Genomic DNA, 230686 nt, shown 5'->3' on the forward strand with positions numbered 1-230686 from the left:
TTCAGTTCAACTGCGTGTCCGATGAGACCCTGAGGAGCGCCCAGAGAGAACCTGAAAAGTATCAGGAAGTTATTGTCCGGGTAGCGGGATACAGTGCTCACTTTGTGGACATCAGCCGCAAAACACAGGACAACATTATTCAGCGTACGGTTCAGGGATTGGTAGCTTAAAACTAACTAATGGAGGGGGGAATGCCGCTGGGTTAATTCCCTCCTCCTAACTGAAATGACCTTATTCTCCAGATAATGATTCGAAATTGACGAAAAATATCGATGGCATAGAGATTTATACCAGACCACACAAAGGATATGGCATTGATGAATATAAAGGAGTTACCACTATTTCTGCTACTTCCTTTGATGTTCTTTACGCAATGATATCATATACACCTACACACAACAAATTAATGCATACCTGATATGAGGCTTCTATTATAAAACCGTGGGAGAAAGGACGTCAAATTCATTATTTTAAATTTAAATCACCCTGGCCTTTATGGGACAGAGATCTCATATATGAAATACGAGGATGTATTGATCCAAAATCAGGAAATATGGTTGTCATTTGCAAAGTAATCAAAGAACCGTTAGTTCCCCTCCGGCATAAGTTTATTCGAATTATAGATTCAGAACATATGTGGATTTTCGAAAAACTTAGTTCGGATAAGACACGGGTAAACTATTATAATTATACTGATCCTCATTGCGGATCCATTCCCAACATGATCGTAAATAGCAATATTAAAGATGTTCCTTATTATTCTCTGCTTAATTTGAGGAATTTGGCAAAAGACCAACGATACAAGGAACTCGCTCCCAAATATCACATTGATGAAGACATGAGCATACCCGATCCGTTCTTTCTCAATTCATTATTTCCTTAATTTATCATTTTGTAAATGAGTGCTTATGGAGTTACTTTCTGTCGAATATTAATCCTCAACTTAAAAAGCTGTCCATTATTGAAACTTATCCGGTGTAAGGCACGGAAAGGTGTTTCATATATTTGTTAATACAGATATTTCAGAATCGAGGCAAGTTTGATATCTGTTCTTACGAAAGGCCATAAACAGAGTAGTTATGAAGTTCCTATAGCTGTACGTCCTAGCGATCCAGAAAACAAAAAGGTCCAACTTTTAAAGTTGGGCCTTTTTGTGATTCATCATACAATGATACATAAACATTCTTTCATTAAGTCATAAAATCAATCCGGCAAAAAAGTTTTTATACCTTTATAATCGTAGCAACAGAAATCAAATAAATTTTATTGTTTGACATATTTTTTGTAATTGTTTAACAATTCACACCGCCGTTCGCCGCGACGGATAAAAAAATTTAAAGCCTGATAAAAGAAATTACTTCTGCAAAGTCTGTCTGAACAATCCAGCTTTAAAAGAAGAAAATAATTATACGTATAAGGAGTTTACAAAATGAAGGATGTAGTTATTGTTTCAGCGTGTAGGACGGCTATAGGAACATTCGGGGGCACATTAAAGGACATGATTGGAGCGCGCATTGCGGCTGTAGCCATGAAGGAGGCTGTTAAGCGTGCCGGAATAGATCCGGTCATCATTGATGATGTCAGATTTGGCTGTTGTCTTGAATCCTGCAATACACTTAATACCACTCGCGTAGCGGCTCTTTTGGCCGGTATTCCGGAAAGCGTGACAGCTGTTACGCTGAATCGTGTATGTATTTCCGGCATGGAAGCCGTGCTCAGTGGCGCCGCCATGATCAAAGCCGGTATGGCCGATGTTATTCTGGCGGGAGGCGTTGAGCATATGTCCGGTACACCCTATGTCAGTTTCGATGCTCGTTGGGGTTGCCGCCTTCAGGACACTGTTTTTGTCGATTCCATGATTCGCGCGCTGCACTGCGGCTCATATGTCATGCCGCTGGGTGATGACGGTCCCGTCAAATCAGGCCAGCCTTTCGAGAGTTTAAAGGGAAAACCATATATCATGGGCCATACCACGGAACTTATCGCCCAGCTTTTGAACATCAGCCGCGAGGAAATGGATGAGGTCGCCCTGCGCAGCCATAACAACGTCGAGCGCGCCACCAAAAACGGCGATTTTAAAGACGAGATCGTGCCGATTGAAATTCCCCAGAAAAAAGGCAAACCGCCTATAGTCTTCGATAAGGATGAGCATTTCCGTCCCGGATTGACGATGGAACAATTAAAGGCGTTACCATCGGCATTTATCCCTAAGGTCGGCAAAGTTACGGCCGGCAACTCCTCGGGTCTCAACGACGGCGCTTCAGCCATGATCATTATGTCTGCTGAAAAAGCGAAGGAATTGGGATTGAAACCAATCGCCAGAATACGATCCTCCGGACGCGGCGGCTGCCATCCTTCCGTGATGGGCTTAAGCCCGGTTCCAGCCGTAAAAAATCTGCTCAAAAGCGACCCGCAGCTTAGTCTGGATGCCTTTGAGCTGTTGGAAGTCAACGAAGCATTTGCCGGTCAGTATCTCGGTTGTGAAAAAGAGCTTGGTTTAAAACGTGAGATTACCAATATTAACGGATCGGGCATCGGACTGGGACATCCGGTGGGTTCTACTGGCTGCCGAATCATGGTTACACTCATTCATGCCATGCAAAAACACGGCAAAACGCTGGGAATGGCGACCCTCTGCGGCGGCGGCGGCGTTTCCATGGCCACGGCTATAGAAATGTTATAATAACAAGTTGCTTTCAAAAATTCATATTTTAATTTTTGAAAGCTTACTTGGTATTATGCCCGGTTGGTATAAATTACCCGTTCAAGGGTTTGATTTGTTTTCCGTATCAGGAAGAGCAGGACTTAAGTTCTGTTCTTCCTGAACGGTTTCTTTTTCCTGTTGTGGTTGTTCCTGTCCGTTGACGTTCTGATTATCTTCATCCTTTTCAGAAATTACGTCATCATATTCAGGTATAACAATGCCCCTGCGTACCATTATTTGATAAATTCTTTCCGACTGGTTCCCCACGTATCTTGACGTACCGTCAGTTCGATATCTGCGGGGATTGGGTATAACAGCAGCCAGCACCGCCGCTTCACGGGCGGTTAAGCCGGCAGCGCTTTTTCCATAATGTTTCCGAGCCGCCGCTTCAATGCCGTAAATCCCATCACCCCATTCGGCAACGTTCAAGTAAAGTTCCATAATTCTTCTTTTGCTTAAATTCCTTTCCAATCGCCAGGTTAGTATTGCCTCTTTGAGTTTTCTAATCGGGTTCTTCGATGGTGAAAGATACAAATTTTTTGCCAGTTGCTGAGAAATCGTACTGCCGCCGGCCTTGAATTTCTTCTTTTTAATATCTTTTTCCAGAGCTTTTTGCATGGCCTCGAAATCAAATCCTTCATGAGACCAGAACTTATCATCTTCGGCAATAATTACGGCCTTCATAACATAAGGCGACACTCGGGATAGAGGCACCCAAATATTGGTAATTTTTCTTTTTACTCCCTTTTCCTGCCAGACTTTCTCCCTGTATTTCATAAAAGCAGTTTTTTGAGGGCAACTTTTTTTTAATGAAGTCACATTAGGATAGACAAAATAGCGCCCGACATCAAAAACAAAATAAGTTAAGATCAAGACTAAGATTATTGAAATAATTCTCCAATTAAATCGCATAACAGTCCTTTTAAAATATTTTATTGCCTTAAGCCGCCTTCAGGCAAACGACTAACCAAGCCCGAAGATCATTTAAGGCAGGCATTGCAATAGCTTAAAATCCATATAAAATCCAATAATAATTTTCATATCCGAAGCAGACCATTTTCTATAAAAAATCAATCAAAATATATATTTAAAACATAATATAAGCCATAAATTGCAAAATAAGTTTGACAGGCAGGTATTTTTTTAGTAGGTTAACCGCAAATTGTGTAGTTGGTTGTACATTGCTGTAATAAATGTACAGTTGGTGTATAAGTTAAAAAAGATTATTTTTCGGTTACAAATATGAATTTAAATCGAAATATATACACCGTTAATAGGATAATACCCCCCATAACAAAGGAGGCATTTCATTATGAAACGGAAAATTCTCGCGTTTTCAGGACTATTTGTCCTAATTTTGTTCCTTAGTTTCAGTTCAAACGTTTTTGCAACACAGTATAAGGTAAAAAATGGAGACACCCTTTACAGTATTTCCAAAAAATTTGGCGTCAGCGTCAACCAGATAAAAGAAACGAACAATCTTCGAAAATCTGGAATCAAAAAAAATCAAGTTTTAAGTATTTCTACAAAAAAATCTTCAAAACGAATTGTAAAATCAAAGTCCAAGTCGGTTTATTATACTGTCCGGAAAGGCGACACTTTATTCCGAATCGCCCAAAAAACGCACCAGCCCATGAAAAAAATAATGGCCCTCAATCATGTCAACAGCAAGAGTCTGCGTGTCGGGCAGAAACTTGCTCTTGCAAAACCGTCCTACGAACCGGAAGAATCAATTGTCACCCAGGAAAATGAAGATATAGAAGAAAGTGAAGATTCGCCGGATATTGAAAGCGAAGACGCCGATCAAGATGTCATTAACATTGGTCAGCAAAATGAACAAACAAGGAAAGAAGAACTTCTGGGAAAATGGAATAGTCCCGATGAAGTGCAATTGTTTGTTAAAGTGGCAACCGGTTTCATAGGAGCGCCTTACAGATTTGGCGGCTCTTCCCTGAAAGGAATTGACTGCTCTTCTTTTGTCCAAAAGATTTACCGCATTTTCGATGTAACATTGCCCCGTAATGCGGCTCAGCAATCCAAAGTCGGCATCAATATAACCCGCGAAAATCTTACAGAAGGAGATCTTGTTTTTTTCCATACAAATAGATCGCTGGGACATGTGGGAATTTATATCGGCAACAATGAATTTGTCCACGCGTCCTCTAAAAGCAAAGTTGTCCGGATTGACAGCCTGGACGCTCCTTATTATCAAAAAAGATTTCAGCGCGCAGTGCGGGTAAAAGGACTGGACGGCAATGGCGCTTAAAAGCAATCCGCCATTACATTAAAGCATAAGTATGAACCAATAACGGGCTTTAGGAAATAATTCCTTCAGCCCGTTATTTTTATTATTTTTTCTTTTTGCCAGTTGATTATCTGTCGCGTTTATTATATAAGTTCGCGACTGTAAATGCTTTATCACCTAAATTCTTCTTTTTAAGGAATAGAAAATGGGAAAAAATTTAGTTGAAAAAATTATTTCGCAGCATCTAATCTCCGGCGTTATGACGCCCGGTGAAGAAATCGGCATTCGCATTGACCAGACCCTTACTCAGGACGCTACAGGTACTATGGCCTATCTGCAATTTGAAGCAATGAATGTGCCCAAAGTCAAAACCGAGCTGTCCGTAAGTTACATTGATCACAATACGATACAGATAGGTTTTGAAAACGCCGATGATCATCTCTATCTGCAAAGCGTAGCTCAAAAATACGGCATTGTTTTCTCCCGTGCGGGAAACGGCATTTGCCATCAGGTTCATTTGGAAAGATTCGGCAAGCCTGGAAAAACATTAATCGGTTCGGACAGTCATACACCGACCTGCGGAGCACTGTCTATGCTATCCATAGGCGCAGGAGGACTTGATGTCGCGATGGCTATGGCCGGCAGTCCGTTTTACTTTATTTGCCCTAAAGTTATTAAAATTAATCTTAACGGTAAACTTAAGCCATGGGTTTCCACCAAAGATGTTATTCTCAAAGTACTGGAAATATTTACAACAAAGGGAAATGTTAACACGGTATTTGAATACGGCGGAAGGGGGGTCGCATCTCTGACGGTTCCCGAACGAGCTACAATCACCAATATGGGGGCGGAATGCGGAGTAACAACTTCCATCTTCCCCAGTGATAAGATGACCCGCCTTTTTTTGCGCTCGCAGCAAAGAGAACGTGATTTTACACAACTAGAGGCCGACAAAAACGCAAAATATGAAAAAGTTATTAATATTGACTTGTCTAAAATCGAACCATTAACGGCCAAACCTCACAGCCCGGACAATATCAGTACAGTAAGGAAAATGAAAAAGATTGCCGTAAATCAGGTTTGTATGGGCAGCTGCACCAATTCTTCATACAAAGACTTGGTTACCGTAGCGAAAATTTTAAAGGGCAAAACTGCGCATCCTGATGTAAGTTTTATTTTAGCGCCGGGTTCCAGACAGGTGCTGGAAGAGCTCGCTAATAAAGGATATCTTTCCGAATTGATTGCCTCAGGAGCACGCATTATGGAGAACGCCTGTGGCTTCTGTATCGGAAACAGCCAGAGCCCTCCGTCAGCCTCCGTATCTCTGCGTACATCCAACCGTAATTTTCTGGGACGCTCCGGAACCATGGACGCCGATGTTTATCTGGTGAGTCCGGAAACAGCTGCCGCCGCGGTAATTACAGGATGTTTCACTGATCCACGTGACTTGAAAATACGCTATCCAAAAGTCGTCATGCCGAAAAAATTCTCCATCGATGATTCGATGATAATATGGCCGGACAAAAAAAAATCTGCCGATGTCTACCGCGGTCCCAATATAGGTGTTTTACCCCGCTGTCCGGAGCTTTCCGATACTATTCACGGCCAGGTAACAATAAAGGTTGGCGATAAAATTACGACAGACCATATTATACCTGCCGGCGCACGCATGAAATACCGTTCGAACATTCCCAAATATTCTGAGTTCGTTTTTGAAAACGTTGACACAACTTTCGCCAAACGCGCCATGTCATTAAGGCAAGACGGGAAACAAAGCATAATAGTGGCTGGTTTTTCCTATGGACAGGGTTCTTCGCGAGAACATGCTGCTTTGTGCCCCATGTATCTGGGTGTACGCGCGGTTATCGCCAAATCATTTGAAAGAATTCATGCCGCGAACCTGATTAACTTTGGCATATTGCCTCTGACTTTTTGCTCTGAAAACGACTATGATAAAATAGATAAGGAAGACGAGCTGGAAATTTCCGAGACAAAAAGAACCATTGCGGGAGACGGTAAGTTTCTGATGCGCAACAAAACAAAAGGCATTGCATTTTATGTAACTTGCGAACTGTCCGCACGTCAGAAGCAAGTAATTCTTGCAGGCGGAGCACTAAATATAAGTAATAAATAAGGGTATAATCCCTTCAGGCAACCAAAGGGTAATCCCCATAGCCTTTGATGCGGAATATTTTCCAATTCAGATATATCGGGATTGGAAAATTAGACCATCAAACTTCAGGGCATTTTGTTTCTGAAGCATTGAACTTAATATGGAGCAGTAATTTTTTATGGCAAAAAAAATAAAAGTTAAGACTACCATCGTCGAAATGGACGGTGATGAAATGACACGAGTAATGTGGCAAATGGTTAAGGACAAACTTCTTTTTCCATATCTCGATATGAATATTGATTATTATGATTTGCACGTAAAACATCGTGATGACACTGACGATCAGGTTACTGTAGACGCGGCGCGTGCGATTATGAAATACGGTGTCGGCATCAAATGCGCCACTATCACACCCAATGAAGACCGCGTCAAAGAATACAAATTAAAAAAAGCATGGAAAAGCCCCAACGGCACCATCCGCGCCATGCTCGACGGTACCGTTTTCAGAAAACCGATTTTGGTCAACAATATTAAGCCGAATGTTTCCTCGTGGAAAAAGCCGATAATCATCGGCCGTCACGCCTACGGTGATGTTTATAACAATTTTGAGATGCCGATTCCGGGTGCGGGAAAACTGGAAATTGTCTTTACTCCCAAAGACGGCGGCAAGGCACAAAAATTTTTAGTTAACGATTTCCCCGCGGCAGGAATAATCCAGATTAATCACAATCTTGATAAATCAATACTGAATTTTGCCAAGGCGTGTTTTACTTACGCCCTGAGTGAAAAAATAGATCTGTGGTTTTCAACCAAAGACACTATTTCCAAAGTATATGATGCCGGATTCCGTGAAATATTCAACCGCGAATTTGAAACTAACTGGAAGGGAAAGTTCGATGAAGCGGGCATCGAATATTTCTTCACCCTGATTGACGATGCCGTGGCACGTGTTATGAAAGGCGAAGGCGGCATCCTCTGGGCATTGAAAAACTACGACGGAGATGTCCTGTCGGATATGGTTGCTTCCGCCTGCGGCTCACTGGCCATGATGACATCGGTTCTTGTCTCTCCCAATGGCTGGTTCGAATACGAGGCCGCGCACGGCACTGTGCAAAAGCATTATTACAAGCACTTAAAGGGTGAGGAAACTTCGAGTAATTCCATGGCACTTATTTTCGCCTGGTCCGGCGGCCTGCGTAAAAGGGGAGAAATAGATGGCACGCCGGAAGTAATAAAATTTGCCGACAAACTCGAAGAAGCAGCCCTTGCCACAGTGGAAGGCGGCATAATGACCGGTGATCTGCTCGCGCTCGCCGAAAATAAACCTTCTAACAAAAAAGTTAACACAGAAGATTTTATTAACGCTATCGCCGCAACGCTGCAAAAAAAGCTTAAATGATTAGCCGCTCTGAAAATCTGCTTCCTAATTTGCTGGATTTCACTCTGGAGGAGATGGAGGAATTTATTTCCTCTTTAGGTAAGGAAAAATTCCGAGCCCGGCAGATAAGGAAATGTCTTTACCAATCCGGCAATGTTTCTTTTGAGGATATGACCACCCTCTCCCGCGATTTTCGCACCAGACTCTCCGGCATCGCGCGCGTCAGCCGCCCGCAAATCGTCAAGGTTCAGGAATCTAAAGACTCAACAAAAAAAGCTCTTTTACGTTTAGAAGACGGACTTTTTATCGAAAGCGTTTTAATTCCCGGGAAAAATAACTGGACTCTTTGCGTATCCACTCAGGCCGGCTGTGCCATGGATTGCAAATTTTGCCTGACAGCGCGTCAGGGTCTTAAAAGAAATTTAAACCCTTCGGAAATTGTAGGCCAACTTCTGACATTGAGACACGAACTGCCCCAATGCCCTGACATAAAAAATATTGTGATGATGGGCATGGGCGAACCGCTGGCTAATTATGAAAATGTTGTCAAAGCGATAAAAAATATCACCTGTGATTTCGGCATGGGATTTTCCAACCGTAAAGTAACCATATCTACCTGCGGGCTTGCCCCGCAAATTATCAGGCTGGGAAAGGATATTTGCATCAATCTCGCCGTTTCGCTCAACGCTCATGATAACGAAACCAGAAGCAAGCTAATGCCTGTTAATAAAAAGTACCCTTTGGAAGTACTGCTGGATGCCTGTAAAAAATACCCCATGCCCGGCCGGAGACTTCTGACCTTTGAATATATTTTAATTGACGGTATTAATTCCTCTGTGCGAGATGCAAAAAAACTGGCGGCCTTGTTGAAAGGCCAACGCTGCAAGTTGAATCTGATTGTTTTTAATGAATATCCCGGAACTCCATTCAAGTCACCTTCACAAAAAACTGTAGAAGTGTTTCAGCAAACATTGATTGATAATCACTATACAACCATGCTCCGCGCAAGCAAAGGGAGTGATATTCTGGCCGCCTGCGGACAATTGAGCGGATCAGTAGCATCTAAACAGTAAATTATATTATCAATGAAAGCTAAACAATGGACGTTGTGATAATATTGTATTAAATTTTTCCTTATTAGAAGGAGGTCAGTGATGAAGAATTACATTAAAATACCTGTAACTATATTTAGCGCACTTATTCTTGTCGGTTGCAGCATGTCATACAAAATCATTAAGGAAGAATCCGTAAAAAACATACCTGATAAGAGCTATGAGACAATCATAAGATTGAATACTCCGGACAGTGAACCGCTGGAACCGCAAGCAGGATACGTCTACATTGAACCGGGAGGGAAGATAAAAACCGACTTCCCACGTGAGGAAGTTATAAAAAATATCGACATGTTGAATAAATATGAGCGATATAATAAAAACTACATGGGCAAATTTGTCATAAAAGACAGTAAGGGTAAAGTGCGCGGCTACTATGAAATGCTTCATGAATATGGAACAATCATCTGGGAAAGCGGTGATGATATCTTATTGCAAATTATAATTCCCTATAACATGACGAACAGCATCGGCAACGGACGTGACAATGGTGGGAAATCTGGTGGACACCACGGTGGCCGATGAATTTATTGTGAGACTCAAATTTCAAAAACGAAGTGTATTGAAATTTGTTAGTCGAACAATCCCGCCTATAGGCGGAGGGTATAATACCCCGCCCCTTGGGTCGGAATTAGGGTCCAGGGCTTGCACTGGGGTTTATACCCGTGATTCATTCAAAACTGATATTAATTATTCTCAATTCTTTGACTACACTTTTAAAATTACGATAGAGGAGGATTTTGTCATGAAGAAAATAGCCGGTTCAAGAAAAATCCTTGTTCTGACGGTAATAATACTTTTATGGGGAGTGACATTGTTCTTTATGGAAGGCTGCGCAAGAATACCGTTGAGTTATTTGCCAGGCTCTGTCAGCAAATTTTCAGGAAGCGTATCAATATCTAACTTCAAATATGTCCCCGCAGAAGCAGGTAAAGTAAAACCATATCAGATACGCAATACATCATTAGGCAGTCTCAAGTTCGACAAGAATATCGATACATTTTTCAGGGATGCGGTTTTTGCGGAGTTACACTCTACCGGTATCAAACTCGATAATAATAATCTAATGCTTGGTGGTGAAATTGAAGATTTTCTAATTGACGAGCTGAGTGCCAGTGTGGATTGGACATTGATAGTTAATTACTCGGTAAAAAATCTGCAAACCGGTGATACTTTATATAAATTAACAAAAATCACAAAACGCAATGCATCCAAACTTGTAAATATCTCCAGCGCAGTAAATGAAATGATCAAATTGAATATAGAAGAACTTCTTCAAGATGAGGAATTCATCAGAATAATTTACTAAGATTATCCCGTAAACAGAAAAACAGCCGTAGCCGCGACATTCTCATCCTCCAGCGGACAATTGAGCGGCGCCTGCGACAGAAAATAATCAACGATCATGAATTTCTCTTTTTTATCCGCTGTGCTTTTTTGATGGGAACGGGTTATCTTTCTTTGACTTTCTAGGCGGATTATATTTTTTCTCGCGCAGAAGTCGCGAGATATCTTTTTGTCGTCGGGTTGTTCTTTGTCCAGCCATGAATACCATTTTCTTTCTTCGGCTAACTTTGTTGGCTTCGTCGTCGGTTTCCTCAACGTATGTATAAATACGTCTCGTCACCTCCTCCTTGCCGCCGCGTTATCCTTTGAAAGAAGAACGGTATGCGCTCTTTTTTACTCTACACACATTCCTCTTCCAGTGGAAAAGTAAACGCCCTCAAGCCGGCGCGTGGATTCTCAACTTTCAATTTTCTTACCAGTTCACAAAGCGGCTTAATCTTTTCATCGCTCACAGCTAACAATAAGGCGTTATTATTACCAGGCCAATAATGAGTACCCAGTTTCGGTTCAGTTTCTTCACCTTCGCCCATTAATCCGCACATTTTAGTGTAGGCCTTGAATCCTGATTCTTTGAAAGCATTAATGATAGCATCATCGGCGGCTTCGGCGTAAATAACATAAAACATTTTCATAATCATGACCTCTCTCTATTAGAAAATATTTTTTAACATTTCCTGCAAGATAAAATCAGCCAACTTTTTTCTCTTTTTTCGAACGTCTTCTCTTAAAATATTCCTGCCAGTCATCAAATACATCATAAGCAGCCGGCACCACAACCAATGTAAGAATCAGAGAAGTCAACAAACCACCGATAACCGCTATGCCCATCGGAGCACGAGTTTCCGCGCCTTCACCTACGGCGAAAGCTATCGGGAGCATTCCGAAAATCATGGCAAAAGTTGTCATAAGAATAGGACGCATTCTCACCGGCCCCGCCTGCAAAATTGCCTCGCGGCGTGACATGCCCCGCGCCCGCAAAACATTTGTATAATCAACGAGCAGTATGGCGTTTTTCTTAACCAGACCCATCAGAAGGATCAAGCCGATAATACTGAATATATTCAGTGTCTTACCGGTAATGAAAAGCGCGCCGAAAGCGCCGATAAAAGAAAGGGGCATGGATAATAAAATTGTTACGGGATGAATAAAGCTTTCAAACTGCGCGGCCAGAATCATATAGGCCATGACAATACCAAGCAGCAAAGCAAAAAGCAGATAGACAAAAGATTCCTGCATGACCTGGCCCATACCCTGATATCTGGGCAGATAATCCGAGGGCAGAATGCGTCCGGCAATTTCATCAAGTTCATTCCTAGCCTCTCCTAAAGGTTTGCCTTCCAGGCTGGCAAAAATAGTAATGGCCCTCTGACGGTCAACACGGTTGATGACACTGGGGGCTGTTCCTTCCTTGACCTGGACGACACTGGCCATTTCGACAAGTTTACCGTCGCGGGCACGTACAAAAATTCTCTGCATGGCATCACTGCTTTCCCTGTCCTCGGGATTGAGTCTGACCCTGATGTCATAACGTTTGCCTTTCTTTTCATCTTTATAACGGGCGATATCCACTTCACCGCCGATCAACAAGTTGATTGCCTCGGCAACGGTTGCCACATCCACACCCAGATTCGCTGCCTTTTCACGATCAATATAAACCTTGAATTCCGGTTTGCCCACTTCCAGAGATGTGTCTACATCAACTATTCCCGGTAGTTTGGAAAATTCTGAAATGATTTGTTTGGCATAAGTCTGCAAGGCGAAGAGATCATTCCCGCGAATACTATACTGAATCGGCACCTGCCTGATTCCACCTCCAATCAGCGAGATGTCTTCCGCAGTTCCTTTCAATCCCGGAATCTGCTTCAATTTTAATCGTACAATTTTCTTGATATCTTCCTGACTTTTTTCGCGCTCAGCTTTCGGTTTTAAACCGACAATCATAATTCCTTTGTTGGAGTAACCCTGATATCCCTGAACAAAAAAGACGGATTTGACCTCCGGAATCTCCCGAATCATTTTTTCCGGACTGACGAAATATTTTTCCACCTGCTCAACGGAATAATCAATTGGCGCTTCCAGGCGCACGATAAAATTGCCCTGATCTTCAGGAGGGAGAAATTCTTTGCCTAAACCAAACCGTGCTATTAAAATACTTAAGGCAAAGATTGCCATTGCTCCCACCAGCATTGACTTTCTATATTTGAGCGAAAATTCCAGCACACGGCGATAAAATATTTCCAGTCTTTTATAGTTCTTTTCCAGATAATCTCCCGATTTTTTCCAGAAAGACCATCTGATAATAAAATTACCGCGTTTTCCTGAGTTGGCAGCAGGAGCATTATGCGGTTTGAGAAAAATTGAAGCCATCATCGGCGTCAGAGTAAACGAAACCAGCAACGATACCAAAACGGCAAAGACAATGGTTAACGCAAACTGGAGAAAGAATCTGCCGATTAGTCCTTTCATGAAAGCAACAGGTAAAAATATGGCCACAATAGCTAACGTAGTGGCCATGACAGCCAGGCCGATTTCCGATGTGGCGAATTTGGCCGCCTCTATGGGCGCCATCCCTTCTTCCACGTGCCGGTAAATATTTTCAATGACAATAATCGCATCGTCAATCAGCAAGCCTACCGATAGCGACAAAGCCAGCATCGTCATGTTGTTGAAAGAAAATCCGAAAGCGTTAATCAGCGCGAAGGTGGAAATTATTGAGACGGGTAGAGCCACGGCGCTGATTAAAGTCGTGCGCATGTTTTTCAAAAAAAGAAAAACGGCAAAAACGGCAAAGAGACTGCCCAGAATTAAATGCCCCTGTACCTCGTCGATGGATCGAACGATAAAAGTTGATTGATCCATCGCGATATTGAGTTTCATGCCGGGGGGGAGTGTTTTGTTGATTCTCTCCACTTCTTTTCTAACCCTGGCGGCAACGGCAACTGTATTTGTTCCCGATTGTTTTTGAATTTGGATTCCGATGGCCGGTACGCCGTTGAAACGAGCCAGCGATCTTTTTTCTTCCGTACCGTCTTCCGCCTTGCCGATATCCTTTATCTTTACCGGAGCGCCTTTATAATAACTGATAATCAAATCGTTAAAGTCCGGTATCTGAGCAAACTCACCCTTAATCCGGACGGTATATTCCTTGGTTTGAGTTTCAATACGGCCGCCGGGCAACTCGACATTTTCACGCTTTAGGGCAATGACAACATCGGCGGGAGAAGCTTCATACGCACGCATTTTGGCGGCATCCAGCCAGATGCGCACCTGCCTGAGCCGTAAACCGTTTAAAGTAACGTCACCGACTTCATTGATCCGCTGCAATTGTTCTTTCAGTACTTCATCGGCATAAGTGGAAAGATCGCGCACTGATTTGTCGCCCGAAAGGTTCATAAATAAAATCGGAGTCGAATCGGGATCAACCTTGGCAATTCTGGGTTCCTCGATATCATCGGGCAATTTATTGCGAATCGCGGAAACTTTTTCACGCACATCCTGAACAGCCTGATCTATATTTCGTTCCAGCACAAATTCCACAACCGTGCGGGAAACGCTTTCCGTGCTGGTGGAGGTAATGCTCTTCACACCGTTTATTGTATTGACGGCACCTTCAATCCTGTCGGCTACATCAACATCCATAACATCGGGACTGGCACCCTTGAGCGTGGTGGTAACGGTAACAATGGGAAATTCAACCTTAGGGAAGAGATCGACGCCAATGCTGGGGTAACTGACGATACCCAACACCACCAGGGCCATAATGACCATAGTGGCAAATACCGGTCTTTTTACCGATGTATCAGCGAGCCACATTAACCTTTACTCCTTCCGACAAATTGTTCTGACCGACTACGACAACCTGTTCTTTTTCCTTCAAGCCCTCAGTTATTTCCACATCCTCTCCGTACTTGCCACCTGTTTTGACGGTTCGGGCATGTGCTAAATTTCCTTCAACGACAAAAATGGTGATGTTTGAATTATCGTACATTAACGCCGTCAGAGGAGCGACAACGGCATCGTTCAATGCGCCCGTATAAATTGTAACCCTGGCGAATAATCCTGGTTTCAGCAGATGATTGGCGTTGGAAACAACGGCTTCAACCTGCAGTGTTCTCGTTCTTTCTTCCACATTGGGATAAAGCAACTTAACTTTGCCCTTGAATTTTTTGTCGGGAAACGAATCGACAGTAAAGACAACGTCCTGACCTGTTTTCAAGCTGCCAATATCTTTTTCGCTTATTGTAAAATTCAGCTTCAATAAATCAACTTTAATTAATTGAAATAATGGCGAACCGGTTCGTACAAAATCACCGACAGACACTCTCTTCTCTTTCACCATACCATTCAGAGGCGAGTATATTTTTGTCCGGGAAAGCCTTTCTCTGGACGTATCCAAAAACGCCTTTGCTCTTGATAAATCGGCTTCCGCCAGAGTAACCCTTGTCGATATATCATCAAACTGCTGCTTCGTAAGCAGCTCTTCCTTGAACAAAGCTTCCTTTCTCTGATATTCAGCTTTTACATTAGCCAGATTGGCCTGTGCCTGTTTTAAGGCTGCATCCGCTCTTTTTTCATCCAGCACGTAATCAACTTGATTAATTTCCGCTAAAAGCGTCCCACGGCCAACCGCAGATCCTTCATCCACTTTTATACTTTTGACAATCCCATCGACTTCAGAACTGACTATCACTTCTTCATCAGCTTTCAGTGTGCCGGTCGTTTCGATATAAGGGCGGATTTGTTTCTTTGCCGCGGCTTGAACACGCACATTGATCAAGGTTTCCTTTTCCACCTTTTTTGCTTTTTTACAGGAAACCAAAGGTATAAAGATGAGCATCATTATCAAAAACAACAGCAATAATTTCCCCATTTGATGATCCGCCGTTTTTTTAATAACGAAGCAAGGCAGCTTCTCTGAATTCATTGTATTTATCCTCCTGAAAAATAAGCCTGTGAGTCCTGAGTGTTATTTGCCAACATTAACAAACTGCAGCAGCGTGCCACTTGATTTTTTAACGATCAGATAGGCGAGCTGATAGTTATATAACGCTTCCGCCACATTTTTTTCCGAAGTCAGCAACAGTGTATTGGCATCCATAACGTCAAGGCTGGTTGCCAAACCGTTTTCGAATTGTTTCAAAACGGCATTGTAATTGTCTTTAGCGAAAGCTCTCTGATCTTCCAAAAATTTCAGAGAACCTTTCAAAGTGTCCAGTTGCAGGCATGCCGCACGTAATTCAATATCGACATTTTTCTTTAAATCATCATAAGCCAGACGTGCCTGACGCTCTTTGGCTTTGGCCTCCTTGTATTCAGCCATTCTCAAACCACCTTCAAAGAAAGGAAAGGTAAGCGACGCACCGGCAAGAACACTTTCTCTGTTGAGGGTTGAGCCGACAGGATACTGATCAGTGCCGTTATAGACGGCAAATAATCCCATACTGGGCCAGAACGCACCGGTGGCATATTTTACCTGCTGCTCAGCCATTTTTGTCTGCATGTCGTAACTTTTCAAATCGGTCCTGAAATCCTGAGCCGTCTGTTTCAAACGATTAATTTCACAGGCTTCCGATGAAGATATTTTTTCATCTTTCAGAGAGAAATCCTGTTCCACTCCCGCCACACGGATCAATGCAGCTCGGGTAAGTTGCACAGCATTGGCTGCCCGTAGATAATCCGCACGCGCTCCTGATAATTCTCCCTCCGCGCGCAAAAGAGCGGTTTTGGTCAATTCACCGACCTTTACTCTCTTATCTACAAACTGATGGTATTTTGTCAGCCTCTCCAGATTGGCTTTAGCTATTTCCAGAGCTTTTTGTGCCTTGAGCACATCATAAAAAGAAGCCGCGACCGCCAGTACGAAATCGGATTTCGCGGTGTCCAGATCATATTCACTTTTCGTGATGGTCTGACCGGCAATTTTTAAAACATCAAGTTCGCGCGCGCTCAGCGAAAAAGACTGATCAGCGCGAACGCCCCATGTTCCCGATTGCTCCGGCTGAATCAAAATGCCCGAAGCAGAGTATTTGTCTTCGGTAAAGCGGTTGTAAGTGCCGTAAGCGGTCATTCGGGGAATTAAAAGAGACCAGGCTTTATTTTTTCCCATTTGAGCGATATAGACATTTTCCCGGGCCATTTCAATTTTTTCAGAACTTTTTAATGCCTTTTGATAAATTTCCTTGATTGTGTATTCCCGCGCTAAGATTTCCGGAACAAAAATCACCGCCGACATCAGCGCAAGAATTCCGTATAATAATATCTTTCTCATTTTAGAATCCTTTTGATAAACAAACTACTTTTAAAAAGTACTATGGCCAGATATTTCCCATTGCTCGCTGCAGTCTGGCATAATTTATATTATAATCGCCCAAAGCGTTAGCATACTCCGACTTTGCTTTTGTCAATAAAGTCTGGGCTTCAAGAACCTCCGTTGAAGTAGCGACTCTTTCTTTATATCTCTCTTCGGAAATGCGGAAATTTTCTTCGGCTTGTTCAATCACTTTCAGCCAGACAACAATTTGACTTTCCGTCTCCTGCAATATCAGGTAAGCATTTTTTATTTCCAAAGTAATCCGATCATTTAATTCTTTCGACGCTTCCGTGGCCTGATTTTCTCTGGCTTTGCTGGCATCTACCCTGAATTTCGTTTTGCCCCATTCCCAGAAATTCCAACTGGCCACCGCCATCAAATACCAGCTTTCCATGTCTTTATAATCACTCCCGTTAACAGAAGGGTTATCGCCAAATCTCGTATAATTACCCACAACACTTAAAGTCGGGAAATAATCGCTTTGTGCCACACGCACTAATTTCCCCGCCTGTGCTGATTTCAGGAATGATATTTTCAGTTCCGGCCTTGTTTGCCTTGCGATATTCAAACATTCTTCAAAAGATTGTTTTGAAGGGTGGTATGTCAAGATATCTTCTATTTCTACCGGTGTGAAAATTTCGCGTTTTAATACCATGTTAAAATTAGATTTGGCCAGTTCCACAGCGTTTTTCGCCCTGATCAGCGCCTGCTTGCCGTTGGCCAGCTCAACTTCGGCATGCAGTAAGTCATTTTTGGGAATCATGCCTACCTTGAAATAATTCTCGGCAACATCACGATGCGCAGAGAGCATCCCGACAGACTGTTGCGCGGCATCCTGAATCCTCTTTGCGCGCAAAACATTAAAGTAGGCAATTTTTACATCCTGCACAACATCCTGATATTTAGCTGTCTCTTCCAGCCGGGCAATATCCTCTCCAATACTGTTGACCTGATAATTAGCCAGAATACCACCGCCCGCAAAAAGAGGCTGGCGGGCTTCAACGGCCCAGTTGTAATTGTTTTTTGTTCCTACAGGAACTTCCATTCCATTCATGCTATAGAGAGGTCCCGGAGGAAGACCTTGAAACCTGGAGAATGGATCCTCGCTCAGACGTTGATAGCTGTAAGATGTATTGAACTTGGGCAGGAATCCGGTAATCGCTTCCCTTTTCTGGGCAGTGGCGCCTTTGATTCCTTCTTTGGCAATATTTATGACCGTACTGTTTTTCAGGGCAATGTCAATACTCGCATCCAATGTCAACGGCCCTTCGGCAAAAACCAAAAGTGGAAATAAAACAACAGTGAAAAGCATTAAAACAATCATGCGCCAGTTTTTGCTAATCATATTTTTTCACTCCATTTAAAAAGATGTCCAGAATAAACCCCTTTTTAGAACGGGGGGATTCTGTTGTCGGCATCAACATCCATCTAACTGATGATGCTCTTATCAGATAAAATAAAGCTTCAGCCATCTCACGGGAAGGCAGGTGGCGTAACATACCGGTGTGTATTCCTCTTTTTAGTAGATCTTCAATGAAGGTTATATGATTATAATAAATATCCGTAAGCTTTTCATGTAAAGATGTCATGGCTTCCGATAAAGCTATTTTCTCTCCTTTTATAAACAGCAGAAGAAAATCGGCATTTTGTTCTACAAATTGAAGATGCGCATCAATCAGCGTTTCAATCTTCCCCAGCAAATCTTCAGCCGGCTCTGTTGATTTTTTGATTTCAGTGAACATAAAATCAAGTTTTTCACTGATCATTGTTGTGTAAAGATTTTCTTTGCCTTCAAAGAATTGATAGAGAGAACCGGTGGAGAAACCTGAAGCATTGGCGATTTCGGCCATTGTGACATCGTGAAAACTTTTAGCGGCGAATATTTTCTCTGCCGTTCTCAGAATCTCCGCCCGTCGCATATTGAACTCGCGTTCTTTTCTTTCTGATCTCACCATGAAATAACCTTTTTGAACAGTTATTCATTTTTTGAACGAAGGTTCATAAGTATAGAATTTTTGCCATTTGTCAAGGCAAAATGCGCCGGAAAACGATTTTTTTTACAAGGAATAAACCGTTAAATGTTTTTTTCCATTTTTGTCAGAAATTTAACGTTTCTTTCAATACTAAACAAATTGATCAAGATGTTTACACACGAAAATTAAATATTTATAATATTATATCAATTACTTACAAATTTATTGTTTTCTTAATGTAATATGGCACACTTATTTCATATAAATAAACCGATAATAAAAATAGAAATTTTTTAAAGATTTTATACAAGGAGAGAGGTAAGTTATGAAAAAGACCATACAAATAACACTTTTAACTATTTTTGTAACTTTGGTGACAGCGTCTTTCAGCTATGCCCAATACAGCGTTACCGGAAGTAATAGTTTTCCCTTCTTTCATCTGGGCTGCTTAATAATAGGCGGACTGATAATTGTTTCTTTAAAGAAGAAATACACCAAATTATACCTGAGCGAAGCCATTGGATCATTTGCATTATATGCTGTTTTAGTTGCTCTCTTTACCGCACCGGTAGTTGACGCTCTTAAAACTTTAATTAATTAGACCCATTCCCCTTCTCAGAAGCTACAACCTTAAAAGCCCCGCGCACTCACTGGCGGGGTTTTTATTATTTCACTAAAAGGCTAATTTATCATTATTTATTGCCATAACAAGCTCAGTCAGGCGCACCGATACTGATTGGGCCAATTTTTGTAAAAGATCGGTTCCCATTTCCGGCGTGTAACGATTACGGTAGGCATCTCCATTATTCCAACTTCCAACAATATCTTCTTTAATTTTAAAAGGAACCAAAGCCAGTGATTTAACAAAATACTTCCTGGTGGAAGGTAATAATTTGTAATACGGCTGGAGATCTTTATTCACCAAAACCGGTTTTAATCCGGTAGGAAGAATTTCGCAAAACAACTCCGGCTTTATTATCTTAAGCCGGTCTATTAAAATATCGGACGATTTTATTGCCTCAATTACGGGAGCGGTCATTGTAGTATCTATTAAGGTAAGCCAAACATAAGGAACTTCAAATTCTTTTTCTATTCCTGTAATAAGAATTTCAAAAAGACCGGCAATATCCATGGCCTCTGACAAACTTGCTTCAATCCTCTCGAAACTATCGGCAATTTTCGTATTGATACGTTCAATGTTTTCCGTTTTATTCATAATTGTCATTTTTCCCACTGAGCGTAAAGAATAAGATGATCCGAAGGCTTTTCCGCAAGCCTTGATTCCAAATCAATAGAGCAACTTTTTGATTTTTCGGCAAGTGTTTTTGTTGCCAAAATATGGTCAACCCGCCAGCCCAGCTTTCGCTTCACGGAATCCTTGATACGGTAATCAAAAAAAGTGTACTGACCGGCGACACCCGGATGATGTTGACGAAATATATCCGTGAATCCCCATGATTTAACATCTTCGTACGCTTTCCAGACTTCAGGATTAAAACAGACATGCCCGAGGATTCTTTTCGGATCGTGTACATCTATATTTTCCGGGGCAACGTTAAGATCGCCGCACCAGATTATTTTATCCTGCGGCTGAAAATGCTTCTGCAGATATTTTTTCAGACGTCCGAACCATTCCAGTTTATAAGCATATTGAGGGCTTTCCGTTTCCTGACCCTGTGGGACATAGGTATTAATTATCGTCAGATCATCATATGTCGCGATTATTAAACGATCAGGATCGGCGGGTTCATTATCGAAACCGAATACTACTTTTTGCGGTTTGAGTTTCGAGGCAATGGCCACACCTTTATATTGTTTATCCCCTTTGAAAACTACATGGTAACCCAAGGCTTCCAATTCGGCCACAGGGAAGCTGGCATCGGCAACTTTTGTTTCCTGCATACAAAAATAATCAGGATTGTTTTTTTGCAGCCAGGGCGCAATAATATGCAGGCGGGAGCGTATGGAATTTACATTATAAGATGCAATTTTCAAAGTAAGCGCTACCTTTCTTAATTACATGTGTTTAATATCACGACCGAAGATTACACTCAAGTTTTTTTGCGGTAAAGAATAAAATCTTGTATATTCTGAAAACCCATTACGGCAGAAGCATATCGCTGTTATTAATTTCCCCCCTTTTGTAAAGGGGGATGGAGGGGGATTTGATAAATAAAAATCCACCCCAACCCTCCTTTAAAAAAGGAGGGTGTCAATAATTTGGATTTGGACATGGAAAAAGTGGATATAACAATCATCGGAGCCGGCGTAATCGGTCTGGCCATTGCTGCCGAAATCGCCCGGCCTGATTTAAGCGTTTTTATCCTGGAAAAAAATAACGCGCACGGCGGTGGAATCAGTTCGCGCAATAGCGAAGTAATTCATGGCGGGATGTATTATCCGGAAGGATCGCTCAAAGCCTCTCTTTGCATTGACGGAAACAGGATGCTCTATGAAATTGCTTCTAAACATAACATTCCTCGCAAAAGGACAGGAAAACTAATCGTGGCGGTAAAAAAAGAGGAAGACGAAGATCTCGAACGCTTATACGACAACGGCAGAAAAAACGGTGTCACTTCGCTGGAACTAATCGGTAAAAAAAATGCTTCTACCATGGAGCCAAATGTTCAGGTCGAAGCGGCTCTTTACTCGCCGGATACCGGGATCATCAGCGTTCATGATTTAATGAACTACTATTTAGCCAAGGCTCAGAGCAAGAAAGCGCAAATTGTTTATCAAACAAAAGTCATGCGGATAGAAAAAGAATCCAGCCACTATCGGATTTTCACGCATAACGCAAAAGGTGAAACCTTTGAATTTTCTTCCGCCGTCGTCATCAACGCCGCCGGCCTGGAATCCGACACCATTGCCAACATGATGGGTGGCAGCTATCATCTGCATTATTGCAAAGGCGATTATTGCAGTGTTTCAGGAGTAAAAAAGGCGGTAGTGCAAAGACTGATTTATCCTGTTCCGGCAAAGAAACGTATCGGATTAGGCGTTCATTTGACAATGGATTTAAATGGACGATTTAAACTAGGCCCGGATACAACTTACATCGACCGTAAAGAAGACTACAATGTAGCACCCGAAAAAGCAGAAATTTTTTATCAGAGCGCCGGTAAATTCTTGCCTTTTTTGAAAAAAGAAAATATTCATCCCGATATGGCCGGCATCCGCCCCAAACTTCAGGGACCTGATGACGATTTTCACGATTTTGTTATCAAGGAGGACTCCCCGGGTTTCATCAATCTGGTCGGCATCGAATCACCGGGAATGACCTCCTCTCCTGCTATCGCCCGGTATGTTCGTGAAATGCTTTGACCAATATCTTGCACCATTCACCATTCACCTTTCACCCTTCACTTTTCACGCCTTTTCTTAACTACTTAATTACTTAAAACTATTCTTTAATTTTGAACCTTAAACTCTACAGTCCCTCTTTTTTCATTGACACGTTAGAGCCCTTCCCTTATAAACTGTGGACAAAATATCAAGTGACCAGGAGACATTCCATGAAAAAATCGTCATTACTTATCATTCTTTTAGTAATCTTCTCGCTGGGCATTTTCGGCTGCGGAGATGATTCATCTAAAATCAAAATAGGTGTTATTGCCGAACTCACCGGTGATATTCCGGCCGTAGGCACATCCTGTAAAAACGCAGCGGAAATGGCCGTACAGGAAATTAACGATGCCGGCGGCATTCAGTTGGGTGAAAATAAATATCAGGTAAAATTGATCATTGAAGACAACGCCGGGAAAGCTGAACAGTCGGCCTCTTCCGCGCAGAAACTGATTACACAGCAAAAAGTAATAGCTATCGTCGGACCCAACGCCAGCCGCTACGCTCTGCCCGCCGCGGAAATCGCCGAAACAAGCAAAACCGTGTTAATAACCCCGTGGTCTACCGCACCGAAAGCCACGCTGGATTCCAAAACCAATGTCTCCAAAAAATATGTTTTCCGCGCCTGCTTTATTGATCCGTTCCAGGGAGGGGTACTGGCAAAATTCACACTGGACAATCTTAAGTTGAAGAAAGCTGCGGTTCTTTATGATGTCGCTTCCGAATACAACAAGGGCATCGCCGAAATTTTCAAAGATGTCTATGAGAAAAACGGCGGCAAGGTAGTCGCGTTTGAAACGTATACGACCAATGATAAGGATTTTTCATCGCAGCTCACCAAAATCAAACAGGCAAATCCGGATATAATCTTCCTGCCCAATTATTACAGCGAAGTTCCTTTGCAGATCCAGCAGGCCAAGCGATTAGGCATAAAAACTCCGTTTATCGGTTCCGATTCCTGGGGATCAGAAGAGCTTGTGAAACTCTGCGGCGCGGACTGCAACGATTACTATTTCAGTACGCATTACGCGGCGGACTCGGCAAGCGACACGACCAAGAAATTCATTGCGAACTATAAAGCAAAATACGGCACAACGCCGGATGACGTGGCTGCGTTAACTTATGATTCATTCGGATTGCTGTGGCAGGCAATCAAGACCGCCGGCAAGAACGAACGCCAGGCTGTGCGTGACGCGCTGGCGAAAATTCCGCAATATGAAGGCGTGACCGGAAATATGCAGTTCAAAGAAGGCTCCGGCGATCCGGTCAAGAGCGCCGTAATTTTAAAAATAAAGGACGGGAAGTTTACATGGTTTGCCAATGCCAAACCATAGCGACAAAATTGTCATTCCCGCGCAGGCGGGAATCCATTATGAAGGATAATTCCTGGATGCCGGATTAAGTCCGGCATGACAAAATAAAAAAAGGATTTTTTTATACCATTTAAACCAAAGATGATATCGCGGCCGCGAGGAGGAGGCGCCGGAGGCGTATATGAAAATACGTTGAGGACGCCGACGATCCCGATGAATCGGGACAAACAAAGATAGCGCTTTGATTTAAATGAGTATGCATTTATGGCCTATATTTTCCAACAATCTCTCAATGCCTTACAACTGGGCAGTATCTACGCGCTGATCGCTTTGGGCTACACGATGGTCTATGGCATCCTGACGATGATCAATTTCGCTCACGGCGATCTGTTCATGGTCGGCGCTTTCTTCTGCTTTCTAATTGCCGTCTATCTTCACTTATCCTTCGTCCCGACTTTGCTTTTATCCATGCTGGGCGTGGCATTTTTGGGCGTGGTTATTGAAAGGTTTGCTTATAAACCTCTGCGCAACGCTCCGCGTGTTTCCGCCATTATCACCGCGCTGGGCGTCGGCCTCTTTCTGGAAAATTTCACACTGGCACTGAGCCCCTACCCCAAACACATTCCTCAGCTTCTGGGAAATACCACCTGGACGTTCGGTTCACTCTCCATTTCCTCGCTGCAGATTATGATCATTGCCCTATCGCTGGTTCTCATGCTGATTCTGGATTTTATTGTGCAAAGAACTAAAGCGGGCATGGCCATGCGTGCCATTTCCTGGGACAAGACAATTGTCCCGTTGATGGGCGTATCGGTAAATAAAATTATCTCGTTTACTTTTGCCATTGGCACAGGTCTGGGCGGCGCAGCCGGCGTGATGTATGGCCTGGCTTATCCGGTAATTGATCCCTACATGGGCATAATGGTGGGCTGGAAAGCATTTATCTGTGCCGTGGTTGGCGGTATCGGTAATATCCGAGGCGCTATGATCGGCGGCTTTATTCTGGGCGGAGTGGAAATTCTGGTGGCTGCGTTCTTGCCTTCCACCTATCGTGATGTTGTGGCTTTTACTCTGCTTCTTATCCTGTTAATTGTCAGACCCTACGGCATTCTGGGCAAGCCCCAGCCGCAAAAGGTATAGCCATGTCCAATTCCTCAGACAAATCATATTCCGCGCTGATTGAAAGATGGCATATGCTTACGGGCACTCGTTTATTCTGGGCAGTCGTTATGATCGCCGGAATCGCATTTTGTATTGCCGTCGACACCTTCGACTTTGTGGATTTATATTTACAACTGATTTTAATTTACGTGGGCATCAACATCATCCTTACCGTCAGCCTGAATCTGATCAACGGCTACATGGGCGAATCATTGCCTCGATCTTAACGGTTCATGTTTTCCCGCCGAACGCTCAAAACCTGCTTTTCCCTCTGGCGATCCTGGCCGGCGGCATGGCTGCGGCACTGGTCGGTTTCCTGGTGGCAATACCTTCTTTTAAAACACGTGGCGATTATCTGGCCATTGTCACACTGGCCTTTGGCATGATTGTAAAATCCATTTTGGAAAACATCGACGCCGTCGGCGGACCGCGTGGACTTCTGGGCATGGAAAAACTCACCACTCTTCCGTGGGTCTTTTTCTGGACGGCTTTATCCGTCTGGGTAATTCGCAACCTGGTTTATTCCAATTTCGGGCGCGGTGTTTTGTCCATCCGTGAAGATGAAATCGCCAGTGATCTGATGAGTGTCAACACGCGCCAGGTAAAAATCATCGCCTTTGTTGTTTCGTCTTTTTTCGCGGGCATTGCCGGAGGATTATTCGCCCATGCGTTACAGTTTATTAATCCACGCATGTTCGACATCCTCAAATCCACCGACATTCTGATCATGGTTTATCTGGGCGGTATTGCTTCCATTGGCGGTTCAATCATCGGCGCGGTTATTTACACCATTTTGCTGGAAGTCCTGCGTCCGCTGGGCATCTGGCGCATGGTGCTCATGCCGCTGATGCTGGTGCTTTTAATGATCTACCGTCCGCGCGGTATCATGGGCATGAAGGAAATCCGTATGTTTGTACCGCTGCGCGATTTTGTGACAGAGAAACTCTGGCGCCAAAAGAAAAAGGAGGCCGGCGATGCCACTGATTGAAACACAAAAACTCACGCACCGTTTCGCCGGACTTTGCGCCGTATCTGATTTCAATTTCGCCATTGAACCACATGAACTTGTCGGTATAATCGGCCCGAACGGCGCGGGCAAAACCACCGTTTTTAATTTGATCACCGGTGTCTATCGCGCCTCTGAAGGCAGCATCAAATTCGAAGATCAAGAACTTGTAGGCCTTACTCCGCATAAGATCACAAGATTAGGCATTGCCCGCACCTTTCAGAACATTCGTTTGTTTAAGGAATTGAGCGTTCTGGATAATGTCCGCATCGCACATTACGGACAGATTGCCTACACACCCGCGGAGGCTCTTTTACACATCGGCCGTTTTCGCGCCGAAGAAAAACGCATTACCAGTCAGGCACTGGATTTACTGTCGATCTTCAAGCTCGACGAAATGGCCGGTGAAAAAGCCAAAAACCTGCCTTACGGTTTACAGCGCCGGCTCGAAATTGCCCGCGCGCTGGCCACCGAGCCCAAGCTCCTGCTTCTGGATGAACCGGCTGCCGGAATGAATCCCAATGAGATCATTCAGCTCATGGAATTCATCGGGTGGATTCGCAAAACTTTTTCGGTAACGATAATTTTGATTGAACATCAGATGCGGCTGGTCATGGGCATTTGTGAAAGAATCGTCGTGCTGGATTTCGGCGCGACCATCGCGGCGGGATTGCCTGCCGAAATTCAAAATCACCCCAAGGTGCTGGAAGCTTATCTGGGCGTGGAGGTGACTCCATGACATCTTCTGAAAAAATTCTTGCCGTCTCTCATTTGAAAGTTTCCTACGACAGCATTCAGGCCGTTGACGATATTTCTTTTGACGTAGGCAAGGGAGAAATTGTCACCCTGATCGGCGCCAACGGCGCGGGGAAATCCTCCATCCTGCGAGCAATCTCCGGCCTTATTCCATACACCGGTAGAATTACCTATTCGGGAAAAGACTTAAATAATATTGCCGCCGATCAGATTGTTGCCGCAGGCATCGCCCACGTACCGGAAGGGCGCGGCATCTTCGGCAATCTGACAGTGATGGAAAATTTAAAGCTCGCCACCTGGCAACGCAAAGATAAAGACCAGATTAAAAAAGATTTCGAAAATATCTTTTCGTTATTTCCGCGCCTGAAAGAACGAAGAAAACAGCAGGGCGGAATGCTCTCCGGTGGCGAACAGCAGATGCTGGCTTTCGGTCGCGCGCTCATGACCGACGCCCCAATGCTGCTGCTGGACGAACCTTCGATGGGACTCTCACCGGTTCTGGTACGGGATATTTTCAAAATCATTCAAGACATAAACCAGGCGGGGAAAACAATCCTGCTTGTCGAACAAAACGCTAACATGTCTTTGCACATCTCCTCGCGCGGCTACGTTCTGGAAACCGGCCGCATCGTCCTTTCCGGCACAGGCAAAGAGCTGACGGGAAATCCAAGAGTGAAGGAAGCCTACCTCGGTGGCTAAAGAGGAATATGTTATTTCGACCGCATGTGAAAACGATTTATGAGTTTTAGTTCCTGTAATTTTTTAAGTTAATAAAATCTTTCAATTGATAATACTTACTTGAAAATAACTAACATACAAGATGCATTTTTCCCCATTGTGGGGTAATCAGTCCTCACTTATTGAATAAAATAATGGAACACGTCTTTCGTAAAAAAGAATAATGTATTATTTTTAAATACATAAACGCTATTAATTGGTGTTTATATATTGGCATATAAGTTGCTGTAACGTAATGCAGGAATAATGTGGAGGTGTTTATTATGAAAAAAACCTTGTTGTATGTGGTTGGCATATTTTTTCTTTTGTCAACTTTAGCGTTTACCGCTGATGCGGCTTCCTATAATAACGTTGGTCCCTGGATCGAAACTGATAAAGATATCTATAATTATGGCGAAGAGATCAGGGTACATTTTTACGATGCGCCAGGTTACGCCAGTGATTGGATATGTATTGTACCGTCAGGCTCAGGAGATACGGAAGCCGGTGACTATAAATATATACCTGAGGGGCTGCGGGAAGGTATAATGATTTTTAAAACTCAGATACCCGGAGAATACGAGGTACGGGCTTATTATAACTACAGCCCTTTCCGATATACCGTATCTGCCCGTTATCATTTTACGATAGCAGGAGACGAATATGGATATGGTTATGAAAATGAGTATGTCGATGTTCCGATAATTTATGGAGAACCCATGTACTACACACCCCCGGTTGCGGTAACATTTGCCTTCGATTATTTTACGTATGAAAATATTGGCGGATTTGTGGAAATCGTTTTCTGGAGAGGCGGACATCGTTACCACCATAGGCCATGGTATCATAATGGAAGGAGAATCTCTCCCGACTACATACGTTCAATAAACATGCATAACAGGGTTCGCAACGATGAATTCTTCAGACATCGTGAAAGGCTGCAAAGAAATCATAATATAAATCATTCTGATTCATATTACGGTTTGAAAGCACGTCCCCAAAGACCAACTCAAAAGTGGCAGGAACAAAAAGATCAGCAGCCACAATGGGGACAGCAGCCGTCTCAACAGACTCAGCAACGTCCACAGTGGGGACAAAATCAACCTTCACAGGTTAGAAAACAACCTCAACAATTGGAGCAAAGACCTCAGTGGGAGCAGAAAAAGACTCCACTGGTGAGACAACGACCTCGACAATCAGAGCAAAAACCACAGTGGGGTCAGAAACAGCTTCCGCCGGTCAGACAACAACCACAACAATCAGAACAACGTCCGCAGTGGGGACATAGACAGCCTCGAGAGGTTAGACAACGGCCACAACAATTGGAGCAAAGACCGCAACTAGAGAAAAAGTCATCGCGGCAGATAGAAAAACATGAGCCCATGCAAGAGAAACATAAAGAAATGAAGGAACGTTAAAAAAACCGGGATTCATTTATGGTAAAATTAATTGATGGTGTAATTCCTCCAGCCCTGAAATAAAAAGTAACAAAACAGATAAGTGCTTTAATCATTAAAAGGCAGGGTCAGTATAGATCCTGCCTTTTTTATGCATAACTCCACCGGTAATTTTCAATTTTACTATTCTATGAGATTGAGTTTTACAAACAAAAGATATAGTCAAATCAACTTGCGCTAAGTGAGAATTCTATAAATTTTAATACTATGTTATAGGTCAAATCGTAATCCTTAATGTGAATGAAATGGTCTGTATTAAGCAAGATTCTTAAATAATTTATTTAATCCTCCATCCGCGATTATCTTCATGTGATGCTCGAACATGAAATCATCCCACATTATATAGAAGCTTTTGAAGTGTTCAGGGGCTCTCGATTTGTTAAAATAATAAATTCCTTCAGATACAATTTCGCTCTTCGAGCGGCCTTCATCTAATCTTTTTATAATTGATTCTTCTCTATTGAAAATGATTTTCACACAGTTTAAGAATGCGTCGCTTTCATTTTTTAAGACTCCACCGTGACTGGTAGCAATGACATCGGCCTCATATGAGTTTATTTTTAATAGCGACTCGATGTACAGTTTTAAATCACAATTCGCCCATCCGTACCAAGGACCGAATTTATCGATGCCTAAATCTCCGGTAAAAATTATTTTTTCGTCAGGGAAATAAAACGATTTGTGCGATGGAGAATGGCCGGGCGTGTCGATGCATTTTATTTTTACGGATGAACAATCGAGTTCCAGCGATTCATCGTAACTGGAATAGGCTTGTATTTCTTTGTAGTTGAAATAATGTATCGTTAAATCTTTCCATGAAAAGCCCAGCGGATATTCTCCAACGGTTTTATTCACTAAATGATCAACGTTATAGAAATATTCTTCCTCCCCTCTAGGGATGTAGATTTCTGCCTTCCCGTATTCCAATACGTGGTATACCCACGATGTATGATCGCCATGATGATGCGTGATTATATAAATATCAGGTTTCTCACTCTGTAAAAGTTCTAATGTGTCCGATTTGCCGATGTTTGTATCTATTAAAACTTTAGGTTTAGAGTTTACAATAATTCCTGCGCATGACAGAAAATTTTGATTGCTATCCGGTTCGATGTATTCAATCTCATTAGTTATTTTTGTGCGTTTCGTATGATGCAACCTCCTTTTAATTCCCCTGTCTACAATCCGGGCAAAACGGATTCCTCTTTACCTGGAGAAAATTCATCTTTCCCGACAGGCCGTCCCAGAGCAACAATCTGTTTGTCAGCAGTTCTCCTTTACCCGTGAGGTACTTAATAACTTCTGTTGCCTGGATGGAACCGATCACACCAGGGGTCACTCCGATAACGGGGGAGATCTCCGCCGGAGGAGTTTGGGGGAAAACACATCTGAGGCAGGCCGTCTGATGAGGAATGACCGTCATGACCTGGCCGTGGAATCCCCGGACCGCACCGTGAAAAAATGGAATATGACGTTTAACGGCAACACTGTTCAGAAAATACCGGGCGGGAAAATTATCCAGTGCGTCAACGATTAAATCGGCATCCCCCACAATTCCGGTTACATTGTCTTCTTCAATCTTGCAGGAAATCGTCTCGACCTCAACATAAGGATTCATTGACCGTATCTTTTCTTCGGCTGATGTTGTTTTTTTTCTACCCACGTCGGAGGATAGGTGCAGGGTTTGTCTGTTGAGATTGCTCACGGAGACGATATCATCGTCAACTATCACGATACGGCCGATGCCGGCCAAGGCAAGGTATGTGGCTATCGGTGAGCCTAACCCTCCCGCCCCGGCGATCAGAATTTTAGCCCTTTTGAGTTTATCCTGGCCCTCCCTCCCGATGAGGGAAAATTGCCGAATGTATCGATTTAGTTCTTCTTCATTTATAATTACATTTTCTTCAGGCATGATTTAAGTCTCAAGTTTGTCATTCCCGCGTCTCCAGCAACCCGGGTCAGCGGCCATAATATCGCCCGTATAGGTATAGGCTCTTCTCCTGCATCCCCCGCAGATATATCTGTACTGACATTTTCCACATTTGCCCTTTAGATTTTCTCTGTTTCTTATAACTTTAAACAACTCCGCATTTTTCCATACATCTTTTAATCTTTCCTTCCTCAGATCACCTACTTCCAGGGCCATTATATCCCCTGCCGCCACTTTTCCGGAAGCCGTTATACAGTAACTATAGATGCTGCTTATACATCCCACGCAGAAATCATAGAAGCCACATGGTTCATTTGGATTACTGCATATCTTCTTACAGTATTCATCTTCGGCAACGATATAACGGTTTTCAAATGCCACTCTCTGCCATCCGTACCGCTGTTGCGCTTCCGCTAAATACCGCTGCGCTCTTTCCAACTGCTCCTTTGATAAAATCCATTCTTTTCCCTCGGAGGCTCTCCCCAACGGCAGAAACTCTACCATGGTAAAATCCACTCCTATACTCATGGATAGTTCCACCATTTTCTCCAGTTCATCATAGTTCAAGCTCGTAAGTGTCATGATCAACATAACCTTGGGAATATCAGCTTCCACCATATTCCTAAGGGCGGCCATCGTCCTGCGGAAAGAATCTTCTCCTCTATTCCAGTCATGATTCTTCTCCAGGCCATCGACACTAATCTTTACCTGAGAAAGACCAGCCAGTGCCAACTTCCGGCAGAGACGCTCATCCAAAAGATAACCGTTACTGTTCATCGCCACACTCATCCGGCCGGATGCATATCTCACTATATCAACCAGATCTTCCCTCAAGGTTGGTTCCCCGCCGGCAAACATTACTATCTCAGTACCCGCTTCGGCAATGTTATCAATGATACTGAATACATCTTCTGTGCTTAGTTCATAATGAGGGCGATTGGGGCAATCCGGAGGGAAGTAGTTGGCGTCGTTAAAACAATATTTGCAGTTCAGGTTACAGGCATCGGTAAGACTAAACCAGGCGAAGAGTGGTTTGCACCCCGCCACTGCCCGGTTATACTTCTCCCGCGTGATCTCTACAAAACTATCTTTTTCATTTCCCATCCGGTTTGCTCAATCATCAAGGAGCTTTCTTTAAAAGCTTATCCCTAAATAGATTTTCCAGACCTTTCGATAAATTTCTAATGTCATCCATCAGGTAAACCGTTCCATGGGGATACCTTTCCAGCAGAAACTGTTTTGTCTGGAGATTACATCCACACCCGATAGTTATAAGTTCGATCTTGTTTTTCTGGCAGTACTCAATAGCGTCCAATACGTTGATTCCGCAATTTGCAGCCCCATCGGTAATATGAATGATCATTTTTCTGCGGTCATCTTTTTTCATGAGCATTGCAGCAGCCATAATTGCCTGACCAGTCGGGGTTCGGCCTGAAGGCTCTATGGTATATAATTCACCTTCCTGGTAAAGCCGTAAGAGATTGCACTGTCGAGTCTGTTCCTGATAACCGAAAACTTCCAAATGATTGGAAAAACCTTTCGCCGCTTCCGTAAGGGAGACAAAAGTCCTTTCCGCCGCTTTCCATGGTCTATCGTTTGATTTCTTTCCTGCCATAGAAGCAGAAGCGTCGGCTACAATATTGATGTTCCATGAGTAGTCAGTACCTGAAATATCTCTCCTTTTAAATATCTTACCATCAGCCAGAGGTACACGATAGAGTCTCCGGGCATCTATTTTTCCCATATCCACGTTCCTGATGATACCTCTTTTTTTCGATCTTCTGATAAAGGCCTGCTGTTTCTGGAAAATTCTTTTTAAACGTCTCACTTGTGATTGATCCGCACTTACATTGCACCTGGCAACCGCCCGGCTGAAAATCGTATTCATTTGTTGTGTCTGGGGATCATTAAGAATCACCGATAGATGTTCTGTCAGGTCAGACGTTCCCTCATCCAGTTTGGAACTGATCTGAGCGGCAAGTTCTTCTTCGAGGCCATGTGATTCCTCCTCTTTTTCTTTAGCATCATCGCTATCACCATCGCTATTATCTTCCTTTTTTTCTTTTAACTCAGGAATATCGGCCTTGTTGGGATTGCCCTCATCATAGATATTCACCCCCTCGGGATAGAAGGGAGGCGTTTCCCACTCCATAATAATAGAAGAAATGCGACCCCAGATCTCAAGGTATATCTCGACTCTCCTGTTTCTCCTCTCCGTCAGCGTGGAAAGATTCTTGACCTGTCTAATAGCATCAGAGTATTGCGTTAAGATATTCACCAGATCATCATAGTAATGATGAAGATGGGGAGGTAATGTTTGCAGGAATAGTCTTTTCCGCCAAACACATGCCAAACTTGATGCTGATGGTGGGAGAGAAGGATCTCTTTCCATTTTACCGGCGATGGATTTCCAATACTTGGAGAGATAAAGGCGCCAGACAGTCGGGCCAACGCGTTCGTCTATATACAGGTCTTCTGCGACAGAAATAAAACTACTGAGATAATCTTTCATCCATTCCACGGGGAAGGAAGTTTTTCGCACGACCTGATCTGTGACCCAATCACTCCATTCAATACACGAGAAGCCCTCACGGACAATCTCTCCGACCAGAACGTCAATTTTTTGGAAAGGAACAGGATAAGTTCCCCGGACTGCGTCCGGATTCAGGACAATAGAGTCAGTGGGAGAAGCAGACATGCCCTGCCAGTAAACAGGCTTGACATTACGTCCGATGTGCGCGGCCACCTTACGCATGGCAGCCAGAACTGTAGTCAGTTCAGTCGCCTCAAGATGGGAATAGTTCTTCCGCCAGTATCTGGAGTATGCCTTTTCGGAGTTCACTGGCGTATCTTTATTACTATCGGCCATTTGGGCACTCACCGGTTTTATTGTTGAAACTCCAATTCCGAAAGCGAAGCGGAGGGTTTAATACCCCGCAGCTTGCTGCGGAATCTGTTTCTAAAGCTTGCTTTGGGATTCATACCCGTGATTCAGCCTCACTACGATGGAATATAACCTGGTGGAACATATCGTTCGTAACGATGAGGTTCCACCTCTGTGTCACCCGTTTCTACATGAATGGAGAGGAGCAACGACTCGAGAATATCCATCGAAATCTGAAGACTATAGATAACGGCATCCCGTAGCGGCGCCCCCATGGCTACAAGTTCCGCAATCATCAGAGAGTGCCGTATAGAGATATCAATAGGCGTCTGTTTATTACCCCTCAGTTTGCTTACAATATTGAGAATATCAGTTGCCAGAGACGGCGTAATACCGGTTTTAGAAACGAGGATCTCTTTTTCTACATTCACAGGAGGGTATTGCAGATGAATGCGATAAAACCGGTCTTTCAGCGCGGCATCCATCTCATCGGTACCCGAAAATTCTACACCTTCATTCATCGTAGCAAAAAAAATCACCCGGGGAGCTACACCAACCATTCCAAGCTCATCAATCCAGATACTTCGCTCCTCTGATAGTACTGAAAACAGCTCATTCAGGGCATGGGGATTTTCCGACCTGTTGATTTCTTCCAGATGTATGACACACCCGGGAACACGAATCGCCTTGGGAAACAGGAAACTCTGATAAAAGGTCTCGCCATCTTTCAACCTCTGCTGCCCGAAAAGTTGCCCGGCCTCTGAGAGAAGCCCTACCTGAAAGGTAACCATAGGCCTCTGATAATAACTGGCAAACTGTCTCACCAGCGAAGATTTGCCGCATCCCTGATGACCGGTGATCAGGATGTTGATCGGATGCTTGTCTGAGAGTTTCGCCATCCTGTCTATATTAATTCTGTCCTCATCGAGAATAAAATAATTTGGATCTAAGGGTGGAACCTTCAACTGTTTTGCAAATTCATCCATGTTCAAATCCTCCGACCGTTCCTTAGCAATTCATTCTCACTGTGCCCATGGAGTAAATATCTCATCGGGGTGATCGAAAATATAGCCCATGGTTCTCCCCGCATGCTCCCGAGTAGCCTGTGCCTGCTCTTCATTGAAATTCATTGATTTAATCCACTGTTCCAAAAGCACCCCGCCGGGTTTCCACATCTCCATCGTCTCCCATTCCGAAACCCAGGCTTTGATCTTTACTCCATGCTGCTGGAGTATCTGCCAGATCTCTTCACTTTTACGCTTATCGCAGTATACCATCATGACAAGCTCCGTCAGACCTAGGTTTGCAGGAGGTATACGATCATATTTGATGCAGGGTATCGTTTCGTTTTCTACGTACGGATCAAGTTTTCGGGCCCATTCATCAAGCTGTGATTTATCTCCAAAGAAAATCCACTTCCCCCAGTATTTAAGAACCTCACCGTTGGTAAGTTCTCGTCCCTCATACACCGTATACTTCTTGCCTTCGAATATTTTTGGATGGAATACAAAGATAAAATGGGAATCCGGTTCATCTAAAATCATTTTTTATCACCCGCCCGCCGCAAAAGGAATAATACTGACCTCATCGCCATCCTTCACAGGAGTGGCCAGGCCGTTAAGTGATCGGAGATTTTGTCCGTCAATAAAAATCATAACGGAACTATTAATTTCTCCCTTCTCATCAAATACCCTATGTCTAAAACCGGGGAATTTAGATTCAAGATCATCAATGCACTCCCCTATGGTTTTACCCTCACAGAGGACCTGTTCTGAGCCTCCGATCCAACCTTTTAATGAACCCGGAACTATCAATGAAATGCTCATTTTATTTCACTATAATCTAAAATGTTTTTTTGATAAGAATTGTTTTTTCGCTAAAGAGTATATGAAGAAGGATTTTACTTGTCAAGATGATTTAGGACTTTTCGTCATTTGGTTCCAGTAACTGATTCTATCCCCTGATGGAAACAGTATTTGCGCTACAAGATTTAATTGACATACAAGATCATGCTTCCTATACTTCCGTTCACAAAGATGACGTTCTTATCAAAATAATAATTCAATCTGACTGACTTCTATAAACCACAGGAGAAAAAAGACATCCCTCATGCCCGCATGATCGTTTACAATGGAGTGGGCCATGTGCCCATGAAAGAGCTCCCGAAAATTACGGCAAAGGACGCGGGAGCGTTTTTAAGTGGCCGATAACTTTTCCCCGCCGTATCTCTTAACTTTCACGTTACTCTTTTTCAATTGTTAATCTTCAGTTTTCCCAGATTAATTAATATATTTGTTTGCAGTAAAGGTGCCTCTATAGTGCCATAAGATGACCTTCAGGTTATTCAGGGTATTTAGGTATAAATCCTGTAAGATTCTTATACAATTCGACAAGTCGAGATTATCCTGACGGCATGTAAAAATATGGTCCGTTATTATAACTGCCCGTAATGTTTCAATTATTTTCTAAATTCCCACAATATTTCAATCCCAGGCAGGCACTTTTTACTCCCCCAATCTTGCGGCCATAATATACTCAAATATTAACTTGACAAATAATTACATGTATGAATTTTTATATAATGAACATTCATTATAAAATGAAGTTCAATAAAATTTTTTTAAAGTGCTTTAATCGTATTTCGGGAAGGAGTGTTTTATGAAACAAAGGGTTGTAGGGCTTCTATGCATGGGGCTCATCGTGTTTTTTATCGGAGCCTTGTCTCAAGTAGCATGGGGAGCTGATAACGTTAAACAAATTAGAAACGGTAAAACAGTATATGTTCTTAAGATGGGTACGCTGGCTCCGGATGGAGTGGGCTGGGCTGCCTTAATCAAAGACATGGTTACTCCCGGAATGTACAAGGCGACAAACGGACAGGTAGTTTTGGATTGGTATTGGGGCGGTTCAATGGGCGATGACCAGGATATATTAGCCAAGTTGCGCAATATGCAGTTGCATGGAGGCGCATTTTCCGGACAGGGACTGGTAATGGCTTGCCCGGAATTATCATTGATGGAACTCCCGTTCCTGTTTGATAATTATGACGAGGTGGAATATGTTTACTCCAAGCTAAGACCCCGCATTAGTAAGTGGTTTGAAAAGAGGGGGTATCACCTTATTTTGATGGGAGAACAGGATTTTGACCAAATCTATTCCACGAAACGTGAAATCAAAACTCCTGAGGATTTTAAGAACAGCCGTGTCATAACATGGTACGGACCGTTGGAAGAGAGAACTTTGAAAGCCATGGGCGCAAGTCCATTGCCGATTCGCGTGCCTGAGATAGCTGCTTCCATCCGTACAGGCGTTTGCGATGCCTTCATCACCCCGGCTCTCTGGGCGGTTGGTACTCAGATGTATACAGTCATGAAATACATTAATCCTATTCACATACGATATTCGCCGGCAGGCGGCATGCTCACGATACCGACATGGAACCTGTTGCCTAAGGATGTTCAAGTTGCTATGGATAATTATGCAATGGCAATAGAAAAAGAATTCAGGCAGAAAGTCCGCGCAAGCAATGAAAAATCCCTGAAAGCCATGTATAAATACGGCATGAAAGAAGTTAAGATGACGCCGGCTGAGATTGATGTTTGGAAAAAGAGACTCATTCCTATTTGGGATGAATTTGCCGCAAAGGGATACTATTCCAAAGCCGAACTGGAAGAGGTTAAGGGCTATTTAGCGGAATTTAGAAGCAAGCGTAAAAAATAATATAGTTATCTTAGTTTTCCCCTGCGGCAAACACCGCAGGGGAAAACAGCATAGTGACACTCGCTGAGAGCAAGCGAGTTGGGACGCTGCTAACTCTTCACTCTTCATAGTTTTTTCTTAATTACTTAAATCTATCTTTTTAACATAGACCATAGCTGATCCGTTGCCGTTAAATCTTTTTTGACAGACTGATTATTCTTGTGTTACAAGTTAAGCGTGAAAGATAAAACCCTTTCACTAACCGCAATAAATCCGCTGAAAGATTTACGAATACGACACAATAACTCACTTACTGAAGCACGGGGAATGCAAGAATTGGTTAAAGTATGGTGGATTGCCTTTCGTTATCATTTTGTCCCTGCCAGTTTTCTGCCGGCCATTTTGGGCACAGTTGTGGCCTGGGCGCTAACCGGTTTCATGAATCAATGGTTTTTCTTGCTGACAGTGCTGGGAGTGACGCTCAACCATATAGCGTTGAATATGACTGACGACTATTTCGATTATCACGCCGCCGTCGATTGCCCCGATAAAAGAAATCCCTATGCCGGCGGCAGCGGCACATTAACCAGAGGCATGATTCAGCACAAACATATGCGCATGGTTTTTACATCTTTCTATCTGTTAACCATCATCATCGGACTGTATCTTTGCACGGTTCAGACTTGGTGGATACTTGCCTTCGGTTGCCTCGGTATGGGAAGTTCCTACTTCTACACAGCGCCGCCGATCCGATACGGCTACCGCGGTCTTGGAGAAATTTCTCAATTAATCAATTTCAGTTTCACCATCGGCATGGGAGCCTTTGTCGTGCAGACGATTTCTTTTTCCCGGGAGGCCTTTCTGGTTTTGTTACCTATGGGCTTCATGATGTTTGCCATGATAATAATCAACGAAATACCGGACAGAAACGACGACGCAGCGGCAGGTAAAAACAATCTGGTTGTCAGGTTCGGCGCAGAAAAAGCTTTCTGGCTTTACGGTATCGCCATGACTTTGGCATATTCAACAATTTTATTCGCACCGCTATTGAATATGGCAAGTTTTTGGATTTATCTTGCTTTTGTAACTCTGCCCTGGACAGTGCAGGCATTCAGCATCCTGAGCAAGTACTTCAACGAACCATCTCTGCTGATACCGGCAAATTTGCTGACCATCCGTGCTCATCATCTGACAGGAATATTGTTAATCATTGCCTATCTCATTCAGGGAATGCAAAATCAGCGCGAATTCCAGCCGGCCTTTTTTGCTTTGCTGCTTCTGGCAGTTTTTTATCTGCCGGCTGCCGTGCCCGTGCTTTTCAAAGGAAATAAAAATAGCCAGCCCGCAAGTTGATAAACTTTGGAGGCATTTGGCTTGAAATTCGTTCAGAAAAACAATAAACTCAACCCAGAGAGGTGCATAACATGGAGATCGACCGGGAAACTTTATTAAAGCACGATGGCAAGGAAGGCCGCCCTGCTTATGTCGCTGTGGAAGGCAAGATCTATGAAGTTACGGGCAACCGACTCTGGAAAAACGGTATGCATATGAACCGGCATCAGGCAGGTACCGATCTGACAGAGGCCATTGCCGCCTCACCACACGGCAAGGACATCCTGATAAAGATTCAGGAAAAAGGCACACTGGCTAAAGAAAAAGCGGACAGACCACCGTTTCTTCCGGAATGGCTGATGCAGTTTATGGAAGCCTATCCATTTTTTAAGAGGCATCCGCATCCCATGGTCGTTCATTTTCCCATGGCCGTCTTTATCATCGCGCCTCTTTTTCTCGCCTGGTATTACCTGATCAGTCCGTTACAGGGACTTCTTGATGCCATTTTCTACCTCTACATTCTGGGAACACTTTCTTTGCCGGTAGCCATCGGTACTGGACTCCTCGCCTGGCTTGTTAATTATTCGGGCAAAGCTAACCCGCTAATTATAAGGAAAACTATTTTTTCCTTTTTGCTGTTGATTGCCGATCTGATCATCATGGCGGCTCTCATATTCAAGCCCGCAATCCTGCAAAACCCTGCAGGAACGGATTTGATTGTGCCGGTCTTGATTTTCTTTTGCCTGCCGGTGGTCTCACTTATCGGCGAGCATGGCGGCAAGTTGGTTTTTCCCGTGTTGAAAAACAAATAACCCGATCAGTCTCCTTGCCCAAAGGGAACTCAAGAATAAAAATTCTTTCCAACCCTCCCCCTTACCCCCCTCGAAAGAGGGATTTTGTCATTGATTTCCTGTTTTTTCTTGCAATGTTGTTTCAATGGAGTTATTTAAAACGCGATTCGATAATATCCTGCATTATGCGGAGGACGTCGATGATGCCTGTGGTTCCGCATGTTTCACTAAAATAAATTAGCAATTTTAACGGAGATCTGAAATTTTATATTTCGAGGCCTGACTCCGTGAACGATATATTACAATTTTTCAAATTAACTAAAAGGAGTAATTTCGTTATGAAAAAGATAAAAATTGGTCGACTTGCTCTGATGTCTTTATTCTGCGTCATAGTTCTTTCGGCCTGCGCAAGTGCACCGGTTGGCAAATATAAGGTGCTGAAGGATTCAAGCCAGTCTCTTTTAACGAATACAACGGACACGTACACGCGAATTGAAAAACTTCAGGCACGTTTTGTCGTAACCGCAGCTGAAGACAAGCCGATAGATTTAAACACCTTCAAGCCGTTGATAGGTGGGCAGAGTTTTGATATTACTCCTGCTCTAAGATACAGAGAGCAAGCTTTCGAGGTTCTTGTAAAATACCTCAATGTATTGAGTGTACTGGCTTCAAAAGATTATTTGTCAGATATCGACAAGGCTTCCATAGAACTTTCAAGTAGCCTGCAAACATTGATAGAAAAAACAAATGCTGTTGATGCTGCTAACGCCGCAAAAGTTGCAGGAATTTTTGGAACACTGGTTGATACATTAAGCCGGCCCATCGTTGAAGCAAAGCGAATTGATGCATTAAAAACCATCATGGATTCGTCACAGGAGGATCTGCAAACACTTACGAAGCTCCTAACGGGAAGCAATACAAAAATTAAAGGATTTATTGAAGAGGCTCGCAAATCAATCATTAACCATGCAAATGCAGCCAGACCCCAGTATAACTCGCCCCTTCGTTATGACTATGACAAAAATATTGCCGATCAATTACAGGAAATCGAGGAGATATCGGCATCACTGGATGCAATCAACAAAGGAATAGAAAAAATACCTGCCGCACATAAAGAAATAAGAGTTTCATTAGATCAAAAACAAAATAGCATTGAAGCACTGAAAGGCTTGGTCCAGGAAGTCCAGAGGGCGAATAAATTCTATAGAAGCCTGTCTCAGACAAAATCATAAATGGAGGTAGATACATGAGCCATGAATTAGTGGAAAAAACTGCCGGCCTGGCATCACGCGTCAACAACCTTGCTGTTAAACAGTCGGGTATTTCCAGCAGGCAGCTGTTGATTCAACAGGATAAGCTGATCAAGCTTGCGATGGTTGCTATTGTACAAGATCTCGAATGCGAAAAGCCAGCGTACAAAAAAGCCATAGATGGTCTAAATAAAGCAATAAAGGCAGTTGATGACGCGGATAAGGATATTTCTAAAGTTGGTGACGCGATCAAACGGGTAAAGCAGGCTATCGATCTGATAACTAAAGTAGTAGAGGTAGCGGCCGCATCAGCATGTATTTAAAATAAAGCATTAGAAAAGTTTCATCTCTGCGATATTCGAATGGACATCGGTAATGTCCATTAACCGCCATCATAACCGATAGACTTAATAAAATATCAATTGCCGTATAATTGCAGGAGGAAAGTTATGGGAAAAGGCGCTGGCAAAAAACATGATAAGAAAAGTTTTTATGTTATCGGCGACAGTGAAGACTTGGAATATTTTGGAGCAAAGAATATTATCGATGCCGAATTACAGTTAATTAACAAAAAATATGAAAAAGAACCAAAACAAACTAAAGATCTCGCAGGCCTTTCTCTTTCCGGCGGAGGGATTCGTTCCGCCAGCTTTTCTCTGGGCATCATGCAGGCGCTGGCTTATAAAAACTGGTTGAGTAAAATAGACTATCTTTCAACCGTATCCGGCGGCGGATATATCGGGACCAGTCTGACCTGGCTTTTAAGTAAGAAATGGCAATTGTTAGATAAAGACTTTGATACCAGCCCTGACAATTTTCCTTACGTTACTTATCCGATGTGCGGTAAAGTGAATAACAAACCGGATGAAGACTGTACAAAAGACTCGATGAGCGTGAAGGTCCGCGGTAAGCTGCTGCATTATTTGCGGCAAAATGCCAAATACCTTACTCCCGGCAGCGGCATCAACATCTTTTCGCTTATAGCTGTTTTGCTGCGTGGAATTGCCCTCGGACTGTTTACGTATTTTGCACTGCTCGTCCTTCTTTTCTTACTGCTTAATATGTCGAGTTTATATTGTCCGATAATGCTTCCGGGTTTAAACTGTTTCCTGTTAACAGCATCTTTGATATTGGTATCGTATCTTGTAACGCTGCCGTTTTATTCCCTTGGAACATATATTTTCAAACGTACAAAGAACAAGGCTTATTTTCTGCGCCGCGGCTATGAAAAGTTAGCGGGAATTCTTTTGCCTTTGGCTCTCGCATTGGCGGTTTTGGGCAGCATACCTTTTGTAAGTGAATGGTTAGACAAAAGTCTGAATTCAGATGCTTTAAAACGCATATATTCCTCAATTACAGGAACGGACATACAGGCAACCGGTGTTTCTGTTATTTCCATTATTGTCGGTGTCATATCCAGCATTGCGGCCTTTTTCAAAACAAATAAGGTCAAGTCTAGTAAAATTACCGTTGGCTTTTTCGTGGCTATCGGTACTGCTGCGCTTTTATTCGGGATACTGATTCTTGCTTATCAGACGTCACTGCAAATACCTGTATGGTTTCCAGTTAATGTGACTGTAATCTTAGCCGCTGCTGTTGTGATCTTCGCGATTTTAGTTAATTTAAATCACGTCTCTGTCCACCGTTACTACCGTGACCGCCTGATGGAAACATTCATGCCCGATTTAGCAAGTATAATGACGAATGATTATAAAAGATCGCACAAGGCCGAAGAAGCGAATGAAAAAAGGCTCCATGAAGTTTTCGACAAAAAGGGAAATCCGGAGTATTTCGGTCCGTACCACATCATCAATACAAACGTGGTTCTTCCATCTTCCAAAAGAGCGATATTTCGTGGGCGCGGTGGTGACAATTTCATTATGAGTCCCCTTTATTGCGGCGGCAACGCTACGGGATGGCTCAAAACCGAGAAATACATGGGAGGAGAATTGACCCTTGCTTCCGCTATGGCAATTTCGGGAGCTGCCGTAAATCCGGATGCGGGCTGTGGTGGGGATGGAATTACGCGTCAGCCTTTATTATCAATACTCATGGGGATATTGAATCTACGTCTTGGTTACTGGGTACCCAATCCTAATCCTCACGAATCGGAAGGCGCGATCAGACCTTCCGCACCGAATTATTTTTGGCCCGGCCTGTGGGAAATTATCTTTCGTTACAGATTAAATGAGAAGGCATATTTTCTCCAGCTTACGGATGGAGGTCATTTTGAAAATCTTGCCCTGTATGAGATGATTCGCCGCAGATTAAAACTAATCATTGTTTGCGACGGCGCGGCTGACCCCCAATGCACTTTTTCCGAATTAGCCAATGCCATGCAAAAAGTGCGCACGGATTTTGGAGCTCTAATTATAATTGAAGATGAAATGCTGAAAGATCTTATGCCATCAAAGAAAATGGATCAGGTCAAAGTGGCAAAGAGGGGCTTTCTGAAGGCTAAAATAATATATGCCGACAACAGCAAGGGAAGACTGATTTATATTAATACAACGTTCTGCGAAGGACTGAGCGCCGACATCTACGGTTATAAGAGAGAACATCCTTCTTTCCCCGAAGAACCGACAAGCGATCAATTCTTCAATGAAAAACAATTCGAGGCATATCGCGAATTAGGCTATCATATTGCCTGGAGTATGATGAAGGATGATGAAGTCATAAGTGATCCAATCGTGAAAGAAGTCATGGAAATATAAATCTTCTTTTCTTGCTTGAGGGAAGGGATTGAGTAATGGTGAAATATTTCTTCTTTGTCATTCCAGTCCCGCATACGCGGGATGTTACTCCGACGGGAATCCAGTCTCTTTTAAGTCACGCTTCACCATTCACTCTTAACCCTTAAATCTTAATACTTTTTTCTTGCATTCTTTATTGAATGAAGTTATTTAAAACCTGCTTCAACAAAAGTCCCACACTATGCGGAGGGCGTCGATGATGCCTTTGGTTCCGCATGTTTCATTAAAATAAATCTGCAACTTAAGCTGGACACTGAAAGCTTATCTTTCAAGTCCTGACCCCTAAACATACAGGGATCAACAAACAAGTAACGCAGAATAAAACACCTGAAAGGAGAACAAATTATGACAGGTCAATGGATCGATGCAAGCCTCAACGGCGGCGGCCCATACGCCGCGAAATCCTACTTTTTCAAAGGCGACCAATATTTCCGATACGACTGGGCATCCGATAAGACCGAGTTTGGAACCGAACCTGTTCTGAGGGCATGGAAATTGTCCCTGGCTTTTGCGGGCGACTTTGATGCCGCGCTTGACGGCAGAGGCAAATATGCCGGTAAAGCCTATTTCTTCAAGGCCGGTGAATATGCCCGTTATGACTGGAAATCGGACAGCGGTGACGCTGGATTTCCGCAACCACTGAGTGCCTGGGGCCTCCCCGGTGATTTTGGCACTGGCATAACGTCCTGCCTCAATGGCGAAGGACCGTTTGAGGGTAAAGCCTTTTTCTTTAAAAATGATTCCTACGTCCGCTACGACTGGGCTACTGAACGTATCGATGCGGGGTATCCACAGCCTCTCAGCGCCTGGAATCTGCCGGGCGTCTTCGCTACCGGGTTTGACGCCTGTCTTAACGGACGCGGTTCTTACAAAGGAAAAGCCTATTTCTTTAAAGGCGATTCCTACTGCCGCTATGATTGGGCAACGGACAAACCGGATCAAGAGCCACGCGTCCTGCTCCGGAACTGGCCGGGCCTGCTGGAATTGTTGGCTGCCGGGCTGGCGAAGAGCGAAGCGCTCAAATGGATCTGGGCGGCACAGCCGCAAGTGACCGCCTACATGTCCTGGCTGCAAACAGGTGCGACATTTACCTTCCCGTTGCCACTGTTCGAACAGGCATTGCGGACACATTTCCATATTGATCCAGCCTGGCCGGCCAACAAGAAGCTTGGATATTTGAACACAATTGCCGCCAATTTTGCCGGCCTCACACAGGCTCTCGACAAAAGCTCGACTATCTTCAGGGCCCACTCGGACAAGGAGGCGGCTGCAAACGGATACGCGGGACCCGACGGAACAGCCAATGTCCGGGCCTACACCACCTTCAACGACAAGGTGAGCTTTACAACACTGTTTCCACAAGGATGCGGCCCTAACTGTCGTGCGGCTATTGTAGCACATGAAGTTATCCATTATGTGGATAATAATAGTGGCGCCGCTAACAATCACATTCCTGAATGGTACGAACCACCGCAAGCCGATCCGAAAATACCCAAACACTACTCGGCACAAACCGCCGATGAAGCCATTCACAACTCTTGCAGTTACGCCTCTTTCTCAGCCCATCTGTATTACGGTGATGACCGGCGGTATGGCTATGGTCGTATCATGGACTGATCGCACTGATATGAGGAGAGGTTGATAATTCACTATATAAAAAAGGAGGACCAATCAATGAATCATAATGAACAAATCGCAATGGCGGTGTGTGTCAAGATGCTTCAAATAATCAACGGGTTTGACCCGTAACGCAGGCAGCGTTGCTGTACGGGGTAAACGGTTATTCACTGACCCGGGTGTTGCTGGTTAAACAAATTTTTATAAGGACATAAAGTTGCCGCACTTCTGGTCTTATAGCCGCTACATTTTTCGCTAATCAAAAAACAAACTTAAAGGAGGTACTGTCATGGCTCTTGTTGCTCCAGATGTTATGTTGAATTCAATCATGGGTAAGGTATATAACATTTTAACGAATGGTGACGATACTGTACCCAAATCCGAAGATAACTTTTTCAGTTGGGCAACCCCTGGTATTCCGATATCCCCTGAAGATTTCAGATTCCTCAAGCAGGGGCTTACCGGAGTAGTTCGCAAAGCCGCCTTGGATGAAATGCGCACGACCAATACGGACGGTTCGAAAGAGGAAACAAAACAACCTGAACTGACCCCTGCCCTGCTGGAACAATTACGCGCAACCGATGCCGCGCAGCTTATCCGCCAGGCTGAGGATTTTGCCCGCCTGGTCGATTTCGTCCCCGACGTAGCGGCAAACACCAATAATCAATTTGCCAGCCTGAGTGTCATGAATAACGAAGGAACGTTGTCTGAACGATACGAGTATATTCTGCGCATGAGTCAGGTGATGAAATCAGAACTCCCTGATGCTACAAAACAAAAAATTGAGAAATTCAGAAACCTGCTTCAGGTCACCAAAACTAAAAAGAATCTTATCGATGACAGCGAAACACAAGTCACGGAACCCAGTCCTTTGGTTCAGGTCTACAACGAAAAGATGAAGAATTACATCGATGCCGCACTGGAATATAACATGCATCGCATTGATGCATTGTCGGCCGATAACCAGAAAGCCGTGCAATATTGGGCCATCAACGCCAACATTCTGCGAAATAAAGTCAAAGCAGCCATGGCTGACTGGGTTTCCAGCGGCTATAAAGACGATTACGAACAGATCGCCGCGTTTATTGATCAAGTCATGCAACGCGACATGTCCCTTCTGAAAGCCCAGTATCGGGATGATCTTGAAAAAGCACGACTCACCGGCCTGGCTTCCGGCAGTGATTTTTTCTACAGTGCGGCAGTCCCGGGAGATTTTATTGATGCTTCCGGTTGGACCGAATTTTCTTTCACCTCAACTGATTACAATAACAGTTCAAACTCAAGTTATAGCATGAAAAGCTCCAAAACCAGAGCCGGAGGGAGTTATTTTGGTATTTTTGGCGGCGGCGGTTCCGCAAGCAGTGCCAGCGGGTCGTCGCAGTCTCATGTTCAGTTCGATTCCGATTACTTCACTTTACGTTTCAAGATTGCTCAGGTGCCGATTGTGCGCCCATGGTTCAAGACAGCCTATCTTTCCAGTAAAACCTGGCGCATGGATCAAAATAATCCGCAGGCCAAAGGCGAAATGGTTTCAGACGGCGGCACTCCCCCCAAAGGCCTCATTCCGGCTTATCCGACAACCATGATACTTATCAAAGACCTGTGGATGTGTTCCGCCAAGTCGAGCGGTTTTTCCGACGCGTTTTCCAGTTGGGAGAGATCTTCTGCCGGTGGCGGCGGCATGTTATCGTTGGGGCCATTCACATTCGGCGCGTCACACTCGCGAAGCTCTGCCAGCGGACAAAGCTCTGCTGATTATCACTACGACAGCGATACACAGACAATGAGAGTGCCCGGAACTCAAATCATCGGCTTTAAATGCCATGTGTTTCCGAAATCGCCTGATCCCCTGCCTAATATTACTGAATGGATTTGAGAAAACCAGGCACTTCATCAGCTCAGGGATACTGAAAAGCACTGAAAAAGAACGTATAGTCTGGAGGTGAAGACCTCCAGACTATACAATTAAAAAAGAAAGGAAAATTTGATTTATGGATGCAGCGGCACAATTAGCTCTCATGGCCAAGGCAGCAAACGTATTCAGTAGTGACGATACGTTTTTAAGTTTCCCGGTAACGCCATTGTCTTATAAAAAAGCAAAGCTGAATTTATTGGATGACGCCACCTATGCCAACATCATTGAATTTTCGATGATTACCAATATGATTCCAACGGGCATTGCCTGGGAACCCAATGCAGAAGATTTTTTATGGAATGTGTATAAAAGCATCCTTCAGGAAGCAACATTTGCTTCATCAACAAGAACAGATGTTGAAGAAGCCAAGTATAGACAAGCACGTGACGTGTTATCAACAAAAAGTTCAGACGGGACAATAAACGATAGCATGCAACTGATGCTTTATCACAATTATCAGTCTCTGTATGAAAATGCGTTGCAAGCCTATGCTTCACAATCAGGCACCGCTAAATCGCTCTCTGATCCCAACGAAATAAAGACATGGAATGAAGTCACGGAACCTGAACTTCGCAACAATCTTGCCAAGGCGCAAGCTCAATGGGAAACACAAGGTTATCGTAATCAGGTGGAAACGGCACAAGCTGTTGTAGAAGCTCTCGGTTCCAAATCCCCGCACCTCACATGGGCAGAGTGGTCTAAAAGCTTTAACCCGGATATCGACACTCTAACCCGTGATAAAGACCTGGTCACCGTATTTCCGACCAGTTACACTCCGGCAAGCGCCCTGGATGAAAGTTCGTGGCAGCCATTCGAGATTACATCCGCCGAGCTTGCAAAATTACTATCAGATGCTCCCCAGGAAATCCGGGATAGATTTAATGTGGGCAACGCAGGCAGTTCCATAGAATCCTTACGGTTTGAATTCAGCTCGGCAAAACTGCTGCGCCCCTGGTTTAGACCGGAGGTTTTCAAAGCGCAATTCTGGAAATTTGATGACGGAAGATTATTGTCTGATGGAGGTGATCCGCCACAAGGACTGTGTTCATCATATCCTGTCGCTGTTGTATTCGCCCGTAAAATTGTGATTAAAACCAAGCAGGTTCCAATTAAACCAAACGGCAAGTTTGGTGGTTTTCGCTTCATTCCGAGCATATTTCTGAAAAACATGAATGTACAAACGCTTCGACTCGATACCCAAACGCGGCTCAATGTCACATCAAAAATTAAAACGATAAACAATATAAGTCTGCCAGGCAAACAAACCGGTCCTGCATTTACGGCCGTTACACCGGTAAAATTATCACAAGTCGGTGTGATGCATAATATGCGTCCTGTCGCATCGGTCGCAACCATAAAACCTCTAATTCTAAATCCTGCCAAAAATGTATTTCAGGAATCGAAAATGGTAAAAACGAATGTGGGCATGAACATGCAACGGCAGGCAAATGTAGTGTTGCTGAATCAGGCCTTGACTTCTGCGGCTATACTAAAGAAGCTCCCGGACATTCAACTGAAACAACCACAAAATCCACCACCGACACCAATCGAGGATGACAATATCTTTATCCTGGCTTTTGTGTGCAAGCCAGTTCCTCTTTGTCCAAATCCTGATGAAAGTCTTCAATGGTAATTCGGGTGCAGTCACATTTAACAGGGAGCACGTTATGATAGACGTAAAAACAAAACAACTGATCGAGTGCGTTGTTAACGTATTTGAAACCGGAACCCCGGAGGGAAAATATGACGCTCTGGTAGTATATCCGGATGGGAAAAACGGCAGTCGGCAGATCACTTATGGCCGCAGTCAGACGACCGAACAGGGAAATTTGAAAAAGTTATTATCACTCTATGTACAGAATGGAGGAATATTCAGACAAAACTTATCACCCTATATAGAAAAAACCGGAAACAAACCGCTGGCCAATGACTCTGCCTTTAAAAGTCTTCTCATTCAGGCAGCGCGCGAAGATGCCATCATGCGGGAGACCCAGGATCAGTTTTTTGATGCCGCATACTATAATCCCGCAAGTCTTTTTTTTGACCAAAATCAGTTTACGTTACCTCTCAGTATGCTGGTAATTTATGACAGTTACATTCATTCAGGACGTATTCCCCGGTTATTACGGAAACGTTTTGGAGAATATCCCCCGGCCTCTGGCGGTGATGAAAAAAAATGGGTGACTTCATATGTGGACATTCGTCATCAGTGGCTCAAATACCATACCAATCTGTTATTGAGGACAACTATCTACCGGACACAATGCTTCAAAGAGCAAATTGCCGCAGACAACTGGTTGTTGGATAAATTACCGATAATGGCCCACGGGATTGAAGTTTTCTGGTAAATCCAGGGTGATTAACTATTTTTAACTTTTAAATCTATTTTTTACCTTAAACGTTGAACTTTTTTTCTCTTCACCCTTCACTTTCTTTTTAGACTGTCCTCTGACTTTGTTTTTACACTCCTCTAATCTTCCAAACCTCCAATCTTCTAATCCTCTTCTTTCCTCTCTTCCCTATTCACTATCCACCCTTTACTTCCTTAATACAGCCTATTGCATTGTCGATATAAAAAGCAAAGGTTAATGCTATAAAGTATGCTTTTTTTATTGATAAACACAACAGACGCTGTTATATTAGATTCAAATAAAGGATTTGGAGGTGGAATATGGCCGTTTTTAAGAAAGAACAAAAGCAAGAATTCAGAAACGTATTGTTAAGGGTAAGCATACCCGCTCCTCTGATGTCCGAGATGAAAAAGATCAAGAAGATCTGCAATGATAACGGCTTCTTTTTCGACATCAAACCCGATGTCATCAGTGCCGTTGAAAAAGCGGTTGAAGAAGCAAAAGAGCTTCTAAATAGCGAAAATAAGTACAAGTTTTACAAATGAGCTGAATCGGATTAATCAAAATCTAATTTATTCGTCTCGTTAAGGACTGCGGCGACATCCGCCTAATGTCCTCCGCTGGCGGAGGTGTCACGATCAATCATCGGGACGGAGGTGGATAAAATTCACGTAAATCGTATATAACTAATAATATCAAGTATATATTAAATACTTCCACCCCCTGCCCCCGCCAGCGGGGGACATTATTCATTTCGTACACTCAATACATACAATTACGACACTCTCTCTCCAGTGCTTGATCTAATAGGTAGAACATTCTCATTAACAGTATCGGAATAATAACGACATTTAACACGTTCCCATCAGATTCGTCACCCCGGCGGAAGAGAGTCTGTCGTAATAGCAAAGCATGTCATTCCGAATCCCGATTCATCGGGATGAGGAATCTTAAAATGATTATGAATTAAGACTTCTCCCTTCGGTCGAAGTGACATAGATTTCCTCGCGGATAACATCCCGCAGGGAACCCCGGCGAATGCCCGGGTATGCGGGAACGGAATGACAAAATTTCTTAACAACAGCTAATAACATTATAAAAACAATATGTTATCTATGTGCACACAGCGACAGCATTCGTCGTGTCTCTTCATTTGCTATTTTTATTGCTTTTTATTTTGCTTTTTCTATTGACAAACAGAAAAGCAATGTATATGCTATAGGCGGATCATCAAGGGAGATCATACAGGATAATGATTCCCACTACAGGATAGGTCCACAGAAGGAGGAAATCATGAAAAAAATAAATGCACTGATGATTCAGCCGAAGACTCCGCAAACGTTCTGGAGCCATGACATTTCGCTCAAAGCAGCCGGATTCAAAGCGGTGATGCCACCCCTGGGGCTGATGACCGTAGCGGCCATGCTTCCGGAAAATTATGACGTCACTTTAATCGACATGAATGTGAGCGATCTCGAAATACGCGACATTGAGAAAAGTGACATGGTTTTTCTCACGGGCATGTGGATACACCGGGAATCGTTTTTAAAGATCGTCAACATGTGCCATGAACTTGGGAAAACCATTGTTGCCGGAGGACCCCTTGTCCAATCAGCCTATGGCAGGTCGGTCGACTATCTGGAATCGGATAAGATCGATCATCTCATTCTTTATGAGGCCGAAAACAATCTTTCCGAGTTCCTGTGTGACTACGAATTGGGCATAGCTAAAAAAGTATACGACAACAAGGAAAAGCCCGCCCTGGACCTGACCCCGTCGCCGCGTTATGACATTATAAATCCGTACGACTACGCTTGCATGGCCCTTCAGTTCTCCCGCGGGTGTCCGTTCAACTGCGAATTCTGCGATATAGTCCAGATGTTCGGCCGCATTCCGCGCACCAAGTCTCCCGGGCAATTCATGCGGGAAGTTGAAGACCTGTACGACACCGGCTACCGCGGACGCCTGTTTATCGTGGACGACAATTTCATCGCCAACAGAAAGGCCGTTAAAGAAATGCTCAAGCTCCTGGCAGACTGGCAGGAAGAGCACGACTATCCGTATTTGCTGTTCACCGAAGCGAGCATCGATCTGGCAAAGGATGACGAGCTTCTGAATTTAATGAGGAGATCGGGATTCACGTCCGTATTTGTAGGCATCGAGTCGCCGGACAGCGCAACGCTAAGCGCCATCAATAAGAATCAAAATGCAACCTGCGACATGGATAAAGCTATCGAGAAGATACAACGCGCAGGTATAGAGGTAATGGGCGGTTTTATCCTGGGTTTCGATACCGATACAGATGACGTGTTTGATCGCCAGCTGGCATTTATCCGGCGCAATGGTATTCCGCAGAGCATGGTGGGACTGCTTGCCGCCATGCCGAACACCGACCTGTTCAAACGGCTGGAACAAGAAGGCCGGCTCATCGAAAACGACAACCCGCACAGCGGAGATAACGTCGATACCGTGCTCAACTTCGTACCCGTCATGCCGGCCCCGCAACTGGTTGAAGGCTATAAGCGGGTAATTGCTCAAACCTATGCGCCAAAAAACTATTTCGCCCGCGCGTTAAAAGTCATCAGCAGGTTACCGGATCTGAAAATAACGGATCTTTACATGGCAGAGCCGTGGAAAGTCAAATTGGCGGATTCAAAATTGACCAATCATCCACACAAGAGGAAGTTAATGGTTGAATTTGTAAAACTTCTCTTTTCTCCGTTCGGCGCTCAAGCTTTATGGTTTATTATCAGGGCATCGAGATTCGGATTGCTTGCCCTGCCCACTGCGATAGAACTGGCTTTCCGGGGACGCCATTATGTAAGTGTCGCCGGGAGAATCGCGCACGCGAAACCGCAGCCTGTAACGGTAAGCGAGAACAAACGCGAATACGCGCCGCTACTCATGAAGCACTTACCCAGCTTGGGTAAATAGGAAATAAACAATGGAAATAATGGGGACGCCTGTCCCCATTATTTCTACATTTGTCATTGCGAGTTCACGGCAGTGAACGTGGCAATCTTTTTTTCTGCTTTGTCATACCGGTCCCGCATACGCGGGATGTTACTCCGGCGGGCATCCAGTATCAGTTATTTTTAACATAGAACTGTCTTTCTCTTCTTAACTACTTAACCCTTAAATCTTAAAACTTAAATCTTAAAACTATTTTTTTTCACCATTCACTTTTCACATTCTTTTTGAATTTTTTTCTTGAATTCTATTAAAAAAAGGAGTTAGTTAAACGCCGTCCCACTTATGCGGAGGGCGTCAATGACGCCTTTGGTTCCGCATGTTTCACTAAAATAAATAATATTAATGTTGATTAAAGGTTGAGATCTTATATTCAAAACCTGCCAATTCTTTCTAATCTTCAAAACCAAAAAGGAGTTCATATGGATCTGCCAAAGGAATTAAATGAGCGATTAAAACACATTGAAGCACTTTCACGTAATTTATGGAAAGATGACAGGTTGTCACCTTATTTCTATACACCTCATGACACAGCGCATTCCCTGGGTGTAATTTCAAAAATTAACAGCATCATTCCTAAACCCAAAAAATCATCAAATAATAACAATCTTAATGATAAAGAATGGTTTTATCTGTATTGCGCAGCCTGGCTTCATGATGTCGGCATGATACCTTATCTTTTCGAAGATGAACAAAAACAAATTAACAAAGATCTTTATCTGTCTATTCGAGAGCAGCATCATTACCGGTCAAAACAATTCGTCGAAAAAAACTATAAACTTCTGGGATTACAGCAGGACGAGGCTCAAGTAATTGGCGAATTGTGCCGTCTGCATAGAAGACGAGAAAATATTAACAGTAGTATTATCAAATTGAATAATGTCCGCGTCAAGTTATTAGGCGCTTATTTAAGAATCGCTGACGCACTGGCAATTGATTCTAACAGAGCGGATGAATTTAAAAGCCTGTATAATTTGTTTCTGGCTCACGGCATGCCGTTATCATCCGAATTTCACTGGTTAAGAAGTTTTTGGATAAAAGAAATCAAGGTTAATCATAATGATGCATCCATAATGATTAATTTCAATCTTCGCGAATCAGATGAGATAGATGGTATCGATTATCTTTGCAAAACAACAGTTGATGATATTGCGGAAGAAATTGCGTCATGCAAAGATGTCTTGCTGAAATCAAAAATATCCTACTTCACAGATGTTAAATACGAATTTAATAATCTACCTTCAGATGATGAGAAAAAAGCAAAATTAAAACAGGTTATCAGTAAACTCAAAATGCAGAATACGGCGTCTTCAAGTCAATTGGCCGATATAATGATGGATACAATCAGTTATATCGCAAAATATTGCAGCAGAAATAAAGAAGATGCCCTTCAAATGATAAAAAATTATACAATTTCTGAAATTGGTGACATTAAAAAAGACAGGCCGTGTCATATATTAGTTAAATATGTTGAATCCCTTGTTAATAAAATCTGCTCATCGGATAAATTAGAAACAAAAGAAAAACTATCGGAAATACTCAAACACATTAAAGCGATTCAAACTGAGCGGAGTCGAAACATCGAACATATCGCAGATAATGCCAAATCGTTACTCACCGGGCATAGTCCTATTTTACTTTTCGGATACAGCAGCATAATAATAAAAATATTTGAAAACGTTAAAGACGAAAACATCAAAGAAAATATACCTATTTACATTTTGGAATGCAGAAGTAAAAATCAGTTAAATTTTAAAAATGATTTAATTTATTGTGACGGTCTGAGATATGCAAATCATTTGGCAAATACCGGGTTCAAAAATATTTATTTTGTTCCGGATATAATCACTGGCAATCTGATAGCATCCGAGAAAGTCCAAAAGGTATTCTTCGGCGCAAATACTGTTGATATTAAAAACAAAAAAATCGGGCATACAGCGGGACATAATACAATAATACATTCCGCATATATTCATAAGGTACCAATTTATATATTTGCCGATATTTACAAATTTGGAATTCTTAACGAAGAAGATACAGCAGATGAAAGAAAAACTGACTGGTTCACCGGTTCGTCGGAAGAAAAAGAAGTTATAAAAAACCTGGGTATAAAGTACTACAATCCCCGATCAGATGTAATACCCATGCATTATGTACATGAGTTTTACACAGAATATGGCAACTTTCCGCCCAGTCAGGTACCTCAAACAATAGAAAACAGAATTTCTCAAATAAGAAAGATGTTTGACTAGAATATTCTGAGTTACCTTATTTAATGCAGATCTCTTTATTGCTCGTTTGAACAGCATAGATGCTTCTGCTCGAAGAATTTTAAATAGTATTTTCTTCGAAACTTGCTGATAGTGAATCCCTGGCTTCAGAAACGTAGTTCACTGACGCTTGTTGAATCATTTATTTTCTTAACTACTCAATCATCTGTCATTCCGGTCCCGCATACCCGGGCATTCGCCGGGGTTCCCTGCGGGATGTTACTCCAGCGGGAATCCATCCCTCATCGTCATCGTCATTCCCGCGCAGGCGGGAATCCAGTATCTGTTATTTCTAACATAGAACAATTTTTCTCTTTTTTCTTAATTACTTAATACTTAAATCTTAATTACTTATTTTTTTGATTTTTTTTCTTGATTTCTGTTCATAAAAGGCGTTAATAAATCTCCATCCCACATTATGCGGAGGGCGTCGATGACGCCTTTGGTTCTGCATGCTTCACTAAAATAAATATTGCGGCGTTTGCGTTATTAGCAAAGAAGCATATTAACATTTTAAACATGGAGGAATCTTATGCGACCATACGTATCGCTTTTCATTGCCCTAGTGCTTGTAGGGATTATTTGTGGATGCGCGGCGCCACGTCCGGTTCCAATGCTTGCGTTTGGAGATAATAAGACCTGGATCACGGATAAGGACATGGAATACGTCATCGGCAAAACTAGCGCAAAAATTGTTGTCCCAAAGGGCTTTGTCACCGACTTTGCTTCTATCCCACAGTTTTTTTGGTCTTTTGGATTATCACCGAATGGCCAGTACAGCAGGGCTGCAATCATCCATGACTATCTTTATTGGGCACAGGGTTGTAGTCGGAAACAGGCTGATCGGTTATTGGCCATTGCTATGCAGGAAAGCAATGTCTGCTTCTTAGTTAAGTGGATTGTTTTCTACGGGGTTGACTGGTTCGGCGATGGAGCTTGGCAATCAAACGCAAAAGAAAAAGCTGCAGGAATGCCACGCGTAATTCCAGAGCCTTACAGCAATCTAGATAACAACCCGAACGTGCATTGGCCTGAGTATCGTCAGAAGCTTATCAAGGAAGGGGTGAAGGACCCCGTATTCGATTCTAGTCCTCCATATTGTAAATATGGCGATTCGACAACTGTACCTTGATACTACATAGTATAAGAAAGGCGCACTTGGTCAGGTCTATATTCGTAGTATCTTGCTGCTATGGTCTAACCCTGCATTCGAGAGGTACTCGCCAAAAACGGCGCGCCTCTCAATGTTAATGGCACACCATTCAATCAGCAATCATCCATTATATTTATTTTACAAATTATGGACTTGCAAGTGAATGTAGCAGTCGATAATTTATTTAGGATATTATGGACGGCCACCAAAGTATTCTATTATTTTTAACATAGAACTTTGAACGATTTTCTTTTTCTATCCACCTTTCACCATTCACTTTTTAGTGACACTCGCTGAAAGCAAGCGAAGTGCAGCTTGAAGCGTCAGTGGAATCCCGACATCGTCGGGATGACGTGGGGCACTTTTCACATTCTTCTTGAATTTTTTTCTTGAATTCTATTAAAAAAAGGAGTTAGTTAAACTCCGTCCCACGATATTTAGAAGGTGTCAAAGACACCTTTTGTTCTGCGTGCTTCACGAAAATAAATTTGTAATGTTAGTTTGGAGGCTGAAAACTTATATTTCAAGACCTCTACCATGATCCTAGAAAATAGAAGCATTCTAATAAATCAATTTTATCAAGAGTAGAGAGGAGGTATAATGAGTAGCTTACACAGAGAATTAGAATATGTCGATCCTAACACTATCTCTTTCGATCAAAACAATCCACGCGGATTGACAGAAAAACAAATTATTAACGAGCCACAGTTTGCTATCTTGGTTTCTTCAATAGAGAAATATGGAATCTTAGAACCACTAATCGTTAAAAAAGATGAGTCGAACACATCTACATATATCCTTATTGATGGTGAGCGTAGACTACGTGCAGCGTTAGCAAGCAAACAGGCTGAGGTACCTGTATTAGTTGCAGAAGATGATATTGACGGACGAATACTGGCGTATCAAGTTCATATGCTAAGAAAAGATTGGGATAAACCAGCTGAAACTAAGGCAATTAAGAAAATTATTAATGATTTTAGAAATGGAAATCCGGATATAACAGATGAAGAAATTAGACAAAAAATTATTGAGATTACGGCTAATTCGCACAAACAACATGACCTTTCAGATATACTGAAACTAATCAAATATGATGACAAAATAATTGAAAAGGCGATTTCTAAAGAACTAAACATGAGCTATTTAGTACAAATAGAATCAAGCTTTATTAATCCTTTGAAAAAATATTATCTTGGCGTTTGTAATAAATATGGAGAAAACAAAATTCGTGAGATATTAATAGAAAAGGCGATAGATGGTAAATTAGTAAATACACGTTTTCTTATGGATAAATTTAAGGTTGTTTTTAGTGATTCTGAAAAAAAACCCGAAATAGAAAAAATACTAATTACCTTTCTCAACAAGAAAAATAAATCTATCAAGAAGACACTAGAAGAATATGAGGCATTAGGAAAATCAGCAAAGAAAAAGGAAGAAAAAAAGAAGAAAAAAATAATCATTTTCAAAACTAATAAAGAAGCTAAATCAAAAAGCAACAAACAGACCGATACCTTTGCTTATAGAAAAATTAGAATTACGAAAAAACAACAGACATCATTAGCTGACGTACGACTTAATTTCGAAGAAATTGGGAAAAGTTTTAGTAAAGAAGAAAATGCTTTTATAGAAGAGGCACTATACTGCCTTGAGAAACATTGTTTTAAGGCATCTACTCTGATGATTTGGGCTGCTGGTGTCAGCAGAATATTGGACTATGTTAATAAGGATATTGCTGCTTATAATATAGCGGCAAATGATATGGCCGCTACACCAATGTCGGTATACAAGCATATTTCAAGAAACTTTCAACGAAATGCTACTACGCTCGATGAAATACGAGTGAATTCTAACGATCGGCAGCTATTAAGTTACCTTTTATACAAGAAAATCATTACAGAAACACAGTGTAAGAAACTTCTTTCTGATTATAGTACACGATGCGATTGCGCACATCCAACAGATATTGTAATATCGCCAAACCAAGCAATATCGATTTTTGAAAATGTTTATGATCTTATTTTTTCTAATGGCAATTTGAAATGAATATACTTCTCGTCGAACCGAACTTCCCATTACCAGCTAAGAGCAGAAATCATCGGGATTTTTTGCCCATTGGTTTGTTGAAACTCGCTAGTTATCATAGAGACCATGGCGATGATGTCAAACTTCTGCGGGGCAATAAATACTTAAGTGATTTTTATCCTGATGAGATAAAAATCACTTCTTTATTTACATATTGGTCTGATTATGTATGGGATAGCGTTCATTTTTACAAAGAAAATTATCCTAATGCGAAAGTCGTAGTAGGTGGTATTTATGCTTCACTTATGCCAAAACATTGTAGACGCTCGGGATGCGATGATGTGTTCGTTGGTGTAGATGAAAATGCAGAAAAATTCAAACCGGCTTATGATCTTGTAGATATAGATTATCAGATTATACACACAAGTAGAGGCTGTGAAAGAAAATGTAAGTTCTGCGGCTCATGGAAAATTGAGCCAGAATTTATTGCAAAGAAAAGCATAAAAGATGAGATTTGTAGCAATAGAATAATATTTTATGATAATAATCTCTTGGCTAATCCTTTTATAGAAAGCATATTGGAAGAGTTGAAATATGCTACATACAATAAAAGAGTTGTATATTCTGAGAGCCAATGTGGAATAGATGGAAGATTACTAACTCCCAAAATCGCAAAATTACTTAAGCAAGCGAGATTCTTAAATCCCAGAATTGCATGGGATCATAGATACAAAGAATGGAAAAGCATAAAGAAACAGATAGATATACTTGTAAATGCTGGTTATCCAGCAAAAGATATTTATATCTTTATGATTTACAATTTTGAACCTGATTATTATGAAATGCTGAAAAAATTGAATAAATGCAAACAATGGGGTGTGCAAATAGCTGATTGCAGGTACAGGCCACTAAATCAAACATTTGATAATTACAATCCTATTAAAAAACAAACAAATGAAGACTACTATATTTATTCCAAATGGACAGATAGACAAATTAAGCTCTTTAGGAAAAAGGTTAGAGAACAAAATATTGTCATTCGCCATGGATTTGAATCCTATAGCAGAAAACTAGAGAATTGGGGTGAATGTCGACGAAGAGAAAAGACAAAGAATTTAAAAGTTGATTCTACCCATCCGTCTTAGGGTAAAAGGGGGTCAAGTCTTTGCTTGGCTCATCTGATCGGGAAAGCAGGGGTTTGGAATTCAGGGGACAGTATACTTAATTATTAAGCTAGTAAAACTATCTCCATTTATTCTCATGAAAATGATGGGACTGTTCTATTAATGAAACTGCTTATTCATTATCCATAATTAGATAATTATAAAATGTTAACTGGAAGTTGAGAAATTATATTGCAAGATATGACTCAAATCATCACTATTTGACAAATATGCCAAACGTTCCTATGTCTTCTACAGATAGAATACCTTCGCGTGAGGAATGCGATGAACTCATGGCAAAATATTGCATGCTGCCAAACATCATCGCTCATTCCCTACAGGTGATGCGTGTATCCCTGGCCATAACAGACAACCTCAAAAAAGCGGTGTCCATAAACAGAAATCTGGTTATCGCGGCGGCGCTTCTTCATGACATAACCAAGACAAGATCACTGAAAACAAAAGAACATCATGATCAATCCGGCGGAGAACTTTTGCGGGAGTTAGGATTCGCGCGCGTAGGCGAGATTGTAAAGCAACATGTAATTCTTCTGGATTTCAATCCGCAGGGAAAACTGGAGGAACGGGAGATAGTAAACTACGCCGACAAGAGAGTGATGCATGACGAGATCGTAAGCCTCGTCCAACGAGTGGAAGATCTTATTCAACGTTACGGCACTACCGAAGAGATAAAGAACCGGATCCGGCTAAACGAAAGTATGGTCTTCGCCATTGAAAAGAAGATCACTGATTCGATGACGGTTGACCTGGATAGCGCGATTCAAAGAATCCAGACCCTTTTCCCTTGACATACAAGAGGAATTCGGGGGACAGTATACTTAATTAAGATTGCCGCATCCCGATAACCGGGTATGCGCCTTATTAAAAAAGAACTGGATTCCCGATCAGGTCGGGAATGACAAACGATGGAAGAATATTTAAAACCGACAGAATTTATCGACAGCAATAATCCGGAGGTTCAGGCTTTTGCGCAAAAAGCTGTCACCGGAGCCAAAACACCCCGTGAGAAAGCTATCAAGCTTTTCTATGCCGTCCGGGATGGTATTTATTATGATCCATACCGGATTGATTTTAACCGCAACGGTTTTAAGGCCAGTACTATTTTGCGTCAGGGTTATGGTTTTTGCGTAACCAAAGCCATAACGCTGGCCGCCGTCTCACGCGCGCAGGGTATTCCCGCCAGATTGCATTTTGCCAATGTCCGCAATCATCTTACTACGGAAAGGCTTAAAGAAATCATGCAAACGGATATATTTTTTTACCACGGTTACAACGATATTTTTCTCGATGGCCGCTGGTTGAAGGCTACGCCCACATTCAACTTATCTTTGTGCAAGAAATTCAAGGTAAAACCGCTGGATTTTGACGGGATAAACGATGCCATCTTTCATCCTTTTGATATGGAAGGCCGGCGTCACATGGAGTACATTGCCGATCACGGTTCGTTTGCCGATTTGCCTTATGACAAGATTATCGAATCGTTTATCACCTGTTACGGAAACGCGACGAAATATTACGAGAAGCAAATAAGCCAGCCCGGCGATTTTGAGCGCGAAGCAGAGTTAGATATTAAAAAACCTGTGAAGAGTGAAGGGAGGAAAAAAGAGGATTAGAAGATTGGAGGTTTGGAAGATTAGAGGATTGTAAAAACAAATTCGGAGGACAGTTTAAAAAGAAAGTGAATGGTGAATGGGTCTGGATACCGGCCTGCGCCGGTATGACATCTTTTTTGTCATTCCGGACTTGATCCGGAATCCAGGAACAAAATAATACCGGATTCCCCGATGAAAAACGTTACAGAGATAGTTCTTAGAGGGTGTCACTAACACTTAGCGATTTTGAGAAAGGAGGGCATATATGACGATTCATATTGATACCAGAGATGGGGTGGCAATCCTGGTCATGGACAACAGCCCGGAAAACGCCTTTAACGTGGAAATGATTCAACAGTTTAACGCGGCTTTAGACAACATTGAAGCCGACGATGCGGTTCGCGGTGTAGTGGTGACCGGGGCCGGGGGCCAATTCTTTTCTTCCGGCATGGACCTTCAATACGTCATGAAACTGGAAGCGGACGCCATTAAGGAATTTTTCAAGAAACTTTTCACCTTTTTCCACCGGGCCTTTGTGTTTCCCAAACCCATGGTAGCCGCCATCAACGGCCATGTGGTAGCCAGCGCCCTGGCTTTCTCCATGTGCCTGGACTACCGGGTGATGCAGAAGGGAAAGGCGGTGTGCACCTTTCCGGAAATCGATGTTTCTATTATCCCGCCCTCCGGATGCCTGGCCATGGTGAAATACGTAATCGGCGAGCGGATGACCGATCTGGCCTTTTTATCCGGCCGCAAGTTCGATGGACCATCAGCCCTGGCCGTGGGCATGGTGGATGAACTGGTCAAAAGCAAATCGGTCATTGACCGTGCCGTGGAAGTTGCCACGGAGTTGGGTGCCAAAAAGCCCCGCCTGTTTGCCGCCTATAAGCAGCGTTTCCGCGGCGAAACGGCAGACTGCATGCTGGCTGAAGATTTACGGTACATCGAAGAGGAAATGGACGTAACCATTTTTCAGAACTGCGACCTCTCTTGTCTACGGTCTCTCTCGTAATTCAAACAGGATGAAAAGGATTAGAAGATTGGAAGATTAGAGGATGTAAAAACAAATTCAGATGACAGTCTAAAAAGAAGGTGAATAGAGAAGCGTAAAAAGTGCCCCACGTCATCCCGACGATGTCGGGATTCCACTGACGCTTCAAACGTCGTCCCGACAAGTCGGGACTAGTTTTCTGCGAGTGTCACTAAAGAGTGAAAGGTGAATAGTGAAGAGAAAAAAACAAGTTCTACGTTCTACGTTCAAGGTTAAAAATAATAGATTTAAGTAATTAAGTAGTTAAAAAGAAAGATGTGAAGAGTGAATTAAAAGAGACTGGATACCGGTTTTCGCCGGTATGACAAAAATTGACATACCATACAAATTATTTGTTCCTGTAATATTCTCTTTGCCTAATGTCCTCCTCCGGCACCTCCAGGACCTGCATGACCTTGGGCACCTTCGGAACCTTCAGGACCTCCAGGTACACCGCTTTTGTTACGTCCTGCATCACTTTCCTGTTTGTCAACTTTGGCATCTTCATGCCGCCATGGCCAACATCCTTCAATAGATACAAGCATCATCACTAAAGCCATCACTAAGGTAATGATTCTCTTCATAGCTCTTCTCTCCTTTGGTAAGAACTTGTTTTTTTGTTTATATGACATTATCTACTTTTACTTTGCCCATCGGGAATTCGGGGGACAGTATACTTAATTATTCGCATTGGTGGATGCTTTTTGTAACGGGCAAGTCAAGGGGTCAGGTCTGCCCTTGACTGTTTCAAAGGGTGAATACCAGTTCAAAGTGCACCAATGAAGACCTGAATTAAGTGTTATTTACCCGGCATTCTCCTTGTTGCCTTTCCTTCGTTACAAATAATCGTTCTTCTTTCTTTTACTTTGAGAGTTTCATTTATTTTTTTTAGAGCCTCTATTATTTCCTCATCAGAGTTAACCATAATTCTTCTCGGTCCTTCCCCCTTTTCTTGCTCTCTTCCCCCCATAATTCACCACCTCTTTATTTAATCTATCAATGAAACAGGATTGATTTGCTTATCATTAAAATCATTTGTATCGTTCATAAACCGACCGTTTGTTGGCTTTCTCCGATGGTTTGAATACATAATAGCACTATTCATTATTTTTAAAAGAGAAAAATCCAGTTATTGGGGGTAAAGCTTGAACATTGACATTTGACGCTGATTCACGCTGCAAAGCTTTATCATATTAGGCATGCAACATATTAAATAAAATATTTCTGGATTCCCGCCGGAGGAACATCCCGCAGGGAACCTCGGCGAATGCCGGGTATGCGGGACCGGAATGACAAAGAAGAAATATTTCACCCTCACCCAACCTCTCCCCTCAAGGGAGAGGAGATTTTTTTGATTCATACCCTGGCCACTATGACCCTCAAGGGCGGAAAGTTTATTAGTAGAGAACAAGGGGGTAAATTTTTGCCTGGCTCATTAACGATGTTGTTTTCACAATACCTATGATATAATTAATTTAGAGGAATTTTTATGAAAAAGATTACGTTATGTTGTTTGATATTGAGTTTAATATTTCTTGCCGGCTGTGTATCAACGATTCAGACCGGCGTCATTAAACCCCCAAGCCTGAAGATTTATACGGAGTCGTATCCGCCACTCAACTACGCCGAAAACGGCAAGGTTACCGGTCAGGCGACGGAGGTGGTTCAGGAACTGATAAAAAGAACCGGCGCGGATGCTGATATTCAACTGGCAACATGGGACGAGGGATATAAGGCGGTTATGGAAAAGCCGAATGTGGCCCTTTTCTCCGTGGCTATGACGTCGGAGCGGAAGCCACTGCTCCAATGGGTGGGACCAATCGCCTTTCTGGATGCCAATCTTTATGCCAGAAAAGGTTCGAAAATGGTGATAGCCCGACTGGAGGACGCAAAAAAACTTCCCAAGATTATCGTCGTCAAGGATTATTATTCAGAGGAACTCCTACGGAAAGAAGGATTCACGAATCTGGAAACCGTGGCGACGGAAGAGATCGCCATCAAGAAACTGTTGAGTGGTGAGGCGCAACTTTTTCCCGGCAGCAATCTCGCGATGCCGGTACTGCTGAAACAAATCGGCGCCACGATGGATGATGTAGAGAGCGTCTTGAACCTTTCCACGAACATGATCTACGTCACTTTTTCGAAAGGCACGTCGCCCGAACTGGTTGCCCGGTGGCAGAAAGCACTCGATGAGATGAAGACTGACGGAACCTTCAGACATATCTATGCGAAATGGCTTCCCACCGAAAAAGCGCCGGAAATCATCCAGATGATGACTGAGGAATATCCGCCGGTAACCTTCATGAAGAATGGAAAGGTCTCCGGTTTCGTCACGGATATGGTCCGGGAGATCAGTGCCCGGCAAGGCATCCCCGACAATATCCGCTTGGCTTCCTGGGATGAAGCCTACAAATTGGCGCTGAGTAACCCGAATGTAGTGCTCTTCAGTGCCGAGAGAACGGCAAAGCGGGAGAAGCTGTTTCAATGGGTAGGGCCGGTCGGCAAAAACAGCTCAATCTTGTACGCCAGAAAAGGTTCAGGTATCAGAATGAACAGTTTGGAAGATACCAGAAAGGTAGCCGCCATCGGTACGACAGCCAACTGGTTTAACGAGCAGGACCTCAAGGATAGGGGTTTTACTAATCTGGTCAGTTCCCCGCTTCCCACCGACAATGTCCGGAAGCTCATGCAGGGCGAAGTACAGTTAGCCGTTTTCACGGATATTACGGTTGCTGATATTGTTAAAAATGCCGGATACTCTATGGATGATCTGGAACCGGTTGCTACCTTGAGCAATACTTATTTTTACATTGCGGTGTCGATTGGAACTCCTGCGGAGATAGTTCAAAAATGGCAGTCTACCCTTGATGGTCTTAAGGCGGACGGCACTTTCGAAAAGATATATCGGAGCTATATTCCCAACGCGGATTTGAATGATCTGATAAACACAAAAGAATCTGTCGGGTATTATCCCGGGGAGTGTAGCGATTTCTCCACCCTGCCACCCAAAGAAAAGGATCTGATAGAATTTGTCTGCAAGGCAAAGGCATTTACGCTCGCCAACATGAAAAATATGGGCGAACAGGAAGGCTTAGCCACCACCTTTAAGGAATTCGATAGGCAGGCAGGAGACCCTGAATGCAAAGCAGGCAAATGTCCCTTCCAGCAGGGAGAGCTTTACATGTTCGCCTATGAGAACGAGATGCAGAATGGCAAAACGGTGAAGATTAAATGCCGGGCGCATGGCGCCCAACCGGCTATGGTCGGTAAAGATTTCTTCGATACCGGTTTTGTGATGAAGGCCTATCCTCAATATGGGATCAAGCAGCAACAGGACGCCAAATTCTTTCAAATGGTTTCCGACGCCGCTTACCGTCAAAACGGTTATGCCGACGGATTTGTGCTATTCACTTGGCCAAATCCAATAGATGAAAATAAGATATGGCTGAAAAAAAGCTATTCCACTAAGATCACGGATACCGTCTGGATCGGCTCTGGAATTTATATTGAAAAGGTTAATCGGTAAGTAACCGCGAAATTCGTGGGACGCAATTCGGAGGACAGTATACTTAATTATTGACATTGGTGGATGCTTTTTGTAACGGGAATGCCCAAAGAAGAAAAGGCATAAAAGAACGAATTATGTTTAATAAATTAGATTATATTGAATCTTGCATTGCTGATTATGAAGCAAAAATCGAAACCGAGAAGGAATTAATAAAGGGATATAAGAGAGCAGTTAAACGGAATAAAAATATATTAAATCAATTTAAAGCTCTAAATCTTCCGGCGTTACATATTATTTTCATTGAGGGCTTTATAAAAAGAGACAGTGATTCGATAAAATTCTACGAAAAATTATTGAAAAACAAAGAAGCCGGACTTAAGAAATTAAAAATTGAAAAATTTACCGCAACTGGAAGGAAGTTTAAAGTTATGAAAGGCGGTTCAAGCTAACAATAGAAAAAGAAATTGGGGTCAAATCTTTAATCTTGACATTTGACACTGATTCTCCCCGCAAAGCTTTATCATATTAGGCATTCAACATATTAAAGAAAATGTTTCTGGATTCCCGCCGGAGTAACATCCCGCGTATGCGGGACGGGAAGGACAAAGAAGAAATATTTCACCCTCTCCCAACCTCTCCCGTCAAGGGAGAGGAGATTTTCTGGATTTATACCCTGAAGAGCACCATGGCCGGTCGGAGTTTATCCCGCAGGGAACCCCGGCGAATGCCCGGGTATGCGGGACCGGTATAACACGAAAGTTAGTAAATCCACCCCCTGACCCCGCCAACGGGGGACATTATTTTTGTCATTCCGGACTTGATCCGAAATCCAGGATTGACATAAAAGAAAATATTTTCTATAAGCATTCAATATCAAAACAAGCTCTTACCAAAGATCCATTTCTCCTGATAATATTTGCTTTATAAATAGTTTTTGCAAGACATAAACCAAAATGAGTTCAATTCAATTGAGTCCAAGGAGGAATTATGAAGATTGCGGACATTTACCCATGATGGAAAGACCGCAGGAAACAGCAACGCAATATCTGGATTTTGTTAAAGGCATCAAATAATAATCAGGGGAGGAACGGAAGAATGAAAAGAGACCTTAAGGGAAAGAGGGTAGTAATAACTGGCGCCGCTTCCGGTTTGGGGCGGTCATTATCACTGGTATTGGCACGTAAGAACTGCAGTATCGGGGTTGTGGACATTAACACCGAAAGAGCCAGAGAAACGCTGGATATGGTTGTTAACAATGGTGGCAGTGGCGAAATCTATGAGACAGATGTCAGTGTGGCTAAAAATGTCGAAACCATGGCTGAACACTTTTTCCAGACATGGGGTGGAGTCGATCTCCTTGTCAATAATGCCGGAGTCGCAGTCGCCGGTTACGTGGGTAACATTTCCCTGAAGGACTGGGAATGGTTATATGGTGTAAACTTCTGGGGCATGCTCTATGGTTGTCACAGTTTTATTCCCCGCATGAAAGCCCATGGCGGAGGGTACATTATGAATGTTGCTTCATCCGCGGGAATATTGTGCTCGCCGGAAATGGCCCCGTACAATACATCCAAAGCGGCGATTATCTCTCTTTCGGAGACCCTCTATGCGGAGCTTGCTCCGTTTAACATCGGAGTTACTGCTCTTTGCCCCATGTTTTTCAAGACTAACCTCATTGAAAATACGCGTTCCGAGACAGAGATGGAACAAAAGCTAGCCGAAGCAGCCTTCAACAACGCCAGAATAACCTCCGACGAGGTAGCGGAAGCGGCGATAAAAGCTGTGGAGAAAGGGAGACTATACTGTATTCCACAGTTTTCAGGCAAATTTCATTGGGTGATGAAACGACTCAATCCCCACTCCTACTATCGTAATAATGCTGCTCTTAACCGGAAAGGCCGGCTGATACCCATGATGTATTGGATGGCGCGCAAGGGAATGGTTTAAAGCTGAAAATCCAGAGACATCATAATTATTTTCAAATACGATTATTGGTACGCGCGTAGAATTTTTGCTATACTTCAAATGCAAGAAATTCTAATCGGGGACAATCGCAATGGAATTTACCACCGTGTTTGATTTAACATCACTTAAAATCCGGGGACACCATACTAATTTTCTCTAAAAATTAAGATAATTAGAGACAGCACCCTATTTGTTCTATATGCACTTGAACTCGATTTAAAAACAATATAAAAGTAATTAATACGTGCCGACATAAATAATTGCGCGTTTTGATTCTGTTAGCTCGAACCATATAGAAGATGTGTGATTTATGTCTAATCCCAAGAATAGTCCTTTAGATAATTTGCAGAATGAAATCGCAAGAGAAAAATTTTCTGCCCTCCGCAGGATTACAGAGAATCTCTCTAGTTGCTTGAAAGAATTGGATACAATGAATCGCAGGATCGACGAAGCCATTGGAAAGAACCTCTCTCGTCAAGAAATTAACAAAATGATTAAGACTTTTAACAGTATAAGGGAGGATGCCGAAGAATGGCGGTATTATCTGACCGTGACTCGCGAAGCATCCGGTCTTTTTCACAGCAACCTAAAAGCTGATGTTTACAAGATTCCCCCGCGAAAGAAGCCTATAATCAAATCCGAAAAATAATAAAACCAGGGACAACATAATATTTTTTTCAAAATATTAGGATATTAGTGACAGCGCCCTGTTTCCCCTTTGAAAGAAATATTGGATTCCCGCCGAAGTAACATCCCGCAGGGAACCCCGGCGAATGACACGAGGGTTAGAACTTTCCGTCAAATACCTCAGCGAATTTTTCGTGTTCATTTCTTCGAAGATTTTTCAGGATGGTCAGGACATTTTTTCTTCGGCGCTGTCCCTTTGACGTAGGCTTCACGTATTTTTTGGGGACACGAAGCCGTGGCAAGATATCCGGTCTTGTGATCTATCACTGCTGTTTCTATTCCCTTGGGCGGATTTATGGCCAGCGGTCCGGATTGAGAATATATGGATCGCAGGAATCGTGTCCAGATATGAAGGGCTCCCTGGGCTCCGGTCATACCGGTATCTGCTCCCGAATCATACCCCACCCACACTGCGCAAACGACATCCCGGGTAAACCCTACGAACCAGGAGTCCTTGTTGCCGTTCGTTGTTCCGGTTTTTCCCGATGCCGGAAAATTAATATTCAGTGACTTTGCCTCTTGTGCCGTACCACGCTCCAGTACACCCTCCATTGCATATCCGGCAAGATAGGTCACCTGCGGATCAAACGCCTGTTTGCTGTTGAGTTTTCTGGCTATGATTTTATCTCCTTTTGCCGTTGTTACCGAAAAAAGCGGAAATCGTTCATAGCGGATACCGCCTGAAGCTATTGTTGCATAGGCATAGGCCAGTTCCAGAGGCGTGACTTCGAAGCTTCCCAACGCCATGGAAGGAACAGGTAAAAGAGGGCTCATGATACCGGCCAGACGAGCGGTGTTGAGTACTTCTTTGAAGCCGACTTCACTAGCCAACCTTGTTGTGGCCGTGTTTACAGAATCCTCTATTGCTTTGCGAATCGTGATTTTTCCATACGTCTTGTCTTCGAAATTCGACGGGCTCCACATTCCTTCAGGTGTAGGAATCGATATCGGCTCACCGGACACCATTGTGGAAAGAGTTCTGTTCCCCCCGGAAAGCGCCGCGAGAAGAACAAAAGGTTTGAAAGCGCTTCCCGGTTGTCGTTTCGCATCTATTGCTCTGTTGAACCGGGTTTGCCCGTAGCTTCGTCCGCCGACCATAGCCACCAATTCTCCTGTTCTCGGGTCAACGGCAATCAATGCGGCCTGCAGCGGCTCACCGGCAGGTATGGCCTTTTGGTCAAGCTCTTCCAGTCCCCGGGCGACTGCCTCTTCCGCAATAACCTGCAAAACGGAATCAAGGGTTGTGTAGTAAGAGTAACCGGGATGGTAGAATTTTTCAGTCCCCAGTTCTTCTTTGGTGATCCGCTGTATGTAATCAATAAAATACGAGCCTACGTTAGCAAGGCCACTTCTTGATTGGATTCGTATCGGCGCGTTTGATGCCCGGCGAAACTCTTTTTCCGTAATCATGTCCCGTTTTTGCATTTTGGACAGGACTATATTACGACGCTCTTTTGCCGCATCAAGATTCCTGAAGGGAACACGTCGGTTCGGAGAATCGATTATCCCGGCAAGCAGCGACGCCTCTTCCAGGGAAAGGTTTTTCGCTCGCTTCGAGAAATAGAAATTTGCCGCTTCTTCAACGCCGTAAATCCCCCGGGAGCCCGCTTGCCCTAAATAAATTTTATCAAGATACATCTCCAGTATCTCTTTTTTGGAGTAGCGCAACTCAATAGCCAGGGCCAGTTCTGTCGCACGTAGTTTGCGCGCAAAGGTCTTCCGGGGAGGAAGGAATAAGTCTTTCGCCAGTTGTTGAGTAATTGTGTAATCACAACCGATTACAGGGATATCAAATCCGAAGTGAGAATAAAAGCGTGGATCTTCAGTAGCTATTACCGCATTTTGCAGATATGAGGAAACACCGGCGAGAGTAACCGGATGCCGGGATTCAAGCGTCTGACCAATGCGGCTGATTTCTTGCGGTTCCAATTGGATCGATTCCAATTGTTTACCTGTTGAGGAAGTAATCGTTGTGACCCGGTTGTCGTGAATAGCTATATCGACCGGCGCGTCCTCGTTAACTCTCTTTTCGATTCCTTTGCTACGCAGGAATATCCGGATATGCGCCTTCTCTTCGGAAAATGTTCCGGCCGTCGATGGCCTTCCTCTGACTTTTTTGTAAGAGAGTTTGTTAAGTCGCTCGTTAAAGCGGATGTTTCCCAGATGATCACCTTTACGAATTTCCAGGGGACGTCCGTAAAATATAGAGGGGGATTTATCATTGTTCTCGGCAACTTTTTTACCTACTTCAATGTACAAATAGCCGATACGAAGAATCAGGGCAGAGAGCAGGACACCCGCCAGAAACAAAACTATAAACAAAAAAAGGTGACGACGAATCAACGTACCCTCCCGATGACTTTAAATTTCCGCCAATAGACATCATGTTTAGAGAGTTTCGTCAAGTACCAAGGAACCCTTCGCTTTGCATGTGCCGCGTCGCTTCGCTTCGGGGAAGGAGTTCACTACTCCGCGTCGCTTCGCTCCTGGGATAGTTCGCCTTACGCTTCGAGCGGCATCCCGACGCGTCGGGATTTGCTCTCAGCTTGGCTCACTACATTTGCTTAAATAAATGTAAATATTGACGGCTGACGGTGAGGTCATCTGATCTGTTTTTAAGTTTCAGGATGCCGCGGCCGGTGAAAGAACGTCCGACATTTTCAATTCTGGATACATTGACAATTGTGCCGCGATGGATTTGCCAGAACTTTTGCGGATCAAGCTCCTGGCTTAATTCTTTAATACTTTTTTTGATCAGCGCTTCCCCCTGGGCAGTTTTCACAAAAGTATATTTATCTCCTGCCTGAAAATAATCAACTTCTTCAACAGGGATTATGCGGACACTTTCTTTGTGTTGCGTTTTAATCCATTGCAGATACCGATATCCTGCTTTGGTATTTTCCTGCAAATTGGCAAGAACCTGTGTAATAATCTGGGCAAGGTCCGGTGGTGGTTCAGGGGATGATTGAAGCTGTTTTTTCAGACGGTTTATGGTTTGCAGTAATCGTTCTTTTGTAACCGGTTTTATCAGATAATCCACAGCTTCGCGCTCAAATGCCTCGACGGCATATTGATCAAAAGCTGTGATAAATACAATCCGGCAAATGCCGGCGATATTTTTAGCTACATCCAGGCCGGAAAGCCCGGGCATTTTAATATCCAGAAAAACTATATGCGGAGCAAAAGCATCGACCATCTTCAGAGCTTCCTTGCCGTTGGCTGCCTCGCCGCAAATCTCCAACTGCGGCCAGGTTTCGACAAGCATTTTTTTGAGATAAGTTCTCAGTTCTTTCTCATCATCAACAATAATGGCTTTATAATTCACTTACCGGCACCTCTATTGTTGCCCGAACACCATGAGGTTTGTTTTCTTCTATTATCAATCGTCCTTTTTCTCCGAAAAGCAAACTAAGACGTTCCCTCACATTAGTAATACCCAAACCGGGTTTATCTAAATCAGAAAATCCCAGGCCGGTATCCGCAACTTCTATTTTTAAAAGATTATTTTCCTCAATTGCCCTGATGACGATTTCTCCCCCTTCCACTTTTGGTTCCAATCCATGTTTAATGGCATTTTCGACCAGCGGCTGCAACAGCATTGGCGGGAAAGAATGTTGCCAAAGATTATCCGGAACGTCAATCTTATAATTCAGGCGCTCGTCCATTCTGATTTTATGAATATCGAGGTAGGCTTTGATCATGGACATTTCTTGAGATAGCGTAGTTTTTTCCGGCAAAGTTCGGGATAAAGAGGTGCGCAGATATTTAGTCAAATCCAGGAGCATTGATTTGCCCGTGTCCGGCTTAGTATCAATCAGACTCAAAATATTGGAAAGGGTATTAAACAAAAAATGCGGCTCTATCTGCGCTTGCAACACTTTAAGATTAGCTGAAAGATTTTCTTTTTCCATGTCTGTGCGTCGGGTTTTTTCCCGGGCGATCATTTCGCTGCGATATTTCAATCTGATTTTTGTCAAGAAAAAATAAACACCGAAAAAGCTAAAGAGCAAACCGCCTATAATCATCTGCAGGCCTAGACCATTTGCCTGCAAGTCCAGGACGATATTAAAGAAATACTGCAGGATAAAAATACAAATTTGCAGACCGATTAACACCGCACAGCAAACGTCTATGACGACAATAAACAAAAGTAATTCCCACGTACGCGGCCTGATGATCATTAACGACCAAAAGACAATTGAAGTAACAGTGATACCGAATGATTGCGACGCGACAAAATTGATCAGAAAGTTTCTAATGGGGCCGATTATGGTAACAGCAATGGCAAGCACAGTGCAGTTTATAATCACATAAATAAAATCTATTACATCATTTTTGATATTCGACCAATATTTAAAAATATATTTAGTTTCGTATTGCTGTTCCATAATAATGTTGCCTATGAATAAATCTTGTATTTCTATGCATGTTTTTTAATTGCCGGATAGCTGAATGATTTTTCTTTCCTGCATCAGCGGTAACGGCAAAATTAAGCCGCCAGATGCGAAATGCCCGCGTCCATTTTTACAGTATCATAATTAGTCATTATGAACTAAATGATAATTTGGGCCCCAAAAACTCAACACAACTTTTCAATGTTGCCAGCTTGGGATAATCTTCCTGAAGAACTTCAATTTTATGTCTCTTCTTTAATTCCATCACAATATCCAGAAAATCCATTGAATCCAAATCAAGCTGCTCTCTTAGCTTTATATTGTCATCAATGTTCGAAAGATCTTCATCTACTGCGATATCGGCGATGATATCAATAATTTTTTTTCTTATTGTTTGATAGTCCATGTTTATACCTCCTGCCTCCTAGTGTAATTTTTATTTTCTTTGATATTCCGCATTATTTAAATGAGTAACTTTTCACCCGCTGGGCGATAAGGTTTTCAAAATCCCTGGCATTTTTAAAAGAGCTCAATTCTTTAGCGAGCCTGTCCCGAAGCACGTTGTCTGTCCACAACTTTTTCCGCAGAGACACATTTGTAAGAATGATTTCGGCAAGTTTTTTGTCTTTTATAAATCATGAACACCACCCTGCATATTTTAGTTGAATTTTGTATCTGCGCTTGTATGTATCTTTTAAAATCTTTGCAGAAATGCGTAAACCGGTAATTGGTCATGCTCCTACATGAGGCTTTGCAGTTTCATCAGCAAAACCATGTCGCCGGAGAACTTTAGTTTTCCTTTCATGAACAACGCAGGACCTGTGGTCGACTTGTTCATCATATCCAGGCCGTCGAGCATATCGAGATTAACGGTTACAGCAGGGCTTTCCTCGCCATTAAAGATTAACCTGAGGGGAAGATTGCTCCCATCTTTCTTCCTCAGATTTATGTTTACCGTGCCATTCACGGACATAAAGGCTTTGTAACGCTTGGCATCGATGAACAAGGTTGGATCACCGGTGAAATCGTCAGCTAACTCGTTGAATTTGCCGGTAACGGCATCACGCCAATCTTTTTCGGAAACGATAAGGGTAAAATTAGGTTTTTCAGTCGACCCTTTAATCACCTCCAGATCCTTCCCGTTCTTGAACGTTACGGAATAAACCTTGTCTTCGATGTCGAATTGCATCTTAAAATCCCTGCCGGCCAGGAATGAGAAGTCCATGACGCTGAACAGTTCGTTCATTTGGCTGAACTGATCCGGAACAAATTTGGTAAAGAACTCATCAACGCTAATGTCTTCCGGTGCCTTGGGTATAATAGATTGCCACATATCTTTTCCTTGGTACTATAGTAAAAAAATAACATTTCTTTTAAGCATAAAACCCGCACGCATGTCATACCGGTTGAGGCCGGTATCCAGCAGCATTATCAGGTATTTCCCGGATCCCGGCCTTTACCGATATAATGGGTGGAGGATTATTGTAAATGTCTCATAGAGATTAGATATTGCAAAGCGCCCAGCGACGGATAGTCAGACAAGGCGACAAAAAGGTAATAATCAGGAGTAAAGTGTCGAATATTGACAATGAATCCCATGCCTATAAACTATATTTATTCAGAAATTCGGGCAAACTATACTAGTTTTCCTAAACATTAGGATATTTAGAAAGTGTGATTAAATCAGGTCCAAATTTTTATTCTTGACAATAGGACGTTCGTCCTATATACAGTTTCCATGAAGAAAAGAATAAATATTAATGATGTTGAGCAAAAATTTGCCTCGTTTTTTAAGAAACAGCGACGAATGCCTACCTATTCGGAAATGCTTCCTCTTTTAGGCGTTAAAGCTAAAAGCGCCGCCGAGTACTGGACAAAAAAACTGCTGGATAAAGGCGCTTTGGAAAAGGACACAAAAGGGTTTCTGAAACCCGCGCGGTTGTCTTTCAATCTTCCCCTTGTGGGCAATGTGGCGGCCGGGTTCCCCTCACCGGCAGAAGAAGAACTGAGAGATACAATTTCCTTTGATGAGTATCTCGTCAATAATCCATCATCATCATTTGTTCTTTCCGTTACCGGTGATTCCATGATTGGCGAAGGGATAAAAGAAAAAGATCTGGTTATCGTGGAGCGAGGAAGGGAGCCCAAAAACGGGGACATCATTCTGGCGGAAGTGGATGGTCACTGGACAATGAAATATTTTCGCAAAAGGGGGAAAAAGATAACTCTGGAAGCGGCTAACCCGAAGTATCCGCCGATCAGTCCGCAGGAAGAATTACGCATTGCCGGAGTGATCACGGCAGTGGTGAGGAAATACCATAAGTAAAAATGCTTTTTGTCATTCCGGCGAAGAGACTGTGTCGTAATAAGAAATATAACCATTTAGTGTCCTCCGCTGGCGGAGGTGTCCCGATGCAGTATCGGGACGGAGGTGGATAAAACTCACGTAATACGTAACTGGCCAATATAACGTATGTTTAAAAAAAACTTCCACCCCCTCCCCCCGCCAGCGGGGGACATAGCCAATATTGTCCATTACGACACAGTATCGGGGGCCGGAATCCAGACTTCATTTAGGTTATTCGTTTTTGAAAATTTGGTCTCACAATAAAGCAAGATTTATATGAGGAGATTGAAAATGATTCAGCCTGAAATTAATCATGCAGCATTTTTCAAGGAAAAACCTGCGACGGCAACCGCTCCGGCAATAAGAATCGTTATGCCGATGCCAACAACTGACAACAAGCCGAAACTCCTTACTCAACTTAGTCAGGCAATGCGTTCAAGGCATTACAGCCGGAGCACTGAAGCCACCTGTATAAATCGGAATCGAAAAAGTTTAAATTATGCTTTAAATGGTTGATTTTATTTATGGTGACTGATAATAATTCAAATATAAAAAAACTATTTATACAGAAAGCAACTGTCTGTGTTTACAGATTTATACAGACTGTATAAACATTGTTGGGCTAAATTTTGGAGATAATGTCAAATGCAAATTATGAATATTTTACAGGTTAGTGCATTAGTCATATTAACTATCATAAACCTTGTATGTTGCGGACCTTCTTCCGAGCAATCTGCTGCCTCAAAAAATATAACTAGGAGTCTAACCAAGGAAGCATCTGAATCATTTTCAGAAAAATCAATATCTCAACCATCGACAACAGAAATTGTTGCTGCTGTCAAACAACTAGTTTTTGAAAATAGTCAAAACGTTCGTGTTGCTTCAGTAAAAGATATCAAGATAGCGCTTGACCGAAGCGGTCAATGGTGGGTTTCAGCTGTTGTTGTACCGGATGTCTCTGACAATACCGACGATGCTGTTATTTTTATGTTTAAGGGTGGCAAGAACTGGAAGCTCATTGACTTGGGTACAGGTGTCGTCCCACAAAAACTACATATACCAGAAGAAGTGCGTGGGAACCTTCATCAATAATATACCCAACAAAAGCAATACAGCCGATCGCAAGGCTCGCGCCTTGATCCAGCTGATTTTTTCGTTCGGTGATAAAGCTATATGGAATTAAGAGAACTGGGTTTCGACCAATGGTTTGAAATGTACAGCAATGAATTAAAGCAGGAGGGCTGTGGCTTTGCCCGCATTTCCGCCGTTAACCGCGGCTCATACCTCATAAAAAATGGGGAGAGAGAGGTCCCGGCTGAGCTCACAGGGAAGCTTTCCTATCAAATTGAGAGCCCCGTCAACCTGCCGTGCGTCGGAGATTGGGTGACGGCGCAGTATTACAACAATGACACTGCCGCTATCATCCACCGGGTGTTTCCTCGAAAGACATTCCTGCGGCGCAAGACCGCAGGTGAAAACATCGATTTTCAGATGGTTGCAGCCAATATAGATACAGCTTTTATTGTTCAGTCATGCCATTTCGACTTTAACCCCCACCGCTTGGATCGTTACCTGGTAATGGCGGCAGACGGACATGTTGAGCCGATCATCATACTCACAAAAACGGATTTGATCTCCCCAGATGAGCTGGGTCAGAAGCTTGCGATTATCAGCTCTGTCACCAAAGCCAGAGTGCTTGCTCTCAGCAACATCACCAGTATCGGGTTTGACGAGTTCCGTCAGACGCTCTTCCCGGGAAGGACATACTGTCTGCTCGGCTCATCTGGTGTCGGGAAGACGACTATCATCAACCGTCTCATGGGCCGGGAAGTTTTTGACACAAAAGCCGTCAGCGGTACGGGAGAAGGCACCCATACGACTTCCCGGCGGCAGCTCATCGTTCTCAGCCAGGGCGCGATGCTGGTTGATACGCCTGGCATGCGGGAGCTGGGCCTTGTCGGGGCTGGCGATGGAGTGGACATGGGTTTCGAAGAATTTGTCGGGCTCTCAGCAAACTGCCGATATGCGAATTGCAGCCACGAGAACGAGCCGGGCTGTGCAGTCCGGGCCGCTATCGAAAAAGGCGAGCTGAGCGAAGACCGCTATGCTAGTTATATGAAGCTCAAGAAGGAGTCTGAGTACTACGGAATGTCATACTTGGAAAAACGAAAGAAGGACAAATCCTTCGGACGATTCATCAAATCGGTAAAAAAACAGCTGAAGGACTGAAATGCGAGCACCAAACCAGCAAATCCAGCTGTCGGCTTACAACCGCCGCTGATCTGCACGTTAATGGCTAATACCGTCAAAGACCATTTGTAATTGAAAGTTTCCAGAATTTTTTAATTTTTTAATTTAAACTTTTAGCATATCTTATGTACCAACAATTATTCTCTCTTTCTTCCTGGCCGCGCGCGATTGCGCACATCGACGGCGACGCTTTTTTCACTTCCTGCGAAGAAGCAATCCATCCCGAACTTAGAGGTAAAGCACTGATTACCGGCGGTGAGCGCGGCATTGTCGCCTGCGCCAGCTATCCGGCCAAAAAATTAGGCATCAAACGCGGCGTTCCTCTGCATGAAGCACGCAAAATTTGTCCGGGATTAATTGTCCTTCCATCGGATTACGAAACCTACAGTTTATTTTCACAGCGAATGTTCAGCATCATGCGGCGTTTTACGCCTGACGTGGAAGAATATTCCATTGATGAAGCTTTTGCCGATATTACCGGCATGCGCCGCGCCCTGCGTTCGTCCTATGAAGAAATTGTTCTTAAAATGAAAAAGGAAATTGAAAGAGAATTAGGCATAACTGTTTCGGTGGGATTGAGTATCACCAAAGTGCTGGCCAAAGTCGCTTCCAAACACCGGAAACCATCAGGTGTGACAATAATCAAAGGAAGGGAAATTGCCGGATATCTCTGCGATCTTCCCGTGGAGAAAATCTGGGGCATAGGCAATGCCACAACCAACTATCTGGCCAAAATGGGTATTCGCTACGCTCTGGAGTTTGCGCAATTGCCGGGGGAAAAAGTGAGAGAAAAATTTACCAAGCCCGGTGTGGAAATCTGGCAGGAGCTGCGCGGAGAATCGGTTTATCCTGTTGCTACGGAAGAAAAAAGCTCTTACGCTTCGATCAGCAAAACAAAAACTTTCGCGCCGCCGACTTCCAATGCCGAGTATCTGTTCGCCCATCTTATGCGCAATATGGAATCCGCTTGTATCAAGGCCAGACGCTATTCGCTGGCACCGAATAAAATTGTTGTTTTTCTCAAAAAAAATGATTTCGGCACATCCGGCAGCGAAGCAACGCTCTCACGCCCTTGTGCTTTCCCGCTCGAGTTTTCGGGCGTCATTCATGATCTTTTTGATTCCTGCTATTCACCAAAAGATATTTATCGCGCCACCGGAGTTGTTCTTCTTGATCTGGAGCCGGACGCCAGTATTCAATACTCTCTTTTTGATAATCCCCTGCAGGCGGAAAAGATAAGAAGCCTCTACAATGTCGCCGATGAATTAGGGCGAAAATTCGGTAAACATACTTTGCATCTGGGAAGTTCTTATCCGATTGACAAAATGGGCAAAGGCCGCAGAGGCTCTCCCACCGTCCGTGAACAAACTCAGCTTAAAGGCGAAACACAGCGCCGTCATTTAGGCCTGCCGTTGTTGCACGTAAAAACATAATTGAAGATTTCATGTTTTGGCTATGTCAGTTGTTCGAAATACGAATTCGTTACACTGTCCAGAAGTTGTAGTGCGGTTGCCTTGATCACAACTATTTGAGCGTCAGGACTTATGAAAAAATCCTTCAAATCGGGATGTTTTTTGAGCAGAGCTTTTCGAATCTCTGCTATTTTTTTATCATTCTCAACAGCCTGAACAACACCCGTTACCGTCAGTGCCCTGGTTTTGCCCTTAGGGTCTGTGTCTCTCGTATCGATCAGCAGGCTGACGGTCGGATTGGCCATAAGGTTGTGGTACTTCTTCGTGTCTTTGAGGGTTGCCATGTAGATTTCACGGCACTCGTTGTCCGTCGCATATGACATCAGAGAACAGTGTGGAGCTCCGTCCGCAACGGTGGCCATCACGCATACTTTGTTTTCCGAAATAATTTTTTTAATGTCGCCGCGCATATCAATCCCTAGTAACTTGGACGAGGTATCTTTATTAATTTTTTAATCTTTCCTGTTTGACTTTTATTTTCTTCATCCGGCCCGGTTTGTTTATCTTCATCTTCAATTTGCTGCTGCTGGCTTGTATTTACATCGTCTCCTGACGTATTTTTGCATTTTGCATCTTGCGGAGGATTATCTGTAAAAAAAATGTTCCCATCCGTGCCTACACAATTATAAAGCTCCGCCGAATTAGCTGCCGTTATCAGAGCAAAGAATACGCACAATGTAAAAATTATTTGTTTCATTGTGTTTCCTCGTTTATGAAAATATTTTCGAATTATTAAGAATAATATGTGACGTTATATGTTTATTTTATATCACAATTCCCGTCTGAAATCTACAATGAAAGAAAAACTTGATCCCGGCTTGCAAGACTGTGTCACAATAATAAATATAGCCATTTAATGTCCTCCGTTGGCGGAGGTGTCCCGATGAATCATCGGGACGGAGGTGGACAAAATTCAATGTGTAGCTTATCAATATTACGTATGTTTCAAAAACCTTCCACCCCCTGCCCCCGCCAGCGGGGGACATTACTCATTACGCACAATCAATATTTGCAATTGCGACACAGTCTCCTGCACCGGGATGACATATTTGCAGGTAATTACAGGGAGCTAAACTGCTTTTTATGAAGGTGTATTGTTCTTACGCAACAGATCGGCAAACTGTTCAGGCGCAACGGGCTTACTGAAATAAAAACCCTGCATCTCGTCACAAACGTGTTCCCGCAGGAATTCATCTTGAGACATCGTTTCCACGCCTTCGGCGACAACATTAAGACTTAGAGTCTTGCCCATGGCAATGATGGCTTCAATAATCGCTTTGTCTTCAGAATTTTGCGAAAGGTTGCGAATGAACGACCTGTCCACCTTGAGTGTGTCGATAGGGAATTGTTTGATTTGAGCGAGAGAAGAATATCCCGTGCCGAAATCATCAAGAGCAAGCCGCACGCCCATGTTCTTTATTTTGGTCAGTACCTCAATCAGATGATCAGGCTTGTACATTACCATGCTTTCAGTGATTTCCAGTTCCAAAAGATTCGATGGCATGCCGGAATCATCCAACGCGGCTTTAATATCTTCTAATAGTTTATCATCCATGAGTTGACGAAGCGATAAATTTACTGCCACACGAACAGGTGGCAGGCCCTGGCTTTGCCAGGCAACATTTTGGGCGCAGGCGGTCTTCATTACCCATCTGCCAATGGGCACGATCAGTCCTGTCTCTTCGGCTACCGGAATGAACTGTGTGGGAGTTACTGAACCAAGGATAGAATTCTTCCAGCGCAGCAGGGCTTCCACACCCGTAATCGCGCCGGTTTTGAGGTCCATCTTGGCCTGATATTCTAAATATAACTCATTGCGCTCCAGCGCCTTACGCAGGTTTGTTTCGATAGAAAGTCGTTCAAATGCCTGCGACTGAGTATTTTGAGAATAAAACTGGACGTTATTTTTACCTTCTTCTTTGGCAAAGTACATGGCCATGTCCGCTTTCTTCAGCAGGGTTAGCTCATCCTCTCCATCTCTGGGGTATATGCTGATGCCGATGCTGGCTGTTACGCGGCATTCTTCACCCAAAATAATCATCGGTTTCATGGCAGTGCTAAGTACTCTTTGGGCTACGACTTTAACCTGACTCAAGTCGGTTATTTCCTCGATGAGTATAATGAATTCATCTCCTCCCAGACGACCGACAACATCATTCCTTTCTTGTGGACGACCGACAACATCTACTGCCCGCAGCGATTGTCTGAAACGTTTGGCCATCTCTGTTAACAGTTCGTCGCCAGCATCGTGCCCCATGGTATCATTAATGATTTTGAATCTGTCCAGATCGATGAACAAGATGGCAAACTGCCGCTCATGGCGCCTTGAGGACTCAATTGCCTGATTCAACAATTGGCTGAACATCATGCGGTTGGGTAGTCCTGTCAGAACGTCGTGTGTGGCCAGATATTGAATCCGCTCTTCGGCGTGTTTGCGCTCAGTAATATCCCGGCTTACACCCAGAATACCAACCGTTTTCTTATTTTTATCTCCAACAAAGGAAAACTTTGTTTCCGTCCATACGGTAGTTCCGTCTTTGCGCTCGACTTCCAGTTGAAGCGTCCGGTCTATCAAATCTTTCCCTGATTTTTCCAGTGCCATAATCCCGTATAATGCCCTGATAGCCGTATCCCGGGATGAAACTGCAAAGGAATCGTACAGTGTCTGTTTCATCACTTCTTCCGGTTCGTACCCCCTCAGGGTTTTTACGGAAGGGCTGACATAGGTATAATTCAGATTCATATCCAAAACAAAAATTACATCCTTGATGTTGTTCGTCAGCCGCTCGATGGTGGTAAGAGCATTGGAAACACTGGTTCTGAGGTTGGTAATATATCCGCCAATCACAGCAAACCATGGGAGAATAAACGCGAGGACTACGATGTTGAATATTTCCACATTCTTATTAATATATTCAGGATGAGTCTCGTAAAGTAGTAAAATTATGGCGGAATAATTAACAAAAGCAAAAGCCGACAGAAAAAGAAACTGCCGGATTCTCAATCTGAAAAATCCGAACACAAGCACAACCATATAAACAAGAAGAACCCCGCTTCTGGCCTCATAGGCGTAATACACAACCACCATAATCCAGAAGGTGGCTATCAACATCTGGAGAAGGGTCAGGCTCGGATCTTTAAACTTTTTGTTTAACCCGGTTCTGAATATTACATACAGCAGGATATTTAAGAGAAAACTTGCTGAGACGCCGGCCACCAGAATCCTTAGCGGCACAGTTGTCAGTTCCAGTGAATAACCGATGAAACAAATAGCACTCCATATTATATATGCGCCGCAGGCCATGAGAAAGCGTTTGATTCTCAAAGTCTGATCGAAATCTTTTTTAGGGAACAGACCAAACACAGATAATATCCTTAAGTAGAATCGAAAAATCATCTATGGTGATTTGCCATCATATACATACATTAAAATTCGTCAAGTGAAGATTTTTGAGCATAAAAAAGCACTCCGGCGTGATTTCTCACACACGGAGTGCTCATTGTTTTTAGTTTTCGACGAAAACTAGATAGCTCTGACGTTTGTTGCTTCCTGGCCTTTTTTGCCCTGAGCAACATCAAAACTTACGCGCTGGCCTTCATTTAACGTCTTGAAACCGTCGCCCTGAATCGAACTGAAATGTACAAATACATCGCCGCCCTCTTCATTCTCGATGAAGCCGAAGCCCTTGCTTTCGTTGAACCACTTTACTTTACCTTCTGACATAATGCTTATCCTCCTTTCATAAATTTTTAAAAGTCGAATCAGCACGATGATAGAACTAAAAAAGCCACCAAGACTCTAAAGTACTGGTGGCTAACCTATGTGCTTCAAAATGTCTAAATTCAACTCTTTCCTTCGCATCTTTATTTCTAAATATCCGAAGTTGACGCTATACTACGGCAATAGCGGATAATAGTCAAGGTTTATTTGCTAAGATATTGGTTTTTAAGAAAAATATTGATAAGATATATCCGGCTTCCTCATATAAAGCAGGACGTTACAGTGTTTATGCTTTCGAAGAATATATTTTTATATTTAAGATAAAGAAAGCTTTTTATCAATTTTATCGGGGAATATTATTGGGGGTGGGATTGATCAGACTGCAAGCCACAAGAAATGATTCAACTTCTTTAAAAACATTGCCGGCGATTTTGCCGCGAACAATTCCATGCATATTATAATCAATCCAAGCAAAATATTTTTTTCCCGTTCCCAGAAGATTAAATATCGCGGGACCACTTTGCGGCGCTACTTTCGGGTCATTTTTCGCCTGAATCACCAGCGCCGGAATATTAATATCAGGAAGCGATTTGCGTACTTTTCTCATCAATTTTTTTACCTGAACAAAGGCGCTGACCGGACAGAGAAGATAGTTGATGTGAGGATTATCCGCATTGTTTTTCATAAACTCCACCGCAAGATTACCCATGCCAAAATGATTACAAACATGATTAAACGCGTTCAAAGCTTCAGCAAACCTCGATGAAAAGCTTTTAAATTTTAACGGCGCGCTGACAGCAATCACTGCTTCAAAATCACGTGGTTTCATAATAACGGATTGCAAAGCAAGACCCGCTCCGGTGGAAAAACCGGCTATTAGAATTTTTTTACAACATTTTTTTAGAATAGCGTGGCCGCTATCAACCGAATTAAGCCAGTCATGATAGTTGCGATTGGAGAGATCTTTGGAGGATGTCCCGTGACCTGAAAGTCTGGGAACATATACAGTTAAACCTTTTTCGTGCAGAAACTGCGCCCACTCCCTTACTTCCTCCGGCGCGGCCATCAGTCCGTGAATAAGGAGAACACCGATATCAGACCCGGGAGAGCGCAATAGAAATGGCATTCCTATATCCTGAGGTTTGCTTTCCCCCGCAGAATAATTATTTTTATACTCTCTTATAAATAACTCCGACTCGGCTGCCAGAAGCATATCCATCGCCTTGCCGGTTTTTGTAGAATCAAGTGTTGCGTTCATTATTGTTGAAGCTCCAATTGAATGAGACTCGCCGATAATGAGCCCCAAGCTTCAGTAACAAAGTGTACTGAAGTTTGCCGAACGAATTACACCGCATAAGCCGGTATTTAATACCTCGTAGCTTACTGCGGAACTTGTTTCCAAAGTTTGCTTTGTGATTAATACGCGTGATTTATGCGCCCAACTGGGAATAAACTCCGTAAATCATGGCGTAATGGAGCACTCCGCCAATCAGGACCATGATATGAAAGAGTTCATGGAAACTGAAAATACCCGGAATCATTTTTGGTTTTTTGATAGCGTAAATAATACCCCCTATTGTAAAAGCAGCAGCACCGGAAAGCATTAGGACACTTTGAGAGATGGACATATTGGAAAGCATCTGTTTGATTGTGAAAATCCCTGACCAGCCCATGAATAGATATATAACTGCGTATAGTTTTCGGGGAGCTCTCGGGAAAAAAATCTGGGATATTACTCCGACACCTACGAGACTCCACTGGAAAGCAATCATTGACCATTTGTATGGGCCATCCAGGCAAAAATAACATACCGGAGTAAAAGTTCCCGCAATCATGAAAAATATTGCCAGACGATCCATTCTTCTCCAGAACGACAGCTCGTTTTCTTTCTTTTTGAAGGCATGATACAGAGAACTTGCTGAAAAAAGAAAAACAATAGAAATTCCATATATAAGAGCAGTAACCAGACCGGAGGCCGAGTAGTCTGCGACCAGTACTAAAAATACAGTGCCAACTAACGCCGCGATGGCGCCAGCCAGATGAGAATAGAAGTTAAATGATTCCTGTTTTCTTATAGGCATGGTTATTCCTTTTATTTTTAATTGTTATTTGCCATCGAGGGGATTATTATGGATACGATAGAAGGAATGCCATAACTTTACCCGAGCAAGTAGTTTCTAACACATTTTAACTCAGAATTCTTTAATTTTTTATTTATATCAATGATATTATACATTTGGCACACATCCGAGCCCATTTTACAATCTCCTTTTTATCACTCGCAAACACCGAGGCAGATCTTTTTTACTTTGACGTTGGGAATAATTTGTTATAAAAATTTTGAGACGAGAGGGCCGTTATGATTGTTACTGTTGTAAATGTTGTTGTTAAACCGGAAAATATTGAGCAGTTTATCGAAGCAACGATAGAAAATCATCAAAATTCAATCAAAGAAAAAGGGAATCTCCGGTTTGATTTCTTACAGCACCGGGATAACCCTTCGGCATTTACTTTGTACGAAGCATATGAATCCGACGAGGTTGCTGCCGCGCATAAAAAAACAGCTCATTATTTAAAGTGGCGGGATGCCGTTGAGTCCTGGATGGCTAAGCCGCGCCAAGGAATCGCCCATAATGTTTTGGCTCCTATGGAAAAATCTGCGTGGAATCGATAAGCGCTTTCAACATTATCCTTGGTCGATATTTCTCCGGAATAACCAGCTTAAATTAAATTTTTCCTCTGCATCCACTTTTTTATTATGGGTCTCATAATTGTCTTCATATTTATCATGCCGGAGAAAGCGGGCATTCAGAAATTATCAAACCTTGGTTCCCGGCCTTAGCCGGAAAGACGACTGAAGAGATAACAGCTTTAGATGCGTATACTATTTTGGAACAGTTAATACGAAAGTTTTTTTGCGTCTTCCGGATATTTAAATTTAAATATCCGGAAGGTAAATATTTCTTGACAAGATATTATTTAGGATTTAAATAGTCCTATATGCTGAAGATAAGCAGGAAAACAGAATATGCAATAAGAGGCATGATTTATCTGGCCGGACAGCCACGTGACCAATTTGTCATGATTAAAGAAATAACCAAAGCAACAAAAACATCTCCTGTATTTATGACAAAAATATTTCAGTTATTAAACAGCGCAAATCTGGTTGTGTCCTCAAGAGGGGCCTCCGGAGGATTAAGATTAAGTAGAAAGCCGGAGCATATTACACTCCGGGATATTGTGGAAGCGATCGAAGGTCCGGTCATCATGAATCTTTGCGTGCTCGATAACAAATCATGCGGCTTTTCCAACGCTTGTTCGGCGCACATTGTCTGGGGAAAAATAAAGGATTCAATAAACGGCATGTTAGAAGAAGTCACACTGAAAGATATTGCGGCAGTTCCTTAAGGCTTCGGATATTTTTTTGTTTAATAACAGGATTAAAATAGTCCTGTATAAATATAAAATAATTGATTATCGAAGGGAGGATATCGGGATGGATGTTTTGACTTTAAGCAGGTTGCAGTTCGCCATCACCAGCGCTTTTCACTTTATATTTGTGCCGCTGACGCTTGGTTTATCCGTACTTATTGCATATATGGAATGGCAATATGTAAAAACGAATGACGACATATGGCTCAGAATGTCGAAATTCTGGGGTAAATTATTCCTGATTAATTTTGCGTTGGGAATTGTCACTGGAATAACGATGGAATTTCAGTTTGGGATGAACTGGGCGGAGTACTCAAAATACGTAGGGGATATCTTTGGCGCGCCGCTCGCTGTGGAAGCAACGCTCGCCTTTTTTCTGGAATCGGTATTTATCGGGGTATGGATTTTCGGATGGAACAAAGTCTCTAAAAAGATGCATGCCTGGTCGATAACGATTGTGGCTTTTGCCACCAATCTCTCCGCCTTATGGATATTGCTTGCAAACGGCTGGATGCAGAATCCCGTCGGCGCGAAACTGACACAGATAGCCAACAATCCCCTGATAAACCAGCGGGCGGAAATGGCCGATTTCATGGCCGTGGCGACAAATCCAACCGGCTGGCTGAAGTTTTTCCATACCACTTTTTCCGGATATGTCGTTGCGGCTTTTTTTGTCATGGGAATTTCCGCCTGGCATATTTTGAAAAAAAACGAGTTGCGGTTCTTCAAATTGTCTTTTCAGAAAGCGGCGGTTTTCGGACTTGCCGCGTGTCTGCTCGTCATATTAACCGGTGATTTCCACGGCCGTAATGTCGCGCGGACGCAACCGACGAAACTGGCTGCCATCGAGGCTGTCTGGGAAACACAGAAAGGCGCCGGTCTTTCCATAATTACAATTCCAGATGAGGCCAACCACAGGAACTCGGTGGAGTTTCTGACCATTCCCAAACTCGCAAGTCTGCTGTCCTACGGTGATCCGAATGCGGAGATCAAGGGGTTAAACGATTTTAAGCGGGACGAAATCCCGCCGGTCAGCACGACGTTTTACAGTTTCAGGGCAATGTCGGTTTTGGGATTCGCAATGTTTCTCATTGCTGCCATTGCCGTGTATGTCTCCAGGAGAGGAAATCTTGAAACGTACGGGAGGTTTCTCAAAGTTGTCGTCTGGTCGATACCTCTGCCATACCTGGCCGGACAATTAGGATGGATTGTGGCGGAAGTAGGCCGCCAGCCATGGATCGTTTACGGCATGCTGAAAACAAAGGACGCCGTGTCAACGTCCATTGATGTAACACAGGTGCTTATATCGCTCATTTCTTTTACTTTATTGTACGGATCACTGGGTGTCGTAGACATTTATCTGCTGGCAAAATACAGCAAACAAGGTCCAAGCGGCCGATTATTGAAAAAGGAGGCGTAAAATGGAATATCTGCAAATAACATGGTTCGCGCTCTGGGGATTGCTCTGGGCCGTATATTTCATGCTGGATGGATTCGTTCTCGGAACAGGCATTCTTCACAATTTTATCGGCAAGAACGATAATGAAAAAAAGGTCATCGTCAACACGGTCGGCCCGGTGTGGAACGGCAACGAAGTCTGGCTCATTACCGCGGGCGGCGCTACTTTCGCGGCTTTTCCAACCACCTATGCGCTGATGTTCAGTTATCTTTATACGGCTCTTTTGTTGCTGCTGTTTGCTCTGATTATCCGCGGGGTATCCTTTGAATTCCGGGGAAAGAGCAATGGCCTTCTCTGGAAATCACTATGGGATAAGGGAATACTTGCCGGCAGTTTTCTGCCCGCACTGCTCTTCGGCGTGGCCTTCGGAAATATTTTCAAAGGCCTGCCCATGGATGCAGGCGGATATCACGGTAATTTGCTTTCGCTTCTTAATCCTTACGGATTGGTCACGGGCGCTTTGTTCGTCTGCCTGTTTTTGATGCATGGAGCGCTGTATCTGTCGTTGAAAACAACCGGCGACATCCGCGAAAGAGCAAAAAATATCGTTCCCCCGATATGGTGTGTCCTTTTGGTGGTAGCTGTTGTTTTTCTGGTTTACACTTATTATGCAACCAGACTTTTCGATAATTACTTTTCTTCACCGGTTCTTTTTGCGTTTCCTCTCGTTGCCGTCGCCGGTCTTTGGGGAATCATCGTCTTTTATGCGAAAGGATATCTCTTCAGATCTTTTATGTCTTCCTGTGTCACCATAGTGTTTGTCTGTTTCACTGGAGTAGCCGGACTGTTTCCCAACCTGATTCCCTCCAGCATGGATGTACAATACAGCATGACCATTTATAACTCCTCTTCCAGTTTTCTGACGCTGGCCATCATGACAGTTGTGGCGCTGATATTCGTTCCGATTGTCATTGCGTATAAAATATGGGTGTATCGGTTATTCAGTAAACCGGTAACGATCAATGAGGTGCTTGAAGATACGGAATCTTATTAGAATCTAAAATTATACGCTGCCGTAATAATGCTGAGAATTATTTTTTTAGCATTGGACGGCAGCGTCTGCATAGATGATCTCTAAAATAAATAATTTTTGAACGTATAAAATCTAATGAAGTATGATATAATATTTTAAATTTAGGCGTTTTAATATTATCTTAAATGGAATCAATAAGCTCCCTGAACATAAAAGGTCTGCCCAAAATATATTTTGGCGCAGGTAAATTTTCCGAACTTCATACAATAATCCCTTCTTTTGGTCGTAATGTGCTGATTATTATCGGCGGTGAATCGCTGAAAAAGTCCGGCCGATTCAAGGTGCTGGCCCTGCAGCTTAATCAGGCTCAAATCAAATACAAGGTCGTATCTGTTTGGGATGAACCCACAACAGAAGGTATCGATGCCATTGCCTCTGAATTTCGGAAGATGCCGGTCAACGTTGTTGTCGCCATCGGTGGCGGCAGTGTCATTGATTTTGGTAAAGCTGTTTCCGCCATGCTTGTCGCAGATGGCTCTGTGAAAAATTATCTGGAAGGTGTCGGAACAAAAAAACCATCCGGCACAAAAATCCCGTTTATTGCCGTTCCGACAACCGCCGGTACGGGAAGTGAAGTGACAAAAAATGCCGTTGTCTGCGACCGTAAAGAAGGCTACAAAAAATCTCTCCGGCATGATGCCTATACACCTGATGTCGCCCTTGTCGATCCCGAACTGACACTGACCCTGCCCCGGCATATTACCATCGCCTGCGGACTGGATGCCGTTTCGCAATTGATTGAATCTTACACCTCAATAAATGTGGACGTTTCTACCGATTCACTGGCCTTAAAGGCGCTTTTGGGGGCGTCAGAAAGTCTGCTTCCTCTTGCTCTCGGGCAAAGCAATGATATCTCTCTGCGTTCGAAAATGTCCTATGCAGCGTTGGTTTCGGGAATCAAATTCAGCCGGTCCGGGCTTGGCGCGGTACACGGTATTGCCGGACCAGTGGGCGGACTCTTCCCGATACCGCACGGCATAGCCTGCGGAAAGCTCCTGTTTCCGGTAATGACTTTTGTGATAAAAAAAATTGTTGATGAAAAGAATATCGCCGCCCAAAAGCGCTTTGCCGATATCGGAAAAATATTCACAGGTGAAGCAGGTGGTGACGATATCTTTTATTGTGAGACTCAAATTTCAAAAACGAAGTGCATTGAAATTTGCAAGTCGAACAATCCCGCTATAAGCGGAGGGTATAATAATAATAATGATGATGATTATACCCGTGGCTGCAAACAATTCCTAAGCACTCTGGACAAATGGACACGAACGCTGAAGCTCCCGCAGCTCTCCCGTTTCGGCATGACGGCCGCTCATATGGAAAAAGCCATTGCCCTTGCTGATAGTAAAAACAGCCCGGCCATTCTTTCCAAAGAAGAAATGAAAGTCATTCTGGAAGTCGTCCGGTAATAAATATTACTTCCTTGATTTAACCTAATGGACACCATGGCCCGCCGGAATAACATCCCGCGTATGCGGGACGGGACTGACAAGTGGTCAAGGGCAACTGAACACTGCACAAATTTGTTTCCATGGACAGCGGGTTTTACAAAATTCCAGCGGTGCCTTTTCCCTGATGAGTGCAATCAGCGCCCTTAGCGTTATCTCTTCCCCGTAAAAAATACCTAGCCCTTTTAGTACTTTCGCATCCCATTTTTTGACTTCTTCTTCATTGCCGAAAGGGTTCTCGCAACGGTTATTTTTGCACTCTGGACAATAGTCGCAAAGTTGGTCTGGCCCATCTGTGACGGTAACAATCAAGTCACTTTCCGATTGTGTAAGTTCTTTCATTCTATTTATGGCGCAGGCAAATTCTTCTCCACGCACAATACTCTCCAAAGGCAGAAACCTGCCGCAAAAAATATGATGCGGCCGCAATCTTAATGTTCCCGGATTTTCACTAAAAATCATACGCAATCTTCCTTTTAAATTTCCTTCATGACTTGTCACTTCCTATCATAAATTTTCCTCCAGGGGAAAGAGAACGTTAAAATTTTTCACTAGTTTCTTGACATACATGACAGCTCTTTCTATACTCACTTAAACAAAAAGATACCATCATTTTACGTAAGTGAAATCTGAACTATCTCGCCGCTAAAATGGAGAAGATTTTTATGAGTGATAACCGGTTCGTTGGAACTTGGAAACTGAAATCCGTGATGAAAAAATCATCGGCAGGGACTGTAAGCAAACCCTTTGCGGATTATCCCCTCGGATACATATCCTATATGCCAGACGGTTTCATGCATGCAATCCTGATGAAGTCTGAAAGGAATCCTATCGGTGTGCCCCCGGAAGAGCTCATCGATGCCGCAAGCACGAAAAAGCTGTTTATATCCTGGCGATATATAAAGGCAGGCATAAGGTATTTAAAAGCAATGACATCTTTTGTGTCTTATTGCGGCACTTACGAAATTCGCGAGGACACTGTTGTGCACCGGGCAAAAGCCGCTACGGTTCCCGACTGGATTGGAACTGATCTTTCACGCAAGTTTGTCTTTGGCGAAAATACGCTTACCCTTACAGCCCATGATAATGCGGGAAATGTCATGGACCTGATCTGGGAGCGTGTTTTATGAAACAAAACAAGTTTAAAGAGATTTGATTATGAAAAGATGTCCTCATTGTCGGGAAAGGTTTCAGGATAATGTTTCTGCATGTCTTTACTGTGATGGACCACTTGAAACAATAGAGCCGCTTCGAAAAATAACTCCTGTTAAACAGAATAAAAAAGAACAAAGTGACACAAAAACAGAGAAAAAGTGGAAGGAGTTCTGTATTCCGATCATAACAACTATTATAGTCGCCGTCATTCTATTTACAATTTCACAAATAAAACACCTCAACAAAAACACGGAACAATTGACCGAAATTAAGTCAATGCAGATTGATGCGCATGATGCTTCAACATCGGTACGTACTTCAATATCAGAACCTGCATTATCTCCAGACCCTCTTAAGGCGCTTACTACCGCCATTAATTTGTACAATAATGCCTTCGCTCTGTGCTCCAGCGGTAAATGTACCGATCCCCAGAAGGCCATCGAATACTTGGATGAAGCAATTAAACTTAAACCGGATTTCGCCGAGGCTTACAACATCAGAGGTAATGCTGATGGTGACCTTGGACAGCATCAGCGTGCCATCGAGGATTACAACGAGGCTATCCGCCTGATACCCCATTATGCTCGCGCCTACTACAACAGAGGTCTTACTTACAGCAACCTTGGTCAACATCAGCAAGCTATTGAGGACTATAACGAAGCTATTCGTTTAAACATTGAAAATATAAGTGTCTACCACAACAGAGGGAAAGCTTATTTTACTCAGGGTAAAAAAGAGCTGGGCTGTCGTGATGCGCAAAAGGCATGTGAATTAGGAGACTGCAAGTTACTGGAAGATGCTAAAAACAAGAAAGATTGTCCCTGAAACACGTTCTTATCAATTCAGGATAATGTCGTATTATTTCCCCCCTGTATAATCGTAGAATCCCTTACCGCTTTTCATTCCCAATTCTCCGCGATCCACGTACTGTTTCAGCAGATCGGCGCTTTGCTGCGCGTTTTGGTCGTTCCGTTTGCGCGCCCAGAAATCGGTAATTCTCCATACGGTCTCCAAACCGATATAATCCATTAATTCGAATGGACCTAGTGGCATGGCGGTAATTTCTTTCCAGGAGCGATCGACATCTTCGGGTGACGCAATATCCCGCGAAACCAGGTTCAACGCGGCCAGCAGCCAGGGATTGAGAAGCGAATTAAACAGGTAGCCTGCCTTCTCCTGTTTGAGAACGATGGGTGAATGCCCGATTAATTCGCTGAAACGCCGTACGGTTTCCACCGCTTCGGCGGAAGTACCGGAGTGCCCCATTACGTCAACCAGTTTAAAACCCGGATGAAAATGAAAGGCGAGAAAGCGGTCGGGCCGGCCGGTTTTATCGGCATACATCGACGGCACCAGAGACGATGTGTTCGTGGTAAAGATCGTGCGCTCCGGGCATACCTTGTTTAGCTCTCTAAAAAACTCTCCTTTAATGTCCGGGTCCTCCGGAATCGATTCGCTGACCAAATCAATATCCGCGCCGGCAAACGCCAAGTCCGTTGTGGTTGTAATATTATTTTTGAATAATTCGGCTTTTTCTTTCGGTATCATACCGTTCGCCGCCATTTTATCGATCTTCTTATTCAGGCTGTCCGTCGCCTTAACCAGAAACTCATCCTTAATGTCATATAAGACCACCGCAAAGCCGTTTGTCACGCAGGACAGGCCGATGCTCTGCCCCATGGTTCCGGCTCCGGCAATAAGTATTTTCTTAATATCTCCAGCTTTCATATTGCTCCTCTTCTCACTTTCTAATACGAAATTTCTCTGTTTAAATTAATCAAAACAAGCGTTCGTATATAAGAAATTTGATTAAATTTTCTCCACCCTGCATAAAAGCGCCTTGATCGGCACTGACGCAGTGACAGGACAGAGAGATGTGTCATCAGTCAAAATATTTATATTCAACGTCTCCCAGCCGTTCTCAACTCCATACCAATATCCATGCGGCGAATGGACAACTCTGGGATCGATATCCTCAAAATAACACGTCTTGATTCTGATTTTACCTCTGGGAGAAGCTAGGTATACCCATTCGCCGTTCTCCACGTTCAGTTCTTTTGCTGTTCGTGGATTAATCTGCAATTCAGGATCAGGTGAAAGTTTCTTGAGTGAAGGAATGTTCCGATATGATGAATGATAATATACCACATTCCTTCCACCGGTGGTCAGGATTAGGGGATATTCCTTTAACAAATCCGGCGAACTAACGGGGCTCTCGGCAGGTTCCCTGTAATTCGGCAAAGGCGAAATATTCAGGCCTTTAAGATACTCGGCATATAGCTCGACCTTGCCTGAAGGGGTTCGGAACATGCCATTTTTTTCGTAACTCCTATATGTCAACGGTACGGAAATTTTTCCGATTTTTTTAAATTCTTCGAATTTAATGCCGATAGGCTCCAAACGATAATCAAGCGTTTCTTTAATGGACTTCCAGTATCCGGCAAGGCCCATCTTCGCGGCAAGATCAACAAGAATCTGTTTCTCATCAAGACAATCAGGCTGAGGCTCGACCGCTTTTTGCTGGCAGATTACGTAATTTTTCATCAGCAAATCTTCGACATCGTCACGCTCGCTCCAGTGAGCGGGCGGCAGAACAACATCGGCCAGTTCTGTTGTCGGAGTATGAAAATAATCCACCGAAAAAAGAAAATCCACCGAACTCAGAACATTTCTTACTCTGTACGAGTTGGGATATGCGCAGACGCTGTTATTGGCAAAAAGTCCTACCGCTTTTACCGGATACGGTTTATTTTCTTCAATGGCGGGCCATACGCACTGCGGCGGAACCGGAATATATATATACGCAGTCAGCGGATATTCCTGTATACCCAGTTTTTTCGCGGACTGTTCCTTCGGCAGATTCATATATGCGCTGTAATCAGAACCGTAGCAGCTCCTTTTATGCGTGGGTGGCGGACATTTAAGGTTTCCACCGGGAATTTCAAGATTGCCTGTTATTGCACTTAATATAGTCAATGCACGCGCCAGATCAAAGGCGTCATTGGCCTGGCACACTCCGCCCATTCCGGGACCTATACAGGCTGGTTTTGTTTTGGCAAAGGTCAATGCTGCTGCTTCAATCTCTTCGTGAGAAAGCCATGTTATCTCAGAACAACGCGCCGAAGTGTAACCAGCAACGTGTTCTTTCAACTGATCGAATCCGGTTGTCCATTTCTCCACGAATTCTTTATCGTATAATTCATTTTTTATTATGATATTTATAAAGGTAAGAGCAAGGGCTACATCGGTCCCCGGCCTTATTCTTAGCCAGTGATCGGCTTTCTTTGCCAGTCTGGTACCTCTCGGATCTACGACGATCAGATTCGCCCCGTTCTTCAACCCCTGACGGATATCATACATATACAATCCGGGCCATGATTCTTCCGGATTATGGGCCCACAGGAGAATGCATTTACTTGATGCGTAATCCGGATCGACCAGACCAAAAGCAACCGTAGCGGCACTGCCCATCACGATCGGACCACCGCTCATATTGGAAGGCGCCATAAAATTAGGCGATCCGAACAACGCCAGGAACCGATTAAGATACGGAGCAAGGCCGCGGGTCGTGCCTGTTCCAAAAACCACAGATTCCGCACCCCATTTCTCTCTGCTCGTCAGAAGCTTCTCGGCAATTATATCCAGAGCCTTATCCCATGACGCCTCTTCAACCTGGCCGCTTTTTTTGTTCGTTCTTACAAGAGGCTTTCTTATGCGGTCAGGGTGATAGATTATCTCCATGCATGCCCTTCCCTTTGGACAAATATAACCGTGGCTGAAGGGATGGTTTTTATCTCCTTTAATCCCGGTCACTCTTCCATTCGTAACGTCCAGTATGACGCCGCAGCGTGAATGACAATCAAAACAGATGGTTTTTATAGTTTGCAAGCTCATAATGTTCCTTTTCAAAATGTAATTTAATATTATAACAATCGAAATTTCAAGAGGATAATTAATTGCAGTGCCCTATTTCCCCCGTAGCGAAAAGCCGGTTTAGAAAATCCTTTAAAATACCTTGACGATCAACGCCTTGCATACGCGGTATCTTTTCGTCCCCATTGTAAAAACGATCTGTTAATATAATTCCCTGTGAATTGGCAAGGCTTCCAATCCCGCGTCGCTTCGCTCCTGGGATAATTCCACTAACGTTTCGAGCTTCACTTCCCTTGCTCTCAACGAGTATCATTATATTTTGGAACCAAGATTCCCTTGACATAGAAGACAGCGTTTCCTATACTTTTACGCATAAAAGGTAGTTTGCATCAAAGGGAAACCATGCCAAATATCCAGTTTTTTGCCTTGGCAGAAAGTGTCTGTAAAAAGTTCAATCTCCCGCCTATTCCTTTTCCTGTCCGTCAGGGCCGCGAAAAAGATATTTTTAATCCTCAGGGTGTAGCTCTGGATATTCTCCTGGATGAACTGGAAAATTATTTAATTGAACATCCCGAAGAGCGCGTCTTCTTCAAAGACGCAGGCTCGCGGCTTGCTTCGATTGAAGGCATCCGGCTGGGAGAGGAAGGATTCCACGATCTTGCCGCGCACTATTTTGAACTGGGGCTGGCGCTTGATGAGGAGAATCTTGCTCTTCGATCCAATTACGCTCTGGCGCTCCAGAGCGCCGGCCGCAATCAAGAGGCAATGCGTCAATACAGATATCTGTTGCAGCAGCCGGTCATCTCCATCCAGCCCTTGATTTGGATTCTGGCCGCCCGGCTCTTTCTGGATGCCGGCGATCCGGTCACCGCTTACCAAGTCCTCAAACACTGCGCATCCTTTATGCCGGTGGATAATGAATTTTGGGAGCTTTTCGCCGAAGCCAAAGAACGGGCAGGCGTTAAGCCGTGGATCGCACCCGGGCAAAAGAAATTAGCGGACAAAGCGATGAAGGCGCCAATTCCGGCGCAAAAGGAAAAAGAGAAAGTTTCCGCTAAGAAAAATTTCTGTCCTGCCTGCGGAAAGCCGGTCAAATCCGATGCCAAATTTTGCGGGAGTTGCGGCCATGCGCTTTAAATCAAAAGCCCTCCTCTTTCTTTTTTTAGTCATCACACTGTCCGTGAGTTTTGCCGGACATAATACAGCCTTTGCCCTGGTTGCCCAAACCACAGGAAAAACCCTTTTGGATGCCCTGCCCCAGATCTCCGACATGCCGGACGGTTATCATTTTGATAAAAGAGAAGGAGAAGGTTTCCACGATTATAGTGCGCAGTCGAGCAACTCATACTCGTTTATCACCGGAAAAAGAACCTACTCCTGGACGAATAAGAACGGAATGAGTTTCACTGAATACGACTTTATTAGAGTGGCGTCTTATGGCAATTACCGTGAAGGCATTAATGATTCATACGCCGAGTGGTCGCCTGAAAAATTTCGCGCTCTTCGTCTGACATGGGGTGAAAAAGGACACAGCATTAAACCATACGAAGGCCTGCCGGGCGGGGTTATCGAAGAACATACGGAGGTTGACTCATACGGCTCCGTCAACATATTTACCAGGATATATTTCTGGAAAAGCCGTGAATGCAACGGGGATATTTACATCCAATATCGCGTATCCAACTCATACCGTAATACCCGACCATCGTTCGAGGAGCGAGTCGCCGCGGCCAAGGCTTTCTGCCGCCCCCAAATCGAGCGTTTGGCCAAGCTGATTTACTCGCGATTACCGGAGGGCACCGGCAGCAGCAAGGAAGATGTTTTTTCAACTCCTTCCGGCTCTGAAGGTTCACAGCAGGAACCTCTTTCTGCGGAAGCGACACTCCTGGCCGTCGCCGGGGGTTCGATGGTGATGGCACTGGGCGCCTTCTTCCAGCTTTTGGGAATGGGTGGTCTTCAGAATATAACCGACGTTCGCGGTCTGATCGAAAGTCTTTTGAGCTCTTCATCGACGGATGCCGATCTGGCGGAAGCGGAATCGGCGCTGCGGGACATGCAGACGGCAAAGGAAGCGCAGGTCGTGCCCAAAGAACCGGAGACGGCTGCCGTTGTGCAGCCGGTCATACCCGACCCGATTCCCCCGGGTTTCGAGTACCAGGGAAAGGTCTGGTATCAGCCGCCGTGGGACACGGGCGGACCTTACTGGATGAGCAAATCCGACTATAACGCAATGCGCTCGATGATGCGTCAGGGCATGGTCTGGTCGGATCGTTGGGGTTGGGTAGATCCGGCGGAAGGCAAAGCCATGGAGTCCCAGCGCGCGGCAGCATGGGATGAATATAAATCGAACACCGATCAGGATATAAAAGCTTTAACGGACAAGATTGACGAATCGCAGAAAAAACTCGCCGACATCCGGGAGAATCTGGACGAACTGGATAAGATCGAAAAGATGAGAGAGCGCCTTGCCGAACTGGAAAGACAGCGGGTGTTGGACAACTCTTTCGCGACGCAATTAAGTGAGACATGGGAAAATTATGAAAAAGGCGTGAACAGAGACCTCGATGCCCTACCCGGTGATTTGGGAAGACTTGCTCTCTCTGCCGCGCGAGAAATCAGGGATACAACAGGCCAGTTGATTACGGCGGCTGGCGACACGGCCGAGGATATTTACAGAGAAGTAACCGACGTTGACAATTACAAAGCCGTCGGTCAGGCGGCGGTGGATACAGCCAAACAACTGATTCTTCATCCGGTGGATGCCTCTGTCCAGGTGGGTGATACTGTTAAAGCCGCGGGTAGAGGAGCCCTGAAAGCCGCGGGTGCTGTCGGCAATGTGGCGGTGGCGATTGCTTCCAACCCGATCGGGTTTGCGGAAGCCGTGATCGGAATCGACAACTGGAAAAAGGTGGTTGATCCGAATGTCTCCGTCGGCGAGCGTGTTGTCCGCGCCTTGTACGGTGCCGTCGATGCCAGCCTCAACTTCGCCTCCGGCGGAACCAAGGTCGCGGTGGAAGGCATGGAAGCCGGAATTGATGGAGTCAAGTTGATTAAAGGAGCGGAAGCCGGTGCCGATGCGGCCAAAGCCGCCAAAGGCGCGGAGGCGGTCACTGATGCCGCAAAAGCCGCCCATGGTGCGGAAACAGCCTCTGACGCCGCCAAAATTACCGCCAAACTGGATGACCCGGCGCGTGTAAAGGCCTGGGAAGCCGGTCGTATGGCCGGTCAGCAGAAAGCGGATAAGCTGGCAGATGCCTTGAAGAGCGGCGATGCCGGTGACATAAAGAAGGCTCTGGTCGAGTGCCAGAAAGACAAGCACGCCATCCAGTCGCTCAACAAAGGGGACGATTCCATCAAACTGGCCTACAACCAGAAAATGAAGGAGCTTATCACCGATGATGTGGATCAGGTGATGAAGGAAAAGATCGCCCAGCGTTATGGCGTAGATCCCAAGGATGTGGAAATTGTCAAGCCTACGAATCCGACCGCCAAACCGAAGGTCGGCAGTGATCTTGATTTTACCGTCAAAGTGAAGGCCAAGCCCGGCGAGATTGTCGCTGATCCGAATAATCCCGGAAAATTCATCAAGGTCGAACCGGGAGATGTTCTCACCAAGGATGTTCCCGTAAAAGACGCACAGCAAATATATAATCGCGAACTGTACAGCAAGGTAACCGGTGAGCCGATCCCGACCGATCCGGAAAAGTTCAAAGCTTTTCAGGCCGAAGCCGACAATCTGGCCCATGACATGGACCATGTGGCGGGACATCGTGTCGGCACGGAATCCTACGGCGCGTCGCAGAAGGATCTGGATGTCATCCTGCAAAAATCCGGCGGACAATTTACCGATCCCGAGCAGGCAGGAAAGTTGGCTTCCTTCAAATCCAATCATCTTTATCAGCAGGCAGAAAACATTGCCAAGGTCAATCCGGGCAAGGCCGAAGCGCTAATCTCTGATGGCATGCGGCAGACCACCAAGCAGTATAGTAATTTGATTGAAACGCGAGTGAGCGCGTTGCAGAGCAAGGGCATCGACGTTGCCGTTGATCCGCGCCTGACCAAAGCGGTGGATATTCTCAAACAGGTAGAGAACACCGGTATGGCCCCGGCCAAGGCGGAAGCGTTGCTTAAAGCACAATTAAACATGTCCAAAGATGATGTAGCCAACATGCTTGGCACGCAGCTGGCCAAGTTACATATGGTGAAAGCGTAATGATGAAGAGGAAATTTTAAATTATGTGGCCTGTTTTTCTGAAAATAGTTTCTTACTTTTTTCTGACACTTTTTGTGCTCGGCGTTGTGCTGATGCTTTTGACCTGGCGTAAGGAAAAGTTCGTGAAGCCAAAGTGGATTCTTTTCGGGCAGATTATCGCTCTCATCGCGCTGATTGTATTCACCGCGTTGTCGCATAACCCGCTGGGTAAATGGATATGGCTTATCATCTTTATCGCGGGGCTTGCGGGCGGATATTTTTACGGCCGCACGGTGAAAGTTAAAAAGTCGGAGCGCGGAATCATGATGAACTACACGCTTCCTTATATCATTACCTGGGGTTTGCTGTTATTCCTGACGCAGTTTCTGACCATCAGCACGGGGCGCGTACCCATTATTGTGCTGGGCTTGTCAGTGCTGAACACAGGATTGAATCTGGCCATGAACGGCCACGTGGTCTGGAATTATTCCCGGGTTAAAAAAACCGTCTGAAAAGGAAATAAAACCATGGCAAATTCCCCTTTAAAAAAATGCTCCGCGTGCGGAGAAATGATGGAGCTGGGTGCGGCATTCTGCACAAATTGCGGAAATCGTCTTGAAGCAACTGCCAATGTGAAAAAATGTTCTTCCTGCGGAGAGGCCATGGAAAAAGATGCCGCATTTTGCACGAACTGCGGGAACCGTGTTGAGGAAAAGAAAGCCGAAAGCACGGAAAGACCCTCCTCCATCGGAAAACAACTGCTGGCGCTCTCCAACGATTTCCTTTCGGTGCGCGAGATCAACCCTGAGCGTTTCGAGTTTTCTTCACAAACAGGAACGCAGTCGCCGGTTCAAAAAATCAAGATAAACTACGACGCCGTGGCTCAGCTCGAACCAGAAAAGAAACTTCTGACTTTCTGGGAAATGATGGTGGAAAGTTCCGCAGGCATGGATGCCGGTTTTCATGGTGAAAAGACCATTCAAAAAGGAATCGAGGTCGGTAAGAAAATCCATGGGCAGGTGTTGTTTGGGGGCAAGTACGGTTTCGAATACGGCAAATTGCGCGAAGTGATCAAAGCCATCGCCCGCGAAGAGGGCTGGGAATTTAAAACGTCCGTCTTTAAACCCAAAACGGCGGTGGACGCGGCGAGCAAGGGCACCGGAAAAACGATACCTGTTAAAAAGATTCTCGTGCCGGTTCTCGCGCTTCTGTTGATCGCTGTGATCGGGGCCATCGGCTATAAAATTTTTACTAGCCGTTCATCATCTCCGGTAAAAGCATCAACATCAAAATCAACGTTGGCGTCATCTTTTTTGCAGACTAAGTTCAAGGGTGTCGATTCGCAATCATCGGATCGCAAAGAATTTAAGAAAAACGGAACGGTTAATGACGGCAAACCTTTTGTCGAAACCGATAAGGACACCTATAATCATGGCGAAAAGATCAAGGTGCATTTTTACAACGCGCCCGGCTATTCAAGAGATTGGTTATGCATCGTCCCCGCAGGCGCCAAGCACACTGAACCGGGAAACTATCAGTACATACCCAAGCAGGGACGGGGCATCCTGACTTTTAAATCTCCACGACCGGGAAAATATGAAGCAAGGGCATATTATAACTACAGCTCTTTTGACTACAAGATATCGGCCCGTTATGTGTTCACAGTGCATCCTAAGTCGAATTAATAATGATGTAAAAAAACTAATAAAACAGAGTTCGTTTGAACATTTATGGCTTCCAATTGGTGAATTTGCACTTGGTTGAGTAGAGCAAGAACCGCAAAGCAAGGAAGCAAATCTTTCATTCATTGCTCAATGTCACTTGGACGGCGAATTCATGAAATTACTTATTCGCGGCGGAAGTATTGCCGCCGGTTATGGTGTAGACAAAAGTTATGTGGATATTCTAAGAGAATCCCTCCTTAAAAAAGGGATCGACGTAATTAATAGGTCAAGCTACAAGGATACTTCTTTTGACGGCATCGGCACATTTAACGAAAATATTTCAGCCTTTGTTCCTGATATCCTTCTTATCCATTTCGGTGTTGACGATGCTTTCGGGTATGTTTACCGCTCAGAATTTCAGGAAAATATTGTGCAGATGATCAGACTGGCACGCCTGCGTTTCCATCCGGTTATCTTTCTGGCTACGTCCCACACTTTTGATAATCCTCATGACATGGATGCCGTGAATATTTTTTACAGGTCTTTGAGGATTGTGGCTTCAGATTTGGATTGTGAATTAATTCCTGTACACATCTACTGGGCTGGTTATCTCGAGGAACATAATCTCCGTAATAAGGATTTAATCTTGTCAGATTCCCGTTATCCAAACGAGCGCGGCCACGAGGTTATTGCGGAAGCAATGATAAAGCGGTTAAGTAAATTATTTATAATGAAATAATAATTAAGAAAAATCTTGACAATTAATAGACGACCGGTCTATTATGCACCAAAAATGTTTCTCAGAACGGAAAACAGATTGAAAATAAAGATATTTTTCGCAGAGAAACGATAAATTAAATTTCTAAAAAATCGGCAATCATTATACTACCGGGGAGGCAACGACATGGGAGAATGGAAAAAGACCAGTTGCGTACTATGCGCGCAAAATTGCGGTCTCGAGGTTGAAATTCAGGACAATAAAATCGTCAAAGTAAAGGGCGACAAAGATAATCCACGGAGCCAAGGATATGTGTGCGTCAAAGGGATAAATGTGGCCCTTCACCATGATCACGAAGGGCGGCTTTTGTATCCTCTCAAGAAAACAGCGGAAGGATTTGTCCGGATTTCGTGGGAAACAGCCTTTGCGGAAATATCCGAAAAACTTAATTCCATTGTAGCAAAGCATGGCCCGGAATCATACGTGTACATGGGCGGCGGCGGCCAGGGCTGCCATATGGATGAAGCCTTCGGTAGCGCGCTCATGAAAAAAATCGGTTCGCGCTATCATTACAATCCCCTGGGACAGGAATTAACCGGCTATTTCTGGGTGTGCGGAAAGATGGTGGGAAGACAGAACCGCGTTCTGTTTCCCGACGAGACCCATTCGGACATGATAGTAGCGGTTGGCTGGAATGGCATGGAGAGTCATCAGATGCCGCGCGCTCCGCTAGTGTTGAGGGAATTCTCGAAAAACCCCGACAAGCTCCTTGTAGTTATTGATCCGCGTAAATCGGAAACGGCCCAAATTGCCAATATACACCTCGCACTGCGCCCGGGCACCGACGCGCTCTTATTCAAGGCCATGATCGCGATCATACTTGCCGAAGGATGGGAAAAGAAAGATTACATCGCGTCGCATCTTGCCGGATTTGATCGTATCAAGGAATGGTTCATTAACTTTGACATCAAAGGCGCGCTTGAGTTGTGCGAAGTGCCTTACGAAGATGTGAAAAATCTTTGCAGAGAAATGTCCGTCAGAAAGTGGTGTGTTCACACTGATCTCGGCATACTCATGAACCGGCACAGCACGGTGGTATCCTATCTCGCAATGATTCTGGGAGCGCTGTGCGGCAGACTGTGCGTTCCCGGCGGTAATGTCATTACAGGCACTCTCATCCCACTGGGGTCGCACACTGACGATGATGATCCAAAAACATGGCGCACACAGGTTACCGATATCCCCGCAGTAATCGGCTTCCATCCACCCAATGTCCTACCTGAAGAGATTCTAAGCGATCATCCGAAACGTCCCCGTGCGGTCATTAACTGTGCTTCTAATCCTCTGCGCTCCTACGCTGACACCACTGCCTACGAAAAAGCTTTCGCGAAGCTCGACCTCCTTGTCGTGATCGAGCTGTCGATGACCGAGACCGCGGCACTCGCTCATTACGTACTTCCATCGCGTTCTGGTCTGGAGAGTTGGGATACCACATTTTTCCCATGGACATACCCTGAAATATATTCTCAATTCAGACAGCCTGTAGTAACGCCACAAGGCGAAAGAAAAGAATGCGGGCAGATTTACACCGGTATCGCCAGAGCAACTGGCCTTTTGCCCGAAATACCCGCGTATCTTACCGAGGCGGCAGGTCAAGATAAGGATCTCTTTGATTACTCCCTCGCATTTCTCGCCTTTATGGGCAAGAACCCCCTGAAGCTTCTCATCATGTTAGCCAAAGACGATTTCTGGTCGCAACTGGAAGCCAAGGGAGCATTTGAATCACTGCAGATTATACCATTTGTTCTGGCTGAGACCCTCGGTAAAAAATACGATTCGGCGAATCTTGCAACTCTCTTCGGCGTGATTATGTCTATGCCAAACAATTTAAGAAAAAGTGCTGCACGCATTGGCATCAAGGCACCTTTTTTCGCTTCGATACTCCTTGAACCGGAAAAGATTTTACGCGCATTTACCGCGGCGCTTCGGTACCGGAGCATCATGCCTTTCGCGGCGCTTACACCGCAGGTGCGCTTCAGCGAAAAACTTTTTCAGGAATTATTATCTCACCCTGAGGGAATGTGGATAGGGAAACTGGACATTGAAGGCAACATGAAAGAAGTAAGAACCGAAGATAAAAAGATAAACCTTTATATTCCAAAATTAGAGGAATGGCTCAAGAGTATCGATCCCCAATCGGAAAAGAAAGCGCTTGTTCCCTCGCCGGAATATCCTCTTATACTCAACGCCGGACGCCACACGAAAAACGTCGCAAACACTCTCATGCGCGATGCCGCGTGGCTTAAAGGGAAGCGTGCCTGTACCCTCGCAATCAATCCGGGAGATGCGCAGGCACTGGGCATTGCTGACGGAGAGCAGGTAAGAATTGTAACCGAAGCCGGCGTTGAGACCATCGAAGCGGAACTGAGTGATTCAACAAGAAAAGGACAGGTGCTTATTCCTCATGGCTTCGGCCTTGTCCAAAACGGCAAGGCCTACGGCATCAATGTAAATCGCCTAACGAAAAACTCTTATCGTGACCGGTTACTGGCGACACCTCTGCATCGTTACGTACCGTGCCGTGTCGAGAAACTGAGTTGAAGGGCATGAATAATGGCAGCAAGTTCTTAAAGGTTCCAGTATCAAGGAGGATATAAATGACACAACCAGAGAAACGATCTTTAGCAACTCTTGAGCCGTTGTTTTTTGGACTGGTTATGCGGGTGCTTTGTGGTATTGGTTGCTTTATCTTGATTTGGATCATCGGCGTGGATACATTAACGCTAATAGGTGTCGCTGCTTTGGCGATTTTGGGTGTTTCCCTTATCGTTGGAGCAATCGTGCGGAATCCCGGATGCGAAATCACAGCAATTCCCAACCTGTTTCTTTCCAAGAAAAAACAGGTTCATTGCATATGACCGATCTGGACACCCTTGGACAGGGTGGAACACAGCATGAGGCGCCTTAAAGATGGGCGTGACGATCAAACCAACTAAAACGCCAATGAAACTGACTAGTGTTCTGTCACTAGTAGCTTAGAGCATCAGGCGTTGTCCGACATTGGGGGTATTATGATCTGTTACTGTTTTCAATACACTGAAATGGATATAAGAAAAGACGTATTTCAAAACAATGGTCAGTCCCCATTGTTGGATAGAATTATTGCGGAAAGAAAACAAGGAACCTGCCAGTGTGATATAAAAAATCCTAAAGGGACTTGATGCATAGACGACGTCCGCCGTGTTGTGGACATTGCCATCAATGACTTAAAAAATAGTAGCCTCTAGCGCAATAAGTCTGTTATTTTTTGTTTTCAATTTCTTTGAGAAGCTTTCTGGCCCCAGGCCAGTCATATAATTCAGAATCCCAGTAATAAGTCGGATTTTTTGTCGATAAGCATCGGTTAAGTTCGTCCCGTCCTTTATTGTATTTCTTGAGATTTACATAAGCCTTACCAAGATTCACGCTGGCAAGGGTAAGATTCGGATCTTTCTTCACCGCTTCTTCAGCATATTTTTCGGCTTTTTTATTGTCAGTCATCGGCCACGGCAATCCCAAATATATGGCAGCAAGCACGGCGTTAGACAGTATGGCAAATCTGTGATCAGGATTGATGCTGATCGTTTTTTCAAATTCTCTTTTTGACTTGTTTACCAATCCAACGCCACTGAATATGCCGGAGAGTTCGGCTAGTCTCACATATGCCAACCCGGCCCAGTAATGTCCTCCGCTCGATTGCGGGTCAAGCTGTATCGCTTTTTGTGAATAACTTAATGTCTCCTTATAAAGCTGTTCGCGTTTGTCCTTATCACGTTCTTCATCAGCCTTTTTAAAGGTCATCTCGGCAACTTTCCACGATAGAAGTTCTTTATTTTGAGGATATTTTTCAAGAGCATTTTTATATAAGACAATGCCTTTATCAAGACTGGTTTTATCTTTATGCATTACACTCAACAACTGCCAACCCTGCTCTAATATTTCCTGTACATCTTTGTCGCTGGAAACGTCCGGTGATTTAGCGTAAATCGGCACAGCTATGAAAATTGCCAGTATAAAGATAAAAAGTTGAATCAGTTTGCTTTTATTTTTCATAACGATTCTCCTTATGTTTTATTTTCAAAAATGTTGTCTCGTATTTGTTAGAGGTTACTATTACCAATGCTATTTTCATAAATACTGATAATTAAGTCAATAAAAATATGCATATTTCTTTTTACCACTTCATCCAATGTGAGTATTGCGACACAGTTTAAAACAGTTGATTGAAGTTTTCAGAAATTTATATTGCATTGACATACAAGATTGTTGTTCTTATAATATCTCCAGTTAATAACAACAAACTAAAAAACGGAGAAAAAACTATGGCTAGTAAAATAATTAAAAATATAAGCTACTTATCTATACATTGGTCGAAGTTTTTTCTTCTTGCAGCTATTTTCTTGCTAAGTTCCTGTTATTACTACCCGAATGAGCAGGTTGTTACGCAACCCGCACAGAATCAACAAAATATTACTGCCGTTACGCAAATTTATTTTTATCCGACTAAAGGACAATCAACCGAAAAACAATCGCGCGATCACTACGCATGTTATAACTGGGCCGTGGAGCAAACCGGCTTCGATCCTAGCGCGTCATCAATTGCTCCCGAACAGCGCGTCCGGGTTGTGCCCATGCCGCCGCCAGGTCATGATACCGTAATCATGTCCATTGCCGGAGCTGTTTTGGGCGCGCTAATCGGAGGACATCATCACTCAGGAGAAGGAGCTTTAATCGGAGCGGCCAGCGGTGCTATGGCGGGAGCTATCTCTGACGCAGCACGTGCGGAATCAGCAAGGCAGATGGAAGAAGCTTATCAGAATCGCGATCAGGCACGTGATCTGCACAAGGAAAAAATGGCTCTGCAGTTTCGCCGGGCAATGTCGGCTTGCATGGAAGCTCGCGGATATACCGTAAAATAGCTAAAAAAGGAGGATCCTGTCATGCTATGTAATTTTAATTTGAAAAAATATTTGGCCATTGCGCTGTCCATAATTATGCTGTTAGCAATTAGTATTTCCGGTTTTGCTGAAGCGTGGCAACGGGGAGGATCCAAAGGGCCCGGGCGAGCACCGGCACAGTCTGTCAGAAAGGCGCCTGCCCCTCAGCAAAGAAGTTTTGTTGATTCTCGTTTTAGACACAACCGGTCTTATCCGGCACGCGGAGAATCATTCAGAAGCATTCCCAGAGATCATAGAATAGTAAGACATAATAACTCGAGGTACTACCATCATCACGGAGTGTGGTACCATCATTATGGCGGAAGATATGTCGTGGTTGCTCCACCCATTGGATTGTTTGTCCCATTTCTACCTCTTTTTTACACATCTGTATGGTTTCACGGTATGCCTTACTACTACGCGAATGACACCTATTACACGTCAACACCGGGAGGTTATGTTGTTGTTGAGCCGCCTCAGGGCGAGGTAAGTGAAGAACCTCCGGCCTCCAGTGAAAGTATGGAAAATAAACTTTTTGTTTATCCCCGTAAAGGCCAGAGCCAGGAACAACAGGACAATGATCGTTATGAATGCCATAAATGGTCGGCAGACCAGACAAATTACGATCCGACGGCAGTAATCCCCCAGGGAATGTCTGCTAATCAGGCAACGCAGGCACGGGCGGATTATCAAAGGGCTATGGCAGCATGCCTTGATGGCCGCGGATATACTGTAAAATAAAGGTTAAAGGTTAGAGGGATAGTTTATTTTTTATTAAACAATCCCTCTACTCCTTCTAAAACTTTTTGCTGATCGTATTCGCCATCATAATAATTAATTGTGCCGTCTTTTATGGCGATTTCACCCGCGGCAACAGCCACGGGAATATCATCCGCACCCATTTCTCCTAATTTCCATTTTGCTAGTTTATTAAAATATTTATGACTCAATTAACGAGTCGCCATATTAACTATTTGTTGATCAAAATAATTACAGGACATCCCGGCATCAACCACAATACCGGTGGCATTAATCCCGCTGGAAACTGGAGAAAGAAGGAATATCAGGGTGTTCGCGACTTCTTCTGTCTTGAGAGCAGCTTTCCGGAGAGTTAACTGTTCGGCAAAAAGATAATTATTAACATATCCCGGAATGCCGGCGGACGCCGACGTTTTCAATGGTCCCGCGCAGACCGCGTTTACCCTGACTTTGGATATTTCCGATAATGATTTCGCTAAGAATGCCACTGTGGCATCAAGAGCGGCCTTGATTGGTCCCATATAACCGTAAGCGGTCGCCCGGGTGTTGCTGATGGAAATGGTGACAATGGAAGCTTCTTCTTCAAAAGAATTTTTCAAGGCATTTGTTATTGCCACCAGTGAAAAACAGGAAATATTTGTTGCTTGAAGAAAATCCTCTGTCTTGGTTTCATGAAACGGTTTAATTCCCTCGCTGTAATTGGCAAAAGCTATGGAATGGACAAAGCCGGAAAGCCTGATATTATTTTTTTTAAAATACTCACCTAACTGACGAATACTTTCACCACTTTCCACGTTACATATTAGAATAGTGCTGTCAGGAAAAAGCTTTTGGGCCTTGAGGCGATTTTCTTCATTTTGCACGGAAAAAATTACCTCCGCACCGTTATCGATCAGGCCTTTAGCGACGAAGAAAGCGACGCTTTTTTTATTGGCAACACCGGTCACCAGAAATGTTTTTTCTGAAACTTTTAAAAAATCCATATTAACCTCTTAATTTTCCGGCGGGAGAAGCGCCGCCTGAAATATGATTTTTAAAATAAGTTTGTCATCTATCCGAATCGTTCCGCTCATATAAAAAGCGTTATCAATTTTATCATCAAGCGTTACCGTAATGGTCAGCGTATCACCGGGCCGGGCAAAGTTTTTAAACTTAGTATCTTTTATCCGTGTGACGACACCTAATCCCGGCAGATTGCTTGCCCCCATTAAAATGGCGCCTGTCTGAAAACAGGCTTCGCACAACAAAACGCCGGGCATAATGGGATTGCCGGGGAAATGGCCCTGGAAATAAAATTCATCCTCTCTCAGTATCCTCTGCGTTGTTATGGAATTGCCTTCCTTGCTAATAATCTTATCGACAAAAAGAAACGGCGGCCGTTGAGGAATAGCGGCAAGAACATCTTCCATTTCCATTACAACCCTCCTGCTACATTGATGGATGTTCCGGTAATATAAGAAGCCTGCCTGCTGGCCAAGAATAAAACCGCATGGGCCACATCTTCCACGCTGCCGAAACGTTTCTGCGGAATCATCTTGAGATATTCTTTTCTCTGTTCTTCGGGCAGGTCACCGATTAGTTCCGTATCAATGAACCCCGGTGCAACACAGTTTACGGTAATTCCCTTTTTCGCCACCTCTTTGGACAATGATTTGGTCAACGCCAGTTGTCCGGCTTTGGAAGCCGCGTAATTGGCCTGTCCCTGAAAGCCGATATCTCCGCCCAGAGAACTGATATTGATAATTCTTCCGAAACGATTGGTCATAAAGCGCGATATGATTTCCCGCGACATGTAGAAAGTTCCAGTAAGATTAATATCCAGAACATTCTTCCATTGTTCATCACTCATCAAAGCAGCAATCGCATCCTGCCTTATTCCCGAATTATTAACCAGAACTTCCAGCGAAGGATATTTTTCATCCAGGTATTTGAAAAAAACTTTGACCTCTTTTGAAGAAGAAACATCATATTTTTGAATATCGATTCTTGACGCATATTGTTCATTTTTATTTTTAAATTCACTAGCGGCAGCATCGTTGGATGAATAGGTGGAGATAACCGTCGCACCGGCTTGAAGAAATGCTAAAGAAATTCCCGCTCCGATACCACGGGTGCCGCCTGTGACGATAACTCTCTGATTGCTGAAATCAAACATAGCATCACCTCAGTTTAATTTTTGTTGAAACTCCAATTCCGAAAGCGCAGCGTAGCGGAATTGGTAAGTTGAACAATCCCGCACAGCGGAGGGCAGGAATCCCACGGTTACGTTGGTGTTCCTGTCCGTGATTCCAAATAACTTTCCACTTCGTAAGACTGGATAACTCCATAATTGGCGGCGCCCAGCCATCCGGACATAATAATGCCGACGGAACCGGTATGAAATAAACCTTTGATTTCTTTGTCCAGTCCCATGGAAATCTCCAACCCCTCATGCTTGGTTCCGAAAGATGACCCCTTTTCGTGGTGAGTATATCTCTTGATGGTCAGGGGCGTTGCCGACTCGATATAATCAATTTTTTTACCGATGCCCGGAATAACTTTTTCCAGACTTATCAGCGTTGCCTTAATCAGCTCTTCTTTCTTTGCTTTATACTCTTCCTTGCTTAAGTTTACCCAGTTTTCGTAACGCGCGTTGGTGGAAGAAACTATTGAATATCCGGCATTTTTCAACTGCGGTCTGAGTCGTGGATAGTAAAGGGAAAAGGTGCGGCTTGTCGTATCCATGGACAGTAGTTCATCTGTCTGAAATTCTTTTGCCTCCGAGTAAAATATCAGATCACCTATATCATCGAGGGCCTCACCTTCTTTAATTCCCATATAAACCTGGCAGGAACTGGTGTTGAGTCTGACTTTTTTAACCTTTTCCATAAATGAGGGTGTAAAGTTTTCCGCGCCGACCAGGTTGAAAATTGTGCCGATGAGATTTCCGTTGGAAAGAACCGCCCTGGAACCGATGAAATCTTCACCAATCAATACTCCCCGACACACATTATCTTTTATCACAATTTTTTCTACTTTCGACCGCAAACGAATATCAACATTGTTATTTAGAAGTTCGTCCTGCATCATCTTGACCACAAGATCAGTCCCGCCTTCAAAAGTATAAACACCTTTGCTCATAAAATTGGAAAAGACAATCCCATAGGTGATAGCCGGGTCCTCCATAGTCGAACCGTTGGCATAAACAATAGGTTCTATCAGGAAACGATGAACGTCTTTTCTGCCGGGGAAAAAACCCTCCAGCAGTTCGCCGTTGGTCATCTCCTTATTATCGTAATAATTCATATTCATGATGATCTGGAAAAAATTATTAACCTGCTCGGGTGATACTTTAAAATTATTGATGAGCTTGCTTGTGAAATCATCCACCGTAAAATCTGTTTCCAACTGATACATGGGATTTATAAAACGAACCCTTTTAAGTTGAATGATCTTATCGGCTATTGCTTTACTCCAATACTTTCTGCAGGTTTTTATCATTCCCACGGGAAATCCGTGAAGTGAAACATCGAAAATGTGTCTTCCTTTTCGATAAAACCAGGTGGCGAATCCTCCCAGTTTGTCATGGGCTTCAAGCAAGAGAACTTTCCTGCCGTTTTTTGCCAGCTTATTGGCGGCAGTCATCCCCCCCAACCCGCCGCCAATTATAATTACATCGTAGTTTTGTGTAATCTTATCGTTTTTATTGAGAAGCATTTTATTTTCCTGCTGTCAGATCCAGTGCTTGTTCTATAGATATACTGGGCATATAACCAAAATCATCATTAGCCTTTTGATGGGAGAAGTAATGGGAGCGTGAAAATTGCAGTGACACAAAACGCGTCATCGGCGGTTCCCCTTTAATCCTAAAAAATCTATACCAAGATTCACAAAATAATCCAACACTAAAAGCGACGGCTTCAGGCACTTTCTTCGTTATCCGGGGAAGATTGTGACGCGACAAAATTTCGTTAATGAAATCCCAAAGGACAACAGGCCGCTCCTGACCGATAAAATAAGCCTGTCCCGCTAAAGCCGATTCGGGAGATAATTTCTCGAAAGCCAGCAGATGCGCATCAACTGCGTTTTGTATATAGGTAACATCAACAAGATTCTTGCCGGTTCCGACTATCTTCAGTCTTCCCTGCTTTGCCGCATTGAGCAAACGGGGAACGAGGTGCGGATCGTCAGGTCCGAATATCAAATGCGGTCTCAGGGCAACAGTGCTTAATTTATCATCATTGGCCTGCAAGACCAGCTGTTCGGCAATTGCCTTGGTTTTGGCATAGTGGCCATGAAACCTCCTGGAATAGGGCGCTGCCTCATCCGCTCCGCATAAATCACCCCAATCAAAAACAACACTGGGCGTGCTCGTATATATTAACTTTGTTATTCCATTAATCCGGCACGATTTAATGACATTTTCAGTACCGACAACATTTGTCTGATAGAAATCTTTATATTTCCCCCAAATACCGACACGGGAAGCAACATGAAAGACAACGTCCATTCCCCGGAAAGCTTTAGCAACAGCGGTCTCGTCCCTCAGGTCGCCGCAAAGGGTATCAACCCCCATCGCTTCAAGTTGCGGATGTTTTGTTCGGCTGAAATTCCATACCTTATGTCCCTTGGACAAAAGACCCTCTGACAAATGAGTCCCCAAAAAACCACCCGCTCCGGTAACTAAGACATTCATTTCCCCCTCCGCAAAACCTCACTGGCCAGTTTTAAGCGATCAATTTTAATGTTATGTCTTACATCAACGGGGAAATAATCGCAGAAATGAACCGATTTTATTTGCGCTGTTAAGGCGTTATTTTTTGCCATGTCCAAAAGTTCTTTCTCTAAAACATTCCTGTCGAGCTTTTTCCCCAACTCATTTCTTTCAATAACTATGGCGGCAGATTGTTTCCCTTTTTCTCCAAGACCAACCAGAGCCGAACGCCTGACTCCACAATGGGCATTAAAAATAGCCTCGCAGTTTACCGAACACAATAATCCCAGAGGAGTTTCAACCCGATGTGTTTTACGTCCGCAAAACCATATTCGTCCTTGATCATCAATATATCCGAGATCTCCTATCCGATGCCAGAAAGATTTGTTGTCTGCTATTTTTGTCAGAGCTGTTTCCAGTGGGGACTGATAATAACTGGCGGTTACAATGTCACCTTTAACAATAATTTCTCCTATCTGATACGAACCAAGCAGGTGCGCGTTTTTAATATTTTCAATGATGTCATCATTTATCTCAATAATTGAAACCTCCACACCGGGTACCGGCGTCCCGACGCAAGTTCCCTTTCCTTTTTCGGTAAGTGCGGCAGTCTGGTCTAAAATTATCTTACCCGAAATTTTGGAAACCGGCAGACATTCGGTCGCACCGTAAGGTGTATATGTCGTACCATTGGGTAAAATCGAACTGAATTTTTTGTGGAGATCATTGCGCACCGGCGCACCAAACATCACAAGATATTTTACAGAAGGAAGTGTGATTTTATTTTCTGCACAATAATCGCCCAGCGTCTCCCAAATTGCTGGCGAGCCGGCCATAAAAGTTATTTTATTATCAGTGATATTTTTCAGTAATTTTCGGGGATCAGCTTTCGCGGGTTTGGATGGGTCCATATCGGGAATACAGGAAGTCATTCCCATGCAGAGAGTAAAAAGAGAAAAGAGCGGAAAACACGGCAAATCAATTTCATTCTCGTTCAGATCAAAGAGCTCCTGAAGAAGACGGGTTTGTTCAGTGTAAATTTTATGGGTATAGACAACTCCCTTCGGGCGTCCTGTTCCGCCCGAAGTAAAAAGAATCGCCGCCATTTCATCCGGTTCCAGTTGTGCACTCACAAAACTTGCGGCAGAATTTTCTAAACGGGTCAGAGGAAAGCAATTTCCTGTTTTGGGCCCCTTGGTCGATACTTTGAATTTAACAGATTTAAAGGCTTTGCTGAAAATCAAACTTAAGAGATGGACTTCAGGTTCGGCAATCAATCCCTCAGGTGCTATTTCTTCTATCGCGGCAAGAAGATTTTTTCTGCCCATGCCGGGATCAATCAATACAGGCACAACTCCCAACTTGAAAAGAGCAAATACCAGAGCGGGGAATTTTAATGATGGTCTTACAAAAAGAAGAGTTTTACTTCCACGACTAAATCCGATTTTAGAAAGACCGTTTGCATACTTATTGGACAGAGATTCTAATTTTCCAAAAGTGATGGTATCATAATTATACTTATTGCCCGCGCGACGGGGATATTTTACTGCAATTTTTTGCTGATTTATCCGGGCTATCTGTGTAAAGCGATCAGCGATATTCATGACGGACAGATTCTCACCATAATTATTATTTATGTAGCAATAAAAACAAACTATAGAAACTTTTTCAATTCTTTTATTATTTCGTCTCCGGCATCCTCCAACACATAATGTCCGGCAGACTCAAATGTTTTTACTGCAGCGTGAGGATAAATCTCCATCCAGCGATGAAGAAAATAATCGTGAAAACAGAAATCCCGCTTCCCCCAGAGAATAAGACACGGACAATGATGTTTGGAAAGTGATAGCTCTATGTTTTTTAATGTCTGATAACTGCGATGATTGGGATTCATGGGAATATCGGCGACAAATCGCGCTATAGCGATGCGATTTTTATAATTGTCATAAGGGTACAGGTATCCTTTTCTTATCTCCGGTGACATTTTTTTGGCTACGGCCATGTAAGTAGCGGTAAGCGCGAATCCATTTAATCGGCGAATTACCTGCTCAGCCAGAATAGGAATCCTGCACATATTTATCTGGAAGGCGATAACCGGGGATATATAGGCGGCGGTATTGAGAATAACTATTTTTTTAACCAAATCAGGATGCCGTTCTAAAAGTCCAAAACCAATAGGACCACCCCAGTCGTGAACAATCAGAACAAAATCTTTTAGTTCTAACCGCGAAACAAGCGTCTCCAGATTATCGATGTGCTGCTTTAATGTATATTCATAATCCTGCGGTTTATCTGATAGGCCGCAGCCGATATGATCAGGAACAACTACTCTGTGGGAGGAAGAAAATGCGGCAATAAGATTTCTGTAATAAAAGGACCATGTAGGATTGCCGTGAAGCAAGAGCATTGGCTTCCCCTGACCTTCATCGATATAATGCATGCAAACATTATCTTTTAATTTAAGGAAATTTGACTTGAAAGAATATAATTTATTTAACCAGTCCGGTCTTACCACTTCACCCCCAGCATTACTGAATTAAGGCCTGACCCGATGCCCAGCAAACCAACGTTGCTTCCCTGAGGAATACCTTTTTGTTCGTCAAAAATATTGAGTGTAATGGGCAGAGCCGACGCTCCGGTGTTCCCCAGATATTGATAAGTGGTGAAGGTGGGACAATTCTCGAGTTTTAATGTCTGTTTCAAAAGAGTTTCATGTGCCACACCGACCTGATGACCGACAAAGCAATCAACATCTTCATTCGTCCATCCCAGTTCTCGTTTTGTTTCTTCCCATGTTTTTTTAGCCAGGGCGACGCCGGATTGCATCAGCTCCTCGGAATCGGTTTCCATCATCAGCGATGATGTATTACCATCGCCGTGGCAAAGAACATTGGCCGAAGAATCGGCAAGAGATGCTCCACCCAAAAGCAAATGCCCGCCATTTACATCATCTTTGTGAGAAACCGTATAAGCGACAGCGGCAGAACCGATGGTTAAATTCGCAATATATTTTTTTATACTTTTTCTTGTAAGATTATCATCTTTTAATAATTGTTCGATCGTTTGTAACAGTAAAGGGCTGCCGTTCTCACCGGATACGATAAGCGCATGTTTAACTACATTGTTTTCAATCATGTTGGCCGCAACCACAATTGAACTCATTACCCCCAGACACGCGTTGGATAGATCAAAAATAATTGTTTCCGGCCGCAGCCCTAAGTTATGATGAACAATCGAGGATGTCGGAGGTTCAAGAAAATCACGGCAGACAGAGGCATGAATTAAAAGATCGATGTTCTCCGGTTTAACTATTTTTTTCCCAAACAAATTTCTGGCCGCCTGAGTAGATAAATCGCTGGGCCTTGTTCCCGGAGGCCAAAAACGTCTTTCTTTGATTCCGGTCATCAACTCTATCCGGCCGCAGGGAAGTTTGAGGCGTTGATACAAAGGAGCGAGCCTGTCTTCAATCTCTTCAGAGGTCATTATTTGATCAGGAAGATGATAGGCAAAAGAAGAAATAACGACATTCTTAAACTTCATGCCTTATCTCCATTCATCAGGCAATGAAGATTGGCCATAGAAATGCCGCTGAGCATGGCGCCAACTATTCCTAAAAAGCCCTGGTCTGTACCGCAGATGAAAAGATTTTTAATAGCTGTTCTGCCGTCTCTGACTTTTTGAGTACTTCCGTAAACAGCACCTTTAATATGGCCCGTGTAACGCATGATTGTCCGCGGAGTGAAAACATCACAATAAAGCAATTTAGCCTTAAATTCAGGAAATAATTTTGTAATTAATGCCAGAGATTCTTTACGTACTGTTTTTTTTCTTAAAAGATACGTTTCTCTATCTAATTCATTCCATTTCTCAAAATTGGCAATATAAGTGACCCGAATCACTCCTTCGTTCTGGTCGTCATAACTAAAATTGTTAGGAAAACAAATAACGGCGCTGCGGAAATCACAGAGAGTTGGCGGCCGCTTGTAATCATATTTCTCATTATCATTGTAAAATACAATTGTCTCTTGAATCCCCGCATCGCAAGGCTTCTTATCAAAAAATAATATTGTTTCCGTGAAACTCATCGCGCCGGTCGCGGGACGTTCCTGCTTTTCAGAAACAATATTCATCGTTTCCGGCAAGCCAATGGAAGACATGACTTTATTTGATTGGATTATTTCTCCATTGTCCAGAATTACACTTCTAACGACGCCATTTTCAATATCGATCTTTTTAATGCCCGCTCCCAGCCTCAGCTCTCCGCCGAGTTGTAAGTACTTTTCGATAAGGAGATTGATGATGGCGCGAACTCCATTTTTAGGCCTGCTGAAACCTTCCAGATAAATGCTTTTGAACATGATGACGAATTGAGAAAAATCCATGTCGTTTTCCCACGCGCTTCCGTAAATCAGCAAGGGACAGAAAATCATCTCGAGTAAATTCTCATCGGAAATAATCTCCCTGACTTTTCCTTTCGCGCTTTGATACTGGTTATTTAAATTAACATCATCAAAGTTTATTACAATATCGAGAAGCCTGGCAAAATTATCCTTCTGATGAGGAAAAGTTTTTCCGATTTCTACCGCGAGCAATTGAGGATCATTAGAGAAAGAAAGTTGATTTTCGGGAAATACGATTCGCGAGAAATGCTGTTGCGATAATTCCAATTTTTCATAAGGAATTCTTAGTTGTTTAAGCAATTTTGTCAAAGGCCGCCCTCTTTCGCCCCGGCGGGCAAAATTGGTCATGGCATGCAATCCAACATCCAGCTTTCTGTCCAGGCGTTCATAATAGGAATTAAGACCTCCGGGAACTTTATGTCTTTCCAGAATGCAGACCTTTTGATCAAACATCGCCAGCCTGATCCCGGCCGCCAGCCCCGACATGCCCGCTCCTATTATTATGGTATCATAGCTAGCCATAGTGAATTTATTTGAATTTTGGTCCTAAATATTCAATACAACTTTTCAATGTTGCCAACTTAGGATAATCTTCAGTAGGCACTTCAATTTTATATTGCTTCTTTAGCTCCATGACCACATCCAGAAAATCCATTGAATCCAAATCAAGTTGATCTCTTAGTTTAATATTGTCATCAAGGTTTGAAAGATCCTCATCGATAGCGATATCAGCAATGATATCAATGATTTTTTGTCTTATGGCCTTAACGTCCAATTTGCCGCCTCTTCGCAAAAAGTTTATTCTTTATATTTTTTTACTATTAAAACGGAATTAATTCCCAACATACCGAAGGAGTTGCTCAAAATGAAATTAACTTTCTTTTCCACGGAATCACCATTCACTAAATTTTTCAGACTGCATTTAGGATCAACATTTTCAATTAATTTACACGAATGAATTCTATTATCAGTAAAGCTGGGTAAATTCCCGGCAAGTTCCAATGCTCCGGCGGCGCCCATCGCATGACCAATAAATCCTTTAGTGCAATTAATATAAGTATTTTCAACCTGTCCAAAAATTAATTTAACCGCTTCGCATTCATTATCATCCCCGGAAATTGTTCCGGTGGCATGAAGATTGACTATATCAACATCATTGGCAGTAATTTTTGCCTTGGCCAATGCCGCATTTATGCACTGAATCTGCCTTTGTGTATCAGGAAGGACAAAATCAACGGCATCGGAATTGACGTGATAACCAGCTATTTCTCCATAAATATTTGCTCCTCTTTTTAAGGCGTCTTCCAATCTTTCCAGAACGAAAATGGCTCCTCCCTCCGAAACAACAATACCATTGCGGTTTACATCCAATGGCCGGCTTGCTTTAGTGGGATCATCATGGGATCCCAGGGCTCCCTGACTCTTAAATCCGGCAAATATCCCAAAAGTACCGGTACTTTCAGAAACTCCTCCAGCCAAAGCCAGATCAACTTCGTTAAGTTGCAGCATTTGCATGCCATGAATAATTCCAATATTTCCAGCGGCACAGGCTGCACCGATAGTGTAGGCAGGTCCTGTGATACCCATATTTAAACTTACTTCACCGGCAGGTGCATTGGCTACAGTTCTGGGATTATGATGATGAGACCACAAACCGGCATCAAGTTTGTTTTCATGAAGTTCATATATTTCGTTTTCCGTTTCCACATTGCCGTGTTCGGTAATTCCAAGGTAGATTCCTGTTCTGTCTTTAACCAATGAATCCAGCGACAACCCGCTGTCCTTTAATGCCTCATTGGCACAATAAATTGAAATCGAACCAGCCCTTGTTCCCCGCCTGCGCATTTTTTTCTTTTGATAGAGATGTTCGTCAAAACTACACTTACCTACCGCGACCTTACCCATATAACGAACTTCCATTTGAGTAATTCCCGATTTCTGAGTCAGCAGAGCCTCCCGAAAATCTTTTAGATTATTAGCATTAGGCGCGGTAAGCCCAACGCCGGTAATAACAACCCTGACTTTTTGATTATTACTAACAGACATTTCCTTGTCCAATATTAAAATCTTCTTAGTACAAATTAATTTTTTTGTAATATATTTATGTTCGCCAGAGCAATTTCGACGTCACAGACTCAGAAGATCAAAAAATGAATAAATATTTTAATAACTTTCCGGAGATTAGTATAAATCCCCTCTCTATTCGTTGAGAGGGAAAATAAAAAACAAACTCCTTACCGAATTCAAACATTTTTAAAAACGGCAATGCCAAAACAATCGTTTTTGATATGAGATTGCTTATCCTGTTTTTATAATTATTTAAATATGGTATGTCAAGAAAATATTGGCTACCCTTGATTGAGATAAGATATTATTTTTGAATGGAATTGCAGGCAAAACAGCCTCACCGTCTCAATTAAAGAAGGTTTTGATGTTTTTTCTCCCATCACTTTTTTGCTTTAAAAAGTATGCATTACAAACAATAAGAATTCCAAAATAAAATCAAAAAAACAGAAAAGATTTGGATGTAGAGAATGCCTTACAGGATTTTTTTTACAAGCGCAGTATTTTTTTAGTGTCGGCTAAAAATCTCTGGGCAATTCGTCGAGTTCGGCCAGAGAAAATACCGGACCATCGGAACAGACATACTTAGAACCAACGTTGCAGCGGCCGCATTTACCGATACCACATTTCATGCGCATTTCCAGAGACGTCAGGATATTTCCCTTGGAAAAACCCAGTTCAAAAAATACCGGCAGAGTGAACTTTATCATAACCGGAGGACCGCAAATAACGGCTACCGCATTTTTCGGTGACGGCGCGACATCCTTACATACGGCGGGAACAAAGCCTTCCCTGCCCTTCCAGGTTTCATCACCCTTATCCACAGTAATGATGGTTTTGATATCGTCTCTTTTTTCCCAGGCCGCCAGTTCATCTTTATACAAAAGCAACCCTGGGGTTCTCGCGCCGTAAATGACAGTAATTTCTCCGAAGCGCGATCGGTTGTCTTTGTGCAGCATATAGTTAATTAAAGAACGCAAAGTTGTGAAGGCGAATCCACCGCCAACAACCACTATGTTCTTTTTTTCCAGAAATTCAATCGGCCAGGAATTGCCCAGCGGTCCGCGCAGGCCGATTTTGGCACCTTCATCCATATCGTGCAGAGCCGCCGTCACTAAACCCGGCTGTATGGCGCCCGCCCGCTGAACAGTGAATTCCACATAGCCTGCTTCGGTCGGTGAAGAAGCAATTCCAATGGGGGATTCACCTTTGCCGTAAATGGAAAGTTCGGAAAACTGGCCTGGAAGATACTTAAACTTTGCTTCGTCCTCTTTATTCAAAAATTTCAGACGAAATGATTTGATATCATGGGTCTCCACTTCGTCGATTATTTTGATTATCTCAACCGGCATGGGAATGTATGGATTATTTGAACACATATTTATCCTCAAATTTCCTTTCTTTTTTGCGCTATTCCTTCAAAGCCTGGTCCACAATCGAGAAAATATCGATATTCACCGGACAGTTACGTGTGCAACGGCCGCAACCGACACAGGAAATAACGCCGTATTTTCTGATGTGAAATGAATATTTATGACATATTTTCTGACGCAGGCGCTGATAAACTTTTGTCCGGGGATTGTGGCCGCTTGCCTCCAGCGTGAAATCCGTAAATGTGCAAGCGTCCCAAACTCTACGGCGGACACCATGGCTGAAGAGCGTCTCGTCGCAGATATCAAAGCAGTAGCAGGTAGGACAGACAAAAGTACAGACACCGCAGCTTAAGCACGCATCAGAAACTTTTTCCCAAAACTCTGTTTTAAGGAAAATATCTTCCAGCTTTTTGGCAATGACTTTCGCATCCACACAGGTAGAGCGGGTTTTGAACGATCGTCCCGCGGTAACGGTATCATCAAAACACTTCTGCTCATCCGCTGAAGCATCCGTCAGCGAACTTAATCCGGCCAGCACATTTTCTCCCTTGGTCGTGATAGCTTTTAAAAGCAGTTCATCGCCTTTCTTAGTCATGAAGATGTCGCTGCCTTCGGGATCAGCCGCGCCTATTCCAAGCGTCTGATAGAAATCCGCCGGGTCGGCAGGAGAATTTAAATCAAAGGCGTAACCGAAGATGGTCGCGGCTTCTCTTCTTTTCTTCCAGTACGGATCAACGGCACCAGTACCGGAAAAATGAATATCCATGATTTCAAAGCTTTTCACGTCACAGGGGCGTACACCAAAGAGAAAAACCGGTCCCGGTTTCAAATCCACACACTGCGCATCCAGAACGGATTTGTTTTTATCATAACGTACAAAATCCTCCGTCTGCGGAAAGAAAGCCGATTTGGGACTCATCAGCGTATTGTAGAAATTCAGATCCATCTGCTTAGCATCGGAAATCTGGCGGAAATTGAAGCCCGCTTCTTCCTTAACAGGAGCAATCAGCGTTCCCTTCGCCATCAGTTGTGCAGTCAGATCGGATATTTTTTGAATTGCTGTTTTCTTTAACACGGAAAGCTCCTTACTCCAGAATTTTATCGGAATCATCCACTCGGAAATTCACCAGTACGGGCTTGTCTTCTATGCTCATGCCCGCTGCCTGACCGAACATCTCCTCGCATTCCTTCGCCACTTTCTTGTGGAACAGATAAAGCGGAATGTCTACGGGGCAGGCGCGTGAACATTCACCGCAATCGATACAGCGGCCAGCCAGATGATGAAACCTTGTCAGATGATACATGAGGTTGCCGTGCGATTCCGGAGATTTTTCGCCCCACTTGGGTTTGTTCTGATCGATAAAGCATGGATCGCAATAGCACATCGGGCAGGCTTTGCGGCAGGCATAACACCGGATGCATCGATCCAATTCCTTCTTCCAGAAAGCCCAGCGCGCTTCTTTATCCATTTTCTCATATTCGGCAAGAACATCGTAGGGAGAAACAACCGGCTGACCATGCACCTCTTCACCCAACAGTATGTCATAAAGCACCGGATTGTAAATTCCGCAGGTCGTTTTACTATCAATAGCTTCGCCTGTTTTGAAATTTTTCATCCCGTAAACCGGAATGCCCAGAACGATAATATCTTCCCGTTTGATTTTGTCTTCCTGAATCAGCTGAATGACAGCGCGGCTGTCTGCCGGCTTAACGGCAATGGCAATCTTGGTACCGCGAGGGTAGCGAACCAGATAACGTGCCATGTTGGCGGTACAGTATTCGTTAAAGACAATATTTTCGATATCGGAAGTCTTTCTGGCTACATAAGGCAGGGGATGACTCTGATCATAACCCGTTCCATAGGCCAGCACAATACTTACCTTGCCTTCTTCCAGCAACTTTCTTGCTTCGGTTTTTAATTTATCTTCAATTTGCTTAAAATTGATACTCATATCTTCTCCAGCGACGACTCGCGTTCAATCTTGAATTTAGTCTGGGGTCCCAGGTTTTTCACCTGCTTGGTGAATTCGGTAACAACCTCAGCGAACCTGTTTCCTTCTGAAGCGGAAATCCATTCTACACGAAATCTTCCCGGCTCGATACCGGCAAATTCCAGTATTTTCCTGGTCACTGCCAGTCTTCTGCGCGCGTAGAGATTACCCGTATTGTAATGACAATCGCCCGGATGACAACCGCCGACCAATACTCCATCAGCACCCAATTGAAAAGCGCGGAAGATAAATGAAGGATTGATGCGGCTGGAGCACATCACGCGCACAACTCGTAAGTTCTGCGGATAGTGCAGTCTTGTTGTTCCGGCCAAATCCGCTCCCGTATAGGTACACCAGTTGCAGGCTATGCCCAGTATTTTCGGTTCAAAATCCATGAAGATAATTTCCTTTCTAGCAAAACATTTATGGCGTCAGAAAAAGCTCCAGAGACAAGGCGCACGAGTTTCGCGGAGCGAGGCCTACTTTTTCGTAGGTCGCAGCAACGCGAAATGAAGTGCAACGCAGTATATGGACTTTTAATGATGCCATAACTAAAATTCCATCAGGCCTTCTATTTCGGCTAGAACCTGATCATTGGTGAAATGACGGGCTATAATGGCCGAAGCCGGACAAACGGACGCGCAAAGTCCGCATCCTTTACAAAGAGCTTCGTTGATTTCGGAAACTCCTTTTTGTTCATTAAAGAACGGCGCGCCATAGGGACAGACCCGCACACAATTCTGACAGGCACAACACGAAGCCGGATTGACCATAGCTGTGGTCGCTTCCAATTCCATTTTATCTTTCACAACAATGGTCAAAGCTTCCGCCGCCGCGCCGTTGGCCTGCGCAACGGTATCGGGGATATCCTTCGGACTCTGGCAGACCCCGGCAATAAAAACTCCTTCGGACATGGTCGACAGGGGCGCCAGTTTAGGATGCCGCTCCATAAAAAAGCCATATTTATCCGTGCTTAAATTAAAGAGTCTGGCGACATCTTTGGAATCCGCCCGTGGAATCATTGCCGGAGAAAGCACAACCATATCCACCGGTAATTTAATAAATTTACCTGTAATCGTGTCTTCCGCTTCCACAATCAGACGTCCGGGTTCATCGGCGCTTTCTACCACGCGCGCGCCTTTACCGCGTATGAATTTCACATCCTCTTCGATGATGCGGTTGTAAAATTCTTCATAACCTTTGCCGGCCGCACGCATATCAATATAAAACTGATAAACATCGGCTGATGTTTTTTCTTTGAAAAGATGGGAGAATTTGAGCGAATACATACAGCACACCCGGCTGCAATGTTCATAATTGTTTTTATCGCGGCTGCCGATGCAGTGCATTATGGCAATGGCCTGCGGTTCTTTACCGTCGCGCAGTGTTACCTTGCCTCCGGTGGGTCCGGCTGAATTAAAGAGTCTTTCCACCTCCAGCGCACTATAGACGCCCGGATATTTGCCGTATCCGTATTGAACAAGCGGTTTTGTATTCATCAGATCATAGCCGGTGGACACGATAACCGCTCCGACTTTCACTGTTGTAAAAGTGTCCTGCTGTTCGTAATCAATCGCTTTTTGTTCACAGACCTTTTTACAGAGCTTACATTTGCCTTTGATGAAATAAGTACAGGATTCCCTGTCAATAACCGGCTTTTGCGGTACGGCCTGCGGGAAAGGAATGTAAATGGCTTTCCTTTTCACCAAGCCTTCATCCCATTCGGATACGCCTTTGCCGGGACACTTTTCCGTGCAGGCCAGGCAGGCGTTGCATTTGCTGTGATCGACATAACGCGCCTTCTGTTTAATAGTAATATCAAAATTACCAACATAACCCTTGACCTCAGTCACTTCGCAATAGGTCATCATGGTTATGTTTTTGTGCTGCAGGACAGCGTCCATCTTGGGAGTCAGAATGCAGGCGGAACAATCCAGCGTTGGAAATGTTTTGTCAAACTGAGCCATGTGCCCGCCAATGGTGGAATTCTTTTCGACGAGATAGACTTTTTTGCCTGTATTGGCCAGTTCCAGCGCAGCCTGAATTCCGGCGATACCGCCGCCGATCACCATGACATCGGGATTGACATCGATAACGCGGGAAGTAAGCGGAGCAAGAAGCCTTGCCCGGTAGACCGCACCGTTGAGTACAGCTTTGGCTTTGGACGTTCCCTCTTCAATATCATGAGTGACCCAGGAAACCTGCTCGCGTATATTAACAATAGTTACAAGGTACTTATTCAGACCGGCGCTTTCGATAACTTTGCGGAAAGTCTGCTCATGCATCAGCGGAGAACAGGCCGCCACGATCACACGATCCAGCTTCTGCTCTTTGATCTCGTTGGCAATCATTTCCTGCCCGGGTGTGGAACACATGAATTTGTAGTCCTTCGCGACGACAACATCAGGCAAAGTGGACGCAAACTGCGCCAGTTCGCTCACCCGAATTGTTTTGGCTATATTTAAACCGCAGTGGCAAACAAAAACACCAATTCTGCTCATAGAGTCTCCTAGCTTTTATTACTTCAAAATCTTTACGCCGATTTTTATATCTTCAATCGTTCTAATCTTTGCATGTAAAGTTAAGGTCGGAAGCACCTGCCATTAACTCTTCCATATTGACGCCCAGGCTCTCCAGAAAGAGTTCCGTCACATCTTTTATTTTAATTTGTTCATCTACATTGAGCGTCCGGCTGCTGTCTTCAAACATGGTAATACAATACGGGCAAGACGTTGCCAAGATTGTAGCGCCAGTCGCCATTGCCTCTTCAATCCTCAGATCGCTTAAGCGTTCTCCTTTTAATTTCTCCATCCACAATCCGCCGCCACCGCCGCCGCAGCACATGCTCTGCTCGCGATTTCTTTCCATTTCCACAAAATCAATACCGGGGATCGATTTTAGAATATCGCGGGGTGCATCGTATACACCGCTGTGCCTGCCCAGATAACAGGGGTCATGATATGTAACCTTAAGACCGCCGAAATCTTTTTTGGGGGTAAGTTTTCCTTCTTTTATGAGGCTGGCCATTAACTCGCCAAAGTGCACAACTTCATAATCATTGCCGTAATCCTTTTTAAAAGAAACCCTGCAGTGAGGAGAAACGGTAATTATTTTTTTGACACCTTTTTTATTGAAATATTGAAGATTGTTGTTTTTTAGTCTTTCAAACAACTCCAGATCGCCCACTTTTTTCAAGCTCTCACCACAGCAGTTGACATCCACTGAAGGAAGACCCCAGTTCAAACCGGCCATGTTCAATATTTCGGCGGTCGCTTTGGCTAATTTAATATTGCGGGGATCGTAACAAACAGTGCAACAGGTCCAGAAGAGATATTCCGTATCATTGGTGTAAAGAGGATATTTTTCTTTGGCCCAGTCATTTCTTTTTGCCTGATCGCCGGACCAGGGATTTCCTCTGGCCGACATAGAGCCGACAAAGGCACGAAGACTCTGCGGCAACATTCCACCACCACTGTAAACATTACGGATGGCAGTAACGACGTCTATAAGTTCTACGCCCCGAGGACAACGATCCACGCAGAATTTGCAGGTCGAACATCCCCACATATATTCTTCGATTCCATCTATACCCAGTTGGCCAAATCGTACAAGCTTGCGAATATTAAAATGGGTTATCGGCGTCCAGGGACATGTTCCCGTGCAGGTACCGCACTGGTAACATTTCTTCAGCGCCTCACCACCTGCATCCACAATCGCCTGAGACATTTCCAGATATGGTGTAACTGTTTGCGACATTCAACCTCCCCTGTCATTCATAAATCAATTTGTTTTTTGCTAACACACAAAAAAAGAAAGCGCAAAAGGTAATACGCCGGTTATCTGCTAATCTTTCGCGTAACAAATAAAGACAGCCTCTTAAAAAATGCCAGAGGCAAGGCGCGAAAAACCTAGTGTGCCATACCTCTCGAAAAGAAGATGATTTTAAAAGATGTAAATACCATTTCGATTTCAAAGGATAACGCGGCGGCAAGGAGGAGGCTCCGCAGGCGTATTACTAATACGTTGAGGAAGCCGACGACACTGCCAACAAAGTTAGCCGAAGAAAGCGAATTGGCATTAGTATTCTGGCGTCAACTTATCCAATTCGGCCAGCGAAAATACCGGGCCGTCTTTGCAGACATATTTGCTACCCACATTGCAGCGGCCGCATTTGCCGATTCCGCACTTCATTCTCATTTCCAGAGAAGTGATAATGTTTTCCTTGGAGAAACCCAGATCAAAAAATACCGGCAATGTAAAGCGGATCATAACGGGAGGGCCGCAGATCACAGCCACAGCGTTTTCCTTGCTGGGAGCAACCTCCTTACATACCGCGGGCACAAAACCTTCCTTACCCTTCCAGGTCGCGTCTCCCTTATCCACGGTAACATTGATATTTAAATCATCTCTTTTTTGCCATTCAATCAATTCATCTTTGTAAAGCAGCAAACCGGGATTTCTTGCACCGTAAATAACAGTGATATTTCCGAAGCGTTTACGGTTATCGCCGAAAATCATGTAATTTATCAGGGAGCGCAATGTGGTGAACGCGAATCCACCGCCGACGATGACTATATTCTTCCCTTCCAGAAATTCCAGCGGCCAGGAATTACCCAACGGCCCGCGGAGGCCCATCATGGTGCCTTCTTCCATTTCATGAAGAGCTGAAGTGACCACACCGGCTTTCTGTACCGTGAATTCAACATAACCCTTTTGCGTCGGAGAGGAAGCGATACCGATCGGCGATTCGCCTTTGCCGTAGATGGAAAGCTCGCCGAACTGGCCCGGTGTGTAAGCATATTTCTGCTCATCTTCCGGATTCACAAATTTGAAACGAAAAGTCTTGATGTCTTTGGTATCGACCTCTGTAATGATTTTATCCACCACTACAGGATAAGGTATATACGGGTTTTGCATTACTAACTCCCTAATTATAATTTTGAAATATCTTCAACAATTTTTCTTATATCAATATTCACTGGACAAGACATAACGCAACGGCCGCAACCGACACAGGCAATAGCATTAAACATGTCCACATAATATTTGAATTTATGCATCGTGCGTTGACGCCACCTTTCCTTCTGGGAAGCACGCGGATTATGACCCGATGTTTCCTTGGTAAACATCGGGAACATGCAGGAATCCCACGACCGGATACGGACACCATCACTGCCTTTCACTTCGTCACTGATATCGAAGCAATGGCAGGTAGGACACAAATAAGTACAGGTGCCACAGGCCAGGCACTTGCCGTGAATCGTGTTCCAGAAGGGATTATCGAAGTTCTTGTCCAGAATTGGCTTTACTTCATGAGCGGGAATCTTGGATTTAATCGCTTCTTTGACTTTGGTTGCTATTTCGTTTTTCTTTGTCTCGGCGGTAGCATCTGCTTTCGTATCACCGAAATAACCGGCCAGTTTCTCTCCCTTGGGAGTAATAAATTCAACCAGATAATCCGATCCGATATCAGTCAGGAGAATATCCGCTCCTTCCGAAGAAACAGGTTCGCCGTCAACCGATGTGCAGAAACAACTCGCGTAAGGAGGCTTGACACAGGCCAAAGAAATGACTGTGGTGCTCTGCCTTTTCGTGATGTAATAAGTATCCTTATATTTCTCCTGATCAAAAAGCTTGTCGAGCAGGGCAAAACTGTGAGCGTCACAGGGACGTACACCAAACAATACCGATTCATTCGCTTTATTTTCTTCGGCTGAAAAGACCATTCCCTTAGGAGTACGGGTATATTTCATCATGGTTTCCGTGTGCGGGAAGAAAACATTTTTCGGCGCGTTCTTGGAATTCAAATAAGCAAAGTTTGGTTCTGCGTTTTTCTGCAGTGGTTCAAAAAGAATATTATCTTCTTTCTTCACCGGCGCCCAGACAAGGAGTTTTTCAGCCATTTTTTTGGCAATGCCCGCTAAAGCATCTTTTTTTATCAAACGTTTTTCCATAATTAAGAATTTTCTCCAACTGTTTGTTTACAAAGCATGCGCTAATTTCGCGTATAATTTATTAAATCAGCCCCAATTGTTTCAAAAGCGGTTGCGGATCAAAAATATGAGATTTAAACGTATCTTTTGATCCGGGAAGATCCATTGCCAGTGAAATCAATTCCGTAAAATAAAACACCGGCAGCTTCTTACCTTCGCTGGGACGCATATCCAGATTGGCCATACAAAGCGGACAGGCCGTCACTACACAGTTGGCTCCTGCTTCCCTGGCGGCATTCATCAGATTATCGCACATATCCACAACAATCGCTGTTTTACTGATCGCCAGCGAACCGCCGCAGCAATCCGTCTTGTAAGACCAGTTCTTCACCTCGGTGCCCATAGCGGCCATAATTTTATCCATCATGAAAGGATTTTCATAATTTTCAAACTCGCAAATTTCCGGGGGTCTGAGCAACAGACAACCGTAATAAGAAACCGGTTTCAAACCGGTAAGCGGCTTAACTACCTTCGCTGTCAGCGCATCAATACCGATTTCATTGTAAAGGATATCGATGGGATTGCGAATCGCAATGCCACCCTGATATTTTGCTCCAACCACGCCTTCAATCTTTGCTTTGAGGTCTTTGTCGGCTTTTAAATGATGCTCGGCTGTTTTAAAACGATTGTAACAGGCGGCACAGGGCACCATGACATCCATCGCGTCTTTTTCCGCGGCAATCAGATTACGCGCCGAAAGCGCAATGGATAAATCAAAATTTGTGCTGTGCGCGGAAGAAGCTCCGCAGCAGGACCAGTCGTCAACTTCCTTCAGTTCGATATTGAGGGCTCGACTGACGGCCTTCATGGACTGATCATATTCTTTTCCCGTCGCGTGCAGCGAGCAGCCCGGATAGTATGAAACTTTCAACTCTAGCCTCCTTAACTTTCTTTACGAGTGCTTTGTTTTTTCAAAAATATTTTTTACCGATTTCATGTCTTTCGTCCGCGGTGAAAGCAGCGACAGCTTGCCTTTCATGAACATATCCAGACCCAGCATCGCGTCGGAGAATAGATCTCCGGACTTGAGTTTGTACTCCACCATCATAATCGGTTCGTTGATTCGGCCGCCTCTCTTCATGCCGGCGAGGAACGCTTCATGGAACTTCAGCACATTCTTCTCGTAGGCGCCGACACCGGTTTCGATAGCCATCTGCCTCAGCACATCCATCATTCGGGCAATATCGACCTTATTGGGACAGCGCGTAATGCAGGTTTCACAGGACAGACAGATCCAGATGGTCGAACTGTTGAGCACCTTGTCGCGCTGACCGTTCTGAATCATTTTGATAACCTTGTTGGGGTTATACTCCATGTGCTTTGTCATAGGACAACCGGCCGTGCATTTACGGCAGTGATAACAGGCCTGCAACGGTACACCGTGTATTTTTTTGTTTACTTCTTCCAGAAAAGTTTCCATGTAAACTCCATTATCTCGAACTAATTATGGGTTGTAGACAAAGTCTCCCTTATCGTGATGTTCATCGTACTTACCGAGCGGCGGCATATCTTCCATCGAAGAACCGGCTCGGCTTCCGAACATTTCCCAGCCGTCCTTGTCAATCTTCTTGAGGAACTTGCGCAGGTCGACGCCCATCGGGCAAACGGAAACGCAGGAGCCGCAGTCAACACAGCGTCCGACCATGTGATACAAACGCATAAACTGAAACACCTGAGTGTCGGCCTTATCTTCGCCGATGCCCACCCACTGCGGCTGACTCTGTTCCACAAAACAGGTCGGGCAATAGCAGGACGGACAAGCCTGACGGCAGGCGTTGCAGCGCATGCATTTGTCCATTTCCTTGATAAAGTAAGCCCAGCGTTCTTCGATCGGCTTGCCTTCAAATTCTTTTACTTCGTTATATTCCGCGTCGGGATTCATCGCCGGAGCGTTTTGGCCTACCATGACGTCGGAAATTATTGGATTATTGAACCGGCAGGTTTTGCAGCAATCCGCCAGCACATCTTTAAGAGCGACTGTCTTATCGCCGTCGGATGTTTTCATCTTGATCTGACCGCCGTCAAGCGATCCGTCCACGATGTCCGCGCCGCCGATGGCCACTTTCAGACCTTTGCCATCCACGTAACCATCGCAGGGAACGCCGATAATGTAAATCTCATCGCGGCCGTATTGTCTTTCCTGCAGGTGAATGATCAGCGATCTGGTCGTGCAGCCGCGGGCGACAACACCAATAACCTTTTTCTTCCGGTCTTCCGGTTTGACCCGCTTTTGTGAATTTTTATGCGCGGTGATCAAGTCATGAACATACTTGGCCAGATTCTGCGTGCAGAGATTATTCCAGACAAGCTTGTCGGCTTCCTCCGGCGCCGTGATAAAGCAGGGCGTTGCTGTTAATGGAAGCGTGCCTTTTTCATAACCGATGATCACGTCGGCCTTCTTTTCCAAAAGCAGCCTTTTTGCTTCTTTCTTTACTAATTTACCGGCCGGTCCCATGGCCTTTACTTTCTCCGTAACACCTTTGATGACCTGTGCCCATCTGTCGCCTTCGGAGGCGGAAACCCAGGTAAATATGGTTCTGTCGCCTTCCACACCGATGTAGTTCAGGAAACTTTTTAACGTCGCAAACTTGCGGCGCGCCACCAGATTTCCCGAGATATAGTGGCATTCACCCGGGTGTCAACCCGAAACCAGAACGCCATCGGCTCCGGTCTGCAGGGCTTTCACTATATAGAAAGGATTTATTCTTCCCGTGCAGGGAACGCGAATAATGCGCACATTCGGCGGATACTGAATTCTGCTGATACCAGCCAGATCGGCTCCCGCGTAAGTACACCAGTTGCAGACGATTGCAACGATTTTCGGTACCCATTCTTTGTTTGCTAAATTTTCAGCCATATATTCTCCTTCCGGCGGCAATGCGGCTTTATCAGCCGTTTACCTTAGTTTAAATTATATATCTGGGCCAACACTTCTTCGTTGTTGAAACCGTTAAGATCAACGGCATTCATACGGCAGGATGCCGTGCAAACTCCGCAACCCTTGCAAAGAACCGTGTTGACTTCAGCGCAGCCTTCCGCAACATTGACCTGAATTGCACTATAAGGACAATTGATTTCCGCAAGCAGAGCATCTTTCTTTGTTCACATAAGCTGTTTTACCTTCCGCCTCGATGAAATCAAGACACAGAACCATGACGGCGCGTGAAACAGCAGCGTTGGCCTGAGTAATTGATTCGTCACTGAATTTGGGCGAGTGAGACATGCCGCACATGAACACACCGTCTGTTGCGAAATCAACGGGGCGGAGTTTAACGTGAGCTTCGAGGAAGAAGCCGTCCTGATTGGTGGGCACTTTCAACATCTGTCCGATGGCCGCGTTTTCCGGATTCGGCACAACACCGATGCTCAGAGCCACTATATCAGCAGGCAGATTGACCTGTTCGTTAAGAATCGGGTCAAATACTTTGACTTCCACCTTATCTCCGACGGCAACAACCTCCGGTTTACGATCTTCTTCATAAGAGATGAATTTGATATTTAGTTCACGTGCTTTCTTATAATAATCTTCTTTGAAAGCGAAGGTGCGGATATCGCGATAAATGATAGTGATGTCGCGCGAAGGATCGGCAGCTTTGAGTTCCAGCGCATTCTTGATCGCTTCAGAGCAGCAGTAACGGCTGCAATACGGTCTTTCCTTGTCGCGGCTTCCCACGCAATTAATCATAACGACGTTTTTCACCGCAGCGAGCTTGGGATCTTTTTCGTAAATCAGAGTTTCCAGCTCTCTTTGTGATTTCACCGCGGCATTCTGACCGTAGAGATATTCCTGGGTCTTGTTTTCATAAGCGCCGGCGGCCACAATCACTACGCCGTGTTCAAATACTTTTTCGCCTTCCTTGACCTTGACTGTAGTCTTATAATTTCCGATGAAACCTTCGATCTTATCGATCTTGGCGCTCGTCGCAACGGTGATCAGAGGATTCTTGTAAACTTTTTCCAGAAGCGCTTTTAAGTGAGCCTTGGCATCAAGGCCTTCCAGCGTTTTATAAAGATGATTGTAATTACCGCCGAGACGATCCTCTTTTTCCACGATGCAAGAAGCAAATCCCTGATCGGCCAGCGACAGCGCTGCTGTCATACCGGCCAAACCGCCGCCGATAATCAAAGCCTGATGATTGACGGAAAGCTGACCCGGTTTCAAAGGTTTCAGGTATTGAGCCTTGGCTACAGCCATGCGCAGCAGATCTTTTGCTTTTTCGGTAGCTGCTTCCGGTTCGTGCATATGCACCCATGAATCCTGATCGCGGATATTGGCCATCTCAAACAAATATCTGTTCAAACCGGCCTTTTCGCAGTTTTCCTGGAACAGGCCTTCATGCGTACGGGGTGAACAGGATGCTACAACAACACGGGTGAGATCTTTTTCCTTGATAACTTCGGCCATCTTCACCGCCGTATCCTGCGAACAGGTAAAGAGGTTGTCGGCCGTGTAAACAACATTGGGCAGTGTCGCGGCATAATCTCTGACTGCCGGAACATCAACAACACCGCCGATATTGATACCGCAATGACAGACAAACACGCCGGTGCGCACTCCAGTGCCGCGCATATCTTTTTCTTCTGGATTTTCCACCGGAGTAATCATCGTTCCGCGCCTTGCGGCCAGTAATCCTTCCGCACACGCGGCGGCGGCTGAGGCTTCCATAACCGTTTCGGGAATATCTTTAGGTCCGCCGAATGCGCCGCAGACGAAAACGCCGGGGCGTGATGTCTGAACAGGATTTTCCAACTGTGTTTTACAGAAACCATGCTCTTCCAGATCAATGCCCATGCTGGCAGCCAGCTTTTTGGCTTCCTTGGGCGGTGTGAGACCGACGGACAGAACGACCATATCAAATTCTTCTTCGTTTAAGGTTCCATCCTGATTGACATATTTCATCACCAGATTGTTCGTCTGCTGCATTTCTTTAATGACTGACGGCATCGAACGAATATAGCGAATTCCGTATTCATCTTTAGCGCGATTGACAAAACGGTCGAAATCCTTGCCATGAGCGCGAATGTCCATGTAGAAAATTGTCGGTTCCAGTCCCTTGGCATGTTCTTTAGCGATAATCGCTTCCTTGGTCGCATACATACAGCAAACCGATGAACACCAGCTGTTATCACAGGAAACATCGCGTGAACCGACGCATTGAATGAAGGCGATTTTTTTGGGCTCCTTGCCGTCGGAGATTCTCTGAACGTGACCGAAGAAAGGTCCGGACGCGGACAGGATTCTTTCGAACTGAAGCGCCGAAACAACGTTTTTATAAATACCGTAACCGAATTCGCCGCGCAGACGCGCGTCGAAAATTTCGAAACCGGGCGAAGCGATTACAGCGCCGACTTCGATGGTTTCTTCTTCAATCGTCATGTCGTGGTCAATGGCCTTGGCGATACAGGCATCCACGCACTGATAACATTCCGAACAAATACCGCAATTTAAACAGCGCAGTGCTTCCGCTTTGGCCTGTGCTTCGTCAAAACCAATACCGACTTCCTTGAAATTGGTTCTGCGTTCTTCCGGTTTCATGAGGGGATATTTTTCACGGGGGACTTTGGCCACGTTGGAAACATCGGCCTTATCAGCCAGATCTTTGGTCCAGTCTTTGGCGCGGCCGGCTTTTACATCTTCGCCCATCAGATAACGATTGATGGATTTGGCCGCTTCCTTACCGGCAAACACGGCCTTAACAACTGTCTGCGGACCGGTAGCCACGTCACCACCGGTGAAAACCCCGGCAACATTGGTCGCATAAGTAACTTCATCGTAATCGAGGTTATTCCACTTATTAATGGAAACGCCGCTTTCTTTGGTAATGAAAGATAAATCTGCTTCCTGACCAATGGCGGGAACGATAGAATCGCATTCAACTATAAATTCAGAACCTTTTATTTCAACAGGACGGCGACGACCGCTCTTATCAGGTTCGCCTAATTCCATTCGGGTACATTCGACACCGGTAACTTTTCCGTCCTTGCCTACAACACGCTTGGGGGCAACGAGGAATTTCATTTCGACGCCTTCTTCAATAGCCTCTTCGATTTCTTCGGGTGCTGCAGGCATTTCCGCACGGGTCCGGCGATAGAGAATGAAAACTTCTTTCGAACCGGTTCTGACGGCTGTCCGCACAGCATCCATGGCCACGTTACCACCGCCGACAACGGCGACCTTGTCGCCCAGGGAAACTTTCTTGCCTAGATTGATCTGCATCAGATAATCGACGCCATGAATCACGCCCTGCATATCCTCGCCGGGAATATTGAGCTTGCTGCTCTTCATGGTACCGCAGCCGATGAAAATCGCGCTGTAATCGGACTTCAGTTTGTCAAAAGAAATATCTTTGCCGATTTTTGTATTGAGGTGAATCTTAACGCCCAAGTCTTCCATGACCTTGATTTCTGCATTGAGGACTTTTTTGGGAAGGCGGTATTCGGGAATACCGACGGCCATCCAACCACCCGCTACGGGCAGGGCTTCAAAAACTTCCACATCATAACCTTCAATGGCCAGGTAGTAAGCACAGGTCAATCCCGAGGGGCCGGCGCCGATAACGGCGACCTTTTTGCCCTTGCTTTCCTTCTTTTCGGGCATATAGCGGGTATCGCTGTTCATGTCGAGATCCGCAACGAACTGCTTGAGGTGCATAATATCAATGGGATCATCCACTTTGCCCCGCATACAGGCCGTTTCACAGGGATGGTTACAAACACGGCCGCAGACGACGGGGAAAGGATTATCCTGTTTGATAAGTTTGAGAGCTTCTTTAAATTTGCCCTCGCCGATCAGAGCCACATAACCCTGAACGCTGATATGGGTCGGACAATTGGATTTACAGGGAGATGTCCCCAGCTTGTCGATGGCAAAACCGCTGGGAATAGCCTGAGGGAAATGCCGGTAGATAGCTTTTCTTTCACTTAAATTGCCGTTGAATCCGGCTTTTACGGAAACCGGACAGACATTGGCACAATCACCGCATCCTGTACATTTGTTCAGATTAACAAAACGCGGGGCGCTGGTTAATTTAACTTTAAATTTCCCCGGCTCGCCTTCTACTGCTTCGACAGTGCGTCGTGTTTTAATTTCTACATTAGGATGTCGTCCAACTTCAACCAGTTTTGGCGACAATATACAGGCGGAACAGTCATTTGTGGGAAAAGTCTTGTCCAGTTGCGCCATTACGCCGCCGATGCTGATCCCGTTTTCGACCAGATATACTTTCATTCCGGAATTGGCTAAATCGAGAGAGGCCTGAATACCGGCGATTCCCGAACCAACTACCATTACCGCACCAACTTTTTCGTTATCTTTTAGCACCTGATTACACCTCTTTATTCTGTATGAAAGAACCTCAAAAAATTGATATTAACAAGCATTGGTCGGCTAACATAATTTGCTTATCCTGTCAAGAGCATTAGCCTTGTTTATTTGTTTTTTGTCGCTAACTTATTGATATAATAAAATTAAAAAAATGACTGCCGTTCACTGACCGGCATTCATGGATGGCTCAATAAATCTCATTTTTAGTCATCTTAATCTTTTTTCAAAAACCATTATTTTATTCTAATCACGGGTATGAAACCACAAAGCAAGCTACGGGGTATCATACCCTCCGCTTTGTCCCGATGTATCGGGATTCAACTTACCAATTCCGCTACGCATCGCTTTCGGAATTGGAGTTTCACGAAGAATTTGAATCATTACTGACAAAAAAACAGACTCAATGGAGAATGCCGGCCAAACGCAATTTCCCTGATTTTTTAAAAACAGAAAAAAAGTAAACCATGGATATATTTTATATCTTAATTTTTCGGACCAAGCCACGGTCTTGTGTTGTCTAAAAGATAATCGTCGCTGTGCTCCATCATGCATTCCGGGCAAAGATGAACCATCATCTGGCTTTCCATATGCCGGACAGTCAACAATCGCGACGCGTTCTGATTGCAGCAGAAGCATCTGTCCGCCACATCATTTTTATGAAAACGATAACTTTCTTCATCATAGTATTTCATATAAATTGTCTCAAATGTTTTTAATTAGCTTACCTGAAAATATATTACTCTTAAAATAGATTTAAAAATTTGTCCCGGACGTTTTTCGTGCCGGATCTATTTGGCAGGGAAATGTGAGCACAAACGTCGTTCCCTCGCCTTCTTTTGACGAAACTGCGATACAACCATTGTGTGACTCCATTATTTTTTTGCAGAAAGTCAATCCCAGACCGGAACCACTGTGTTTTTCATTTTTTCCACCACATCTGAAAAAAGGCTCGAAAATTAACGAAAGCTTCTCCGGGGGAATGCCCATCCCCGTATCCGCAATGCTGACGTTAATGTAATATTCGTCGTGTTGACAGGTAACTATTATTTTGCCTCCGTCAGGAGTGTATTTTGTCGCGTTGCCGATAATGTTGGTAAACACCCTTACCAGGCTTTCCTCATCTCCTGTTATCTGGGGTAACTTTTGGGGAATATTTGTTTCCAGAGAAATTCCCCTCTTCCGGCAGAGAGGGGTCATTTCCTCCACGCTCCGGGAAATGATGGCAGCTAAGAGTAAAGAGACTTTCTGTTGTGAAAGAGTTCCATTTTCTATGCGGCTGATGTCCAGCCAGTGTTCAACCATTTCCTCAAGATTCTGGATGCGTTTTCTGCATCGTTCAATGATTTCCCTGACGTCTTTGTCGAAGCGCTCTCCCGCTATTTCGTTGAGCGCCTCAATGTATTGTCGTATAACGACAAGCGGAGAACGCATTTCGTGGCTTACAAAAGTTATGAAGTTTCTTTCCATCAGGTCTTTTTCTTCCCTCAATCTCTTCGTCTCGATTTTGAGATTGCGGTGTTCCAGCCCGCGCTTTGTCAGAGCTCTTAATTGATCAGGATTAAATGGTTTGGGAAGATAGTCGTAAGCTCCCTTTTGCATGGCTTCGACTGCCGAGACAATAGTCGCAAATCCCGTGATCATGACGAGGACAATATCAGGTATGTCCCGTGAGAGGATCTCAATTATTTCCATCCCCGATAGATTGGGCATTTTAAGATCAATAAAAGCCATATCAGGCAAATTCTCCCGTGCCAGCTTTATGCCGTCGATCCCCTGCTCGGCAGTAAGCACAGCGTATCCGGATTTCTCCAGCACCTGCCTGCACCCGTCACGAAGAGCTTCTTCATCATCGATGATAAGAATCAGGTATTTTTCAGACTTGTTCGTCATGGCTATTTGACGCCCAGTTCCTGAGCAATGTATCTTAGAAGATCATCTGCCTTTATGGGTTTCTGCAATACCTTGTTGACTTTGGGGAATTCCGGAGGCGGTTCGAAGGAGTTGTAAGGGCCCTGAAGATCGACAGCACTCAGCATAAAAAGAGGCGTTTCTTTTCCCGTATCGGTGGCACGGATTTTGTTCAATACCGAGAAGCCCTCACCCCATGTTTCCATCATCATATCGATAATAGCCAGATCTGGACTTATTGATTTCCAAATCTCCACTCCAGTCTTTCCATCTTCCGCCAAAAATACCTCGTACCCACCCTTTTCCAGAATAAGTTTGGTGGCAAATAAGAAATCTTTGTCATCGTCTATTAGGAGTATTTTCTTCTTAATCGTCATGATCAAACACCTCCATAATATTTTTATTACTTAATAATAGCAAAGATAATGCCAGTTCATAAGATATTGAATTAATTGATTATATTATTGTGGTAAGCTGTCAAAATTTGTTTAAGGGGCAAAACGCCCCTAGATTAATGCTCTGTCTTTATATTGAAGTTGCGTATTTTTATTCTCAGAGTCTTTCTGTTGATACCGAGGAATTCTGCCGTTTTGTTAATCTGAAAATGGAAGTGTTTAAGAGCCTTTTCGATGTGCTCTTTTTCGACATCGACTAGGGTTACCCTGCCTGAAGAAGAATCCACCACCGGTGTTTTTGCTCCTTCACCCTGACCATAGTAAAAAATATCTGATAAATTTACTGTTTCCTGGTCGCAAAGGACGCACAAACGTTCGATGGTATTTTTCAGTTCTCTGACGTTTCCGGGCCATTTGTATGACAATAGCGATTTTTTTGCTTCTTCAGAAAGGTGTCGTACTTTGCTCTTATGCTTTTTTTGATAATGATCGATATAATGCTCGGCGACAGGAATGATATCCGCCTTGTGCTCTTTCAGAGGCTTTATATCCAAAGGAACAACTGAGAGACGGTAAAACAGGTCTTCCCTGAATTTTCCCGCTACGATTTCAGCATGTAAATCCCTGTTGGTTGCCGCTATTAACCGTACATCAACTTTTTCGGGCGATGATTTGCCTACCCGCGGGACTTCCTGTTCCTGAATCACCCGCAACAACTTTGCCTGAATATTCAAATTGATATTGGAAATTTCGTCAAGAAATAAAGTCCCTGTATCCGCCATCTGGAACCGGCCTTCGCGTGATTCCGTGGCACCGCTGAAAGCGCCCTTGACATGTCCGAAAAGTTCGCTCTCCATTAGATTTTCAGCCAGTGACGAACAATCAACAGGTATAAATGGCTTGTCGGACCGCTTGCTTAATTGGTGAATGGTGCGCGCTACAAGTTCTTTTCCGGTGCCGCTCAATCCGGTAATTAAAACAGTGCTGTCGGTCTGCGCAATGCGCCTGATTGAATCTTTGAGTTCTTTCATGTAGTCGCTAGATCCAATGAGCAGGGCAAGGTTTTGTTCGTTGCCGCATGGTTCATCATCCTTTAGCGCAACGCTTACCGCTTCGTTGAGTTCAGCAGCAGAATATGGCTTTGTGAGAAAATTGAATGCGCCTTGACGCATTGCTTCCACCGCCAGCGGTATTGTCCCGAAGCCGGTGACGATAATGACTTTGGCGGATACATTTTTTTCTTCTTTCAGTTTCTTCAGGATATCCATTCCGCTCACGTTGGGCATTCTGACGTCCAGTAAAATCAAGTCATAGGAATTTTTCAGTCCCATCTGCAGACCGTTGACAGCATCTCCTGCACAATCGACATGATATCCTTTGCGCGTAAGAACCTGCTGACATCCGTCCCGGATGACTTCTTCATCATCAATAATAAGAATTTTCCTGCTTTTGCTTGACGCTTCTTTCACTTGCCCCCTCATATAGTCGTCCCTTAAAAAATAATAACATATTTTTTAAGGGGCAGAAAGTTAATAATTTTATCTATATATGTCATAATTGACATATTACAAACAGGCAATGAAATCGACATTGTACAACAGATGCGAAGACACATTGGCTGATTAATTAGTTGTCCCTGAAAAAGTTACAACATGGGAAAGTTTTGATCAATCTTTGGTTGTACTGTTTGTGTATAAACAAAAAAGACCTGGGCTGCGCATGACACGCTTGGCGGATGTCCGTTTCCTGTAATTCAATCTTAGCTAACAACATTATCCGATGAATTTTCTGTCTCTTTATGCACAGGCAGGCAGATAATAAAAGTAGTGCCCCTTCCCTTTCTGCATTCGACGTCTATAGTGCCTTTGTGTTTTCTAATAATTCCGTAGGCGATGGAAAGTCCCAGGCCCGTTCCTTGACCGGGTTCCTTCGTTGTAAAGAATGGTTCAAAGATGTGGTAAATATACTTTTCATCTATTCCTTTGCCTGTGTCGGTTATAGTAATACGAACGGTGTCTTTTCCTCTCAATGTAGTTGTAATGGTTAGCTTTCCGCAACCCTTCAAGGCGTCCGCCGCATTGATGAACAAATTGAGGAAAACCTCCTCTAATCTCGATATGTCGCCTTTTATTTCTGGAAGATTTTGAGCAAGATTTATTTCTATTTCTATTCCATGAAACATAGCCTGGTCTCTTACCAATTTGAGAGATGTATTGATAATCTGATTTATTTGTAGAGGAATCATATCCCCCGTAGGAGTTCTCGCGAAATCCAACAGGCTTTGCACAATTTCTTTACAGCGGTTTGTCTGATAAATAATTTTCTGAATGTTTTCCTTAAGCGGACTGTCTTCCGCAACATCCTCTAAAATTATATTACTGTATAAAAGAATCCCCCCCAGAGGATTGTTGATTTCATGAGCCACACCGGCCGCCATTTGTCCCAGCGCAGTTAATCTTTCAGTTATTGAAAGCTGATAATGCATTTTCTGCAATTGATCATTATGGTCTTTGAGAGATTTTGCCATTTCGTTAAAAGCTTCATCCAGCATGTTGAATCCGGATATATTATCTGGCGTTAATTTATAATCAAGGTTGCCGGAAGCAATTGCTTCGGTTGCCTTTTTAAGTATTCGTATTCTTTTGATAATGGTGTTTCCAAAATACAGGGAAATAATAAAAGCTATAATCATCCCTAGTGTGGTTATTCCAAGATTTAACCAGATCATGTGCCACTTTATGTCGCGGTATTTGGCTTCCAGAATCCCTGTGTAGAGAACACCGATGAGCTTTTTATCCATGTTATAAATAGGCGTATAAGTAGTAATATACCAGTCTTTTACAACGAAGGCCCTGCCCACCCAGTCTTTTCCTTCCTTGATGACCCGTTCATAAACTTCTTTGGAAAGAATCGTGCCGATGGCCCTTTTGTTATCTTTAGTCATGACGTTTGTTGATATGCGTACGCCTCCCTGAAAGATAGTGGCCACTCCTATTTCCTGGCCTTTGTATTTTTCTTCGTGATATACAGTCTCTTTAATCCTATCCACTATTTCGTTGTCCTTATTGATAAGAACGCCTCCTATCAGAACACCCATTAACACGTTTGTATTTTTATCTATTAACGGATAAGCAACCTTCATGACCATCCCGTCAACAAGTTTATCTTCCCGGATATCGGCAGATAGCGGTGTTTTAATAATATCCGTTTGAGCCCTGTTTGAAAGAGCAGGATTTTCTCTTAAAATATTTTTAATCGGCATAAGTTCAGTCGAAGAGAGCGGGATTTTTGACCTTATGCAGTTTCTGACAACGGGGTCATTCAATAGGTTGTCCCCGGAAATTCCCGGGTTAGCCGCCCGGAATAAGACCCTTCCTTCTCTATCCACAACCGTCAGCATGTCCAGAAAAACATGGTCATTCCCCTGTTGAGTACCTGTTTCTTTTCGAATTAATCTTTTAAGATGTGCCATACCGTTTATATCATTCTTATAGATAAGTTCGCGCAGATCAGAACCTTCGGCGGTAAACTGAACCAGATACATAATTTTATCTATCTTATTATTATAGATCAGTTTGGCCGTATTGATATCCTGGCGCACTCTGTTTTCTACTTCATCAATTGTGTTTCTGTTGATTGTCCATATGCTGACGACAGTTGCAAAGATACCGGTAAGGCAGGCAGCAATCAAAAATCCGAACGCAAGACGGCTTTGTAAATCCAATTTTAAAAGCCGCCGTATTAGTTCATGATTGATTTTCATTGTTTCAGCCCGATTTTGGGAATGGTTTGAAGACTATCATGGAAAGCATAGCATTATCAAACATTCTTTAGAGAAGCCAGGCCGTATGATATACAAGCTCAGCCGATCATCTTTTTTACCCGCAAAAGAAGTTCGGCAGCCGGGACAGGCTTGGCCACATAATCCTCTGCCTGCAGATATTCACCGTCCATTTCCGGCGAGAATTTAAATCCTGTCTTACCGGTAACGGCAGTTACCATCAAAATGGGTATGCTTTTGTATTTTTCATCATGTTTCAGGCTATAACACAAATCAAATCCATCCGTGTGCTTGTCCATCATGACATCCAGGATAATCAATGCCGGCCTGTCCGCTTCAATGGCTTTGCGGCCGTCTTGAACGTTTAGAACATGATGAACATTGAAGCCGCTATTTCCTAAAACAATTTTAAGAGCTTCGCCATAGTCTTTATCGTCATCAATAATCAGTATCTTCTTTTTCTCAGACATTATGACCTCCGATATGGGAATTGGTTACCAAGTAGTTATATTATTCAGCAATCGCTTTCACAACTTCAAGCGTGCCGATGTGCACGGGACAATGATCGGAACAACGGCCGCACCCTACACAACCGCATAAACCATCCTGAATGTCGGTTTTGTTATAATCAATCAGTTTGTGCTCGTGACGTCTCTTGAGCCTTAGGGCCTGGATCATCCGGGGATTGTGGCCTGACGCCTCACGAGTAAAACCTCCGTAAAGACAAGCATCCCATGCCCGCAATCGTATACCGCTCCCGGAAGAAAACTGCTGATCATAAACATTAAAGCAGGTGCAGGTGGGACACACAAAGGCACAACCACCGCAGGTGATGCACTTTGCGCCAAAATCATCCCAGACTTTTTCAGCAACCTTTTTATCCCTTAGCTTATTCATGGCTTTAATGACCGCTTTCACCTCAGGTATGTTCTTTTTTGCGTTTTGCAGGAATTCATCTATTTGCTTCTTCGCAAGAGAGTCATCTATTTCGGAAAGGGGTATGCCGGAGAGCAATTCGTTGCCCCGGGAACTACCGATTTCGATGAGAAAAACATCCCCTTTGTCATAGAACTGCAAATCGAATCCTTGTTTTGCGACAGGACCACTGAGTGTGGTGGTACAGAAACAGGTTTCGTTTTGCGCTTTGGGACAGGCCATTACAATTGTCGCCGCAGCATTCTGCCTGGCATTATAATAAACATCTTTGTTGTCACGCGCCATAAAACTCGACGCCTGACGAATGCCCATCATATCGCAGGCACGTAGTCCGAAAATGAGCACCTTGTTTGCCGCCACTACTTCCAGATACTCGTTATTTTCCACATTGAAAGTTATCTCCGCCTGCGGGAAAAAAACAGATTTGGGAGAAAGCGGCGGTTTTTTATAGTCTAGTGTGAAAGTTTTTTCGCTGAAATCACCGAATATACAATCACCATTCTCTGTTTTCGTCGGAGAAAGTACTTCGTACTTCTGAGCCCATATACCCAGCGTTTTATTAATGTCTTTTTTGGCCAGTGTTTTCATGCGCATCTCCTTATTTTTACTGCACACCCCTTATATTCAGGAATTTTGGCAATAGGATCAAATGCAGGGTTGGTCAAAAGGTTTATGGAGGCTTCTTTAAAATGAAAAGTGGAAAAAACAACTTTTTGCGGAACTCTGTCCGTAATCTCCGCCTTCAATTCTATCGATCCGCGGCGGGAGCTTATCTCAACTTTATCATGATTCCTTATGCCCAGTTTTTTGGCGTCCTCCGGGTGGATTTCCAGCAGTGCTTCGGGAGCCTCCCGATCCAGAATGCTTACACGACGCGTCATGGTGCCGGTGTGGTAATGATAGTAGATGCGTCCTGTGGTCAGCATAAAATTGTATTCCTCATCAGGTATTTCCGCCGGCGGCTTGAATTCACAGGGCATAAATGTTCCCAGCCCCTTGCTGAATTTATCCTTATGCAGAAAAGGTGTGCCCGGATGTTCCACCGTGGGACACGGCCAGGGCAGCCCATTGCCTTTACTTAACCTTTCATAAGTTATGCCCCCGTAAGAAGGGGTCAGAGCGTTTATCTCTCTAAGTACATCGACAGGTGATTCATAATTCATCGGATAACCGGCAAGTTTGCTGATTTCACAAATTATCTGCCAGTCGGGACGGGCTTGTCCCGGAGGAGAAACAGCTTTTGCTCCAAGCTGTACCTTTCTTTCCGTGTTGGTATAGGTGCCGTCTTTTTCCGCAAAGCAAGCTGCTGGCAAAACGACATCGGCTTTTAAAGCCGTCTCGGAAAGAAAAATATCCTGCACAACAAGAAGATCAAGATTGGAAAGAGCCTGTTCAATGTGCGAGGTATCGGGATCGCTCATCAACGGATTTTCTCCCATAATATACAGAGCCTTCAGTTCTCCTTTCTGAGCGGCAATCATCATATCGGTGATGGTCAGTCCGGGCTTGTCGTCCAGTCCTTCAACTTTCCACGCTTCTTCAAATTTCTTCTTTACGTTCGCGTCAATAACCGGCTGATAAGCGCTGTAAACATTGGGCAGACCGCCCATATCGCAGGCGCCCTGAACATTATTCTGACCGCGCAGCGGATTGACACCGACGGCGGGACGACCCAAATGACCGGTCAGCATGGCCAGATTCGCGCAGGTTTTCACATTGTCCACACCGGTCGTATGCTGCGTGATGCCCATGGCGTAGGCAATCATCGCTTTGTCCGCTTTGGCGTACATGCGCGCCGCTTTTTTCAAATCCACGGTGGATATGCTGGAAATTTTTTCCACAACTTTCGGCGGATATTTGCTGACGATTTCTTTTAATTGCTCGAATTTTTCAGTCCTCGTCTCGACAAATTCCTTGTCATAAAGATCTTCTTCAATAATGACATTCATCATACCGTTTAATACGGCCACATCCGTGCCGATATTTTGCCGCAGATGCAGATCGGCAAACTTTGCCAGCGGTATTTCTCTCGGATCAATAATCAGCAATTGCGCGCCTCTTTGTTTGGCATTGATGATGCGCGACCCGATTAAAGGATGCTGTTCCGTTGTATTGGAACCGGTCACAAGGAATAAATCGGCATCATCGAAATCGTTTATCGAATTTGTCATGGCTCCGGAACCAAATGTCGCGGCCAGACCGACCACGGTGGAGCTGTGTCAAAGCCGGGCACAGTGATCGACATTGTTTGTTTTGAAAACCGCCCGCGCCAGCTTCATAAAAAGATAATTTTCTTCATTAGTCACTTTTGCCGAACAGAGAAACCCCAGAGAGCGCGGACCATATTTCTTTTTTGTATCAATCAGCTTGTCCGCAACAAACTTCAACGCTTCTTCCCAACTTGTTCCTACAAGCTCTCCGTGCCTGCGCACCAGCGGCATGGTCAACCTTTCGGAAGAATGGATAAATTCATGAGAGTTCCAACCTTTCACGCATAACATGCCTTTATTAATCGGATTCGAGGGACTAGGCTCAACACCCACCACCCTGTCTCCTTCCGACAGGAGATAAAAACTGCACCCGCATCCGCAAAAGGGACATACGCTTCTTGTCCTTTTCATGATCAGATTGCCTCCTTAATGTTTTCAATCTCGGGATAGGGAAAGACCGGCCCCTCAATGCAACAATACTTGTCTCCGAAAGCGCAGTGTCCGCACTTTCCTACACCGCATTTCATCATTCTTTCCAGGGACATGAAAATATGTTCCTTGGCAAATCCTAAGTTAAGAAGTTTTTGCAAAACAAAACGATACATTACTGGCGGACCGCATAGCACGGCGTATGTTTCCCTGGGCGAAAGATCGGTACGGTCGAACAGGCCAGTAACCACGCCTACATACTGTTTCCATATTCCTTCATCATCCCTATCCACACTATAGAGATAATTGATGTCATCGCGATCAAAAAAACTTAACAATTCATATTTAAACAGAACATTATCGGGATTATTTGTGCCATACATTAAAATGATATCATCAAACTCTTTCCTCTTGTCCAATGCATAGAGCAAAAGTGAGCGTAGCGGGGCAAGCCCGAGACCACCAGCAACAAAAAGCAGTTTGTGCCCTTTGAGCTGTTCCACGGGAAAACCTCTTCCGTAAGGCCCCCTGATGTGGAAGGCAGAGCCTTTGCTCATCTCAAAAAGAGCGTTGGTCACCTTTCCCGCACGTCTTACGCAAATTTCGAGAGTGTCCGGTCTAGTCGGCGGAGAGGATATGCTGATGGGTGCCTCGCCTTTGCCAAAAATGGAAACTTCGATAAACTGTCCCGGCTGATGCCCGAAACTCTCCCACGTTGTTCCATCCTCCAACTTCAATTGAAAGAGCCGATGGTCTTTTATCTGTGGCAAAGCTCTGATAATCGAAACAGGTCGAAGCTGATAAACATTGCCGCAATCACCTCCCATAGCTGTACCTCCTTCATCCTGATGATTCTTGGTTATCTGACGAAAGCAAGTTTAATACCAAAAGGTTATATATTTGATATAACGGCGATATTTGGAACACTCCATGATGTTTTAATGAGAGTGGGGGCAGGATACCCCGACTTCGGGTATATATTACCCCTCTTTCTGTATCGTGATGATTTGCATAAATTTAGGCAAGCGGGACTATTTTCTCCAGTCATAATCGCCATAATAATTCAAACGGAGAATATAATATTGATGGTCGCTTTCCGTTTCTTCTCTGAAAATTTCCGGACAGCAACGATCTCTCGGCTTTCGTAAAATAAAAAAACTGCGGATTTATTTTTTTGTGAAAAACGAAAAATGCAGTCAAGAATACAATATATTTTACGCTTTCTGGAATGTCTCTCGAAGAGGGCATATTCTTTGCTTATGCGTAATAAAATGTTTTATTTATTCATGACGCGATAAAAGCACTTCATCTACCAACATGCTGAGGTTGTCTTAAAGTGTCACCAATTAAATTCAGCCTTTTAAAAGGCAAGGGAGGAAATAAAAAAATATGGCGAATGAAAATTTAGAAAGTAAGAGATGGTTGATTGCCGGCGCAGCTGTTATCATTCAGCTTTGTCTCGGCACCGTGTACGCGTGGTCTGTTTTTAAAATTCCTTTAATGAAAATGCATGGATGGGATGGTAAAACTGTTCAGTACACTTTTATGATCCTCATGGGCATCATTGGACTGGCTGCAGCTTTCGGCGGTACCCTGGTTGATAAAAAAGGCCCCCGTTTTGTCGCTACAATTGGCGGCATTCTTTTCGGTATCGGTACATTGGTAGCCGGTTACGCTGATCAGGTCGGTAATATTTATCTACTTTATCTCGGCTTCGGCGTCATCGCCGCCTTGGGAAATGGTTTCGGCTATGTAACACCTATTGCAACTTTAATTCGTTGGTTTCCCGATAAACGAGGTCTCGTAACTGGTCTTGCCGTTATGGGCTTTGGCGCCGGCGCTTTTTTTATGGGCAAAATCGCTCCGCTCATGATAGCGTCCTTCAAGCAGGTTGATCCGTCCGGAACAGTTTTGGCCTCTGGCGTAGCTAACACCTGGTATATATGGGGTGTTATATTCCTTATCCTTGTAACCGGTTCTGCCCAATTATTTAAAAATCCTCCCAAGGGATGGTTGCCTGCCGGTTTCAAACCAGCCGCTACAACCGTTTCCGCAGCTGATTCTTTCACTTTAGGCGAAGCTGTAAAGACTCCCCAGTGGTGGATGCTTTGGTCTATGCTTTGTCTTAACGTCTCCGCCGGTCTAGGTCTTATCTCCCAACATTCCCCGCTGGCCCAGGATATATACAAAAAAACGATGGGCTTAACCGGTGACTTAACTCCGGAACAAGTAGCCATAGTCGCTGCCGCCGGCGGCGCTGTCGTTGCCTACGCCGCAATATTCAATGGACTGGGAAGACTTTTTTGGGCAAAAATTTCCGATAATATCGGCCGCAAAATGGTCTTCATGATTATGTTTGCCACTCAGGCAGTTTTGTACGTGCTGGTTGCTAAAGGATTTGTTGCCACCTACGTGCTTTTTATAGTAGCTTCCTGCTATCTTCTGGCCTGTTACGGCGGTGGCTTTGCTACGATGCCCGCTTTTGCCGCCGACTCATTCGGCCCGGCTAATATCGGCAAAGTTTATGGCTTTATGCTGACCGCCTGGAGCACCGCCGGTCTCATCGGACCCTATGTATTTGAAGCGTTCAAACCTCAGGCACTGATGATTGCAGCCGGGCTGCTAGCCGTCGGCTTTTGTATAGCGCTTGTTTACAAAGCACCCAAAGGAAAAAAAGCTTAACAATGATTCGACTCTGTTCGTCCGACCTCACATGCGGTCGGACGAACAGATAGTTTATTAAAATCCATGCCTCCCCCATATTCATCATTGGGGTATTTCATCAATAAAGAATTTTCAGCGATTAATATTTTTTTTAAATCAAAGTTTTTAAAAATAATAGAACACGTTTAAGGAAGTGAACTTAAATGATCTTCCAGGAATTGCCAGATATCGCTCTTGCCCTTTTGCGTTATTGCAGAAAAAAGGATGGGCTTTTTGCCAGCCGATACTCGCAGAGTTCGCTCTATTGCGCGCTGACGGGCAATAGTCTGATTATTGGATAATTTATCGGTCTTGGTCAAAACATATAAATAAGGTATGCGGTAATGCTCCAGCCAGTCACGCAAAGACAAATCATCTTCGCTGGGATCGCGCCGGATATCCAGAATTAAAATTACCAGAGCAAGGCACTGTCTCTCCCGCAGATAGGATTCAATCATATCCCCCCAGTCTTTTTTAACGGACTGAGAAACCTTGGCAAAACCGTAACCGGGAAGATCAACGAAAGAAACCTTCTCATTAATCGTGAAAAAATTGATTAACTGCGTCCTCCCTGGAGTATTGCTCGTCTTGGCTAATTTTTTGCGCCCGACAAGCGTGTTGATCAATGATGATTTGCCGACATTGGAACGCCCGACAAAAGCAATCTCCGGCAGTATCGCTGGTGGATATTGAGGCGGCCAGACCGCACTTTTTATAAATTCCGCACTTGTAATTTTCATAGTGTTTAATACTAAAGCTTTACTTCTGATTTATCCACTCTTAAATTTGCCCGGAAAATCTTTTCTTTCAAAATTAGCCATGGCCGGACTAAAAAAGGATATTGCGCTATAATATTGTAGATACTATATATAATAATCCCTTTCAAACAGTATCCTTTTCTTCCCTGTCTCTCCATAACGGAATTATAATATTTCTTAAAAAAATAAGATGTATAATATACCGACCAGAAAACATATGCGAAACGTCCAACCCGCTGACCACCGCTGTTCACTTCCGAAGAATGCATATGAACACTATGAGTGTCATTGGTCATGATAATTTTCCCCCCGCGGGAGTATATTTTTGCCTGCACATCGCTTTCCTCTCGAAAACCGTTTCCCTTACTGTAAAAGGTATCAATATCGTGGGACAGCAGAAGATCTCTTTTTGCCAGAAAAATAGCATGGGTAAAAGGAAGCTCGATATCACCTTCAAATTTTGCATCTAAATTAATATAAAAAAACCGAAAATCAAAAACCGGTCCATCATTTTCTCCCGTTTGAAATCGGGCAATCGCCGAAACCACACTTTCTCCCGGCTTACGAAAAAAATGCCGCCCCGAAACAATGTCCGCCTGTAAACTTTTCAATTTTCCGAGGCAGACTTCCGTGTAATTTTCTTCCAGAAAATCATCATCATCGCCGAATAGAACAAATTCACCATGAGCCGCCAGAAGCCCCCGCCGCCGGGAGTAAGGAGCACCTTTCCTTTTTTTGTTTTTCAAATAAAGCGTTTTTATCAAAGGATACTTGCGGCTGAATTCATTGACAATGGCGGTCGTGTTATCTGATCCTCCATCATCAACAATAATCATCTCTTTAATAAATTTTTGCCGGTAAAACGAATCAAGAACCTGAGAAAGGGTGTATCCGCGATTGAAGGTTGGAATTATTATACTTATCATTAAAGTATGAGTAATTTGACTTTGTTAATTTTTTCTCGCTCAAAAAACATGTATGATGTCCCCGGATTTCCAAGATATTTTATGGTTGAAAAATTCTGGTTTTAGGATTTTCAAGGAGTAATTTTAAATCATACTTTTTATGAGATCTCAAAACGTCGTTCTCAGTCGGTCCTATGCAGGGGTCTTCAGTAACAACATCAACTGTATGGTCATCAAGAAAGTGACAATATAATGTTTTGCCGTGGCAACTCGTACCATCTTCCTGCTCATACAAACTCAAATCTTCATACAGTCTGGATAAAACAGTCGCATTACATTTATTATCAATGAACAGAAACACCAAACTAGACCAAGAATCCATACCATCACCACCAAATAATTTAATAACCGCATAATATCCCCGTTCTATATTCTTACGTATTTCAATTGGTTCTATTTGGTAATAATAAAATTTATCTTTTTCTTTACCCATAAGATCAATATGCTGAAAACATAAAGGTTTGTTTGTATTATTCCTATTAAACATAGCCATTATAAATTCCGTTCCAATGACAGTACCTTCACGACATGCCGGACAATCCAGAAATGCCATAATAAGAGGAGTTCCGGGTAAAGGCACAGCAGAGTGAAGAGAATACAATACAGCTATAGTGTTGTTACATGATTCAGGACAGCCGTCTTTATACCATTCTGGATTTGCCATATGGACGGTATATCCAGTAATCAATTTCAGCGACTGTTTGCCTTTATTGTTTGAATAGCGAAAAGCTTTTTTAGATAGTTCTTCTATTTGTTTGTCACTTTTATTCTCAGGTTCAACAGCTTGAACAGAGAAGACCACAAACATTATACAGGCTAGGATTATCAATGTCTTTTTCATTTTAACTTATGTAAATATTAATAAAGTTCCAAAATATACTTCCTAAAAATAAAACAATGATCAGTAAACATCCAATTACTGTGTTTCTATTCCTTGCTTTTATTAAAGATATAAAAGTAAATATGCTTAATGATAACCAAAATGGATAATGGGGTCAAGTCTTGAAATATCAGTTTCCCCGTCAATTGTAATTATTTTTTATACTACTGGATTCCCGCCTATGCGAGAATGACAAACGTAGGGGCTTTTCAAAAATGGTTAGATGCAAGGCTCCCGATCCCTGAGGAGTGAGACGTATTTTTTGCATACGTCGCAACGACGAAGGGCGAGGGAAACGCAGCATATGACCGTTTTTCAAAAGCCCCACACTCACTCGCGTTCAAAGGTGATGCCATATTTTTCCAGCTTCCTTTCTAGTGTCGGCCTGGACACTCCCAATATATCGCAAATTTCACCTTTATTTTTATCCGTCTCTTTAATAACTTTTCTGATGTAGCGCTCTTCAACTTCATCGAGTGTGAGAAATTTACCCGGCTCCGACGGTTTAAATAAATCAGTTGTCACATCACCCGATAATTTGGAAGCATCTTCCTTGCCCAGTTCGGGGAAGTCACTGACTCCCAAAACCTGCCCTTTGGCCACGACGCAGGCGCGCACCAGCAGATTTTCCAGTTCCCGGACATTGCCCGGCCAGTTATAATTCATGAAAATTTCCATAATTTCGTCGGAAACACCAATGACCTTTTTGTGCAGATCCAAATTAATTTTGGCCAGCAGGTAGTCGATCAACGAGGGAATATCCTGACGGCGCCCGCGCAGCGGTGGCAGAGTAATGGACACGATATTCAGGCGATAATACAAATCATCTCGAAACTTTCCTTCGTTAACCAGAGTCTTTAAATCTTTATTGGTCGCGGCTATGATCCGGGCGTTGACTTTGACCTTATCTTTTCCTCCCACTCTGTCGAATTCCATTTCCTGTAAAACCCGCAGGAGTTTCGCCTGCAGGTTGACGGACATTTCGCTTATTTCATCGAGGAAAACAGAACCGTATCGCGCCAGTTCAAATTTGCCCAGTTTTCGGGCAATAGCGCCGGTGAAGGATCCCTTTTCATGACCGAACAGTTCCGACTCCAGAAGAGTTTCGACAATCGCGGAACAGTTTACCGCAATAAAAGGTTCGTCGGGCGAAGTATTGTTATGAATGACTTTGGCGATTAATTCCTTGCCTGTGCCGCTCTCTCCCTGAATCAGGACGGTGGTGCGGCTTTGCGATACCGTGCCGATGGTTTTAAAAATATCCCGCATTTCATTGCCGGTGCCGATGATATCCCCGACTCGGAAACTTCGGGATGGCTCCATCAAAAGTCCGTCAATCTTTTTTTCCATCTCCAGGGATTTCAGGGCTTTTTTGATCGCCAGATCCAGTTCATCAACATTGACCGGTTTGTGAATGTAATCGAAAGCACCGCTCTTCATCGCATTAATGGTCGTTTCCATGTCGTGAAAAGCGGTTATCATGATGACCTTGACGTTTTCATTTTCTTCCTTGAGATCTTCCAGAACGGTGAATCCATCAATGTCCGGCAGGCGGATATCCAGAATGACGACATCCGGTTGTTCCTGTACATATTTATTCAAGCCTTCAGTACCGGTAAGCGCGGTACGGACTTTGTAGCCTTCTTCAGTCAGATACAAATCCAGTGTCTCAGCAATGGAAGCGTCATCATCAATAACAAGAATACTCGGCATAAGATATTACCTTATTCATTATTTGTAACGGGTAAACGCGCGCTTTCAGTTCCCAGCGGTAAAATTATAAGCACCTTCGTTCCCTCATTCTTTTTGCTGAAAATATCAATCATTCCCTGATGAATATCAATTATTTTCTTTACCAGAGAAAGCCCCAAACCTGTACCATAATTTTTACGCGTGAAGAAAGGATTAAATATATGAGGCATATCCGCCTCGTCAATACCACTCCCATTATCCTTAATCTCCACAGCCACAGAATTACGGGTTTCATCAAAATAGCGCAATGAAACTTTGATTTCACCGTGTTCTTGCACAGCTTCCACGGCGTTGCGGATAACATTTATAAAAGCATCTGTTATCATTGCCGCGTCAACCGTCACGGACGGGACATCGCCAAACTCCATCCGCACATCAATTTTTTTATCAGCAATTCCTTTCTCCGACATCGCCAGTGCCTGCTCCAGAACTTTGGACAAAGCTACAGAGACTTTTTTCGGTTCCACTGGCTTGGCAAAAGCTAAAATATTATTGACCAGCATTTCCAGATGGTCCACTTCTTTCTCAGCAATTTTGAACCTCTTCAAATCGTTTCCTTCGGGAGTCATACGCTTGGTCAGTATCTGCAGACTCATTTTGATTGAAGAAAGAGGATTGCGTATTTCGTGAGCAATGCCTGCCGAAAGCTGGCCTAACGCTGCCAGTTTCTGGCTGTCATAGAGTTTCTTTTCCAGATTTTTAAATTCGGTAATATCGCGCTGAACCAGAATATAATGATTGGTTCCCATAACAGGTGTTGTTGTAATCAACAGGTTGTGCTTGCGCCCATCTTTGCCTGTCGCTTCAATTTCGTAGGGTTTGTAAATTCCTTTTTTGGCTTCTTCCCATTTGGACAAAACAAAATCTTCATATCCGGGAGTAACAAAATCCAGAAAATGCTTGTTAATAAATTCGCGCGAAGAGGATTCTCCCTTTTTCTTCAAACCCCGGCTCATAAAATTGATGATGCCGTTTTCATCTATCTCATAAATCTTATCCGGTAAACTGGTAATGATTGTCTGAAGATAATTATATAAATCCTCAATCCGCCGTCGCAGTTCGATATTTTCAATCAATTCATTCTGCATTGTCTCGGCGTATTCACTTAAACTTTTTGTCATCTCTCTTTCGCGCGAAATATCCTGCAGTGTTTCAATCGCAGCTATAATTTTACCTTTTTCATCACTGATGGGAGCCGCCAGAAAATATAAAACCCTCCCGCGGCCGCCAAGATTTTCAAAATAATCAGTCGCTTCATAAGCGCCCAATACCTGCTCGGATTTTTTTACTTTCTTTGTGCCATAATACTTGCTTAAATCCTCCAGCTCATTATCGATGATCAAATCAGCAATCAGCGGCCTTTTAACTGAATAAAAAGCTTTGTAGTGATTACTGGTTCCAAGCATGTCTTCGGCGGAATAACCTGTGAGTTCGGTGCAGGCACGATTCCATAATATAACATTATGTTCGTTGTTAATAACAAAACTGGGAATGGGCGAACCTTCAATAATACCTTCTATTGTTTTCTTCTCTTTAAGCAGTTTCTCCTGCCAATCCTCCCGTTCGCGGAGCCTCTTCTTTCCTTCACTGACGCGCAGTCTCTTGCCCTCTTTGTAGGCAAAAGATAAACCGGCAACAATAACCACCAGAATCAGCAGAAATGAAATAAAAAGCGTATAAACGAAAGTTTTACGAATGGGAGAAATTACCTGGCTGTACGGAGTGATCACGCAAAGAATCCATTTTTTATCCCCGGCCTGCAACGGATGAAAAGCAATCACGCTGCGTTGCAGCTTATTATCACTTTGGCGAACTAAAGCCTCAAAGTAATCACCATTGTCCGATGAAAGATCAATTGGCGTTCCTTTATTGTCACTCAATAGATCTTGTAAGTTTTTACCTACAAATGCCGGATCGTTATGAACAATTATTTGCTGTTTTTCATCTGCCAGCCATACTTCTCCCATTTCATTGTATCTGGCTTGTTTTTCATATTTATCGACAACAGCCGTCAAAGAAAAAGCAACTATCCACGCTCCGGCGAAATTACCATCCCGGCCCTGCAGCGGACACCCGATTATCAGATATCTGTCTTTCAGGCGGGCCATATTCCACTGCTCCGATATAGCAAGATCAAGGTAGGATTTCTGATGCTTACGGATAATTTTAAAGTGATCGGATAAATTCACCAACACGGCATTATTACGCGGATAAATATCCTTTACCTTGCCTGTTGCATCAAAAAAAACAATTGCATTCAGAGTATTTCCCCAGCCGGCAGACAATATTTTGTAGTAATGATCCATTTCTGCGGAAGGTTTTCGCAGATCAGGTTTGAAGTTCGAAAATAAAGCGATGTTTTTTTCAACCTGCAAGAAAACATCGGTCATTCGTGTTGCAGTATTTTTTACATGGGCAAATTGCTGGCGGCTGAAGAGCTCTACCATTTCTTTTTCACGGGCGCTGTTCACTGTAAACGCCAGAAGTAGAATCAGGATAATTACCGCGGCGCTCGCGAACAGGATGCGGGCTTCCAAGACCTTATAAAGTAGATTATTGATCCTACCGAAAAAAGTCACCTATTTTCATTGTCCTTTTTATCTTCTTTGTGAGAAAGCCTGATGCCTATCAGAACATAAACCAGAATTGCTGCCGTAAGTGAAATAAGAAGTTTTGCCAAACCGCTTTCAATTTTTAAAAAATGAGAACAAACAAGCCATACGATAGGATAAGTAACTGCTGTTAAAAGCTCCTGCATGATCATCCTTTAATATAAAGAGTAGTACTTTATTTAACAAATTTTTTTTATACTAACGGCCTTAGTGAAAAATTTCAACAGAAATATAAAAAGCAAATTCAGTGCCCGCATATAAAAACTATCGTAATAATCCAATGGATGAAAATATTTTTATGCACATTCAAGATGAATCTCAGCAAATATATTTTAATGTTTTATAACGACTCATTTAACAAAACATTAAATGCGGCTGTAAATTTTCATGATCTTTACGTTTGTAGAAACAACTTGCGGATATTTTTCCCGTGAAACATTTTCATTTTTGTCGTATTTTTAAATATAACAATCTCAATAAATTAGGCTGATATTTTTTTATTCACTGCATTTTTCGGCTAAAACATCGATAAATAATTTTATTATATTAAAGCAATGGCATAAGTCATGCAATATGCGTAAAGCAAGTAAAGATTAAATTATTTCTCTTTCCCTTGACTGCTCATTTATGTTATGGAAATACGAAGTAATAATAAACACTTTATTATGAAAGGAGACAAACAATGTTACACAAATTCGGTAAAAAAATCTTGACAGCATTTACATCAGCGGTAGTTCTGCTTATGGCAACTCCGGTTGTCTTCGCGGCAGAGGCTATTCCTTCCGGCGATCTTTCTTCCAAAGCTATGTTTGCAGTGGGGGCGATGATTGCCGCAGGTTTGGCAATTGGTATTGGAGCCGTCGGCGCAGGTTTGGGTATTGGAACAGCGGCCAGTGGAGCTTGCGGCGCTGTGGGAAGAAATCCGGGCGTTCAGGGAAAAATCATGATGACCATGCTGGTTGGTATGGCCATGGCTGAGTCCATCGCGATTTACGCGCTGGTTGTTTCTCTGGTTCTTCTCTACGCTAACCCTTACATGCGTTATTTTTTGGGTTAATAAAAATTAATTTAACACAAAATAACAAAGGTTAGGGGGAAATAGTAATGTCAAAAACTAATAAAGATAAGCGGTCTTTTAGTATAGGAAGCGTGTTCTTCCTGCTTATCGTAATCCCCTTATCATTAATGGCTTTTTTAATTGCCAACGGCATGTTTAAGCTGGGGGTTACTATAAAAGAGAGAACCGTTAACGTACTCGATAGCAAAGTTCAGGAAGATATAAAAGCTAGAGCCGTCAACGCATCAAACGAAGTTGCCAGTTTCCTCATGGAATGTAATAAAGATTTACAAATAGCAACAATCATTCCCTCAACAGAAGCTGTATACAAGCAGTTTGTTTCTGAAAATAAAAAACCTGTCTGGGTCAAAATTGACGGTAAAATACAGCAGTTATTAATCCCGCTGTACAAAGAAATGACTCTGATTGACAAAAACGGCAACGAACAAATCAAAATCGTTGATGGTCAGGTATCGAAAAAACTGGCTAATGTCAGCAATCCGGCCAATACAACATTTAAAAATGAAGTTTATTTTGCTAAGACAAAAAATCTGAACAAAGGTGAATTTTATGTTTCCCCTGTAGAAGGATACTATGTCGATAAGGCAGCATTTGAAAAGGGGAAAAGATTTGACGGGATTGTCCGTTTTGCGACACCGATATTCAATCAAAGTGGCTTCGCCGGTATAATTACACTGGCGTTGGATTACCGTCATCTGGCCGAGTTTACCGATCACCTTGTTCCTACGCAGGCGGAAAGGGTATTTGAAACCCAGGCTTCTACCGGTAATTATGCTTATATGGTAGACAACCGCGGTTTTGTCATTTCCCATCCCAGTGATTTTCATATTGTTGGACTCAATCATGATGGAACAATTGTTCCAACTCTTTCGGCTCAAAACGCGGCAGAACTGGCCAAGAATGGTACAGAAGCGTTGAACATGTTCCAGTTAGGTTTTTTGGATCCCAATATATTTAAAATCACGAAGGAAGCTGCGCAAGGAAAATCGGGAGTATTAATGTACAAATTTGGTGGAATCAATAAGTTTGTTGCTTATGCACCGATTAAGTTTTATGCCTCAAACCTTCCTGCACCTACCGGTTTTGGCTGGATAGGACTGGGACTGGAAGTTGAGAAATATAACGAAGCGGCAACGAAGTTATCTCAAAACATTGAAAAGGAATCAAAAGCATGGACTGCGACAGTCATCTTTATTCTTATCGCCTCCATGATTATTTTGTTCTTCATTATGATGCTTTTGGTTCGTGGAATCAGTCGTTCATTGAAGTCAGAAATTCCTGAGGGATCTGAGGGTGCGGGTTCCTTCGATGACGATGATGACGATGATAAATAACTAATTTCCATTTAATAAAATTAAATTAACAAAAAGGCCGAATTTCGATTCGGCCTTTTTAATGAGACTCCAATTTCAAAAGCGTAGCGTATTGAAATTGGAGTCTCAGCATCCCATTCTGCTTCGCTTCAGGGATAATTCGCTCTAAGATTTTCCGAGCACTGCGTTTCGGAAAATCAAGGCTCATTAAAATAAAATGGATTTTAATTAAATACAATATATAATAATTTGTATCATTATTAATATTATTTTATTTCAAAGAGTAAGGAGGACGAAATGAACTATTTGCCGCATCTGATCGCTTTAGTTATAGGCTGCATCGTTCTTTGGATAATAAAAAGAAAATATAAAAAAATAAATAACCGCGAATTGATCATCGTATTCATTCTTTTCATTATATTAATCGCCCTCTTTACAGAACTGGGAATGGACCTGATAAAAAGGTTTATAAGCTTTATCCAGGTAGAGTAAACCCCGTTAGAAAGTCTTCGACTTTCTAACGGAGTAAATGCAACCGGTAGCCGCCGACCGGGTATAAAAAGTTTGTCAAATGCATTTTCATGTTCATATTTTGATGTGGATTGAGTGAAATGAAGGGTTACCAGATAGGAAGAAAACCAAAGGAAAGCCTGGATAAATTCAACAAACTAGGTGGAATTTTGATGTTATCGGCCTGGGGATTGGCGATGGTCTTATCTTCCTTCCTTTTCTTGTTTATCGGTTATCTTGTGGACGAAATCCTGGGAACCACACCTAATTTTATGTTGTGTTCTTTCTTTCTGGCTATCGGGTTGTGTATGTGGAGGATTTATAAAGAAGCGAAGGACAGAGGAAAGCAGCTATAATTATGGGCTGTTGACCGGGAGCGCATTCCCGCAGGGGAGCGCAATAATAAATGGTCACTTCCCTTGCCGGAAAAAGCCGAAGGCTTTTATAAAACGCTCATCTGTCCCGATAAAATCGGGATTGCGCTGCAAATCGCATCGCTCAACGTATGACTATATACGCCTCGCGATACGCTTCTTGCGCGCCTCGCATCTGAACATTTTTGAACAGTCCATGAAAAGAGATTATATATGCTTGGATAATTGTTCTGTTTCTGAACAATATATCAAAAAAAACAGGCACGAGAGAAGATCGTAAGCCGAGTCCTGTCCCACGATTAGGTTACCCTGCACGTGGTGATGATCATTCATCTGGGACGTGAGTTGCCTCACGCCTCTAGCGACACTACCCGAGAACATCGGGCGGGCCGCCCTTAACGTTCTCCTATTTGGTCTTGCTCCGGATGGGGTTTACCATGCCTTTCCTGTCGCCAGGAAAGCGGTGAGCTCTTACCTCGCCTTTTCACCCTTACCTGGCGAAAACGCCAAGCGGTATATTTTCTGTGGCACTTTCCTTAGGGTCGCCCCCAGTCGCCGTTAGCGACCATCCTGCCCTGTGGAGCTCGGACTTTCCTCCTTTATCCTTCTTTCAAGACATGTTCTTTATAAATAATCCAGCTCTGAATAATATTAAATAGATAGCGGCAATTAAGCTTTTAAATGCCACGGAGGCAAATAAGCCCGAATTTGCGGCAACATTTGTTTAAGTTATCTCTTGCAGATAAGAGAATATTTAAACTACTTAGTTGCCAATTTAACCTTGACAAATAAATACTACTATGATTTAAAAGCCATTTCATCACTTTTAGAGGATAAATCATGAAAAAGACATTAACTAACAAAACAAATACCAAAAGAAAGAAGACACACGGTTTTCTCGTTCGTATGGCTTCAAAATCCGGAAGGCAAGTTTTAAGCCGCAGAAGAGCTAAAGGAAGAAAACGTTTAGCCGTATAAATTCAGGGCCTTGGTATCTTAATGATTGTCGTCGGTATGCATGAAAGAACAATCTTACCGGAAATTGGAAAGGATTACTAATCATAGCAGATATAGAACTATTTACCAACAGGGGGTGTGGAGAAGTTCTCAACACTTTACAGCCATAACATGCAGTAATTCTCAAGGGGTTAGAAGGCTGGGACTTACCGTAACCAAAAAAGCGGGAAACGCCGTAAGAAGAAACAGAATCAAACGATTGATCAAAGAATATTTTCGCCTCAATAAAAGTTTGTTTCCCGCCGGATACGATGTCGTAATCATGGTTAGAAGAAATATGCCCCCCCTAACTTATCTAGAAGCATGCAAAGAATTGACTGAACTATTCACACAGAAAACTAATATATAATTTATGCTCAAGACAATTTCGTTAAAATTTCTTATTACCATAATTCGTTTATACCAAATCTGCGTATCACCTTTCTTTTTTGCTCCATGCTGCCGATTCTATCCGTCATGTTCCGAATATACCATCTCGGCAATTAAACTGCATGGACCGGCAAAAGGAACGTACATGGGCATAAAAAGAATTCTTCGTTGCCACCCCCTGCACCCCGGCGGTTATGATCCCGTCAAGTAAAATGAAACTGGAGGTTATAAATGGATAAAAGGACAATTATGGCCATAGTCCTGTCACTTGCCGTACTTTTGATATATCAGTTATTTTTTCTCAAACCACCGGCACAAAAACAGGCAACTCCGGCTCAAGAATCAAAACAAATCAGCAAAGATACGGATGCAAAAACACCGGCTACACCGGCATCGGCGGTAGCGTCAAAACCCGCAATTAAACAGACTGTAGCTAAAAAAGAAGCTGCACCAAAAGATATCAAGGTAGAAACTGAAAATTATACGGCGATATTTTCCACCAAGGGCGCGGCCGTTAAATCGTTTCAGCTCAAAGGATATAAGAAAGAATGTACAAAATGTACTGAGGATATTTATCCTGCAATTAAGAATTCCATAACCGGAACGAAGCAACCGGCCAAAGCAAAAAGCAACGAACCGATAGAGCTTATAACAGTTAATGAATCAATGCCCTATCCGCTGGCAATCACCTTTCCCGAGTCGGCTCCTGAAATTGCCGCTGATTCCGTATATGATATTGATGTAACCAGCCTGGATATGAAAAAATCCAAAGAAAAAAATCGTCTGGTTTTTTACCGGACTTTTAATGGACTGAAAATAGAAAAGATTTTTACTTTTAATCCGGATAATTATTCAATCGCGCTAGACGTAAAAATATCCAACCTGACCAATTCGCCGACGACCCAGATACCTCACCTTAACTTGTACGAGTATGCAGATCCGAAAAAAGAAAATGATAGCTACAGCAATGAAGGACCTGTCGCCTATGTCTCCAAGTCCATCAAGCGTAAGAAAGTTTCGGATATCTCCACGGATACAAGTCTTGGTCCTGATGTTTCCTGGGGCGGATTTGAGAATAAATATTTTATGGCGGCAGTTATACCGCAAGATCCATCTCTGACCAGTATCAATATTTCCAAAGACAAAAACAACATGGTCTCCGTAGAAATTAAAGGAACCAAGAGTATTATCCCGCCGAACCAGTCGGATTCTTTGAAATACTCCTTGTTTATTGGTCCCAAGGATTACACTCTTCTCAAGAAACAGGGTATATCATTAGAAGAAGCTATTGAGTTTGATTCATTTATACCTGGATTGAAATGGCTTTCCATTGGCTTACTGATTTTTATCAAATTTTTGTATCAGTTTGTCAGCAATTATGGAATTGCCATTATCATCCTTACAATCCTCATCAAACTCATCTTCTGGCCGCTGGGTAACATAAGTTATAAATCTATGAAGGAAATGCAAAAACTTCAGCCAAAACTAGTTGAGTTAAAAGAGAAATATAAAAATGATCAGGCTAAACTCGGTCAGGAAACCATGGCTCTATACAAGGCGCATAAAGTCAACCCCCTTAGCGGCTGCCTGCCAATGTTAATTCAGATTCCGGTGTTTATCGGCCTGTACAATACACTCCTTTATGCCATTGAACTGCGCCACTCACCATTGTTCTGGTGGATTCAGGATTTATCGGCCAAAGATCCTTATTACATTACACCGATTATCATGGGTGCAACGCAATTTATTCAACAGAAGATGACCCCTACTACGGGTGATCCCATGATGGCAAAAATGATGTTGATTATGCCCATTGTGTTTACCTTTATATTTTTAAATTTTCCGTCAGGATTGGTTATTTACTGGTTATTAAATAATGTTTTAAGCATCGGACAGCAAATTTATATTAATAGAAAATTCGCTGATTGATATATTGATAAGAGGTTTGAAGATGGATTCCAAAACGTTAGAAATAGAAGAAAAATCAATTGATGAGGCTATAGAAAAAGCCTGTCGCGAATTTGACGTACCGCGGGAAAAATTAAATATTGAAATTATTTCAGAAGAAAGCGGAGGCTTCCTGGGTATGTTCTCCAAAAAAGCCAGGATAAGAGCTTCGCTGCTTTCTCTGAATATCGATTTTTCGTTCACGGATCATCCGGAAGTCAAAAATGAGTTTAAAATAGAACCTCGGGTAAAACCTGAAAAAGAGGTTATAACTGAAAAAGAAGTTATACCTGAAAAAAAGATTATGACGGACAAACCGAAAAAGCAGGTAGAGCCTGCCGTCATTTATGATTCTACTGCCAGTGCTATACTCGCATCAAAAGCAAAGGATTTACTGGAAGGCATTTTGCAGAGGATACCATTGGAATGCCAGGTCACTGTTAATGAAACGGCGGAAAAAATAATTCTCAACATTGAAGGTGATAACAGCGGGTTGCTCATAGGCAAACGCGGCCAGAATATTGATGCTCTTCAATATATATTGAACAAAGCCATCAACAAACTTCATACTGACCATAAAATGATCATGATCGATTCCGGAGAATACCGGAAGAGAAGAGAGGAATTTCTGCTTGGTTTGGCGGAAAGAATCAGGGAAAAAGTAAAAAAGACCATGAAGCCTGTATCGATTGGCCATATGAACGCTCATGACCGGCGCCTCATCCATATGGTACTGCAAGAAGATGAATCGCTGATTACACAAAGCCGCGGCGAGGGTAAATTTAGAAAAATTGTTATTCTTCCTGCAAGAACAGGCAATACCAGGCACGTCAGAGAAAAAAAATCACGGGTATGAACCCAAAGCAAGCGTTGGAAAAAAATTTCGCAGTAAGCTACGGGATATGATACCCCGTTTATACTGGATAATTTGACGATCACAACATAAAGGGGAAGTGTTCTACTGTGCTCCGCCAGGATACCATAGCAGCCCTTGCGACTCCTTTCGGTTTGTCCGGAGTTGGAGTAATTAGGATCAGCGGACCGGAAGCTCTCGAAATCGCCCGTCTCATCTTTCAGCCCTCCAATGGAATCTGTCCATGGGAAACCCATCATTTATACCACGGCGATATAGTCTCTGCCGATGGCAAAACTATTCTCGACGAAGTCTTAATCTGTTATATGCGCAAGCCCCACTCCTTCACGGGAGAGGATGTTATAGAAATAAACTGTCACGGCAATCCAATCATTATCCAGTCCATTCTCTCACAACTGCAGGAACTGGGATGCCGCCTGGCTCGCCACGGAGAGTTCTCCCAGCGCGCCTTCTTCAACAATCGCCTTGATTTATCACAGGCGGAAGCACTCTCGGCAATGATTTGCGCCAAATCGGCAAAAGCTTATGCCATTGGACTTTCCCAGTTAAAAGGATCGCTTTCCAAAGAAATAGAAGACCTGCGCCTTCTTTTGATCGACGCTCTGGCTTTGATGGAGGCGACCATCGATTTTACCGAAGATACATCCGGCGAAAAAATCACGGGAACACCTCCGCAAATTAATCAGGCATTAGAAAGGATGCAATCGCTTCTTTCGTCATACAGTTCGGCAAGAGCGTACGCCGAAGGTATTAACGTCATAATCACCGGCAAACCAAATGTGGGAAAATCCAGCCTGCTCAATTCCCTGACCGGCAGGAAAAAAGCTATTGTTACCGATATTCCGGGAACAACACGCGACTTGATCACGGATACAATCAACATCAACGGCGTTCCGGTTCATTTAATTGATACCGCAGGAATAAGAGAACCGCAAAACGCAATAGAAAAAGAAGGAATATCTCTTGTCTGGGAAAGTATAGCTAACGCTGATGTTGTAATTGTAATGCTGGATATAAGCAAACCGCTGACAGACGAAGATAAAATTATTATTGATAAAAATAAATCGGGAAATATTATCATCGCAATTAATAAGATTGATTTGCCGCGGAAGTGGGAAGAAAGTATTATTAAAGAACTATTTTCACAGGAAACAAAAATCCTGAATATCTCAGCAAAGTTAGGCAATGGATTGGACGAATTGAAAAACACAATTACGGATTTATCTGTCAGCAGCGAAGATGTAAATGCCGGCAGTGTGATGATTACCAACCTGCGTCATAAACTGGCAATAGAAAAAGCCTTTAAAAACATTCAAAACGCGAAGGAAAGCATCGCCAATGGCATGTCTGCTGAATTCGCCGCTTTCGACTTGCGTGAAGCTCTGGATAGCCTGGATGAAATAACCGGGAAAAAAATAAATGATGAAATACTGGACAAGATATTCTCCAGCTTTTGTATCGGCAAATAATACTATTACGCCTTATATATGGTATCATAATTACCTCAATATCGCTGCCTTCACGCTGACGCCGAACATTGAAGCTCCTACAACTTTATGCTAGCATCGCCGAACAACTTTTATATATCTTTACCATCAATGACATAAAACGAGTTAGTATTATGAAGAGTTTTTATTTTTTACTTTGCTTTTCAGTGATTTTTTGCTGGCCAACAAGCTACGCCCTTAGCCAGGATAAATGCGTTAATGCGGAAGCGGAATCATTTATTGTCAATAACGATATTTCTTCCGCCAAACTGAGAGCCACCACTCGCGCCAAGTGGTCGGCAATTGAAGAGGTCATTGACACAGAAATAAAATTGTACAGTTTTATCCAAGACTTCACATTACTGGAAGATATTATTAAAACAAAAGCGGACGGTACAATTAAAAGTTATAAAGTGATCGGCCAGAAAAACGACACGGATAGTGTCAACGTAAAGATTAACGCTTGCGTGGATCCTTTCAGCGCCAGAGAAGCTGTTTACCGGTTAGGATTAAATAATTCTATTGCTGTTTTTATTCCGGCACGCAAACCCGGCGGCAACGGCAATGAATTTGAAGAAACGAATCTTCTTTCCGAAACTCTTATCGATATCCTCTCCGAACAAAACTATACCGTTGTCGATGTCGCTCCGGCAAAAGTCATTGATGCGGTGGAAATAGAAAAAACTGTTTTTAGCGGTAACCCGTCAAATTTACGCAGTATAATGTATAAATTTTTATCTAATTTAATTGTTATCGGCAAAGTTGATTATACAATTTCCATGAAAAAAGGAGAAAACATAAGCCATGTTTCTTCCATGCTTTTTAATAATGTGACCGTACGGCTGACTTACCGGATAATCGCTAAAAACAACAAGAGCGGCAACATGGAAATTTTAACGACGGGAACTGAAGAGGCTAAAGGAGTGGCCACTAAAGTGGAAGATGCGGCCTTAGAAGCCATGAAAGAATTGGCTCAAAATCTGGCACCTGCAATTCTGGACAAGATCGGCCAATACATAAAAGACAACACAAAGAAAGTTACCGTTAAAGTTAACAATGTAGATGATATAGAGACTGTCAAAGAAATAAAAGAACTATTGCAAAGCATCGTCTGGGTTTCGGAAGTCGAAGAAAAACAGATGGGAGATTTCACAGTAAGTTATCCGGAAAATATAATTTATCTGGCCAACAGTATTGAACAAAAGAGTGATTTAAAAGTTTTAAATTTTTCACCTTCTTCTATTGTTTTGGAGTATCAAAATTAGAGTGACTTCGTTTGTTCGCTGATCAATACCGCGATTTATCTGACTGCGTCACCTGTTGGAAAAGGAATGCGCCCCGATTAAATCACACTTGTATTAAATAATTATGAAGCTCACCTGGTGGGATTATTAATTAATTTAATCAGATGTAAGTACAGAAAAAAATGTAACTGTAAAATAGTGCATAAAGATTGGTGGCTAGTGTAGGAAGTTTTTATTACTCACCATTCACCAGCCACCTTCCGTTAGCTACTATTTGCCCGCGACCATTTTCCTTAATGAAGGAACCATAGATTGTGCGTTTTCCTTGCTGGTGGATATCACTTTAAAATACGGGATATACCAACCGGCGTTTACAAAATTGGAATAAGTGCAGTCAACCCAGCCCGGGTATTTCTCAGAGGCCATTAATTTCCAACTTCCGCCGTAATAGTCCATATCTCCATCGGTCCTTATCCACTTTACCGAAAAATTCTTTTCATCAACAGTGCGTTTCACATTAAAAATCTTTGTTCCCAGTGAAGTCTCGAGAGTATAATTCCATAAAATAGTATTAGCATCAATGTCCTTCACTTTAACTACCTTTTTCACCGCGGGGAAAAGCTTACCGAGATGTTCGACGCTACCTATCCATTTCCAAACATCTTCAGTTTTACCCTTCACGAAAAAGTTAACGGTAAGTCCTTTGATACCGTCATCGTTTTTAACTTCTTTCATGTCCAGAGTCTGAGGAGGTTCGGCGCCAAAGGCAGGCACAAAATTACCTAAACAAAATATCGATAAAGCCATGCTAAAAAACAATACGGTGAAAATTCTTCTCGCTGTGTCCATAAAAACCTCCTTTTTTTGCTTAAGGATTTCAAATAATTATTCTGAACTATTTAACTCCCGCTGTAATAAAAATTTCTCATAAGGATAACTAAAAATCAAGCAATTATTTAAATTGCAAAAGCGTTTATCTGGATTAACCAAAGCGATTTTAATAGCTTATCTTGATATTATTCTGTCCCTGACTCCCGACGTAATGCCAGAACATTTTTATTTAAAACACGTAGCTGTAGCTTTCGCTAAAAAATTCATTTTAGGCAATCTCAACATTAACGCTGCTCTTATTTTCAAACTTTACCAGAGTTTCTTGAATTGAGTTAATCAATTTGCTTGGTTCAAGCCGTTTCTGAATATTTTTTCGTTCAGTAAGAGTTCCGTATTTTTGCAGCCACTTCTTTAAATTTCGGTTATCCCTAACCTCTTTCCAGTCATCAATTATAACAACCGGAAGACCTTCGAACAGGCTATCAAGAGACGATGTTTTTGTAATTACAATAGTGCCCATATAAAGCAGTTCCCACGTTCGATGACAATCAAGCCCGTTTCCCAGCACGCTGAGGGCAAAGGGATATTCGGCATAGCGACGCCAAATCGATCTTTGCGAAATACTTTTTTCCAGAAAATCCACATGATCGCAATTGCAAAGTCCGGCAACAGCCCGACGTCTTTCTTCCGAAGCAAGACTTACGCCCAGATCGCAAAATACTCTGAGTGGCAATTGATCCAGCGGCAAACGACGCGCGCGAATACTCTCCAGCAGTGCGACGAGATGGCGCGGACTTGTGCAGAAACGCGGTGTGTGAAGGTCAATTCCGATAGGCCAGGGAGCGAGTTTAGGATGCCCGTTGCCATCATAGTTTTGTGTATGCCAGGACACAAGCCAGGGGCAATCAAGCAGAGCACTGACGGTTACCGTTTTGATGTCGGAAGGAACAGACGCATCACCATCGGTGGTAATTAAAGCGAACGGCTTTTGAATCATAGGTAAAGCACCACGAACAAAATTGTCAAGATCGCAGGGTTTTCCATCCCTTGACTGTGTACTTAATCTCACCCACACAAGACCGTTGGCACCGGCATAATGCTGACGGAAAAACGATTCCGGCTGGCATGATTCAGTTTCTTCACGCCAATAGGATTCAGGACCTTTGAAATCGCAATACTGACTTATTCCCTTTGACCACAGGTAAGGCGGATTATACTCATGCGAGGCTATCCATGTTGACCGGATTATCAGGCGCCTCAACTCCTCGAGCTTACCACGAAGGAATTTCATAAGAATATTATTTTGTCTCCAATCCTTCGACAAACGCCAGGACATTTTTACCTAAAACACTGTGGTTATAGCCGCCTTCCAGGATACTAAAACAACCGCCGTTATTTCGTTTTGCTGTTTCTCTTACCAGCTTGCCCATATATTTATAGTCTTCGGTTTTTAACAGACCACCCCAATCGTCTTCATGATTATCAAAACCGGCTGATACGGCAATCATATCGGCATCAGTTTCAGAAAGAGCATCCTGTACATTTTTTAAATATTCATTGCGATTGGATGAGGCAGGATTATAGATTGTCACATATCCCTTATTCCCGAGAATATTGACATTGCCGTCCCCGAAATGCAGATCGAAATCCAAAATAAAAGCTTTTTTGATTTTACTTTCCCTTTTTAGTTTCTCCAGCGCTATCGCCATATTGTTGAAATAGCAAAAACCCCAGGCGCTACCCGCTGAAGCATGATGCCCGGGAGGACGGATGAGCGCAAAACAGGGTTCTGTCAAACCAATTTGCGCCGCTTTAATTGCACCTCCTGCCGCAAGTGCGGCAATATCATAGACACCTTCCCGCTCGACCGACCTGACGTGATCGGGAGTATGTACTTTAAGAATATCTTCTTTTGCTGCCACAGACGGCTCAACAAAAGTTACTTTTCCGCGCAGAGACATTTCCACGGCTTGAATTCTTCCGGAAGCGGAAGCAGGATCGGAACAGTACACTTCGTTATAATCTTCGTGATAAACAACCTTCATACAATCCTCCTTTTGTTGGCGCCGCAATTAATCCGACTTAAAAAATCCAACCGATTTTAAAGCATTAATAGTATTTATTGCCACCGGCAATTCCCGTAAATCTTTCAGAGAAAACCAGCGGGCCTCCAGTGCGTCATCCGCACCATGGGGAACACCTGCAACATAATCAGCAGCGAAATCAACTATAACAAAATGAAACTTAATTTTTCTTTTGCTGTCGTATTCGATGAAATCAAACACGTATTTGCAGTCCCTGACTTTTATCGTTATGCCTGTCTCTTCGAAAATTTCCCGCGCGGCACATTCCTGCATACTCTCACCAAGTTTCAACGTTCCTCCGGGAATTGCCCAAAGTCCTTTACTCGGTTCTGTCCCACGTTTTACTAACAAAACTTTCCCATCTCTTATTGTTATCGCCCCGACTCCGACCCTTGGTTCAACAGGATAAGCATTACTTGACTTCTTTTTCATTTTTTTCCCGACACGAAAGAAAAGCTGCTTTCGATCCAGGGCTCCTTTTGTCCATCAAAAACTTTCTCCACAAACCTGACACGCCTGTTTTTTCCGATAAGTAAAATCGTGGAAGAACGGGTCCCATAATCAGGACTTGTAATAAACATGGAAGATAATATCCGCTCCCATTCCAGACCAACACCTGTTGAGGGTAGTTTACTGTCCGGCGGAATATGGCGATCAGCCAGCACAGTAAATAATGTTTTTTTTAATTCAGATCGTTTTTGATCCAGTGTAGATTTCAAAAGACGTTTCCCCCGAGATACTTTCGGCCAGGGTGTATTCAGGTTATGATTGCTTAAACCATAGATCCCTGGATTCAGCTTTTGTTTTTCTCCGTTACTGGAGAAAACGAAAAGATCATTATCATCACCTATAAGTAAATTGAAACCGTTGTACTTATCCGCTTGCGAGGAAACGTCTTCCAGATACCCAGCGGCGTTTTGTTTACCAATAAGGTAGCGGCTGACCAGTCTGCCGCGCGACGGAGCATTGCTTTTAAAAGCGGACGGATCGCGATAATTAGTGATGGCGGCGAATTTTCCTTCTTTGGTAATACCCAACCAGGTGCCGCCCTCTTTTAAGTCTCGCCCGGCAAGCACATTATGTTGGTCTTCCCAAAAATCCGCAGGGAGCGACGGCCGTTCATAAAACTCATCACGGTTAGCCGCAAGGATTAACCGGTATGATGGATGAACTTTATAAGCAAATAATATAAGGCACATTGTTTTAATTAACTAAAAGATTTATGCCAATTCTAAATCAATGATGATATCGCGGCGGCTAGGAGGAGGCGACGAGGCGTATTATACATACGTTGAGGAAGCAGACGACGACGCCAACAAAGATAGCGCTTGATTTAGAATTGGTATCATTTCATTATTTCTTTCAATCTGGCTACAATTCTGTCCATTGTATCTCCTGCCGGCGCGTTTAGAAATACATCGGCTATATCATCCTGACCGGTCTGGCCCATATTAATGATGACAATCTTCGCGCCGGATTGCTTGGCATAAATCGGTATATAGGCAGCAGGATAAACAACCAGTGAAGAACCTATCACCATTAATAAATCACATTGCTCTGATTCTCTCTCGGCTATCCTTAATGTATCCTGCGGAAGCATTTCGCCAAAGAAGACGACGCCCGGCTTCAGAATACCTTTGCATTTTTCACATACCGGAAAATGATCGGGCGATGGATGTTTTTGTCTTATAAGTTCCAAATCATAACGTTCACCGCAATCGAGACAAACCAGCCATTCCATATTGCCGTGCAGTTCGTGAACTTTTTTCGGATTATTTCCTGCCTTCTGGTGCAGATTATCAATATTCTGCGTAATGACGGAACTTAGTTTGTTCATTTTTTCCAGTTCGGCTATTGCCAAATGAGCCCTATTGGGCTGGGCATTAATCATCAATCCGCCTTCCACAAGGTAGTACCAGACTTTTGTACGTGTCTCGCCGGAATTAAGAAACCTGTCAATTGTAAAATCATTGGGATCAACTTTAGTCCAGAGTCCGTCCGGGCCGCGGAAATCCGGTATACCTGATTCCGTGCTAATGCCCGCTCCGGTAAAAACTACCAACTTTTTCGATGCCGCAATCATTTGAGCGACTTTATTTATCTTTGCTTCCATATAATTTTTCTGCCGTTTTTTTGATTGCTTTTTTAGATTCAGTTTTATTGCCGGATTTAATTTTTGATCTGATATCTTTTAGCGCTTGTTCGTAGATATCCAGCATTTTACCGGTTTGCGGATTTCCCGTTATTATATCAAGGTACAGTTCAGGACTTTCCACGAAAACTTTTCTGATAATGTCCAACTTTGTCCGAAAAATAGGTGTAGAAAATTTGTTTACATCCGCAAGAGTAACATTCGTCCGGGCAAGAGCCATTCCCAGGGTAATGGTGTTAAAATGATTGAGCGCTTGAATAACAGCCATCATTTTATCATGCTTTTCGGGAGTTGCTTCCCAGACAGCCAGTTTATTTTTTTTAAATACAGCTTTGAGCCAGTTCAACCACTTTTTCCCGCGTGCCGGACACAAAATAACATTCTGACCGGAGGAATCTTTCACTTGAGGTCCGAAAAGAGGATGACAACCGATAACCTCCGCCTGAGAATTAGCCAGCATCATTTTAACCGGTTCTTTTTTCAGCGAAGTTAGATCCATCAGAAGCATATCTTTGTTTAACATCGGGCCGACTTTTCTGATTATATCGGCAGTGGCGGAAATAGGCACGGCCACAACTATTACCTCACAAAGTTTGGCTAAATCGCTTATACCCAGCTTGGTTTTTCTGCCGCAAACATGGACGGTGTAACTTTCTTTTTTGAGCAAGCCGGCAAACCATTTTCCCATGCCGTTGGTGCCGCCGATTATCCCCACTTTAATATTTTTCATTCGCTTATCGCTTTCTGCCTTAGTAAATGATCTGCCAGAACAATGTTCACCATCGCTTCACAAACCGGCACAATCCTGGGCAAAACGCAAATATCATGTCTTCCCTGAATTTCGATTATTCTTTCTTTTCCTCTGCAATCTATAGTGTGTTGCGGTTTCGCTATGGAAGGAATCGGTTTACAATAAGCCCTCAGCACAATTTTTTCGCCATTTGTTATGCCCGCGAGTATTCCTCCCGCATGATTTGTTTTAAATCCTTTTTTATTCATCTGATCATTGACTTCCGAGCCCATTCTGCCAGCGACTTCCATGCCATCGCCAATTTCCACCGCTTTCACCGAACCGATGCTCATCAGAGCTTTGGCCAGATCCGCATCCATCTTATCAAAGACCGGCTCCCCTAGACCTGCTGTACAGCCACTGGCGACAATTTCCACTACTCCGCCCAGCGAATCCCCTTTTTTACGAACTACCGCAATCTTTTTTTCCATTGCCGCTGCAGCCTGTGCATCCGGGCAGAAAAGAGAATTCCCCAGCACAGATTTTCTTAAATTTTTATCTGACGGCATCCTGCCGCGGTCAATTTCGATTGCGCCGATTGCCTGTGTGTAAGCTATGACATCAATGCCTGATTGGACAATTACCTTTGCGGCAATTGCTCCCGCAGCTACACGGGCAGCCGTTTCTCTGCCGGAAGCGCGTCCTCCACCCCGCCAGTCGCGGATTCCATATTTATTCAAATAGGTAAAGTCTCCCTGACCCGGACGGAACACATCTTTTAATTCATCGTAAGAAGACGATTTCGCGTCAACGTTTCTAATGATTAACGAAACAGGGGTGCCTGTTGTTTTGCCCTCGAAAACACCAGAGAGAATTTCAACCTTGTCACCCTCTTTCCTTGTCGTGGAGGAAACCGAGCCGGAAGGCTTTCTTCTATCCAGTGCCTGCTGAATATCGGATTCATTCAAAGACAGCCCTGCCGGACAGCCATCCACAACCGCTCCCAGCGCCGCCCCATGCGATTCTCCCCAGGTGGTTACGCGAAAAATACTACCTATGGTATTACCAGCCATGAACACTCCCTATCATTCCTAAATCAAAGCGCTATCTTTGTTGGCTTCGTCGTCGGCATCCTCAACGTATGTACAATACGTCTCGTCGCCTCCTCCTTGCCGCCTCGATATCATCTCTGATTTAGAAACGATATTACTTTTTATTTATTTTATCCAAATTTCCCGATTTACGCAAATACTGATAAATTTCTTCGGCAACTTGTATAGCTTTTTTACCTGTTGTATCCACAATATAATCAGCGGCTCCTTCATATAAAGGAAGCCTTTGCTTCATGACATCGACAGTCTCCTCAGCAATATTTCCAGTTGTAAACTGCGGTCTTATAGCCTTGCTCTGCGCATCTTTGCTGAGCCGCTTGACAATATCCGGCACGGGAGCATTAAGCCAGATTATTACACTTGTCTGCTTTAAAAGATTTACATTCTCCTGGTCCAAAACTACTCCACCACCCGTAGCAATAATAGCCGATTTTTTTTTCGTCAGAGTTTTAATTGTCTCTTTTTCTTTGATGCGAAAATAATCCCACCCATGAAGCGCAACAATTTCTCTAATCGGCATCGCCATTTTCTTTTCCACCAGCAAATCGGTATCACAAAAAGCAATTTTCAGCTTAGTGGAAAGAATTTTGCCTACTGTGGATTTTCCTGTTGCCCGATAACCGATTAAGACAACATTCATATTTTTCTCAATTCCTCCCAGAAAGTGGGAAACGATTTATCAACACATTTTTTATCGCTGATTTCAATGCCGCTGGCGACAAGACCGGCAATGGCAAAGCTCATGGCCATACGATGGTCGTTATAGGTTTCAATTTTTGCCGGTCGCATTTTTCCACCCTGAATCACAAGTCCATCCGGCATTTCCCTTGCTTCAATACCTGTACGGTTCAATTCGGTAACCAGAGCTGCCAGACGGTTGCTTTCTTTTATTCTCAAATGCGCTACATTGCTTATAACCGTTCGGCCTTTACGGAAAGCGGCCAGCACAGCCAAAGTAGGCACCATATCCGGCATATCGTTCAGGTCGAAAGTAAAATCACCTTCCGCCAGATTATTGCCGGATACTTCTACCCAACTTTCTTCTGATTTTACCTTGCAGCCCAATTCTTCCAAAACACTCAGCAAGTGCATATCTCCCTGCTTGCTTTGCCGGTTGATCCCCGTAACTCTGACTGTTTTTCTTAAAAGCATCGCAGCCAGAAAAAAATAGGAAGCACTGGAAGCATCTCCTTCAACGAGATATTTGCGTCCCTGATAAATTTCGCCGGCCGTAACATGATATTCATACTTTCCTGTTTGGGTAATCTCAGCGCCGAAATCTTTCATCACGGCAATAGTCAGATCTATGTAAGGAGTAGAAACAACGCCTCCCTGCAAAGTTAAATCCATGCCTTTTTTCGTGTAGGGCGCGCAAAGAAGCAGCGCTGACACGTATTGTGAGCTTTCAATATTCTGAAGGGTTATCTTTCCTCCCTTCAGGCCGTTGGCATTTATTTGAACCGGCGGGCAATTTCCCCGGGTAAGTATATCAACACCCATTTCTTTTAACGCATCCGCCAGAGCGCCTACCGGCCTTTCACAAAGCCGCTTTTCACCGGTCAGAACGTATTTGCCGCTGCCCAGACAGACCAGTGCCGTAAGAAATCGCAACGCGGTGCCGTTATTTCCCAAAAATAATTCTTTACCTGTGTTTATTATTTTACCGGCTGTACCGGAAATATTAAAACCGTCCTCCATGGACACAATTTGCGCACCCAATGTTTGCAATCCTTCAATCAGATATGTTGTGTCCTGGGAAACAAGAGCATTGCTGATGAAAGAATTATTCTGCGCCAAAGCGGCAGCCACCAGTGCCCGCTGGGTCAGGCTCTTGGAACCGGGCACATGAATAGTCGCAGATACTTCTTCAAAATGAACGTCTTTATTATTCAACTTGAGTCAACCTTTCTAATATTGTTTTTTTCATCAAAGCTCGTGGCGGTTCTTTGCCCGTCCATAGTCGTAATTGCTCTGCTCCCTGGTTTACAAACATGTCCAAACCGGAAATAATACCGCATCCTTGCTTTTGCGCATCCTTAAGTAATTTTGTCTTTATCGGATTGTATATAACATCCACCACATATTTATAATTACTCAGAATAGCAGCTTTCACCGGCGATTTATCCTTAGGATACATGCCTACAGGAGTTGTATTGATCAGGCAGTCAGCTTTGATTTTGCCGATTTCGGCAAGGGAATAAAACGGACAGTTCAATTTGCGGGAAAGAATTTCTCCCTTTTTCAACGTGCGATTAACAATCATCGGGAATCCGCCTTCTTTTATTATTCCATAAGCTGCCGCCCGCGCTGTTCCGCCCGCACCAATAATTACAAAAGTTTTATTTTTAATCGGCATTGCTTCCCGGATTGTAACAATAAGTCCCAACCAGTCGGTATTGTAACCGATCAGGCAACCATGATGATTGATAATTGTGTTCACAGCTCCGATTTTCAGCGCGTCATCGTCAACATCATCCAGGTATTCCATAACAGCAACCTTAAAAGGAATGGTGATGCTGGCGCCACAAATATTCATTGCCCTCATACCCTGTATCGCGCCCCTTAAATCGTGAACACAAAAAGCGCTGTAGTTTCCTTCAACACTCATTTTTTTTAACGCAGCATTATGCATGATCGGCGAGAGACTTTGCCCCACCGGATTGCCCAGCAGAATATAATGCTGAGGTTGAAATGTTTGTTTAGGTAAAGCCATCTCTGAAGATAAAGCTTCTTTGTCTTTAAATAGTTCATTAATTTGTTTCATCCCGCCAACAGTAAACTGTCCCGGCGCAGACTGCCCTTCTTGTTTTAATGCGGCAAAACTCAAATAATTCCCCAAAAAAGGAGCTATGGCACGACTGATGCCGCCTTTGTCTCCCATGCACAAAGAAATTATTTTTTGAGAACGCTCTTTAGCGTAAGAAATTAAACTCAGCGTTATCAGATTATCTTCAGCAGTCTTCGCTGTAGTAACTATTTTTACAATAGCCGGTTTAAACTGCACGCTTTGATAAAATATCTTTTTTAATTTTGTCAGCGAGGGAGTCTCTTTAAGATTATGGTAGGAAATAATGATTTTTGTTTTTCCCCCGTGTTTTGAACAAAAAGACTGCAGATCTTTAATTACCGCAAGTCCTTTCGCGAGCTCGATATCCACGAAATCAGCACCCAACTCGATTGCTTCTTTGAGCAGTGCTATTTTTTCTTCTGTACATCTTACATAACTTTTTGAGAGCATCGCTCTTCCGGCAGAAGCTGCTTCTTCTTTTTCCCTGCAAGTAACAATTATTTTAACCGAATCGGAATTGTTGCGGGCAATTGAAATAAATTCCTCAAGCCTTCCGCCATTGATCAAATCCATTCTCAGTTCGATAAAATCGGCAAACTGACAACTTCTTTCAATACTATGCAAAGCTTCTTTTTTTGTTCTGGCTGTAATGGGAACACAAATCATAATATGCCTTCCATTTTCGGATAGGATCCCAATATCTTGAGAAAAGTTGTTTTCCCCTCCAATTCTTCCAGGCAGCTGTTCACCTGCCTATCTGTTATGTGACCGATAATGTCCACGAAAAAGCTGTATTCCCACAATTTCTCCTTTACAGGGTGCGATTCTATTTTTGCCAAATTAATTTTTCGCCGGGCAAAGGACGACAGTGCCCGATGAAGAGAACCCGGTGAATGCGGTGTGGCAAAAATCAAAGAGGTCTTATCATTGCCTGTCGCGGCATTTTCTCCTCTACCTATAACCAAAAATCGTGTCGTGTTGGAAGAATTATCTTCAATGCCTTCAGCAAGTATATTCAATCCGTAAATATGGGCGGCAAGCAAACTGCCTATAGCCGCTTCATTCTTTTTACCCCGCACCATCTGAACAGCGGCGGTTGTGCTTTCTGTTTCACCCAGTATACAATTGGGCAAATTGGTTTTTAGCCATATCTGACATTGCGCTAATGGCTGAGGATGAGAATAAATTTTTTTGATGTCTTTCATACTTTCGGCCGAAGAAATAAGACACTGGCTGATCCGTAAAAAAATCTCCGCTCTGATTTTCAGTGATGTTGTAATCAGATGGTCAAGCGTAATATTCACCGATCCTTCCAGCGAATTTTCCACTGGAACAACACCCCAATCTACAGAACCTTTTTCGACTTCATCGAACACACGATCAATTCTAGGCTGAGGGAAATAATGGCTGGACTCACCAAAATTTAAACGTGCCGCTTGATGTGTAAAAGAAGCTTCGGCTCCGAAAAAAGCGACCGTCGTCGGTTTTTGCAGACTGCGCGATGCGGAAATAATTTCCCGAAAAATCGATGTTACCGCCTCACTCGGCAGAGGACCTGAATTTAATTCCTGCAAATATCTGTGAACCTTTGCTTCCTGCGCAGGGTCATATACGTCAATACCGCCTTCACCTTTAACCTTACCGATCTGGACGGATATTTGCGCCCGTTCATTCAACAAACGGATAATCTCCCGATCTTTTTCTTTCATGTTTTCCCTTAACGTTTCCAGCAGTCTCATTCTTTCATCTCCTCAATCACTGCGGTAATCATTTCTGGTTTAATACTTCCAATAATAAAAGGCATTCCTATTTTCTTTAACAAAACAAAACGGATAATGTCACCTTTTTTCTTTTTATCCATTTGCAAAGCAGCAATAATATTATCAGCAAAAAAAGTCTCCGGTATTTTCCAGGGCAAACCTGCTTCGCGGATAAGCGTTTCGATGCGTTTAGCTTCATTGCTTTCCAGGTAGCTCATTTTTTCGGAAAGACGCGCCGCCGCGATCATCCCTAAAGCAACACCTTCGCCATGCGTTATTGTATACTGGGACATTGTTTCCAGAGCGTGTCCCAATGTGTGGCCAAAATTAAGAATATGCCGTAGACCTTGATCTTTTTCATCAATTTCGACAATTGATTTTTTAATGCGGCAACATGCTTCCACTATATTCAGCACAAGTTTCGGATCTTTTAATTTTATCGCTTCCATGTTGTTTTCCATGGTATGAAACATTTTTTCATCATCAATGATGCCGTATTTGATAATTTCCGAGAGCCCGTTATTAAATTCTTTTTCCGGCAGCGTTTCTAAAAAGCTCAAATCCGTAAAAACAGCGCATGGTTGATAAAATGTCCCCAGCAGATTTTTCCCGTGGGTAAGATCAACGGCTGTTTTTCCACCTATACTGCTGTCCACTTGTGCAACCAGCGTTGTGGGAATCTGAATATAAGGCACAGAACGCATAAAAACAGAGGCGATAAAACCGGTAACGTCGCCTACAACTCCACCGCCTAAAGCAAGTAGAAGAGTCTCACGATCAGCTCCTAATTGCAGTAATTTCCCTGCAATATCCAGCACAGTACTGATATTCTTGGAAGCTTCGCCTGCGGGGAATTCTATTAAATTTACATTTAATCCGACATCTTCTAAACCGGCAAGGAACTTTTTACCGTAAAGACTGCCGACACAATCGTCAGTAATCACCACATAACGCTCCGCTTTATGGTTTTTGGCAATAATCAGCGCCATTCTGTCGATTATATCTTTACCGATACGAATTTCATAAGATGATCGAATTTTCTTATCGAGATTAACTTTTATTGTTCGCATATATTCATTCCTTTTTCTTCTTCAAAGCATCATTACATAAGACATAAAATCAAGACTAGTATTAGACTCAACTTTTGCAAAAGTCAATTGAACCGCCATTGGCGGAAATCGACATCTGCCAGGTCACGTGATTAATGTTTCATTACCGCGGCAATCGCTCTTAACTCATCCATTAGTTGATAAAACTTCTCCGGTTTCAGCGACTGCGCTCCATCGGAAACGGCTTTTTCCGGTTCCGGGTGAACTTCCACGATAAGACCATCGGCGCCAACAGCAACCGCCGCGCAGGACAACGGGATCACATATTTCCAATGACCGGCAGCATGACTTGGATCAACAATAACCGGCAGATGAGTCAAACTTTTTAATACCGGAACAGCGCTTAGATCCAAAGTGTTTCTTGTGGCCGTTTCAAAAGTTCGGATACCACGTTCGCAAAGAACCACATGGGGATTACCCGATGAAAGGATATATTCCGCCGACATCAGCAGCTCTTCGATGGTGGTCATCATGCCTCTTTTTAAAAGTACCGGCTTTTTCGAACGGCCGACTTCTTTGAGCAGGGCAAAATTCTGGACATTACGCGCACCGATTTGCAGCATGTCGGCATAAGATTCCACAAGATCAACATCAGCGGGATTGACCACTTCCGTAACCGTCGGTAGATTTGTTCGCGCGCTAACCTGATTTAATACCTTTAAGCCTTCTTTTTCCATACCCTGGAAGCTATATGGAGAAGTGCGCGGTTTGTAGGCGCCGCCTCTAAGAATCTGGGCGCCACCCTTTTTGGCGATATAGGCGCTTTCTAATAATTGTTCTTCGCTTTCAATCGCACATGGACCGGCAATTACAACGAAGTCCGGACCGCCGATTTTGATTGAACCTACCGAAACCACAGTATTACCTTCGTGCGATTCGCGACTGGCCAGCTTGTAGGGTTTTAAAATCGGCATGGTTTTTTCTACCCCCGGCAAAGACTCCGCGTACTTAAGGATTCCCTTGTCGCGATTGTCACCGACTGCCCCGATAATTGTCCGTTCAACACCGATTGAAGGATGCGCTTTATATCCGACAGATTCAATCCAGCGAATCACATCTTCAATTTGCTTTTCTGTAGCCTGATTTTTCATTACAATGATCATTCTTTCTCCCTCCTGAATTAAAAAAGGCCAGGGCTTTTGCTGCCATGGCCTAAAAAAAGAAAAGCCATGGGAGCTCTTTCGATCTGCCCATGGCTGTTTTGGTTTATTTTAACCTAACAAGTCATCCTTAGCGACGGACAGACCGATGCAAAATAGGTATAAAACCAATAATAATAAGCATTGTTGTTTGCAGTCAGTTTTCTGTCCATCATGAAAAACTTATCCTCTATTTGGAGGCCATATAATCAAACTGAAGATATTTGTCAAGAGAAAACTTAAGCAGTGTCAATTTATCACTTTGGCAAAGAAACAAAATGTTCTATTCCCTTCTGCATAGCCGAATCCGGCAACCGTTTGACATTTATTAAAAAATAAGAGAAGAATCCTTATGCACAAAAGTAAGACAAAGGCAACGACAACTACCCAATCAGTCAATGACGCGATTAATCCTCAGGACAATCGTTTCTCAATAATGTCTTCTTTCTTTGCCTTCTCGGGGAAATTGGCTTCTTCCAGTTATCTAAAGTGGACATTGATAATGCTTCTGCCAGTCCTGATTCTGCTGAGATATCCTGTCGACCGGATAGATTACGACTTGTGGTGGCAAATGACGCTCGGCAAATATTATCTGACTCACCACACTCTTATTATAGACCATTCTATTTTTTCCTGGACACCTGCCGATCCGACCTGGGTTTATAACACATGCCTGGGAAGTATTGTTATTTATCTGGCTTACAGTCTCATGGGAGGGTTTGGTTTGTGGATCTTCCAATGTCTGATATTCTTGGGAGTTTTTCTTTCATTTTATATTTTTCTACGCCTGATTCGCCGACGGCTTGATGTAACCAGCATCACCATCATTGCCGCCATTGGTATTGCCAGCTCCCTCTCCTGCAGTTACTACAAACCTGAATTGTTTTCCGTTCTCCTATTTTGCTGGATAATATTTATCTTTTTTTATGTCAAACTGACTCGTCAAACGTTTCTTTTTTATCTTTATCCATTGATTTTTGCCCTCTGGACTAATTTGCACGGCGCTTTCATCCTGGGATTCGGTGTGTTTGCCTGCTTTTTCATAGGTGAACTTTTAAACAGAATTTTTTTACCTGAAGAAGCATTTACTATTAAAGAACTGACCAATCTCGGCGCCGCAATTGCTCTGTCTTTGGCTGCAACTTTGCTGAATCCTTATGGCATCAATTACCTATTGAGCATTTATAATGCAATAACTTCCGAGGCCTATAACATAACCAGTACGCATATTCAGGCCTATGTAAGCCTCTGGCCATATTTAAAAGATATGGATATTTCATTCTTCAGATTGGGACAAACTGCCTGGATCATGACCCTAATGATGTTTTTGATGGGCTGCCTTTTTCTTTATGAACTTATCAAAAAGAGATCCTGTGATTTTACTTTGCTGATTTTAAATATCGTCTTATACTGGGCAAGCATGAGAGCCACCAGGGCGAGTTACCTTTTCCCCTTCGGCTTTTTTTTCTCATTCTTCTACCTGCTCAACCGTTTGAAATTAAAAAATGTTTCCGGCAGGGCAACCATTTTGTCTTTGCTCATTTTCTTTTTCTTTTTTATCAACATCACCTATTTCACTTTCAGATACAATACGGACAACAAATGGTTCGGTGCCGGTCTCGACAATTTCGTACCGGCCAAGGAAGTAGCTTTTTTGAAAAAATATCGGTTAGAAGGCCCTATCTTTAACGACTATGTTATCGGCGGCTATCTGATATGGGATCTCTATCCCGATTACAAAATTTTTATTGATCCTCGTTTTATGCCGTTCAGTAAACAAGTTGCTGCCGATTACTGGGCCTTTACCGGCAATCCCGTAACCAGTGAAACTCTACAACATTTTAATAAAAAGTATCCTTTCAAAATCGCAATAATCCATTACCGGGAACTTCCCTTAATTTTCGATTTTCTGAGAGCCGGAGGCGAATGGCGGCTTTTATACTTTGAACAAAATGCCGCTATATTGATTCACAAATCACTGCTTTCCACCATTCCGCCGGAAATCAGCTCAGTTGATCTTGGTCCATCGCGCTTCCAAGACGTCAGCAATCCGGAGGTTCTTCTTAATGTATTCACCTTGTACGTTAATCTGGATCCGAATGCCGGAAGGGTCATCTACGATATCTATGAAAAGAATATCAGTGATTGTTACAAGCTAAAAAAAGATCACCTGCAAACGATGAAAGACGATATTCGGCAGAAGGAACATGAGCTTCAATTCATGACCAACGGGCAGAGATGACCTGCTACACGCTAGAACACGGTATAGGTTATTTTATGCTGGAAACAAAAACAGGATTTGAAACAAGTTTTATATTGATACACAAGCGGATTTTCTACCAATATAAATGGGACGACATACCGGTTAAAACGCAAATTCCCCTCAATCACAAACATGGCTGAGGGGAATTATTAAAGCAATGTATAAATGGTTTTTATACTAATCACTGTTTTCTATATAATAGGATTGTCCTTCAACTCGTAAATTATCTATAGCCGTCGTCGATGGTGAATCTACTACAACATTTTCCGTGGTCTTCAAACCAGTTTTAGCTGAAGCCGACTTTTTACTAAAGGGATTCAACACATCAATCGTCTTAGAAAGGGCAGTGGTAACAATATCCAAAGGCATGGTGGCCTTGACAGAGCCTAAGTAGGCAGCTGTTTCCTGCTCGTAATTCAATCCGGCAAAGGGGTTCATAACTCCACTGCCGAGAACGGTGGAGTTCATATTGCTACTGGTGTTATTACTGACTTTGTACGATTTATTAACCAGGTAACCTACCGCGAGATCGATATCTATATCTCTCAACATTTTGATGCCCAGGCCCGATCCTTTGATCCCTAACCCAGCTCCATAGTAATCCAGTGTGGGAAGGGCATATATGGCATCGTAATATATAGCCTGAACAGAGGAAATCCGATTTTCATAGCCGGCACGAAGCATAAGCCAGTCCAGCGCCTGATATTCCGCACCGACTCCCCAGTTCCAGGTATCTTTCCAGTTACGTTCCAGAAGCAGAATACTGTCACCACCATTATAACCCATATACTTGGCTAATTGGAGGAGCTGGATTTTCTGATCAAAAACGAAATAGTCCTGTTTAACGGACGACCAGTTTGCCCAATGCACATCGGCAAGAAGAGATAACCTTTTGATCGGCTTGAGCTTGATTCCCAAATTGACAATTTGTGGTATTTCTCTATCTGCCGTAATTGTTCCAGCCTGTTCGCCAACACGTTGATAGGGCAGATCAAGCGCCATGGATATAATCTGCATCAAAGCAGATTTTCCGCACCATTCAACCATATTTTGCCATTGTTCACTGTATGTCAGCTGATATTTCCCACTTAAGTGCGTTTTGATGGCGCTTTGGTAAGATATTCCAAAGGAAATCCAGTCAAAGGGTCCCCAGAGAACACCTAAATTAAATGATGGAGAAAAATCATCATGAGCACTTAGAGATAAATGTCCTATTGAATCATATGGACCTATTCCGCCACCGAACAAAGGCATGGGAATTGTAAGGTCAAAAAGCGGATTCCCCATACCCTGGGTTGCATCTCCCAGGGTTTTTGTCAGATTCACTATGGCATTTGGCGCCCTTACCTCTGTGCCAACACCCAGCGCTGATTGCCCCACCCCTAAAGAAGCACCAACAGAAAGAGTCTTGTTTACCTGATAACTTACCCCAGGACCAATATAGATCAGGTGCTGCCAATACACAGCTTCTCCATCCCACCTTGACGGATCGGATTTATCTCCATTATTCATTCCGACGGCAAAGGGAACATAAGCGCTGTAAGCAAACGTCCATTTTGAACCGGGATTTCGATGCGAAAGACCGAGTATGGGTGCTACTAGAAAATCCAGGGTAGTGTCCAGAACCGGAATGTACATTTTACCGGAAGTATTGCTTCCCTCTGTGCCACTCCAGGAATTACCGCTAAAACGATCGGGACCATTCTGAGTGCCCCAAAGCGGGTCTTTTATTAAGTTACCATTTAGATCATGAAAGCCCTCAAAGTTAGGATCTTTGCTTACCCTTGAGGTTTTATTGATGATCGGCAGAATGGCTCCCAAACTAATATAATTGCCGTCACCTAAAAGTGAAAGGCCGGCAGGATTGTAGTGAATTGACAGGATGCCGGGAGGATCCGCAGTAACATTGTTGGCAAGTGCAATGGCCCGGGTATCAACGGCCAGTTGTTCATGGAACGCTCCTTCTACCTGCGGTGGATTGAGGAATTGGCTTGCAGCCATTACCATGCATATGACAAAGCAAAGTAATATCCGCAAATGGGATAACCCCGGCAAATTAAATCTTTTCACACGAAAACAGAGAAATCCCGATAACGGCAGATGGGCAATAAACATTGTTAATTCTAAAATCTTTTTCATATCATTGCTCCCGGATTGTTTGATTATAAGAAAATTAATCCTTCCTGTTTCCAGTAAACAACTTTCTTTTTCCCTTCGTGACATGGGAAAAGAAAGAAAACAAAATCAAACATATAATTGCCTATGGCTTGTTGCTTCCTGAATTTCAAACTATCCTTTTATTACTAAACGGTTTAAAAAACAGTTGTTGTATATCTGTAATTCTTTACCTGAGTTTCTCCTATTATATCTTTAACATTTTGGGGAAAATCCTTAAAAATCAAACGGCACCCTGACCGCTAAGGAAAAGTCAGGATCGTTAACAGTCAATCCTATACTTAACGTCAGATATATGGATCGTGCCGGAGTCACCCGCCACCCGGTTCCGACGTTGAAGGTAGAAGAGACGGAACTGCCACTTTCAATAACTCCAGCATTGCTAAAAACATATTTACTGCCGAAAGCGTAGCTGAACTGAGTGCTTAAGTTCAATGATGCCTGATAAGAAAGAGCGTAACCGAAACCCAGGGCAAAGCCGATAGAACTGCCTGGTTCGACTTTAGTCAGAGTAGCACCACTCTCGCCCGCAGATGTCCAGTACTGAGACAGACCGCTTACCGGAAGACCATAGCTGTAAATCAAATTGCCGAAGGCAACAAGTGGATCCAGCGTCTTACTGAGAGAAACTCCGCCGCTGAATGAATAATAACCATTGCCGGTCGGTAACGACTGATCCGGATCAATTTTGTAGGGACTGCTTCCGGTAGGTATAGTAACTCCGGCACTTAATATCGTTGTGGGGAGTTTCCCTCCAGCTTTAATTGGCTGCCACTGCAAACCGAAGGAGATATCACCAAAATCGGTTGCATCCTGACTGGAAGATGTTCCCACCTTATTGTATTTGTAAGCAAAAGGGACGTTCGCGCTGATGGTCAGGTTGTTAAGGATTGCATACTCAGTATCAATAATATTGGCGATATTATGGCTGCTTCTACGTTCGATGGCGAAAGGGACGGCCGATTCATTGATCACATCCCCTGAATAGTATGAGTAACCAAATGTGTATCCGAGTCCGACGGTCCCCTTTTTCAAGAGTGTATATTGACGACTAACGGCAGAAAGAATATCCTCTACCGATTTGCTTTTTTCTTCCTCCGGAACTTCCAGTCGCTTGCGCGCTTCACTTTCATCCCGCATTCTTTGTACTTCTCGCTTCAGCTCTTGTACTTCCTGCTGAAGACTTTGAGGGGAGTCATCTTGTTTCGATTTTTTTACTTCCGGCTGAAGGCTTTGAGGTAAAACTTCTTGTTTCGGTTCTTTTAATTTCTTCTGAAGGTTTTCAGGAGATACATCATCAAGAGCAGCGTCTGCGTCTTCCGCACTAATTTTATTTAAAGCAAGCTGCATTCCTTTAATGGGAATCTGTGCCATAGCGGGAACGGTCACAAATAATGTACACGCAAAAAACACAACAGACAATAAATTAATAAATATTTTACTATTCATTATTCTCCGGTTGAAATATTTACGAGTCTTGTCGCTCCCATTACATTGCAATAATCCGTATAACACCCTTCAATACATGCGCTATAACATTGTGCCGGAAATGTGACGTGGCAACTATATTTTTTAAAATATTTGTAACACTATATAAGCTTTTTACCCTTGTCAAGGGAAAAACAATATTTTATCAAGGTTCATAGAAAATGTTTTTTCGGTATGTTACTACTTTATTATCTGATTGCACTATCCGGTCTTTGGAACAGATATAAATTATAATTATTAAATTAATTCAATCGATTTTCTTTCCGATTAAATCAATAATTGTAATTTCCGGCTGCGCCAGAATACGCACCGGCGGCCCCCAAGTTCCGGCACCTCTGGTAACATAAAGTGATTTGTTTTTTCCAAACTGACAATATCCACAGTTTTTGGAGAAAAATAAGCGCGTTATTAACGTAAAAGGGAAAATTTGGCCACAATGTGTATGTCCGGAAAGCTGTAAGTTGAAGTTTTCATTATTATTGACAAATGGCTGATGTTTCAACAATAAAATAAAGCCGTTACTTTGTATTGCCGGCAATACATAATCCGGACGAGAATTATCCTTTCTCATACCCAATTTTCTCCCGGTCACATCATCGACGCCTATAATATTTATTCCCGCTACTTGCCTGGTTTCATCACGTAAGATTTCAAATCCCGCATTTTTAGTAAACTCCAACGAATGTCCGATCCCGGCATAATATTCATGATTGCCGGTAACTGCATATTTACCGTACTGAGTTCTAATTTGAGCAAGTTGCCTGGCTTGCGGCATCACATTGTCTAGTTCACCATCCAACAAGTCTCCGGTGGAAACCAAAATATCGGGATTAGCTTCCTGCACGCAATCGATTATCTTCTGTAGACGTTTATCCCGGACAATTAATCCAATATGCACGTCGGATATTTGGACGATACGGATTTTACCATTATTAAGCAATGATTGTTCTGTATGAATTTCCATTTTTTTTACCCGGACTCTTTGGGCATCAAAAAATCCATAAACAACGAAAATAAAGGAAACAAATATGGATAAAACAAAGACAATATTTCTAACAGGAGCACTTCCCGCGCTTTTGAAAAAAAACTTACATATGTGTCTGAGTAAATTAAATGCGATATCCAGAAAGAAAAATAAAAAAACAAAAGCCATCCAGAGATAACCGAAATAGGCAATTGACCTCGCCAATGTTTCCAAATGACGGCTTTCCGCCAGCCGTATAATCACAGGAGCCAGAATCATCAAAACGAGCAAAACTATTACAATGGCTTGCACTTTACCGGAAAGATGCAAAACGTTTCTCGTCCGGGAAAAGGCATAAAAATTAATTCCCCCGTAAAGACATATAAAAATCAGAAGAAAAATAATCATAATGATTCCAATAAATGGCAAATTGCGTAAAAACTTGACAAGGAATACCCCTTAAGATAAATATCACAACTCTTGTTTAGATATTGATAAATGGATGCCGATGTAGCTCAGCCGGTAGAGCAACTGATTCGTAATCAGTAGGTCACCAGTTCGATTCTGGTCATCGGTTCTCTTAAAATAGTGACCACAAGTGACCACATTACTTATTTATTTCCATTTATAATCTAGAAGTGTCCGATTAAGCATTGTCTAGATTATTTCTTTCATTTACTAATTCACAACATTGGTTTGTCTTCAGTTTTGTCTATACCATTTATTCCTTTGCTCCCGCTTTGTTAAGTATTTCCATAATTTCTGTTTGACCATTCTTTTTTGCTATCTTTAGGATAGAATACCCTTCAGCATCTTTTACATTTACATCAGCACCTTTGTCTAAAATAAGTTTGAAGATTCCTACATATAAATTATGTAATTTCAAAAAAACTTGATCAGATAAAATATCTTTAATCTTCCTGAAGTTAATTTTCAATGGCACCATTAGAGGAGTTATACCAAAATCATTCTTTGCATTTACATCAGCCCCCTTATCTAAAAGAAGTTTGACAATTTCTAGCTGCCCACTTTCCGATGCTCCCATTAGAGGAGTTACACCAAAATCATTCTTTGCATTTACATCAGCCCCTTTGCTTAAAAGAAGTTCTACTATTTCCGTATATTGCTGTTGCCATCCTTTTAGCAGCGCCAATTCGTCGCTTGATGTTACATTTTTATTTACATTCTTGTCTCTATTTATAAAGAATTTGATGATTATATTACCACCAGTTGATGCATGAATAAGCGCCGTGTTACCATTATCATCATTTACATTTATTTTAGCACCATTATCCAAAAGAAGTTTAACAATTTCCATATAACCGCCACTTGATGCCTCCATAAGAGCAGTTCTACCATTACCACCATCTATTTTAGCACCTTTATCCAAAAGTAATTTGACGATCTCTGTATAGCCACCTCGTGATGCCCACCAAAGTGCTGTTTCACCATAATCATTCTTTATATTTACGTCAGCGCCTTTTTCCAAAAGAAGTTTAACAATTATTTGATAGCCGTTCTCCGATGCCTTAATAAGAAAAGTTGAGCCGTCTGTCATTTTTATATTTGTATCAAAACGCCCCTTGTTTAAAAGAAGTTTAGCAATCTCCACACGGCCACCGCGCAATGCCCACCAAAGAGCATCAATACCATCACTATTAACATTTACATCAACACCATTATCTACAAGTAATTTGACAATATCTATATGGCCATACCAAGATGCTATCCAAAGGACTGTTCTATCATCTTTTCTCTTTGCATTTACATCAGCGCCTTTTTCCAAAAGTAATTTGAAGATCTCCGTATAGCCACCTTGTGATGCCCACATGAGCGCAGTTATCCCATCAGGGATTTCCTTCACATTTACATCAGCACCCTTATCCAAAAGTAATTTAACGATCTCCGTATAACCTTTTTCTGATGCCAATATCAATGCTGTCACATTTCTTAAATAAGCACGGGAATGTTTTTTGATAGTTTTTATCGTTTTAATAAAATTAACCTCAGCGCCTTCAGTCAGAGCATTCTGTACCTCTTGAATGTTGCCTTTTTCAGCAGCTTGAATTAATTTTTCATTTTTGTTCGATATGCCTGCTTCAGCAAAAGCAGCAGACACCAGAAAAACAACAGCCATTAAACATAATATTCTTTTCAATGGATAATCCTTGTTTTTTAAATTATTCAATTTTGATAAGTAATTATTATTTGATTCAGAAATATTACAGAGAAATGTATTGTATGTCAATAAAATGGATAACAAAATAGCATTAAATAGTGTTTATTGCTGATTAAAAAGTTATATAATTTATAGAGACTGATGATCTGAAGATTACATGAAGAAGTTTTTAAAAATCTTTACATCTATTATTTAATAATACTTTATCCTACGGCAACTTATTTGAATACTCTCTTTATAGTGATTGATAATTTTTTTATAATATGATTATAAAATACCTGTTCATTTAAAATATTTTCGGCTTAAATAAAGGAGGATGTCATGAAAAAGACTTTTTCAGTTGTTGCTGTTATGTTCATGTTGTTGATGCTTCCGGGGATTTCCTTAAGTGCTACTACTGGACCTTATATCAGTGCTCAGTTGGGTGGGGCATACTTGACCGATAGCGATTATAAAGAGCCGGTAGATTATGGCACGATGGAATTTAAACTAGGTTTTGCTGGTGGTTTTGCAGGCGGTTATAACTTTGGAATGTTCAGAGTTGAAGGAGAAATAGGATACCAGCGGAATGAAATGGATAAGGCTAGCGTTTGTTCAGGAGGGGGTTGTATCTCTGGAACTGTTTCATCAAGCAATATGTCAGCCCTTTCAGGCTTAGCAAACGCATACATCGATTTTGTAAACAGCAGTCCCGTTACGCCATACATCAGCGGTGGAATTGGTGTGGCGAAAATCGACCTCAAGATAAGCGATACATCTTTTGATTCTACGGTATTTGCTTATCAAGTTGGTGCGGGCGTTGCATTTGCCATTAATCCACATATGAGCATCGATTTAAAATATCGGTACTTTGCTACGGCAGACCCTAAACAAGACTTCAGCACGTGGACATTTGCAAGTCACAATATCTATTTCGGATTCAGGTACAATTTTTAGCTGACTCGAAGAAGTCTTCAACAAAGCCAGAGATAGGTTACTTTTATCCTCTGGCTTTACTTTTTTCAACTGTCAAAGAATGACACTGCTCAAATTATGCCTGTTTAATACTTTTTTATGCTAATTCCGTTGCATCACAGTGCCTACTAGTTATGCAGTGCATTACTATCTTTCAATCCGTAATCAATAATGATTTGTATTTTTCTTTTTGAAAAAAGAAAATGTGCTAATTGATATTAAACTTATTTGGAAAAGTGAAATTAGTAAAAATCAATTTAAAATGAAATAGGTGAAAATGAGCGATAACTACGTTTCGTGGAAGTATTGGCTGTTGAAGGACTTCGATATATCTATTGCCTGTGCCAAGAAAATACTCATTTCTCGCTTCGGTAAGGAGCAAGGCAAGGCCCTCATAAGGGAGTCGCGCCATGAATATGACATCCTGATACCACAGATTCCTTACATTGGTGATAAGAATCCTTTCCTAGTCTTCCTGATTCCATCGAGTCGAATTTTTACGATTTATTGAGTACTACAAAGACATGGCCAAACAGTCAAGGATGCTGGACAACTGATTTATGAGATGAGCGAAGCGATGTGCAAAGTTATTCCAAAATTTGTACGATGGATGATTGGCTATATTTGTTTTCCCCGATGGTATTTAGGACACGTGAAAAAGTCGGCGATAGAATCTCAGAAGCGCAAGTATCCCAGTGATTTTGTCATGACCTATGTAGATGGCAATGGCCGTGACTTTGACTTCGGCTTTGACTACAACGAGTGTGCTATCTGCAAGTTTCTCAGCGCACAAAACTCTTTAGAATTGGCGCCGTATATATGTGCTACGGACAAGTTTCTTAGAGATATGTTAGGTTTGGGGTGAGTCGAACCATAACCCTTGCCGAGGGTCACGAGAAATGTGATTTTTGGTTTAAGAAGGGCGAGAAGACGAACATGGTGATGCCTCAATCGTTGAATCATTTAAATAAATCAAATATGGCATAACAACCACATGCAACCGATTTGTTCCACAGCGTATACGGCTGATGCAAAATGTTGCACCTTTCAAATCGTAATTCACAACGTAAAGACTTTTCAAAGTCGTTTGTTTGTAGGTGAAAGAGATAGTGGCAAGTGGTCATTTTTTCGTAGTATAAATAACTGTTTTATAAAACAAACAGCTAAGAACACATGATTCGTAATCAGTAGGTCACCAGTTCGATTCTGGTCATCGGCTCCAGTAAAATCAAATATTTAAACAAATTGTCCGAATATTTATTTTCCCCCGTGCTACCCTGTATGCTACCCTTAGGTATGATTATTCGTGGTTTCTGGTTATGTTGAACTATCATAAATTTTAAAGAAGAAATTATGTTATTTTTGATGCAAAATTTTTATTCCCCTTTTGTAAGAAGATTAACACGTGAAAACAAAAATGTAAATCTGAAGGGTAAAAGGCTTCTTTTTTTACCCCTTGACATTAGCAATCAGCAGCAGTATCTTAAAGTTGAAGAGTGCTGCAATGCCCAGACGATATTAGTGAAAGTTACACCATTTCACTGGAGGTGATTAAAACAAACCTTACTTTTGGGTATTGAGTGGTAATGCTGACTGCTAGAAAGCAGTTATAAAAATAAGCTGATTACAGCTTATGAATATAATGCATTGCGGTGCTCTTCATTTTTTATTGTGTTCACCAACTAACCCTTAAAAATCTAGCACCATAAATTAACGATTACCGTTTGAAAAGGTTAATCTATTGTAGAATTGCTGGATGCTTTGCTACAGGGAGTAAGACATTTTAGACAAGTATACTTAGGCAGGATTAAGACGTATACACTCTTTTTTCCACGAGATGTAATCCGCAAGTTTCTTGATTGCTTCGCTGGGGGTGTTGACGAATTCCACGCCCGCTTCATAATACCTGTCCTCAAAGATGATTTTTATCCATTTTACTTTTCCGAAGGCGGTTATCTTTTGTTGCAAATCCTTTAATGTGAAATCCATCTTGAGGATGGTATCAATAGGTAAAACAATAGTGGCCCTAATTCTGGCACCGGACACAGAGATATCCTTACTGTGGCTATATAAGATTTCTTCTTTAGGAAGATTATCTTTTCCGGAAACGACAGATATGACGATCTCATTAACATCTTTCAGTCGTTCCGTTTTCCTTTCTTCTTTCATAACGATCTATTCCTTTTAATTTACTCTAGGATGTTCGTTTTTCATACTTTACGTCAAACCCTGCTTATTCATACTATAAGAAACGCTTTCTTCTATGTCAATTAAATCTTGGCGACAAAATGTGAGGTGCGAATTGTGTTTATTTCCAATTGAAATTTTGCATTTTCGTTGAGATTGACGATTTATTTGTTACAGGAAGAAGGAAATAAAATCCAATTTACGATCCGGTAGCATTGTTTAGTTCACCTACAAACAAATAGATTAATTAAGCAGAGATAAGTGAAGATTACCGCTTAAAAGAGAGCAACTCCTATCTCACGGGAAGGACTGAGCACGCGCCGATCCGATGAAGTGTTTGGTTAGCGTATTTTTTATGAACTAAGTTTCTCCAGAATAACTGAATTCCAATGCTTTTTATCGATCTGCCAGCCATTCCTTTGCCTGTTCTATAGTATCGAACAGAACTAGTCTTCTGCCGAATAATTTCATTACCCTGCCAGTCACACCTACCACTGCCGCCGCAACCACATAAGGCTTGTCGCCGGCCACGAATTCCTTCATGGCATCAATCACCTCAGGATCGAACCAGGCGTCGGTCACGTCCGTAAGAGAGAAAACTGATGCCTCGGGCTGGTTTCTGATGATTTCTCTTGCGTTCGCGATGACCGCAAACATCTCCTCAGCACTGCATTTGGACATATCTATATAAAGAAGCTTCTTTCCTTTGTACTCGGTGAAATATACCCTCTCCATACAATTCCTTCCGGCAAAATTTTACTGGCTATTATTTAATATTTTCTATCTCTTTTTGTCCACACATTTCTTCAACCATTTTTTGATGATTTACGATTGAAAGAGTGAAAAAAATATTTTAATAATTTGCGTTTGAAATATGTTTTTATATTGCGCTGTTTTTTCCATATCACGCAAGCTGATAGCTTTTTTCCCGGAATAATCTTAAACAAGCATCGGCAACCGTGTTGTCATAAAGAATTCCCTTATTTTTATCGATCTCTTCAAGGGCTATTTTAATACTCCAGGCCGAACGATAGGGGCGATGGGAAGCCATGGCCTCCACCACATCCGCCACGGCCAGAATACGAGCCTCCATAATAATTTCATCCCCTTTCAGATTTCGGGGATAACCGGAACCATCCATTCGTTCGTGATGCTGGTGAACAATTTGTGCCAACGGCCAGGGAGATTCGACATTTTTAAGCATTTCGTATCCACTCCGCGCATGTTCTTTAACCAGAGAAAATCCCAATTCTGACAGCTTTGTGGGCTTGGCCAACACCTCCACGGGTACGGATAATTTTCCGATGTCATGTATAACACCGGCCATGCGGATTCCCTCAATTTTTTCCTGATCCAATCCCATCTCAGCGGCAATAGCGCAGGCCAGATTTGCAGACCGGGACTGGTGACCGGCTGTATAGGGATCTCTGGATTCCAGAGCGGACACCAAAACCTGAACAGTTGTGTTAACTGCTTTTTTGAGATCGTTAATGGTTTGTTGAAGTTTTTCCTCTTCCCGCTTGCGTTCGGCTATGTTTCTGGTTATAGCCATAGAAGCAGGCCTGCTTTCGTATTGGATAAGTTTTGTTGATGATTCTGTTTCTTTGATCGTACCGTCTTTGCATAAGAGTCTTACATGAAATATTTCGGGTATGTCCTTGCCTTGTTCACGCAGAGCAACTCTTTCTTTTATCACAGAGACAAAATCGGGAGGCACCAAGTCATATATTGATTTACCAATCAGTTCTTCGACTGTATATCCGGATATTTCTGCCTGGCGTTTGTTGGCAAACTTAATAATCTCATCTTGAATAATCGAGATACCATCCGGCGCGTTTTCCACAACGGTTGCATATTTTTCTTCACTAACCCGCCGGGCATCATCTACCTGATTGCAACGGTTGACATGATCCAGTGGTCCAGTATTTTTTTTATGTTTTTGGGCACTCTTATTTTTCATTTTATTCCTTAATTCAAGACCACGTTAATAACCGATTTGGTTCAAGTTTTCATTCGGGTTGAATTTATATCAAACATTAAATTAGAATTCATTACTTTTTTTACTTATTTCCGATTGAAATTCGGCGACAATAAAATAAACTGAAAATCATTTAATAAATATAAAAAGTCTGCGAAAAATATATTTTAATCTTTCGAGAGAGCGAGTCGCAACCAGAACATTAAATATGATCCCGGGGCGTATATAAAACTTTAAAAATGCCAGAACAAACAACCATGTAAATTTCTGTTTAGTAATACCTTCAGGTATATATGGTCTCAGATCCTGTCCCATCAAATCCCAGTCTATAGTTTTTAATTCTTTCTTTATCAGTAATTCATCAAATATCTCCGTGCCGGGCGTGGGATGAAAGGGAAAGAAATTCGCACCAGAAAGAGGCAGACTTTTAGCCAGCCGTATTGTTTTATAAATATCTTCCTCTGTCTCCAGAGGATACCCCAAAATAAAATTGCCGATAATTTTGATATGAGTTTCGGCATTAATAAGATTTATTTTACTCTTTATAAGATTAAGGGTTAATTTTTTTTTCATATGGTCGAGAATTCGCTGAGACCCTGACTCGATTCCCACGGTTAATAAATAACAACCTGATTTTTCCATTAAATTTAATATGTCTTTATCAATCAAATCCAAGCGAATACCAAAACAGGACCATTTTATATTGATCTTCTGTTTAATCAACTGTTCACACAAATCACTAACCAGGTTCTTGAAAACCAAAAAATTATCGTCAATGAAACACACTTCTTTGATTCCAAAATTTGACTTCAAGTATCTTATTTCCTCTATTATATAAGAAACACTATGGGACCTTATTTTATGTCCGGTAACCGAACGGCAGGAGCAGAACGAACAATGATAGGGACATCCTCTGGTCATAATAAGAGGAGCTACAATTTTCGATTTTGTAAGATAGGATGTCTGAAATGGATAATTGCAGGGATTTATTAAATTCCAATCAGGATGTCCCAGTGAGTCCAAATCTTCCGGAAAAACGGGAGGATTACTTTTTATTTCGCCGTTGTTTCTCCAAATCAAACCAGGGATCTGTTCTTTTTGGGCTATATCCAAATTCGGGAAATTACTTATCAAATCTGACAGGCCCGCTTCCGCTTCACCTCTGATAGCAAAATCGGCTTCTTCAAAATATTGCAGCGTTTGTTCCGGAAAAACTGAAGGATGAGCTCCGCCGAGAATAATCTTGGCATCAGGGCGCCTTTTTTTAACAAGTAACAAAGATTTCTTAACTGAAGGTAAATCTGTGGAAAATACCCTGAAGCCGATAACATCAAAATCAAAGCCGGCAATATAATCCTCAAATTTTTTAAAAGTCATTCTAAGATTGACACAATCCAATATGGCAACCTGATGATTTTTTCTTTCCAAAGCCTTAGCCAGATAGCCTAATCCCAGATCCGGAGAGGATAGAGAAATATTGCGAGTGACAGGATTTACCAGTAATACTTTCATGAAGTAATTTTAGATATTTTAGAAATTGGTTTGATAAGGAACTGTTTGCCCATTAATAGACACTAAGAATTTATGTTCTTCATGTCAAGGGAATAGTGCAGCCTCTGGCAGGTCGAAGGCTTCCTACGCTCACTTTATTAACAACTTGCGGAAATGATAGCCAAACATCATGAGCATTACAGCTTCTCCTAAGGACTGACGATAAGAAATTAATGCCTTGAACAGCAGTTTCCAAAAGTAGATGCTGTTACTCCACTTGTCGAAAATACCCATATAAAGAACGGAATTGAAAAAAGCAATTATTCCCAGTAACGTTAACGGGCGAGGCCTTACGGGCTTGTACGTCCTAAGAAATTCGAGAAGCCTTGTATAGTATTCTTTCGGGGAATATATATAATTCAGAACAGCGCTGTAGCCTTCTTTCAGCACTTGCGGATCCATTTTGGGAATGAAATTCAAGGATCCGTCACAGTTATCTCCGGAGCAGTCATCAATTAGGCGTCCTTCATCCTTAAGACGCTGGTAAAGGCGGGTTCCCCGAGGTGCATTGAGCAACCCGATCATGGCCAGCACTACACCGCTATTTTGAATGAACTTTATCTGGCGTTCGAAAATGTCAGGCGGATCGTTATCAAAACCTATGATAAATCCACCCATAACCTCCATTCCGTTTCGCTGTATCGTTTTGACCGCTTCTACAAGATCCACCGAACGGTTCTGGTGTTTGCTGCATTCCGCAAAGCATTCTTCCTCCGGCGTTTCCAGACCAAGAAAGACATGGCCAAAGCCCGCCGCCGTCATAAGTTTCATGAGCTCTTCATCCTGAGCCAGGTTTACCGAAGCTTCCGTGTAGAAAATAAATGGAAAATTTCTTTTCTCCTGCCATGTTTTGAGCTCCCGGAGGAGTGTTTTTACCTTCGATTTATTTCCGATAAAATTGTCATCCACAATGAAAAGACTTCCGCGCCAACCTATTTCGTAGAGCCTGTCAAACTCACGGATCATTTGCTCATTGGATTTTAATCTGGGATATCGTCCATAAAGATTTGTTATATCACAAAACTCACAATCGTAAGGGCACCCTCTGGAATACTGAACTGACATTGAAGCGTAGATATTTATATCTATAAGATCCCATCTGGGAAGTGGAGTCAGATTAATGTCGGGTTTTTCCTCAGTTGTATAAATTCGGCGCGGGCTTCCATTGGCCAGGTCCTTCAGAAACAGGGGAAGAGTTATCTCCGCCTCATTGAGAACCAGGTAATCGACATCGTTAAAATCATCCTTATAGCTTGTAAAAAGTGGGCCGCCACCTACTATTACTTTGCCCAGAATGCGACATCTGGCTACAATCTGCCTTACGGACTCCTTTTGAACTATCATGGCTCCGATGAAAACCATGTCGGACCATTTAATTATTTCATCCGAGAGGCTTTCAGTGTTCATGTCTACCATCTTAATGTCCCAATCCTTGGGAAACATGGCCGCGACCGTCAGTAGTCCCAAAGGAACGTGAAAAGCCTTTTTACGGATTAATTTCATAACATGCCGAAAATTCCAGAAAGTATCGGGTATCAACGGATTAATGAGTAAAGCTTTCATTGGTCAGGTACCTTTTGACGGACTACAAAAAAGCGTGGTTAATTAATCCTCTTTATATTTGCTTTTCAGAAAAAATTTTAGATTTTAATATCCACATCATTTGCTTCATATATAATGCTAAAAAAAGTTTTATTCGTGGACTTCTATGTTTGACGGCTAAATAAAAAATAGAATAAATAAAAATAGGCAGCTTGATGAAGTAAGGTATCTTTTGGGATGTGCTGTAAGTCAGTTTCTTTCTTAAAAAAACCGGCACAGCGGGAAGAACTTTAAGGATGAAATAATATTCATCGTGAAAATCATGGGATGCCGGAGAGGTTTCAAAATAACTGTGAGGATTACGGCCATGATTTATTAAATCCAATTTTTCAGCATTTAAAATATTATGTTCAAAACCCTTCTCAATGATTTCAGTCTGAGGATGATAGGACATCCAGTAGGGCTCTATAATATCAGGCATGTTTTCAATAAAGAATAGTCTGGCTTCCTCGTAGTGCTCTATAGTATCGCCGGGCAACCCGATAATGTAATCAGCAAAAGAGACAATTTTATGCTTCTTCAGAATCTGAAGGGCTTTCATTATATTGGCGTTTGTTTCGTTACGTTTTAAATATTTTTTACGGTATTCTTCATTAATATTTTGAATTCCAAAATCCACCCATTTGCAACCGGCATCTTTCAGTTGCATTGCCGTATCTTCGTCAAATAAATTCACGTGTATGTAACATTTGAAGGGAATCGCTATTTCTTTTTTGTATGCTTCCAGAAAATCTTTCAGCCATTTTTTATCAAAAATAAAAATGTCATCCCAAAATTCAATCATCTTGATTTTGTATTTTTCTTTATAGGCGCGCAATTCCTCCATTACATGTTTAACGCTTCTTCGCCTGATGTAATTTGATTTCTCCTCGGGAATATCTCTGAAAAAATGATTGAAACAATAAGAACAATTATAGGGACATCCTCTGGAAGTCATTGTCAGGTAATATGATTTTAAAGGGAATATTTCTTTCCAGATTTCATTGTCAAAATGAGGAAGGGAATCAAGGTCTTGAATAAAACCGATCTGCTTGCCTTTAATAATGGTGTTATCTTGGGATCTATACCATGTGTTTACTATCGGCCCGGAAGAGTTTCCTTTTTCAATATGTTTGATAATTTCGGGAAAAGCAATCTCGCCTTCACCGATGACTATATAATCTATGAATTCGCTGGCGATAACTACTTCCGGAACAGAAGAAACATGTATGCCGCCAAAAACTATTTTCGCCTGTGGACAAATCTTCTTAAAAGCTTCGGCATAGTGCAGCGCCCGCTGATAATCAAATGTTACCACGGAAAACGCGATCAGATCAGGCTGATACGCCTTAAGCTGTTTAAATATTTCTTTATCGTTGCTAAAAAATCTTGCCAGCCTTTTGAATTCTCTGGTGAGGCCGTCTTTAAACAAAGTAGGGGTATGCAATAATTTTACAGAGTGTCCTTCTTTTTTGGCGATGGCTGATAATATTGATATTGCCAAAGACTCATAGGCAATAGAGGCAAAAGCTATTTTCATATAATTTGAATACAAATAATTTGACAGCGAGTACTTTAAACTGTTTTGTTATTTGGAACTAAAAAAATTTGTTTAATCTTTGTTTCTTAAAGCTTCGACAAAATCATAGTCTTCAAGGTTTTGAAGTATAAGTAGTATGATTTTGAGTGTCAAGGAATATAAAATACATCCTACTTAGACTATATCAATCTGGCGGCATAATTGTTTAATGCTCTCTCATCGGTAACGGTTCTGGGAAATTTCTTTCTTCAGATATTAACTTCTAATTATTATCTGGCAAAGCAGAAAAAATGTTGAAATTGATAGCCAGTTGTGCGAAAGTTTCTCTCTACAAAATAAAAAAAATCATGAATGGTGTTTTTTCACAAAACCTTCACCAAGGTGGTTTTTATGGTTGATGTTCCTGACATTTCAATTGTTGTGCCAGTGTATGGAAGCGACAGTACGCTGGTTCCTCTTTATGAAAGAGTTTCCGCCGCCGTGAGCCAAATTCCGGCGAGTTTTGAACTTATCTTTGTTGATGATTGCGGGCCGGGAAATCCATGGGGAATAATTAGTAGAATAGCTAAAAGTGACCAGCGTGTCATAGGGTTAAAGCTCTCCAGAAACTTCGGCCAGCACAGCGCAATTATGGCAGGTATAAATTTGGCACGTGGTCACTGGCTGGTGATAATGGATTGTGATTTGCAGGATATACCGGAGGAGATTCCCCGTCTTTGGGCAGAAGCGCAAAAAGGATATGACGTTGTTACCGGACGCAGAGTTGAAAGGCAGGATGGATTTATTAAACGTTTTTTCTCACGTGCCTTTCATAGCGTATTCAAATATATGACTGATCAGAAAACCGATTCTGCTCAGTCAAATTTTGGAATCTATTCCCGTAAAGTTGTTAATGTGGTTAAAACATTGCCTGAGCAACCCAGCGTTTTCACTTTGCTGATTCGATGGGCTGGCTTTGAGCCAAAGACAATTGACATCAGGCACGGCAAACGTACTGAAGGTAAATCGAGTTATAGCCTAACTCGCAGGTTTTCACTGGCAATGGATACAATTGTTTCATACTCCAACAAACCTTTGAAGGTGTGCGTTCAGTTCGGATTCCTTATGGCTTTTGCGGCTTTTTGCTATGGAGCATTGCTCTTTATACGCTATTTTTTATTTGATTATATTCCCGCCGGGTGGACCAGTATGATGGTTTCAATGTTTTTCTTGTCCGGCGTTCTTCTCTTTGGAATGGGAATTCTGGGCATTTACATAGGAAGGATTTTTAATCAAGTAAAGGGAAGACCGCTCTATGTTGTTGATGAGCGAACACCGGCTTCTGTTCAGGACGATTCCTTATAAAATTCTATACGGCGCTGTTTTACGGATTATTAATGAAAAATAAGAAAAAGAAACTGCTCCTTGCCGGCGGTGGTTACGCCGATATACCACTTATCCTGTCGGCTAAAAAATTAGGATATTATGTTATCACCAGCGGCAACAGGCCTGACGAGCTTGGACATAAATATTCCGACGAATATAAGATGGCTGATTTTTCAGATTGTGAGGCCATTCTTAAACTGGCAAATAATTTGAAAGTTTCCGCCATTTGTGCCTGCTGTAACGATTTTTCCGCATTGTCAGCTGCTTATACCGCGGAAAAGCTGGGTCTGCCTGGTCACGATCCATACAAAGTTGCACGGGTCATTCACTACAAAGATCAATACAGGCAGTTTGCCTTTGAACATGGCATTGCGGCACCCAAGGCAATTTCATTCACAAATAAAAAGGATGCTTTAGAGGGAATGAAATCTTTTGCATTTCCCGTTATTATCAAGCCAGTTGATCTAACGGGTGGAAAGGGCATGTCCACAATCAATGAAATAACCGAAGCGGAAATGGCGATTGAAAAGGCATTAGCTGTTTCGCGGATGAAGAGAGCTGTTGCTGAAGAATTTATTTCCGGTAGCCGTCATGGTTTTTCCGTTTTTTTGGTTGACTGTCGCGTCGTATTTTTCTTTTCCGATAATGAACATTATTTTTTAAATCCCTATTTGGTGTCGGCGGCTTCTGTTCCCGGCATTGTTCCTCAAAAAGCGATGAAAACACTTTGTGCCGAATCAGAAAAAATCGCGTCTTTGCTTTCGTTAAAAACAGGTATCTTTCACATTCAATATATATTAAGGGGAGAGGAACCGATTATCATTGAAATATGCCGCCGCGCGCCTGGAGATCTATATATAAAGCTGGTTGAGCACGCCACTGGAGTGGACTATCCATCATGGATAGTCAAATCTTCCGCAGGGCTGGATTGTTCCGGATTGACTCAAGTGGAACCCAAAGGATTTTTTACCCGTCACTGCGTTATGAGCGCAACCGCAGGAAGGGTCAGAGACATATTATTTGATGACAGCATCAAGGAACAAATAATTGATAAGTTTATGTGGTGGGAAAAAGGAGATGTTGTTTCTGATGTGATGACCACCAAGTTCGGCATTGTTTTTCTTAAGTTTCAATCACAGGACGAAATGATGGAGAAAACAGAACACATGCAGGAATTAATCCGGGTCGTAACGGAATAATATTGCTTATCACCCGGAAATAATTATTAATAAACCTTTATAAAGAAAAGGAATAAAAAATGGGACAAACACCTTTTAGAATAGGCTTCATTGGCGGTGGGCTCAATTCCGCTGTTGGGAACACTCACCGGATTGCTTCCCAAATGGATAATCGCTGGGTTTTGGAAGCTGGCTGTTTCAGCACCAATGATAAAATCAACCGTGAGACGGCCGCGCAGTGGGGATTGGATAAATCCCGTGTCTACGATGACTGGCATGTTTTATTGAGAAATGAAAAAAATAAATTGGACGCTGTCTGTCTGCTGACTCCGACTCCATCTCATTCAGAAATGGCGATTGAAGCTTTAAATAATGGTTTTCCTGTTATCTGCGAAAAAACCTTGGCCACATCAAGTAAAGAGGCCGCGGCCATTTGTCGAGCTATCGATATGAACAAGGGATTTTTAGCTGTCACCTACAATTACACTGGATATCCTATGTTGCGGGAACTCCGGCAAATGATCATTGATGGAAAACTGGGAGTTATTAACCTGATACAGATAGAAATGCCGCAAGAAGGTTATGTCCGTTTGAATAAGAATGGACAGCCGCCCAAACCTCAGGCCTGGCGATTGAAAGACGGTAAGATACCGATTATATCTCTTGATCTCGGTTCTCATCTTCATAACATTATATATTTTTTAACCGGAGAAAAACCTCTTCAGGTTGTCGCCGATCAAACCAGTTACGGTTTTTTTAAAGATGTGACGGATAATGTTATTTGCCTTGCACGTTATACCGGAAATCTGCGCAGTCAGATATGGTACAGTAAAATGGCTTTAGGATATCGTAATGGCCTGCGTGTCAGGGTCTATGGAAAAAATGGCAGCGCGGAATGGTTTCAGCTTGTACCGGAAGAATTAATTTTCAATGATGTTAAAGGCAGGAGGGAAATCATTGACCGGGCATCGTGCGTTGAGATTGCGGATCAGTTGCGTTATAATCGCTTCAAGTCCGGACATCCGGACGGTTTCATGGAAGCGTTTGCCAATCATTATTATGATCTGGCTGATAGCTTGCTTGAATTTAAGAAAACAGGCGTTCATACATCGCCATGGACTTTTTCCGCCACTATAGCGAAAGAAGGTCTGGAGATGCTTGAGGCAATATCCCAGTCGGCAAAGAATAATCGCTGGCAGAAAATATCATCATCAAATCTTGAGAATAATTAGGAAATCATTGTTGTTTAAAATATATCCTGAAAAAAAATATTCTGATGCAGTTGAATTCTGTAGTCTTTTCATACATGAGAAGACAAGACCCCGCTATGTGCTGGGCCGCAATGAATACGCGGTCAGTATTGCCAACTGTATTGATATCAACGGCTTTATTGATGACTTTACGATTGAAACCGAATTCTTAGGTAAGCCAATTGTTAAAATGGATAAGATTCCAAAAGAAAGCATAATTGTTTCGGCTGTGATATTCGTTCTGCCTTTGACCGCATTGAGAAGACTACAAGATCGCGGATTCACTTGTTTGGATTATTTTAATTTTTTGAAATACTCAGGACTCGCGCTGAAAGAAATTGATTTCTTGCGTAGAAGTAAAGAAGATATGGAAAAGAATTTACACAAGTATCAAATACTGCATGATCGCCTAGCAGATAAAAAGTCCAGAAACGTGCTTGGCAAGCTCTTGAACTTTAGAGCATCAAGTGATTTAAATTACATGCTCGGTTTTAAGGACGCGCAAGACAGACAATATTTTGAAGATTTTCTTGAATTGAAACCTGGCGAAGCTTATGTTGACGTAGGGGGGTTTGACGGACAAACGGCTGTTGAATTTATTAAAAGATGTCCTAATTATAAAATGATTCATTTTTTTGAACCTGACGCCAAAAATATTGCTCTTGCACGCAATAAATTATCCGGGTACGGCAATATACGTTTCTACATGATGGGTTTAGCCGATGCAAAAAAAAAGCTGCGGTTCAGTTCCGGTGGAGGATCGGCAAGTAAGTTGAGCGATACGGGTGATACGGAAATTGAAGTGGATACAATTGACAATCAGATAAAAGAAGCGGTTTCCTTTATCAAAATGGATATTGAAGGGTCTGAAGGAATTGCCCTGGAAGGCGCTAGAGCGCATATATTAGAGGACCATCCCAAACTTGCCATTTGCTGTTATCACAAAATTGACGACTTATGGAAGATACCTGAACAAATTTTTGCCATACGAAACGATTATTTACTATACTTGCGCCATTACACGGATGGTCTCCATGAAACAGTTATGTTTTTTATACCGAATACATGATATAAATTCAATTTAGGTTAACAATTATCAATGGCTGAAAAAAACCCAAATAAATGGACAAAATCAAGCTGGCGTTTTTTCCCCACTCGTCAACAACCACTTTGGCCAGAGCACCGGGCAAGTGAAGAGATATTGAATAAGATTTCCCAATTGCCTGCACTGGTTTTTGCCGGAGAAAGCCGTTCCTTGAAGCAGGATCTTGCCGAGGTGCTTAGAGGCAAGGCTTTTGTTCTGCAGGCCGGTGAATGCTCTGAAGATTTTTCCCGCTGTCACGGACCTTATATTCACGATCTTTTAAAAGTTATACTGCAAATGTCAGCAATTATAACCTATGCGGGAGAGAGGAAAGTAATAAAAATAGGTAGAATGGCCGGCCAATACGCGAAACCCCGTTCGTCAGATACAGAAAAAGTAGGCAAACTAACGATTCCGAGCTATCGCGGAGATATGATAAATAGTCCCGAACCAACTGTGGAAGCTAGAACTCCTGACCCAAGAAGAATTTTGGAAGGATATTTCAGAGCTACCGCAACTCTTAATCTTGTCAGAGCCTTTACCACGGGTGGTTACGCGTCACTGGATCAGGTTCACGCGTGGAGTGAAGTTAGCTTAAAAGCTTTTCCCTCAAATCCTAAATATGAAGAACTCGTCAGGGGAATTAAAAAGGCTATAGGATTCATGGATGCCATAGGTATAAAAAGCACTAATCCGCAGTTAGATCAGGTTTCTCTTTATACTTCTCATGAAGCCCTTCTTCTGGAATATGAAGAGGCATTGACAAGAATCGATACGACTACCGGCGACTGGTATGATACCAGTGCCAATATGCTTTGGATAGGAGACCGCACGCGGCAGCCGGATGGAGCGCATATTGAATTTATGCGGGGAGTTTGTAATCCTGTCGGCGTGAAAATAGGCCCCGGTTACGTAATTGACGATATAAAAAAAATCGTGGCAAAGCTTAATCCTGATAACGAACCGGGACGTCTTACCATGATTACTCGTTTAGGCGCTGAAAAAATCAACTACTTACTACCGCCTCTCCTTCGGGAAATGAAAAAAGAAGGATTTAATATTGTGTGGGTATGTGATCCTATGCACGGCAATACCTATATAAACAAGCGTTCGCAAAAAACAAGGAAGTATAAAGATATACTCAACGAGGTTGTCACCTTCTGGAAAATTCACGAAGCGGAAGGAACTATAGCCGGCGGGGTTCACTTGGAATTGACCGGTGATAATGTCACTGAATGCACCGGAGGAAGCCGTCGCCTGCAGGACAGGGATTTACAACTTAATTACCAGACCAACTGCGATCCACGGCTGAACGCCGAGCAGGCAGTGGAAATTGCTTTTGAACTGGCCACTATCATTAATCCGCGTTCAGGACACGGCCTTTAATAAAGAACGAAATACTATCGGAGAAAAATAAATATTAAAAAACTTTTAAGCATAATAGTGAGCGCTGCCATCTTTTTCTTTTGCGCGTACTATATAATCTATTATTTCCAATGGAATGTTATTTTTCAACTTCTGACAAAGGTTGACGTAAAATTATTTCTTGGCGCAAGTACCGGAACAATCCTGTTTTATTGGTTTATTCGAACGATGCGCTGGTTTGTTTTATTGAGGGCGGCTGATATTCATATAGATTTCTGCCGTTTGTATCTCGTGGGAGCCTTGTCTATGTCCTTTGCCATCGTTACGCCCCTTCAATCCGGAGAAGCGTTAAAGGTCGAGTTGTTAAAGAAGATCGGCGCACTGGAAAGAATTCCCGGTTACGGCATTTTTATGACGGAGAGAATTCTCGATTTAATTATCGTTTTGCTGATGGCATTAATCTGTTTGTTGTTCGGTGTTGTAAAATATCTGGACAGGTGGACAATGTTTGCCGCAGTAGCGCTGATTTTGATTTGTATTACTGTTTTTTTTCTGATCATCCGGCGTACATCACCAGGCAACGCCGTGGGACGTTTTTTTCAACCATTTAATCAATGCGTAAAAAATGGTAGGGTTCTGACAATAGTGGTTTCCCTGACAATCGCGAGTTGGTTTATTATTATTCTCGGTTGGTACGCTAGTTTGCGCAGTATTTCCATTTCAATTAATTTTCCGGAAATGGTCGCGCTGACGACCATTACCACCTTGATCAGCATTTTGAGTTTGATCCCCGGTGCTCTTGGCATAAGTGAGATCAGTATTTCCTCTTTTCTTGTTTATTTCCAGCAGGATATTCCTCTTGCTCAGACGGGTGCTTTGATAATTAGGCTTTATGGTGTTATGGCTTTAATTTTAGGATTTGTTCACCTTCTCCCATTTTGGAAGTTAATCCGTACGGGGAAACAAATGCCTGCTAACGTTGATTGATAAAATGTATGGGATATGTAATTTCTGTTAACAATGAGGTTTATGGATGAAGGTATGCCCCGGTTGTAACAGTGAATTGCTTAATGATTCATCATGCGGATGTTGTGGCTTTACCGCGAAAATGATTGATGGATTCTTAGCATTTGCTCCTGGACTTGCCACGAATAACGATAATTTTGACGCTACCGCTCACGCGAGGTTATTTCAACAGGAAAGCAACTGCTTTTGGTTTCCGGAACGAAATAAATTAATAATCTGGGCAATGAACAAATATTTTTCCAACACGGAATCGTTGTTGGAGATAGGCTGTGGAACGGGTTATGTTCTTAGCGGATTGTCTTCAGCCTTTCCCGAAAAGAAGTATACCGGAGCCGATATATTTACAAGCGGTCTTAAATTTGCAGCCTCAAGAGTGCCGCAGGCAAATTTTATACAAATGGATGCGCGCCACATCCCCTTCAATAATGAATTCGATGTAGTTGGTGCCTTCGATATGATCGAGCATGTAGAAGAAGATGAACAGGTGCTAAGCCAGATGTATAAGGCTGTGCGGCATGGCGGAGGAATAATAGCCACCGTACCCCAGCATAAGTGGTTATGGAGCGCAGCAGATGATCAGGGGTTCCATAAAAGGAGATATACCCGCGCGATGCTTGGAGAGAAAGTAACAAAAAGTGGATTTGAAGTTGTCAGGATGATATCATTCATGAGTCTCTTGCTGCCGGTTATTGTTTTACTACGGGGGCGTTATCTTTTTTGCTCAAAAAAAGCGATAGAAAAAAGTGTTAAGGCAGAGATAAATATCAACCCTGTCTTTAATTATTTACTAAGTTCGATCTTTATAGCTGAGACGCGAATGATCAAAGCGGGCTTTTCATTTCCCGCCGGTGGTTCGCTATTATGTATAGCAAAGAAAAGGTAGAACATATGACAAATAATAAAATAAAGATCCCCTTCAACAAGCCATTTATTGCCGGCAAAGAACTCTTCTACATTGCGCAGGCTGTTATTGATAATCACCATACAGCCGGCGATGGTCCCTTCACAAAAAAATGTCATGCATGGCTGGAGGAACATCTGGGATGCCGTAAGGTGTTACTGACACATTCCTGCACAGCGGCTTTGGAGATGGCGGCAATTTTGGCAAATATACAGCCTGGTGATGAAATTATCATGCCTTCATATACATTTGTTTCAACGGCCAACGCTTTTGCGTTACGGGGAGGAGTACCGGTGTTTATAGATATTCGCCCCGACACTCTTAACATCAATGAAAATCTAATTGAAAAAGCCATCACACCTCACACTAAAGCCATCCTGCCGGTTCATTACGCCGGTGTCTCCTGTGAAATGGACGCTATCATGGATATAGCAAGGAGGCATAATCTTTTTGTGATTGAAGATGCCGCGCAAGGAATCATGTCCACATACAAAGGAAATCAACTGGGAACAATTGGACATTTCGGTGCTTGTTCATTTCATGAGACAAAAAACATCATTTCGGGAGAGGGTGGAGCGCTGCTTATTAATGACGACAAATTTGTTGAGCGAGCCGAAATTATCCGCGAAAAAGGCACCAATCGCAGTAAATTTTTTCGCGGACAAGTGGATAAATACACATGGGTTGATATTGGATCATCTTACCTTCCCAGCGATATCCTCGCCGCATTCCTTTATGCCCAAATGGAAAACGCCGATCAAATTATCACCAAACGTAATTTGATCTATGATCTCTATATGGAAGGATTGCGGCCCCTGGCTGAAAAAGGTTATATCCAACTTCCGTTCATTCTCAATGATTGTTGTAGTAACGGTCATATGTTCTACATCGTAACCCGGTCATTAAAAGAAAGAACGAAACTAACCGAATTTTTAAGGGGGCAGGGCATATTGGCCGTGTTTCATTACGTGCCTCTTCACAGTTCCCCTGCGGGAAAGTTGTATGGCCGGGCGTATGGAACTTTAGATGTTACCAAGAGAGTAAGCGACTGCCTGTTGCGCCTGCCACTTTACTATGAAATGACGAATAACGATGTCCATTCTGTATCTGAGACTATCAGGAATTTTTATGAGCATCTCTGAATGGAGACTCCTCTGGTATGAGAATGTATTTCAAGTCGAGGAATTAATGATGCCAAATCCGGAGCACTTTTATTTCTATTCATTAATAAAAAAGGGGGGGGGCGCTAATGAGCGAAAGCAAAGAAGAATCAGGCACAATTATTCAACCGGTAACTGACCAGCTTAATACTCAGAACCATCGTTCTTCAATAATGCCTACTTTCTCTGCTTTAGCGGAAAAAATGGCTTCTTCCCGCTATTTGAAGTGGACAGTGATTGTTCTTCTACCCGTCTTGATTCTGTTGAGAAATCCCGTGGAACAATTAGATACCGATCTATGGTGGCAAATGGCGCTTGGTAAATATTATCTTACCCATCACACCCTTATTGCGGATCAATCGATCTTTTCCTGGACACCGACAGACCCGACCTGGATTTATAACACTTGCATGGGAAGTATCGTTTTTTATCTGGGTTACAGCCTCATGGGAGGGTTTGGCTTATGGATCATTCAGTGGCTCATATTCATTGGAGTTTTTGTTTCATTTTATCTTTTTCTCCGCCTGATTCGTCAGAGACTCGATATAACCAGCGTTACCATCATTGCCGCGATTGGTATGGCCTGCTCCCTCGCCTGCAGTATGTACAAGCCCGAGTTATTTTCAGCTCTTCTGTTTTGCTGGACGGTATTTATCTTTTTTTACGTTAAGTTGACCCGCCAAACGCTTACTTTTTATATTTATCCCTTACTTTTTGCCCTCTGGGTTAATTTACACGGTGCATTTCTCTTCGGACTCATTTTTCTAGTTCTCGTCTTTACAGGTGAACTTTTAAACAGAATTTTCTTTGCAGAAGAATCATTTACCACCAAAGATTTGACCCATCTGGGAATCGCTTGTGTTCTTTCTTTTGCCGCCACTGTGCTGAATCCTTATGGCATTGATTATCCGTTGAGCACTTATAATGGACTGACTTCCTCTGCTGCCTATATGGCCCTGATCAACAAATATATCCTGGCCTGGTTGAGCCTCTGGCCATACTTGAAGGATATCAATGTTGCCTCTTTCAAATTGGGGCAAACTGCCTGGATTATGACCATAATGATGTTTTTTGGGGGCTGCCTTTTCCTCTACGAATTAATCAAAAAGAGAGCCTGCGATTTTGCGTTGCTTTTCGTTAATGTCGCCTTATACTGGAAAGGCATGGAAACAAGCCGGGCATCTTACTTCTTTCCTCTCGCCTTTTTTTTCTCATTCTTTTACCTGCTTCATCGGTTAAAATTAAAAAACATTCTCGGCAAGGCAACCATCTTATCGTTGCTTGTTTTCTTTTTCTTTTTTGCAAGCACCTCCTATTTCACTGTCAGATACGGTGCTGGAAGCAAATGGTTCGGCATTGGCATTGATAGCTTTGTCCCTGTAGAGGAAGTGGCTTTCTTGAAAAAATATCATCCGGAAGGACCGATCTTTAATGATTATGTTATCGGTGGTTACCTGATGTGGGATCTTTATCCTGACTACAAGGTTTTTATCGATCCCCGTTGCAGCCCATTCAGGAAACAGACTTTCCCCGACTACATGGCCTTTACCAACGTCCATGTAACCGGCAAAGATATTCAGCGTTTCAGGGAAAAATATCCGTTCAAGATTGCGATACTCCATTATCGGCAACTCGTTTTGATCTATGATTTCCTGCAAGCGGGAGGAGAGTGGAGACTTTTGTACTTTGGCCAGAACGCTGCGATCCTGATGCATAAATCATTACTTCCCACCATCTCGCCGGAAATGAGCTCTGTTGATCTTAGTCCAGTACGCTTCAGGAAGGTTACAAACCCACAAGTTCTTCTTAATATTTTTCATTTCTATCTTAATGTGAATCCTAACGCCGCTCGATTTATCTACGATATCTATAAAATTAACATCAGCGATTATTACAAATTTAAAGAAGAACATCTGCAAGGAATGGATATTTTAATTCGTTTGAAGGAGAGTGAAGCTAAAGCCAAGAAAAAAGGTTCTACATTAGTTACTCCCCGATCCGGTACCGGGTTTGGAAAAGGTGATGCGGCGTCTGCGCGAAACGATTTTTCAAAACCATTGCCGACATTATAAAATAGAAAATTATTCTCAACCCGAGTAATATTAAGAACTGAATTTTTCCAGGCGTAAATATTAAGGATAAAAAGTTGAAATTGATGATTAGTTGTGCAAATCTTCGCAGTGTAAACTTGGAATGCATACATTTCCGGAACATAGAGAAACAGCCGAGAATCGGTCATTTTATAAAATTATTGAATAGGGAGAATTAATGAGTTCAGCTTCGTCTAACGTATTTCTTTCAGATATCGATAAAGAGCGGTTTGGTATTCAAACCGCAAGAGTTGTTGGGGTGACCATAGAAAGTTTACCCTCAATACTGGAATTTTGTAGAAAGGAACAGGTAAAATTACTTATTGCCCGTTGCAGCATGTCCGATCTGAAGATAGCCCAAACCATGGAAAAAAAAGGCTTCTTGTTGATGGATACCCTTGTTTATTATACACTTGACCTTACGAAACGAAAGATCCCCTCTGATAATGGTATGGCACATTTTAGACCTATCCGTGCCGGTGAAGAAGAAGAGATGAGGTTGGTTGCCACAGAATCATTTCGTGGTTATTTTGGCCACTATCATGCTGACCCAAGATTGGATAGTAATAAATGTGATGAGGCATATGTTGACTGGGCAAAAAAAGCCTGTGCCTCCCGAGGCTTTGATGAAAATTTTCTGGTAGCCGAAATAGACGGCAGAATAGTGGCATTTGGTGTTTTCAGGATTAATAGTCCCGATGAGGGTGAATTGTTTTTGGGAGGCATACATCCGGACTTTCAAGGACAGGGCATCTACCTTTCTTTTTTGTGCAGAGCAATGGAGTGGTGCTTATCAAAAAATGCCAAGAGGATAGTCATCTCTACCCAACTTAATAATATCGCTGTACAAAAAGTTCTGACGAGATTCGGATTCGAAATATCCAGAGGGTATTACACTTACCACAAATGGTTTGATTAAGCCGCCACAAGAGCCCCAGATTAACAAATCATGGGCAATTAAATTATGTCTTCGTTCCTGAAACACCAGAACAACAACACACCCAGTATCAAGCAGTAAATAATGACATTGATGAACGGATAAATATATAAGAACCCTTGGGAACCTTCACTGTCGATAAACGAAGACGCAAAATGTTGTGTGCCGGAAATTTTCGGCCATAAATAATAAATTATTTCCCAACCTGTCCAGCCTGACTTAATATGAACCAGAGGATGATGGCTTATCGAAAATATCCCGTCAGCCACAAAACTGATGATACTTATACCCATAACACAGAGAAAAGCAGCAATATCAGGCATCAGCAGAGAAAAAAGCAGTACGGCAATAACCACAAAAAGCAGATTGAAAGAAGATAAAAGAGATGCAGCAAGATAGCCGGGCATAACAACATTCAACTTTATCAATACAGTCAGGAATATAATGGCGTGAAGAATGAACATGAATATCGAAGACAGCGCCCACAGCCCGAGTATTTTGCCGGTAACGTACTGCTTACGGGTTATCGGCTTGGAAAAAATACACGACTGCATTCCTTCATCCCTGTCACGCTTGAACACGCGCATGGAAAGCAGCGCCACTATAAGCATCACAACAACGGCAATAATATGAAAGGTTATTTTCGATACTGTCCCTACTATTGCCTCAGCGTCAAGGTCTTGACCGTTAACCATGTAATTGCCTTGATAACAACCCCGAATAAGAAAAACAAAAATGACAGATATAACAAACATAACGATAAAGCTTCTCTGACGCACTTCATCGGCAATGGTATATTTCACGATATTAATAATGGAAGAAAATGCTTTCGGCATTTTTACATCACCCTTTCACATATCTGACAAACACATCTTCCAACGAATCGCCTTCCTTGACCAAAGCGGAAATTTTGTCTTTCACCAGAAGCTTGCCGCGATTGATGATTGCAGCGTTATCGCATATCTTTTCGACTTCAGACAGCAGGTGCGAATTCAAAAAAATCGTCATTCCCTGATTTTTAAGCGATTCTAAAAGCTGGCGTATTTCTCTTATCCCGATGGGATCAAGTCCGGAGACTGGCTCATCGAGAATCAGCAGCTTCGGATTTCCTATGAGCGCGGCGCCGATTCCAAATCTTTGAATCATACCTTTGGAATAGGTTTCTGATTTGGTGTGTTCCCTGCCCTGCATACCGATACTTTCGACAATACGCCGGCATTGTTCCCGTGCATCAGACCGGTTTATATTCAATAGTTCCGCACAACGTTGTAGATAATGCCATCCGGAAAGATAAGGAGGAATATGACAGTTCTCTGCCAGATAACCAACCGCAGCACGACTGTCCGCGTTTGTGCTGGGAATACTGTTTATTGACAAGCTTCCCGATGTCGGCTGTGTAAAATCCAGGAGCATCTTAACGATTGTGGTCTTTCCCGCACCGTTGGGTCCAAGAAGGGCGAAATACTCGCCAGCCTTAACGGAAAAAGAAACATTATCAACGGCAACAAGAGAACCATATCTTTTGGTTGCAGCGTTTAATTCAATCATGAACGAAATATATGTACTCCGATCGGGCATGTCAATCAAATATTGACTGCAAAATTTGCGGCTTATTTACTGATGTTTGTTAGTGGGTATAAATTGCATCTATTACTGATAGAAATTCTACTTATTTATCAACATTACCAACTATTTCTTCAGCAAAGTTTACAATCGCATTTTCCATTTGCTTCAAGCCCGGCAGTTCCAGCGGATAATGACCAGCGTTTTCCAGCATCACTACCTTCACTTTTACCTTGGTCAATTTTTCGATAAAGGGTTGACTCAATTCCAGAGGAGACCATCTGTCTTGTGCTGGTTGGGTTAACAACACAGGGCAATTGGTGAAATTTTCCGGTTCAATGGCCGGGAAATATTTCATGTAATCCGCCAGAAAAAGCATAGACATCCAATTTCCTGACGATGATTTATCAGATAGAAAAATTTTCAGAGCCTCTTCATTATTCACCAGAGTGTACATTTTCGAAGCCATTCGCATGGGTATCTTCATACTGCGCAATAGCGGAATATGAGAGCATAACCCGGCAAAAGGAACACCCACCCGGCTCATAAATAAATTATAAGCTGTCTTATCTCGGACCATTTTTATCCGCTGATCCAGAAATGTCATGCCTATAATACCCTCGACGCGACCGTTCTTCGCAGCCACATGATAGGTTTGCATGCCTCCCACGCTCAATCCATACAAAATGATGGGCCGATTATCCTTCTTTCTTTCGGAATCGATAAAATCACTGACAATCTGTACCCAGTCCGTGTAGGTTATTGGCCGGTCAGGGTTAACTTCCGTCATGCCATAACCCGGCATATCCAGAGCAATGCACTCATAACCTCTTTTCCATAAAGGACCACCCACTATTAGTGACATCTGGCGTCCATTAGTGCCAACACCATGCAGTAAAATCAACTTCGCCTGCGCCTTATCGTTTTTAAAATAATCAATATGGATTTTATGACCATTCCACACCCAAGTTTCTTCCGATGGCCGATAGGTATCGTTGAATTTCATATATTCAGGTAAAAAGGACTGCTCTTTCTGCCACATAGGGTTTGACTCATAACTTGACGCATATACCGAAAATATCGGCATTATAAGCATAAGAAATATCGCCACTCCACTGTAAAAAGGTTTTTTAAGCATTACATTTCTCATAATCTTCCCTCTCCTGTTTCACGATCTTGCTTTAACACTGGCGGAACTATAAAAATTTCGGTCTGGAGTGTCAATAAAATTATGACCGTAAAAACATGACACACCATGTCTATGTTTGCCGCTCTGCACCTGCTATTTTTCCTTCTCCATATCATCACCTGCTTTTTTCGCCGCCTCATCAGTGACTTTGTTAGTTTGACTTACTGCGTCGCTGGCCTTATGAGCTTTTTCAATCGCCGGTTGAGCCTGCTCAGCACCACCCATCATAACTGTCGCCATCGGCTTGGCAAAATATTTGGACCATAAAATAACGGCACCGATGAATATCGCGATTATCAAAATTATAGCCCATGTCGAGACACCTTTTTCGTTTTTCATTTCTTCGGTCCTCCATTAATTTAATTATAAGTTTCCTTAAAACAATTTTTTATCGGTAATATTCGACTTCTATTTTTTTACTTGTTACCATTATTATATATATAAAAGAGAAGCACCGTGCTAAGCAGAGATTTTTTATGCTGAGTTGCAAAATGTTATTGATTATTGTAGGCATGAAAACATAAATTATGTCAATTTATTATTAACATGTAATAAGGAGTAAGATGCGATATGCCACAAATATATCGATATGAATTAACAGTAACAGAAGATGCCGTGGATATAAACGGCCATGTAAACAACCTTGAATATCTACGCTGGATGCAGTATGCCGCCATTCTTCATTCGGAAAGTCAGGGATGCACAAAAGCCACGACGGACGTCGGCGCGACATGGCTTGTCCGGGCACATCATGTAGAATACATACGACCGGCATTTACTGGAGAAGAAATTGTAATTTTAACATGGGTATCAGACTTTCGCCGGGTACAATCTCTTCGCAAATATAAAATCATTCGTATCAAAGACAATGCCATTCTGGTTGAAGGCGAAACCGATTGGGTTTTCGTTGATGTCCAAACCGGTAGGCTTCGTTCCATACCCGAAAATGTTATGGCTGCATTTGAAATATTGCCCAAAGAACAGGAAGAGGAAATTCTCAAACATGAAAACAAAGCAGGATAGACTTAAATATTTCTGTTTGATAATCCGTCATAAACAAAACCAATAATTTACAAATCACTCAACAGCTATTATATTTTACCGGTTATTTCCCTTGACACATAATTACACTTTTCTTATTATTTAAACATTAAGGCATCTCTTGATTCTAATTGGAGGAAACAATGCTAGATACTAATTTACAAATAAAAATGCTGGACACGCTCGGCATCTTGCACACAGCTATAAGAAATTTTATTCTTTATCCTCCTGCCAGCCCGGCAATTGCGAACACTATTGAAAAACTGCATTTAAGCCTTATTGATATACTTGAACAAAAGTCTCCGATAATCATCGCGGAATCAGAAAGAAGATTTTTAATCTGGGGAAAATACCTGGATCAGAAAGACAGAGAAAAAGTTCAGATTACAACCTTGCTGAACATTCTTCTCAATTTCGGCGTTAAAAGCATCTCTTTTGATAAAGGATTGGAAAAAGAGGAACTCAGAATTTTTATAAAATACCTTTCTAAAAACCCGGAGGAGTTAAAAGACGAAGGTGGCCTGCCCAAGATCATGGCGGAGAAAAGCATTCTGCATATTTATCTGAATGAAAGAGTATATGTATCTATGGATAAAGATCAGAAAATCATCTCCGGCTTTAATGTTAATGATAACAAACCTTCCCAGCTGGACACATTTAAAACCGATGCTGCCGCGAAAGATCAAACAGCTGAGGGCATTACCAACGTGGGAAACGTCAATGGCCGTCTGGTCGAAGATCTGTTCAGTGAAAAGGCCGAGGTTCGATCTCAGGCATCTGATAAATTTTCCATAATCATTGAATCTTTGCCACCTGAACGCCAAAACGAATTAGTGGGAAGCTTATCAGGTCGTCTGGTTGAGTGGATTAAGTTGGAAACATCAGCAACCTCCTCCTATGAAAAAATATGTATCAGTTTGCAAAGACTTCTGAATATTTTCATCAGGCAGGGACGCTTTGAAGATGTCGTGCCGATTCTGGATGTTTTCCATAATATCAACACAGGAGCCCTGAAAAAAGATAATCCGGTAAGAGAAATATCTTCGGTAATAATTCGGAATCTGGCGTCAGAAGACAATCGCTTGATCCTCTTTAAGGAATATCACACCAACGAAAGAAATAAACAGAATGAAGCTAATCAAATATTGTTAAGACTTGGTAACGCTATACTGAACAACTTACTGGATATGGTCCGGGATGTCAGCGACAGCCACGAACGTGTACGTGTTATGCATCTCATTATAGGAATGGGACAAAGTGCTATACCAGCCATTAAGGATCGAATTTCTAAAAATGCTCCATGGTATTATTTACGTAATCTGGCTTATTTACTCGGCCGTATCGGTAGTGAATCCAGTGCCCATATGCTTCAGCCCCTTTTAATTCACGAAAACAATAAAGTCCAAATGGAAGCACTGAAAAGCATCTTTCAGATAGGAGGAGATCAACGGGGAACGTTGTTCCTGTCTGCGCTGGCTCAAGCAGACAATCAATTCAAGCTCAATATCATTGAAATGCTCGGCAAGGTAAAATGTATTGAGGCAGTTACGCCACTTCTTAATATGTTGAAAAAACCACCCAAACTTACGCCAATTGATCAGACAGCGTTGCAGGAAAAGATTTGCGCCGCCCTTGAATATATAGGTTCACCTGAAGCGATACCAGCTCTTTCGGAAATCGCCGAATCAAAATCCTTTTTGGGGATAAGATGGTATTATACCGTTGAATTAAGACAGGCGGCCAAGAAAGCATTAGAATCCATTAAAAGAAAACAGAACTTCTCCAATCCTGCCGAGGGCTGATGTGCGCAAACTTCTGAAATGTAAATAATTGATCGAATACCAGTAAGCTAAAACATTTTAGCTGTTTTTTAATGCAGACTGAATAATATCATTCAGTCTGCGGGCCACTGCTTCAGGCTGGTCAGCTTCACAAATTGCCGATACAACGGCAATGCAATCAGCGCCGGCTTTTACAACTTCTTTTATATTAGATTCATTAAGACCGCCAATGGCAACCAGGGGATGACGGCTAAAAGCTTTGATTTTCGCAAGACCGTCCAACCCCCAGGTGCCTTTTGTGTCCGTTTTGGTAGGCGTGGCAAAAACCGGGCTGATTCCGATATAACTTATGTCGAGTTTCTGACTTGCCACAACGTCTTCCCATGTTTCCACAGATAGACCGATTATTGCATTTCTCCCCATGAGTTTACGGACAATTTCATAAGGCATATCCTCCTGTCCGATATGCACGCCTTCGGCACCGCAGGCTAAAGCTACATCAACGCGGTCATTTATAATCAACGGCACTTTATAAGACTTTAACAGTTTGTTAATTTTCTTTGCTTCTTCTACAAACAACCGGGTGGAAATTTCTTTCTCACGCAGTTGCACATAAGCAACACCACCTTTAACCGCACGAATAACAACTTCGTCTAAAGGTTTTTCCCCGCACAGACCACGATCCGTCACGAGATATAATCCGTGCATAACTAATCCTCTATTTTTAAACGTTGCTTAATATCATCTTCTATTATGCAATATAGACAATCAAGAAAACTGGTTTGAAGACTTCCAGGTCCCTTGGCAGCAGAGGCAGCCATTTCTCCGGCAATGCCCATAACCGCCATAGCTTTAACCGTTGCAGCAAAAGGGTTTTTTTCTACAGCAGCAAAGGCGCCACATAACGCTGATGCCGTACAGCCTAATCCGGTAACTTTTGTCATCAGCGGATGACCATTTTTAATCTTTATAATTTTTTCTTTACTGACAATGTAATCGGTTGCTCCACTGACACAGATAACACATTTATGAATTTCACTTAATTTTTGCGCTATATCGATCGCGGCATCGGGAGATGCGGCGCTGTCCACACCCTTAGTTTTTGATTTGTCATCATAAAGAGCTACAATCTCCGAAGCATTACCCCGAATGATAGTCGGCGGTTCACTATGAATAAGTTCTCTTGCTGTTTTTGTCCGATAAGCGGTAGCTCCAGCGCCAACTGGATCTAAAATAACAGGAATGCCCTTTTTTCTGGCCTGGCTGACAGCTTTAAACATAGAATATATCCAGTGTTCACTCAATGTGCCTATGTTGATGACCAGTGCAGAAGAAATATTTACCATTTCCTCTACTTCTTCTTTCGCATGCGCCATAACCGGAGATGCGCCTATGGCAAGTAGAGCGTTGGCTGTATTATTCATTACCACATAATTGGTAATGTTATGCACAACCGGAGCCTGGCGACAAATCATTTCTATAGATCTGTATATTTCAGTTGCCGTCACGTTCATAATTTATCTCTCCATATTTTTAATTATATGTAAGTTGCATCAAACAATCAATTCATACTAAACATTAAACCCTTCCCGACTGATATATCGGGAAGGGTTATTTAATAAGTTCTTCTCCCTACGCCGGCATTACCCAGATCAGGTTCAATGGGTATAATCTCAGACTCGGCTTGTCACTTTTATTACCTTATTAGTCAAAGGTCACAAAAGGTTACATATTCCGGGCCACCCCTTTTTTTATTATCTATCAACATAATTACATTTCGTCAACCAGCTTTAAAGAATATTTCTTGACTAAGATTACCCTTTATCTATATTACTAAAACAATTGTAAGAAAAAGTTGAACCCATGAAAATAATAACATCTAAAAACTTATTTCTTGTTCTTTGCTCATTCTGTCTAATTTTTCTCCATGAAACAAAAATAGAAGCGATGGAACTGCAGCTGAATACATTTCATTCATACTTACGTCAGGGAATTGATAAAGCTTTTAATCTGGAAACAGCCGACGCTTATGCCTGCATAAAAAAGGCCGTAGATCTTGAACCGGAAAATCCTACCGGATACGCTTTTCTTGCAGTCCTCCACTGGTTTTCTTCCGAGATGAGTTTTGATATTAAAGATAGGGATACAAATCAGGAGGCTATGCTGAGTTATGTCAAAGAATCTCTGGCCAAAGGAGAAAAAAGGATTAAGAACAATCCTCAAGACAATCAGGCTTATTTTGCCATGGCCTTGGCTAAAATCGTCAAAATTCAATGGGCAATTCATCAAAAACATTATTTCGTTTTAGCGCAAGAGACTTCAAATATATGGGATTATTTGGAAAAAGCAAAGGGAGGGAATGGGAACCAAAACTATGATACATATTTCCTCATGGGCTTGTTTCATTATCATCTCAAACATGTCTCTGGCATCATCCGCTTTCTGTCTTCAGCCCTTATTATTCCCGGAAGTCATCAAAAAGGGCTTCAGGAACTGGAATTGGCGGCCAAAAAAGGATCCTTGCTCAAGGACCTCGCGCAGGCCGAACTATCCTCTGATTATTTGAATTTTGAAAAACAACCGGCAAAAGCTTTACCTTTTGCCCGGGAATTAAATAAAAAATTCCCCAATAATTATAATTTTTTATTTGCTCTGAGCAGTATTCTTGCCGACCTTCACCGATTTGAGGAAGCGTCCGGCATAGCCAAACAAATCGAAAAAAATATTCAGGTGTGTGTTCCTCCTTTTGTTCCCCAACTCCAAACACGTTACAATCAATTAATGGGAAGAATTCTTTTTAACCAGGAAGAATACGATCGTTCCGTAGAGTATTTTCAAAATGCTCTAAAGGATACATCATTCTATAATGCCCGGGTTCGGGTTTGGGCTTTTGTGCGCCTGGGAATGATTCACGACGTTCGCAAACAAAGGATTCAGGCCCAAGAGTATTATTCTAAGGCATTGGAAGTAGAAGGTGGGGAAGGTGCCGCCAGAATAGAAGCCAAAAAATATCTAATAAGTCCTTATATTCCTGCGCAAGTCAAATCCTAGACTTATGACTAAATATATAATACTTATATCCTCCGTACTGATTCAAATATGCTTGGGTGTTGGTTATTCCTGGAGCACTTTTGTCCCCGCATTAAAACAGAGCTTTGGCCTTACCATTGCACAAACACAAATAATTTTCGGCATCGGTTCGTTTATAATTACGTTGTGTATTTTCGCCGGAGGACGTATTCAGGATCGCCTGGGTCCGCGAATTCCTGTTTTGATCGGCGGTATTATCTTCAGCGGCAGTTATATACTGGCCGGATATTCCAGCGGATCATTTTATGCCCTGCTTTTCCTGATCGGCGTCTGCGCCGCCACCGGTGTTGGTATCTGTTACGTCTGCCCTATCGTCTGTTCAGTCAAATGGTTTCCTAAACATAAAAGTCTGGCAACCGGTATTGTCGTTGCCGGATATGGAGGCAGCCCTATTATTATTTCCTTGATCGGTGAATATTTATTGTCTCATCAAGTAAGTGTGCTGGATATTTTCAAATATATGGGATTGGTCTTTCTGATAATTGTACCTATAGCCGCAATGTTTTTACAAAATCCGCGGCAGGAAAAAGATTACAAATCCCTTACCGCTGATATTAAAACCATCGAACTTTTCAAAGACCGCAACTTTTGGGGACTTTTCTGCGGCATATTCCCCTGCCTGTGTATAGGATTAATGACTATCGGTAATATTAAACCATTTGGTCTTTCTCTAAACTTGAGTTTAGTTGTGACCGGAGCGGCTGTTAGTATTCTGGCGTTTTTTAATGCCATCGGTAGAATAGGATGGGGAATTATAGGCGGCCTTCTGGAGGGGAAAAAGGCGATATTATTATCGCTGATAAGCACATCTATTGTTTGCCTTGCCGCGGCTTTTACGGTTAATAATGATCTGACTTTTTTTCTCTTTGTCGTATTTGCCGGTTTTAACTATGGCGCCTGTCTTGTTCTTTATGCCGCTGAAATCGCCAACCACTACGGAACAGAAAAAATGGGAACAATATATTCCACTCTTTTTCTCTCCAATGCAATTGCCGGATTTTTAGCGCCTCCTTTAGCCGGAAAAATTTTTGATAACACAGGTTCTTATACGCCCGCTTTTCTTATCTTCGGCGCTCTGGCTTTCATTTCGATATTTTTATTCTACTTTATTTACCAACCGAAAAAACAAAAATCCTGAAAAACGATTAATACATTTTGCAAATTGGATACAATTATTGAAGTATATTTACACGAATAATTATTTTGTTTTATCGTTTCATTTACACACAAAATAATTAATTTTGTGCTATAATGCCTAAACGTAATACTAAGATCTAACCAAAGAGGCAATAATGGCAGAGCCACTAACCAGAAAAAAAACAATTTTTCTTGTTCGCCTTGCGGTCATTGTCATAACTTCTTATTTTATTATTCTTTCACCGACAACGGTAAAGCAGTGGGAATCTTTAGGATATATTTTTATTGCCGTTTACCTGCTGACCAACCTGATTGTTGCATACATTCCGGATAAATATTTCTACGATGATAAAATTTTCTACGGATTTATCTTATCCGACAGTATCTTGCTGCCGGCAGGAATTTATCTTTCCGGATATGTCGGCTCGGAATTATACCTGATGTTTTTTTTCATCATTTCATTAACGACCATGAGCTCCAATTTCGGATACCTGATGATAAATACTCTCTTTTATTCTTTTATCTACGGCTGGTTGTTATATCAAAGGGGATTATTAACAGGTCCTTCATCCATCAGTTATTTAATTCAAATTCCTTTCATTATCATCATTGCAGTATTTTACGGATTTCTCATAACAACGCGGTTGAAAGACAAAGACATCCGAATTAATGAAGCCCGGGAGAGATACGAAAAAATCGTCCAGGCTACGGATGTGTTAATGTGTATTGTTGATTATGATGGGAAGTTTATATTTGCGAACCAAAAACTAGTCAAATTTTACGGATATAAGGATGAAAATAATCTCCTCGGTTTAACAATTTCACAGCTTCATAACGAAGATGAAACTCAAACGGAAAAAACATTGAGCTATGTAAGATCAGTATATCAAAATAATGATATGGTGCAGTATGAATCCTATGATAAAAATCACGGCAAGTGGTTTGCTAACACGCTGAGCCCGATTAGAGATTCGTCAACAAGGGATGTTTTTGAGGTCTGCATTATTTCAAAAGATATCACTGACCGGATGGAAAAAGAGAAAATACTAAATGAAACTGTTGAATTGTTGCAAAAAACGCGGGACCAATTAATACAAAAGGATAAAATGGCCGCTCTAGGACGAATGGCATCCAGTATTGCACATGAAATCAGGAATCCGCTGGAGATTATCTACATGGGGGTAGATTATTTGGAAAACAATCTACCTTCTGATAACCTCCAGATCCATGAATCTATAGAAAAAATCATTAAGGCAGCTGATCGGGCAGATAATATCATTAAGAACATCTTATCATTTGCCAGACAATCGGCATATAAGATCACTCAGCTTCCCCTCCGTCCATTGCTTAACAATGTGCTGGTGCTTGCGGAACAAACAATTCAAAAAAACGGTATTATCGTTCAACGCGATTATGATAACGATTCGTTGGAAGTGGCAGGTGATTACAACATGCTGGAACACGTATTTTTAAATCTTATTAACAATGCGATTGATGCCACGAAAGACAGCAAGGAAAAGAAACTGACAATTCGCGCCTATAAGCGGCTAATTACTGAAATAGGCTATAAAACCGGTTATGCACCAGATGATTTTTTCAGCATTGGAGATGAAATGATTGTTGTGGAAATATCAGATACCGGTAAAGGAATCCCTAAGGAAGACATGTCGAAAATATTCGAACCATTTTTTACTACCAAACCGGTTAATGAAGGAACAGGTCTGGGATTGAGCATTGCCCATATGATCATGGACAAATTAAGCGGCACTATTGACGTTGAAAGCATGGAAAATAAGGGAACAACTTTTTTTGTAAAACTCCAGCCTAAAATTAAAATAACAACAACAGTGGAGGTGTAATTTGGCAGATAAAATCAGGGTGTTAATCATTGATGACGAAGTTGATTTTTGTTATTTCATCCAGAAAAATCTTATGCGGGATGGACGGTTTAATGTATTAGTGGCAACTAACGGTAAAGACGGAATAGAACTGGCTGAAAATGAATTGCCGGATATTATTCTGCTTGATCTATTCATGCCGGACATGCCCGGTGAAGATGTAGCGGCAGCTTTAAAAGAAAATATCACTACAGCAGACATCCCCATTCTTTTCGTTACGGCACTGGCAACGAGTGATGATATTGCTAACCGTAATGAAAATAAAATCGGGAATAACTATATAATGCCCAAACCGGTACGGACAAAAAAACTTATAGAGACTATCCTGGATATCCTCGGAGAACCTTGACCTTGGTTTATCCCCATCTTATTAATAGCATATTGATACCATTTCGATTGGAAGTTGACGCCTGTAGGGCGTCACTTCCCGGTAGGGTAAAAACATTATTTTATTGTGCGCCCTTTGGTTGCACACCCGGTCAAAGGATAACAAGGCGACAATGAGGCGGCTCCGCAGGCGTATATAAAAATACGTTGAGGAAGCCGACGACGCAGTCAACGAAGTTAACCAAAGGAAGCGGAGTGGTATAGCGTCAATAGTGATCGGATAACTTAGTTTTCCCCCTAAAAATATGGTAAACAAAAATTGTGTAAGCCACTACTATCGGCATTCCAATTAGAGCGATAATGCTCATCAACTTCAGCGTCTGCAATCCGGTGGAGCTGTTATAAATCGTTATATTCAAAATTTGATCATTGCTCGCCTTGATCAAATTGGGAAAATGAACCGCGACAATGACAAGCCATAGTCCCATGAAAGCAAATGAAGATTCCCAGAACGGCGCAGAGTCATGTTTCTTTTTAATAGAAAATAAAATTTCCGTAAGCCACAACAATGTGCATAAAATCGCCACATAGAATAACCAATGAAACAGGATATCCTGAAATGTAAAAGCAACTGTAATAAAGTATCCTATCGCAGTTATAAAGTTGACCAATGTAAGAATCCTGACAGCGTAAAAAGCCCTCTCCCGCAACTCACCTTCAGTTTTCATTACGGCATAGGTTGCGCCCTGTAAAAGTATAGCGGCAAAACCGGTAATGCCGAACAACAGCGGCACCGGACGAAGCAGTGTGAAAAAGTTACCGGTAAATTCCATCTTATCATCCAGCGGCACTCCATAAACAACATTACCCAGTGCCACGCCAAACAACAACGCCGCCAGAGCGCTGCCCGCGAAGAAAGCCTTTTCCCAGATTAATGCCCGCGCCTCATCATGAGCACGAAACTCCATAGAAACAGCTCGAAATATTAAAGCGAACAAAACCAGCATCATTGCCAGATAAAAGCCGGAAAAAGCTGTCGCGTAGGCGTGAGGGAAAGCCGCAAATAATGCACCGCCGCCGGTAATCAACCAGACCTCATTGCCGTCCCAAACCGGACCTATAGAGTTTATTAATATGTCCTTCTCCTCTTTTGTTTTTCCGAGAAATGGAAGGAGCGCTCCGATGCCCAGATCAAATCCATCCAGAAGCGAATAGCCGACAAACAATATCAAAATAAGAAAAAACCATAGATTTTGAAAGTTCTGTATATTTTCCATTTACTTTGCCTCCAAAATAAACTCTATGCAGACAGATTAATTATGTCAAAGGTCCTTTCTGAACAATCTTTAGAAATATTTTAATAAACAATGCTGCCAGAAGCAGATAAATCAAGCAAAACATAATCAGGCTGAATGTTATTTGTCCTGCCGAGACTACCACTGAAGCTGCCTCGGCGGTCTTCATCAGCTTATAGATAATCCACGGCTGGCGGCCCACTTCCGCCGCTATCCAACCTGTTTCATGAGCGATATGCGGCAGCGGTATCAAAAAAGGCAAAATGAAAAGGTACGGCTTGTTCTCATAAAGTTTGCCTCTCCAGAGCAGATAAGCTCCCAGCCAACCAAGAGCAATCATGATCATTCCGGCGCCTACCATGATGTGATAAACCTGAAACACAAAATTAACCGGCGGCCAGTTTTCTTTGGGAAAATCATTCAATCCTTTTATCTCGGAGTTCCAGTCAAAGTTGTACAAGAAACTCAAGCCCTTTGGGATATAAATTCCATAGGTTTTCTGGTTTTGTTCATCAACATACCCTAAAGCATAGATGGGAGCTCCCTTGGTCGTATTAAAATGGCCTTCTATAGCCGCCGCCTTTTCCGGCTGCATATCGATGACTTTTATGGCGTGAGCATGACCCGAGCCGAGTTGCAGAAGCGGTGTGAGCACAAAAAGAATTATACCGATTTTGAGCATTGTTCTGGCAGTTTCGCCATGCAGTCCTTTTCTTACGTAATATCCGGCGATGCCCGCTAGCATGACTGCGCTCGTCACCCAGGATGCCAATATCGTGTGCACATACCTGACGATTGTTGAAGGATTAAAAACGGCATCGCTAAAATTTCCCAGAACAATTTTCCCCGCTTCATTAATCGTGTAACCGGCCGGTGTCTGCATCCAGGAATTGGCGACGACTATCCAGAAGGCGGAAATATGACCACCAATAAAAACCAAAAAAGCGGAAAGCCAGTATAATTTTGGGGACACTCTATTGCGTCCAAAAAGAAGCACTCCCAGAAAGACCGACTCCAGAAAAAAAGCTATCACTCCTTCAGCAGCCAGTATCGGTCCAAAAATATCTCCAACCGCCCTCGAATAGCCGGACCAGTTCGTGCCGAAGGAAAATTCCATAACAATGCCGGTTGCCGCGCCGATCACAAAAATCAAGCCAAGGAGTTTAACCAGAAAATCAGTTATCTTTTTATAGGTTGCGTCTTTTTTGGCTAGATATAGAGTTTCAGATATAAGAATGATCAGGGCCGTGCCCAAAGTCATAGCGGGAAAGAGAAAATGGAAGCCTACCGTAAAAGCGAATTGGATGCGGGCAAGGAGTAATGCAGTCATATACACCTCCATCTGTTATACCAATTCGCTTTCTTCGGCTAACTTTGTTGGCTGTGTCGTCGGCTTCCTCAACGTATTAGTAATACGCCTGCGGAGCCTCCTCCTTGCCGCCTCGTTATCCTTTGAAATCAAAATGGTATAAAATAATAGCTAATTGAATATTACTTTTCAACAAATTAATTTTAGTTGTTATTTAATGTTTCAATGTATAATATTGCAAAGTGAATAAACAAATTTAACATTAAGACAAACCATTTTTTAATTTAACAAGGAGGTTTATCATGAAAAGATTATCCGTGATGTCGACAAGTATTTTTAGCGTGTTGTTATTTGTTTTGATGGTTTTCTGTCTTTATCCGCAAATTTCTTATGCCAACGCACCGCAGGATGTAAAACTGGAATATAACGCATCGACTCAAAATTTAGCCGTCACTATCACTCATAACTCCTCATCATCTGGTTTTCACTATATAAAAAATATTGAAACTAAGAAAAACTCGGTTGTATTGAGCACTGAAAAATATGATTCCCAACCCGCTGGAACTTTTACTTATAATTACAAAGTACCTGCCATCGCGGGAGATAAGCTGGAAGTTACCGCTACCTGCAATTTTTTCGGCAGCAAAACTGCTACCATTACAGTATCCGGGGCTAATAAATAAAATCAAATAACCAATGCAAGAAAATAACTGGGATATAGTGATCACCGGCGGAACGCTGATGACGATGTCCGCCAGAATGGAAATAATTGAAGATTCCCTTATCGGTATTAAAGACGGTATAATTGTAGCGGCAGGCAAAAATACGGATAGCGGATGCGCCATCCTCAAGACAAAAGAAACGATCGATGCATCCGGCTGCATCGTTATGCCCGGCTTAGTCAATACGCATACGCATATACCGATGGTTTGCTTCCGGGGCATGGCCGACGATCTGCCGCTAATGGAGTGGCTGAGTAAGTATATTTGGCCGGCGGAAATGAATTTCGTCAATAAAGAAATGGTTTACGACGGCGCCATGCTGGCCATGGCCGAAATGATTCTTTCCGGAACGACAACTTTTTGCGACGGTTACTTTTTTGAAGATACCATTACAGAAGCAGTACGCACTGTTGGAATGCGCGCTGTTGTGTCGCAGGGTTTTGCTGATGTATTCATGTCGGATAAAACCAAGGCCGACAAGATGATGGCGGCAGCCAAACGTTTCGTTAAACGCTGGCAACCCCAGGCGCCAATGATTACACCGGCATATTTCTGTCACTCTCCGTACACTTGTTCTCCTGATACACTTGTCCGGGTAAAGGATGCCGCCCGTGAAGATGGTATTTTATACTTGATGCATCTACTCGAAAATAAAGACGAGACAGACACTATCCTGAATCTTTACGGCAAAAAACCTGTACAGCTCCTTTTCGATCTGGGCGTTCTGGATGAACAAACTATCGCAGTTCACTGCAACTGGCTTACCAAAGAAGATATGGCTATCTTTGCCGATCTGGGCGTGAAGGTTTCTCATAACCCGGAGAGTTCCATGAAGCTGGCATCAGGTGTCGCCCCTGTCCCTGAAATGCTGAAAAAAGGAATTGTTGTTGGAATCGGAACGGATGGCTGTGCCAGCAACAACGATATGGACATGTTTCGGGAGATGAACACTGCGGCATTGATTCATAAGGTCAATTCCCTAAACCCCACGGTCATGAACGCGGAAACGGTTTGCAAAATGGCAACAATAGGTGGAGCCAAATCGCTGGGATTGGATAAACTGACCGGTTCCATAGAAAAAGGTAAAAAAGCTGATATTATTCTGGTGGATATGAATCAAACTCACCTCACGCCACTTTATAATTGTTATTCTCAGCTCGTTTATGCCGCACGTGGCGCGGATGTAAAAACCAGCATCATCAACGGCAAAATTGTCATGAAAGATCGACAGCTGCGTACAATTGACATGCAAACTGCCATGAAAAATGTACGCAATATTGCCGCAGAAATAATTAATCAGAAGTTGCATTAATATTTCAATGAAGCGACATCAGGTATAAAATACAATTGACATAAAATACAATATTACCTATATTTTCAAGATAATAAATAATGTATAAAGACTAAGTTTAAAGGCTAATAATATGAATATTATTGTTTCCGGATCACTGGCTTATGACAGAATTATGGATTTCCCCGGACACTTCTCCGATCACATTCTGCCTGACAAAATTCACATGATCAACGTATGTTTTCAGGTAAATGGCCTGAAAGAAAAGTTTGGAGGCACGGCGGGAAATATTGCTTACGCGCTCAAGCTGATGGGCGAGAATCCTCTTATCTGCGCAACCATCGGCCATGACTATCACAAATATTTTAAATGGCTCACGAAAAACGGCATATCCACGGAAGGCATCAAAATCATCGCTGATGAATTTACAGCCGGCGCTTATATTACCACCGACCGCGCTGATAACCAAATAACAGGATTCAATCCCGGCGCGATGAAATATCAATCTACATTAGACTTCGACAAATTTCATCCTCAGGAAACAATTGTTATCGTTTCTCCCGGCAATTTCGATGACATGGTTAATTATCCGCGCGACTGCAAAGCCAGAGGAATCGATTATATTTTTGATCCCGGGCAATCTTTGCCTATGTGGGACTCAAATGATTTGATTAAGGTCATAGAAGGATGCCGACTATTAATAGTTAACGATTACGAACTGAGTCTGATCATTAATAAGACCGGATTGAAGAAGGAAGCCTTATTGAAAATGGCAGGAACAATTATCACCACTCTGGGAGAACTCGGTTCACAGGTTTCCACGCAATATAGTGAAATCGCTATTCCCGCCTTTAAGGCAAAGAAGGTGGTAGACCCGACAGGCGCCGGAGATTCTTACCGCGGCGGTCTCATCAGCGGGCTGGCTCATGGCAAAGATATTGAACAAAGCGCGCTGATGGGCAGCGTTTGCGCTTCTTTTGCCGTAGAGAATTACGGCACTCAGGAATATAGCTTTACTCTCGAAGAATTCAACGAGAGACTTAATGGCTGACAGAAATTATTACAAGTAGTTTTCCCTATTTGAAATCTTTGCAAGATAATAGAATATTAGATATATATCATTCGGAACTTTTCCCCATCGCGTCCCTATAGTTTGTAATATTTTTCCTGTGATTAAATAAGATAAGCAGAAAAGTTGCCAACGCACCCAATACCGCGCTGAATTGCCAGTTAAGGTTTGAAGCCTGTCCGCAAGCCAGAGTAAAAACCATAAAAAATGATGCAATAAAAGTAATTCGGATAATCCCATAAACGACGAGCCATATTCCCGCCGATATTATTGCCGCCCATGGCGCGACAAGAATCGTAAATCCTAAATAGTTGGCCACGCCTTTCCCACCGTGGAAACCGTGAAAGCAAGGGAAACTGTTTCCCAAAATAAGAAAAAAACCCGCCCAGGGAAACAAAGGCTCTTCTAAAAAACAAATCGCTAAAAACGCAATTATTATTGCCCTGCCGATATCCAGCAAAAAAACAACTGTCGCCCATACTATTCCCGCCTGGCGGTATACATTTGTTGTTCCGGCGTTGCCGCTAAAACTCAAGCGGGGGTCTCCCTTACCGGTCAATTTAAAAAAAATAATGGCGAAATTTACAGACCCGGCAAGGTAAGCAAAAAGATAAATTAAAAATGTTTTCCCCATTTCCCTTTACCCTTGCCCCTTAGCCCTTTTCCTTTATCCAATCTGGCGGACTCATACGCCCTTTCGTCACATCCTTCATCTTGACGCCTTTGATATATTCACACATTACGTTATCCTTATAAATCCACGCGTCAAACAGCAACGATTCCTTGGTAATACTCACCGGCACAACGCGTCCGAGATATCCTTCTCTCTTTTTCGCTTTTTGATAAATTATTCTTTTTCCAAATCCTACAGGAAAGGAAACAATATTGGCAAAGCGCTGGCCCCAAACACAAGCGGCATGCATTATTGCATCCAGAGGAAATGGAGAGCCCAGAAGATCTTCATCGGCTTCACAGTCTCCGCCCGAAATATAAGCGAGCGCACCCTCGGATGAAACCGATAAATCACCCATGATATTTTGGTAAGCCGCTCCAAAGGTAACCAGTTCACGGTAAATAGTTGCTGATGGCACGCTGATGCAGTCGCCTTTCAGTTTATTTACTACACGAAAAGGAGGCGGATAAAACTCTTTTGGGCCGATCACACAAAACTCCACCCGCATGTGTTCAACTTCGCGACTGATTGTTCCTGTTTTTGATTTCATGGAAGTTAAAAGTGAAGCTGCAATAATTCCATTCCCGTAATTTTTCATATCGATAATAACCGGCTGGTGCTCAATATCCGGTGTAATTGTCAGAAAGCGTGAAAAGACTGCATTCTGCAGACAGCTTATTTCTGCTTGCGGATAATTGGTTTCTATCGCTCGAGTTAAAACAATAAGGGATTCAACCGCCGGCAGGATTACTTTACCCTCTAAATGGTGATCCCGCAGATAGGGATGGATCTCAACATCACATTGATACCGCTGGCGCTGATTTAAACGGGAAACGATTTCCATAATTGAACCGTTTTCGGATCCACGGCCACGGGAGTGCCCGACAGATTCAAGGCGCAATGCTTTGTAAAGCCGCTGCAGATTATGTGTCCTTTTTCCGCATGCGTTATCAGGTAATCAAACTGCAGACGCACACGCTCCAGATTTACCGGCCGCGTATAGATATGCATCACATCATCGTAATACAGGGGCTGATAAAAACTGACGCCCAAATCGAATATCGGATAAACATAGCCGCTTTCCTCGATCTCCTTGTAGGGATAAGCAATATCGCGCATCAGCGATGTCCGGCCGAATTCAAAATAACGCAGATAATTGGAATGATAAACCACCTGCGAGCGATCCGTATCAATATACAAAACTCTGTACATCGAACGATGCCAGACAAGACCTGTGGTAAGATCGCGCACGTAACGCTCGTCATTATTGTATATTTCCGGTTTAAAAGGTTTGGGCTTCATTTCTCATACTCCTCTGAAAATAACACAGCAATTTGTTCCGCCGAAACCAAAGGCGTTGGAAAGAGCAATTTCGTATTTCTGTCTGCGCGCTTCATTAGGCACGACATCAATATCGGCAAAATCAGGATCAGGCACGTGGTTGATTGTAGGCAGAATAACGCCTCTTTTCATTCCTTCGATCGTCAGAGCCGCTTCAATGGCGGCGGTTGCGCCCAGCGTGTGTCCCAACTGCGATTTATTCGAGGACACGGGAATCTTTTCTATTTTTTTACCGAATACTTCCCGCAGACATTTTACTTCCGTACTGTCCCCTTTGGGTGTGGAAGTGCCATGTGCGTTGATATATTGGATATCTTCCGGCTTTAAATCAGCGTCTTCAATTGTTTCCTTTAGCGCTCGTATAATTGTCGTGGCATTAGGACTGGTGTAATGATGGGCGTCTGATGTCCATCCGATACCCAGAACCTCGGCTTTGGGTTTAAGACTATATGCTTTAATTACTTCATCCGCTGCCAGAACAACAACGCCAGCGCCTTCTGAAAGAACAAAGCCTTTGCGGTCCATACTGAAAGGCCGCGACGCCAATGCCGGATTATCATAAGCGCGATCTTTGGGAGTAACTTTGATCGTGGCGTTCATGTTGGCAAAGCCGTGAATAATCTCGGGTAGAATGGGAGTATCGGCGCCGCCAGCCAGAACAAAATCACAATCGCCATCCCTGATCATTCTTGAACCGATGCCGATCGCATGGTTGCCTGAAGCGCAGGCTCCCTGCGGCGAAAAAATGGGTCCGGTAAATTTTAGCAGCATCCCCGCTTTGCCCGAAGGAAGATTTGCGCACAAATTAGGCAAAAGATAGGGACTGACCCGAAGCGACCCGCGATGTTCCAGATCATGAATAGCAATGCGAAAAGCATCTGAACCGTTTATAGCCGAGCCGATAAGACAGGCCATTCTTGGAGCAATCTGAGCATCAACCTCAATTCCGGAATTTTGCAAAGCCTCCTTGCAAACCGCCATTGTTAAAATCACAAAAGCAGCGTTCCAGTTATAAACTTCCTTCGCGTCGGTAAAATCAAGATCCAAAGGATACCAGTCCGGTATTTCTCCGACTATGTCGCAAGCTGATTCGACTTTACAGCGGGTTACTTTGCGAAAACCTGCCTCACCTTTGATTGCCCTTTTCCACGTTTTTTCAAACGTGCTTCCCAGCGGAGTGGCCGCGCCGTAACCAACAACAAAGACTTTTCTGTTCTTCGGGGCTTTCATAATATGATAATTATCCTCTAGTCAATTCTACGAAAAATCAGGCAGGAATTACACCCACCAAAACCAAACGCGTTTTTCAGCACAAATTCCTGTTTTAATTTTCTCGCACCTTCAGCAACACAATCAATATCAATTTCCTTATCGGGAATATAATTTATTGTAGGCAGTAAAGTCTCTTTAATCATTCCTTCCATGGCCAATATAGCTTCAATGGCGCTGGAGGCGCCCATCGCGTGACCAAGTTGAGATTTGTTCGCCGATACAGGTGGAATATTTTTGCCGAAAATATTGTGCAGGGCATCAGCCTCTACTTTATCCCCTACTTTTGTGGATGTTGCATGCGCATTGACTGCGTCAATGTCTTTCGCCCGCAAGCCGGTATTGCTTATAGTTTCCTCGATGCATCTTTGTACCGTTGTCAAATTGGGCGAAACAAAATGACTGGCATCAGATGTCATTGACCATCCGGCCATTTCTATTTTTGATTTAAGCCCATGAGCTTTCGCGAATTCATCGGTTGCCAGAATGATACAACCCGCTCCTTCTGAAACTACAAACCCGCGCCGGTTGACTGAAAAAGGCCGGCTGGTTTTCTCCGGCAGCTCTTCCGGCTGTCCTTCTTTCGGACGATACGCACCGTTCATCGTGGCAAATCCCGCAACTATGGGCTCAACCAGAGGGAAATCTACCGCACCG

General features: G+C 42.9%; 211 protein-coding genes, 1 tRNA gene, 1 other RNA gene, 1 pseudogene and 1 riboswitch (1 of these 215 cut by a window edge). Of the genes and pseudogenes, 100 read left to right on the forward strand and 114 right to left on the reverse strand.

Annotated elements, in window-relative coordinates; genetic code table 11:
* The 3 genes from CVU62_00005 to CVU62_00015 all read left to right on the forward strand — a co-directional run.
* A partial coding sequence (locus tag CVU62_00005) for a hypothetical protein (GenBank protein PKN38621.1) occupies window positions 1-170 on the forward strand: 170 nt, incomplete at its 5' end.
* 383 nt (window positions 171-553) lie between these two features.
* Window positions 554-883 (forward strand): hypothetical protein, encoded by a 330-nt coding sequence (locus tag CVU62_00010; GenBank protein ID PKN38622.1) that lies wholly within the window; start codon window positions 554-556, stop codon window positions 881-883.
* A 546-nt stretch (window positions 884-1429) separates the two neighbouring features.
* On the forward strand, window positions 1430-2683 hold the full coding sequence (locus CVU62_00015; GenBank protein PKN38623.1) for an acetyl-CoA C-acyltransferase: 1254 nt from the start codon (window positions 1430-1432) through the stop codon (window positions 2681-2683).
* 81 nt (window positions 2684-2764) lie between these two features.
* Here the strand turns inward: CVU62_00015 and CVU62_00020 are convergent, their stop codons facing one another.
* Window positions 2765-3616, reverse strand: coding sequence for a monofunctional biosynthetic peptidoglycan transglycosylase (locus CVU62_00020; protein ID PKN38624.1), 852 nt, complete (start codon window positions 3614-3616; stop codon window positions 2765-2767).
* Between the two features lie 400 nt (window positions 3617-4016).
* On the opposite strand from CVU62_00020, the gene CVU62_00025 reads away from it, so the two are divergent.
* The 6 genes from CVU62_00025 (at window position 4017) to CVU62_00050 (ending at window position 10861) form a co-directional block, all read left to right on the forward strand.
* A complete protein-coding gene (locus CVU62_00025; GenBank protein PKN38625.1) occupies window positions 4017-4970 on the forward strand; it encodes a hypothetical protein in 954 nt (317 codons plus the stop codon).
* 184 nt (window positions 4971-5154) lie between these two features.
* Window positions 5155-7083, forward strand: coding sequence for an aconitate hydratase (locus CVU62_00030; GenBank protein ID PKN38626.1), 1929 nt, complete (start codon window positions 5155-5157; stop codon window positions 7081-7083).
* Window positions 7084-7240: 157 nt separating this feature from the next.
* Window positions 7241-8461 carry an isocitrate dehydrogenase (NADP(+)) gene (locus tag CVU62_00035; GenBank protein PKN38627.1) on the forward strand — a complete coding sequence of 407 codons (1221 nt, stop codon included), beginning with the start codon at window positions 7241-7243 and terminating at the stop codon, window positions 8459-8461.
* Window positions 8458-9513, forward strand: a complete 1056-nt coding sequence (rlmN, locus tag CVU62_00040) for a 23S rRNA (adenine(2503)-C(2))-methyltransferase RlmN (GenBank protein PKN38628.1) — start codon at window positions 8458-8460, stop codon at window positions 9511-9513. The genes CVU62_00035 and rlmN overlap by 4 nt, the downstream gene beginning before the upstream one ends.
* Window positions 9514-9594: 81 nt before the next feature.
* Window positions 9595-10077 carry a hypothetical protein gene (locus CVU62_00045; GenBank protein ID PKN38629.1) on the forward strand — a complete coding sequence of 161 codons (483 nt, stop codon included), beginning with the start codon at window positions 9595-9597 and terminating at the stop codon, window positions 10075-10077.
* A gap of 220 nt (window positions 10078-10297) precedes the next feature.
* The gene (locus tag CVU62_00050; GenBank protein PKN38630.1) at window positions 10298-10861 is read left to right on the forward strand and encodes a hypothetical protein; all 564 of its coding nucleotides are present in this window, start codon (window positions 10298-10300) and stop codon (window positions 10859-10861) included.
* A 2-nt stretch (window positions 10862-10863) separates the two neighbouring features.
* Here the strand turns inward: CVU62_00050 and CVU62_00055 are convergent, their stop codons facing one another.
* The 7 genes from CVU62_00055 to CVU62_00085 form a co-directional block, all read right to left on the reverse strand.
* On the reverse strand, window positions 10864-11154 hold the full coding sequence (locus CVU62_00055) for a hypothetical protein (protein PKN38631.1): 291 nt from the start codon (window positions 11152-11154) through the stop codon (window positions 10864-10866).
* 83 nt (window positions 11155-11237) lie between these two features.
* Window positions 11238-11537, reverse strand: coding sequence for a hypothetical protein (locus CVU62_00060; GenBank protein ID PKN38632.1), 300 nt, complete (start codon window positions 11535-11537; stop codon window positions 11238-11240).
* 49 nt (window positions 11538-11586) lie between these two features.
* Entirely contained in the window at window positions 11587-14712 is a 3126-nt protein-coding gene (locus CVU62_00065; protein ID PKN38633.1) for an AcrB/AcrD/AcrF family protein, read from the reverse strand.
* Window positions 14699-15823 carry a hypothetical protein gene (locus tag CVU62_00070; GenBank protein ID PKN38634.1) on the reverse strand — a complete coding sequence of 375 codons (1125 nt, stop codon included), beginning with the start codon at window positions 15821-15823 and terminating at the stop codon, window positions 14699-14701. Before CVU62_00070 ends, CVU62_00065 begins: the two co-directional genes overlap by 14 nt.
* 42 nt (window positions 15824-15865) lie before the next feature.
* A complete protein-coding gene (locus CVU62_00075; protein PKN38635.1) occupies window positions 15866-17167 on the reverse strand; it encodes a hypothetical protein in 1302 nt (433 codons plus the stop codon).
* Window positions 17168-17207: 40 nt separating this feature from the next.
* Window positions 17208-18554: a hypothetical protein gene (locus tag CVU62_00080; protein PKN38636.1), complete on the reverse strand. Its 1347-nt coding sequence runs from the start codon at window positions 18552-18554 to the stop codon at window positions 17208-17210.
* Window positions 18547-19164, reverse strand: coding sequence for a hypothetical protein (locus CVU62_00085; protein PKN38637.1), 618 nt, complete (start codon window positions 19162-19164; stop codon window positions 18547-18549). Before CVU62_00085 ends, CVU62_00080 begins: the two co-directional genes overlap by 8 nt.
* Before the next feature lie 80 nt (window positions 19165-19244).
* Here CVU62_00085 and CVU62_00090 point away from each other — a divergent pair, with 80 nt between their 5' ends.
* Together CVU62_00090 and CVU62_00095 are read left to right on the forward strand one after the other, a co-directional pair.
* A complete protein-coding gene (locus CVU62_00090; protein PKN38638.1) occupies window positions 19245-19424 on the forward strand; it encodes a hypothetical protein in 180 nt (59 codons plus the stop codon).
* A gap of 83 nt (window positions 19425-19507) precedes the next feature.
* Window positions 19508-19783 carry a hypothetical protein gene (locus CVU62_00095; protein PKN38639.1) on the forward strand — a complete coding sequence of 92 codons (276 nt, stop codon included), beginning with the start codon at window positions 19508-19510 and terminating at the stop codon, window positions 19781-19783.
* 72 nt (window positions 19784-19855) lie between these two features.
* Here CVU62_00095 and CVU62_00100 read toward each other — a convergent pair whose 3' ends face one another.
* Together CVU62_00100 and xth are read right to left on the reverse strand one after the other, a co-directional pair.
* Window positions 19856-20407, reverse strand: coding sequence for a hypothetical protein (locus CVU62_00100; protein PKN38640.1), 552 nt, complete (start codon window positions 20405-20407; stop codon window positions 19856-19858).
* Window positions 20404-21177, reverse strand: a complete 774-nt coding sequence (gene xth, locus CVU62_00105) for an exodeoxyribonuclease III (protein PKN38641.1) — start codon at window positions 21175-21177, stop codon at window positions 20404-20406. Before xth ends, CVU62_00100 begins: the two co-directional genes overlap by 4 nt.
* A gap of 225 nt (window positions 21178-21402) precedes the next feature.
* Here xth and CVU62_00110 point away from each other — a divergent pair, with 225 nt between their 5' ends.
* Together CVU62_00110 and CVU62_00115 are read left to right on the forward strand one after the other, a co-directional pair.
* On the forward strand, window positions 21403-22506 hold the full coding sequence (locus CVU62_00110; protein ID PKN38642.1) for an FAD-dependent oxidoreductase: 1104 nt from the start codon (window positions 21403-21405) through the stop codon (window positions 22504-22506).
* Between the two features lie 191 nt (window positions 22507-22697).
* Window positions 22698-23861: an ethanolamine utilization protein EutJ gene (locus CVU62_00115; GenBank protein ID PKN38643.1), complete on the forward strand. Its 1164-nt coding sequence runs from the start codon at window positions 22698-22700 to the stop codon at window positions 23859-23861.
* Window positions 23862-23872: 11 nt separating this feature from the next.
* On the opposite strand, the gene CVU62_00120 is transcribed toward CVU62_00115, so the two are convergent.
* On the reverse strand, window positions 23873-24067 hold the full coding sequence (locus CVU62_00120) for a hypothetical protein (protein ID PKN38644.1): 195 nt from the start codon (window positions 24065-24067) through the stop codon (window positions 23873-23875).
* 37 nt (window positions 24068-24104) lie between these two features.
* Here CVU62_00120 and CVU62_00125 point away from each other — a divergent pair, with 37 nt between their 5' ends.
* The 5 genes and pseudogenes from CVU62_00125 to CVU62_00145 all read left to right on the forward strand — a co-directional run bounded on the left by CVU62_00125 (window position 24105) and on the right by CVU62_00145 (window position 28898).
* Window positions 24105-24980, forward strand: a complete 876-nt coding sequence (locus tag CVU62_00125) for a branched-chain amino acid ABC transporter permease (protein PKN38645.1) — start codon at window positions 24105-24107, stop codon at window positions 24978-24980.
* Window positions 24981-25033: 53 nt separating this feature from the next.
* Window positions 25034-25989: pseudogene (locus tag CVU62_00130) on the forward strand (branched-chain amino acid ABC transporter permease).
* On the forward strand, window positions 25976-26746 hold the full coding sequence (gene livG, locus CVU62_00135; protein PKN38646.1) for a high-affinity branched-chain amino acid ABC transporter ATP-binding protein LivG: 771 nt from the start codon (window positions 25976-25978) through the stop codon (window positions 26744-26746). Before CVU62_00130 ends, livG begins: the two are co-directional and overlap by 14 nt.
* Window positions 26743-27462, forward strand: a complete 720-nt coding sequence (locus CVU62_00140; protein ID PKN38647.1) for an ABC transporter ATP-binding protein — start codon at window positions 26743-26745, stop codon at window positions 27460-27462. The genes livG and CVU62_00140 overlap by 4 nt, the downstream gene beginning before the upstream one ends.
* A gap of 302 nt (window positions 27463-27764) precedes the next feature.
* Window positions 27765-28898 (forward strand): hypothetical protein, encoded by a 1134-nt coding sequence (locus tag CVU62_00145; protein ID PKN38648.1) that lies wholly within the window; start codon window positions 27765-27767, stop codon window positions 28896-28898.
* Between the two features lie 294 nt (window positions 28899-29192).
* Here the strand turns inward: CVU62_00145 and CVU62_00150 are convergent, their stop codons facing one another.
* The 7 genes from CVU62_00150 to CVU62_00180 form a co-directional block, all read right to left on the reverse strand.
* A complete protein-coding gene (locus tag CVU62_00150) occupies window positions 29193-30137 on the reverse strand; it encodes an MBL fold metallo-hydrolase (GenBank protein ID PKN38649.1) in 945 nt (314 codons plus the stop codon).
* Window positions 30103-30831, reverse strand: a complete 729-nt coding sequence (locus tag CVU62_00155) for an adenylyltransferase (GenBank protein PKN39425.1) — start codon at window positions 30829-30831, stop codon at window positions 30103-30105. Before CVU62_00155 ends, CVU62_00150 begins: the two co-directional genes overlap by 35 nt.
* Before the next feature lie 21 nt (window positions 30832-30852).
* Window positions 30853-31971, reverse strand: coding sequence for a hypothetical protein (locus CVU62_00160; protein PKN38650.1), 1119 nt, complete (start codon window positions 31969-31971; stop codon window positions 30853-30855).
* A 16-nt stretch (window positions 31972-31987) separates the two neighbouring features.
* Complete coding sequence (locus CVU62_00165; protein PKN38651.1) at window positions 31988-33736, reverse strand: hypothetical protein; 1749 nt, start codon at window positions 33734-33736, stop codon at window positions 31988-31990.
* Window positions 33737-33867: 131 nt separating this feature from the next.
* Complete coding sequence (locus CVU62_00170) at window positions 33868-34737, reverse strand: CbbQ/NirQ/NorQ/GpvN family protein (GenBank protein ID PKN38652.1); 870 nt, start codon at window positions 34735-34737, stop codon at window positions 33868-33870.
* A 36-nt stretch (window positions 34738-34773) separates the two neighbouring features.
* The gene (locus tag CVU62_00175) at window positions 34774-35295 is read right to left on the reverse strand and encodes a hypothetical protein (GenBank protein PKN38653.1); all 522 of its coding nucleotides are present in this window, start codon (window positions 35293-35295) and stop codon (window positions 34774-34776) included.
* 6 nt (window positions 35296-35301) lie between these two features.
* Window positions 35302-35577 carry a molybdopterin synthase sulfur carrier subunit gene (locus CVU62_00180; GenBank protein ID PKN38654.1) on the reverse strand — a complete coding sequence of 92 codons (276 nt, stop codon included), beginning with the start codon at window positions 35575-35577 and terminating at the stop codon, window positions 35302-35304.
* An 832-nt stretch (window positions 35578-36409) separates the two neighbouring features.
* Between CVU62_00180 and CVU62_00185 the strand changes: the two genes are divergently transcribed.
* The 19 genes from CVU62_00185 (at window position 36410) to CVU62_00275 (ending at window position 61662) form a co-directional block, all read left to right on the forward strand.
* Window positions 36410-37471, forward strand: coding sequence for a C4-dicarboxylate ABC transporter substrate-binding protein (locus CVU62_00185; GenBank protein ID PKN38655.1), 1062 nt, complete (start codon window positions 36410-36412; stop codon window positions 37469-37471).
* Between the two features lie 306 nt (window positions 37472-37777).
* Complete coding sequence (gene menA / locus CVU62_00190) at window positions 37778-38803, forward strand: 1,4-dihydroxy-2-naphthoate octaprenyltransferase (GenBank protein PKN38656.1); 1026 nt, start codon at window positions 37778-37780, stop codon at window positions 38801-38803.
* 71 nt (window positions 38804-38874) lie between these two features.
* Complete coding sequence (locus CVU62_00195) at window positions 38875-39594, forward strand: hypothetical protein (GenBank protein PKN38657.1); 720 nt, start codon at window positions 38875-38877, stop codon at window positions 39592-39594.
* A gap of 317 nt (window positions 39595-39911) precedes the next feature.
* Window positions 39912-40805 (forward strand): hypothetical protein, encoded by an 894-nt coding sequence (locus CVU62_00200; GenBank protein ID PKN38658.1) that lies wholly within the window; start codon window positions 39912-39914, stop codon window positions 40803-40805.
* Between the two features lie 14 nt (window positions 40806-40819).
* Window positions 40820-41146 (forward strand): hypothetical protein, encoded by a 327-nt coding sequence (locus CVU62_00205; GenBank protein PKN38659.1) that lies wholly within the window; start codon window positions 40820-40822, stop codon window positions 41144-41146.
* 126 nt (window positions 41147-41272) lie between these two features.
* Window positions 41273-43537, forward strand: a complete 2265-nt coding sequence (locus CVU62_00210; GenBank protein ID PKN38660.1) for a hypothetical protein — start codon at window positions 41273-41275, stop codon at window positions 43535-43537.
* Window positions 43538-43921: 384 nt separating this feature from the next.
* Entirely contained in the window at window positions 43922-45193 is a 1272-nt protein-coding gene (locus tag CVU62_00215; GenBank protein ID PKN38661.1) for a hypothetical protein, read from the forward strand.
* Between the two features lie 289 nt (window positions 45194-45482).
* Window positions 45483-47069: a hypothetical protein gene (locus CVU62_00220; protein PKN38662.1), complete on the forward strand. Its 1587-nt coding sequence runs from the start codon at window positions 45483-45485 to the stop codon at window positions 47067-47069.
* Window positions 47070-47184: 115 nt separating this feature from the next.
* Entirely contained in the window at window positions 47185-48741 is a 1557-nt protein-coding gene (locus CVU62_00225) for a hypothetical protein (protein ID PKN38663.1), read from the forward strand.
* A 34-nt stretch (window positions 48742-48775) separates the two neighbouring features.
* Window positions 48776-49456, forward strand: coding sequence for a peptidoglycan-binding protein (locus CVU62_00230; GenBank protein PKN38664.1), 681 nt, complete (start codon window positions 48776-48778; stop codon window positions 49454-49456).
* Window positions 49457-49779: 323 nt separating this feature from the next.
* The gene (locus CVU62_00235; GenBank protein PKN38665.1) at window positions 49780-50004 is read left to right on the forward strand and encodes a hypothetical protein; all 225 of its coding nucleotides are present in this window, start codon (window positions 49780-49782) and stop codon (window positions 50002-50004) included.
* A 748-nt stretch (window positions 50005-50752) separates the two neighbouring features.
* Window positions 50753-52393, forward strand: coding sequence for a B12-binding domain-containing radical SAM protein (locus CVU62_00240; protein PKN38666.1), 1641 nt, complete (start codon window positions 50753-50755; stop codon window positions 52391-52393).
* A gap of 458 nt (window positions 52394-52851) precedes the next feature.
* Window positions 52852-54681: a hypothetical protein gene (locus CVU62_00245; GenBank protein ID PKN38667.1), complete on the forward strand. Its 1830-nt coding sequence runs from the start codon at window positions 52852-52854 to the stop codon at window positions 54679-54681.
* Window positions 54682-55312: 631 nt separating this feature from the next.
* Complete coding sequence (locus CVU62_00250) at window positions 55313-55831, forward strand: hypothetical protein (protein ID PKN39426.1); 519 nt, start codon at window positions 55313-55315, stop codon at window positions 55829-55831.
* A 621-nt stretch (window positions 55832-56452) separates the two neighbouring features.
* Window positions 56453-57895 (forward strand): hypothetical protein, encoded by a 1443-nt coding sequence (locus tag CVU62_00255; GenBank protein PKN38668.1) that lies wholly within the window; start codon window positions 56453-56455, stop codon window positions 57893-57895.
* Window positions 57892-59019 carry a Fe-S oxidoreductase gene (locus CVU62_00260; GenBank protein PKN38669.1) on the forward strand — a complete coding sequence of 376 codons (1128 nt, stop codon included), beginning with the start codon at window positions 57892-57894 and terminating at the stop codon, window positions 59017-59019. The genes CVU62_00255 and CVU62_00260 overlap by 4 nt, the downstream gene beginning before the upstream one ends.
* A gap of 248 nt (window positions 59020-59267) precedes the next feature.
* A complete protein-coding gene (locus CVU62_00265) occupies window positions 59268-59846 on the forward strand; it encodes a metal-dependent phosphohydrolase (GenBank protein PKN38670.1) in 579 nt (192 codons plus the stop codon).
* Window positions 59847-59963: 117 nt separating this feature from the next.
* Window positions 59964-60671: a transglutaminase gene (locus CVU62_00270; protein PKN38671.1), complete on the forward strand. Its 708-nt coding sequence runs from the start codon at window positions 59964-59966 to the stop codon at window positions 60669-60671.
* Window positions 60672-60915: 244 nt separating this feature from the next.
* Window positions 60916-61662 (forward strand): hypothetical protein, encoded by a 747-nt coding sequence (locus CVU62_00275; protein ID PKN38672.1) that lies wholly within the window; start codon window positions 60916-60918, stop codon window positions 61660-61662.
* Between the two features lie 395 nt (window positions 61663-62057).
* On the opposite strand, the gene CVU62_00280 is transcribed toward CVU62_00275, so the two are convergent.
* A complete protein-coding gene (locus CVU62_00280; GenBank protein PKN38673.1) occupies window positions 62058-62264 on the reverse strand; it encodes a hypothetical protein in 207 nt (68 codons plus the stop codon).
* A 683-nt stretch (window positions 62265-62947) separates the two neighbouring features.
* Between CVU62_00280 and CVU62_00285 the strand changes: the two genes are divergently transcribed.
* From CVU62_00285 to CVU62_00305, 5 genes are all read left to right on the forward strand, one after another.
* A complete protein-coding gene (locus CVU62_00285; protein ID PKN38674.1) occupies window positions 62948-63145 on the forward strand; it encodes a hypothetical protein in 198 nt (65 codons plus the stop codon).
* 24 nt (window positions 63146-63169) lie between these two features.
* The gene (locus CVU62_00290; GenBank protein ID PKN38675.1) at window positions 63170-65206 is read left to right on the forward strand and encodes a hypothetical protein; all 2037 of its coding nucleotides are present in this window, start codon (window positions 63170-63172) and stop codon (window positions 65204-65206) included.
* 50 nt (window positions 65207-65256) lie between these two features.
* Window positions 65257-65637, forward strand: a complete 381-nt coding sequence (locus tag CVU62_00295) for a hypothetical protein (GenBank protein PKN38676.1) — start codon at window positions 65257-65259, stop codon at window positions 65635-65637.
* A gap of 646 nt (window positions 65638-66283) precedes the next feature.
* Window positions 66284-67135 carry a short chain dehydrogenase gene (locus CVU62_00300; GenBank protein PKN38677.1) on the forward strand — a complete coding sequence of 284 codons (852 nt, stop codon included), beginning with the start codon at window positions 66284-66286 and terminating at the stop codon, window positions 67133-67135.
* A 328-nt stretch (window positions 67136-67463) separates the two neighbouring features.
* Window positions 67464-67802, forward strand: a complete 339-nt coding sequence (locus CVU62_00305; GenBank protein ID PKN38678.1) for a hypothetical protein — start codon at window positions 67464-67466, stop codon at window positions 67800-67802.
* Window positions 67803-67978: 176 nt separating this feature from the next.
* Here CVU62_00305 and CVU62_00310 read toward each other — a convergent pair whose 3' ends face one another.
* From CVU62_00310 to CVU62_00330, 5 genes are all read right to left on the reverse strand, one after another.
* Entirely contained in the window at window positions 67979-70183 is a 2205-nt protein-coding gene (locus CVU62_00310) for a hypothetical protein (protein PKN38679.1), read from the reverse strand.
* A 211-nt stretch (window positions 70184-70394) separates the two neighbouring features.
* Entirely contained in the window at window positions 70395-71105 is a 711-nt protein-coding gene (locus tag CVU62_00315; GenBank protein PKN39427.1) for a DNA-binding response regulator, read from the reverse strand.
* Between the two features lie 49 nt (window positions 71106-71154).
* Window positions 71155-72228, reverse strand: coding sequence for a hypothetical protein (locus CVU62_00320; GenBank protein ID PKN38680.1), 1074 nt, complete (start codon window positions 72226-72228; stop codon window positions 71155-71157).
* Between the two features lie 157 nt (window positions 72229-72385).
* A complete protein-coding gene (locus CVU62_00325) occupies window positions 72386-72640 on the reverse strand; it encodes an acyl carrier protein (GenBank protein ID PKN38681.1) in 255 nt (84 codons plus the stop codon).
* A gap of 333 nt (window positions 72641-72973) precedes the next feature.
* Window positions 72974-73567 (reverse strand): hypothetical protein, encoded by a 594-nt coding sequence (locus CVU62_00330; GenBank protein PKN38682.1) that lies wholly within the window; start codon window positions 73565-73567, stop codon window positions 72974-72976.
* A gap of 405 nt (window positions 73568-73972) precedes the next feature.
* Between CVU62_00330 and lexA the strand changes: the two genes are divergently transcribed.
* From lexA to CVU62_00355, 5 genes are all read left to right on the forward strand, one after another.
* Window positions 73973-74560: a repressor LexA gene (gene lexA, locus CVU62_00335; protein PKN38683.1), complete on the forward strand. Its 588-nt coding sequence runs from the start codon at window positions 73973-73975 to the stop codon at window positions 74558-74560.
* 312 nt (window positions 74561-74872) lie between these two features.
* A complete protein-coding gene (locus CVU62_00340) occupies window positions 74873-75097 on the forward strand; it encodes a hypothetical protein (protein ID PKN38684.1) in 225 nt (74 codons plus the stop codon).
* A 129-nt stretch (window positions 75098-75226) separates the two neighbouring features.
* A complete protein-coding gene (locus tag CVU62_00345; GenBank protein ID PKN38685.1) occupies window positions 75227-75673 on the forward strand; it encodes a hypothetical protein in 447 nt (148 codons plus the stop codon).
* A gap of 81 nt (window positions 75674-75754) precedes the next feature.
* On the forward strand, window positions 75755-76810 hold the full coding sequence (rsgA, locus tag CVU62_00350) for a ribosome small subunit-dependent GTPase A (GenBank protein ID PKN38686.1): 1056 nt from the start codon (window positions 75755-75757) through the stop codon (window positions 76808-76810).
* Window positions 76811-76956: 146 nt separating this feature from the next.
* Window positions 76957-78264: a DNA polymerase IV gene (locus CVU62_00355; protein ID PKN38687.1), complete on the forward strand. Its 1308-nt coding sequence runs from the start codon at window positions 76957-76959 to the stop codon at window positions 78262-78264.
* A 20-nt stretch (window positions 78265-78284) separates the two neighbouring features.
* On the opposite strand, the gene CVU62_00360 is transcribed toward CVU62_00355, so the two are convergent.
* From CVU62_00360 to CVU62_00385, 6 genes are all read right to left on the reverse strand, one after another.
* Window positions 78285-78713, reverse strand: a complete 429-nt coding sequence (locus CVU62_00360; protein PKN38688.1) for a hypothetical protein — start codon at window positions 78711-78713, stop codon at window positions 78285-78287.
* Between the two features lie 8 nt (window positions 78714-78721).
* Window positions 78722-79000 carry a hypothetical protein gene (locus CVU62_00365; GenBank protein PKN38689.1) on the reverse strand — a complete coding sequence of 93 codons (279 nt, stop codon included), beginning with the start codon at window positions 78998-79000 and terminating at the stop codon, window positions 78722-78724.
* 384 nt (window positions 79001-79384) lie between these two features.
* Window positions 79385-81337 (reverse strand): diguanylate cyclase, encoded by a 1953-nt coding sequence (locus CVU62_00370; protein ID PKN39428.1) that lies wholly within the window; start codon window positions 81335-81337, stop codon window positions 79385-79387.
* Window positions 81338-81826: 489 nt separating this feature from the next.
* A complete protein-coding gene (locus tag CVU62_00375) occupies window positions 81827-82027 on the reverse strand; it encodes a cold-shock protein (protein PKN38690.1) in 201 nt (66 codons plus the stop codon).
* Window positions 82028-82367: 340 nt separating this feature from the next.
* Window positions 82368-83282 carry a hypothetical protein gene (locus CVU62_00380; GenBank protein ID PKN38691.1) on the reverse strand — a complete coding sequence of 305 codons (915 nt, stop codon included), beginning with the start codon at window positions 83280-83282 and terminating at the stop codon, window positions 82368-82370.
* A 172-nt stretch (window positions 83283-83454) separates the two neighbouring features.
* The gene (locus tag CVU62_00385; GenBank protein ID PKN38692.1) at window positions 83455-84105 is read right to left on the reverse strand and encodes a hemolysin; all 651 of its coding nucleotides are present in this window, start codon (window positions 84103-84105) and stop codon (window positions 83455-83457) included.
* 278 nt (window positions 84106-84383) lie between these two features.
* Between CVU62_00385 and CVU62_00390 the strand changes: the two genes are divergently transcribed.
* From CVU62_00390 to CVU62_00410, 5 genes are all read left to right on the forward strand, one after another.
* Window positions 84384-84698: an antibiotic biosynthesis monooxygenase gene (locus tag CVU62_00390; protein ID PKN38693.1), complete on the forward strand. Its 315-nt coding sequence runs from the start codon at window positions 84384-84386 to the stop codon at window positions 84696-84698.
* A 326-nt stretch (window positions 84699-85024) separates the two neighbouring features.
* Window positions 85025-85432 (forward strand): Rrf2 family transcriptional regulator, encoded by a 408-nt coding sequence (locus CVU62_00395; GenBank protein PKN38694.1) that lies wholly within the window; start codon window positions 85025-85027, stop codon window positions 85430-85432.
* Window positions 85433-85520: 88 nt separating this feature from the next.
* A complete protein-coding gene (locus CVU62_00400) occupies window positions 85521-86876 on the forward strand; it encodes a cytochrome ubiquinol oxidase subunit I (protein ID PKN38695.1) in 1356 nt (451 codons plus the stop codon).
* 1 nt (window position 86877) lies between these two features.
* The gene (gene cydB, locus CVU62_00405) at window positions 86878-87909 is read left to right on the forward strand and encodes a cytochrome d ubiquinol oxidase subunit II (protein PKN38696.1); all 1032 of its coding nucleotides are present in this window, start codon (window positions 86878-86880) and stop codon (window positions 87907-87909) included.
* Window positions 87910-88073: 164 nt separating this feature from the next.
* On the forward strand, window positions 88074-89357 hold the full coding sequence (locus tag CVU62_00410) for a hypothetical protein (protein PKN38697.1): 1284 nt from the start codon (window positions 88074-88076) through the stop codon (window positions 89355-89357).
* 87 nt (window positions 89358-89444) lie between these two features.
* Here the strand turns inward: CVU62_00410 and CVU62_00415 are convergent, their stop codons facing one another.
* Entirely contained in the window at window positions 89445-89858 is a 414-nt protein-coding gene (locus tag CVU62_00415) for a hypothetical protein (GenBank protein PKN38698.1), read from the reverse strand.
* Window positions 89859-90046: 188 nt separating this feature from the next.
* Between CVU62_00415 and CVU62_00420 the strand changes: the two genes are divergently transcribed.
* Together CVU62_00420 and CVU62_00425 are read left to right on the forward strand one after the other, a co-directional pair.
* Window positions 90047-90526, forward strand: coding sequence for a hypothetical protein (locus tag CVU62_00420; GenBank protein ID PKN38699.1), 480 nt, complete (start codon window positions 90047-90049; stop codon window positions 90524-90526).
* 28 nt (window positions 90527-90554) lie between these two features.
* Window positions 90555-91376, forward strand: a complete 822-nt coding sequence (locus CVU62_00425; protein ID PKN38700.1) for a hypothetical protein — start codon at window positions 90555-90557, stop codon at window positions 91374-91376.
* A 33-nt stretch (window positions 91377-91409) separates the two neighbouring features.
* On the opposite strand, the gene CVU62_00430 is transcribed toward CVU62_00425, so the two are convergent.
* The 3 genes from CVU62_00430 to CVU62_00440 all read right to left on the reverse strand — a co-directional run bounded on the left by CVU62_00430 (window position 91410) and on the right by CVU62_00440 (window position 94767).
* A complete protein-coding gene (locus CVU62_00430) occupies window positions 91410-92279 on the reverse strand; it encodes a 3-hydroxybutyryl-CoA dehydrogenase (GenBank protein PKN38701.1) in 870 nt (289 codons plus the stop codon).
* A gap of 81 nt (window positions 92280-92360) precedes the next feature.
* Window positions 92361-94445, reverse strand: coding sequence for a molybdopterin oxidoreductase (locus CVU62_00435; GenBank protein ID PKN38702.1), 2085 nt, complete (start codon window positions 94443-94445; stop codon window positions 92361-92363).
* A 58-nt stretch (window positions 94446-94503) separates the two neighbouring features.
* Window positions 94504-94767: a hypothetical protein gene (locus tag CVU62_00440; protein PKN38703.1), complete on the reverse strand. Its 264-nt coding sequence runs from the start codon at window positions 94765-94767 to the stop codon at window positions 94504-94506.
* 59 nt (window positions 94768-94826) lie between these two features.
* Here CVU62_00440 and CVU62_00445 point away from each other — a divergent pair, with 59 nt between their 5' ends.
* The 8 genes from CVU62_00445 (at window position 94827) to CVU62_00480 (ending at window position 104219) form a co-directional block, all read left to right on the forward strand.
* On the forward strand, window positions 94827-95561 hold the full coding sequence (locus tag CVU62_00445; GenBank protein ID PKN38704.1) for a hypothetical protein: 735 nt from the start codon (window positions 94827-94829) through the stop codon (window positions 95559-95561).
* Entirely contained in the window at window positions 95551-98637 is a 3087-nt protein-coding gene (locus CVU62_00450; protein PKN38705.1) for a hypothetical protein, read from the forward strand. The genes CVU62_00445 and CVU62_00450 overlap by 11 nt, the downstream gene beginning before the upstream one ends.
* A 23-nt stretch (window positions 98638-98660) precedes the next feature.
* Window positions 98661-99128, forward strand: a complete 468-nt coding sequence (locus CVU62_00455) for a hypothetical protein (protein ID PKN38706.1) — start codon at window positions 98661-98663, stop codon at window positions 99126-99128.
* Between the two features lie 15 nt (window positions 99129-99143).
* Window positions 99144-100301, forward strand: coding sequence for a hypothetical protein (locus tag CVU62_00460; GenBank protein ID PKN38707.1), 1158 nt, complete (start codon window positions 99144-99146; stop codon window positions 100299-100301).
* A gap of 136 nt (window positions 100302-100437) precedes the next feature.
* Window positions 100438-101019: a hypothetical protein gene (locus tag CVU62_00465; GenBank protein PKN38708.1), complete on the forward strand. Its 582-nt coding sequence runs from the start codon at window positions 100438-100440 to the stop codon at window positions 101017-101019.
* 165 nt (window positions 101020-101184) lie between these two features.
* Window positions 101185-103599 carry a molybdopterin dinucleotide-binding protein gene (locus CVU62_00470; GenBank protein PKN38709.1) on the forward strand — a complete coding sequence of 805 codons (2415 nt, stop codon included), beginning with the start codon at window positions 101185-101187 and terminating at the stop codon, window positions 103597-103599.
* Window positions 103600-103655: 56 nt separating this feature from the next.
* Window positions 103656-103916 carry a hypothetical protein gene (locus tag CVU62_00475; protein PKN38710.1) on the forward strand — a complete coding sequence of 87 codons (261 nt, stop codon included), beginning with the start codon at window positions 103656-103658 and terminating at the stop codon, window positions 103914-103916.
* Between the two features lie 153 nt (window positions 103917-104069).
* Window positions 104070-104219: a BFD-like (2Fe-2S) protein gene (locus tag CVU62_00480; GenBank protein ID PKN38711.1), complete on the forward strand. Its 150-nt coding sequence runs from the start codon at window positions 104070-104072 to the stop codon at window positions 104217-104219.
* Window positions 104220-104298: 79 nt separating this feature from the next.
* Here CVU62_00480 and CVU62_00485 read toward each other — a convergent pair whose 3' ends face one another.
* A complete protein-coding gene (locus CVU62_00485) occupies window positions 104299-105090 on the reverse strand; it encodes a hypothetical protein (protein ID PKN38712.1) in 792 nt (263 codons plus the stop codon).
* Window positions 105091-105359: 269 nt separating this feature from the next.
* Between CVU62_00485 and CVU62_00490 the strand changes: the two genes are divergently transcribed.
* Complete coding sequence (locus CVU62_00490) at window positions 105360-105956, forward strand: glycine zipper family protein (GenBank protein PKN38713.1); 597 nt, start codon at window positions 105360-105362, stop codon at window positions 105954-105956.
* 21 nt (window positions 105957-105977) lie between these two features.
* Entirely contained in the window at window positions 105978-106715 is a 738-nt protein-coding gene (locus CVU62_00495; GenBank protein PKN38714.1) for a hypothetical protein, read from the forward strand.
* 23 nt (window positions 106716-106738) lie between these two features.
* Here the strand turns inward: CVU62_00495 and CVU62_00500 are convergent, their stop codons facing one another.
* The 34 genes from CVU62_00500 to CVU62_00665 form a co-directional block, all read right to left on the reverse strand.
* Window positions 106739-106924, reverse strand: a complete 186-nt coding sequence (locus tag CVU62_00500) for a hypothetical protein (GenBank protein PKN38715.1) — start codon at window positions 106922-106924, stop codon at window positions 106739-106741.
* Entirely contained in the window at window positions 106925-107716 is a 792-nt protein-coding gene (locus tag CVU62_00505; protein ID PKN38716.1) for an enoyl-ACP reductase, read from the reverse strand.
* A gap of 9 nt (window positions 107717-107725) precedes the next feature.
* On the reverse strand, window positions 107726-108148 hold the full coding sequence (locus CVU62_00510; protein ID PKN38717.1) for a beta-hydroxyacyl-ACP dehydratase: 423 nt from the start codon (window positions 108146-108148) through the stop codon (window positions 107726-107728).
* Complete coding sequence (locus CVU62_00515; protein PKN38718.1) at window positions 108148-108888, reverse strand: beta-ketoacyl-ACP reductase; 741 nt, start codon at window positions 108886-108888, stop codon at window positions 108148-108150. Before CVU62_00515 ends, CVU62_00510 begins: the two co-directional genes overlap by 1 nt.
* A 107-nt stretch (window positions 108889-108995) precedes the next feature.
* Complete coding sequence (locus tag CVU62_00520) at window positions 108996-110429, reverse strand: phytoene dehydrogenase (GenBank protein PKN38719.1); 1434 nt, start codon at window positions 110427-110429, stop codon at window positions 108996-108998.
* Window position 110430: 1 nt separating this feature from the next.
* Complete coding sequence (locus CVU62_00525; GenBank protein ID PKN38720.1) at window positions 110431-111408, reverse strand: 3-beta hydroxysteroid dehydrogenase; 978 nt, start codon at window positions 111406-111408, stop codon at window positions 110431-110433.
* Window positions 111405-113030: a hypothetical protein gene (locus CVU62_00530; protein ID PKN38721.1), complete on the reverse strand. Its 1626-nt coding sequence runs from the start codon at window positions 113028-113030 to the stop codon at window positions 111405-111407. Before CVU62_00530 ends, CVU62_00525 begins: the two co-directional genes overlap by 4 nt.
* 50 nt (window positions 113031-113080) lie before the next feature.
* Window positions 113081-113866 (reverse strand): alpha/beta hydrolase, encoded by a 786-nt coding sequence (locus CVU62_00535; protein PKN39429.1) that lies wholly within the window; start codon window positions 113864-113866, stop codon window positions 113081-113083.
* A gap of 68 nt (window positions 113867-113934) precedes the next feature.
* Entirely contained in the window at window positions 113935-114966 is a 1032-nt protein-coding gene (locus CVU62_00540; GenBank protein PKN38722.1) for a 3-oxoacyl-ACP synthase III, read from the reverse strand.
* Window positions 114963-116348 (reverse strand): phytoene dehydrogenase, encoded by a 1386-nt coding sequence (locus CVU62_00545; protein PKN38723.1) that lies wholly within the window; start codon window positions 116346-116348, stop codon window positions 114963-114965. Before CVU62_00545 ends, CVU62_00540 begins: the two co-directional genes overlap by 4 nt.
* A gap of 7 nt (window positions 116349-116355) precedes the next feature.
* Window positions 116356-116601 (reverse strand): acyl carrier protein, encoded by a 246-nt coding sequence (locus CVU62_00550; protein ID PKN38724.1) that lies wholly within the window; start codon window positions 116599-116601, stop codon window positions 116356-116358.
* A 23-nt stretch (window positions 116602-116624) separates the two neighbouring features.
* Complete coding sequence (locus CVU62_00555) at window positions 116625-117872, reverse strand: beta-ketoacyl synthase (protein PKN39430.1); 1248 nt, start codon at window positions 117870-117872, stop codon at window positions 116625-116627.
* Window positions 117873-118408: 536 nt separating this feature from the next.
* Complete coding sequence (locus tag CVU62_00560; GenBank protein ID PKN38725.1) at window positions 118409-119269, reverse strand: heterodisulfide reductase subunit F; 861 nt, start codon at window positions 119267-119269, stop codon at window positions 118409-118411.
* Between the two features lie 31 nt (window positions 119270-119300).
* Window positions 119301-120374 carry a hypothetical protein gene (locus CVU62_00565; protein ID PKN38726.1) on the reverse strand — a complete coding sequence of 358 codons (1074 nt, stop codon included), beginning with the start codon at window positions 120372-120374 and terminating at the stop codon, window positions 119301-119303.
* Window positions 120349-121215, reverse strand: coding sequence for a hypothetical protein (locus CVU62_00570; protein ID PKN38727.1), 867 nt, complete (start codon window positions 121213-121215; stop codon window positions 120349-120351). Before CVU62_00570 ends, CVU62_00565 begins: the two co-directional genes overlap by 26 nt.
* Window positions 121212-121649 (reverse strand): hydrogenase iron-sulfur subunit, encoded by a 438-nt coding sequence (locus CVU62_00575; GenBank protein PKN38728.1) that lies wholly within the window; start codon window positions 121647-121649, stop codon window positions 121212-121214. Before CVU62_00575 ends, CVU62_00570 begins: the two co-directional genes overlap by 4 nt.
* Window positions 121650-121805: 156 nt before the next feature.
* Entirely contained in the window at window positions 121806-123755 is a 1950-nt protein-coding gene (locus tag CVU62_00580) for a disulfide reductase (GenBank protein ID PKN38729.1), read from the reverse strand.
* Between the two features lie 61 nt (window positions 123756-123816).
* The gene (locus tag CVU62_00585; protein ID PKN38730.1) at window positions 123817-125010 is read right to left on the reverse strand and encodes a cyclic nucleotide-binding protein; all 1194 of its coding nucleotides are present in this window, start codon (window positions 125008-125010) and stop codon (window positions 123817-123819) included.
* A 321-nt stretch (window positions 125011-125331) separates the two neighbouring features.
* On the reverse strand, window positions 125332-126171 hold the full coding sequence (locus CVU62_00590; protein PKN38731.1) for a heterodisulfide reductase subunit F: 840 nt from the start codon (window positions 126169-126171) through the stop codon (window positions 125332-125334).
* A gap of 14 nt (window positions 126172-126185) precedes the next feature.
* The gene (locus CVU62_00595; protein PKN38732.1) at window positions 126186-127208 is read right to left on the reverse strand and encodes a 4Fe-4S ferredoxin; all 1023 of its coding nucleotides are present in this window, start codon (window positions 127206-127208) and stop codon (window positions 126186-126188) included.
* Window positions 127209-127269: 61 nt separating this feature from the next.
* Entirely contained in the window at window positions 127270-128118 is an 849-nt protein-coding gene (locus CVU62_00600; protein PKN38733.1) for a heterodisulfide reductase subunit B, read from the reverse strand.
* A gap of 21 nt (window positions 128119-128139) precedes the next feature.
* Window positions 128140-128667 (reverse strand): heterodisulfide reductase, encoded by a 528-nt coding sequence (locus CVU62_00605; protein PKN38734.1) that lies wholly within the window; start codon window positions 128665-128667, stop codon window positions 128140-128142.
* Between the two features lie 24 nt (window positions 128668-128691).
* Window positions 128692-129849 carry a 4Fe-4S ferredoxin gene (locus tag CVU62_00610; protein ID PKN38735.1) on the reverse strand — a complete coding sequence of 386 codons (1158 nt, stop codon included), beginning with the start codon at window positions 129847-129849 and terminating at the stop codon, window positions 128692-128694.
* A gap of 36 nt (window positions 129850-129885) precedes the next feature.
* The gene (locus CVU62_00615; GenBank protein PKN38736.1) at window positions 129886-130104 is read right to left on the reverse strand and encodes a hydrogenase iron-sulfur subunit; all 219 of its coding nucleotides are present in this window, start codon (window positions 130102-130104) and stop codon (window positions 129886-129888) included.
* Between the two features lie 201 nt (window positions 130105-130305).
* Complete coding sequence (locus tag CVU62_00620; protein ID PKN38737.1) at window positions 130306-134568, reverse strand: 4Fe-4S ferredoxin; 4263 nt, start codon at window positions 134566-134568, stop codon at window positions 130306-130308.
* A 276-nt stretch (window positions 134569-134844) separates the two neighbouring features.
* A complete protein-coding gene (locus CVU62_00625; protein ID PKN38738.1) occupies window positions 134845-135207 on the reverse strand; it encodes a hypothetical protein in 363 nt (120 codons plus the stop codon).
* Between the two features lie 117 nt (window positions 135208-135324).
* Entirely contained in the window at window positions 135325-136461 is a 1137-nt protein-coding gene (locus CVU62_00630; GenBank protein ID PKN38739.1) for a hypothetical protein, read from the reverse strand.
* Between the two features lie 2 nt (window positions 136462-136463).
* A complete protein-coding gene (locus tag CVU62_00635; GenBank protein PKN38740.1) occupies window positions 136464-136856 on the reverse strand; it encodes a hypothetical protein in 393 nt (130 codons plus the stop codon).
* A gap of 134 nt (window positions 136857-136990) precedes the next feature.
* The gene (locus CVU62_00640; GenBank protein ID PKN38741.1) at window positions 136991-138355 is read right to left on the reverse strand and encodes a sigma-54-dependent Fis family transcriptional regulator; all 1365 of its coding nucleotides are present in this window, start codon (window positions 138353-138355) and stop codon (window positions 136991-136993) included.
* 278 nt (window positions 138356-138633) lie between these two features.
* Window positions 138634-140637, reverse strand: coding sequence for a hypothetical protein (locus CVU62_00645; protein ID PKN38742.1), 2004 nt, complete (start codon window positions 140635-140637; stop codon window positions 138634-138636).
* A 98-nt stretch (window positions 140638-140735) separates the two neighbouring features.
* Window positions 140736-141125: a response regulator gene (locus tag CVU62_00650; protein PKN38743.1), complete on the reverse strand. Its 390-nt coding sequence runs from the start codon at window positions 141123-141125 to the stop codon at window positions 140736-140738.
* Between the two features lie 40 nt (window positions 141126-141165).
* Window positions 141166-142185 carry a hypothetical protein gene (locus CVU62_00655; GenBank protein ID PKN38744.1) on the reverse strand — a complete coding sequence of 340 codons (1020 nt, stop codon included), beginning with the start codon at window positions 142183-142185 and terminating at the stop codon, window positions 141166-141168.
* Window positions 142176-144212 carry a formate dehydrogenase subunit alpha gene (locus CVU62_00660; GenBank protein ID PKN38745.1) on the reverse strand — a complete coding sequence of 679 codons (2037 nt, stop codon included), beginning with the start codon at window positions 144210-144212 and terminating at the stop codon, window positions 142176-142178. The genes CVU62_00655 and CVU62_00660 overlap by 10 nt, the downstream gene beginning before the upstream one ends.
* A 2-nt stretch (window positions 144213-144214) precedes the next feature.
* Entirely contained in the window at window positions 144215-145057 is an 843-nt protein-coding gene (locus CVU62_00665) for an oxidoreductase (protein PKN38746.1), read from the reverse strand.
* 562 nt (window positions 145058-145619) lie between these two features.
* Here CVU62_00665 and CVU62_00670 point away from each other — a divergent pair.
* Window positions 145620-146912, forward strand: a complete 1293-nt coding sequence (locus CVU62_00670) for an oxalate:formate antiporter (protein PKN38747.1) — start codon at window positions 145620-145622, stop codon at window positions 146910-146912.
* 167 nt (window positions 146913-147079) lie between these two features.
* On the opposite strand, the gene CVU62_00675 is transcribed toward CVU62_00670, so the two are convergent.
* The 6 genes from CVU62_00675 to CVU62_00700 form a co-directional block, all read right to left on the reverse strand.
* Complete coding sequence (locus CVU62_00675) at window positions 147080-147673, reverse strand: YihA family ribosome biogenesis GTP-binding protein (GenBank protein PKN38748.1); 594 nt, start codon at window positions 147671-147673, stop codon at window positions 147080-147082.
* 11 nt (window positions 147674-147684) lie between these two features.
* Window positions 147685-148617 carry a hypothetical protein gene (locus tag CVU62_00680; GenBank protein ID PKN38749.1) on the reverse strand — a complete coding sequence of 311 codons (933 nt, stop codon included), beginning with the start codon at window positions 148615-148617 and terminating at the stop codon, window positions 147685-147687.
* A gap of 79 nt (window positions 148618-148696) precedes the next feature.
* The gene (locus CVU62_00685; protein ID PKN38750.1) at window positions 148697-149464 is read right to left on the reverse strand and encodes a hypothetical protein; all 768 of its coding nucleotides are present in this window, start codon (window positions 149462-149464) and stop codon (window positions 148697-148699) included.
* A gap of 402 nt (window positions 149465-149866) precedes the next feature.
* Entirely contained in the window at window positions 149867-151249 is a 1383-nt protein-coding gene (locus tag CVU62_00690) for a Fis family transcriptional regulator (protein ID PKN38751.1), read from the reverse strand.
* Window positions 151250-151260: 11 nt separating this feature from the next.
* A complete protein-coding gene (locus CVU62_00695) occupies window positions 151261-153867 on the reverse strand; it encodes a hypothetical protein (protein PKN38752.1) in 2607 nt (868 codons plus the stop codon).
* On the reverse strand, window positions 153864-154046 hold the full coding sequence (locus CVU62_00700) for a hypothetical protein (protein ID PKN38753.1): 183 nt from the start codon (window positions 154044-154046) through the stop codon (window positions 153864-153866). The genes CVU62_00695 and CVU62_00700 overlap by 4 nt, the downstream gene beginning before the upstream one ends.
* 536 nt (window positions 154047-154582) lie before the next feature.
* Here CVU62_00700 and CVU62_00705 point away from each other — a divergent pair.
* From CVU62_00705 to CVU62_00720, 4 genes are all read left to right on the forward strand, one after another.
* Window positions 154583-154957: an ATP synthase F0 subunit C gene (locus CVU62_00705; GenBank protein ID PKN38754.1), complete on the forward strand. Its 375-nt coding sequence runs from the start codon at window positions 154583-154585 to the stop codon at window positions 154955-154957.
* 47 nt (window positions 154958-155004) lie between these two features.
* Window positions 155005-156312, forward strand: coding sequence for a hypothetical protein (locus CVU62_00710; GenBank protein ID PKN38755.1), 1308 nt, complete (start codon window positions 155005-155007; stop codon window positions 156310-156312).
* 276 nt (window positions 156313-156588) lie between these two features.
* Window positions 156589-156783, forward strand: coding sequence for a hypothetical protein (locus CVU62_00715; GenBank protein PKN38756.1), 195 nt, complete (start codon window positions 156589-156591; stop codon window positions 156781-156783).
* A gap of 119 nt (window positions 156784-156902) precedes the next feature.
* Entirely contained in the window at window positions 156903-157157 is a 255-nt protein-coding gene (locus tag CVU62_00720) for a hypothetical protein (protein PKN38757.1), read from the forward strand.
* Window positions 157158-157433: 276 nt separating this feature from the next.
* Here CVU62_00720 and rnpB read toward each other — a convergent pair.
* Window positions 157434-157790: RNase P RNA component class A (gene rnpB / locus CVU62_00725), an RNA gene on the reverse strand.
* 225 nt (window positions 157791-158015) lie between these two features.
* Here rnpB and CVU62_00730 point away from each other — a divergent pair.
* The 7 genes from CVU62_00730 (at window position 158016) to CVU62_00760 (ending at window position 164134) form a co-directional block, all read left to right on the forward strand.
* Window positions 158016-158153, forward strand: a complete 138-nt coding sequence (locus CVU62_00730; GenBank protein PKN38758.1) for a 50S ribosomal protein L34 — start codon at window positions 158016-158018, stop codon at window positions 158151-158153.
* A 40-nt stretch (window positions 158154-158193) separates the two neighbouring features.
* Window positions 158194-158541 carry a ribonuclease P protein component gene (gene rnpA, locus CVU62_00735; GenBank protein ID PKN38759.1) on the forward strand — a complete coding sequence of 116 codons (348 nt, stop codon included), beginning with the start codon at window positions 158194-158196 and terminating at the stop codon, window positions 158539-158541.
* Window positions 158542-158556: 15 nt separating this feature from the next.
* Window positions 158557-158772, forward strand: coding sequence for a membrane protein insertion efficiency factor YidD (locus CVU62_00740; GenBank protein PKN39431.1), 216 nt, complete (start codon window positions 158557-158559; stop codon window positions 158770-158772).
* Between the two features lie 20 nt (window positions 158773-158792).
* On the forward strand, window positions 158793-160490 hold the full coding sequence (locus CVU62_00745; protein PKN38760.1) for a protein translocase component YidC: 1698 nt from the start codon (window positions 158793-158795) through the stop codon (window positions 160488-160490).
* A gap of 22 nt (window positions 160491-160512) precedes the next feature.
* A complete protein-coding gene (locus CVU62_00750) occupies window positions 160513-161364 on the forward strand; it encodes a hypothetical protein (GenBank protein PKN38761.1) in 852 nt (283 codons plus the stop codon).
* Between the two features lie 86 nt (window positions 161365-161450).
* Window positions 161451-162851 carry a tRNA uridine-5-carboxymethylaminomethyl(34) synthesis GTPase MnmE gene (gene trmE, locus CVU62_00755; protein PKN38762.1) on the forward strand — a complete coding sequence of 467 codons (1401 nt, stop codon included), beginning with the start codon at window positions 161451-161453 and terminating at the stop codon, window positions 162849-162851.
* Window positions 162852-163003: 152 nt separating this feature from the next.
* On the forward strand, window positions 163004-164134 hold the full coding sequence (locus CVU62_00760; GenBank protein PKN38763.1) for a hypothetical protein: 1131 nt from the start codon (window positions 163004-163006) through the stop codon (window positions 164132-164134).
* A 249-nt stretch (window positions 164135-164383) separates the two neighbouring features.
* Here the strand turns inward: CVU62_00760 and CVU62_00765 are convergent, their stop codons facing one another.
* The 14 genes from CVU62_00765 to aroF form a co-directional block, all read right to left on the reverse strand.
* On the reverse strand, window positions 164384-164962 hold the full coding sequence (locus CVU62_00765; protein PKN38764.1) for a hypothetical protein: 579 nt from the start codon (window positions 164960-164962) through the stop codon (window positions 164384-164386).
* Between the two features lie 250 nt (window positions 164963-165212).
* On the reverse strand, window positions 165213-166235 hold the full coding sequence (locus CVU62_00770) for a hypothetical protein (GenBank protein ID PKN38765.1): 1023 nt from the start codon (window positions 166233-166235) through the stop codon (window positions 165213-165215).
* Between the two features lie 7 nt (window positions 166236-166242).
* On the reverse strand, window positions 166243-166989 hold the full coding sequence (locus CVU62_00775) for an acetylpolyamine aminohydrolase (protein PKN38766.1): 747 nt from the start codon (window positions 166987-166989) through the stop codon (window positions 166243-166245).
* Between the two features lie 27 nt (window positions 166990-167016).
* Window positions 167017-167460: an NUDIX hydrolase gene (locus tag CVU62_00780; protein ID PKN38767.1), complete on the reverse strand. Its 444-nt coding sequence runs from the start codon at window positions 167458-167460 to the stop codon at window positions 167017-167019.
* On the reverse strand, window positions 167457-168227 hold the full coding sequence (locus CVU62_00785; GenBank protein PKN38768.1) for a hypothetical protein: 771 nt from the start codon (window positions 168225-168227) through the stop codon (window positions 167457-167459). Before CVU62_00785 ends, CVU62_00780 begins: the two co-directional genes overlap by 4 nt.
* Before the next feature lie 146 nt (window positions 168228-168373).
* The gene (locus CVU62_00790; protein PKN38769.1) at window positions 168374-169141 is read right to left on the reverse strand and encodes a sigma factor regulator FecR; all 768 of its coding nucleotides are present in this window, start codon (window positions 169139-169141) and stop codon (window positions 168374-168376) included.
* Entirely contained in the window at window positions 169122-169910 is a 789-nt protein-coding gene (locus CVU62_00795) for a prephenate dehydrogenase/arogenate dehydrogenase family protein (protein PKN38770.1), read from the reverse strand. The genes CVU62_00790 and CVU62_00795 overlap by 20 nt, the downstream gene beginning before the upstream one ends.
* Window positions 169907-170983 carry a chorismate synthase gene (locus tag CVU62_00800; protein PKN38771.1) on the reverse strand — a complete coding sequence of 359 codons (1077 nt, stop codon included), beginning with the start codon at window positions 170981-170983 and terminating at the stop codon, window positions 169907-169909. The genes CVU62_00795 and CVU62_00800 overlap by 4 nt, the downstream gene beginning before the upstream one ends.
* A 133-nt stretch (window positions 170984-171116) precedes the next feature.
* Window positions 171117-171662: a shikimate kinase gene (locus CVU62_00805; protein PKN38772.1), complete on the reverse strand. Its 546-nt coding sequence runs from the start codon at window positions 171660-171662 to the stop codon at window positions 171117-171119.
* Window positions 171659-172915: a 3-phosphoshikimate 1-carboxyvinyltransferase gene (gene aroA, locus CVU62_00810; GenBank protein PKN38773.1), complete on the reverse strand. Its 1257-nt coding sequence runs from the start codon at window positions 172913-172915 to the stop codon at window positions 171659-171661. Before aroA ends, CVU62_00805 begins: the two co-directional genes overlap by 4 nt.
* A complete protein-coding gene (locus tag CVU62_00815; GenBank protein PKN38774.1) occupies window positions 172908-174476 on the reverse strand; it encodes a hypothetical protein in 1569 nt (522 codons plus the stop codon). Before CVU62_00815 ends, aroA begins: the two co-directional genes overlap by 8 nt.
* The gene (locus CVU62_00820; protein ID PKN38775.1) at window positions 174473-175549 is read right to left on the reverse strand and encodes a prephenate dehydratase; all 1077 of its coding nucleotides are present in this window, start codon (window positions 175547-175549) and stop codon (window positions 174473-174475) included. Before CVU62_00820 ends, CVU62_00815 begins: the two co-directional genes overlap by 4 nt.
* Window positions 175546-176640: a 3-dehydroquinate synthase gene (aroB, locus tag CVU62_00825; GenBank protein ID PKN38776.1), complete on the reverse strand. Its 1095-nt coding sequence runs from the start codon at window positions 176638-176640 to the stop codon at window positions 175546-175548. Before aroB ends, CVU62_00820 begins: the two co-directional genes overlap by 4 nt.
* Window positions 176641-176771: 131 nt before the next feature.
* Window positions 176772-177782: a 3-deoxy-7-phosphoheptulonate synthase gene (gene aroF, locus CVU62_00830; GenBank protein PKN38777.1), complete on the reverse strand. Its 1011-nt coding sequence runs from the start codon at window positions 177780-177782 to the stop codon at window positions 176772-176774.
* 388 nt (window positions 177783-178170) lie between these two features.
* Here aroF and CVU62_00835 point away from each other — a divergent pair, with 388 nt between their 5' ends.
* A complete protein-coding gene (locus tag CVU62_00835; protein ID PKN38778.1) occupies window positions 178171-180060 on the forward strand; it encodes a hypothetical protein in 1890 nt (629 codons plus the stop codon).
* Window positions 180061-180258: 198 nt separating this feature from the next.
* Here the strand turns inward: CVU62_00835 and CVU62_00840 are convergent, their stop codons facing one another.
* The 3 genes from CVU62_00840 to CVU62_00850 form a co-directional block, all read right to left on the reverse strand.
* On the reverse strand, window positions 180259-182304 hold the full coding sequence (locus CVU62_00840; protein PKN38779.1) for a hypothetical protein: 2046 nt from the start codon (window positions 182302-182304) through the stop codon (window positions 180259-180261).
* 168 nt (window positions 182305-182472) lie between these two features.
* On the reverse strand, window positions 182473-183705 hold the full coding sequence (locus CVU62_00845) for a hypothetical protein (protein ID PKN38780.1): 1233 nt from the start codon (window positions 183703-183705) through the stop codon (window positions 182473-182475).
* A gap of 286 nt (window positions 183706-183991) precedes the next feature.
* A complete protein-coding gene (locus CVU62_00850) occupies window positions 183992-185116 on the reverse strand; it encodes a metallophosphoesterase (GenBank protein ID PKN38781.1) in 1125 nt (374 codons plus the stop codon).
* Between the two features lie 96 nt (window positions 185117-185212).
* Here CVU62_00850 and CVU62_00855 point away from each other — a divergent pair.
* Window positions 185213-185285: transfer RNA gene (locus tag CVU62_00855), tRNA-Thr, on the forward strand.
* A gap of 144 nt (window positions 185286-185429) precedes the next feature.
* On the opposite strand, the gene CVU62_00860 is transcribed toward CVU62_00855, so the two are convergent.
* Window positions 185430-186866, reverse strand: a complete 1437-nt coding sequence (locus tag CVU62_00860; protein ID PKN38782.1) for a hypothetical protein — start codon at window positions 186864-186866, stop codon at window positions 185430-185432.
* A 342-nt stretch (window positions 186867-187208) separates the two neighbouring features.
* On the opposite strand from CVU62_00860, the gene CVU62_00865 reads away from it, so the two are divergent.
* Window positions 187209-187823: a hypothetical protein gene (locus tag CVU62_00865; protein ID PKN38783.1), complete on the forward strand. Its 615-nt coding sequence runs from the start codon at window positions 187209-187211 to the stop codon at window positions 187821-187823.
* Window positions 187824-188049: 226 nt separating this feature from the next.
* On the opposite strand, the gene CVU62_00870 is transcribed toward CVU62_00865, so the two are convergent.
* Window positions 188050-188253, reverse strand: a complete 204-nt coding sequence (locus CVU62_00870; protein PKN38784.1) for a hypothetical protein — start codon at window positions 188251-188253, stop codon at window positions 188050-188052.
* A 153-nt stretch (window positions 188254-188406) separates the two neighbouring features.
* On the opposite strand from CVU62_00870, the gene CVU62_00875 reads away from it, so the two are divergent.
* Window positions 188407-188706 (forward strand): hypothetical protein, encoded by a 300-nt coding sequence (locus CVU62_00875; protein PKN38785.1) that lies wholly within the window; start codon window positions 188407-188409, stop codon window positions 188704-188706.
* A gap of 488 nt (window positions 188707-189194) precedes the next feature.
* Complete coding sequence (locus tag CVU62_00880) at window positions 189195-189392, forward strand: hypothetical protein (GenBank protein PKN38786.1); 198 nt, start codon at window positions 189195-189197, stop codon at window positions 189390-189392.
* Between the two features lie 246 nt (window positions 189393-189638).
* Here CVU62_00880 and CVU62_00885 read toward each other — a convergent pair whose 3' ends face one another.
* The 6 genes from CVU62_00885 to CVU62_00910 form a co-directional block, all read right to left on the reverse strand.
* A complete protein-coding gene (locus tag CVU62_00885; GenBank protein ID PKN38787.1) occupies window positions 189639-190010 on the reverse strand; it encodes a hypothetical protein in 372 nt (123 codons plus the stop codon).
* A 414-nt stretch (window positions 190011-190424) separates the two neighbouring features.
* On the reverse strand, window positions 190425-190763 hold the full coding sequence (locus CVU62_00890; GenBank protein ID PKN38788.1) for a hypothetical protein: 339 nt from the start codon (window positions 190761-190763) through the stop codon (window positions 190425-190427).
* A gap of 169 nt (window positions 190764-190932) precedes the next feature.
* On the reverse strand, window positions 190933-191988 hold the full coding sequence (locus tag CVU62_00895; protein ID PKN38789.1) for a hypothetical protein: 1056 nt from the start codon (window positions 191986-191988) through the stop codon (window positions 190933-190935).
* 147 nt (window positions 191989-192135) lie between these two features.
* Complete coding sequence (locus CVU62_00900) at window positions 192136-193518, reverse strand: hypothetical protein (GenBank protein PKN38790.1); 1383 nt, start codon at window positions 193516-193518, stop codon at window positions 192136-192138.
* A gap of 129 nt (window positions 193519-193647) precedes the next feature.
* Window positions 193648-195120, reverse strand: a complete 1473-nt coding sequence (locus CVU62_00905) for a B12-binding domain-containing radical SAM protein (GenBank protein PKN38791.1) — start codon at window positions 195118-195120, stop codon at window positions 193648-193650.
* A gap of 52 nt (window positions 195121-195172) precedes the next feature.
* Window positions 195173-196678: a hypothetical protein gene (locus tag CVU62_00910; protein PKN38792.1), complete on the reverse strand. Its 1506-nt coding sequence runs from the start codon at window positions 196676-196678 to the stop codon at window positions 195173-195175.
* A 390-nt stretch (window positions 196679-197068) separates the two neighbouring features.
* Between CVU62_00910 and CVU62_00915 the strand changes: the two genes are divergently transcribed.
* The 10 genes from CVU62_00915 (at window position 197069) to CVU62_00960 (ending at window position 209016) form a co-directional block, all read left to right on the forward strand.
* Window positions 197069-198022, forward strand: coding sequence for a glycosyltransferase (locus CVU62_00915; GenBank protein ID PKN38793.1), 954 nt, complete (start codon window positions 197069-197071; stop codon window positions 198020-198022).
* 32 nt (window positions 198023-198054) lie between these two features.
* The gene (locus tag CVU62_00920; protein PKN38794.1) at window positions 198055-199242 is read left to right on the forward strand and encodes a phosphoribosylglycinamide synthetase; all 1188 of its coding nucleotides are present in this window, start codon (window positions 198055-198057) and stop codon (window positions 199240-199242) included.
* Window positions 199243-199301: 59 nt separating this feature from the next.
* A complete protein-coding gene (locus CVU62_00925) occupies window positions 199302-200453 on the forward strand; it encodes a gfo/Idh/MocA family oxidoreductase (protein PKN38795.1) in 1152 nt (383 codons plus the stop codon).
* Window positions 200454-200463: 10 nt separating this feature from the next.
* On the forward strand, window positions 200464-201540 hold the full coding sequence (locus CVU62_00930) for an FkbM family methyltransferase (GenBank protein PKN38796.1): 1077 nt from the start codon (window positions 200464-200466) through the stop codon (window positions 201538-201540).
* A gap of 30 nt (window positions 201541-201570) precedes the next feature.
* Entirely contained in the window at window positions 201571-202941 is a 1371-nt protein-coding gene (locus CVU62_00935) for a 3-deoxy-7-phosphoheptulonate synthase class II (protein PKN38797.1), read from the forward strand.
* A gap of 27 nt (window positions 202942-202968) precedes the next feature.
* Window positions 202969-203907: a hypothetical protein gene (locus tag CVU62_00940; GenBank protein ID PKN38798.1), complete on the forward strand. Its 939-nt coding sequence runs from the start codon at window positions 202969-202971 to the stop codon at window positions 203905-203907.
* Window positions 203908-203953: 46 nt separating this feature from the next.
* On the forward strand, window positions 203954-204829 hold the full coding sequence (locus CVU62_00945) for an SAM-dependent methyltransferase (protein PKN38799.1): 876 nt from the start codon (window positions 203954-203956) through the stop codon (window positions 204827-204829).
* A 20-nt stretch (window positions 204830-204849) separates the two neighbouring features.
* Complete coding sequence (locus CVU62_00950; GenBank protein ID PKN39432.1) at window positions 204850-205989, forward strand: dTDP-4-amino-4,6-dideoxygalactose transaminase; 1140 nt, start codon at window positions 204850-204852, stop codon at window positions 205987-205989.
* A 107-nt stretch (window positions 205990-206096) separates the two neighbouring features.
* Window positions 206097-208079: a hypothetical protein gene (locus tag CVU62_00955; protein PKN38800.1), complete on the forward strand. Its 1983-nt coding sequence runs from the start codon at window positions 206097-206099 to the stop codon at window positions 208077-208079.
* A 196-nt stretch (window positions 208080-208275) separates the two neighbouring features.
* Complete coding sequence (locus tag CVU62_00960) at window positions 208276-209016, forward strand: hypothetical protein (GenBank protein ID PKN38801.1); 741 nt, start codon at window positions 208276-208278, stop codon at window positions 209014-209016.
* A 38-nt stretch (window positions 209017-209054) separates the two neighbouring features.
* On the opposite strand, the gene CVU62_00965 is transcribed toward CVU62_00960, so the two are convergent.
* From CVU62_00965 to CVU62_00980, 4 genes are all read right to left on the reverse strand, one after another.
* Window positions 209055-209870, reverse strand: coding sequence for a hypothetical protein (locus tag CVU62_00965; GenBank protein ID PKN38802.1), 816 nt, complete (start codon window positions 209868-209870; stop codon window positions 209055-209057).
* 7 nt (window positions 209871-209877) lie between these two features.
* Complete coding sequence (locus tag CVU62_00970) at window positions 209878-210621, reverse strand: multidrug ABC transporter ATP-binding protein (GenBank protein ID PKN38803.1); 744 nt, start codon at window positions 210619-210621, stop codon at window positions 209878-209880.
* Window positions 210622-210703: 82 nt separating this feature from the next.
* Window positions 210704-211747 carry an alpha/beta hydrolase gene (locus CVU62_00975; protein ID PKN38804.1) on the reverse strand — a complete coding sequence of 348 codons (1044 nt, stop codon included), beginning with the start codon at window positions 211745-211747 and terminating at the stop codon, window positions 210704-210706.
* 132 nt (window positions 211748-211879) lie between these two features.
* On the reverse strand, window positions 211880-212125 hold the full coding sequence (locus CVU62_00980) for a hypothetical protein (protein ID PKN38805.1): 246 nt from the start codon (window positions 212123-212125) through the stop codon (window positions 211880-211882).
* A 231-nt stretch (window positions 212126-212356) separates the two neighbouring features.
* On the opposite strand from CVU62_00980, the gene CVU62_00985 reads away from it, so the two are divergent.
* Both CVU62_00985 and CVU62_00990 read left to right on the forward strand, forming a co-directional pair.
* The gene (locus tag CVU62_00985; GenBank protein PKN38806.1) at window positions 212357-212809 is read left to right on the forward strand and encodes an acyl-CoA thioesterase; all 453 of its coding nucleotides are present in this window, start codon (window positions 212357-212359) and stop codon (window positions 212807-212809) included.
* A gap of 161 nt (window positions 212810-212970) precedes the next feature.
* Window positions 212971-214629, forward strand: coding sequence for a hypothetical protein (locus CVU62_00990; GenBank protein PKN38807.1), 1659 nt, complete (start codon window positions 212971-212973; stop codon window positions 214627-214629).
* 57 nt (window positions 214630-214686) lie between these two features.
* Here the strand turns inward: CVU62_00990 and thiE are convergent, their stop codons facing one another.
* Together thiE and CVU62_01000 are read right to left on the reverse strand one after the other, a co-directional pair.
* Window positions 214687-215316 carry a thiamine phosphate synthase gene (thiE, locus tag CVU62_00995; protein ID PKN38808.1) on the reverse strand — a complete coding sequence of 210 codons (630 nt, stop codon included), beginning with the start codon at window positions 215314-215316 and terminating at the stop codon, window positions 214687-214689.
* Window positions 215317-215318: 2 nt separating this feature from the next.
* Window positions 215319-216122, reverse strand: a complete 804-nt coding sequence (locus CVU62_01000; GenBank protein PKN38809.1) for a hydroxyethylthiazole kinase — start codon at window positions 216120-216122, stop codon at window positions 215319-215321.
* Window positions 216123-216220: 98 nt separating this feature from the next.
* Window positions 216221-216365, reverse strand: a riboswitch (TPP riboswitch).
* A 106-nt stretch (window positions 216366-216471) separates the two neighbouring features.
* On the opposite strand from CVU62_01000, the gene CVU62_01005 reads away from it, so the two are divergent.
* From CVU62_01005 to CVU62_01020, 4 genes are all read left to right on the forward strand, one after another.
* Complete coding sequence (locus CVU62_01005; GenBank protein ID PKN38810.1) at window positions 216472-217659, forward strand: hypothetical protein; 1188 nt, start codon at window positions 216472-216474, stop codon at window positions 217657-217659.
* Between the two features lie 4 nt (window positions 217660-217663).
* The gene (locus CVU62_01010) at window positions 217664-218836 is read left to right on the forward strand and encodes a hypothetical protein (GenBank protein ID PKN38811.1); all 1173 of its coding nucleotides are present in this window, start codon (window positions 217664-217666) and stop codon (window positions 218834-218836) included.
* Window positions 218837-218990: 154 nt separating this feature from the next.
* Entirely contained in the window at window positions 218991-220694 is a 1704-nt protein-coding gene (locus tag CVU62_01015) for a hypothetical protein (protein PKN38812.1), read from the forward strand.
* Window position 220695: 1 nt separating this feature from the next.
* A complete protein-coding gene (locus CVU62_01020; GenBank protein PKN38813.1) occupies window positions 220696-221082 on the forward strand; it encodes a response regulator in 387 nt (128 codons plus the stop codon).
* Between the two features lie 244 nt (window positions 221083-221326).
* Here the strand turns inward: CVU62_01020 and cydB (CVU62_01025) are convergent, their stop codons facing one another.
* On the reverse strand, window positions 221327-222337 hold the full coding sequence (gene cydB, locus CVU62_01025) for a cytochrome d ubiquinol oxidase subunit II (GenBank protein PKN38814.1): 1011 nt from the start codon (window positions 222335-222337) through the stop codon (window positions 221327-221329).
* A gap of 40 nt (window positions 222338-222377) precedes the next feature.
* Entirely contained in the window at window positions 222378-223697 is a 1320-nt protein-coding gene (locus tag CVU62_01030) for a cytochrome ubiquinol oxidase subunit I (protein PKN38815.1), read from the reverse strand.
* A gap of 269 nt (window positions 223698-223966) precedes the next feature.
* On the opposite strand from CVU62_01030, the gene CVU62_01035 reads away from it, so the two are divergent.
* The 3 genes from CVU62_01035 (at window position 223967) to CVU62_01045 (ending at window position 226728) form a co-directional block, all read left to right on the forward strand.
* The gene (locus CVU62_01035; protein PKN38816.1) at window positions 223967-224347 is read left to right on the forward strand and encodes a hypothetical protein; all 381 of its coding nucleotides are present in this window, start codon (window positions 223967-223969) and stop codon (window positions 224345-224347) included.
* A 13-nt stretch (window positions 224348-224360) separates the two neighbouring features.
* Window positions 224361-225698 carry an amidohydrolase gene (locus CVU62_01040; GenBank protein ID PKN38817.1) on the forward strand — a complete coding sequence of 446 codons (1338 nt, stop codon included), beginning with the start codon at window positions 224361-224363 and terminating at the stop codon, window positions 225696-225698.
* Between the two features lie 112 nt (window positions 225699-225810).
* Window positions 225811-226728, forward strand: a complete 918-nt coding sequence (locus tag CVU62_01045) for a carbohydrate kinase family protein (GenBank protein PKN38818.1) — start codon at window positions 225811-225813, stop codon at window positions 226726-226728.
* A 67-nt stretch (window positions 226729-226795) separates the two neighbouring features.
* On the opposite strand, the gene CVU62_01050 is transcribed toward CVU62_01045, so the two are convergent.
* The 5 genes in view from CVU62_01050 to CVU62_01070 are tightly spaced (at most 19 nt apart) and all read right to left on the reverse strand, a layout consistent with a single transcriptional unit that may run on beyond the window.
* Complete coding sequence (locus CVU62_01050) at window positions 226796-227380, reverse strand: hypothetical protein (GenBank protein ID PKN38819.1); 585 nt, start codon at window positions 227378-227380, stop codon at window positions 226796-226798.
* Between the two features lie 19 nt (window positions 227381-227399).
* Window positions 227400-228263 carry a hypothetical protein gene (locus CVU62_01055; protein PKN38820.1) on the reverse strand — a complete coding sequence of 288 codons (864 nt, stop codon included), beginning with the start codon at window positions 228261-228263 and terminating at the stop codon, window positions 227400-227402.
* A complete protein-coding gene (locus CVU62_01060) occupies window positions 228242-228721 on the reverse strand; it encodes an acyl-CoA thioesterase (GenBank protein ID PKN38821.1) in 480 nt (159 codons plus the stop codon). The genes CVU62_01055 and CVU62_01060 overlap by 22 nt, the downstream gene beginning before the upstream one ends.
* A 3-nt stretch (window positions 228722-228724) precedes the next feature.
* Window positions 228725-229990: a beta-ketoacyl-[acyl-carrier-protein] synthase family protein gene (locus CVU62_01065; protein PKN38822.1), complete on the reverse strand. Its 1266-nt coding sequence runs from the start codon at window positions 229988-229990 to the stop codon at window positions 228725-228727.
* A 17-nt stretch (window positions 229991-230007) separates the two neighbouring features.
* Window positions 230008-230686, reverse strand: partial view of a beta-ketoacyl-[acyl-carrier-protein] synthase family protein gene (locus CVU62_01070; protein PKN38823.1) — the 3' portion only. Its footprint extends 572 nt past the window's final position; only the last 679 of its 1251 coding nucleotides appear in the window; the start codon falls outside the window, past its right edge; its stop codon occupies window positions 230008-230010.

Source organism: Deltaproteobacteria bacterium HGW-Deltaproteobacteria-2 (assembly GCA_002840505.1).
Classification (GTDB): domain Bacteria; phylum Desulfobacterota; class Syntrophia; order Syntrophales; family Smithellaceae; genus Smithella.

Excerpts from the sequence above, each read along its gene's own strand:
- CVU62_00870 (PKN38784.1), bottom strand. The coding sequence starts at position 188,253 with ATGGCGCGACTCCCTTATGAGGGCCTTGCCTTGCTCCTTACCGAAGCG.
- CVU62_00965 (PKN38802.1), bottom strand. The coding sequence starts at position 209,870 with ATGCCGAAAGCATTTTCTTCCATTATTAATATCGTGAAATATACCATT.
- CVU62_00430 (PKN38701.1), bottom strand. The coding sequence starts at position 92,279 with ATGAAAGCTGGAGATATTAAGAAAATACTTATTGCCGGAGCCGGAACC.
- CVU62_00505 (PKN38716.1), bottom strand. The coding sequence starts at position 107,716 with ATGGATTTTTTAAAAGTTTCAGAAAAAACATTTCTGGTGACCGGTGTT.
- CVU62_00515 (PKN38718.1), bottom strand. The coding sequence starts at position 108,888 with ATGTTTGATTTCAGCAATCAGAGAGTTATCGTCACAGGCGGCACCCGT.
- CVU62_00865 (PKN38783.1), top strand. The coding sequence starts at position 187,209 with ATGAAAAAGACTTTTTCAGTTGTTGCTGTTATGTTCATGTTGTTGATG.
- CVU62_00085 (PKN38637.1), bottom strand. The coding sequence starts at position 19,164 with ATGGTGAGATCAGAAAGAAAAGAACGCGAGTTCAATATGCGACGGGCG.
- CVU62_01005 (PKN38810.1), top strand. The coding sequence starts at position 216,472 with ATGAAAATAATAACATCTAAAAACTTATTTCTTGTTCTTTGCTCATTC.
- CVU62_00835 (PKN38778.1), top strand. The coding sequence starts at position 178,171 with ATGCACAAAAGTAAGACAAAGGCAACGACAACTACCCAATCAGTCAAT.
- CVU62_00535 (PKN39429.1), bottom strand. The coding sequence starts at position 113,866 with ATGCATTATATCGATGAAGGTCAGGGGAAGCCAATGCTCTTGCTTCAC.
- CVU62_00690 (PKN38751.1), bottom strand. The coding sequence starts at position 151,249 with ATGCCGAGTATTCTTGTTATTGATGATGACGCTTCCATTGCTGAGACA.
- CVU62_00175 (PKN38653.1), bottom strand. The coding sequence starts at position 35,295 with ATGATTTTAGATGAACCGGATTCCCATTTTATCTTTGTATTCCATCCA.
- rsgA (PKN38686.1), top strand. The coding sequence starts at position 75,755 with ATGGAATTAAGAGAACTGGGTTTCGACCAATGGTTTGAAATGTACAGC.
- CVU62_00090 (PKN38638.1), top strand. The coding sequence starts at position 19,245 with ATGCGCCGGAAAACGATTTTTTTTACAAGGAATAAACCGTTAAATGTT.
- CVU62_00545 (PKN38723.1), bottom strand. The coding sequence starts at position 116,348 with ATGGCTAGCTATGATACCATAATAATAGGAGCGGGCATGTCGGGGCTG.
- CVU62_00745 (PKN38760.1), top strand. The coding sequence starts at position 158,793 with ATGGATAAAAGGACAATTATGGCCATAGTCCTGTCACTTGCCGTACTT.
- CVU62_00245 (PKN38667.1), top strand. The coding sequence starts at position 52,852 with ATGGATCTGCCAAAGGAATTAAATGAGCGATTAAAACACATTGAAGCA.
- CVU62_01015 (PKN38812.1), top strand. The coding sequence starts at position 218,991 with ATGGCAGAGCCACTAACCAGAAAAAAAACAATTTTTCTTGTTCGCCTT.
- CVU62_01050 (PKN38819.1), bottom strand. The coding sequence starts at position 227,380 with ATGGGGAAAACATTTTTAATTTATCTTTTTGCTTACCTTGCCGGGTCT.
- CVU62_00095 (PKN38639.1), top strand. The coding sequence starts at position 19,508 with ATGAAAAAGACCATACAAATAACACTTTTAACTATTTTTGTAACTTTG.
- CVU62_00265 (PKN38670.1), top strand. The coding sequence starts at position 59,268 with ATGCCAAACGTTCCTATGTCTTCTACAGATAGAATACCTTCGCGTGAG.
- CVU62_00700 (PKN38753.1), bottom strand. The coding sequence starts at position 154,046 with ATGCAGGAGCTTTTAACAGCAGTTACTTATCCTATCGTATGGCTTGTT.
- CVU62_00840 (PKN38779.1), bottom strand. The coding sequence starts at position 182,304 with ATGTCACGAAGGGAAAAAGAAAGTTGTTTACTGGAAACAGGAAGGATT.
- CVU62_00915 (PKN38793.1), top strand. The coding sequence starts at position 197,069 with ATGGTTGATGTTCCTGACATTTCAATTGTTGTGCCAGTGTATGGAAGC.
- CVU62_01060 (PKN38821.1), bottom strand. The coding sequence starts at position 228,721 with ATGAAGCCCAAACCTTTTAAACCGGAAATATACAATAATGACGAGCGT.
- livG (PKN38646.1), top strand. The coding sequence starts at position 25,976 with ATGCCACTGATTGAAACACAAAAACTCACGCACCGTTTCGCCGGACTT.
- CVU62_00145 (PKN38648.1), top strand. The coding sequence starts at position 27,765 with ATGAAAAAAACCTTGTTGTATGTGGTTGGCATATTTTTTCTTTTGTCA.
- CVU62_00495 (PKN38714.1), top strand. The coding sequence starts at position 105,978 with ATGCTATGTAATTTTAATTTGAAAAAATATTTGGCCATTGCGCTGTCC.
- CVU62_00285 (PKN38674.1), top strand. The coding sequence starts at position 62,948 with ATGCCGGGTATGCGGGACCGGAATGACAAAGAAGAAATATTTCACCCT.
- CVU62_00385 (PKN38692.1), bottom strand. The coding sequence starts at position 84,105 with ATGCCTATAAGAAAACAGGAATCATTTAACTTCTATTCTCATCTGGCT.
- CVU62_00015 (PKN38623.1), top strand. The coding sequence starts at position 1,430 with ATGAAGGATGTAGTTATTGTTTCAGCGTGTAGGACGGCTATAGGAACA.
- CVU62_00750 (PKN38761.1), top strand. The coding sequence starts at position 160,513 with ATGGATTCCAAAACGTTAGAAATAGAAGAAAAATCAATTGATGAGGCT.
- CVU62_00960 (PKN38801.1), top strand. The coding sequence starts at position 208,276 with ATGAGTTCAGCTTCGTCTAACGTATTTCTTTCAGATATCGATAAAGAG.
- CVU62_00170 (PKN38652.1), bottom strand. The coding sequence starts at position 34,737 with ATGGATGAATTTGCAAAACAGTTGAAGGTTCCACCCTTAGATCCAAAT.
- CVU62_00305 (PKN38678.1), top strand. The coding sequence starts at position 67,464 with ATGTCTAATCCCAAGAATAGTCCTTTAGATAATTTGCAGAATGAAATC.
- CVU62_00635 (PKN38740.1), bottom strand. The coding sequence starts at position 136,856 with ATGACGATTAAGAAGAAAATACTCCTAATAGACGATGACAAAGATTTC.
- CVU62_00325 (PKN38681.1), bottom strand. The coding sequence starts at position 72,640 with ATGGACTATCAAACAATAAGAAAAAAAATTATTGATATCATCGCCGAT.
- CVU62_00035 (PKN38627.1), top strand. The coding sequence starts at position 7,241 with ATGGCAAAAAAAATAAAAGTTAAGACTACCATCGTCGAAATGGACGGT.
- CVU62_00955 (PKN38800.1), top strand. The coding sequence starts at position 206,097 with ATGAGCGAAAGCAAAGAAGAATCAGGCACAATTATTCAACCGGTAACT.
- CVU62_00945 (PKN38799.1), top strand. The coding sequence starts at position 203,954 with ATGAAGGTATGCCCCGGTTGTAACAGTGAATTGCTTAATGATTCATCA.
- CVU62_00560 (PKN38725.1), bottom strand. The coding sequence starts at position 119,269 with ATGTGTTCAAATAATCCATACATTCCCATGCCGGTTGAGATAATCAAA.
- CVU62_00615 (PKN38736.1), bottom strand. The coding sequence starts at position 130,104 with ATGGCTGAAAATTTAGCAAACAAAGAATGGGTACCGAAAATCGTTGCA.
- CVU62_00160 (PKN38650.1), bottom strand. The coding sequence starts at position 31,971 with ATGGGAAATGAAAAAGATAGTTTTGTAGAGATCACGCGGGAGAAGTAT.
- CVU62_00730 (PKN38758.1), top strand. The coding sequence starts at position 158,016 with ATGAAAAAGACATTAACTAACAAAACAAATACCAAAAGAAAGAAGACA.
- CVU62_00975 (PKN38804.1), bottom strand. The coding sequence starts at position 211,747 with ATGAGAAATGTAATGCTTAAAAAACCTTTTTACAGTGGAGTGGCGATA.
- CVU62_00375 (PKN38690.1), bottom strand. The coding sequence starts at position 82,027 with ATGTCAGAAGGTAAAGTAAAGTGGTTCAACGAAAGCAAGGGCTTCGGC.
- thiE (PKN38808.1), bottom strand. The coding sequence starts at position 215,316 with ATGCACGGATTATATCTCGTGACGGATCGTGGTCTGTGCGGGGAAAAA.
- CVU62_00880 (PKN38786.1), top strand. The coding sequence starts at position 189,195 with ATGTTATTTTTGATGCAAAATTTTTATTCCCCTTTTGTAAGAAGATTA.
- rlmN (PKN38628.1), top strand. The coding sequence starts at position 8,458 with ATGATTAGCCGCTCTGAAAATCTGCTTCCTAATTTGCTGGATTTCACT.
- CVU62_00210 (PKN38660.1), top strand. The coding sequence starts at position 41,273 with ATGGGAAAAGGCGCTGGCAAAAAACATGATAAGAAAAGTTTTTATGTT.
- CVU62_00710 (PKN38755.1), top strand. The coding sequence starts at position 155,005 with ATGTCAAAAACTAATAAAGATAAGCGGTCTTTTAGTATAGGAAGCGTG.
- CVU62_00320 (PKN38680.1), bottom strand. The coding sequence starts at position 72,228 with ATGGAACAGCAATACGAAACTAAATATATTTTTAAATATTGGTCGAAT.
- CVU62_00655 (PKN38744.1), bottom strand. The coding sequence starts at position 142,185 with ATGCGCATGAAAACACTGGCCAAAAAAGACATTAATAAAACGCTGGGT.
- CVU62_00875 (PKN38785.1), top strand. The coding sequence starts at position 188,407 with ATGAGCGAAGCGATGTGCAAAGTTATTCCAAAATTTGTACGATGGATG.
- CVU62_00235 (PKN38665.1), top strand. The coding sequence starts at position 49,780 with ATGGCCGTTTTTAAGAAAGAACAAAAGCAAGAATTCAGAAACGTATTG.
- CVU62_00990 (PKN38807.1), top strand. The coding sequence starts at position 212,971 with ATGCTAGATACTAATTTACAAATAAAAATGCTGGACACGCTCGGCATC.
- CVU62_00470 (PKN38709.1), top strand. The coding sequence starts at position 101,185 with ATGGGAGAATGGAAAAAGACCAGTTGCGTACTATGCGCGCAAAATTGC.
- cydB (PKN38814.1), bottom strand. The coding sequence starts at position 222,337 with ATGGAAAATATACAGAACTTTCAAAATCTATGGTTTTTTCTTATTTTG.
- CVU62_00985 (PKN38806.1), top strand. The coding sequence starts at position 212,357 with ATGCCACAAATATATCGATATGAATTAACAGTAACAGAAGATGCCGTG.
- CVU62_01040 (PKN38817.1), top strand. The coding sequence starts at position 224,361 with ATGCAAGAAAATAACTGGGATATAGTGATCACCGGCGGAACGCTGATG.
- CVU62_00680 (PKN38749.1), bottom strand. The coding sequence starts at position 148,617 with ATGATAAGTATAATAATTCCAACCTTCAATCGCGGATACACCCTTTCT.
- CVU62_00070 (PKN38634.1), bottom strand. The coding sequence starts at position 15,823 with ATGAATTCAGAGAAGCTGCCTTGCTTCGTTATTAAAAAAACGGCGGAT.
- CVU62_00195 (PKN38657.1), top strand. The coding sequence starts at position 38,875 with ATGGAGATCGACCGGGAAACTTTATTAAAGCACGATGGCAAGGAAGGC.
- CVU62_00240 (PKN38666.1), top strand. The coding sequence starts at position 50,753 with ATGAAAAAAATAAATGCACTGATGATTCAGCCGAAGACTCCGCAAACG.
- CVU62_00685 (PKN38750.1), bottom strand. The coding sequence starts at position 149,464 with ATGTTTGTGGTCTTCTCTGTTCAAGCTGTTGAACCTGAGAATAAAAGT.
- CVU62_00020 (PKN38624.1), bottom strand. The coding sequence starts at position 3,616 with ATGCGATTTAATTGGAGAATTATTTCAATAATCTTAGTCTTGATCTTA.
- CVU62_00440 (PKN38703.1), bottom strand. The coding sequence starts at position 94,767 with ATGTCAAGGGAATCTTGGTTCCAAAATATAATGATACTCGTTGAGAGC.
- CVU62_00230 (PKN38664.1), top strand. The coding sequence starts at position 48,776 with ATGATAGACGTAAAAACAAAACAACTGATCGAGTGCGTTGTTAACGTA.
- CVU62_00080 (PKN38636.1), bottom strand. The coding sequence starts at position 18,554 with ATGATTAGCAAAAACTGGCGCATGATTGTTTTAATGCTTTTCACTGTT.
- CVU62_00255 (PKN38668.1), top strand. The coding sequence starts at position 56,453 with ATGAGTAGCTTACACAGAGAATTAGAATATGTCGATCCTAACACTATC.
- CVU62_00330 (PKN38682.1), bottom strand. The coding sequence starts at position 73,567 with ATGTGGCAATCTATTATACCCAAGGCACCGGAAGACATTAGCGTTGAT.
- CVU62_00815 (PKN38774.1), bottom strand. The coding sequence starts at position 174,476 with ATGATTTGTGTTCCCATTACAGCCAGAACAAAAAAAGAAGCTTTGCAT.
- CVU62_00590 (PKN38731.1), bottom strand. The coding sequence starts at position 126,171 with ATGCAAAACCCGTATATACCTTATCCTGTAGTGGTGGATAAAATCATT.
- aroB (PKN38776.1), bottom strand. The coding sequence starts at position 176,640 with ATGCGAACAATAAAAGTTAATCTCGATAAGAAAATTCGATCATCTTAT.
- CVU62_00030 (PKN38626.1), top strand. The coding sequence starts at position 5,155 with ATGGGAAAAAATTTAGTTGAAAAAATTATTTCGCAGCATCTAATCTCC.
- CVU62_00585 (PKN38730.1), bottom strand. The coding sequence starts at position 125,010 with ATGTCGCAAACAGTTACACCATATCTGGAAATGTCTCAGGCGATTGTG.
- CVU62_00565 (PKN38726.1), bottom strand. The coding sequence starts at position 120,374 with ATGATTCCGATAAAATTCTGGAGTAAGGAGCTTTCCGTGTTAAAGAAA.
- CVU62_00640 (PKN38741.1), bottom strand. The coding sequence starts at position 138,355 with ATGAGGGGGCAAGTGAAAGAAGCGTCAAGCAAAAGCAGGAAAATTCTT.
- CVU62_00510 (PKN38717.1), bottom strand. The coding sequence starts at position 108,148 with ATGGAAATGGAAGATGTTCTTGCCGCTATTCCTCAACGGCCGCCGTTT.
- CVU62_01055 (PKN38820.1), bottom strand. The coding sequence starts at position 228,263 with ATGGAAATCGTTTCCCGTTTAAATCAGCGCCAGCGGTATCAATGTGAT.
- CVU62_00315 (PKN39427.1), bottom strand. The coding sequence starts at position 71,105 with ATGCTTGTCGAAACCTGGCCGCAGTTGGAGATTTGCGGCGAGGCAGCC.
- CVU62_00360 (PKN38688.1), bottom strand. The coding sequence starts at position 78,713 with ATGCGCGGCGACATTAAAAAAATTATTTCGGAAAACAAAGTATGCGTG.
- CVU62_00765 (PKN38764.1), bottom strand. The coding sequence starts at position 164,962 with ATGGACACAGCGAGAAGAATTTTCACCGTATTGTTTTTTAGCATGGCT.
- CVU62_00205 (PKN38659.1), top strand. The coding sequence starts at position 40,820 with ATGAGCCATGAATTAGTGGAAAAAACTGCCGGCCTGGCATCACGCGTC.
- CVU62_00410 (PKN38697.1), top strand. The coding sequence starts at position 88,074 with ATGGAATCAATAAGCTCCCTGAACATAAAAGGTCTGCCCAAAATATAT.
- CVU62_00490 (PKN38713.1), top strand. The coding sequence starts at position 105,360 with ATGGCTAGTAAAATAATTAAAAATATAAGCTACTTATCTATACATTGG.
- CVU62_01045 (PKN38818.1), top strand. The coding sequence starts at position 225,811 with ATGAATATTATTGTTTCCGGATCACTGGCTTATGACAGAATTATGGAT.
- CVU62_00555 (PKN39430.1), bottom strand. The coding sequence starts at position 117,872 with ATGTCTGTTAGTAATAATCAAAAAGTCAGGGTTGTTATTACCGGCGTT.
- lexA (PKN38683.1), top strand. The coding sequence starts at position 73,973 with ATGAAGAAAAGAATAAATATTAATGATGTTGAGCAAAAATTTGCCTCG.
- CVU62_00775 (PKN38766.1), bottom strand. The coding sequence starts at position 166,989 with ATGAAGGTTGTTTATCACGAAGATTATAACGAAGTGTACTGTTCCGAT.
- CVU62_00260 (PKN38669.1), top strand. The coding sequence starts at position 57,892 with ATGAATATACTTCTCGTCGAACCGAACTTCCCATTACCAGCTAAGAGC.
- CVU62_00165 (PKN38651.1), bottom strand. The coding sequence starts at position 33,736 with ATGGCCGATAGTAATAAAGATACGCCAGTGAACTCCGAAAAGGCATAC.
- CVU62_01035 (PKN38816.1), top strand. The coding sequence starts at position 223,967 with ATGAAAAGATTATCCGTGATGTCGACAAGTATTTTTAGCGTGTTGTTA.
- CVU62_00575 (PKN38728.1), bottom strand. The coding sequence starts at position 121,649 with ATGGATTTTGAACCGAAAATACTGGGCATAGCCTGCAACTGGTGTACC.
- CVU62_00390 (PKN38693.1), top strand. The coding sequence starts at position 84,384 with ATGATTGTTACTGTTGTAAATGTTGTTGTTAAACCGGAAAATATTGAG.
- CVU62_00250 (PKN39426.1), top strand. The coding sequence starts at position 55,313 with ATGCTTGCGTTTGGAGATAATAAGACCTGGATCACGGATAAGGACATG.
- CVU62_00795 (PKN38770.1), bottom strand. The coding sequence starts at position 169,910 with ATGAAAAATATTAAAGTGGGGATAATCGGCGGCACCAACGGCATGGGA.
- CVU62_00340 (PKN38684.1), top strand. The coding sequence starts at position 74,873 with ATGATTCAGCCTGAAATTAATCATGCAGCATTTTTCAAGGAAAAACCT.
- CVU62_00045 (PKN38629.1), top strand. The coding sequence starts at position 9,595 with ATGAAGAATTACATTAAAATACCTGTAACTATATTTAGCGCACTTATT.
- CVU62_00665 (PKN38746.1), bottom strand. The coding sequence starts at position 145,057 with ATGGGAGGTGATTGCGGCAATGTTTATCAGCTTCGACCTGTTTCGATT.
- CVU62_00630 (PKN38739.1), bottom strand. The coding sequence starts at position 136,461 with ATGACGAACAAGTCTGAAAAATACCTGATTCTTATCATCGATGATGAA.
- CVU62_00770 (PKN38765.1), bottom strand. The coding sequence starts at position 166,235 with ATGAAATTCCTTCGTGGTAAGCTCGAGGAGTTGAGGCGCCTGATAATC.
- CVU62_00780 (PKN38767.1), bottom strand. The coding sequence starts at position 167,460 with ATGAAAAAGAAGTCAAGTAATGCTTATCCTGTTGAACCAAGGGTCGGA.
- CVU62_00475 (PKN38710.1), top strand. The coding sequence starts at position 103,656 with ATGACACAACCAGAGAAACGATCTTTAGCAACTCTTGAGCCGTTGTTT.
- CVU62_00525 (PKN38720.1), bottom strand. The coding sequence starts at position 111,408 with ATGAATGTCTTAGTTACCGGAGCGGGTGGTTTTTTGGGGACTCATTTG.
- CVU62_00900 (PKN38790.1), bottom strand. The coding sequence starts at position 193,518 with ATGAAAGTATTACTGGTAAATCCTGTCACTCGCAATATTTCTCTATCC.
- CVU62_00925 (PKN38795.1), top strand. The coding sequence starts at position 199,302 with ATGGGACAAACACCTTTTAGAATAGGCTTCATTGGCGGTGGGCTCAAT.
- CVU62_00140 (PKN38647.1), top strand. The coding sequence starts at position 26,743 with ATGACATCTTCTGAAAAAATTCTTGCCGTCTCTCATTTGAAAGTTTCC.
- CVU62_01065 (PKN38822.1), bottom strand. The coding sequence starts at position 229,990 with ATGAAAGCCCCGAAGAACAGAAAAGTCTTTGTTGTTGGTTACGGCGCG.
- rnpA (PKN38759.1), top strand. The coding sequence starts at position 158,194 with ATGAAAGAACAATCTTACCGGAAATTGGAAAGGATTACTAATCATAGC.
- CVU62_01010 (PKN38811.1), top strand. The coding sequence starts at position 217,664 with ATGACTAAATATATAATACTTATATCCTCCGTACTGATTCAAATATGC.
- CVU62_00455 (PKN38706.1), top strand. The coding sequence starts at position 98,661 with ATGTGGCCTGTTTTTCTGAAAATAGTTTCTTACTTTTTTCTGACACTT.
- CVU62_00100 (PKN38640.1), bottom strand. The coding sequence starts at position 20,407 with ATGACAATTATGAATAAAACGGAAAACATTGAACGTATCAATACGAAA.
- aroF (PKN38777.1), bottom strand. The coding sequence starts at position 177,782 with ATGATCATTGTAATGAAAAATCAGGCTACAGAAAAGCAAATTGAAGAT.
- CVU62_00980 (PKN38805.1), bottom strand. The coding sequence starts at position 212,125 with ATGAAAAACGAAAAAGGTGTCTCGACATGGGCTATAATTTTGATAATC.
- CVU62_00850 (PKN38781.1), bottom strand. The coding sequence starts at position 185,116 with ATGATTATTTTTCTTCTGATTTTTATATGTCTTTACGGGGGAATTAAT.
- CVU62_00625 (PKN38738.1), bottom strand. The coding sequence starts at position 135,207 with ATGCTTCTGCTGCAATCAGAACGCGTCGCGATTGTTGACTGTCCGGCA.
- CVU62_00185 (PKN38655.1), top strand. The coding sequence starts at position 36,410 with ATGAAACAAAGGGTTGTAGGGCTTCTATGCATGGGGCTCATCGTGTTT.
- CVU62_00715 (PKN38756.1), top strand. The coding sequence starts at position 156,589 with ATGAACTATTTGCCGCATCTGATCGCTTTAGTTATAGGCTGCATCGTT.
- CVU62_00450 (PKN38705.1), top strand. The coding sequence starts at position 95,551 with ATGCGCTTTAAATCAAAAGCCCTCCTCTTTCTTTTTTTAGTCATCACA.
- CVU62_00280 (PKN38673.1), bottom strand. The coding sequence starts at position 62,264 with ATGAAGAGAATCATTACCTTAGTGATGGCTTTAGTGATGATGCTTGTA.
- CVU62_00060 (PKN38632.1), bottom strand. The coding sequence starts at position 11,537 with ATGATTATGAAAATGTTTTATGTTATTTACGCCGAAGCCGCCGATGAT.
- CVU62_01000 (PKN38809.1), bottom strand. The coding sequence starts at position 216,122 with ATGAACGTGACGGCAACTGAAATATACAGATCTATAGAAATGATTTGT.
- CVU62_00480 (PKN38711.1), top strand. The coding sequence starts at position 104,070 with ATGATCTGTTACTGTTTTCAATACACTGAAATGGATATAAGAAAAGAC.
- CVU62_00595 (PKN38732.1), bottom strand. The coding sequence starts at position 127,208 with ATGGAAAAACGTTTGATAAAAAAAGATGCTTTAGCGGGCATTGCCAAA.
- CVU62_00570 (PKN38727.1), bottom strand. The coding sequence starts at position 121,215 with ATGAGTATCAATTTTAAGCAAATTGAAGATAAATTAAAAACCGAAGCA.
- CVU62_00705 (PKN38754.1), top strand. The coding sequence starts at position 154,583 with ATGTTACACAAATTCGGTAAAAAAATCTTGACAGCATTTACATCAGCG.
- CVU62_00345 (PKN38685.1), top strand. The coding sequence starts at position 75,227 with ATGCAAATTATGAATATTTTACAGGTTAGTGCATTAGTCATATTAACT.
- CVU62_00820 (PKN38775.1), bottom strand. The coding sequence starts at position 175,549 with ATGAGACTGCTGGAAACGTTAAGGGAAAACATGAAAGAAAAAGATCGG.
- CVU62_00415 (PKN38698.1), bottom strand. The coding sequence starts at position 89,858 with ATGATTTTTAGTGAAAATCCGGGAACATTAAGATTGCGGCCGCATCAT.
- CVU62_00370 (PKN39428.1), bottom strand. The coding sequence starts at position 81,337 with ATGGTTGTGCTTGTGTTCGGATTTTTCAGATTGAGAATCCGGCAGTTT.
- CVU62_00650 (PKN38743.1), bottom strand. The coding sequence starts at position 141,125 with ATGTCTGAGAAAAAGAAGATACTGATTATTGATGACGATAAAGACTAT.
- CVU62_00300 (PKN38677.1), top strand. The coding sequence starts at position 66,284 with ATGAAAAGAGACCTTAAGGGAAAGAGGGTAGTAATAACTGGCGCCGCT.
- CVU62_00485 (PKN38712.1), bottom strand. The coding sequence starts at position 105,090 with ATGAAAAATAAAAGCAAACTGATTCAACTTTTTATCTTTATACTGGCA.
- CVU62_00355 (PKN38687.1), top strand. The coding sequence starts at position 76,957 with ATGTACCAACAATTATTCTCTCTTTCTTCCTGGCCGCGCGCGATTGCG.
- CVU62_00420 (PKN38699.1), top strand. The coding sequence starts at position 90,047 with ATGGAGAAGATTTTTATGAGTGATAACCGGTTCGTTGGAACTTGGAAA.
- CVU62_00805 (PKN38772.1), bottom strand. The coding sequence starts at position 171,662 with ATGAATGTTGTCTTAATCGGTTATCGGGCAACAGGAAAATCCACAGTA.
- CVU62_00885 (PKN38787.1), bottom strand. The coding sequence starts at position 190,010 with ATGAAAGAAGAAAGGAAAACGGAACGACTGAAAGATGTTAATGAGATC.
- CVU62_00445 (PKN38704.1), top strand. The coding sequence starts at position 94,827 with ATGCCAAATATCCAGTTTTTTGCCTTGGCAGAAAGTGTCTGTAAAAAG.
- CVU62_00760 (PKN38763.1), top strand. The coding sequence starts at position 163,004 with ATGAAGAGTTTTTATTTTTTACTTTGCTTTTCAGTGATTTTTTGCTGG.
- CVU62_01030 (PKN38815.1), bottom strand. The coding sequence starts at position 223,697 with ATGGAGGTGTATATGACTGCATTACTCCTTGCCCGCATCCAATTCGCT.
- CVU62_00910 (PKN38792.1), bottom strand. The coding sequence starts at position 196,678 with ATGAAAATAGCTTTTGCCTCTATTGCCTATGAGTCTTTGGCAATATCA.
- CVU62_00675 (PKN38748.1), bottom strand. The coding sequence starts at position 147,673 with ATGAAAATTACAAGTGCGGAATTTATAAAAAGTGCGGTCTGGCCGCCT.
- CVU62_00275 (PKN38672.1), top strand. The coding sequence starts at position 60,916 with ATGACGATTCATATTGATACCAGAGATGGGGTGGCAATCCTGGTCATG.
- CVU62_00400 (PKN38695.1), top strand. The coding sequence starts at position 85,521 with ATGGATGTTTTGACTTTAAGCAGGTTGCAGTTCGCCATCACCAGCGCT.
- CVU62_00025 (PKN38625.1), top strand. The coding sequence starts at position 4,017 with ATGAAACGGAAAATTCTCGCGTTTTCAGGACTATTTGTCCTAATTTTG.
- CVU62_00365 (PKN38689.1), bottom strand. The coding sequence starts at position 79,000 with ATGAAACAAATAATTTTTACATTGTGCGTATTCTTTGCTCTGATAACG.
- CVU62_00605 (PKN38734.1), bottom strand. The coding sequence starts at position 128,667 with ATGGAAACTTTTCTGGAAGAAGTAAACAAAAAAATACACGGTGTACCG.
- CVU62_00395 (PKN38694.1), top strand. The coding sequence starts at position 85,025 with ATGCTGAAGATAAGCAGGAAAACAGAATATGCAATAAGAGGCATGATT.
- CVU62_00580 (PKN38729.1), bottom strand. The coding sequence starts at position 123,755 with ATGAGCAGAATTGGTGTTTTTGTTTGCCACTGCGGTTTAAATATAGCC.
- CVU62_00890 (PKN38788.1), bottom strand. The coding sequence starts at position 190,763 with ATGGAGAGGGTATATTTCACCGAGTACAAAGGAAAGAAGCTTCTTTAT.
- CVU62_00290 (PKN38675.1), top strand. The coding sequence starts at position 63,170 with ATGAAAAAGATTACGTTATGTTGTTTGATATTGAGTTTAATATTTCTT.
- CVU62_00065 (PKN38633.1), bottom strand. The coding sequence starts at position 14,712 with ATGTGGCTCGCTGATACATCGGTAAAAAGACCGGTATTTGCCACTATG.
- CVU62_00425 (PKN38700.1), top strand. The coding sequence starts at position 90,555 with ATGAAAAGATGTCCTCATTGTCGGGAAAGGTTTCAGGATAATGTTTCT.
- CVU62_00270 (PKN38671.1), top strand. The coding sequence starts at position 59,964 with ATGGAAGAATATTTAAAACCGACAGAATTTATCGACAGCAATAATCCG.
- CVU62_00720 (PKN38757.1), top strand. The coding sequence starts at position 156,903 with ATGAAGGGTTACCAGATAGGAAGAAAACCAAAGGAAAGCCTGGATAAA.
- CVU62_00905 (PKN38791.1), bottom strand. The coding sequence starts at position 195,120 with ATGAAAGCTTTACTCATTAATCCGTTGATACCCGATACTTTCTGGAAT.
- CVU62_00540 (PKN38722.1), bottom strand. The coding sequence starts at position 114,966 with ATGAAGTTTAAGAATGTCGTTATTTCTTCTTTTGCCTATCATCTTCCT.
- CVU62_00075 (PKN38635.1), bottom strand. The coding sequence starts at position 17,167 with ATGAGAAAGATATTATTATACGGAATTCTTGCGCTGATGTCGGCGGTG.
- CVU62_00670 (PKN38747.1), top strand. The coding sequence starts at position 145,620 with ATGGCGAATGAAAATTTAGAAAGTAAGAGATGGTTGATTGCCGGCGCA.
- cydB (PKN38696.1), top strand. The coding sequence starts at position 86,878 with ATGGAATATCTGCAAATAACATGGTTCGCGCTCTGGGGATTGCTCTGG.
- CVU62_00520 (PKN38719.1), bottom strand. The coding sequence starts at position 110,429 with ATGCTTCTCAATAAAAACGATAAGATTACACAAAACTACGATGTAATT.
- CVU62_00380 (PKN38691.1), bottom strand. The coding sequence starts at position 83,282 with ATGAACGCAACACTTGATTCTACAAAAACCGGCAAGGCGATGGATATG.
- CVU62_00920 (PKN38794.1), top strand. The coding sequence starts at position 198,055 with ATGAAAAATAAGAAAAAGAAACTGCTCCTTGCCGGCGGTGGTTACGCC.
- CVU62_00225 (PKN38663.1), top strand. The coding sequence starts at position 47,185 with ATGGATGCAGCGGCACAATTAGCTCTCATGGCCAAGGCAGCAAACGTA.
- CVU62_00180 (PKN38654.1), bottom strand. The coding sequence starts at position 35,577 with ATGAGCATTTCATTGATAGTTCCGGGTTCATTAAAAGGTTGGATCGGA.
- menA (PKN38656.1), top strand. The coding sequence starts at position 37,778 with ATGCAAGAATTGGTTAAAGTATGGTGGATTGCCTTTCGTTATCATTTT.
- CVU62_00010 (PKN38622.1), top strand. The coding sequence starts at position 554 with ATGGTTGTCATTTGCAAAGTAATCAAAGAACCGTTAGTTCCCCTCCGG.
- CVU62_00215 (PKN38661.1), top strand. The coding sequence starts at position 43,922 with ATGACAGGTCAATGGATCGATGCAAGCCTCAACGGCGGCGGCCCATAC.
- CVU62_00935 (PKN38797.1), top strand. The coding sequence starts at position 201,571 with ATGGCTGAAAAAAACCCAAATAAATGGACAAAATCAAGCTGGCGTTTT.
- CVU62_00220 (PKN38662.1), top strand. The coding sequence starts at position 45,483 with ATGGCTCTTGTTGCTCCAGATGTTATGTTGAATTCAATCATGGGTAAG.
- CVU62_00645 (PKN38742.1), bottom strand. The coding sequence starts at position 140,637 with ATGAAAATCAATCATGAACTAATACGGCGGCTTTTAAAATTGGATTTA.
- CVU62_00895 (PKN38789.1), bottom strand. The coding sequence starts at position 191,988 with ATGAAAAATAAGAGTGCCCAAAAACATAAAAAAAATACTGGACCACTG.
- CVU62_00050 (PKN38630.1), top strand. The coding sequence starts at position 10,298 with ATGAAGAAAATAGCCGGTTCAAGAAAAATCCTTGTTCTGACGGTAATA.
- CVU62_00790 (PKN38769.1), bottom strand. The coding sequence starts at position 169,141 with ATGGAAGCAAAGATAAATAAAGTCGCTCAAATGATTGCGGCATCGAAA.
- CVU62_00125 (PKN38645.1), top strand. The coding sequence starts at position 24,105 with ATGGCCTATATTTTCCAACAATCTCTCAATGCCTTACAACTGGGCAGT.
- CVU62_00530 (PKN38721.1), bottom strand. The coding sequence starts at position 113,030 with ATGAATATCGCTGATCGCTTTACACAGATAGCCCGGATAAATCAGCAA.
- CVU62_00845 (PKN38780.1), bottom strand. The coding sequence starts at position 183,705 with ATGAATAGTAAAATATTTATTAATTTATTGTCTGTTGTGTTTTTTGCG.
- CVU62_00435 (PKN38702.1), bottom strand. The coding sequence starts at position 94,445 with ATGAGCTTGCAAACTATAAAAACCATCTGTTTTGATTGTCATTCACGC.
- CVU62_00460 (PKN38707.1), top strand. The coding sequence starts at position 99,144 with ATGGCAAATTCCCCTTTAAAAAAATGCTCCGCGTGCGGAGAAATGATG.
- CVU62_00785 (PKN38768.1), bottom strand. The coding sequence starts at position 168,227 with ATGTGCCTTATATTATTTGCTTATAAAGTTCATCCATCATACCGGTTA.
- CVU62_00200 (PKN38658.1), top strand. The coding sequence starts at position 39,912 with ATGAAAAAGATAAAAATTGGTCGACTTGCTCTGATGTCTTTATTCTGC.
- CVU62_00115 (PKN38643.1), top strand. The coding sequence starts at position 22,698 with ATGAAAAAATCGTCATTACTTATCATTCTTTTAGTAATCTTCTCGCTG.
- CVU62_00800 (PKN38771.1), bottom strand. The coding sequence starts at position 170,983 with ATGGCTGGTAATACCATAGGTAGTATTTTTCGCGTAACCACCTGGGGA.